This is a genomic window from Flavobacterium cutihirudinis, from assembly GCF_003385895.1.
Classification (GTDB): domain Bacteria; phylum Bacteroidota; class Bacteroidia; order Flavobacteriales; family Flavobacteriaceae; genus Flavobacterium; species Flavobacterium cutihirudinis.
On the sequence record NZ_QRDQ01000009.1, the window covers coordinates 115,344 to 346,029 of the forward strand.

Below are 230,686 nucleotides of genomic sequence, written 5' to 3' on the forward strand. Positions count from 1 at the left end.
GTGAAAAACTGGTTGTAATTACCGGTTTATCAGGGTCCGGAAAATCTTCTTTGGCGTTTGATACGATTTATGCCGAAGGACAGCGACGTTACGTTGAAACTTTTTCGGCTTATGCCAGACAGTTTCTTGGCGGTTTAGAACGTCCGGATGTTGACAAAATTGACGGACTTTCACCAGTTATCGCTATCGAGCAAAAAACCACAAGTAAAAGCCCACGCTCGACTGTTGGAACAATTACTGAAATATATGATTTCCTAAGACTTCTTTACGCTCGTGGTGCTGATGCATACAGTTACAACACAGGCGAAAAAATGGTTTCGTATTCTGATGAGCAAATCAAAGATCTGATTATTCAGGATTACAAAGGAAAACGCATCAATATACTGGCTCCGGTAATTAAAGCCAGAAAAGGACATTATGCTGAACTTTTCCAGCAAATTACAAAACAAGGATTTTTGAAAGTTCGAGTAAATGGCGATGTTCAGGATTTGGTTTCAGGAATGAAACTGGATCGTTATAAAACCCACGATATCGAAATTGTTGTCGACAGAATGGTGATTGAAGACAATCCTGATACTCAAAAAAGACTTTCTGAAAGCATTAATACTGCCATGCATCATGGCGAAAATGTATTAATGATTCTAGATCAGGATTCTAATGAAGTACGTTATTTCAGTAGAAATTTAATGTGTCCTACAACAGGAATTTCGTACCAAAATCCGGAACCGAATTTATTTTCGTTTAACTCACCAAAAGGTGCGTGCCCACATTGTAACGGATTGGGAACAGTTCACGAAATTAACGTAAAAAAGATTATTCCAAATCCGAAATTATCAATAAAAGCGGGTGGTTTTGCTCCACTTGGTGAATATAAATCGTCGTGGATTTTTAAACAATTAGAAACCATTGGAGAAAAATTCGGTTTTAAACTTACGGATCCAATTGAAAAAATTCCGGAAGAAGCTATGACAATGATTTTGCATGGCGGAAAAGATAAATTTGCTATAAATTCAAAAGATCTTGGCGTAACCAGAGAATATAAAATTGATTTTGAAGGAATTTCAAATTTCATCAAAAATCAATATGATGAAAGCTCTTCTACAACCTTAAAACGTTGGGCAAAAGATTTCATGGACGAAGTTGATTGTCCGGTTTGCGAAGGCTCACGTCTTAAAAAAGAAGCATTATTCTTTAGAGTAAATGAAAAAAATATCACCGAATTATGTGATATGGATATTTCAGATTTGACAGCCTGGTTTCTGGATTTAAACAATCACTTAACTGATAAACAGCTTTTAATCGCTTCTGAAGTAGTAAAAGAAATCAAAGACCGCTTGAACTTCCTGATGAATGTTGGTTTGAATTATTTGGCTTTAAGCCGAAGTTCAAAATCGCTTTCAGGTGGAGAGGCACAGCGTATTCGTCTGGCAACACAAATTGGTTCGCAATTGGTTGGTGTTTTATATATTTTGGATGAACCTAGTATTGGTTTGCACCAAAGAGATAATGAAAAACTGATTCATTCATTAGAGCAATTACGTGATATTGGAAATTCGGTTATTGTGGTGGAACACGATAAAGACATGATCGAAACTGCCGATTATGTAATTGATATTGGTCCAAAAGCAGGAAAATATGGTGGTGAAATCATCAGTATCGGAACTCCTGCAGAAACTCTAAAATCAGATACTATTACCGCTCAATATTTGAATGGTAAAATGAAATTAGAGATTCCGAAAGAACGTAGAAAAGGAAATGGAAAATTCCTTAAACTGACCGGAGCAACGGGGAATAACCTAAAAAATGTTTCGATAGAAATTCCTTTAGGACAATTAACTTGTGTAACCGGAGTTTCGGGAAGCGGGAAATCGACTTTAATTAACGAAACCCTCTACCCTATTCTGAATGCGTATTATTTTAATGGTGTAAAAAAACCACAACCTTACAAGAAAATTGAAGGTTTAGAACATATTGATAAGGTTATTGATATTGACCAAAGTCCGATTGGACGTACACCGCGTTCGAATCCGGCGACTTATACTGAAGTTTTTACTGAAATCAGAAATTTATTTACCATGACTTCTGAAAGTATGATTCGTGGTTACAAAGCCGGACGTTTTAGTTTTAACGTAAAAGGCGGACGCTGTGAAACCTGCGAAGGCTCGGGAGTTAGAACCATAGAAATGAACTTTTTACCAGATGTTTATGTAGAATGTGAAACATGTCAGGGAAAACGTTTCAACAGAGAAACTTTAGAGATTCGATATAAAGGAAAATCAATTTCGGATGTTTTGGATATGACGGTTGACGAAGCTGTTCCGTTCTTTGAAAATATCCCGAAAATTTACAGAAAAGTAAAAACGATTCAAGATGTTGGTTTAGGTTATATTACGCTTGGTCAGCAAAGTACAACTCTTTCTGGTGGTGAAGCGCAACGTATAAAACTGGCTGGAGAATTATCTAAAAAAGATACCGGAAATACCTTTTACATTCTGGATGAACCTACAACCGGATTGCATTTTGAAGACATTCGCGTTTTAATGGACGTCATCAATAAATTGGTTGATAAAGGAAACACAATTCTGGTTATCGAACATAATATGGATGTAATAAAACTTGCCGATTACATTATTGATATTGGTCCTGAAGGTGGAAAAGGTGGCGGGCAATTAGTTGCGAAAGGAACTCCGGAAGAAGTGGCGAAAAATAAAAAAAGCTATACGGCTAAGTTTTTGAAAAAAGAGTTAGAGTAAAATTCATATTTGCTACAGTTTAAAACCAAAGGATCAACAAACTTTAGCTTTATTTAAAGTAACCGCAACGTTTGTCATTTCGACGAAGGAGAAATCTCCACGAGAAGCTCGACAAAGATTGGGTTTACTTTGCGGAGTTGCTTGTGGAGATTTCTCCTTCGTCGAAATGACAATAATTATGACTATTTGTACAAAGCTAAAGCTCATTACCACCTTGGCTTTAAACTTTGACAAAGATTTATATGAAAAAACTTCATAACACAACATACACTATATCTCTGATAATGAATACAAAAACTAAAAACTAATCATTATCACAACATTACTTTTAGATTATAATTCTTGTTTTCTATAACAATTCTAGAAAAAAGCGTTAATTTAGTATCCGCTTTTTTTGAAAAATTCAAGTTTTTTAAAAGAAAATAATATCTCGATTAAACCTAATGCTTAATTGAAACCAACTGCCTTAGCCCTGATGGGAGCGGCATCCTTTTGTGGTGGTCCCGATAGCTATCGGGACACAAAAGATATAGCGGACAGCAGAATACGAGCAATAGCGAACTGACGAAGTAAATAGCTCCTTCTTCCAACTATAAAAATATCTGCTTAAATAAAAATATAAATAATTAAAATACCTAAAATGAGATTAGAAGATTTTGATAATGATGAAGATAAAGTAATCCAGGACAGTTTAAAACAAAAAACCTGGAATGAAATAAGAACCAATGACAGCTGGGCGATTTTTAAAATTATGTCCGAGTTTGTAAATGGTTACGAAAGTATGGGACGTATTGGTCCGTGTGTTTCTATTTTTGGATCGGCGAGAACAAAACCAGACGACAAATACTATCAATTGGCTGAAAAAATTGCTTTTAAAATTAGTAAAGCTGGTTATGGCGTAATTACGGGAGGAGGCCCGGGAATTATGGAAGCAGGAAATAAAGGTGCACATTTAGGTGGCGGAACTTCGGTTGGTTTAAACATCGAGCTTCCTTTTGAGCAGCATTTCAACCCTTATATTGATCATGATAAAAACCTAAATTTCGATTATTTCTTTGTGAGAAAAGTAATGTTCGTTAAATATTCGCAAGGTTTTGTGGTAATGCCTGGAGGTTTTGGAACTTTAGACGAAATGTTTGAAGCTATCACGCTGATTCAGACGAAGAAAATTGGAAAATTCCCAATTATACTTGTTGGAGTTGAATTCTGGGCCGGGTTAATTGAATGGGTAAAAACTGTTTTGGTTGAAAAAATGAAAACTGTGAGTCCTGAAGATTTGAACTTATTTAAAATTGTTGACACAGAAGATGAAGTTGTAGACGTTTTGGATAAATTCTACAAGAAATACGATTTGAGTCCGAATTTCTAATATTTTTTAAACCATATAAGTAATTTAAGATAATTTAAGTTTGTACTTTATAGACTTAGAATTACATGAACTTATATAACTTATATGGTTAAATTTTCTTAACTTTTATAAAAATTGAAAGCTGTTTTTTAAAACAGCTTTTTTTATGCTATTTTTACATAAATCCAAAACATCTTTATACTCGTAATTTAAGATAGATCGATAAAATTTACGCCAATCCTTGAAGTCATTCTATAAAATTATTATCCTCTTTTTTGTTTTATTGAGCTCGATAAAACAATATGCACAACATCAATCTAAGATGGAAGTGGCGGTTAATCTTGAATTGAAGACATTGAACATCAAACAGGATATTATATACAACAATACTTCCAATGATACTTTGAGTTCAATTGTTCTGAACGATTGGAATAACGCTTTTTCAAACAAAAATACGCCTTTGGCAAGACGCTTTTCAGATGAATTTTATGGAGGCTTTCATTTGGCAAAAGAATATGAAAGAGGAAATACTACCATTCTAAATCTTACAGATTCCGACTTTACGGCGCTTGAATGGGAACGAACTGCAAAAAATCCAGATTATGTTGTTGTGAAATTAAACCAAAAATTACTTCCTGGTCAACAGATTAATCTTCACCTGACTTATATTTCTAAAATTCCAAGTGATAAATTCACACGTTATGGCTACAATCAAAATGGAATGATTTTGAAAAATTGGTTTTTAAGTCCGGCACGCTTTGAAAATCATGAATTTACCAAGAATAACAATTTTAATCTGGACGATATTGCAAACGCTGTAACCGATTATGAAATTGAAATTAAAGTTCCTAGCAACTATCAGATAATAACAGATTTAAATCCTGTTTCTAAAGACATTTCAAATTCAACTTTTACTGATTATTTTTTTGCCGGTAAGAACAGATCTGATTTTAGTCTTTTCCTTCAAAAACTAAGTAATTTCAAAAGTTACAATAACGGAACGATTGAAGTTTTGACAGATTTAAGAAATAAAAAAATTACTGAAATTCAAAAAGCTATTGTCATCAATAGAGTGGCAAAATTTACTGAAGATTTCGTTGGAAAATATCCACACGAAAAAATCACTATTTCGCAGGCCGATTATGACCGAAATCCTTTTTATGGATTAAATCAGCTTCCTTCATTTATTAGTCCGTTTTCTGATGAATTTATGTTTGAGATTACTTTTTTTAAAACTTATCTTAACAATTACTTGAAAAATAGCCTGCGTCTGGATCCGAGAAAAGACAACTGGGTATATGACGGAATTCAGATTTATGCCATGATAAAATACATGGAAGAAAATCATCTGGATGAAAAAATGCTTGGCCGACTTTCTAAAATGAAATTATTTAAAAGCTACAATATTACCAATCTGACTTTTAACGAGCAGTACAGCTATTATTATATGCTGATGGCACGTAAAAATCTAGATCAGCCACTTGGTGATCCAAAAAATACTTTAATAAAATTTAACGAACAAATTGCGAGTAAATACCGTGCAGGCTTAAGTTTTAGTTATTTGGATGATTATCTAAATCATGACATTGTTCCAGAAAGCGTTCAAGAATTTTATACGCTAAACCAAACACAGCAAACCAATCGATACGATTTTGAAAAAATCCTGATTAAAAAATCACCAAAAGATATTGACTGGTTTTTTAAAACTATCATTGATTCCAGAGATATTATTGACTACAAATTTGACCTGGTTTCAAGAACTGCAGACAGCGTTCAATTTTCTCTGGAAAACAGAACAGGTATCTATGCTCCGATTCCGATTTACGGTGTCAAAAAAAATCAAGTCGTTTTTAAAGAATGGATTGAACCGTTAAAAACAGATTCTATCTATCATTTTGCCCGAAAAAATGCAGACAAATTGGTCATCAATTATGACAATGAAGTTCCCGAATACAACCAGAGAAACAATTGGAAATCTTTGAAAAGTCTTGTAATAACAAATCGTCCGATAAAATTTAATTTTTCCAAAGATTTAGAAGATCCCTATTATAATCAAATTTTATATGTCCCAACGCTTACGTATAACTATTATGATGGATTCACGCCCGGAGTTCGTTTTCATAACAAAACGATACTCGAAAAACCATTTACTTTTGATATAAATCCAGCCTATTCGATTAAAGCCGGTACATTATCTGGATCTTCAGCATTTTCATGGAGTCAATACTATAGAGACAGCAACCTTTACAATATAAGATATTCGATTAGCGAAAATTATTATCACTATGCACCAGATGCGACCTATTTACGTCTGAATCCGATGGTTCAGTTCAGAATTCGCGAAGACAATTTTAGAGATAACCGAAAGCAATATATATTGTTTCGACAAGTAATTGTAAATCGCGAAGAAAGTGCTTTTTTAGTCGATAATTCGAAGCCAAATTATTCTGTTTTTAATGCACGTTATGGTAATACCAAAACAGAATTGATTGATCATTTCAGTTTTATGACTGATTTACAATTTTCAGGAGATTTCGGGAAATTATCCGGAGAAGTAGAATACAGAAGATTGTTTGAAAACAATCGAAAATTAAATTTGAGAATGTACGCCGGAAGCTTTATTTACAACAATACGGATTCTGATTATTTCAGTTTTGCACTCGATCGCCCAACAGATTATCTTTTTGATTATAATTTTTACGGACGATCCGAAAGTACCGGTTTTTTCAGTCAGCAATATATTATGGCTGAAGGTGCTTTTAAATCAAAATTAGAGCCATCATATGCCAATCAATGGATTGCAACATTAAATGGAAGTTACGCTATTTGGAACTGGATTGAGGTATATGGAGACGTCGGATTTATAAAAAGTAAACATCAAAATGCGTTTTTTGCTTATGACAGCGGAATCCGTCTAAATTTAGTTCAGGATTACTTTGAATTTTATTTTCCGGTCTATTCAAACAATGGTTGGGAGATTACTCAAAATAAATACAATGAAAAGATACGTTTTGTTATTACTTTCTCACCAAAAACATTACTCAATCTTTTTACCCGAAAATGGCTTTAATTAAATAAATTTTAAAAAAAATCATGAATTATTATCATTAAAACAAAAAATTTAATAAAAATAATTCAAAAAAAGTACGTAGTTTTTTGAATTTAAATACATATAATTAAATTATATTTATTTTAAAGAATTATGATTATTGATTGTTTTTAAGTAATTTCGCAACCTAAACATGACCATTTAAGATTATGATAAAAGAAAAAACCAATACTACTTTGACATTTGAAGATTTCAAAACTGAGGTATTGAACGACTATAGAATTGCCGTAACTAGCCGTGAATGTAGTCTTTTAGGTCGTAAAGAAGTACTAACAGGAAAAGCCAAATTTGGAATATTTGGAGACGGAAAAGAAGTACCACAGCTTGCCATGGCAAAAGCTTTCAAAAATGGTGATTTCCGTTCTGGATACTACCGCGATCAAACTTTTATGATGGCGATTGGCGAATTGACTCCTAAACAATTCTTTGCCGGTTTATACGGTCACACCGATTTAGCTTTTGATCCGATGTCTGCAGGAAGACAAATGGGCGGACACTTTGTAACGCACAGTTTAAACGAAGACGGATCATGGAAAGATTTAACAAAACAAAAAAATTCAAGTTCAGATATATCGCCTACAGCCGGGCAAATGCCAAGATTATTGGGATTAGCACAGGCTTCTAAAATTTACAGAAATGTTGACGGAATTACCATCAAAGATAAATTTACTGTAAATGGAAACGAAGTTGCCTGGGGAACTATAGGAAACGCAAGTACTTCTGAAGGTTTATTTTTTGAAACTATAAATGCTGCCGGAGTTTTACAAGTTCCGATGGTAATGAGTGTTTGGGATGATGAATACGGAATTTCTGTTCACGCCAGACATCAAACTACAAAAGAAAACATCTCTGAAATCTTAAAAGGATATCAAAGAGATGAAGATTCTAAAGGTTACGAAATTTTCAGAGTGAAAGGCTGGGATTATGCTGAATTAGTTTCAACATATGAAAGAGCTGGTGTAATTGCCCGCGAAGAACATATTCCGGTTTTAATTCACGTAAACGAATTAACACAACCTCAGGGACATTCTACTTCAGGTTCTCACGAACGTTACAAAAATGGAGAAAGACTGGCTTGGGAAAGAGATTTTGACTGTATTCGTCAAATGCGTTTGTGGATGATTGCCATTAATATTGCATCTCCGGAAGAGCTTTCTGAAATTGATTTCCAATTGAAAAAAGAAGTTCTTGAAGCTAAAAAAGAGGCTTGGAACTCATTCATTAATCCAATTATTGAAGAACAAAATAATCTTTTGGCTTTGTTGGAACAAATTGCTGAAGCAAGTATCAACCACAAAGACAGAATTAGAAAATATATTTCAGAATTAAGCACAATTAAAGCTCCGCTTAAAAAGGAATTACTGGTTTACGCAAGAAAGATTCTTCGTTTTATTGAAGTTCCAAACAGCAAAATGCTTTTATCAAACTGGATTACCAAATTCTTAAACGAAACTCAGGTAAAATTCAGCAGCAATTTACATTCTGATTCCGATAAAAATGTTTTCTCTGTTGAGAAAGTACTTCCTGAATATGGCGATAATACAAAAGCAGATATTGACGGAAGAATGTTATTGCGTGACAACTTTGACGCTTTGTTTGCCAAATATCCGGAAACTTTAATTTTTGGTGAAGATGTTGGAAATATTGGCGACGTAAACCAAGGTTTAGAGGGCATGCAGGAAAAATACGGAGAACTTCGTGTTGCCGATGTCGGAATTCGTGAAGCTACTATCCTTGGACAAGGAATTGGTATGGCATTAAGAGGTTTACGCCCAATTGCTGAAATTCAATATTTAGATTATTTATTGTACGCCATTCAAATCATGAGTGATGATTTGGCTACATTGCAATACAGAACTGTTGGAAAACAAAAAGCACCATTAATCATTAGAACGCGCGGACACCGTTTAGAAGGTATCTGGCATTCTGGTTCTCCAATGGGAATGATTATTAATGCAATTCGCGGTATCCACGTTTTGGTTCCAAGAAATATGACACAGGCAGCTGGTTTTTACAATACACTTTTAGAGTGCGACGAACCTGCTTTAGTAATTGAATGTTTAAATGGTTACCGTTTAAAAGAAAAAGCGCCTTTAAACTTTGGTGAATTTAAAACGCCGATTGGTGTTGTTGAAACGATGAAAGAAGGTTCAGATATTACTTTAGTTTCTTACGGATCAACTTTAAGACTGGTTCAACAAGCAGCAACAGAATTGTTAGACTTAGGAATTGACTGTGAAGTTATCGATATTCAGTCTTTACTTCCTTTTGATGTGAATAAGGATATTGTAAAAAGTATTGCTAAAACAAATCGTTTGTTAGTAATCGACGAAGATGTTCCAGGCGGAGCTTCAGCTTACATTTTACAACAAATTCTGGAAGAACAAGACGCGTATAAATATCTTGACAGCAAACCACAAACGCTTGCTGCAAAAGCCCACAGACCAGCATACGGAACTGATGGCGATTATTTCTCAAAACCTTCTGCCGAAGATATTTTCGAGAAAGTGTACAGCATGATGAATGAAGTTAATCCTTCTAAATTTCCTAGTTTGTACTAAGGATTTAGAATGTTTTAGATAAAAGAAAAGCTCCAATAATTTTGGAGCTTTTTTGTTTTTATAAATGCAGTGACCATAAAGTTTGTCTTTTCGACGAAGGAGAAATCACACTAGAAACTCCGCACAGAATGTCGCCAATCTTTGTCGAATCCCGCGTGCGATTTCTCCTTCGTCGAAATGAAAAGATTGTGGATAATGCACAAATCAATTATCAATTATCAATTATCAATTATCAATTATCAATTATCAATTATCAATTAATTAAATATCCTTCAACATCATTCTCGCCTTCTCTAAATCCTCAGCTGTATCAATCCCAATTCCCACATGCGTTGTCTCCACCATTTTAATACGCTTTCCGAATTCTAGATAACGTAATTGCTCTAACTTCTCAGAGGCTTCTAAAGATTTCATTGGTAAACTGTAAAAATCTAATAAAGCCTGTTTTCTAAAAGCATATATTCCGATATGCTGAAAATAACGAACTCCGGCATTTTTCTCTCTCGGATACGGAATTACCGATCTCGAAAAATACAATGCAAAATGCGATTGATCAACCACAACTTTTACATTATTTGGATTATTTATTTCCTCTTCATCTGTGATTTCACGCATTAGTGAAGCCAAATCAACTTTTTTATCAGGATCATTTTTAAAAACTGATAAAACCTGCGCTAAAGGTCCTGCTTCTGTAAAAGGCTCGTCACCTTGCACATTTACCACAATGTCAACATCAAGATTAGCAACAGCTTCTGCAATTCGGTCACTTCCGGATTCGTGTTCTTTGATGCTCATGATTGCTTTTCCGCCATTGGAAACAATTTCATCAAAGATTAAATCAGAATCGGTTACTACAAAAACATCATCAAATAAATTTGTTGCTACCGAAGCTTCGTACGTTCTTAAAATTACTGTTTTGCCTCCCAAATCCTGCATTAATTTTGCAGGAAAACGTGTTGAAGCATATCTGGCTGGAATTACCGCTATTATTTTCATTCTTATATTTTACTGAGCTTAAAAAACTCAAAATTTAGTAATTTAATTTTCACCGGTTTTAAGTGTTTGCAAATATGCAAAAATTACTTTTAAATTTTCTGTTTTTCTATTTCTGTAAAGGATAAAATCATATTGAAGAATTTTATTTCTACTAGCCAACAATACATGATTATTCACAACAACTTTCTTATCTTATTTATTAAGCCAAAACTGTAACACGAAGATAAGTTGCGGGAATTAATGTAGAATTTTCGTCATTACTTTGGTTTTGGCTATTAACTAATCCTTCAAGTTTAGCATACAAATCCGAAGTTTTCCCATTTTGTTCTGCAGCTTCGAAAGCATTCATAGTTGGACCATAGTAATTTTTTAAACGATTTAGCCACTCCGAAGGTGGGAATGCCGCTTTAAATGTAAAGGTATCTCTCTCAAAAGAAATGTTTTCTTTAGGAATACCTGCATTTGTGAATCTTTCGATCACGTTATCCTCAATGCCCCAAAGCATTGGGCTTACAAAACCCTCAGGAGGCGGTGGTGTAAATTCAGAACTAACTTTCAAGATTTGTGCAATCAACGTTGGATCTCCCGGTATCCAATTACCCATAATAATTTTACCTCCAGGCCGTGTAACACGAACCATTTCTTTAGCAACATCAAAAGGTTTTGGGGCAAACATTGCTCCAAAAATACTCATCGTAACATCGTAAGATTGATTTTTCAATTCATTCAAATCGGTTGCGTCACCTTCTTTAAATACAATATTATCCAATCCTTCCTTTTTTGCACGAATATTACCAGCTTCAACTAAATTTCTTGCTATATCAACACCTAAAACATTGGCTCCTATTTTTGCCGAAGGTATTGCAGTAGTGCCATCGCCACAACCGAGATCTAAAACGTTAGTATTTTCTTTAATTCCAATTTTGGCTACCAATTCCGCACCACTTTCTCTCATAGATTCTGCAACGCGCGTAAAATCGCCTTTTTCCCATAATGCTTTGTTTGGATTCATCTTAATTTTATCAGTGATTATAGTGCTGATGCCGCACTTTTACTTAATTTGTAAACATCTTCTATCCTTTTTTAAATTATCACCAGTTAATCACAAAAGGCATTTAAAAAACTACTTAAAAAGAAGACACAAACCAAACAATCAACTGATAAACAATTACTTATGTAAAAATAAACATTTTTACATGAAACATTTTACTATCTCAGCAAATTTATTTTTTAAACAAATTCTACAGATTATAACTTTTAGACCATTATCACATCAATAGAAAACGATTGGAAAACTTTGACGAGTTCTTTTACTATTTCCCTATAAAAACAAAATACCATTCACAAAGAGCTTTCAAAAATATTTTTATAACATTTTCATTAAAGCATTGCTATTTAGTTTCTTAGAATATTTTTATTTTTATATAAAAAAACATGAAAAGAACCTTTACTTCTATCCTGCTCTATTTCTTTTTAATTTTTACTTCCAATGCTTTTTCTCAAAATAAAACCATCAATGCATTTACAAATCGAGTTTTTGATGGAAAAGGTTATCAACCATTGGCCGATTTAAAATGGAAATTTAAAACAGAAGGAAAAATCTTTTCCTCGCCAATTGTTAAAAACGGAGCAGTTTATATAGGAAGTGAAGACGGTTTTTTATACTGCATCAATGAAAAATCAGGAAGCATCAACTGGAAATTCAAAACCAATGGCGCAGTTCACAGTTCGGCCAGCATCGATAATAATATTGTTTATTTTGGAAGTTTCGACGGGTATTATTATGCCGTAAATGCAACAACCGGAAAAGAAATCTGGAAGTTTAAAACCAAAGGCGAACATTGGTACAGAGAAATCGGAATGTGGGGCATGAAACCAAACGACAGGCTAATGAACGATTTATGGGGTTTTTATTTATCATCGCCCGTTATTTACAAAGACAAAAATAATGCTTTAGTAATTTTTGGAAGCAGTGATGGAAATATGTACGCAGTCGACTCAAAAAATGGTGCTTTAAAATGGACTTTCAAAACCAATGAACCTATTCACAGTACTCCTGTTATTGAAAAAGAGAATTTATATTTTGGAGGTTGGGATGGAATTTTCTACGCTTTAGACTGTAAAACCGGAAAAGAGAAATGGCATTTTTCAACTGAAGTCAAAACTGGATTTAAAGGTATTCAGGCTTCTGCAGCAATTTCAGATGGATTGGTTTATTTTGGAGCCAGAGATCCTTTTTTATTTGCGCTTGATGCAGAAACCGGAAAATTAGTTTGGAAATACAATGCCGAAAATTCCTGGATTTTGAGTTCGGCTGTTGTTCAAGGTAATACACTTTATGTTGGAACTTCCGACACTTATGCTTTATTAGCACTTGATTCAAAAACCGGACAGGAAAAATACCGATTTAAAGGAAACGGCTATATTTATTCTTCGCCTGCAATATCAGGAAACACGGCTTATTTTGGCGATTTTAGCGGTAATTTTTTCGCTTTAAACTTGCTTTCAAACGGAAAAGAATCTGATTTTGTAAGTACTGAAAACAGGAAAAAATATGCTCCTGAAATTTTAAACAACAATCATCTTGATTTTACATACGCTTCCAAACAAGCCGATTTATCTGTTTATGCCGAAAACCAAAAAGTAATGGATGAGTTTTACAAATTAGGTCCAATTGTTTCATCGCCATTCATAAACAACAATACCGTTTATTTTGGAAGCGCAGATGGTTATTTATATGCCTATAATTTAAAAAGATAATAAAGCTTACATTATTTTAACCGAAGTCATACTCAAAGAACCTGCTAATAATTTGTCATTAAATAAGCTTAATTCTTCTGACTTTTCTTTTAAACCTAAAGTATATAATAATGGTAAATAATGATCTGGAGTTGGAATTGCAATTTGAACAGCTTTATTCATTTTTTCGAAATCAATTAAAGGCTGGAAATTTCCGTCTAACAAATAATTATTTACGGTTTCTCTTGCTTCAATTGCCCAATCGTAACCGTAATTGTCTTTGTCAAAATTTCTAAAATCAACCAAACGCAAATTGTGAACGATATTCCCGCTTCCCACAATTAAAACACCTTTATGACGCAATAATTGGAGTTTTTGAGCCAATTCAAAATGATATTGCCCAGATTTTGTATAATCAATACTCAACTGAATTACCGGAACATCTGCGTTTGGATATAAATGTTTGATTACACTCCACGCGCCGTGATCCAAACCCCAATGTTCGTCTAATTCGACTTGAACTGGATCTAATATTTTTTTAGTTTCCAAAGCTAATTCCGGACTTCCTTTTGCCGGATATTGCACATCAAATAGTGCTTGCGGAAAACCTCCAAAATCATGAATGGTTCTTGGCATTTCCATTGAAGTCACTTTTGTTCCTTTCGTAAACCAATGCGCCGAAACACATAAAATTGCATTTGGCTGTGGCAAAGTTTTAGCCAATTCACGAAAACCAGTAACAAACTGATTTTCTTCAATAGCGTTCATCGGGCTTCCGTGTCCTAAAAACAGAACCGGCATTTTATCTGTATTCGAAAACGTTGACGAAATCGAATGTAAGTCGTTTAGTGTTGTCATTGTTAAGTTTTTTTTTGCCACAGATTAAAAGGATTAAAAAGATTTTTTAGCGCACGTTAAAATTTTCTCGCAGATTTTGCAGATTGAGCTGATTATCAATTTAAAAAAATGCTATCAAAAAATCTGTTTAATCTGCAAAATCTGCGTGAGACAAAAAAGCGTTTATACTTCGTAATAAATCTGTGAGAATCTTTTTATCCCGATAGCTATCGGGAGTGGCTAAAATTTTTATTCCTCAAAACTTTCGTCTTTAAATCCTATCAAATATAACTTATTTTTGGCACGCGTCATAGCCGTATAAAGCCATCTGATATAATCGCGGTCGATTCCGTTTGGCAAATAGGGCTGTTCAATAAAAACCGTATTCCACTGCCCTCCTTGCGATTTGTGACACGTAATCGCATAAGAGAATTTAACCTGCAAACCGTTGAAATACTCGTTTTCTTTTACCTTTTGGAATCGCTTATATTTCGTTGGTTCATCTTCATAATCCTTCATTACTTCTTCGTACAAACGATTTGATTCTTCATACGTTAATGATGGAGATTCACTTTTTATGGTATCCAAAATCAAAACCGTTTCAAAAGGTTTTTGATTTGGATAATCGACCATTCTGATTTTCACTTTCGCAAAAGTAAACCCGTATAATTCTCTGATTCCGAACATTTCCAGAACTTCGATAATATCTCCGTTGGCAATAAAACCGGCTTCATCGGTTTCTTTGAGCCAGAAATAATTGTTTTTAACAACCATCAAAAAATCACCAACCGAAAGTTCACTTTCTTTAAATAAAATTCGGCTTCTGATTTGTTCATTATACTGATTTGCCCTTTTATTCGATCGAACAATAAAAGCCGTATCTTCAATACTATAATTACTGTAAGCTGTATTTATTGCGTCCTGAATATCGTATCCATCCGTCAAGCGAACAATATCTTTGAACTTTTTTACATTGAATTTAAACTCTGTAATAAAACTTTCTTTCAGCAATTCACGAAGTTCTGTTGCATTAAATAAAATCCCTGAACTTTCTTCCTGACGCATCACTTCATCTAATTCAATATGCTCTATTTCTTTATCATAATGAACACCTAAAGTCTGAATATCAAGTGCCGGAGAAATATCTAAATTCACTGGAGGCAGCTGTGCTGTATCTCCTAAAAGAATCATTTTGCAATTGCTTCCGGAATAAACATAGTTTATCAAATCATCCAAAAGTGATCCGCTGTCGAGTGTACTATCTGAAATCATCGAAGCTTCATCGACGATAAAAATGGTGTTTTTATGTTTATTGACTTGTTTTGTAAAAGCAACTCCGCCACCCGATGATTTCTTCGGGAAATATATTTTTTTATGAATGGTAAATGCCGCTGTATTCGAATAATTTGAAATCACTTTTGCAGCGCGCCCTGTTGGAGCAAGCAAAACAAACTTTTTATTAATGTCTCCCAGATTATTTACGATAGTCGAAATCACCGTTGTTTTTCCCGTTCCGGCATATCCTTTCAATACAAAAATGGTATCGTTTTGAGGCTCGGTTAAAAAAATCGCAATCTTCTGAAAAAAAATATCTTGTTTGTGTGTAGGTGCAAAAGGGAATCTTTTTTGTAAAACGCCGTAAAATAATGCTGAATTCATAAGGTAAAATTGTCATACAAAGTTCGTCTTTTTTAATCGCAATTTCAACTTTAAATGGTTTAAACCATATAAGTGATATAAGTTCATTTAAAAAGTTATGATATTGAAGATACTGACGCAGATGAAACGGATTCGCTATCGCGAAGACACGGATTTGCGCGAATTTTTAAATTCTTAAAACTAAATCCGTTTTTTTCAGCGTTTTCGCGATAGCGAATCCGTTTCATCCGCGTATGATTTAATCTCAAACATAATTTGAGTTATCTCTCTTTTCTATTTCAAAAAAAATAATAGTACCATAACGTCTTCCTAACTTTTCTTTAAAATTGTTTTTTGAAATTGCAATTATTATTGTTGCTTTTTAATTTGTAAGTTTGTGGTCGCCTTAATTCTTTCTTGATTCAAAAACAGGTAACGAATTGTAAATCAATATGTCTTTGCAAAATACTAACATTACTTCCAAAAACTACAAAAAACTTTCAATTCAGGTTTCCCTGACTGGATTTTCATTTTGCTGTTTCGATACTTTAAATAATATTATTACTTCTTTTAAAGAAATAAAGTTCGAAGCCACAAACAAACCTAATAGAATTGAAGAATTATTCAGCGAAGCTTTCAAAAATAATCCTGAGCTAAAAAGTACTTACGACGAAGTAATGGTGATTCACACAAACAATCTTTCGACGTTTGTGCCAGAACCTTTATTTGACGAAGATTATCTTGGAAGTTATTTGCAATACAATACAAAAGTTTTTGAAACTGACTTTTTCACTTTTGATGAGATTTCAAATTATCAGATGAATTCGGTTTATATTCCGTACGTGAATATCAATAATTTTTTGATTGACAATGTTGGCTCTTTTGACTACAAACATGCGAATAGTATTTTAGTCGAAAAGATTTTAGACAATTCAAGAAACAATGACGAAAAGAAAATGGTGGTCAATTTTAATCACGGCCATTTTGAAGTAATTGTGGTTCAAAACCAAAAATTGCTTTTGTTCAATTCGTTTGAATACCAAACCCCTGAAGATTTCATATATTACCTACTATTTACTGCCGAACAAACGAACTTAAATCCGGAAATTTTTCCACTCGAATTGTTGGGCACGATAGACAAAAACGATCCGTTTTATGCCATTGCGTATAAATACATTCGTAATATATCCTTTATGGATGTAAGCACTTTACAGCAAAAAAATAGCTTCACAACAGCAGAAAACCAAAAACATTATATTTTATTTCAATCATGAGAATCATTTCAGGAAAACACAAAGGCCGCCGAATTTTTCCACCAAAAAACCTTCCTGTACGACCAACAACTGATATGAGCAAAGAAGCATTGTTTAATGTTTTGAACAATCATTTTAGTTTTGACAGCTTAAAGGTTTTAGATTTATTTTCAGGAACCGGAAATATCAGTTATGAATTCGCTTCACGCGGAAGTGCACCAATAACCTCTGTTGACGGTGATTTTGGATGCGTGAAATTCATCAAACAAGTTTCATCTGAATATGATTTTGATATTGCCGCGACAAAAAGCGATGTTTTCAAATTTCTGGAAAACTGCAAAACTTCATATGATATTGTTTTTGCCGATCCGCCTTACGGATTGGATCAGGCTACTTTTGAAAAAATAGTTTTATTGGTTTTCGAAAGAGATTTGCTACACGAAGACGGAATGATGATTATTGAACATTCAAAATATACAAAACTGGATCATTTGAGTAATTTTTCTTTTCAGAAAAGTTATGGTGGATCTTATTTTAGTTTCTTCGAATTAAACTCAACTGATGATGACGAAGAACTTCCAGGTGATACACCAATAAAAGTAACAGAAGACGACGAAGGATAATTTTTCCTTTTTAAGTATACAAAATTCCCTTGATTTTCAAGGGAATTTCTATTTTTATCGAATTCTGTTTTGATTCTCATCAACGGTTTTTTCTTTGAATTCGGTTTCCTTAATTTTCCCAAAAGTATATTTGACCGAAATAGAAATCTCATTTGCATCAACCAAATATCTGGATTTCGAACTTATATTGTTTATCGTAAAATTTTCGGCATAAATCGTATTTCTAAAGATGTCATTATAACTTAAAATGCAACTCCAATTTTTTCCAAAGGTTTTTGCCAGCGACATATCAAATACAAAATTGGCTCGTCTTTCAAAAACGCCTTCTTTTTGCTTTGTCATTCCCCAAAATGAAAAGGCAAAAGTAAATTCTTTAGGCAGCTTAAATGTATTATTAGAGTAATAATACAAATAGGGTTTTGACGAATTAAAAAGTGCCGAATCATCTTCAATTTTGTTTTTTATAAAAATTAAAGAATTTGTTGTTGTCCAAATTTTATACGTAAACGGTAAAGTAAAATCGATATTAAAACCGCTTTCTTTTTTGAAATTGATTTCAGTAAAAGTCAAAACATTCGTTTGATCATCAAAAATAAAACTGCGATAAACCGGATTTCGATTTTGATAATAACTTAGTTTTATCGTTTTATCATGATATTGAAAAAGTGTCGAAATTTCATCATTAAATGTTGGATTCAGATTGATGTTATTTCCATAAATAAAATAAGGATTTATATAGGTCGCAATTTGGCTTAAGGAAGAATAATTAGGCCTAATAATACTTTTAGCATAATTTACATTGATGCTTTTTGTGCTGTCAATAGGAAATGTAAAAGTTGCTTTCGGAAAAACATTGGTGTAATTTTTATCAATCAATGGAGAAAGATCTCTTTTAAACTGTCCTTTTGCTTTGGTGTTTTCAACTCTTAATCCAAGAGAAAAATCTACCTTTTTTACCTTGCCCGAAAACTGCGTATAGGCAGCTAGATTTTCTTCTTTAAAACCATAATTTAGAAAGGCATTTTCATTTTTGTCAAAATCAAAAATATCAGAATCTGATGTAGAATTTGCTTTTAAATAAAGTGCGCCGTATTCCAGATTCATTTCATTTTTGAGCTTTTTTTCTAAATCAATACGTCCTGAAAAAACATCAACATTGAATTTCTGATTCCGATTTTGTGATAATTCAAGCTGGGTTTCATTATAATTGTTTTGCACCAAACTTAACAAATGCTGATTGAAGTTGGAATACTGAAAACCTGCAAAAAGCTTCGTATCGATAAATTTCACCTTTTTGGAATAATTAAGAAATGCGTTTGCAAAATTCTTTTTACTTGAATTTTCACTGAATGTAAAAACATCGTTTACGTCAGTTTGATTTTGATTAAAAGTAAAAGTGTCAATATCAAAAGTGTCATTTCTTCGATTTCCGTTTGCATTAACAGAAAAATAATCTTCTTCATTTATTTTATAAAATAAACCTCCGCCAAAAATATACTGGTGAATATGCGAATTTGCCGTAACATCATAATTGGAAACAATTGAAGCTTGCGGAATTTCATAAGCAATACTATGATTTTCCCAAGGATTTCGACAATTGTAATTGAAATTGGCTTTCCATTCTAATTTGTTTTTTTTGAAACTCGAATTGAATCCTAAGTAATTATTGTAATTCTTTTTAAACGAGGCCACTTCAGTAATTTCGGTTCTAAAACTGTCTTTTTTACTCAATTTTCTGGTAATTAAAATGACAGCGCGACCTTCTGCTTCATATTTTGAAGATGGATTTTTGATGATTTCGATTGTTTTTATATCGGCAACTGACAAAGTATTCAGATCGTTCATCGTTGCTTTTTGCCCATCAATATAAATTAAAGGATTTCCTCTGCCAACAATCGAAATACTTTCGCGATCCGAACTTATTTGCACAGAAGGCAATTTCGAAAGCAAATCAACCGGATTTGGAATTGTATTATAAACCGAATTGGCAACATCAATTTTTATGTTTCCATTCGAATTTGAAAACGCTTTTTTGTTTTGAGTAATTACAACTTCATTCAGATTGTTTGAAATAGAGTCTTTTGACGTTTCATTCTGCGCATTTGCAATAAATGAAATAAGGAAAAACAAAAGAAAGAGAAAGAGTTTTACTGGCATGGACATATTATTCATTTTAAAAATTGAGATTACAATGCTGCAAAAGTGCTCTGAAAAAGCAGTTCTGAAAGTTAATTGAAGGTTAATGCGGAGTTAATGCGTTTTTTGTTTTACAAAAGCATTATTTTTGAATCATAATAAATACTTTATGAAACAAAGAATCAATTTATTAATCGGGTTTTCGGTTGTCGCACTCATTGTCTTGTCGACAGTGCAATGCTATTTGGTGAAAACAACTTACGATTATAAAGTCGCGCAGTTTCATACCGAAATCAAAAATGAAATAGGACAGATTTCTAACAATTACAGCGATATTGATTCTGTTCTTGTAAGTAAAAAGGAGGCGCTTTATAAAGATTTAACCCAAAAATATATTCAGGGAAAAAAGACTAAAACCGACATTAAAAACGGAATTCTGGAAAATGATTTTCAAGATGCATTAACCCTGAGAATCCAAAGAAAATTTGAAAGAGAATTACCCAATTTGAAAATCGATTTTGCGATTGTCCTCAACAAATTTATTCTGTATAAAAACACTAAAAAGGGAGATACTATTTTCTCTCAAAAACCTTTTATTCGAAATAAATTATACGGAAATCTCGCTTCATTAGATCATGCTTTTTTGGTTCGGAATTATGTTGGAACTACAAACGGAACACTTGAAAATGAGAATTATCAATTGCTTACCGAAGATTCGATGTATGTCTCGGTCATCGATTGGGAAAAGATAATTTTAAGACGAATGACCGTTGTCTTAATTTTGTCATTATGTTCCATTCTGACATTAATAAGTCTTTTTGTACTTGCTATTAGAGCCTTAATCAGACTAAAAAAAGTGAACGATGTAAAAACCGATTTTATCAATAACATCACGCACGAACTTAAAACACCTTTGGCAACTTTAGGAATTTCAACAAAAATCCTGGCAGAAAAAAGTATTCGTGATAACGATGAAAACTTCAATTCTATTGTAAATACAATTTCACGTCAAAACAATCGTCTTCAAAATTTGATTGATCAGGTTATGGCGAATTCATTGGCAGAAAATGAAATCGAATTACAAAAAGAAAAAATTGAAACCGAAGATTTTTTGCTTTCCATTGTAAACGATTTTAAAATTACATTTCCGAAAATTAATCTTAAAACCGATTTTAAAACCTCGAAAACTATTTTAACGCTGGATAGATTTCATTTAACCACGGCTTTTTTGAATGTTTTAGAAAATGCCGTAAAATATGGTTCAAAAACCATAACAATCAAAACCAGCATCGTTGAAAATCAATTTTCTATCAGTTTTGAAGATGACGGAATTGGCATTGCAAAAAACAAACAATCATTGCTTTTTGATAAATTTTATCGTGTTGAACAAGGAAATCTACACAACACAAAAGGTTTAGGATTAGGATTGTATTATGTTGATCAAATCGTAAAAGCGCATCAAGGCACGGTTAGCGTGATTAGTGATTTAGGAAAAGGAACTCAGTTTATTATTTTATTAAAAGTTTAATTACCATATTTTGAAAAGACTACTTTTAGCCGAAGACGATTTTGATTTTGCTGCGATTTTAAAACAATATTTAGAACTACATCAATTTGAAGTAATCTGGGCAGAAAATGGAGAAATAGCTTTAGAGTATTTCAAAAACCAGACATTTGACATTTGCATTTTTGATGTGATGATGCCCAAAATGGACGGATTTTCTTTGGCCGAAAAAATCATAACAATCAATCCCGAAATTCCATTTATTTTTCTGACTGCTAGAAAATTGAAAGAAGACAAACTCATTGGCTTAAAACTCGGCGCAGACGACTATATCGCAAAACCTTTTGAAGTCGACGAACTCATTCTGCGTTTACAGAATATACTAAAGAGAATCGAACAAAAGAGAAGTCTGGAAGGAAATAATATAATTGAAATTGGTTCGTATATTTTTGATAACGAACGTTTAACGCTCAATAATAAAAATCATGTCCAGCAACTTACAGAGAAAGAAGCTGCTCTGATTGAGTATTTGTATCTAAATCATAACCAATTATTAAAGAGAGACGAGATTTTAATGTCGGTTTGGAAAAAAGACGATTATTTTTCAGGACGAAGCATGGATGTCTTCATCAGCAGATTGAGAAAATATTTCAATTCTGATCCAAAAATCAAAATAGAAAGTGTTCGAAATATTGGCTTAGAATTTAAAATAGAAAAACCTTGATGTATCAAGGTTTTTTTATTTTATGTTTTTGATTTATTTTCCAATAACCCAACCTAAAGTAAAATTAACGGGAAGCGCAAATTTTGTTTCAATTTCGCTAATATTCACACCCGGACCAATATTAAATTCTAAATTTAATCTTCCTTTATAAGTACGTTGCAATCCCCAAAGTACTGCAATTGTAGACGAGGGAACGTAGTTAAAATGATCTGAATTGCCTGAAATAGGTTTGAAGTAATAAGAAGCATTTAGCGCTACATAATTTCCGGAATTACGCTCTGTTCTTTTTCCTTTTGTTGCTCTTTTTTGTAAGTTATAATAATGACGAAGTTGTTCATTAATTAACGGAACAATATAAACATTTGACTCTCCATAAAAATCGCTGTAACTATAACCTAGCCCGAAAGCGGCTTCAGAATAAAGTGTGTTTTTTTCTGAAAATCCGTGTTCATAAACAAATCCGGGAAATAACATGTTTATTTTAAATTGATTTTTAACTACAGAAATCGGAGCTTCGTCTTGTGCATAAACCGAAGGGATCGTTGCAAGTAATAGTAACAGCAAAAAGTAGTTTTTTTTCATATTTTGTTTAGGTTTAGTTGCTGGCAAAAATAGCATTTAAACTACATCATGCAACCAAAAACAAAATTATTTTCTTACAAAATTCAATCTTACAAGATTGAATTTTCTTCCTTGAAATCATATAATTTTAGTAAACAATTGTATAACAACACTTAAGCTTTGTAAACCTAAATTTGTTAAGAACATTAAATCGAATCATCATGAACCTAAAAAGATTTTTCGGAGGATTACTTACCATTCTCGGAATAGCAGGACTTATTTATACAGCCGTGATTTTTTCCGGCACATCAGGACAAACCAGAGATATAAAATCGCTGATTATTTATGGCGTATTAGGAATTGTTTTCTTTATGTCGGGAATAAGTTTGGTTCGTACCACAAAAGACGAATCATAGAATTATTTAATCAAAACGGCGGCAATCTTTTCGTATAGAGGAGTTTTTACGCCGTATTTTTTTCCTTCGTTGACAACAAACTGAGTTAACGAAATGACTTCCGTATTTTTACCGGCCATAAAATCACGATGCATCGATGAAGTAGCTTCTCTTGGCGATTTTTCTAATTTGACAATCGTTTGCGCCACAATATCTTCCGGCAGTTTTAATCCTTTGGCATTGGCCACATCTTCAATTTCATGAAGCAATTCGATATAAACAACTTTAGATTCTAAATTGGTCAAAACTTCACCAATATTTTGATTTAAGTAAGAAGTTGCAGTTGCAAGAGCAGAAATAAAAATGAACTTTTCCCAAACCGTTTCGTTTACGTTTTTTGTCAAATGGCTTTCGATTTTTGCGGCAAGTAAAATAAGATGTAGTTCTTCTAATTTTGCCAACGGAGCTGTTTTAGATCCAAAAAAAAGTTTTTCGTAAAATCCTAATTTTCTGATTGTTCCTGGTGAAAATATCATCGAAATAATATATACGCAACCTTGTAAAACTTCATTCTCCGGAAACAAATTCTGAATTCTTTCTTGCGCATCGACACCATTATAAAGAGGCAAAATGATAGTGCTTTTTTTGATGCAATTTTCTAAAGAAGTCAGACTTTCTTCAATATCATATGTTTTGGTAGCACAAATCAGGTAATCCAGTTTTCCTATTTCTTCAGGAACATTTGAAACCAAAGCGGGATGAACTATTGTTTCCGATTCATCAGTTATGATTTTTAAACCATTTTCTGCAATTGCTTTTTTAGTTTCTCCACGTGCAATAAAAACAATTTCAACTGTATCAGAATTATGGTAAGCCTTTGCTAAAAGTCCACCAAAATATCCGCCTACACCACCAAGTCCCAAAATTCCGATTCTTGTTTTCATATTACATTCCTATAATGCCACAAAGGCGCTAAGTCACAAAGATACAAATCAAAAACGTAAATTTTAATAGCATCAAATCAATTAAAAACCTAAAAAATTAAATTGGTACTAGTGATAAAGAAAGAAGACTAGAAGTAATTATATCTTCAAAAATAAAAAAAGCAGACCTGTAAGCCGGATTCTGTTCTTGTTATTGCTAACAATACCTTATCATTTATCTAGATTCCGAATTACTTCGGAACTCAAGCTACCTACCCTTCAACAACGGACGAGAAGCCCTTAAATGCTGATATACTTGGTATTTCACCGCATAGAGTTTACCTGGTTTCACTACAGCATTACCTGTACATACTTTCTGTTGCACTTGTCCTTGTCCTATTTCTAAGACCGACGGGTGTTACCCGCTATGCTTCTCTATGGTGTCCGGACTTTCCTCCCCTCCGATGAATCGGAGCGACGATAAGGCGGTCTGCGGTGCAAAAATAGCGATTTATCAACTAACAATAATCACTTTAAATTTCCGATTTTATGAGTTTTATCATAACGATTTAATTTTAAATTAGTTATCTTTAAAATTCCATAATTTTTAAATTCAGTTATCATGAAAAGAATGTATCATTACGCAACTGTTTCAAAGGCTTTAGATCAATTGAATGAAAAAGGATTTACGTGCGATTTTAATCGAAATGCTGACGTGATTAAAAAGAATCCTGAGAAATTTGAAATTGTTCATGTGTATCGATACGAGGGGGAATCAGACCCGGGCGATGAGGCAGTTGTATACGGAATTAAATCAACTTCTGGAAAAAAAGGAGTTTATGTTGCTGGCTTTTCAGCCGATTCAGATCAGGAAACAGCACAATTTTTGTTTAACTTAAGTATTAGGGGAAGGTAGTCTTCTTAAATCCCAATATGAAACTTGGGAACAAAAAAATCCAAATTCCAATCTTACAAGATGTAAAATTGGAATTTGGATTTTTTTTATTGAATTTTTTTTCAATTCTATACTGTTGGTATTTTCAGTTTCCATCCCGGCTGAATCAAGTCAGGATTTGAAATAATATCTTTATTTGCTTCAAAAATATCCTGCCAGGAAACGCCATAAGCTTTTCCTATTTTCGAAAGAGAATCACCAACTTCAACAGTATATTCTCTTGAAACACTTTCTTCAACTTCAATATTCATAACCACATCGCCCGATCTGTAATCAGGATCAATTTCGCCATAAGCATTCCAAAGTTTTTCTTTCTCCGCCGCCGATTTTACTTTGCCATCAATATACAATACATTGTCCTGTTCTCTTACTTGCAAATCTGTTGTTTCCAGCTGAGAAGCAAGATCTGTTAATTCTCTATATTTATCTTGTAAACTCATAACAATTTATTTAATAGTTAATTTGTTATCCACTTTTTTGGGCTTTAATTCCTGAATGCTTTGAATTAGTGGTTGCAGCTTATCTCTTTTAATCTCTCCCGAAAGTGTAATGACACCTCCAACAACAGTAGCGCTGACACCATCGTAAGAATCTACAATTTTACTTACCGATTTATCTAAATCAGCATCTGAATTAATTACAACAGTAGCTGCAGCCGGTTCAACATTCGGCACCGGAATCTGACAGTTATTCACAACCGATTTTACTCCTTGCACTGATTTAACCGAACGCTCAATATTCTTTTTAAAAATTTCATCATCACAGGTTCCTGTAATTGTAGCAACACCTTCATGTACAGTAACGTGCACTCCGGGTGTATTTAGTTTTTCGCTAATTTCTTTTTCTAAATCAGCATCCTTTGGACTGCATGACAGCAAAGAAACAGCAAGTGCCATTCCCAATAAAATTGATTGAATTTTCATAACGCTATATTTAACAATTAACTACCTAAAATTAAATAGATTAACTATTAAAAGATTATATGATATTGGGAGGAATTTATATTTTTTCCAGTAAAAAATAGAATTCATATAATAAAATCTAACATTGACTCGAGAATCAAGAGTTATATTTATTTAAAATTCTACTTGGGGAGATTTTGACTCGGACCTAAATATATAAATCAGCTCCTTTTTGTTTAAACTGCTACATATTTCATTATACTTTCTAATTTTACTGTAAATATTATTTTCTGCCAAAGACAACTCATCCATTATAGTTATAATATTTTTATTGCTTTTCAATTTTGAATCAAGTTCGATATTAACTAATGTTCTAACCAGATATTTATTGAGATTATCGCTCTTTAATTTCAGATCTTTAACCGCTTGTCCATTCAAAACCTCTTTTCTACATTCAATTTTTAAATCTTTAGCATTAGAATTTATTTGATTTAATTCTGCATTATTTATTTTATTAGAATTCCGCAATATAGCAGTCAGTTTTAAAACAATTTCGGTTTTTACTTGAAGATTTCCCTTAACGTCTTTCCAACTTTCATCAATTTTTTCATTGACCTGAGAAAAACAATTTAAACTAAAAAAAAGAAAAATAGCAAAGATTATAAAGGTGTTCTTCATTCGAATATATTTAAAGAATTTAATTGACAAACTGTCATTTATTTTATAAGAATTCATCAAAATAGTAATAAAAAATCTAATTCGGCGAATAATCAACCTTAGTTAAAACCCGATCTTCAATATTGCCCAAAACGTCACCGTACTTCGCCGTATATTCCTTTTTAATGTCAATCCATTCCTGATCTTTTCTAAAATCTTCCCAGGCTTTTTTCATCGTGGCTTCATCCGGCCATTCTAAAAAATAAACGAACTCCGTCTTCTTATCTGATTTTGATTCATAAATAGAAGTTATCTTAAAATTATATTTCTTCATAATACGCATCGCATGGTCACGAAAACGTTCATTAAACTCTTTTTTGTTGTTTTCGAAAATTTCATAAATACGTAATTGAAAAATTGGAGTCTTTTGAGTTGCATTTTGTGCTTTTACAGCAAATCCGGTAAGCAAAACTAAAAATATCAAATATTTCTTCATGATTTATACGTTTATCAGCTTTCTGTTTTTACAATAAAACTATTACTTTTTTTTCAAACCCGACAGAAAATATTTTTTTCTTTCTACAATTCAACCACTTAAAAATCTTTCAATTTTTAAATTTTTAAATCATTAAATTATACTCTATATTTGCTATCGAATAAAATAGAATATGGAACAATTTGTAGTATCGGCACGTAAATATCGCCCGCAGACCTTTAAGGATGTTGTGGGGCAAAAAGCCATTACAAACACTTTGTTGAATGCTATTGACAGCAATCACCTTGCTTCTGCCCTTTTGTTCACCGGACCGCGTGGAGTTGGAAAAACTACTTGCGCGCGTATTCTGGCTAGAAAGATAAATCAGCCTGGATATGACGATCCAAATGAAGATTTTGCATTTAACGTTTTTGAGTTAGATGCCGCTTCAAACAACTCGGTTGATGATATTCGAAACTTGATTGATCAGGTTCGAATCCCGCCACAAACCGGACAATACAAAGTATATATTATTGACGAGGTTCATATGTTGTCTTCGGCTGCTTTTAATGCTTTTCTTAAAACGTTAGAAGAACCGCCAAAACATGCTATTTTTATTTTAGCGACGACAGAAAAACACAAAATCATTCCGACGATTTTATCTCGTTGCCAGATATTTGATTTCAAAAGAATTACGGTAAAAGATGCTAAAGAACATTTGGCTGATGTTGCTGCAAGCCAAGGAATCAATTTTGAAGATGACGCACTTCACATTATTGCTCAAAAAGCAGATGGTGCAATGCGCGACGCTTTATCTATTTTTGACCGTGTAGTTTCCTTCTGCGGAACAAACTTAACGCGTCAGGCCGTAACTGAAAACCTGAACGTTTTAGATTACGAAACTTATATTTCAATTACCGATTTGATTCTGGAAAACAAAATCCCAGAACTTCTAATCGCTTACAACGACATTCTTTCTAAAGGTTTCGACGGACATCATTTTATTGCCGGATTAGCTTCTCATTTCAGAGATTTATTAGTCAGCAAAACTCCTGCAACTATCGCTTTGCTTGAAGTTGGAGAGCAAGCGCAACAAATGTATAGCGTTCAGTCTCAAAAATGTTCACAGGAATTTTTATTAAAAGGAATTGACATTGCAAACGACTGCGATTTAAAGTATAAATTGAGTCAAAACCAGCGACTTTTAGTTGAGCTATGTTTGATGCAATTGGCCTCTATCAATTTTGATGGAGAAAAAAAAAAGCTGAGCAATTCATAATTCCCCCCGTTTATTTTAAAAACGGAGGTTATTCTATTGTTGAAGTCGAAAGTCAAAAGCCGAAAGTTGAAAGTCCATCTGTAACTACAAGTAAAACTTCTGAAGCCCAAACAGAAACTAAAACTACAATTCCTCAACCTGAACAAGTTGATGAAACTCCAGAAACACCAAGAGCCGAAATAGGCAATCCAAAAGTTTCTGCATTTTCTTTAGCAAGTATTCGCAAGAAAAAAGAACTGGAAGCGAGCACTAAATCGTATGTTAAACCTTCATCTGTGTTACCTACAGAAGAATTTAACGAAACCGATATGTTGCTGCACTGGAACAAATATGCTGAACGTCTAGGTCAGAAAGGTTTCAAGATTATGGAATCTATTTTATTGATCAACGATCCTGTTTTAGATGGAACAAAAATCATTTATGAGCTTCCAAACGAAGGTTCTAAACTAGAATTTGAAGGTCAGATAAATGGATTATTAGGCCATTTAAAAGGTCATTTGCATAACCATGATATTACTATTGAAGTGGTTGTAAACGAAAAAATAGAAATGAAAAGAAGTTACAACGACCAGGATCGCTACAATCGCTTCTTGGAAATCAACCCAAACATCGAGCTTTTAAGAAGTACATTTGGGTTGGAGTTGAATGGTTAAGTTTTCTATTTATTTCGGAAACCTAAGTTATAAACTTTTTCCAGCCATTTTTTTCTTCGGTCAGTATCAGACGTTTTTATAATTCCGATATAACTGACTTTTACCGGTTTTATTCCGCAGAATTCCAAAGTGGATTTCTTTAGCTGATTGACGCTCGGTCTTCCAAAGAACAATCGATAATACCAACCCGGTTGATCTAATGTAGTAATAATATGTGCTGTTTTCCCTTTTAATAATTTATCCCACCAAACTGAATTTTCTCTGTATTGAAATGCCATTCCAGGTAAAAACAAACGATCAATAAAACCTTTCGTAATTGCGGGAAGACCGCCCCACCAAACAGGATGAATCCAAACGAGATGATCGGCTCTTTTTATTTTCTCCCAGGAATCTAGCAAATCCGGTTCTAATTCTGTTCGTTTTTGATAACCAAATTGCAAATTTGGATTGAAGTTTAAATTGGCAATTGTTATAATTTCAACTTGCGATCCGGAAGCAATTGCTCCGTTTTTATACGATTCTGCAATTCCGAAGTTAAAACTTTCAGCATTAGGATGTCCGTTTATAATCAGTATTTTTTTCATATTGAATGTTTTCTCAAAAATACTATTAGGATAAATGATTTTACTAGACAAATGTCCCAAAATGCTTTTTTCGTCTTAATTAGATTTGAAAAAATTAAACACATAGAAACATAGAATCTATTTTAGAAAAAGAGTATGGAACAAATCTAGATTTGAACACATAGTATATGATGAAAGAAATACATCTTTTTAAAAAAAACTCTGTGACGCAAAATCTTATCTACAATGCTTTTCGAATTCGGCTTAAATGCCTTGGAGTTACACCTAAATACGAAGCTAAATATTGCAACGGAATTAACTGTAAATACTTTTGATGATTTCTATAAAGTTCTTCGTAACGCTGTGCACCCGATAATTTCTGAAAAGAAACCATTCTTTTATGAAGATTAACAAACTCTAATTCAGTTAATTTTCTTCCTGTTTCCTGCCAGTTAGAACCAGATTGATATAATTTTTCCAGAGCTTTTCGATCTAAAATCTGTAATTCTGTTTCGGCTAAAGCTTGAATATTTTCTTCGGCTTTTTCTTTGGTAATAAAACTAGCAAAAGAGGCCATAAATTCATTTTCGAATGCAAAACAGTTTGTGATTTCGTCGCCTTTATGATTGACAAAAAATGATCTTAGAATTCCTTTTTTAATAAAAACAACTTCATTGCAAACCTGATTTTCAGTCAACAAAAGTTCGCCTTTCTTTAAAGTTCGAACTGTAATTAAATCGTCTAAAAGATCTAACTCCTGAGAAGGAAACTGTTGAATGGACTGAAAAACTGATTTCATAGATTTTCTTTAGAATCAAAAACCCTCTCAATTCTTTTATCCGGAATAAGCCAAAGCATCGCTACAATAAAATAAGCTGCACCAGAAATCCATTCGTTGTAAAACGAAGAAATAATTCCGATGATATATAAAACCGCTGATACTTTTCCTTTTAAATCTTTGCCAAGTGCTTTTCGCAAAGGAGAATTTTCGCCTTCGCTACACATAATTACGTATTGCAAAATAACGTAAGCTATGGCACAAAGCAGTAAAATAATTCCGTACAAAGCCATAGATGCTTTCTCAAAATTATGCTCTCCCATCCAGCCGGTTGAAACGGGAATCAGCGAAAGCCAAAACAACAAGTGCAAATTACTCCAAAGCACTTTTCCATTGACTTTAGATAAACCATGAAGTAAATAATGATGATTGTTCCAGTAAATTCCAACATAAATAAAACTCAGAATATAGCTTAAAAATTTAGGAATAAGCGGTTTTAAATCGGCGAATTCATGTCCTTCCGGCACTTTAATTTCTAAAATCATAATGGTTATGATAATTGCCAAAACACCGTCACTAAAAGCTTCAAGTCTAGTTTTATTCATTTACAATTGCTGAGATTATTATTTTCTTTTGCCACAGATTAAATGATTTAAATGGATTTTTTTTACTCTTAATCCTTGTAAATCCATTAATCTGTGGCATTATTTTTTTTCTAAATTTTACCGTAATACATCGCTTTTACGATTCCGTCTGAAAGCCCGATTTTTGGAACATAAATCTGGCGCGCTCCACTCCATTTCATAGCGTTTAGATAAATTCGCGTTGCGTGGATAATAACGTCGGCACGGTCAGAGTTCAGTCCTAATTCGGCAATTCTTTGTTCGTATGTCAAAGAATTCAGGAATGCATATTGCGAATTCACATAAATATACGAAAGCGGTTTTTCCTGCTGTTTTCCAGACATTTTAAACAACTTATTGATGTTTCCTCCAGAACCTATCAGCGTTACCTCATCATAATCTGCAGTATTCGTTTTGATCCATTTTTCAATTTCATCCCAAACTACTTCGTGCACCATATTATTCAGTAAACGAACAGTTCCCGCTTTGAAAGATCTTGAAGTAATCATTTTTCCGTCAGAGAATAAGGTGAACTCAGTACTTCCACCTCCAACATCAACAAAAAGATAAGTTTCATCTGATTTGATTAAATGATGTAAATCTGTAGAAGCAATAATAGCTGCTTCTTTTTTACCATCGATAATCTCAATTTTTATATCGGCTTTTTTCTTAATTAAAGCCACAACTTCTTTTGCATTGTAAGCCTCGCGCATTGCAGAGGTTGCAAATGCCATATAACGTTCTACTTTATGTACTTTCATCAGAAGGTTGAATGCTTTCATAGCATCAGCCATTCGATCTATATTTTCTTGTGAAATTTCTCCAACAGTAAAGGCATCCTGACCTAAACGAATTGGCACACGAACAAGGGAACTTTTATTAAACTGTGGTTCTTTACCTTCCTGCTCTACAACATTCGATATCAGAAGCCTCATGGCATTTGAACCGATATCTATTGCTGCAAACTTCCTAATATTAATCATGCTCGCTTTATGATTTGAAATTGTTTTTTAATTAATTTATTTTTTGCGGAACCGCTTCACTTACCTCAATCTTTTTTTGGTAATATTTATAGGTTTCAAATTGCGCTCTAAATGGGGCATGATGATTTCGAGGCTTGTATTTATTATCTAATTTATATGAATGATATCTTACTTTAACATTTCCTTTCCAAGCGATATTAAAATTATCAATCAGTTCTTTTTTGATTTCTAAGTCGTAAATCGGACAAGTAACTTCAACTCTTCCGTCAAGATTTCGAGTCATAAAATCGGCTGACGAAATATATACTTCGGTTAAACCGGCATTTCCAAAAATATAAACTCTTGAATGCTCTAAATAGTTATCGACAATACTTATTGCTTCTATATTTTCGCTCATTCCCGGAATCCCTGGAATTAGAGAGCAAATCCCTCTTACTTGTAGCTGAATTTTTACTCCGGCATTACTGGCTTCGTATAGTTTATCAATCATTTTAAAATCAGATAAACTATTCATTTTTAATTTAATATGCGTTTTTCTTCCGGCCAGAGCATGCAAAATTTCGCGATCAATTAGTTTTATAAACTTAGTTCGGGTATAATGTGGAGATACAATTAAATGTTTGTATCGATGCACTCTATAATTGATATCAAAAAATTCGAATATTTTTGATGTGTCTTTTAAAATTCCCTGATGACAGGTAAACAGCGTAACATCTGTGTAGATTTTTGCTGTCGATTCATTGAAGTTTCCAGTTGAGATAAATCCGTAACGACGTGTTTTTCCTTCTTCGAGTCTTTCAATTACACATATTTTACTGTGAACTTTCAAGCCTTTAATTCCAAAAATAAGCTCGATTCCTTCCGTCTGCATTTGTTCCGCATACGAAATATTACTGGCTTCGTCAAAACGCGCCTGAAGTTCAATTTGAACTACTACTTTTTTACCATTTTTAGCAGCATTTATAAGCGAACTAATAATTTGCGAATTTTTTGCCAAACGATACAGCGTAATTTTAATACTTGTAACTTTTGGATCTAAAGCCGCTTCACGCAGGAATTTCGTTAAATACGAAAAAGACTGATAAGGCGCGTGAACCAAATAATCTTTTTTATTAATTTTCTCTAAAATACTGCCATCTAAACTTAAACCTGGAACTGGCAAAGGCTCATTTGGTTTGTACAATAAATCATATCGTCCCAAGTTTGGAAAATCCATATAATCACGACGATTATGATATCTTCCGCCTGGAATGATACTATCTGTTTCTACAATTTTCATTTTTTCCAAAAAGAATTGCAGCGTATCTTCTTCAATTAAATTGTCATAAATAAAGCGCACCGGTTCGCCTATACGACGGTCTTTTACAGAATTGGAGATTTTTTCGAGCATACTTTTACTCAAATCACTGTCAATATCCAACTGTGCATCGCGCGTAATTTTGATCATATGTGCCGAAATACTTTTAGAATCAAAAATATTGAAGATGTTTTTTAGTTTAAAACGAATTACATCATCAATAAGAATAACATATTGTTTATCATCATCCGAAGGAAGTACCACAAATCTGTTGATATTTTTCGGAATCTCAATCAAAGCATAACGAACCTCATCATTTGCAAGCTCTAAACGAACGGCCAAATAACCCAAAGTATCTTTTAAAACCGGAAAAACTGCCAAATCATTCAAAATAATAGTAACCAACTCCGGACTCAATTTTTGTGTAAAAAAGTCTTTTAAGAAACATTCCTGTTTTGGAGTAATTTGAGTTTCGTTTATAATAAAGATATTTTCAGCTTCCAGTTCGGCTTCAATATTTCCTAGAATACGTAAGCTCTCCGACTGCTGCTGAATAACTATTTCTGTAATATCCTTAATTAATTGATGGGCAGAAATACCGCCTAAATACTTTTCGCCAGAAATACCAGAAAGGCTCAATCTTCGAATTGCAGCATACCGAACTCTGAAAAACTCATCTAAATTGTTTGAAAAAATTCCAACAAAACGCAGTCTGTCTAAAAGTGGCACTGTGTTGTCTGCTGCTTCCTGAAGCACTCTTGCATTAAACGCTAACCAACTTTTTTCTCTATCGATATATTTCTGTTCGTACACTTTATTTATTTTAAATCTTTGGGGAAAATTGTTTTATGTGTCTTGCCTTTATTGAGAGCATCCCAACTCTCTGAATCAAATTGCAGGGAAACAAAACCTGAAGTCGGAACATTTTCTATAAAAACATCCCCAAATTTATTAACAAAATTTGTAATAGCCTCGTTATGTCCAAAAAGAATAACGCTATCGAAACTATTATCACACGATTTGATAACTTTTTCGAGCTGTCGTTCATCAAAAGTATAAAGTTCATCTTTGAAAATGATGCTTTCTATAGGATAAGAAATATTTTGAGCAAAAATAAGAGCCGTTTCTGAAGCGCGTGCGGCACTGCTACTCCAAATTATATAGGTTTTTGGAAGGTATTTTGAAATATTTGAAGACACATCATGCGCATCTAATATACCTCTTTTCATTAAAGGTCTGTCAAAATCTTTTAGAGGTGCTTCCCAGCTTGATTTTGCGTGTCGAATTAAGATTAAGTTTTTCATAAAAAGAGATTTTTAAAATAAATGCACTGCGTCAAACTTTTTTCTAAGTTCTAATTTACAAAAGAATTTTTAATCCTTCCCACTTTTTTATAACTGTTAACATTTAACTAAAATTTTAACAAGAATTCATAATCCTCAAAATTTTAACAATCCAGAAAAATCATGATTTGAGTTTTTACAAATTGTGTACTTCATCTATTAAAACAATCATTTCGTCGATATTTTACAAATAGATAAAATTTTAACTAAATAATTGATTATTAGTTATTTACAAAGATTCAAAAGATGCATTTTTGACGAAATAAGGAAGAAAAATGAAGAATAAAATTTGCTAAAACGGACTAAAAAAGCATTTTTTTTAGACAATATTTTGCTAAAAAAGAGTAGTTGAACGAGTTTTTAGGTTAGTTACAGACAAAAAAATTTAATTACAAAAACTCTAATATAATTTTGATTATGTTAAAATTTCATAAATACCACAAAACTAAATCTTAAAATATGAAAACTAAATCTACTCTTGAAAAAGCAGTAAAATTTGTTACCAATTGTAAGATTATTTTTTCGCAAAGAAAAAATATCTTTCAGAAGAGCTTTTTTGGTCTGCTTTGTTTTTTAATTACCTCAATTGCATATTCGCAATCTGGTTCGTGTAATTCTGAAATAACCATTGACGGAGAAAATCAACAAAAGTACAATGGTTCTGAAGTTTCGTTTTTACTACAAGTTAAAAACACTGGAACGAATACTGATACCTATCAATTGTCTGCCGAGAACTTTTCAAGTTTTGCAGAAAATCCTGACGGAAGCGCAACAACCAACAATGTTTTATTAAACAATAGACTGGAGAGCAAAAATAATGGTCCTCAGAATAAAACAATTACGCTTGCTCCAGGAGAAGTTGCGGAATTTTATGTAAAACTAAGCTTAGTCGATATTTCAAAGCTCGATCAATGGAATGGAACTTCGGTGACCGTAACTTCTACGACTTGCCCAGGAAGTAAAAGCCAAACTATTCTACATACATTCATACCTCCAAAAAAGACCAAAGGAGTTGGTTTTTATAAGCCCATATTAGATTTAAAAGATATAATAACTCCCAAAACAACAAATATTTCTTTACTACATCATGTAGCTGTATCTCGTTTTTACTGTTAGTCAAAACATTATATCAATATTAAAATTTTTAATATGAAAAACTTTACTTTCAAAAACAGAATAAAAATCCTTCTAAGTTTTATATTAAGTACTTTGTTTCTTAATGTTTATGGCGGAGAAGGTAGTAAACAAACAACTACTAGCACGAGCAATAGGGCATCACTTTGCATAAACAGTAATGAATATGGAAATTTTGCAAGATATGGTTCTACAGATGTGCAGCGATTGTATATTAGAATTCAAAATCCAAGTTCTGAAAAAGTATACTTAGGTTTTAGTAGAGCCCGAAGATCATCACCAACTGGAGATGAAATTACGTCAAGATTTAGAATCATAGATCCAAACGGAAATGTTGCATTTGCAAATTATGATTTGAATGGAACTACATCAAATATAACAGGTACCGAAGCCCAACGTCTTTCAAGAGCCCAAAGCGGCCCAGTGGGAGTTGATGGTGTTACTTCATCTACAGGTTATACTCCTATTGTTTTTACTCCAAATGCTGCAATGGGTGCCGGTGATTACTACATTGAATTCCAATCAACTAACGACACTAGTGACCAAATTTTTTATAATTACTACGACATTACTGTTGCAAATAGTTCAAACAATTCAATTCCCGGACGTATTTATTCAAAACGTTGGGCTTTTGCCATGGATAATGTTACCACCAATTTCAATGGTGCTTTCTATGTTTTTGCTCCTGACAACGGATCTACTACCGGAGCTACAACTCAAAATGGTTTTGTAAATAAAATCAATTTTAATGGTGCAGGTTTTAGACCATGGTACTTCAATGTTGCCTTTAATAATACAGGTCCTGGAACTTCAGGAAATACTGCAAACGATCAAAAAAGTGTTTACAATGCTTCTGATGCAACAAAAATGAGTCCGAAATATGAGGTTTTCTTAAACGATCCTGATATAAACATTTGGAAAAACGGAACCTATGATGGTAATATAAAAATCAATGGAATCACAAATTGCGGAATTGGCGAAAGTAATATCAACATAAGCGTTAATAAAAGCGGAACTGTTGAAATTCTCCTTGATTTTGACGGAGGTGATGGTGTTTTTACTGCAGGAACCAAAGACGTTTTGACTACACAAAGTGTTTCAGGATCGGGAGCGCCACCATATGCGGTAAGTGTTCCCTGGGATGGAAAAGATGGACTAGGAAATATAATAGCGCAAGGCACATCGATACCCATAGTTGTTTCATTCGGGCAGGCTGCTTTCCATTTTCCGATGTATGATGTAGAGGAAAATCAAAATGGTTTTTCATGTACAGTTGTACGACCAGCTGCGCCAGCCGGATATGTTTTAAAGTTTTATTGGGATGACAGATCTATTACTTACAATAGTGGTACTTTTGATGCAAAATTAAATCTTACGGGATGTACACCTAACAATACTCCTCCTGGTAATTGCCACAGATGGAGTGGTTTTGATAGCAATAACAATGATGATCCACAATATGGTAATATGAATACCATAAATACGTGGTGGTATGCTAATAGAGACTTTGTAAGAGCAAATATTGTTTTACCTCCATTTTATACAGTTGCGCTGGACACTAAAACCGACGTAAAATGTTTTGGAGGTAGTGATGGTACAATTAAAATAAAAGTCACCAACGGAACTGCTCCTTACAAATATTATATAAACGGACAAACGACTGAAAATACTTTACTGAGTTTAGCCGCCGGAACTTATAATATCAAAGTGGTGGATGCAAATGGCTGTTCTGCAAATGTAAATGGGGTAGTAATTGGTCAACCAACAGTTTTATCTCCTTCCATTACTTCTCCAACTCATGTAAATTGTTTCGGAGGTAATACCGGATCTGCGACTGTGACTGTAACTGGAGGAACTTCTCCATATACGTATTCATGGTCTCCATCTGGTGGAACTGGAGCTACCGCAAGTAATCTTACAGCTGGTACTTATACCGTAACTGTCACAGATGCTAACTCTTGTACAAAAACGGCAAGTGTCACAATAAATCAACCTACGGCAGCCTTATCTGCTTCCATTACTTCTCCAACTCATGTAAATTGTTTCGGAGGAAATACCGGATCTGCGACTGTGACTGTTAGTGGAGGAACTGCTCCATATACGTATTCATGGTCTCCATCTGGTGGAACTGGAGCTACTGCAAGCAATCTTACAGCGGGAACTTATACCGTTACCGTTAAAGATGCAAACAATTGTACTACAACTGCAACTGTTAAGATAAATCAACCGGATGCGGCCTTATCTGCTTCCATTACTTCTCCAACTCATGTAGCTTGTTTCGGAGGAAATACTGGATCTGCAACTGTGTCCGTAACTGGAGGAACTTCTCCATATACCTATTCATGGTCTCCATCTGGTGGAACTGGAGCTACTGCAAGCAATCTTTTAGCGGGAACTTATACGGTTACAGTTAAAGATGCAAACAATTGTACTACAACTGCAACTGTTAAGATAAATCAACCGGATGAAGCCTTATCAGCTTCCATTACTTCTCCAACGCATGTAGCTTGTTTCGGAGGTAATACCGGATCTGCGACTGTGACTATAACTGGAGGAACTTCTCCATATACCTATTCATGGTCTCCATCAGGAGGAACTGGAGCTACTGCAAGTAATCTTTTAGCAGGAACTTATACTGTTACCGTTAAAGATGCAAACAATTGTACTACAACTGCAACTGTTAAGATAAATCAACCGGATGCGGCCTTATCTGCTTCCATTACTTCTCCAACTCATGTAGCTTGTTTCGGAGGAAATACTGGATCTGCAACTGTGTCCGTAACTGGAGGAACTTCTCCATATACCTATTCATGGTCTCCATCTGGTGGAACTGGAGCTACTGCAAGCAATCTTTTAGCGGGAACTTATACTGTTACAGTTAAAGATGCAAACAATTGTACTACAACTGCAACTGTTAAAATAAATCAACCAGATGAAGCCTTATCAGCTTCCATTACTTCTCCAACGCATGTAGCTTGTTTCGGAGGTAATACGGGATCTGCGACTGTGACTGTAACTGGAGGAACTTCTCCATATACCTATTCATGGTCTCCATCTGGTGGAACTGGAGCTACTGCAAGCAATCTTTTAGCGGGAACTTATACAGTTACAGTTAAAGATGCAAACAATTGTACTACAACTGCAACTGTTAAAATAAATCAACCAGATGAAGCCTTATCAGCTTCCATTACTTCTCCAACGCATGTAGCTTGTTTCGGAGGCAATACCGGATCTGCGACTGTGACTGTAACTGGAGGAACTTCTCCATATACCTATTCATGGTCTCCATCTGGTGGAACTGGAGCTACTGCAAGCAATCTTACAGCGGGAACTTATACCGTTACCGTTAAAGATGCAAACAATTGTACTACAACTGCAACTGTTAAGATAAATCAACCGGATGCAGCCTTATCTGCTTCCATTACTTCTCCAACTCATGTAAATTGTTTCGGAGGAAATACCGGATCTGCGACTGTGTCCGTAACTGGAGGAACTTCTCCATATACCTATTCATGGTCTCCATCTGGTGGAACTGGAGCTACCGCAAGCAATCTTTTAGCGGGAACTTATACGGTTACAGTTAAAGATACAAACAATTGTACTACAACTGCAACTGTTAAAATAAATCAACCAGATGCAGCCTTATCAGCAACAAAATCGCAAGTTAATCCAAGTTGTGGTGGTGCTACTACTGGAACTGCAAGTGTTGAAGTTTCAGGCGGAACAAGTCCATACACTTACTTATGGAATACGGTTCCTGCACAAACTGGAGCAACAGCTACTGGTCTAAAAGCTGGAAACTATTCGGTGACAATAACTGATCATTTAGGATGTAGCATTACTGAACATTTCGAAATCATTGATGGAGATTCTATCATACCGGTTATTGATCCTCTTCCTGCAACTTCTACAATTAATTGTCCTGCAGTTCCTGTGTTCGAGCAAGCGACTGCAAGCGACCTTAACGGAACTATTTCTTCTTTAACTTATGAAGACGAAGTAATTCCTGGTCAATGCGAAGGGGCTTATACTAAAATAAGAACTTGGTACGCTAAAGATGCTTGTGGAAACGAAGCGGTTCCTGTAAGTCAAACAATTATTGTACAAGACAATACAGCTCCGACTTGGACTACAATGGAAGGTTCTTTAAATAAAACTGTAGAATGTAGTGATGAAGAGGCTTTAGCTGCTGCTCAGGCTTTATATCCAGCCGCATCTGATGCTTGTGATTCTGATGTTACTAACATTATAAAAGATAGTGGCCGATTTGTTGCTATTGAAGGTTGTGGAAATGCTGGAACTTACACCAACACTTGGACTGTAACTGATGCTTGTGGAAATATCTCTGAGACTTTCACACAGGTAATTACAATTCAAGATACTAAAGCGCCAACTTGGAAAACAGAAGATGGATCTTTAGACCAAACTGTAGAATGCAGCGATACTGAAACTTTAGATGCAGCTCAGGCATTGATCCCAACTGCTATTGATTCATGCGACACTGATGTTTCTAACATTAAAAAAGTCAGCGGAAAATTTGAAGCTTCTGAAGGTTGCACAAATGCAGGAACTTACACCAACACTTGGACTGTAACTGACGATTGTGGAAATACTTCTGGAACTTTCACTCAAATAATCACAGTTCGTGATACTAAAGCACCAACTTGGGAAACTGAAGCTGGATCTTTAGACCAAACTGTAGAATGTAGTGATGAAGAGGCTTTAGCTGCAGCTCAGACTTTATATCCAGCCGCATCTGATGCTTGTGATTCTGATGTTACTAATATTATAAAAGTCAGCGGAAAATTTGAAGCTTCTGAAGGTTGTACAAATGCAGGAACTTATACCAATACATGGACAGTAATTGATGATTGCGGAAATACTTCTGAAACTTTCACGCAAGTGATCACAATCAAAGATTCTACAGCTCCAACTTGGGATACAAAAGAAGGCGAACTTAACGTTACTTTACAATGTAGCGATACTGAAGGTCTTAATAACGCTCAGAATCTATCGCCAATTGCAAAAGACAATTGTGATTCTGATATAAAATATACGAAAACAAGCGGTGAATTACAAAGAGGCGCTTGTGGAAGTACAGGAACTTACACTAATACTTGGGTAGCAGAAGATAATTGTGGAAATACCTCAACTGTCTTTACTCAAACAATTACTATTCAAGACACTGCAGCTCCAAAATGGATAACTGTGGCCGGATCTTTAAATGAGAAATTAGAGTGTAGTGATACTGCAGGATTAGAAGCAGCGCAAAACCGTGCTCCTGAAGCAACAGCAAATTGTACAATAGTTACTTATGAAAAAATAAGCGGTCCGTTTGTTCGTTCTGAAGGTTGTGCAAATGCCGGAACTTATACAAACAGCTGGATTGCAAAAGACGATTGTGGTAATGTAACAGAAAGTTTTATTCAGGTAATTACTATTGAAGATACTACGGCTCCAACTTGGCAAACTGAAACTGCTTCTCTAAACAGAACAGTAGAATGTAGCAACACAGAAGAATTGGATTCAGCGCAAGCTTTATTCCCAACTGCTTTTGATGCTTGCGATACTGATGTAACTAACATTACTAAAACAAGCGGTGAGTTTATTCGTTCTGAAGGATGCGCAAATGCTGGAACTTACACTAACAGATGGACAGTAACTGATGATTGCGGAAATACTTCAGCAGAATTTGTTCAGGTAATTACTATTCAGGATACTACGGCTCCAACTTGGCAAACTGAAACTGCTTCTTTAGACAAAACTATAGAATGCAGCAATGCAGAAGAATTGGATTCAGCGCAAGCTTTATTCCCAACTGCTTTTGATGCTTGCGATACTGATGTAACTAACATTACGAAAGTAAGCGGCGAGTTTATGGCTACTGAAGGATGCGCAAACGCTGGAACGTATACCAATAGATGGACTGTAACTGATGATTGTGGAAATACTTCAGCAGAATTTGTTCAGGTAATCACTATTCAGGATACTACGGCTCCAATTTGGCAAACTGAAACTGCTTCTCTAAACAGAACAGTAGAATGCAGCAATGCAGAAGATTTGGCTTCAGCGCAAGCTTTATTCCCAACTGCTTTTGATTCTTGCGATACTGATGTAACAAATATTACTAAAACAAGCGGTGAGTTTATTCGTTCTGAAGGTTGTGCAAACGCTGGAACGTACACCAATAGATGGACAGTAACTGATGATTGCGGAAATACTTCAGCAGAATTTGTTCAGGTAATCACTATTCAGGATACTACGGCTCCAATTTGGCAAACTGAAACTGCTTCTTTAGACAAAACTATAGAATGCAGCAATGCAGAAGAATTGGCTTCAGCGCAAGCTTTATTCCCAACTGCTTTTGATTCTTGCGATACTGATGTAACAAATATTACAAAAGTAAGCGGTGAGTTTATGGCTACTGAAGGTTGTGCAAACGCTGGAACGTATACCAATAAATGGACTGTAACTGATGATTGTGGAAATACTTCAGCAGAATTTGTTCAGGTAATCACAATCAAAGATACTACTGCTCCAACTTGGTCAACAGAAACAGGTTCTCTAAACAGAACAGTAGAATGCAGTAACAGCGAAGATTTAGGTTCAGCTCAGGCTTTATTCCCAACTGCTTCTGACTCTTGTGATACTGATGTAACTAACATAACTAAAGTAAGCGGCGAGTTTGTTGCTTCTGAAGGTTGTGCAAACACCGGAACTTACACCAATACATGGACTGTAACTGATGATTGTGGAAATACTTCTGAAACTTTCACGCAAGTAATTACTATTCAAGACACTACGGCTCCTACATTTGCAGGAGAACTTCCTGGTGATATTACAGTTTCTTGTGATGCTGTTCCAGAAGCTGCTAATGCTCAAGTTTCTGACAATTGCAACGGGGATTTACCTGTAGTTTACACTGAAGTTAAGAGCGACATTAGAAACGAATGCGGAACTGAATATACTTTAACACGCACATGGACTACAAGTGATTGTGGTGGAAATACAGTTTCTCATACTCAAATCATTACAGTAAGAGATACTACTCCTCCAACAGGAACTGCTCCTGCAGATGTTGCTGGCTTACAAAATGCAGCAGACATTCCGGCGGCAAATCCTGCTGATGTAACAGATGCTTCTGATAATTGCGGAGGACCTGTAAACATTACTGTTAGTGACTCTAACAATGGTGGCAGTGGATGCGACGGAAATGCATACATCGTAACCAGAACCTATACTTTAACTGACTGTGCAGGTAATAAAACTGAATTAGTACAAACATTCACAGTTGAGAACAAAGTGTCTGTATCTGGAGTTGCTTCAAATGTAACTTGTCTTGATGGAACTGATGGTTCAATTACAGTAACTAGCAGCCCTGGCGCAACCGTTGTAATTACAAATGCTAATAATGAGGTTGTTGGAAATACAAATTTACCAGCAGGTACTTATACACTGACAGCTACGTCACCAGTAAATGCCGAAGGACAAACTTGTACTGCAACTGCAACTGTAACAATAACTCAGCCTAATTATAAAGTTAAAGTATCTGGACAAGTTATTAATGTAGATACTAATACTCCTATTGCAAATGTACCAGTTACCTTGATTCCACAAGGTAGTACACCTGGTCCGATCTTAATTCGTATTACGAATGCAGATGGTCAATATACCTTCTCTGGAATGGTTGCAGGAGATTATTTAGTTCAGGTTCAAGATGCTAATTTAAATAGTGCTTACCAATTATATCCTGTAGATTCAAGCTTGTTCTTTACAACACTTGAAGAATGTAAATTCCAGGTTCACGATTTCTTATACGGAAAATCAAACTTACCTGTTTTAGGAGATTATGTTTGGTATGACACTAACAATAACGGAATTCAGGATGAATGGTACGATGCAAACAATGATGGTGTTGTAACTAAAAACATTCCTGACAGCGAAGGCGCTATCGACTATAGCCTTTGGGAATGGATTGACTTTAATGGAGACGGAAGCTATACTGGTCCTATGAATGCTGGAGAATTAAATGCCGGTGGATTTGGAAATGCTTTAAGTTCTAATGTTATTGTTGATGGTCCAAATGGATACCATGATGAAGTAATTGTAGGTATTCAAGGATTCTGGAGAAACAGACCTGAAAGTGAAAATCCTTATGGCGAATACACTGTAAAACTTGTTAAAGATGCGAACTTTAATGCTGCTGCAGCTGCTTTAGGAGCAACTGGATTAGTAAAAGTTTTACCAACAACATCCGCCGATAAGAAAACTACAGCTAAAACAGCTAAAACACAAATGCATACCGTTTGTACCACTACAAGTGCGGAAGGATATGTGGTTAATGTTACACCTGAAGATTTAGTTCATTTGGATATTGACTTTGGCGTAAGCTGTAAAGAAGTACAAGATATTGTTGCGAATGATGACAACGGAGGACCTTTCCCTGGTGTAAATCATACAACTCCAAATGTATTGAATGTACTAACAAATGATACGCTTGAAGGACAACCGGTAACAGCTTCTGAGGTTATTATTACAACGGTAACACCAAATGAGTTTTTACAACTAAACCCTGATGGTTCAGTAGACATCTTACCAAATGCTCCTGCAGGAACATTAACAATGGTATACCAAATTTGTGAAGCAGATGAAACTTCAAATTGTGATACAGCAACTGTAACAATTACAATTGAAGCACCTGTAATGACAGTAACTGCAACACCAACTTGTGTTAACGATGTACCTTACCTTGATTATGCTGTAACAGATACAAACTTTACTCCAGTAGATGGCGTAACGATTACCTGGGCAGACAGCAACAACAATGTAATTACAACAATGACCGGTTTACCACTTAGCGGACGAGTATTATGGCCAGGAGCTGTAGTAGATGAGGCCGGAAATGGTATCGACTGGCCAGGGTGGGTATTCCAGGATAACAAATGGATTCAGGCTCCAGACGGATTTGAAACACTTCGCCCAACAGCGACCTTGACTATCTCCGTTAATCCAAGTCAAACGATAGTTGTAAATTATCCACCTGCTGATCCTTTCTGTATCGCAAGACCAACATTTGCCATAGTAGCTAATGATGATTCTGCCGGACCGATTCCAAGTGGCACAGGTGCAACAAATGTATTAAATGTATATCCTAATGATACATTAAACGGAGATCCGGTTAACCCAAGTGATGTCACTTTGACTACCGTAACTCCTGATCCTACGGGAGCATTAACACTAAATCCTGATGGATCTGTAGATGTGAAAGTCGGAACAGTAGGAGGTACATATACATTGACTTATCAAATTTGTGAAAATGCTGATTTTGGAAACTGTGATACTGCAATTGTAACCGTAGTTGTAGTAGATCCTGCTCCACCTACTCCAGTTGCTGCAAATGATGACCTTTACAATAACATTGGTTGCAACACATTTGGATTAGTAGGAAATGTTTTAAGCAATGATCTTAAAGGAAATGTTCCAGCTACGCTAGAATTAGTTAACTTTACCTTACTGACTGGAAATCAAAACAGTATAACAGATCCAAATATTACAGTTGATACTGCTGGAAATGTAACTGTTGCGAGTTTAACTCCAGCTGGAACTTATACTTATTCGTATCAAATTTGTGATAAGCTAAGCCCTGATAACTGCGATACTGCAACAATCACCATTGTTGTGAATCCAGTTCCTGAAACACGTGTTCTTAGTACAGCATGTACAGATGATTCAACATTAGTTGACTTACTTGCACTGCTTCCTGCTGAAACGCCTCGAACAGGAACCTGGGTTGATGTAAACAACAGTAATGCATTACAGGGTAATAATGTAAACCCACGTGGACTTGCTCTTGGCTTATACATCTTCGAATACAGAATAAGTGATGCAAATTGCCCGAGAACAGTTGCCGTACACATGACTATAAATAATGATTGTCAAGTATTGGCTTGTGAAAACATACTAGTGCATAATGCTTTCTCTCCAAATGGAGATCAATTCAACGATGTGTTTGTGATTGATGGCATTGATGATGTGACTTGTTATCCTGAAAATACTGTCGAAATCTATAACCGTTGGGGAATATTAGTATTTGAAACTACTAATTACAACAATGTGACAAATAATTTTGACGGAACTTCAAGAGGACGAACTACTGTTAAACAATCCGATGGATTACCAACAGGTACCTACTACTACATTGTTACTTACAAATCATTAGACGGAAATAATGTAATTCAAAATAACAAAAAAGACGGATACCTCTATCTTTCAAAATAACAAAAGCTGTAAATAGTTGATGTACATTTTACTGTACATCAACTTACTACAGCAAAGAGCAGAAAATCATTAATTGTAAAAAACAATACCGATTTTTTGAGAGGATTCATTAATAAAAATCAATAGTAATAATTGAAATAATAAATATCTACTATGAGAACAAAATTATTTTACTTCGTCATTCTGTTTGTCAGTATTGCAAGTCATGCGCAACAAGATGCCCAATATACGCAATATATGTACAACACAATAAACATAAATCCTGCATACGCAGGTTCTCGTGGAGTCTTGAGCATTTTTGGATTGTATCGTACGCAATGGGTAGGTCTGGATGGTGCGCCGGAAACGAGCAGTTTCTCAGTAAACACACCAATAAACAATAGCAGACTTGGTGTAGGTGCTTCACTCGTTAATGATAAAATTGGACCAACAAATGAAAATAACATATCTGTAGATCTATCGTATACTATACAAACTTCAGCAGATTTTAAACTTTCATTTGGTATTAAAGGGACAGCCAATATCTTCAATTTAGATGTAAGCAAATTAAATCCGGACGACGCTGGAGATCCTCAATTTCAGGATTTGGATAATAAATTCACTCCAAATGTTGGAGCCGGAGTTTACTGGCATTCTGATAAAGCTTATGTTGGTTTATCAGTTCCTAATTTCATCGAAACAAATCGCTACGACGATAATGACGTAGCCATTTACAAAGACAAAATAAATTATTATTTAATGGCCGGTTATGTATTTGATCTTGACAAGTATCAATATTATAAATTCAAACCCGCTATTTTGACAAAAATGGTTGAAGGAGCACCGCTTCAGGTTGATATCTCTGCCAACTTCATGTTCTACGATAAATTTATGCTTGGTGTGGCTTACAGATGGAGTGCGTCTTTAAGCGCAATGGTTGGATTTCAAATCACCGACGGACTTTATTTAGGTTACGGTTACGATCGTGAAACAACGAACTTAAATAACTATAACTCAGGATCTCATGAGATATTCCTGCGTTACGAATTCTTCAAAAACACTGGTAAAATTACTACTCCACGTTTCTTCTAAAAATGATTATTATGAAAAATTATATTTTCCTTTGCCTAACATTAGTAATTGGATTTTCATTTGACAGTTATTCGCAGCAATCAAAGATAAATAACGCGGATAAAAAATATAACAACTACGCTTATGTTGACGCAATAAAGACCTACGAAAAAGTAGCTGAAAAAGGATATAAGTCGGAAGACATGTTCAAAAAACTGGGTAATTCGTACTACTTTAATTCAGATTTTGAAGGAGCGGCCAAATGGTACGGTGAATTATTTGCAATGAACTCTGAAATTGAACCTGAGTATTATTACAGATATGCTCAGTCGCTAAAATCAATTGGAGATACTTCTAAAGCAAATAAGATTCTTGACGAATTTAATGCCAAAAATAAAAATGATAACAGAGCCAAACTTTACAAAGAAGATGTAAATTATCTTGATCAGATTAAAGCCAATTCCGGAAGATACAAAATTCAGGATGCAGGAATTAATACCAAATATTCAGATTACGGTTCATTTGTAAGCAACAATAAATTGTACTTCGCCTCTGCAAGAGATACGGGAAATTTTTCTCAGCGAAAACACAAATGGACAAACGAATATTTTACCAATCTTTATTTTGCAGATATTGATGCTGAAACCAATACAACATCAAAAGTAAGTAAAATCAAAAACGTTCTGAATACGAAGTTTCATGATGCATCGCCAGCTTTCACTAAAGATGGAAAAACGATCTACTTTACAAGAAACAATTACATTGATGGAAAAAAAGGAAAAGATGACAATAAAATTACTTTAGTAAAAATTTATAAAGCCACATTAGTAAATGATCAATGGACCAATGTAACGGCGCTTCCTTTTACAAGTGACAACTATAGTACGGCTCATCCTGCTCTAAGTCCTGATGAAAAAACTTTATATTTCGCCTCTGATATGCCGGGTACAATTGGACAATCAGACATTTACAAAGTAAGTATTAATTCTGACGGAAGCTTTGGAACACCAGAAAATTTAGGAAAAACTATAAATACTGAAGGAAAAGAGACATTTCCGTATGTGACAAGCGAAAATGAGATTTACTTTGCCTCAGACGGACATCCTGGTCTTGGCGGGTTAGATGTTTTTGTTGGTGAATTTGACCGACATGGAAAAGTCGCTAATATTCAGAATCTTGGTGCCGATATCAATTCACCAAAAGATGATTTCGCCTACATTATTGATCCAACAACCAGACAAGGGTTCTTCAGTTCAAATAAAGACGGTGGCTTAGGTTCAGATGATATTTATACATTCTTAGAAACCAGACGACTAAAATGCATCCAACAACTGTACGGAACAGTCACAGATGTCGTAACAAACGATATTTTACCTGGTACAAAAGTTACATTGTATGAAAATCAAGATATCTTAGAAACCGTTATTGCAGACGGTTCAGGAAATTATGTTCTTCCTGTAGAATGCGGAAAAACATACAATGTTAGAGCTGAAAAAGAAAATTACGAAACCAAAGAAGTAAGTGTAACAATAGACAAAACAACTGGTAAAACAGAATTGCCTATTGCCCTTACTAAAAACAAATGTCGTGTTACAGTTGGTGACGATTTAGGAAAATGCTTTGGTATAAAAATGATTTATTTCGATTTGGATAAATCAAACATCAGACCTGAAGCAGCAATTGATTTAGAAAAAATATTGGCTGTAATGAAGGATTATCCATCTATGAAAATTGATATCCGTTCTCACACAGATAGTAGAGCGACACATCAATACAATGAAGGTTTATCTGACCGAAGAGCAAAATCTACTATTAAATGGTTAATTAGCAACGGAATTGATAAAAACCGTTTAACAGGAAAAGGATATGGAGAAACACAACTTGTAAACAGATGTGCCGACGATGTACCTTGTACAGAAGAAGAACATCAAATGAACAGAAGAAGTGAATTTATAATTACTGCACTTTAGTTAATTACACAATACTAGTAAGTAAAGCTGTCTTTCGGGACAGCTTTTTTTTTTTGCAAAAAAAAATCGCTGTAACCTTACAAATTACAACGACCTAAAACCAACCAGTCTTAAATTATATTTTAAATTTTCGCAAAAATATTTGTGTAATATTTTTTACCAGTTTCAGCATCTGTTGTAACTGACAAACCAAAATGAGTATAATTCCCTTCAATATTTTCTTTATGACCAGGACTTTCTAACCATGCTTTTAAAGCTGCTTCTGGAGTTTTGTAATTGTAGGCTACATTTTCTCCCACCTTTGAAGCACCAAGTACCTCAATAATATTGTCAGAACGCATTACAAAATCATTATGATTGACAACTTTATTTGCAATCATGTATTCGTTGTGCTCTTCACATTTGGCAGAAATATGGTTGATTCGTTGTAATGTATTCAAGCCTATACTAAGGCGATAATCATTAATCAATTGCATGGTTTGCAACTCCGACTCATTGTAATTGTAGTCTACTATCAGAGTTTCTGTTGAGCCGTTATCAACAGCTCCTTCTGCGGTGTCAGCAGAACATGCGTTCATTGCAATAACCATTGCAATGAACAACATGGCGCGCATTATCTTCTTCATAATCAACAGTAGTTTAATGCTTAAAGTAAATGTTGGGGCAAATCCTTTAATATTTTTATAATCGAATAAATCGTTTCACTTTTCTTATGTCAAACGTATTCAAATTATCGTTAAACTACAAAATTAATCGATGAACTACACTTAAATTTTATTTTATAAAATAATTTTCTTACAACTATGAAGATAATCTTTCAATCTTCCAGGAGAAATCTGATTGGCTGGTGTATCGAATTCTGTCATGAAGTCGGTTTGGTCTTCCTTGCCAAAATTCTACCTGTAAAGGAGTTACCAAAAAACCTCCCCAATTTTCAGGACGCGGAATTGCTTTTCCTTCAAATTCTGTTTCGAGTTTCTTTAAGTTTTCTTCTAAAAAAGCACGAGAAGGAATCACTTCACTTTGATGCGAAACAATAGCACCAAGCTTACTTCCTTCCGGACGGGAATCAAAATAATTATCAGAAATGATTTCAGAAGTTTTCTGTGCAATACCTTTAATAATTACCTGACGTTCCATTTCCTGCCAGAAGAAAGACAAACAAACATTTGGATTGTTGGCAATCGCTTTCCCTTTTTCAGAATTGTAATTGGTATAAAATATAAAACCTTCTTCAGAGAATTTCTTCAGTAAAACGACACGCGATTTAGGGAAACCGTCTAATCCAATTGTCGAAACCGTCATCGCATTTACTTCTCCGCTTCCGCCAAAATCTTCCATCTCATGAAACCAACAGTTAAAAAGATTAATTGGATCTTCTGGAATATTGGTTTCCAATAATTCACTTTTCTCGTAAGACTTTCTATAATTACTTAAATCATTCATTTTTTTAGATTTTTAGACTTCTTAGATATTAGACTTCTTAGATTCTCATTGAAGCTCACTTTAGTACTTTCGACTTATGACTTTAAGACTTATTTAAAACTCGAAACTCAAACCGTCATCCGCTAAAAACACATTCGGAAAAACTTCTTCCGCTTCTTGTTTAAAACGCTCTAAACCATCATAACGTGTTGAGTAATGCCCTAAAACTAATTGTTTAACATTTGCTTTTAAGGCAATTCTTGCTGCTTCTTTTGCTGTTGAATGCAATGTTTTTTGTGCCAAAGCTGATTCAGATTCTAAAAAAGTAGATTCATGGTACAAAACATCCACATTTTCAATAATCGGGATTATGGCTTCGTGATAAACAGTATCTGAGCAAAAAGCATAACTTTTTGTTGGTGCAGGATCAAAAGTAAGTTTCTCGTTTTCTATAATTGTACCGTTATCCAGCTTGATATCGCCTCCATTTTTTATCTTTTGGTAATAAGCTACGTGAATATCGTATTCCTGAACAGCTTCAATATTTAGCTTTCTTTCATCCGGTTTTTCCTGAAAAAGATAACCATTAGTATAAACACGATGTTTCAGCGGAATTGTTCTTACTATAACTTTCTTATCCTCAAAAACAACTTCACTTTCTTTTGACTCCAATTCATGGAAGAATAGATTATAAGTTGTCCAGGATTCTGTCAGCTTTAATTGTAACAAGATAAGTTCTTTAATTCCCTTTGGACCATAAACATGCAAATCTGTAGTTCTTCCCAAAAGGGAAAAAGTCGAAATAGTTCCGATTAATCCATACAAATGATCACCATGAAGATGGGAAATAAAAATGTGATTAATTTTTGAGAATTTAATCTTATTCTTCCGAAGCTGTACCTGAGTTCCTTCTCCACAGTCAATCAAAAACAATCTGTTTTTAATTTCTAAAACCTGCGAAGTTGGGTTGGTAATTGTTCTGGGCGTTGCGGCATAACAGCCAAGTATCGTTAATTTCAATTTTATTGTTTATTCGTTTATTTGGTAAATCGTTTAATCGTCTAAAATTAAATCAAATCGATTAAACGGTTAAGCGAATAAACAATTAAACCAATTTTAAAACCCCAGATCTCTTTCAATTTCTTCCATCTCGATAATATCGTGTGCTTCCAAAAGAGAAGGAACTACAACTAATTTATCTGAAATAGCGTTAAAATCAAGATCAGAAGCCACAATTACAAATGATTTTTTTGCTTTTTTCTGTTGTTTTGAAAGTGCTAAAAAAAGTTTCAAATCATTCTCAGTCAAAGCAGTATCCAATGAAAGATCGATTATAATATTATGTTTTTCAAAGGTTTTAATTTGTTGCGTTACTTTGTCCAAGAACGAATTTACATCTCCTTGAGTATCCTTAATCGTAACGGTATGTCCTTTTTGATCTACTTTCATTTTATAATTTATGGGACTTATATTTTATGAAGCTAATGTACGAAGTTTTTTTGTTATTTGTTTCAAGTTTCAAGTTTGTCAGGCTGAGCGTCCCGAGAATTCAGGAGAAGCCCACGTTTGCAAAGCAAGTTCTGTTTATAAAAGCACTTCTCCCGAATTCTCGGGACGCTCAGTGCGACACTCATTTCAAAACTGAAAATTGCGACCGCGACTGAAAACTTAAAAAACTATTGCTGAATCTTAGACGCCAATAAATAAATAACGGCCATTCTAATCGCAACTCCATTCTCCACCTGATTTAAAATCACAGAATGATCAGAATCAGCCACTTCAGAAGTAATCTCTACTCCTCTATTGATTGGTCCCGGGTGCATGATTACGATTTCTTTTCCAAGAGAATCCAAAAGCGGTTTATCGACTCCGTATTGTTGTGCGTACTCGCGCGTTGACGGGAAGAAATTCACATCCATACGTTCGTTTTGTACACGAAGCATATTCGCAACGTCACACCATTCTAATGCTTTTCTTAAATTTGGTTCAACCGTAACACCAAGTGATTCAATATATCTCGGAATCAATGTTTTTGGTCCGCAAACTTTAACTTCAGCGCCTTGCATCTGCAAAGCATATATGTTGGATAAGGCAACTCTCGAATGCAGAATATCACCTACAATAACTACTTTTTTTCCGGCAACGTCTCCCAGTTTTTCTCTGATCGAATAACTATCTAATAAAGCCTGAGTTGGGTGTTCGTGTGCTCCGTCTCCAGCGTTTACGATGCTTGCTTTGACATTTTTAGATAAAAAATAAGCCGCTCCAGGATTGGAGTGGCGCATTACAACCATATCCACTTTCATCGAAAGGATATTGTTTACGGTATCAATAAGCGTCTCTCCTTTTTTAACTGATGACTGAGCTGCAGAAAAACTGATAACATCAGCAGATAAACGTTTCTGTGCTAATTCGAAAGAGAGTTTGGTTCTGGTACTGTTTTCGAAGAAAATGTTGGCAATGGTAATATCTCGTAATGAAGGAACTTTTTTAATTGGTCGGTTAATGACTTCTTTAAAATGATCTGCCGTTTCAAAAATCAGGTTGATATCATTCTCGTTGATATATTTTATTCCTAATAAATGATTTACGCTTAATTCTTTCATTTTTATTGTTTATTTGTTTATTCGTTGAATTGTTTAATCGTTTTTTTGTCAAATCGGTTAATCGGTTTTGCTACCGATTAAACAATTAACCGGTTAACCGATTAAACTAATTCGTTACTAAGTGAACAACATCTTCACCATCATTCTCTTTCCAGCTTACAATCACTTTTTCGCCATTAATAGCATCTACCTGACGGCCTCTATAGTCAGGCTGAATTGGTAAATGACGGCTAAAACGTCTGTCAATCAAGACCAATAATTCAATTTCTGAAGGTCTTCCAAAAGATTGAATAGCAGTTAGCGCAGAACGAATGCTTCTTCCGGTAAACAAAACATCATCGATAAAAATGACTTTTTTGTCTTCGACTATAAAATTGATTTGGGTTTTATTGGCTTCAAGCGGTTTTTCAGTACGACGGAAATCATCTCTAAAAAAGGTGATATCTAGATAACCTAAAGAAATTTCAGGAACCTTGTATTCGTCTTCTAATAATTGTTTTAAACGTTCCGCTAAAAAAACGCCTCTTGGCTGAATTCCAACTAAAATTGTATTAGAGAAATCAAGATGTTTTTCGATTAACTGACAAGCCAAACGATGGAGTATGATAGTAACTTCTTTAGAATTAAGTAATACTTTTTGACTCATAAGTAATTGTAATGTTTGGTTGGGCAAATATACGGAATATGAATTTATTTGTTGAGGTGTTGAGTGGGGAAATATTTTTTTTTAGTTTGGCAAAGAAATTTTGAAGTTGGGAAGTGATTTTTTTGACACCTTCTTACATTTAATATTTTAAGCCAATAAAATCATATTTTAGCAATTCCAAAAAATCAATATTTTTCAAATATGATCAATCGAAATCATTTAAAAGAATTTATAGAAACCAATAAAGAAGAAATCCTCATTGACTATAGGGATAAACTTTACAACAATTTACAAGAACTTATAAAAAAAGAAGAAAAACAAACACTGATTTTATTGATATTAGTTACTCTTTATTTCTTTGTAGATTACAAATCGTTATCCAATATTTCTCTAGGCATACTTACAATAACAAACCCAGAAAATTTAGTTATTCAACTAATACCAATACTTTTTTGTACATTATTATTCAATCTTTTTCGCATGGGAAGAGATAGACAAGATTTACATGAAAGTTTAAAACAAATTACCTCAAAATTAACAAGTAATCTAATTAATTCTGAATTAAAAGATGAACTATTAAACAACACTCTTTATAGATTATATCTTCCAAATTCAATTGGAAACTTTGCCTCTTCAATTACAGCTAGACAACCGATTATACTAACTTTTATTGGTTTTATATTATTGTTACCATTCTTCATAATAGGATTAGTCCCATTTTTCATAATTTTTTTAATGTTATCTAATTTGTGGCAAACACAAATTGAATCTACACCAGGAATAATTTCTTTTTCGATATCACTTTGGGTCTCGATTTCAATTATTTTTTTCTTTTTTATTCCTCAACAAGAAAACAATTTAAGTGTTTAAAAATAAGAAAACTATAAACTAATTTAAGAATTTAATCCGATCTAATAATATTTGATTATTCAATTAAAAATCAATGGATAAATACAAAGAAACTTTCGAAACCTGGAATAAAATCGCCAATCTCTATGAAGATAAGTTTATGAATTTAAGCTTATATAATGAGACATACGACTTCTTTTGCAACATTCTAAAACAGGAACAAATAAACATTTTTGAAATTGGCAGTGGACCAGGAAATATTACAAAATATTTACTATCCAAAAAGCCAAATCTAAAAATTACCGGCATTGACATTGCTCCAAAAATGATTGAATTGGCGAAAGCAAACAATCCTTCTGCCAACTTTGAAGTAATGGATACAAGAGAACTTAGTTCCTTAAATCAAAAATTTGATGCCATTATGTGCGGCTTTTGTTTGCCTTATTTATCCGAAGAAGATTGTTCTAAACTAATAAATGACTCTACAAAAATACTTTTAAATAACGGGATTTTATATTTAAGTTTTGTTGCCGGAAATCCTTCTCAATCTGGTTTTATTTCGGGAAGTACCGGCGATCGCACCTATTTTTATTATCATACTGAAGAAGACATACGCAATCAACTTTCTCAAAATAATTTTGACATCATTAAATTATTCGAAATAAATTATCCAAAAAGAGAAGATATAGAAATTCATAGTATAATAATTGCGAAGAAAATAGAACAATCAATTCAAAAACCGATTATATAACCCCATTCTGCAAGTTCTCTTTTTTTAATAAAAATATCTTATTCAGTACGCAAAACTACTATACCATGCTTGGGTATAGTAAAACTTACCTTCTTTCCTATCGCTCCTATTTTTTTACCTGACCATAAATCACGAATCTTCACTGATTTTTCGAGATTTACTAAATCTGATTTTAAAACAAAATTGTTTGCTTCTTCGCCGCGGTTCAAAATAGCAATTGCTTTTCCATCTTTACCTTTTTCTCCCAGCAATTTTTCCCAAACTTCAATATTTCCTTCTTTAAATATTCGTCTCGCCTGATAAAATCCTTTATCTTGGTTTAAAGCAATTACTTCTTTATTGATAAGAATACCAACAGTCTCTTTTGACATACTTCTTAAATCATTTCCTGCCAAAAGAGGAGAATTCAACATACACCACATCGAAAAATGACTTTTATCTTCTTCATAACTCATGCCTCTGCCAACCTGTAACATATCCATATCGTTGTAATGCCCAGGGGATGAATATTTATACAAATCAACATTCAAATCAATAATCTTGAGGATAGAAGAAAATTTATCATCAATGTCATACGATATTCTCCAAGAATTTGCTTTATCGATTGCCCATTGTCCCGGAAATTTCCATCGACACACATTAAAAACTATGGCTTCATTTTTTGCTTTTACTGTTTTTAAAATTTTTAGATATTCTGTTTTTTCATCCAAATTCATTTGCTCTCCGCCACACCAGTCCACTTTTAAAAAATCGCAGCCCCAGTCGTCAAAAAAAGTTTTACTATCCGCATCAAGATATCCGTACATACCAACACCAATGCCTTTTTTATCATTGTCATAAATAGATCCACAAGTATTTCTTCCTGCATCGCTGTATATTCCAGCTTTAAGTTTTTTGCTGTGAATGTAATCAACCAAAGTCTTCATTCCAGAAGGAAACTTTTGCGTATCAACAAAAAGATTACCTATTGAATCTCTTCCTCCAAAATAACCATCGTCTATATTTACATATCTATAACCGGCATCGTATAACCCAGAAGCAACCATAGCATCCGCCTGTTCCCGAATCATTTTTTCATCAATATGCACTCTAAAATTATTCCAGCTGCTCCAACCCATTATTGGCGGTTTAGCTTCCTGAGCAAAAAGAAAACCATTTATAAAAAAGACTACGATTAACGTGTTTATCGTTTTTCTTGAGATGGACATCAGCTTGTATAGTTTCATGCTTGTTGTGATATAAATAAAATTGAATAACTTTTTAAAAATAATATATTTCAATTTAATAAAATAAAAAAGGTTGGGAATAAAAATAGTATTATGAGTTTTTTGCCTTTCATTCGTGAATCAAAACATTTTATACTCTGCTAAAAATGATAAATAAATATAGTTTTGGTTTTAAAATTAAAGTGATAAATCCTAAAACATTTCCCTAAAAATTCTATAACACATTTCTCTGATTTTTAAAGTAATTTTAAATGGAATTTAAAAGCTCAAAATTATGAGAAGGATAATTGTCATAACCATGATTACCATCGATGGTGTAATGCAAGCACCTGGTGGTCCTGAAGAAGATACTTCTGGTGGTTTTGAATATGGAGGCTGGGTAGCGCCGTTTGGAGATGAAGAATATGGAAATGTTATGCAGGAACAAATGAAGCCCGCCGATATTCTTTTAGGCAGAAAAACATTTGACATTTTTGAAGACTATTGGCCCAAACATGCTGATGGCTGGCCTGGAATTAATGAAGTTACAAAATACGTCTTGTCTTCAACCAAAACAACCTCTGATTGGGAAAATTCGGAATTCCTTTCATCTGTAGACGATATTAAAAAACTTAAAAATTTAGAAGGCGGAGACATTAAAGTTTGGGGAAGCGCCACACTTGTCCAGCTTTTACTTGAGCATGATTTAGTTGATGAACTTGCCCTCTTAATTTACCCGATTATTCTTGGCAAAGGCAAAAAACTATTTAAGGATAGTGCAACTCCTACAGGATTTACATTAACAGAAAGTACAGTTACGCCAAATGGGGTAATTGCTGTAAACTATAAAAAAGCGGGGAACGTTAAAACGGGAACTGTCGGAGAATAAAAAATGATTTTTATTATAAAGCTGAACTCCAAATCCTAAAACATTTCCCAAAAATTCTATAACACATTTCGCTGATTCCTGAAGTAATTTTAATATGAATTTAAAAACTCAGAATCATGCAAAATAAAATACTAAAATTGTTAATGGTATTTGTAATACTGTTTTCATTTACAAGCTGCGAAGTTATTGGAGACATTTTTAAAGCCGGAATGGGATTCGGAATATTTATCGTAATCTTTATTATTGCGATTGTTATCTGGATTTTCGCTAAAGTTTTTGGTAGCAAATAAGACATAAAAAAATCCCCGTTATTTTCATAGCGGGGATTTTTTTTTGCCACTAACTACACAAATTAGCACAAATATAATTCGTGGAAATTGGTGCAATTCGTGGCTATTTTTTTTTAATACAAAAAAATCCCAAACTCCAATCTAATTTGGAATTTGGGATTTTTAATATTGTGGTTTTAAAGATTAAAGATTGTACATCTTTTTTCTTTGCTCCTGAATTTTTTCATCATCAAGATATTCGTCAAATGTCATGTAACGATCGATAACTCCGTTTGGCGTCAATTCTACGATTCTGTTACCTACAGTTTGTGCGAATTCGTGATCATGCGTTGTGAAAATTACAGATCCTTTAAAGTTTTTCAATGAGTTATTGAAAGCTGTAATAGATTCCAAATCCAAGTGATTTGTTGGCTCATCCAGCATCAAAACATTTGCACGTTCCATCATCATTCTAGACAACATACAACGTACTTTTTCTCCTCCAGATAAAACTCTAGATGTTTTTAAAGCTTCTTCTCCAGAGAAAATCATTTTTCCTAAGAAACCTCTAATAAATACCTCATCACGCTCTTCTTCTGTCTTAGCGTATTGACGTAACCAGTCTACTAAAGTCAAATCGTTTTCGAAATATTTATGGTTTTCAGCTGGTAAATAAGCCTGGTTAGTTGTAATTCCCCAGTCAAAACTTCCAGCATCTGCTTTTTGCTCGCCATTTAAGATTTCATAGAAAGCCGTTGTAGCACGTGAATCTTTAGAGAAAAGAACGATTTTATCGCCTTTTGCCATATTCAAATCAACATCTTTAAATAAAACTTCTCCATCTACAGATGCAGCCAAACCTTCTACATTCAAAATCTGATCTCCGGCTTCACGATCCTGATCGAAAATAATCGCTGGATAACGACGGCTAGAAGGTTTGATTTCAGAAATATTCAATTTAGAAATCATTTTTTTACGAGAAGTTGCTTGTTTAGATTTCGCAACGTTTGCACTAAAACGACGAATAAATTCTTCCAACTCTTGTTTCTTTTCTTCTGCTTTTTTGTTTTGCTGTGCACGTTGTTTTGCCGCTAATTGGCTAGACTCGTACCAGAAAGTATAGTTTCCTGAGTAATGATTGATTTTTCCGAAATCAATATCAGAAATATGTGTACAAACCGCGTCTAAAAAGTGACGGTCGTGAGATACTACAATTACAGTGTTTTCATAGTTTGCAAGGAAGTTTTCTAACCAAGCGATTGTCTCGAAATCCAAATCGTTGGTAGGCTCATCCATAATCAATACATCAGGATTCCCGAAAAGTGCCTGTGCCAAAAGCACACGTACTTTCATTTTTCCTTCCATATCTGCCATTAAAGTATAATGATCTGCTTCTGTGATTCCTAAGTTAGACAACATTGACGCAGCATCAGAATCAGCGTTCCATCCGTTCATTTCTTCGAACTGAACCTGAAGCTCTCCAATTCGGTCTGCATTAGCATCATTATAATCTAAATAAAGTTCATCCATTTCTTTTTTAACAGCGTACAAAACTTTATTTCCCATTAAAACGGTTTCCAAAACGGTATGCTCATCAAACAAGTTATGATTTTGCGTTAAAACCGACATACGTTTTCCCGGCTCTAAGTGAATGTGCCCTGAAGTTGGGTCCATATCGCCTGAAATGATTTTTAGAAATGTAGATTTTCCAGCACCATTGGCTCCAATAACGCCGTAAATATTTCCGTGAGTGAATGTGGTATTTACTTCGTCAAACAAAATTCGTTTGCCAAATTGAACTGATAAATTATTGACTGTTAACATGAATGTCTTTTTAATTAATTTGGTGCAAAAGTAGTGAAAAAGGTTCAGAGTTGCAAAGGTGCAAAGGTGCTAAGTTTTTTATATTGATAAGGAGGTTCTCGCAAAGGCGCAGAGGCGCAAAGTTTTATTTTTATATAGATGATTATACGTAATCTTGTCATTTCGACGGAGGAGAAATCTTCGCGAGTAGCTCAACAAAGCTTGCATTATTGTTACGGAGTTTCTTATGAAGATTTCTCCTCCGCCGAAATGACAAAAATGAGATTACTTTGCGAGATTAATTCAGCTAGAGTTTGCTTTCCTTCTCCAAAGCCATTTCAAGACTTTCGAAATTCGGCAAAACTTTCGCAATCATTCCTTCTTTGTTTAAAATAAAATGTGTTGGAAATGAATTCAATTGCAAAGCTTCATTCATATATTCTTTCATGTCTGGAATTACAACATAAGAAAGTGGTTTTCTTGCCAGAAATGTTTTTAGCTGCTCAGGAGAATCTTCGGCTAAACTTATAAAAAGAATATCTTTTCGATCTTTGTATTCTTCTACTAATTTATTCACTTGTGGAAATTCTCTAATACAAGGCGTGCAGTGAATGTACCAACATTTTATTACAATTATTTTCCCTTTCATGGATTCGTTGGTAACCAAATTTCCGCTTAAATCTTTAAATGAAAATTTTGGAAAAGCCGTCCCTTCCATTTTGTAGTTTTTATAAGCATCAAAACCTATTTGATTAATGGTTGCTTTGATACTTGAATCTGTTTTTGGCTGAATTGCAAATAGCTTATAAACGAAAATATTTGCTTCTGATTTTAGTTGGATTGGAATAAAACTACCATTTGCCAATTGATTCAAAAATATTTCTTTTGAGATTTCTTTTGAAGAAGCATCAAGAGCGATAAAATCTCTTGAAAGCATTATCTTTTTATTGTAAACAGACCATTGTTCGTATGTTTTTTGAATTTGAATGGGATCCACTTCAGGATTTCCGAATTTATTTTGGCTGATAGCCGAAGTAAAAATTAAAAATATAAATACGAGCGTAAATAACTTCTTCATGAAACAATGCAATAATTTAGCTTCAAAATTACTTAAAAATCCGGCAATTATATTAGTATTTTTGAATACAATATCACTAGCCCTATTTCGTTTTCATTTATAAAATCATTTTAAAATGAGAAAATTACTACTAGCAATCTTTTCGGTATCTTCTATCCTAGGATTTTCACAAACCGAAAAGCTTTATTATTATGTACAAAATGACAGTTTATTAGGAGTTAAAAATCAGAAAGGAAAGATTATTATTCCGGCGCAGTATTCAATGAATGCTGATAAATCTATTAACGGTCAGGAAATAAAAAGCATGATTTTTATGATGGATTTCTTTAAATATTATGACCGAAATGGTAATTTTTTATTTTCTCCTTACCCAACTGGTGAAGGATCTGATTATTTTCAGGAAGGTTTTATCCGCTATAGCGAAAATAAAAAAGTTGGTTTATATAATGATTTTGGCGAGAAAATCATTCCGGCAAAATACGACTGGATGTCACCGATAAACTTTGGCTTTTCTCAATTTTGTAACGGTTGTTATTTTGACAGATCTAAAGATGAAGAACATCCGCCTTTAGTTGGCGGAACTTGGGGTTTTGTTGGTAAAAGTGGAATCGAAATACAGCCAACTAACAAACGAAATCATCCTAAGGATTTTGAAACAGAAAAGCATCAATTTATTCCATATCAATTTGAATACAACGAAAAGGAAAAAGAAATTCTTGCCTTTTTCGAAAAAAGAAAAGAACAAATCAATCAGATAAATGGTTTCGAATGTACTGAGAAAACAATTTACTTTGAAATAGTAGGAAAACCAACAGCGTTTGATCCTTTTTACAAAATAAAAACATTCGAATTATGCGATTATTATATTAAAGCTTCTGATGAAAATTACGATGATTTCAAAAACTTTAAAGTCTCTGCAGACGGTAAAAATTTCTATGTCCTTTACATGGAATTAATCAATCACAAAGACTATTCTAAATATCTGGAACGTAAAATACCAGTAGATAAATGGATTAAGCAAAATTCTAAAAAACCTAAAAAATAAAAAAACCTGGTAATAGAGATTTACCAGGTTTTACAATGTCCGCATTTAAGCAAAAACCAAATAACAAATTACTTAAAATTGGTACATTCTGAAATAAAACTTAGATTAAAAAATAAATAACCAAACTCAATTTTAACCGTCCAAATATTTTATTTCTATTTTATTAAAGCTTGAATCGTGTTTTGATTTTTATAATTATCTCTTCCGAAAATCCGAAAGAGATAATTATTACTAAACAAACATTGGCAACAGCCACATACTAATTCAATAACACTTTTAAATTAATTTTTTAAGACTTGGATACACAGACAATTCAACATCTGCATGATCTTTTGTATTACATTGTTCAATCAGACTTTTTAAATCCTCCGCTTTCAAAGTTGATTTGTTATCCAAAACAAGCAATAATTCTTGTGATGCATCGCTTAATTTCTTAGCCAATGGTAAAATTGGCTGAACCAATGGTGCATTTTTACCTAACTCCACCAAACCTTTATTTAAAGCAATCCAGTTATTGAAAAATGCCGCCACTTTTGCTTTGTTTTCAGGTGTTTTGTTGGCTAAATATTGCGAAACCGCATCATTAAACGCTAAAGAATCTTTTGCGTCTGGCGTACAAGCATCCGCAAATAAGGTAAACGGAGAATACATTTGATATTCTGTTCCTCCTTTATTTCTTGTATATCCTTTTAGCGGTTCGCTAACATTTGTAAATTCTTCAAGCAATTTTATATCTTGATTATTGGCAACATTTCTTAGAATTACAGCTTTATTTCGAATGTGTGTAAGTCCCAATTCTTCCAATCTGAAAGAAACATTATCCAATCGTTTGCGCATATTTGCCACATCAACTACATCTTCAGGAGACCAAAGTCTTTCTGCAATTGCAGCTGTTCTTGGCCAAACTCTTGAATCTATTGTATTTGATGTTGTAAGCTCCGTCCACATTGTTGCTTCTCCACCTAAAATTCTTGCTTTTTCATCAGCAGTTAAATTGGCTCCTTTTGGCATTGGATCATTCAAATAGTGATCAGTAACCGAATACATCAAATCGATATAATATCCGTTTGATAAAACTGTTTTATATCCTTTTTTCACTGCATCGACCAATGATTGTCCGGCCGGCATACCTTCGTTTGGTCCTCTCCATGAATGTACTATAGCTTCTTTTGACAAATCTTTGGTTAAGATTTCTTCCCAACCCATCAACTGTTTTCCATGTTTTTTTAACATTGGAGCCAATTGCATCGTAAAATAAGTTTGTAATTCGTGATTGGTCTTTAAATTATGTTTCTTTTTGAAAGCCTGAATTTTTGGGTTTGCATCCCAGTCTTTACCTTCGTTCTCATCTCCGCCAATATGGAAATAAGCACCTGGAAATAATGGGCAAACTTCATCAAAAAGCTCACTTAAAATTTGATATGTTTTAGGATTTGAAGGATCTAATGTTGGCGAAAAAATACCTGCATTTCTTTCAATTCCATAGGTCGCAATTGCGGTTCCCTGAATATTTTTTTCTGAAGTTCCACCAGTCAGCGTGATCACTTTGCTTCCTATTTCAGGATATGCTGTAAGTATTGCTGATCCGTGACCCGGAACATCGATTTCAGGAACAATTAAAATACCGCGCTCATCAGCATATTTTACGATATTTCTAATTTCCTCTTGTGTATAATACAATCCATCCGAAGCCAGTTCTATAAGTTTTGGATGCTTTTTAGTTTCAATTCTCCAACCCTGATCATCTACTAAATGCCAATGAAAAACATTCATTTTCATAGCAGCCAAGGCATCAATATTTCTTTTTATTACATCAACTGGTTGAAAGTGTCGCGCAGCATCAATCATCAAACCTCTCCATGTAAATCTTGGAAAGTCTGAAATTTGAGAAACCGGAAAATAAAATGAATTGTTATTGTTCTGCAAAATTTGCAATAAAGTTTCCAAGCCATGCAAAGCACCTAAATCACTTGAAGCATTTATGGTAATTTTGTTTGATTTGATATCTAAATTATAACTTTCGTCTTCATACAAACCAATCTTTCCAGCTTTGTTACAATTAATTTGCAATTCGGCTGTTGGAACTTCATTCAGTTTTGTTACAAAACCTTGTTCGAAAAAAATACCTGTTCTACCATCCAGACGGCGCAAAAAACGTGTTACTCCTCCAAAAATTCTTGGATTAGGATTTCCGGAAACGTTAACTTTAAAGTTTTTAGTTAAAGTGAAATTTCCGTCGTTTATAACAACATTTTGAGGCCAGGGCATAAGATTAAGCTGCTCTTTCTTAATTTGAGCATTAGCTGTCACACCCGCTAATAGTAGTACAAATAAATATTTCATTTTTCTTTTTTTTGAAAGATGTTATCCCAAGATAACATTAATAAATAGATAAAAAACAAAACTCAGAATGATCTTTATTGAACCTCACTAATCGCTATGAAATCAATCTGAGAATTTTGCCATTTGATTCGTTTTTAACTCCGAATCTAATTTTTATTAGTAATCAAAACGTTTGAAAGCTTCGATTGCTTCATATTCAGCCAATCCTAATTCATCATAAAGAATAGCTGTATTTTTATTACGATCTTCTGCCCTAACCCAAAATTCTCTTGAGTCATTGCCCTGAAACATAACACGGTCTTTTTGAGATTGGTGATACAAAATTGCATGACGTTTTAGCAATACTTCTGATGGTGAAAGTGGCACTGCCATATCAATTTCATTAATATCCCACTCTTGCCAAGCACCTCTGTAAAGCCACAACCAACAGTCATCCATATATTTTTCTGACTTTAATTCTCCCATTGCGGCAAAAATAGCGTTCAAACATACTTCATGTGTCCCGTGCGGATCTGCCAGATCTCCTGCAGCAAATACCTGATGTGGTTTTATTCTGGCGATAATATCCTTAACAATTGCAATATCTTCAGGTCCTAACGGATTCTTTTTCACTTGTCCGGTTTCATAGAAAGGAAGATCTAAAAAGTGTGTCTTCTCATCTTTTAGACCAATATATCTGGTCGCAGCATAAGATTCCCTTCTTCTGATCAATCCTTTTAATTTGCGGACTTCCAAAGAATCAATTTGGTTCTCTGATTTATTGTTTAAAAATTTAATTACTGATTTGAAATTAATATCTGCGGCAGCTTCTCCAACAAAATCGTTAGAAACTTCAGCAAATTTTAACGCCTCATCATCTGTAACGGCAATATTTCCTGAGGTTTGATACACAACATGTACATCATGACCTTGTTTAATTAGTTTTGAAAAAGTCCCTCCCATAGAAATCACATCGTCATCTGGATGCGGACTAAAAAGAATCACTCGTTTTTTTGCCGGATTTGCTCTTTCAGGACGGTGTGAATCATCCGTATTTGGTTTTCCACCTGGCCATCCTGTAATAGTGTGCTGCAAAATATTGAACATGTTAATATTCAAATCATAAGCAGAACCTTCCTGCGCCAAAAGATCAGACATTCCATTATTATTGTAATCTCTGTCTGTTAATTTTAAGATGGATTGCTTTGTTTTTTGGCACAACCAAACAATCGCTTTACTTTTCAATTCTTGTGTCCAAATACATTCTCCAACCAACCAAGGTGTTTTAAAACGAGTCAATTCTGAAGCAGCAGACTGATCTAAAACGAAAGTTGCGTTTGGATGATTTTGTAAAAATGTAGCAGGAACTTCTGAACTGATATCACCCTGAACGGTTCTCTTGATAATATCAGCTTTATTTTGCCCCCAAGCCATCAATACAATTCGTTTTGATCGCATAATAGTTGAAACTCCCATTGTTATGGCGCGTTTCGGAACATTGTCAATACCATTAAAATCAGAAGATGCATCTACTCTGGTAATATGGTCCAAAGTAATAATTCTGGTTCCGGAGTTGATGTGCGATCCCGGCTCGTTGAAACCAACGTGACCTGTACGCCCGATTCCTAACAACTGAAAATCAAGACCTCCGGCATTTTTAATATTCATCTCGTAATCGATACAATATTGATTTAACTCATCAATTGCAACGTTACCATCAGGAATATTAACATTTTCAGGTTTAATATCGATATGATTAAAAAGATGCTGATGCATAAAATAATGATAGCTCTGATTGTTCTCCTTTGACATTGGATAATATTCATCCAAATTAAAAGTGATCACATTGCTAAAACTCAGCCCTTCTTCTTTATGCATTCTAACCAATTCTTCGTATACCTTTATTGGCGAAGAACCTGTCGCAAGACCTAAAACACAAGTTTTATTTTTCTCCTGTTTAGATCGAATAAGCTGCGCAATTTCCTGAGCAACAATCACAGAAGCATCGATAGAACTTTTGAAGATTTCGTTGTGAATTTTCTCAAACCTTGTTTCTTCAAATTTACCGGCGCTTTTGTAGCTGATATCAGGTTTTATATCTAAAGCACTTTTCATTTTTTTCTTTTTTTGGTATTTGCAGTTTAAATTTTTTAAAATGGTATAGACAATTTGCATCGTCTATACCATTTACTAACCAAACTTAAATTCTATTAATCTTATTAGAAGTTGCCTTTGTTGACATCCCACCAAAGTCTTGTTGCTCCATTGTCCGGACCATTAAGTAATGCAACTCCAGACTCATAACCAACTTTATTTCCTGCTTTTTCAGAATTGATAAAGTTAATTCTACGAACTCCTAAATCTGTTGGAATTACACCTCCACTAGTATTTTTAACAATTTTAAATAGTTTAGGATATCCTGTTCTTCTCCATTCTGTCCAAGCTTCTTGTCCTTCTGGAAAACCACAAATCCATTTTTGTGTAATAATTTGTTGTAATTGCTGCTCATTTGTACCAGCCTCATTATATTTCACAGGAACTAAATTAACTGCAACAGCATCATTAATAGTAGAAGTTGGATCGTCATAATCTTTAGCTACTGAAGTAGTTTGAGCATAAGCAGCTGCGCCAGACAAACCATACTGAGCAAAAGATGCTGCAATACCTGCTTCATATAAGTCTTTAGCAGTACCACCAACATTCCATCCTCTTAAAGCTCCTTCAGCTCTCAAAAAATAAACCTCAGCTGTAGTCATCCAAACTGTTTGTGAACTATTTACTTTAGAAAAATCTCTATAGTGAGCATCAGTAATATCAATTCCATTACGAATACCTTTGAACTGACCAGGGTAAGCTGGACCAGAAATAAAATAAGAAGCTAATCTTGGATCATTATACCCGCCCATAATAGATTCTATATCTGCAGACATATTAATATCTGTCCAAGACTGACTAATAGCAGCCACTGGGTTACTATAATTTGGTGGATTAAGAATCATAGCATCATCTGCAGTTTTCATAACTCCAATTGTACTGTTAAGCGATTTTTCAGCCTGCGTTTTAGCTAAAGCTGGATCTACTTTTACAATATGCATTGCTAATCTTAAACGCAGTGAATTTGCGTATCTTGCCCATTTTTCGTAGCTACCAGCATAAGTAGAAACATCTGTTGAAGCAAATAAAGTAGCTTCTTTTGCAGCAACTCTTTTTGTTAGATCTGTAACAGCAAAATCTAATTCTTCAAACATTTGGTTGTATACATCCTGTTGTGAATCATATGTCCATGAAGTTCCTTCAGTTCCATACTTAGAGTAAAGAATTGGCCCATAGATATCAGTAATTCTACTCATTTCAGCAACTTTAATAATTAAAGATATAGAGTAAAACTGATCATATTTTCCTTGTGCTCTCTGTTTAATTCTTAAAGCATTAGCCATAATACCTTTATACGCTTCTTCCCAAGCTAGATAATTCCAGCCATCATTAAGCGAATAAGTATGGTTATTACCCGTTGCAAATCCTGCCCCTGAAGACATGTACCCCGACCACACGTCAGCTTGTAAGTTTTGCTGATACTGATATGGCCACGCCGTAAGAATCAATACGTTTGCAAACATTGGTCCAAAAGGAGCCTTAATATTGTTATAGTCCTGCTCCAAATCTTTGTTTGAAGCTCCGGTTTCGTTTGTATTTATATTCTCAAAATCACTTGTGCAACTTACTGCTGCAAGCAGAGAAATACAAATTGCTGATGTTTTTAATTTATTTATGATCATGATTTTGTTATTAGAAAGTTACATTTAAATTTAATCCTATACTTCTTGTAGAAGGCATTCCGTAGATATCCACACCTTGCAATCCTTCTCCTGAACTTAATGAAACGTTAGGATCGAATGGTGCATCTTTGTAGAAAAAGAACAAGTTTCTAGCAATTAATGATAAACTTGCAGAATTAATAAATGAAATCTTTTTAGTATTAAAAGTATAACCAACTGACATTTCTCTCATACTTACATTTGTTGCATCATACATATACTCTCCACTTGCACCACTTCTACCACCAACTGTGTTGTAGTATTTATAAGCATCCATTGTTGTAACCGGTGTTACTCCGTCAGCTGCTACTGCATTTATTTGAACTAGTCCTCCTGCATTTCTTGCATCACCAGTAACTTTAGAAACTCCTGTCTGATCCAAAATACTTTGAGTTACACTCATAACATCACCACCAATTCTGGCATCAATAAGGAATCTGAAATTTACCGGTCCAAAATTGAATGAGTTTTCAAGTCCCATCATAAAATCTGGATTTGCACAACCAACTGCTTCAAAATCTTTAGAAACTTGTACATCTCCACTTGCATTTAACACCAATCTACCTTGAGCATCTTTTACAAGATTTTTACCCATAATCTGACCAAATGGTTTTCCTTCGATTAAAGCATACTGATAACTATTTGATCCAGAAGGAGTCAAAATTAAAACACCTCCTAAATCTGCAGGAATACCTGTTACTTTATTACGGTTTCTTGAATAGTTTAAAGTAGCATCCCAAGAGAATTTATCATTTTTGATAATTGATCCATAAACGATAGCTTCAAAACCTTTATTTTCAACACGCCCACCATTATAAGCATAATTAACATATCCATTAGGATCTGTAGACGGAGCAGGTACAGTGATTAATTGATTATCTGTTTTTGAGTTATAATAAGTTAATTCAAAACCAAGTCTGTTATTAAACATTTTCCAGTCTGTACCAAATTCTACCGAAGTTTGTTTTTCTGGCTTCAAAGAGCTTCCTGGTCTTGGTCCTACTGGAGGAGCAACAATGTTTCCACCAAGAATTGTATTTACAGGATTAGTAATATTTGGAGTAATATCGCTACCTACCTGAGCATAAGATCCACGTACTTTTCCATAGCTAATCCAATCTGGTAAAGATGTCATTTCACTAATGATCCCTGACAAACCAGCTGAAGGATAAAAATATGAATTTGTATCAGTGTTTGCTAAAGTAGATGACCAGTCATTTCTTCCTGTTAAATCTAAATATAAATAATCTTTATACCCAAAAGTCATAGAAGTAAAAACTGACTGAACTTCTCTTTTACCACCACTAACTTGTTGGTTAGCTGCGTTATTATTAAAGTTTCCTAACGTAAACCAGTTCGTGTATTTTAATCCACCTGAATCAATTCCAGAATCTAAAATTGTACCATTAGTAGATGAAGTTTTTGAAATACTAGTACCAAAAATTCCATTAAAACTAATTTCAGGAGAGAATGATGTGTTAATTTTAGCTAAGAAATCTGCATAATTAAAAGTACTTAAACTTGTAGTATAAATGTATCTACCTGTCTGATTTACTAGAGCTGAAGCTGAAGTCGCATACATTTTTTTATCAAAAGTATTACCACTAGAGTTATAGCTATATCTTGATGTAAATGTTAACCAATCGTTCGCGATATAATCAGCAGCAAGAGTTCCTTTGAAAAATGTATTTTCATTAACCGACTTGTTTCTATTTACTAACCAATATGGATTTTGTGTATACTCAGTTATACCAACCCAATTTTGCTTGTAGATATTTCTAGTATCATCAAAAAGTTCATAGTTATTTTTGTAGTAATTAAAATCATTACCTCTTGGCATAGTATATAATCCTGTTAATGGGTTAAAATAAAGTCCATTTACAGGTCTATTGTTAATTGACTGAGAAACATAATTCCCAGAAGCATTGATAATTAATTTCTTATCAAAAAATTTAACAGTCTGGTTAATTCCAAAGTTGTTTTTATTCAACTTATTTTCTGGCATAATTCCACTTGCAATTGTATTAGCATAAGTCAAATTTGTTGAAGCTACATCTGTACCAACAGAAAATCCTAAAGAAGAAATTTGTGTAACACCTGTATTAAAGAAATCCTTAACTTCGAATCCGCTATCTCCTTTTTTATAACTACCATCAGCATTTTTTCCCCAAGTTACTGGACTTCCTGCATCGGCCACATATGAATTTTGAAATTCAGGTAAGTAAGCAGCACTATCCACATTTGTAACGGAAGAAAACTTTACTCTCGCCACTCCATCTTTTGCTTTTTTTGAATTTAACATAACTACTCCCCTTGCACCTAAACTACCGTATAATGCAGCAGCAGAAGCACCTTTAAGAACAGTCATTCCATCATAATCATCAGGATTTAATAAAGAAACTACATCCCCTCCATCATTATTTCCTCCTGCCATATTTCCAAACGGATCATTTGGCTGAGCTGCTGAAATATTAATAAAAGGTACACCATCTATAACATAAAGAGGTTGATTGTTTGTAATTGATGAGTTACCACGAATAACTACTTTAGTAGATCCACCAACTCCAGAAGAACTCTTAGTTACCGCAACACCGGCAATTTTACCCGCTACAGTATTCATTAAGTTGGCATCTTTAACTCTTGTCATCTCTTCGCCTTTAAGATCCTGAGTAGCATATGTTACAGATTTTTTACTTTTCTTCAAACCCAAAGAAGTTACTACAACTTCGTTTAATGCGTTTGATGCACCTTCCTGCATTTTAACATTGATTGTAGTAGCATCTCCTACAACTATGTTTTGTGTTTCAAGACCAACATAGCTAAAAACTAATGTTTGTCCTTTTTGTACTTCAATAGAATACAATCCATCAAAATCGGTAGTTGCACCCTTTTGACCTCCTTGCACAGCTACAGACGCTCCTGGTAATGGCATACCATCAGAGCCTGTAATCACACCTTTAACATTTTTTACCTGAGCAAGCGAAACCTGCGCCGTAAAAACAATCATAAAGATTAAGAAAATTTTTTTCATGTTTATTTATTTTGTTAGTTATGAGGTAAAATTATTCTTAAGAGATTGTTAAAAAAAATAATTTATACCAACAGCTATGTTTTTTAAACCAACGACATAAAACAATCAATAATGTGTTTTTCGAAAACGTTTTCTGTTAGAATAAAATTACTTTTTTAAATATTTCACAACTTTATATTTACTAAAAGCAACATTTTGTTGTAAAATCCAAATAAACACAAGTCTTTAAGAATCTGAGAATTAACAAATAAAGATTTAATAATAAAGAAGTAGTTTTTAGAAATATTATATGATACGAAAACGTTTTTGAATAAAAATTCTTTACCAATTCATATTTATTTTATTTTTTTACTCAAAACAATTGCGTTTTACCAACTAATTGTTTAAAGTTGCACAATAATTAAATAACTGTTAAAAGTTAAAATTCCACTACGTAACTTGAACGAAATTCAAAAACTAAAATTTGACATCAAACTTCAAAATCATATTTGGTTTTGGGGTGTCTATTTTACTTTAAACTTTTTGAGATGGGGAGCTTATTTTAATGATTACCCATATGCGTTCAAATCAAACTCGATCGAATTTGCTTTGGTCATTCCGTTAGTTTATTTTAATCTCTTTGTTTTAGTGCCGCGCTTTGTACTAAAACAAAAATACATTTCATATACAATTATGTTACTGCTCAGTTTATTTGTAATGTATTTATGCAAAACAGCACTAACCTATTATATTATTTCTGAAAATATCTGGCCGGAAGCCAATCGTGAATATCACCCTTTTGAGATCAATCATATTGTTGCTGTTTGTATTGGAGAATTGTATGTTTTAGCAATGGCTTCTTCGGTTTACCTTACACTAACATGGCTGAAAGAGCGTGAAAGAAACCGTTCTCTAAGAGAAAATCAGCTTAAAATAAAACTGAAATATCTGGAAAACCAGATACAGCCACATTTCTTTTTCAACACGCTAAATAATTTATACGCTTTATCATTAGAATCTTCAGACAAAGTGCCTGACGTAATCATTAAGCTTTCAAAATTGATGGAATACGTTTTGTATGACATTAAAGGAACTAAGTTCGTACCATTAATTAAAGAAATAGACTATATTCAAAATTATGTAGAAATTGAAAAGCTGCGTTTTGAAAATGTTGAAGTCACTATAAATTTAGAATCTGAAATTGAAGACATTGTTGTTCCTCCATTAATTTTTATTTCATTAGTCGAAAATGCATTTAAACACGGTGGTGTAAACAATCCTAATTTCAAAATCAAAATAAATTGCAGATCTATTGACAATAAAATGCTGGATTTTGAAATCCTAAATAATTTTGTAATTTCACAAAATCATAATTCAAAAGGCGGAATTGGGTTAGTCAATACCAAAAAGAGATTAAAACTAATTTACAAGAACAATTTTAGCTTAAAAAGCAGTACTAAATTAAATTACTACATAATCCGTTTGCAAATACCTATTCATAATGAAGATTAAATGCGTATTGATTGATGACGAGCCTTTAGCGATTAAAGTCCTGCAAAATTACTTTGTTAATTTTCCGGATTTTGAAGTTATTGCGACTTTCAATAATTCACTGGAAGCACTTGACTTCATAAACAACACTCCCGTTGACGCTGTTTTTCTTGACATCAATATGCCAATGATGACCGGATTTGAATTGATTAGTTTAATCGAAAGCAAAACCAAGGTTATTATTACAACTGCTTTCAGGGAATTTGCAGCAGAAAGTTATGATCTCGATGTTTTAGATTATTTAGTAAAACCTATTCCTCTTCCGAGATTTATTAAATGTATTAATAAAATAACTACCGAGTACAACTTAAAAAACAACATAAAGGTAGAAACAACCAAGGGTGATTCTCATATTTTCATCAAAGTCGATAAAAAGATGATGAAAATTAATATTGAAGAAATCCTGTTTGTCGAAGGAATGAAAGAATACATAAAAGTAGTCACTCCAGACAAGACTTATATTACGCATAAATCGTTGACTTCATTGTCTGAAGAATTGCCAGCCGATCGTTTTTTGCGAATACACAAATCATACGTTATTGCCTTAAATAAGGTAAAATCTATAGAAGGAAACCGAATTCAGATACAATCCTATACCCTTCCTATTGGCCGAAATTATAGCAAAGAGGTAAAAAACAAAATTCTGGAGTAAATCCAGGCTTTTATCAGAATCTCTAACTAAGTTAAAATTAACACATTGTTGAAAAAATGATGCTGTTGGTTTAAATTTAACATTATTTGTGCCTTTTTATTTTTTTTTGATAATCTTAACAAATATATTTACGGTCTTCAAAAAACAATAAAATTAAAAATTAACCTTATCACAAATTATGAGTTCAGAAAATCTACAAACCAAGTGGGGCCAATTTATTCCCTTGGTAATCGTATTCTTCTTTTGGGGATTTGTTGCTGCAAGTAATGACATCTTAATTCCGGTTTTTAAAACTGCATTTAATCTTTCACAAGGAGAAAGCCAATTAGTATCATTAGCATTTTATATTGCTTATACAGTTGGTTCCTTAATCTACATGGGGATTTCAGTTTTAATAAAAGAAGATTTGGTAAACAAAATAGGCTACAAAAATGGTTTATCACTAGGTTTACTTATTTCTGCACTTGGAACTTTATTATTTTATCCTGCTGCAAACACAGGATCTTTTCCTTTAATGCTATCTGGATTATTCATCGTTGCTTTAGGATTTTCATTACAACAAACTGTAGCAAATCCATTGGCTATTGCTTTAGGTCCAATTTCAACAGGATCACAACGTTTGACATTGGCTGGAGGAATCAACAACTTGGGAACTACAATTGGACCGCTTATTGTTAGTTTTGCTATTTTTGGATCAAGCGCTGGAAGCTCTACTTTAAGCATTGAAAGTGTAAAAATCCCTTATTTAATTCTAGGTTTAGCATTCTTATTAGTAGCTGTTTTATTGAAATTCTCTTCGCTTCCGGACAAACCGGCTTTGATTGAAGAAGAAATTGCTGCCGAAGGATCACATGCAAAAAAATCAGCACTACAATATCCACAACTTTTAATGGGAATGATTGCTATCTTCCTATATGTTGGTGTTGAAGTTTCTACAGCGAGTAATTTACCAGCTTACATGGAAAGTAAATTAGGATTTTTAACTCATGAAGTTGCACCTTACATATCATTATATTGGGCAAGTTTAATGATTGGACGTTGGACAGGAGCTATCGAAGCTTTTACTGAAAAAGCAAGCCTACAACAGATTCTTCGTTTTGTTGCTCCTTACTTAGCTTTCGGAGTATTCCTGGCTGTAAATGCAATCGCAAAACACGATTTGACACCGTTCTATATCTACGGATTAATTATTTTAGTTCTAATTGCTGCTGATATTGCAAGTAAAGGAAACCCAGCAAGAATGTTGTTAATATTCTCTGCTTTAGGAATCGTTGCCATTGGTATTGGTATGACAACAACAGGAATGGTAAGTGTTTATGCTTTCACAAGTGTTGGATTATTCTGTAGCACACTTTGGCCATGTATCTTTACCTTAGCTGTTAGTGGTCTAGGAAAAAATACAAGCCAAGGAAGTAGCTTCCTGATCATGATGATTATGGGAGGTGGTGTAATTAGTTGGTTACAAGGTTTTGTATCGGAATTTATCGGAATTCAAGCTAGTTATATCGTTGGAGTTTTATGTTTTGCTTACTTAGCATTTTATGCATGGAGCGTAAGCTCAATCCTAAGAAAACAAGGAATTAGCTTTGACAAAAAACTTTCTGGAGGTCACTAGAAAACTCAAAATACTAAATATATAAAAGTCCCGCTTAATAAAGGCGGGACTTTTTTTATACGGAAAGATACCAATAAAACTTAGTATCTTAGAATCTTAGCAACTTAGAACTTTTTTTTATTTAGCACTAATAATATTCTCCAGATTCTTCTTAAAAACAGCTCTGCTTTGCGCTGAAATCTTATAAACCACTTCTTTATCGGCATAAACAATTACTTTGTCTATATTCGCCGATAAAAGCGCATTTGGATCTTTTATCTTAAGTGTACAGGCACCATCAAAAAAACCATCATCTTCAATAATTTTTCTTGCTTCGATCACAGTACCATCAGTTAAAACTGCCGAAATCTTCATCTCGTTATTTAATGTTTTCGAATAAAAACCATCCATAACCAACAACAAACGATAAGAATTTTTCAATTCCGGTCCCTTAAACTCGTGACGGGTAATATTGTAACGTAACCCTTTTGCCAGCGACTGGAATTTGACCGAACAATCCAATTCGTATGTAGCCACGTCCCCAGCTTCATTAACACTCGTTAGTATTTTTGCCTGAGCATTTGCTTGCAAAACAACCATAAAGAACACCAAAACTGCAAATAACTTTTTCATATATACCGATTTAGAATATATAAAAATAAAAAAAAATCGCCATCTTTCGATTGAAAGACAGCGATTTAAAATTATTATCAAGAAATCTTATTTATTACCTTTTTCAAAATCAGCTACAAACTGAGCTAATCCAATATCAGTTAAAGGGTGTTTCAACAAACCAGCAATTGCAGAAAGTGGTCCTGTCATTACATCAGCACCAATTTTAGCACAGTTTACAATATGCATTGTGTGACGAACTGAAGCTGCTAAAATTTGAGTTTCATACCCATAATTATCATAAATCTCTCTAATTTCCTGAATCAGGTTTAATCCGTCTGTAGATACATCATCCAAACGACCAATAAATGGAGAAACATATGTCGCACCAGCTTTAGCCGCTAATAATGCCTGCCCAGCAGAAAAAACAAGAGTTACGTTTGTTTTGATTCCTTTATCAGAAAAATATTTTGCAGCCATAACACCTTCCTTAGTCATTGGCAATTTAACAACGATCTGATCATGTAATTCAGCTAATTCCTCTCCTTCTTTAATCATTCCATCATAATCCAATGCATTTACTTCAGCACTTACATCACCTTCAACAAGATTACAGATATCCACATAATGCTTCAAAATGTTGTTCTTTCCAGTAATTCCTTCTTTAGCCATCAACGATGGATTTGTTGTTACACCATCCAAAACACCTAAAGCTTGTGCTTCTTTAATTTGAGCTAAATTAGCTGTATCAATAAAAAATTTCATAATCTATATATTTATAATTGTGTGTTTGAAAAAATTTGGTGCAAAATTACAAAATCAATAGCAATAACGATTTCAAAATCTTAAGCAATTTGAAAATTATGTTATTTAAATCCTGCTTTTGCTCCCAATCTTAAAGTTTATAATGATTCATTAACATTTTCTCATAAACTTTATCCGGTAAAGCGCGCTTTAATACAATTGAAAATTTCTGCATAAAAACACCAACTTTATAATGAACATTTGGCTTTTTAGCCTGCATTATTTTATAAATAGCTTCCGCCATTTCGTTAGGATTACTTCCTGCATCAACATGTTCATTCATTGTCGCAAGCGTTTCTCCGTATACTTTTTCATAAGCAGAACCACTAATAACAGGCGCATGATAACGTCCAGATGCGATATTGGTTGCAAAATCACCTGGCGCTACGTTTGTTATTTCAATTCCGAATTGCTTCACTTCCATTCTTAAAGCCTCAGTAATCAACTCCAAAGCTCCTTTTGAAGCCGAATAAACACTTCTGTAAGGCAATCCCATATAAGCCGCAATGGAAGTTATATTGATAATCAAACCTGATTTTTGCTCTCTCATTTGTGGTAAAACAGCTTTCATAACTTCAATTGGCCCAAAAAAATTGGTTTCGAAATTATTTTTTATTTCTTCCATCGGAATTTCTTCCAAAGGCCCTGTAATTCCAACTCCGGCATTATTAATCACAACATCCAAACGTCCGGAAATCTCAATAACTTTTGCTATTGCAGACTGAATTGAATCTGCATTTCTAACATCTAAAGCAATAAGCGGAAAAATCGAGTTTAGTACTTTCTCAGGATTACGACTTGTCCCGTAAACCACAAAACCTCTTTTATGCAAAAATTCACCTATTGATTTTCCAATTCCTGAAGATCCTCCTGTAATTAAAACGACTTTATTCATTTTTTTGAGTTATGGGTTATGAGTTATAATTTTTTGGAATTGGGTTTATTTTTGAACTGCGCAAAGCAATCAACATTTAACTTCTAACCAAAAACACTTAACTTCGGATGGGGTAAAAATAAAAAAATCCTCCCGAAGGAAGACTGCTTTTATATAAATTCTAAAAAATAAAAAATGGCAAGCGACCTACATCGCACCGCTCAACCACGTACCCTTGCTATGTTCCCATCCTGGGGGAGTCTGCAGGAGCTGGTCGTGTAGGACTTGCCGGTGCAAATATACAATCTTTTTATATTTTTGCAAGAGCTTTGTTGCTATAAAAATATCGTTGTATATTGGCTTATTCAAATTTTAAACTATGAAAAAATATAACTTCCTAACTGTCATTTTATTAGGAATCACATTAATTGGATGTGGAGATAAAAATAAAGGTGAAAATTCTTTATTTACTATCGATGATTCTGCATTTCCGGCTCATTTTACCCAAAAAGAACCGCTTACAATCGGAATTTTGAACCCAAATTCGAAAGAAATCGACAGCGTTGCCTACTTCATTAACGACCTAAGAGTGGGAAGCACAAAAGGTGCTACAGATTTTAGAATTGAATTACTAGATCAAAAATTAGGCTATCAATACCTAAAAGCTACTGTATATTTTGGCGGAGATTCTTCTGATGCGACTAAAAGAATCGAGTTAGTTTCAGATATCGAACCTAAATTATTGAAATATAAAATCGTAAATACTTTTGCTCATGATAAAAAAGCATTTACTGAAGGACTGGAATTTTATAATGATACTTTATACGAAAGCACTGGTCAGGAAGGAGCTTCATTTGTTAAAAAATACGATTACAAAACAGGAAAAGTTTTCAATCAAATTGATCTTGACAAACAATATTTTGGTGAAGGAATTACATTTCTAAATGGTAAATTATTCCAATTGACGTACAAAAACAAAAAAGGCTTTATTTATGATGCAAAAACATTAAAGCTTGAAAAAACTTTTGATTACGAAAAAGACATCGAAGGATGGGGAATGACAAATGATGGAAAAAACATTTATCAAACAGACGGAACAGAAAAAATTTGGAAAGTTGATCCAGCGACACAAAAAATGGTTGGCTATATTAATGTTTATTCTGGAAATTCAAAAATTAAAGCCGTTAATGAACTTGAATGGATCGACGGAAAAATTTATGCTAATGTATGGTTCAAAGATGCCATTGCAGTTGTAAATCCGAACTCCGGTGCTGTTGAACAAATTTTAGATTTATCTGCTTTAAGAAAGACAATGAATGACGTCAAGAGTGATGATGCTTTAAATGGAATTGCTTACAATCCTAAAACAAAAACTATTTTTGTTACCGGTAAAAACTGGAGCAAAATGTTCGAAATAAAAGTTTCAGAATAAATTAAATTATAATTCAAAAACACAAATTTCACAGATTTCACGGATTAATTCGTGATAATTTGTGAAATTTGTGTTTTATAACAATTTCAATAATGACAACATTAATAACAAACATACAAGAATTACTCCAAGTTCGTGAAACTTCAATTTCTAAAGTTTCAGGAACAGAAATGGCAGTGCTTCCTACAATAAAAAATGCCTTTTTAATTCTAAAAGACAATTTGATTGAAGATTTTGGTTCAATGGAAAATCTTCCGCAAATCAAAGCAGACAAAACCATTGACGCAACTGGAAAGGTAATTCTTCCAACTTGGTGCGACAGCCACACGCACATTGTTTATGCAGGAAATCGCGAGCAGGAATTTGTTGATCGCATCAATGGATTATCATATGAAGAAATAGCAAATCGTGGCGGCGGAATTCTAAATTCGGCTAAAAAGCTAAACGAAACTTCGGAAGAAGAAATTTACGAACAATCTAAAATTCGTTTAGAAGAAGTCATGCATTTAGGAACTGGGGCTGTTGAAATTAAGTCAGGTTATGGATTAACTGTTGAAGGCGAATTGAAAATGCTTCGCGTTATTAATAAATTAGCTGAAAATTATCCAATTGCAATAAAAGCCACATTTCTTGGCGCACATGCTTTTCCTACACATTATAAAGAAAACAAAACAGGTTATATTGACGAAATCATCACTAAGATGCTTCCAGAAATCGCCAAAAATAAATTAGCCGATTACGTAGATGTTTTCTGCGAAAGCGGTTATTTTTCTGTGGAAGAGACCGAAAAAATAATGGAAGCAGGCTTGGCATTCGGCTTAAAGCCAAAAATCCACGTGAATCAATTCAATTCTATTGGCGGAATTCAGGCTGGCGTTAAATTTAAGGCACTTTCTGTAGATCATTTAGAAATAATGAATCCAGATGATATTGAAGCATTAAAAGATACCGAAACAATGCCGGTAGCTTTACCTTCTTGTTCTTATTTCTTAAGCATTCCTTATACTCCGGCGCGCGAAATGATCAAAGCCGGACTTCCGTTAGCTTTAGCAACAGATTTCAATCCGGGCTCTACTCCTTCAGGAAATATGAATTTTGTGGTTGCAACGGCTTGCATTAAAATGAAAATGACTCCCGAAGAAGCCATAAATGCCGCTACCATCAATGGAGCATATGCAATGGGACTTTCAGAAACTCATGGAAGTATTACTAAAGGCAAAAAAGCAAACTTAATTTTAACAAAACCAATTTCATCTTATTACCAAATTCCATATGCTTTTGGCAGCAACTTAATCGAAAGTGTATTCTTGGAAGGAAAAATTTTAGAATAAAAATTCTACCCATAAAAAAAGGTCTGTGAAAAACTCACAGACCTTTAATATTTTAGTGGTATTATTATCCTCTTGGCACGATTATCTTAAGTTGAAACTAGTTTTAGAAACTAATTCATCATTATCAAATACATTGATAAAATACGCTCCTTTTTCAAAATCTTTACCAAGTAAATCTTCAGAAACCTGAACAGTTTTATTTTCGTATTTCACTGTAGTTTTAAAACTATAAGTTAAAGTGTTATCACCAAAACTCTCAGTTTTCTTTTCTCCTAAAACATTGTTTTTACTATCGATAACCTGTACATAATACGTTTTGTCACCAGATTTTGCGATTGAATTTTCAGCAATTGTAAAACTTACTTTCAATACATCAGCGCGACTTGCTTTATCAGTTTCAATTTGTTTACCAGAACCTTTTACTTTATAAGCAATAGTTTTAGTATTTAAAACAGATAATTTAGAACCTTTTTCTACCGTTTTAGCCAACTCTTCGTTTTGCCCAACTAATACTTCATTATATTTTTTAGATTCTCCTAATACTACAATTGTACTATCTCTTTGAGTTGTTAAAACACCGTTTTGTTTTTTCAACTCATCGTTTTCAGCAACTAAAGTTTTCATTTTGCTTTGCATTGCCAAAACCTGAGATTTGTATTTAGATACATCTCCTTTAGATTTATTCAAATCATCCATTAACGCAACTACTTTATCTCTTTCTTGAATTAATTCATCAGACATAGAAGTGTTTTCCGCAATAGCAGCATCATAAGTTGCTTTTAATTCTTGTAAATCTTTCATAACAGATTCTTTTTCTGTCATGGTTGTAGTTAGCTCCGTTTTAACTACTTCTGTATCAGAAGATAATTTAAAAATATACACTAAACTACCAATCAGTAGGACTGCTAAAACGGCAATTATCGCCTTTAGACTTGAGTTGTTGTTCTTTGGGTTTTCCATATTGAATAATTTTCTTTAATAACAAATTTAAGAATTAATATATCGTAATAACGTAAGTTAATACAATTATATTATTTTTGGACAATAATTTTTTTCTATGGATAAATTAATTCCTTTTACTGTAAATGATTTAGCAAAAATCACAAATCATAGAAGCGGCGAAATAAAGTTTGGCGAAAAAATGATTGTCATTCCTAAAGGGGCAGACAAAATCAAATTCCTAACTGAAAGCGAGGCGAAATATGTACTTTTAGGAATTCCGGAAGATATTGGTGTTCGGGCAAATTATGGAAGGCCCGGTGCTGCATCGGCATGGCAAAGTGCTATAAAAAGTATTGCTAATATTCAACACAATCGTTTTTCTAAAGGTAGCCAGATTATAGTTTTAGGACATATTAATGTTTCTGAAGAAATGCGCGATGTCGAAAATCTGGATTTCAATGATATTGACGATCGATCAAAACTAAGTCAATTAGTAGAAAAAATTGATAAAGAAGTTTCTCATATTATATTTAACATTATAAAAGCCGGAAAAACACCAATTATCATTGGCGGAGGCCATAATAATGCTTACGGAAATATCAAAGGTTCGGCTCTTGCCAAAGGAAAACCAATAAATGCTATTAATTTTGATGCCCATTCTGATTTTAGGATTTTAGAAGGCCGTCATAGCGGAAATGGTTTTTCATACGCTTATGAAGAAGGTTTTTTGAAAAAATACTTCATCTTTGGTTTGCACGAAAACTACACTTCAAAAAGCGTTTTAGATATCATCAAAAAACTAGAAGATCGTGTACGATATAACACATACGACAGTGTCAATATTCGTAAAGAAAAAGATTTTGGAAGAGAAATGGCATTGGCTCTTGAATTCATCCGAAACGATTCTTTTGGAATAGAAATCGATCTTGATGCTATCCCTAACATTGCGAGCAGCGCTATGACAATTAGCGGTTTTTCGGTAGAAGAATTACGTCAGTTTATTTCTTTTTTCGGACAGCATAAAAACGCTACTTATTTGCATATTTGCGAAGGTGCACCAGATTTATCAGATTCGCCAAACAATAATTTAATTGGAAAATTAATAGGATACCTGGTAACAGATTTTATAAAAGCAAACAACGAAAAAGTTTAGAACATTAGAAATCAAATAAACAACTGAAAATCAACTACTTTTTCAAATAAACCTAATTTCAACTTAAGGATTGACCGAATAAACCTATCTTTGCACAGAATTTTTAGTATTTAAAACTAAAATCTTAACAACCTAGATATGTTATTCGAAGATTTATCACTTTCAAAAAGTATACAAAAAGCCGTATTTGAAGAAGGCTACCTAAACCCTACTCCAATTCAGGAACAATCTATTCCGATTATTTTATCGGGACGAGATTTAATTGGCTGCGCACAGACGGGAACAGGAAAAACGGCGGCATTTGCCATTCCAATCATACATCAATTACACAGAATTGTAGGTTCATCAAAAAAAGCCAAACAAATTCGAGCTCTTATCGTTACACCAACACGTGAACTTGCGGTGCAAATTGGCGAAAGTTTTGACACTTATGGCAAATACACCAATTTAGTACAGTTAACCATTTTTGGAGGTGTTTCTCAAAATCCACAAGTTGAAGCTTTAAAAAACGGAGTAGATATTCTTGTAGCAACTCCTGGAAGATTACTGGATTTACACAAACAAGGATTTCTTGATTTTGATCATTTACACACTTTAGTTTTAGACGAAGCCGATCAAATGCTTGATATGGGCTTTATAAACGATGTAAAAAAGATTGTAAAGCTTACGCCAAAAAACCGTCAGACTTTACTGTTTTCAGCAACAATGCCAATTGCGATTCGCGAGTTAGCCGAAATGTTTCTGAAAGACCCTGAAAAAGTAGAAGTTTCACCGGTATCTTCAACAGCAGAAAATGTGGAACAACGCATTTACTTTGTTGACAAAACAGAAAAAAGAAACTTGCTTTATCATTTAATTAAAGAAGAAAATTTATCAAATGTACTGGTGTTTTCAAGAACAAAGCACGGCGCTGATAATGTTGTAAAAGCACTTCGCAAAAAAGATATTCCTGCCGAAGCTATTCACGGAGACAAATCCCAAAACGCAAGACAACGTGTTCTTGATGCTTTTAAAAATAAAGAAGTTGGCGTTCTTGTTGCGACAGATATTGCAGCAAGAGGAATTGACATTGAACAGCTTCCGTACGTAATCAATTTTGATTTGCCTAATATTCCTGAAACCTATGTACACCGTATCGGTCGTACAGGTCGTGCAGGAAATGGCGGAATTGCAATTTCATTTTGTGGAAAAGACGAAGAACCTTACTGGAAAGACATTAAAAAACTGATAAAAGTTGATGTTAAAATAATTACTGAACATCCATATCAATGGCATTCAGGAAGTCCGGAAGCCGGAGAAAAACCAAAAAATTCAAATCGAAGCGGTGGCGCACATAAATCGCGAAAATCTAATGCTTCTAAACAAAATAAAAAACGCTGGTATTAACCAGCGTTTTTTGCTTCTTCTATTAAATAGCTTATAATTTTAAACAGCTTTACAGGTTCAAAAGGTTTTACGATAATATCGTTAATTCCGGACGAAATAGCTTCGTCTGTTATTTCATCTTTATCAAAAGCGGTAAGTGCAACAATTGGTGTTTTAATGCCTTGTAAACGAATCCTTTTTGTGGTTTCAAAACCATTCATAAGCGGCATGTTGATATCCATCAGAATAAGATCGAAAGTTTCTTTTTCTAAAATTTCTAACGCACCAAAACCATCATCAACCACTTTACAGATGTAATTGTTTTTCTCAATAATTTTCTTGGTTACCAACTGATTAATCAAATTATCTTCGACAATCAGGATTTTATGCACTTCGTTTGAAGTCAGATCCACTTCAATTTCTTCAATAATTTTTTTCGTTTTTTGTGGATCATGCTCAAACGGAATAACAAAAGAAAATGAAGTTCCTTTCCCCAAATCACTTTCCAATGTAATTTTACTTCCAAAAAGACCAAGCAATCTTTTCACAATGCTTAATCCCAATCCGGTTCCCTGATAATCTTCATCTTTTCTGCCAACCTGAACAAATTTTTCGAAAATTTTACCTTGATCAACAATAGCAATTCCAACACCATTATCTTTTATCAAAAAACTCAGGAAATGGTTTTTCTCTTCGATACGACAAAGATCAACCTTAATTTCAACTTCACCATCTTTAGTGAATTTTAGCGCATTACTCACTAAATTCATTAAAATCTGAGCAAGTCTAAGTTTATCACCAATTAAATATTCCGGTATTTCCGGATCGATTTCGACATTGATTTTATTATTATTTTTTTGAGATAAAAAGGAAAGCGAATTTTTTATCATCGTAATTTCATCTGAAATATTAAATGTCAGGTTTTCTAAAACGACTTTATTCTCTTCGATTCTGTTAATCTGCAAAATATCGTTTACCAGCGAAAGCAAATATCTAGCTGAAAATTTCAACGAACTTAAATGTTGACTTCTGGATAATTCTTTGTGTTCTTCTAGCAACATATTTGTTATTCCTACAACACCATACAATGGCGTACGTAATTCATGGCTTATAGTCGAAATAAATTGTGTTTTGAGTAAAGATGCCTCTTCTGCAATTTCTTTCGCTTTAAGAAGCTCTAAATTGTGTTTCTTTTTAAATCTGATGTTTTTTATCAAGGTTATAATCAGAAATATTAAAATGAGAGAAATAAGAATAAACAGAATCACGATGATGCGGGAATTTCTCAGACTTTGATACTGTGAAATTTTCTCATTTTCAATTTTATCAATTTGCCGTTTGTATTCATCTAATTCAAGATTAAAACCGGCGATTGATGCCTTTTTAAGTTTTTCGAGATTATAGAGTTCTTCTGTAATTTGATTGTAGCGCGTTAGATTTTCATAAGCCTCTTTATATCGTTTTACTTTCTTTAAGAACTTCGAATATTCCAAATGGGCATAAGACAAATCAGACCTTTCCTCACTATTATTCCCTGCTTCTATCGCATTCAAAAAATAGGCATTAGCAGCATCATTTTCATTCTGAAAGCTTGCATACATACCATGAAGCATGTTTACAATAACAGCGGTTGATTCATCGCCATATTTTTCATTATTAGCATCGATAAATTTCAAATATGGATAACCTTCCTTAAAATTACCGATATCAAAATAAGCCCAGGCAATATTAACATTAGTAAAATATACCTGACTCAAATCATTAATTTTTAAGCCGTATGCAATGGATTTTTTATAATAACGAATTCCAATGTCAAATTGTTTTTTTTCAAAACAATACATGTTCCCTAAGTTATTATAAAGATTGTATTTTATAGAATCGTTATCCGTCCTATTGGCGTAGCTTAAACTTTTTTTATAGAAAAATATCGCTTTATCGACCTCAGACAATTCATTATAATTGGCTGCAATAATATTATAGGAACGAGAAATTAAAGTATTGTTTTTTGAGGCTGTAGCCGAATTTAAAGCTATTCGGGAAGTGATTAATGATTTTTCGAAGTTAGAGCTTCGGTACTCTTGCAAAGCCTTCTTTACGAGTTTATCGATTTTGCCGTCTGAAATCTTTTCAGATTGTGCTATTGCCGAACTGACAAAGCAATTCAGAGCAAATAAGAGAAGTAAAAAAATCCGTCTACGGGGCATAAATTGGATAATTTTCTCAAATATACACTTAAAAATAAAAAAAAGCTGTATTTCATCTAAAAATACAGCTTTCTTTAGCTTTTGTTTATCTTTTTAATCAAATAAAAATCAGATAAATGAGATATAATATTACTTATTATTCCTGCAATTCCCCTTGCATCTCTTTGTTGTTCTCCCATTGTCCAACAACAGAAGTCGCAAGAGCATTTCCTAAAACATTTGTCGCACTTCTAAACATATCACAAAAATGGTCAATTGGCAAAATCAAGGCAATACCTTCCACCGGAATATCAAACATCCCGCAAGTCGCTGCTACAACAACCAAACTTGCTCTTGGAACACCGGCAATTCCTTTACTGGTAAGCATTAAAACCAAAAGCATTACCATTTGAGTCCCTATATCCAAATGAACACCATAAAACTGTGCAATAAAAATACTGGCAAAAGTCATATACATCATACTTCCGTCAAGATTAAAAGAATAACCCAACGGCAACATAAACGAAACAATTTTATCCTTTACTCCGAAGCTTTCTAATTCTTCCGTTAATTTAGGAAACACAGCTTCACTACTTGTCGTACCAAAGGCAATCGCAAGCGGGCCAATAATACGTTTTAATAAATCGGTCATTCTTCCTTTTAGAAAAATATAACCCACTAAAATTAAAACCACCCAAAGTGTACTTATTCCAACTAAAAATGATCCGAAGAATTTAAAATACGTTATCACAAGTTCTTCAGCATCACGAACTGCAAATACTCCAGCAATGGCACCAAAAACCCCAATTGGAGCAAAGTTCATTACATAGTTTACCATTTTTAGAACGATATGCGAAGCTTTGTCTAAAGCATTAATTACAGGTTTTACAGTACTTCCTAAAGAAGCAGCTGCCAATCCAAAAAAGATAGAGAAAATTACAATCTGTAAAATTTCATTGGTTGCCATTGCCTCAAAAATACTTTTAGGAACAATATGCTCCACAAAATTCTCTACAGAAAGCGTTTTAGTTTTTGCCGTAACTTCTGAAGCTGCAGCCATATCCACGTGGTCCAATCGTAAACCAACACCCGGCTGAAGGATATTTACATAAAACAACCCAATCAATAAGGATATAAATGATGCCGTAAAAAACCATCCAAGCGCCTTTCCGCCAATTCTTCCTACCGTTTTTATATCACCAAGTTTGGCAATTCCAACAACTAATGTTGTAAATACTAAAGGCGAAATAATCATCTGAACTAATCGGATAAAAACCGTCGCCAGCATTTTAATTTTATTACTAAATGACTGCGCAGCTTCTGGTGAAATATAATTATGTAATATAATCCCCAGCGTTGCTCCCAGTACCATTGCGATAATAATCTGGCCTGTTAATCCTGAAAGAAATGATTTTTTTTTGGTTTCTGTTACTTGCATTAATTTTATATTTTAAATTAAAATATTAAGACCCTCACTGTCTTAACTTTTATTAATATGTTTTGTTGATTAAATAAAAATCAGCCAAAACAATCGCTGCCATTGCTTCAACAATTGGCACTGCGCGAGGTACAACACACGGGTCATGACGGCCTTTACCAGTCATTGGTGTAATATTTCCTTTATTATCTAATGAATCCTGAGTCTGCATAATCGTTGCTACAGGTTTGAATGCTACTCTGAAGTAAATATCCATTCCGTTACTAATTCCGCCCTGAATTCCTCCTGAAAGATTCGTTTTAGTTGTTCCGTCCGGATTGTACAAATCATTATGTTCGCTTCCTTTCATTTCAGAACCCGAAAAACCACTACCATATTCAAAACCTTTTACAGCATTGATTGAAAGCATTGCTTTTCCTAATTCTGCATGTAATTTATCAAAAACCGGCTCTCCAAGTCCAACCGGTACATTTTGAATTACACACGAAACGACACCTCCAACAGTATCACCTTGTTTACGAATGTCACGAATATATTCCTCCATAATCGCAGCCGATTTTTCATCAGGACAACGAACTGGGTTGCTTTCAATTTTTGAAAAATCTAAATCCTGATAAGGAGTATCCAAATGAATTGGGCCAACAGAAGAAACGTAAGCATTGATTTTAATTTCAGGCAACATTTGTTTTGCAATTGCACCTGCCACTACGCGGCTTGCAGTTTCACGTGCCGAACTTCTTCCGCCTCCGCGATAATCACGAAAGCCATACTTCTGATCATAAACATAATCAGCATGGCTTGGTCTGTAATTGTCTTTAATATGAGAGTAATCGTCAGATTTTTGATTGGTATTCGGGATAATAAAACCTATTGGAGTTCCGGTTGTTTTCCCTTCAAAAATTCCAGATAAAAACTGAACTGCATCTGGTTCTTTTCTTTGCGTTACAATGGCCGACTGTCCAGGCTTTCTTCTAGACATTTCTACTTCGATTGCTTCAAAATCAAGCTCAATTCCTGATGGACATCCATCAATAATACCGCCTAAAGCTTCTCCGTGCGATTCACCAAATGTTGTAACTCTATATAATGTGCCGTAGCTATTTCCTGCCATGTTATTAGTTTTAGCAAATGTAAGTTTTATGAATTAAATTAAAAAATATAAAATTGTGATTATTAACTGAAGGTTAATCCGTATAAAAATCATAATTTATTAAAATTGAAGCAGAATTGATAACCTTTTGATAAAACAGATCTTAGCAGACTTTCTTTTATTTGTTAAACTCCAAAAATTGAAAAATTGAAAAAAAGAAATGTCGAATTGGTCATTATTTCTGATGTCCATTTAGGAACTTACGGAAGCCATGCTAAAGAACTAAACAACTATCTATCAAGCATTAAACCAAAAACTTTAGTTTTGAACGGTGATATTATTGATGCCTGGCAATTTAGAAAATCTTATTTTCCGAAAGCGCATTTAAGAGTTATTCAACGCATTATCGGAATGGCTTCGAAAGGAACAAAAATCTATTATATTACCGGAAACCACGACGAAATTCTCCGAAAATTCAGCGATATGAATATGGGGAATTTTTCATTGGTAGATAAATTAGTACTGGAATTAGACGAAAAAAAAGCGTGGATTTTTCACGGAGATGTTTTTGATGCTTCAGTACAGCATTCAAAATGGATTGCGAAATTAGGTGGTTTAGGTTATGATTATTTAATTCTTACTAACCGATTTGCCAACTGGTGTCTGGCAAAATTGGGTCGTGAACCTTATTCTTTTTCTAAAAAAATAAAAGCCAGCGTAAAAAAAGCCGTAAAATTTATTTCAGATTTTGAAACTACTGCTACAGATTTGGCTATCGAAAAAAAATACGACTATGTTATTTGTGGTCATATCCATGAACCTAAAATTATCACCAAAGAAAACCGTCACGGATCTACACTCTATTTAAACTCAGGCGACTGGATAGAAAATTTAACCGCTTTAGAATATCATAAAAAACGTTGGAAACTCTATTCTTATGCTGAAAGCCAATTTACCGAAGAAGAAAATTTATTCGAAATGGAAGATAATCTAACTTCTCAACTATTAACTTCATTACTTGCAAAAGACATTCTCTAAACCTCACAAAATCAACAAATACAATACTTAAGAGCTTACTCTTTACATAATTCTTTTCAAAAAATGTGAATTATATAACAATTTTCAAAAATCTTATACGTTCTCTAGAGGACTGTAATTATACATTTGAAAAATAAATTTAACCATTTTTATGAAAAAAATCATTTTATCTGCCATCATGCTATTCGGACTAGCATTTACGGCTCAATCGCAAGACATAGCAAAAAACGCCCTAGGATTACGCTTAGGAGACAATAACGGATTTGGAGGAGAAGTATCTTACCAAAGAGGTTTAAACCAGAAAAATAGATTAGAATTTGATTTAGGCTGGAGAAACAGCAGCGATGTTGACGCAATCAAAGGTGTTGCTTTGTACCAATGGGTTTGGAACATCGATGGAGGTTTTAACTGGTACGCTGGTGTTGGTGGTGGTATTGCTGCCTGGGACCATGATTATTACAACAATAATGTAAAATATAACGACAGTGGAACATACGTTTTTGCTGCAGGAGATATCGGAATCGAATATGGCTTCAAAGAAGTGCCAATTCTTTTATCATTAGATGCAAGACCTGAAATTGGTTCTGGATACTATGACGATGACAACTTTGGATTTGATGTTGGTTTAGGAATCAAATTCAAGTTCTAAATAAATAAGAATAAAAAATAATTGTAAAAGAAAACCTGTCGTTTTAATTGCGACAGGTTTTTTTATGATTAAAATTTAGAAAAAAGAGTTCAATATGCAAAAAAATCAAACTGATATTAAACTTTTAACTTTGCACTTTGCATTTGCACTTTGCACTTTTTACTTAATAATTATCTCCTTTTTAGAATGGATTTTAACCACAGTATAAGGATATGAAATTACCTGCATGACCATCGCATCTGGAGCAGGACTATTTTCCTTAACCGTAATAATAATATTTTTATCCGTTTCTTCTACTTTCTCAACACCAATAGAATATCCACTTGTGTTTTTCTCGCCCATATTCAAAATAACATAATTCGAATTACTAATATCCGTTTGCTTCATTTTATCTGCTAAAAGTGGGTCATTCTCAAGCATTTTGATTTCGTTAGGCTCTGTCAGAATTTCAAAAAATTTGATATTTCCACCTCCATTCGACTGCTCTGTCAAAACTTCGTATAAAGCCGTTGAGCCCGAAGTCTTCTTCGCTCCACAAGAAATCAAAACAAAAACTGCTAGAACTGCAATTATCTTTTTCATGCATTAAATTTTAAATTAATGTTTTAATCTTTATAATCGTCAATAGCTTTTTGATATAAAGCTTCGTACTTCGGAAGAATATTTTTAATATCGAATTTCTTAGCCACTTCCAGCGCATTCTTTTTAAATTCACTCAAAGTTGCATCATCTTTCAAAATTTTAATCGCATTTGCAGCCATTTCATCAACATTTCCAACATTGCTCAAATAACCCGAAACTCCATCAAAATTAACCTCCGGCAAACCACCCGAATTACTAGAAATTACCGGAACCCCAAGTGCCATCGCTTCTAAAGCCGCCAAACCAAAACTTTCAGTTTCCGATGGAAGTAAAAATAAATCGGTCATGCATAAAATCTTATCAATCTCGTTGCTGTTTCCAAAGAAAATTACTTTGTCGTAAATCCCTAATTCCATACATAGAACTTCAGCTTTTTCTTTCTCAGGACCATCTCCCACCATCATTAATTTGGCAGGCATTTCTTTCTGAATATTATAGAATATCTTAATAATATCCGGAATACGTTTTACCTTTCTAAAATTACTGATATGCGTAATAATTCGCTCATTTTCCTTCGCCATTACATAACGATGACAAGGTGCATCAGGATCTTTCTTCACTTTATCCAATTCGATAAAATTCGGAATCACCTTAATTTTATTTTTAATTTTAAACAACTTCAAGGTATCGTCTTTCAAACTCTGCGAAACCGAAGTCACATAATCTGATTTATTAATGCTAAAAGTCACCGCAGGTTTATAAAAAGGATGATTTCCAACCAGCGTAATATCTGTACCGTGAAGCGTCGTAATCATTGGCAGATTAATTCCTTCGTTTTTCAGCATTTGCTTCGCCATATAACCCGCATAAGCGTGTGGAATAGCATAATGCACATGAAGCACTTCAATCTTGTACAATTTCACCATATCAACCAATTTACTTGACAAAGCCAATTCATAAGGCTGATAATGAAAAAGAGGATATTCAGGAACGTTTACTTCGTGATAATGAACATTAGGATTCAAAAGCGCCAACCTAACCGGCTGACTATAAGTTATAAAATGTATTTCGTGTCCTCGTCTGGCTAATTCAAGACCTAACTCAGTGGCTACTACCCCACTACCGCCAAACGTCGGATAACAAACTATTGCTATTTTCATGTATTAGATTTAATTCTACGAAAATACTCAAAAATAGCGTTTAATTAAGCTTTTAAATTGTTAGATTTTTGACAAAATAAGATTAATTCTAATTAATATATTAATTTCTTGAAGCAGAACATCTTCAATCAAAAGACCACCCGTCCCGCTGTCCGCTATATCTTTTATGGCGAACCCCGCCATAAAAGGATACCACTTCCATCGGGGCTAGACTAGATGTTTTTGTTTTCATAAGTCATCTGTATCAACAACTTTATCAATGTTAAATCAAATCAAAGTTTTTCATTCCGAGAAACTAGGAATGAAAAACTTTGGCGAAACTCGAAACGTTAAACCTGAAACAATAAAACAAAAAAAAGGCACAAAACTAAGTTTAATGCCTTTCAAATAATATTATAAATTCTTCTTAGAAAAATCTGCTATGCCAGCTATCGGCAGCAGGAACTTCCCAAGATTCATTAAATTCTTCGATGTTATTTACAAGATTATTAAAAACAATCGTATTCTCAGAAACCGATTTATCTTTAACCATCTTTTTAAAATCAATTAACGGTTTGTGAGCGATGTGTTCACCAAGTTTAAAAGTAACATTCATTTTATCAAGCAAATCGACATTGTACTTTTTCTCCAAACCTTGAATAAATTCCACAGAGCTATCAATAGAACAGCCTGTAGCAGCCTGAACATCCTGATTTACAGCTAGTATAATAAAACGGTTGTATTTCAGCAAAAACGAAGCCTCAAGACTTGTTCCGTGAGCCGCCCATTCTTCTACAAAAGCTTTCAAATCAGTTTCGATTTCAGAAAACTCTTCCTCAGAAAATTTTCTGTTCGATTGGTAAATCCAAACTCTAGATTCACCAGGTAAATTTTCAAAAGGTATATACATTTTTAAAATTTTGTTTATTTTGTTTGTTTTGTTTCAGGTTTCAAGTTACAGGTTAAAACCTTTGTCCCTTTGAACCTTTGTTACTTTGCCCCTTAAAAACACTAAAGATCTTGCGCATTTGCAATTAATTCAGCTATATCAAGCACTTTTACTTGTCCTTCTTTTTCCTGATGTTTAATACCATCTGTTAACATAGTATTACAGAAAGGACATCCAGCAGCAATAATATCTGGCTGTACCTCTAAAGCATCTTCAGTACGCAAAACATTCACTTCCTTATTTCCTGGTTCAGCATCTTTAAACATTTGTGCTCCACCAGCGCCACAGCACAAACCGTTTGCTTTAGAACGCTTCATTTCAACTAATTCAACATCAAGTTTCTGAATTAAATCTCTAGGCGCTTCGTAAACTTTGTTTGCTCTTCCTAAATAACAAGGATCGTGAAAAGTGATTTTCTTTCCTTTAAACTGACCACCTTCAACAGTCAATCTTCCATCATCAATTAATGACTTCAAAAACTCTGTATGGTGAATAACTTCATAGTTTCCACCTAATTCAGGATATTCATTTTTTAAAGTATTAAAACAATGCGGACAAGCCGTAACAATCTTCTTTGCTTCGTATGCATTCAAAACCTCGATATTCATCATGGCCTGCATTTGAAACAAAAATTCGTTTCCGGCACGTTTTGCAGGATCTCCAGTACAGCTCTCTTCAGTACCTAAAACCGCAAATGAAACATTCGTACGATTTAAAATACGCACAAATGCTTTTGTAATTTTTTTTGCTCTATCATCAAAACTTCCTGCGCAACCTACCCAAAATAAAACTTCTGGCTGTGTTCCTTGGGCTAGCATTTCAGCCATTGTTGGCACTACTAAACTTTCTGACATCTTCTTTTGTTGTTAAATCGGTTAATCGTTTACTTGGTTAATCGCACTCGTTGCTATTACCTACTAAAAACCTAAATATTTTTTATTCAAATCGCTTAAACGGTTAAACAAATAACCAATTAAACTATATTAATTTTCGTTTTTCCAATTCAAACGATCTTGTTGGCTATATTGCCAAGGTGCACCGTTGTTTTCAATATTAGTCATCATTGCATTCAGTGACATTGGCGCAGCACTTTGCTCCATCACTAAATAGCGACGCATATCCATGATAATAGAAAGCGGACTAATATTTACCGGACATTCTTCTACACATGCATTACATGACGTACAAGCCCATAATTCCTCAGGTGTAATATAATCGTTTAATAATGTTTTATTATCCGGAACAAAAACACCTTTGTTAGCATCAATATTTTTTCCCACTTCTGTCAAACGATCTCTCGTGTCCATCATAATTTTACGAGGAGACAATTTTTTTCCTGTTTGATTTGCCGGGCATGATGATGTACAACGTCCACATTCTGTACACGTATAAGCATTTAAAAGCTGTACCCAGTTTAAATCTTGAACATCACTTGCTCCAAATTTAGCCGGAGCTGCATTTTCATCAACAGGCGCCGCAGCAAAAGGATCGGCATTTGGATCCATCATTAATTTCACTTCTTTTGTTACTGAAGCTAAATTATCGAACTGACCTTCTGGTTTCAAGTTTGCAAAATACGTATTCGGGAAAGCCAAAAGAATATGCAAATGTTTTGAGAAGTACAAATAGTTCATAAAAACTAAAATACCTACAATATGCAACCACCAGAATACTTCGAACAAAAGCCCAACCAATTCATTTGACGTACCATTAAAAATAGGCGCAATAAACTGACTTATTGGATAACTTCCTGCTTTATGAAAATGTGAGTATCCACCTGGAACATTTTGCAAATGAAAATCAGAGGCATTCATTAATAAGAACAAGATCATCAAAACAGTTTCGAAATACAAAATGTAATTCGCATCGCTTTTTGGAAATCCTGTTAAATCAGAATGTATAAAACGTTTTAATCTGATGAAATTTCTTCTGATCCAGAAAACTGTAACTGCAAAAATCACAAGTATTGCCAGTATCTCAAAAGACGCAATCAGAACATCATAAACAACTCCTAAATAAGGAGCAAAAATTCTATGCGTTCCAAAAAGACCATCAATAATGATCTCTAGTAATTCAATATTAATAATAATAAAACCTACATATACAAAAATATGAAGGATTCCGGCAACAGGGCGTCTCACCATTTTTGATTGTCCAAGGGCAATCAATGCCATGTTTTTCCAGCGAGCTTTAGGGTTATCTTTTCGATCTACATCAACTCCTAAATTAATGTTTCGCATGATTTTTTTTACGCTCGCTGCAAAAAAACCGAAACCAACTATAAGAAGTATGGCGAATAAAATATTATCTAAATAACTCATGTATAATTATTTTTTATCTGTTGAGTTTGTTTCTTCTGTTGGTGCTACATATGGTTTGTTTTTCTTTCCAAAAAGAGAAACATTCACATAACGAGTTGGATAAAGACGTACGTCTTGAAGCAATAACTCAAGCTCTTTTGAAGTTTTTGCTAAATTATTATACAATGCATCATCATTTAATAATTTTCCAGCCGTGCCTTTTCCTGAATTTAGGTTCGCCATTAAACCATCCACTTTAGCCAAAGTTTGGTTTAAACTACGTACTGTTTTACCTAAATCAGCTTTGTTTAAAGAATCTGATATCTTATTAAAATTACCAGACATCTTGTTCAAATTCGATACAGCACTGTTTATTTGACCTTTATTCGTATCTAAAATTGAATTCAAACTTCCTGAAGCTCTATGAAATTGCTCCATTGTCTGACTTAATTCGGCAATAGTTTTCTTTAAATTTTCTTGCGTATTTTTATCTAAAGTATTGTTTAATCCCGTAACAAGATTATCAATATTGACAAGCATTTTATCAAGTTTCTGCTGAATCGGTTCGATTTTCCCTCCTAAAGATTCCGTTAACCCCAACTCCACTGTTCCTGTCAACGTTTGTCCGTCTACGACCGGATCTTTATCAATAAGATTAGGTATGATCTTGATTTGTTTTCCGCCAATTAAACTTGGAGAATACAAAGCTGCCGTACTGGTTTTAGAGATTGGAAAATCTGTTTTCAACTGAAGTTCTACCAATAATTTACCGGTTGTTTCATTAATAGTGATCTTATTTACTTTACCAACTGCAAGTCCGTTTATGGTAACAGGCGCTGAAGATGCCAAATCTTCAACATTATCGTATTCTACAAATAATGTCTTATAATTTGTAAAAAGGTCTCTGCCTTTTAAAAAACTGTAGCCCCAAATAAATAATAAAATTGACGCGATGACTAAAATAGCCGTTTTAATTTCTCTTGTTAGTTTCAAAATTCTTAGTGTTTGTACAAAATTAATATAAATATTCGAACTTGTAGCTATTATTTGGTAGCGTCTTGAATACTGATTTTCTCGCCATCTTTTGTAGCAGTCAAAAATGCAGCTCCATACCCTTTACTCTTAGCTTCTTGCAAATATTTTTTTGCAGCTTCGTAATCGGATGTTTCCTCATAGAAATATTTATAGATATTATTTTCGTAAAGCATGGTAACATTTTTAAGTCCTTTGAAGTTTTTAGGCTCTAATGGTGTTTTTTTGATACTTGCAATAAGCTGAACTTTATAAAAAGTACCTTTCACTGCATTTTTTGCTGCTGGTGTCGGCTCAGTTACTTTTGCTTTTTTAGGCGTTGAAGTATCTTTTACCGGTCTAACATCTGCCATTTCAGGAATACCTGAACCAAAATATTCGCTTTTATAACTTAAAATAGCCTCTGCGATAGCTTTTGCAATATCATTTTGTCCTTCTTCCGAATTCAAAATATTTCCTTCAGTAGGATTCGATACAAAACCAGTTTCTACCAAAACTCTTGGCATATAAGCTTTATGAAGTACCATAAACGGCGCCTGTTTCACACCGCCATGTCTCAGTTTTTTTCCTAGTCTATCAAAATTATCTTCAATTTTAGTTGCCAACGAAATACTGTTATCCAAATATTCTTCCTGCATTAATGTCATTCCAATCATAGATTCAGGAGAATTTGGATCATAACCTTCATATTTACGTTTATAATCTTTTTCTAATGTAATAACCGAGTTCTCTTTTTTCGCCGCCTCAAGATTCGATGCAACTTTACTCAAACCCATTACATAGGTTTCTGTACCGTCGGCCGCTGTATTTTTGTTTGCATTACAGTGAATCGAAACAAAAATATTAGAATTTGCTCTGTTTGCTATGTTCGCTCTCTCGACCAAATCAATAAAAACATCTGTTTTACGAGTATAAATCACATCAACATTTGGCGCTGCTTCCAATATTTTTCCAACTTTAAGCACAATTGCTAAGGCAATATTTTTTTCAATTCGGCCACTATAAACGGCACCAAAGTCATGATCACCATGTCCCGCATCGAGTGTTACCTTAAAAACATTTGCCTGACTGTAAGCACAAAACGAAATTATAGTTAGAAAAAAACTAAATAATAGCCTAGTTTTGTTAAATATATTCATAAATCTAAAAGTTAATTTTAATAATATGCAAGTGTTATAATTTTTGCAATTGATTATTTTTGCCAAAAAATTATATGTAAGTTTGACATGTCAAAAAACAAGCCATACTTTTACAAAAATAGCATTTAAACCTTTGCACACAAACTTATTTAATATCGTTTTAGTATCATTTTTCCTAACACTAGGATGTGGTAAAGTATATTCGCAGGAGATAAAAACCCCAAAAAAGCCGTTACCCGCTGTAAAACAAACAGATAAACCTTCTGCTCCTAAAATTGATACCGTAAAACAAAAAGACAATACTACAGCCGTAAAAGTTGATACGGTAAAAATTGACAGCATAAAACCAAAAAAAGCTTTTCTTGACGGAAAAGTAAAATACAAAGCAAAAGATTACGCAAAAATTGATCAGAAGAGAAAACTGATTACCTTATATAATGAAGCGGAACTATATTATAAAGATGTAGAATTAAAATCCGGTATCATTGTTTTAGATTATGCCAAAGACGAAGTTTATGCAGGAAGAATAAAAGATTCGACTGGTACTTTAATTCAATACCCAAATTTTAAGCAAGGAGCAAGCGAGGTACAACCAGACTCTATCCGCTTTAATTTTAAAACAAAAAAAGCTTTAATTTTTAATTCCAGAACCGAACAAGGAGAATTCAAAATAAAAGCTGCAGTTACTAAAAAAGAAAACGATTCAGTTTACTTTTTGAGAGGCGCCCGCTTTACAACTTCTACAGATGTCGACAATCCTGAATATTATTTCCAAACCAACAAAGTAAAATTTGTTCCCGGAAAAAAAGTAGTAACAGGTCTTACTAATATGGTTATTGCCGACGTTCCAACTCCTCTAGCTTTACCATTTGCTTATTTTCCTATGAGTGAAGAAAAAAGTGTTTCAGGTATCATTATACCTAGTTATAACGATTCAAATACCAGAGGATTCTCTTTGCAGAACGGAGGATACTATTTTGCGTTAAGCGACAATTACGACTTAACCGTATTGGCAGATTATTACACAAACGGAAGTTATGCCATGCGCTTTGAATCGGCGTACGCTCAAAGATATAAGTATCGGGGAAATATCAATATTCGTTTCGAGAACTTAATCAGCAGCGAAAGAGGATATCCTGATTATTCGAAACAAAAAATTTACAACATTCAGTGGTCACACTCAAAAGACACTAAATCAAATCCAAACTCTACCTTTTCTGCTTCGGTCAACATGGGTAGTAGTAAATACTTCAAACAGTCTATTAATCAGGCCAACGTTGGTTCTAACCTGAATAATACTTTAAGTTCATCTATCTCATATAATAAGACTTTCAATACGGTTCCTCAGGCGAGAATCTCGTTAACCGCGACACATTCTCAAAATACACAAACTGAAGTAATTAATATGACACTACCATCGCTTCAAGCGAGTATTGACCGTGTTTACCCTTTTGTTGGAAAAGACGGAATCAAAAAAGGTTTTATCAAAAACATCAACCTTCAATACAATCTAAGCGGTAAAAATAGTTTTGTAACAACTGATTCCTTGTTCTTTAAACCTCAAATGTTTAAAGATGCACAAATTGGTATGCAACACAGTATTCCGTTGAGTACCAACTTTAAATTATTCAAATATTTTAGTGCGGGAGCCTCTACAAATTATCAGGAAACCTGGGTTACTAAAACTATTAACAAAAGCTACGACGAAAACACAAATAAGGTACAAACAACTACGGTTAATGGTTTTGACGCTTTTAGAACCTATAATTTCAGCACCAATTTAGGAACGACGATTTATGGTACTTTTAATTTTGGTGAGGATAAAAAAATTCAGTCAATCCGTCACGTCATGCGTCCTTCTGTAACGTATGCTTATACCCCAAGTTTTGAAAAATACTATAATACTTATGCAGTTGACGCTTCAGGGCGTATAACAACAGAATACACACGTTTTGAAGGTGGAATTTACGGTGCGCCAGGAAAAGAAAACTCTAACATAGTTGGATTTTCATTAAGCAATACTTTCGAAGCCAAAGTAAGAGACAGCGACAGTACAAAAACAGAACCTAAAAAAATAATGCTGTTAAATAACCTGAATTTTAGCACCAGTTATAATTTCAATGCTGATGGAAAACAAATTCAGGCATGGCAACCATTACTTGTAAGTGGTGGAACACAGTTTTTTGATAATAAAATGAATGTGAATTTTGGTGCCGTTTTGGATCCCTATGCGATTGATAATTCAGGTGCAAAAATGGACAAATTTAATATTGATAATGGCGGAAGTTTATTTAGAATGACCAGTGCCAACGTTACTTTAAATTACTCTTTCAGCAACAAAGGAACCAAAGAACAGAAAAACACCCAAAGTCAGCGAAACGGAGGACGAAGTGATGACTTATTTGGTACCAATACTGACTTGACAGACAGTCGAAATAGTCAGTTTGCTAATGAAAAAGAAGACGACAAAGATGTTATAACAGAATTCTTCAACTCTAAACTACCATGGGATATGACAATGGCATACTCCCTAACCTACTCTAACGTTAATAGAGAAAACAAAATTACCGGAAACTCCATTATGATATCCGCAAATATGGACATTACTCCAAAATGGAAAGGCGGGGTTTCTACAGGATATGATTTTGTACAAAAAGGAGTTACCTTTACTCAATTCCGTTTTGAAAGAGATTTATTAAGCTGGAGAATGGCTTTTAACTGGCAGCCAATGGGAACCAATTCTAACTGGAATTTCTTCATTGGAATTAAATCTGGTGTCTTAAGTGATATCAAATGGAACAAACGAAGCGTTTCAAACCGATAAACTATTTTTGAATCAAAATACTTTCATTATGAAAAAAATCATCTTTACCGAAAAAGCTCCGGCTCCTATCGGTCCATACAATCAGGCTGTTTTATCAGGAAATACACTTTATGCTTCAGGGCAAATTGCTATAAATCCAGCATCAGGCGAACTTGTTACTGACAATATCAACGACGAAACAAAACAAGTAATGGAAAATATTGCTGCTATTCTGGAAGCTGCGAATATGACATTTGAGAACGTTGTAAAAGCTACGATTTTCATTATGGACATGAACAACTTTGGCGCTATAAATACGATTTACGGATCTTATTTTAACGAAAAAACCGCTCCAGCACGTGAAACGGTTCAGGTGGCATGTTTGCCAAAAAATGTAAATGTTGAAATCTCTATAATTGCAGTGCAATAGCATCTAATAATAATTGTGCCGTTGCTTCATTCGTGGCCAGCGGCACATTATGTACATCGCAAACACGAATCAACATATTAATATCAGCTTCATGAGGATGGCTTGATAAAGGATCCTTAAAAAAGAAAACCATTTTAGTTATTCCCTCAGCAACTCTACCTGCAATTTGAGCATCACCTCCCAAAGGTCCAGAAAGCATTCTTTGCGTCTTAAATCCCGCCGCTTCAGCTTTTCCACCCGTTGTTCCGGTACCAATTAATTTGATTTTTTCATTATGAAGAACATCAGCATTTTTAATTAAAAAATCAATTAAATCTGCTTTTTTACCATCATGTGCAATAATTGCAATTTCCATAAAACCAGAACTATTGATTAGCAACATGGTAAGCAATTAATCCGTCAATTGGTCTTCTTAAAACATTCCCTAACTTAAGTTCATATTTATCGAAAGTCTCTTGTAATTCATCTTTTAAATAAAATGCAATAGATCCAACGAAATGAACCGGTACTTCTTTGCAGTTATCAAACTGTTTGATGTAGTTTTTAACGAAAGACTTCATTCCTTTGAAAATAATTTTTCTGCAGAATTCAGTATCTTTATGTTTAATTAAAAACTTTGCAAAAGTTGCCAAATAAGCATTTGGGTTTGCTTCTTTGTATAATTTGTTTTTAATAAAATCAGGATCTACGTCGTATTCTTTTTCAAATTCAACCGCCAATTCCTTAGGCATTTTATTAAAATAGTATTTTCTGATTAATTCTTTTCCAAAAACATTTCCGCTACAATCATCCATAAGAATATACCCTAATGATTGTACTTTTTGATGCAATACTTTTCCATCAAAATAACTGCAGTTAGATCCTGTTCCTAAAATAGAAACAATTGCTTCTTCTCCTTTTGGAGTTGTTGCATAAACAGCCGCATAAGTATCTTCCTGAACATCAATAATAGCATTTGTAAAATAATCCTGAAAGATCAATTTTAACGCCTTTTTCATTCTGTCAGTTCCACAACCAGCTCCGTAAAAGAACAAATGTGTTGCTTCTTTTTTATTTTGTAAAATATCAAAACGGTCATTTAATCTTTCGATAATTTCAGGGCCATCAAGAATTTCAGGGTTTAGCCCTAAAGTTTGTGTGGTAAACAATACTTTTCCATTATCATCAATTGCAATCCAATCGGCTTTAGTAGATCCACTGTCAACTATTAATTTCATTTTTTTTTATTTTAGTTTTTGGATGAGTTTTTCTTCATTTAAAATAAAAAGTGTGTTTTTTACATTAATTAAAGACGAAACAAAATAAGAAAATCCCGTTACTCTGAAATAACGGGATTTTGCAAAAATATATAATATTATTTTAAACCTGCAATATGTACAGACAAATCAATTAATTTACTTGAGTATCCGTACTCATTATCATACCAAGATACTAATTTAAAGAAAGTTGAATTTAAACCGATACCTGCACCAGCATCAACGATAGAAGTTCTTTTATCAGAGATAAAATCCTGAGAAACAACTGCATCTTCAGTATATCCTAAAATACCTTTCATTTCGTTTTCAGAAGCTTTTTTCAATACAGCTAAGATTTCTTCGTAAGTAGTTTCTTTAGCAACTTTAACAGTTAAATCTACAACAGAAACGTCAGCAGTAGGTACACGGAAAGACATTCCAGTTAATTTTCCATTCAAAGAAGGAATAACTTTTCCAACCGCTTTTGCAGCACCTGTTGAAGAAGGAATGATATTGATAGCAGCAGCACGTCCACCTCTCCAGTCTTTTCTAGAAGGTCCGTCAGCTGTCATTTGAGTTGAAGTAGTTGCGTGAACTGTAGTCATTAAACCTTCAACGATTTCGAAATTATCGTGAATAACTTTAGCCAATGGAGCTAAACAGTTTGTAGTACAAGAAGCGTTAGAAACTACTAAATCAGAAGCTTTTGCAGTTTCGTGGTTAACACCCATTACAAACATTGGAGCATCAGCAGATGGAGCAGAAATAATTACTTTTTTAGCTCCTCCTTTTAAGTGCTCACTTGCAGTTTCGATAGTTGTGAAGATACCTGTACATTCAGCAACAACATCAACATCTACTTCGTTCCATTTTAAGTCAGCTGGATTTCTTTCAGCTGTGATACGGATATTTCTTCCGTTTACATATAATTTTCCTTCTTTAACTTCAACAGTTCCGTTAAAACGACCGTGAACTGAATCATATTTTAATAAGTAAGCTAAGTGATCTACGTCTAATAAATCATTGATTGCTACAACCTCTACATTATCTCTATTGAAAGACTCTCTAAAAACGATTCTTCCGATACGTCCAAATCCGTTTATTCCTAATTTTACTTTTGACATTTTACTAAATTTTTGCTTTTGTTTTTATTACACTAATTCAAAGTCTAATTTCCTCACAATAAACTTCTTTTCTTTTTAAACTTTTATTTATAATGTTATGTCGACATAATGTCAGACACTCTTAATAATTCTCTATCAATTTCAGATTTACCTTTAATTGCTTGCTCTAATGGAGTAAGAGAAACTTTATCTTCACGCAAACCAACCATATAATTTGATTTACCTTCAATTAAAGATTCGACAGCTTTAACTCCTAAACGGCTTGCTAAAACACGGTCAAAACAAGATGGAGAACCACCACGTTGCATGTGTCCCAAAACTGAAACCCTAACGTCGTACTCAGGCAAATTAGCTTCAACATAATCTTTTAATTCGAATACGTTTTTACCAATTTTATCTCCTTCAGCAATTACTACTATACTTGATGATTTTCCTGATGCTTTACTTTTTTGAAGTGAGTCTAACAATCTGTCTAACCCTAAATCTTCTTCAGGAATAAGAATTTCCTCAGCTCCTGCACCAATACCGGCATTAAGAGCAATATGTCCGGCATCTCTTCCCATAACCTCTACGAAGAATAAACGGTTATGCGAACTTGCTGTATCTCTAATTTTATCGATACAATCTACAACAGTATTTAATGCTGTATCATACCCTAAAGTATGTGTTGTTCCATAAATATCATTATCGATAGTTCCTGGAATTCCCATTACCGGAAAGTCATATTCTGAATTGAATATTAATCCTCCTGTAAAACTTCCGTCACCACCAATAACAACCAGAGCATCAACTCCAGCTTTTACAAGATTTTCGTGGGCTTTTTTTCTGCCTTCCGGGGTTCTGAACTCAACTGAACGAGCCGATTTTAAAATCGTTCCTCCCTTGTTTACAATATTATTTACACTTCGAGGGCCCATTTCTTTAAAATCACCTTCGATCATTCCTTGATACCCTCTATAAATTCCTATGCATTCTATATTATGAAAAGCACATGTTCGAACAACTGATCGTATTGCAGCATTCATTCCTGGCGAATCTCCTCCTGAGGTAAGAACACCAACTTTTTTTATTGTTTTTGGCATTATTTAAGTATTAAAGTGTAAAATTAGCAAACATTCACCACTTTTCGGGTTATGATTGTAATAAATTAATAAAATCTGTTAAATTCAAACGTTTTCGTTAATAAGTTTTTCTATTGCAAAAAATTCATTTAAAATAATAAAAGCTACTTATTTTAATTAAATCTTTAAAATTAACAATACATTAATGAAGTGTTACAAAACTGATACGTTTTTTATATGGCGGAAAAAAAATTGGGATTTTAAAAGTAGGCATAAAAAAACCATTATGCGAATAATGGTTTTATAATTTAGTATTTTTTAACACAGCTTAAAAATCTTCATTGTCAGGAATTAATCCCTGATTGTTATTTTGAGGCTGAGGCTTTTTCTCTTCTTCTTTTTTCTCAGATTTCTTTTTATCCTTCTCTGCCTTCTTATTGCTATTGAAGTTAATATAGTCCGGATTCAAATTTGAGTCTTGCAAATCATCAGAAGTTTTCTTTATCGTGCGTTCCAATTTATGATCCTTAAAAAGCTTATTCACCAATTCGCTGAAAGTATCAAAATCGACTTCATAAGAAATACCGACTCCTTGTGTATATCCGATACCCTGACCTACATAATTAATATCATTTTCTTTATTGAACAAACGTAGATTCATAGATCCATCTTCATTTACTCTGTAAAGGATTTCAATATCACCAACAATCGCTGACTCATTTACACCTCCAACCGGTACTCCAACTTTTCCGTTTATGGTAATTTTTTCATTAATCTGCGATGAAATATTAGCAACAAACTGACCATCGGCTTCCTGCCCCAACCTTTTATCTGCAGAAATATAATTTAAATCAATATTTACTTTATCGCTGTCGGATTTTATAATTCCTCCCAACAAACTTGAAGCCGTCTCTGTAAGTGTTCCTGATAAGTCACCCTGACTAAAACCATCCGTACTCATAAATGAACCTGTAGACAACAAATACAAAGCCTGAGTCTGGCGTATATCTTTATCATCCAGTTTATATTGTATCTCCGATTTCAAGACATTACTTACCGATGGAAACTGAATATCAAAGTTAGGATCAGGACTAGTTAAATCTCCTCTTAAACCAATAACAACTTCTACTGGAACTTTTTTGTTAAATGACGAAGTATTATCCAAAAGTACAGCAGGATTTGCCGATGTTTTGTAAACGGCTTCCAGATTAAGCTGCGCTTTCATCGGGTTCCCTTCCCAAATAATCGATCCGCCTTTCTTAACAGAGAATTTTTTATCGATTAAACCTCCGTATTTAAAATTATAAGTTCCTTCGTATGCCTGGAAATCTCCCCACATATTAAATTTACCAAGCGTATTGATTTTAAACAATAACGATCCGTAACCTTTTCCTTTCATACCATGACCTGAATTTCGATCTAGTATAACTTCAACTTCTGCATCTGGAGTAATGTCAAAATCAAATTCCAGTTCTAATCCGTTATAGTTTCTTGTTTTTTCTATAATACCATTTGCAAGATTGTATTTTTCTTTTGGAGTAACAAAATGAATCCAGCTGCTTTCTCCAACACTTTGCGCATTATTAATCGGAATCTTTACTTCCGTACCTTTCTCCGATTTTGCATCTACTTTTATAAATAAACCTTCAGTAGGTCCTTTAATACTTGCTGTTCCGTTAATAAAGGCGGTACCAAAATAAGCTGCATCTTCACTGTCTTTTGTGTCAAGTGCCAATAATCGTTTTGAAGTAATCGTCAAATCCAGTTTCCAGTCGGCAAAATTATTATGCTCGATTGTTCCATTCAAAAGTCCTTTGGTTTTGTATTTTGTATCTGTTAACTGATTGTTTCTGAACAAAAACTTTTCATTGGTCAAATCAATTACAGTTCGATCACTGAGTTCGTAGTCTGTATTTAGATACGGAATTGTCATTCCGGCTTTTTCAACGTACAATCGCCCGTTAATTTCAGGCTTTTTAGCATTTCCAACCACAGCGGCATTTCCGGAAACGGTACCTCTCACATTTGATAATACCTCACCTCCCACTGGTCCTAAAGTAGCTAAATTAAACCCTTCAAGTTTTAAATTAAGATCTAAGACGGTTTCTTTATTTTCTATAGCAAAAGTTCCCCAAGCTTTAAATGATTCAGTAAAATCATTTTGTATCGACGAATTGACCACAAACTTTCTCAGGTTTTGATCTCCGGATATATCAAATTTCAAAGTTCCTAATTCGGTTTTATTCAAATTAAGATGATCAATAACAATTGCTGCAGTTGGCTGATAAACATCTTTATTTTGCTTGAAATTAACATTTCCATTCAGGTTACCATTAAAGACAAACTTAGACGTTAAAGGTGTAATTTTATTAATATCAACATCTTCAAAATTCAGGACGAGATCTTTATAATCGTTTCCTTTAATAACACCATTTAGGTCGATTTTCTGATTTTCATGTGATAAAACAATATTATCAATGGTAAAGTTTTTAAAGAATTGGTCGAAAACAATCTGATTATCTTTTTCTGCATCTTCATTCAAATACCATATATAGTCTTTAAACTTCATTTCGGACTTTTTAATTCCGACTATATTATTTTTGTTTTTATCAATGGTATGAAACAAATCCAGATTAAAATAATCTTCGCCTTTTTCTCCTCCTTTAAATTCTGAACGAACATATAAGGTATCTTTTGCCGTAACATTAATTAAATTAAAATCGCGTATTTTATAATAAGGCGTTTTAATACTATCTAATTCAACGTAGGCATTATAAAGTGTGTTTTTATTATCAACGTTGATTCTGATATTATCAAAAGTATTTTTTGCCAAGGTTATTTTCTGTGATTTAAATCGGAATTTAAACTCCTGCAAATCGGAGTCGATTTTACCACGAACAACCGTCGAAGAATCAATATTGATTTCAGGATACAACATTTCGACCACTTTATTGTATACATGAAAATTAAAGCGAAGAAATTGTCCTTTTCGCAGTGGATAAGGCTTATAGTTGGTATATAAACTTCCTACCGAATTCATCACCAATTTTCCCAATTGATCAAATCGGAACTTACCCACAATTTTTCCATTTACGACATCGGTTGAATTAATGGTAATTGTTCGCAACCTGTCATCATCAAAACTAGAATTTACAGTAAGTTCATCAAATGCATAAGTCGATTTAGGGTTTTGGTAAACAGCATCTTTTATATAAATATTTCCATGAAGCGTTTCCAACGAATTACCAGACATTTCAACAACAGCATCTCCGGTAAAATTAGAAATAGAATCCTTAACGAATTTAAGCTTTCGCAAATTAGCATTCTCCACATTAATATGGAAATCATATTTGTTTTCACGCGTGCTTAAATCGACCAAACCATCAAAGGTCATATTTAAATTTGGGTCATTTACAGAAAGTTGGCCTTTATAATAAGGAAGTTTAAAATTTCCGTTTACTACAATATTATTATAGGTGTAGTTATTATAATCAAGCTTTGCAATATCACCTTTTATAATTGTATTTAGATATTTCGAAGTAAACCCTTTTCCGTCGACATCTAAATTAAGAGTAGTTCTTTTAATATCTTTTCTGCTTAACAACGCACCAACATCAAAATTATCCAATATAATATTTCCCGAATAAGAGGCTTTATCAATAAAGTCCATATTATTCATGTGCAAATCAACCTCTCCGTTTCCTAAATCAGTAACCATTTTAAACTTGGCTTCAAGATCTGTTGTCGAAACTTTTGCTTTCCCGACAATATGAAACTTTCCAATTTTCTGAAGCTCTTTTGGCAATTTTTTCCCAAGAACATTTGGCAACAGCACTACAAGATTATCGTAGCTGGAAATAAGTCTGTCAAACTTGCCATCCATTGAAAACTTCTGTGTTTTATCGCCTAAAAGATTTTTAAAATTGATGTTTCCGACAATTCTCGAACCATTGGTATCGCTTAACCGAAGTCCTTTTAGATTTAAATTATTAAGCGTTCCTCTAAGTTTCGTTTTTATTTTAAAATGTTGATTTTTTCCTAAACCATCATAGAAATAACGAATATCATTTGACGCAATCGAAGCCGAATCAAGTGCAACATTAAACTGAACTTTATCTGTAAAATGAAGAAAATCTTCCACTTTATAATTCAAAATAGCCAAACCATATATGCTTGATCTTTTTGTTTTAATAGCAAGATTCTCAACCTTAATCTGTTTTTTAGTATAACTAAATTTTCCAGCAAAATTAGAAACATATAATCCTCTGTGATCTAAAAATGAAAATCGATGTATGGTAGTATTTACATCCGGCCCATATAATTTAAAATCACTTATATAAGCATTCAATTTAGTGAAAGCAAGAAACTTAGGCGTGTTTTTATTTTCATCTGTAACAGAAAATGCTCCTTTAGAAATATAAGCATTTCGGGCTGTTAGAAGGAAATGTTTTTTTGATTTGGATGGTTTTCCGGTTTCAAAAAGTTTTATAAACTTGTTGATATTATTTTCATCCTCGTTTTTATAGGTCTTCAGATTAAAAATTAAGCCTGTCAAACGCAGGTCTCCAAAAATCAAATCACCATCCATTAATCTTTTCAGACTTAAAATATCGGTTGCAATAATATCAGAATAAATCAAAGTCTTTTTATGATGATCATAAATCATGACTTTTTTAAGTTTTACTCCACCAAAAATATTAACTGCAACTTTATCAACATGAATATCTGTTTTAAAATCGCTGTTTAAAGATTCAGTAACATAATGTGCAATCTTTGTCTGTACGGCAGGCAAAGACAGTATGATAGCAAGTGCTAACAAAAGTAAGATTAACCCAATTAGGGTTCTGGATACTATTTTCTTAACTTTTTTGATAGCTGCTTTAATTTTAGTTTTCTTTTAAATTCATTTTGAACAGCCAAAGAACGACTGTTTTGATAAAAATTCTTTAATTTTGGCTTCTCCTTACAATCAAAGAAAATTTAAAATTTGATTTGTCAAATATAATTCAAAATTTGTGCCTTTATATGCAAAATTCAGAGGTTTTTATTCTTGCCATCGAAAGTTCCTGCGACGATACTGCCGCCGCAGTTTTACATAACGACAAAGTTCTCTCAAATGTTGTAGCCAATCAATTAATTCACAACCAATATGGCGGTGTTGTTCCAGAGTTGGCTTCCAGAGCGCATCAACAGAATATTGTACCGGTTATAGACGCTGCACTTCGCAAAGCAAATATACAAAAAGAACAGCTAACCGCGATTGCTTTTACGCAAGGACCCGGCTTAATGGGTTCATTATTGGTAGGAAGTTCTTTCAGTAAATCATTATCGTTAGCCTTAAACATTCCGTTAATTGCTGTCAATCATATGCATGCTCATATTTTAGCGCATTTTATAGATGAAGAAGGTTTTGATAAACCTGAATTTCCTTTTTTAGCGTTGACTATTAGTGGCGGACATACCCAAATTGTAAAAGTAAAAGGTTTTTTTGATCTTGAAATTATCGGCGAAACAACCGATGATGCTGTTGGTGAAGCTTTTGATAAAAGTGCAAAGATTCTTGGACTTCCTTATCCAGGCGGACCTTTGATTGATAAATATGCAAAAGAAGGAAATCCGAAGGCATTTACATTTACAAAACCAAAAGTTCCGGGATTAGACTTTAGTTTCTCCGGATTAAAAACGGCGATTTTATATTTTATTCAAAAAAACAAACAGGAAAACCCAAATTTCATCGAAGAAAACTTAAATGATATTTGCGCTTCCATTCAACATACGATTATCGAAATTTTGATGGACAAATTGAAATTGGCTGTCAAAGAAACCGGAATTACACAAATTGCAATTGGCGGAGGTGTTTCTGCAAATTCAGGAATTAGAACAACTTTGAAAGAAAGCGAAAGCAAATACGGCTGGAAAACTTTTATACCAAAATTCGAATACACTACAGATAACGCCGCAATGATAGGAATTGTAGGCTACCAAAAATATTTATCAAGCCGTTTTGAAGATGCGTCGGTAGTATCAAAAGCGCGAATTCAATTTTAAATTATGCAATTATTTTACAATCCGAATATCGACGAAACGACTGAAACTTTTTCTTTTGATAAAGAAGAAAGCCGTCATATCATAAAGGTACTGCGCAAAAAAGACGCCGACATTTTGCATGTTACAAATGGCTTAGGTTTATTGTTTGAGACAGAAATCACGCTGGCATCTGATAATAAATGTATTGTAGAAGTACTTTCTATACAAAAATCTCCTGAACCAAAATTCAGCTTGCATTTGGCTGTTGCTCCAACTAAAATGAATGATCGTTTCGAATGGTTCTTAGAAAAAGCAACCGAAATAGGAATTCAGGAAATTACGCCTATTTTTTGTGATCGTTCTGAACGAAAAGTAATCAATGCCGAACGATTTGAAAAAATTATTTTATCAGCAATGAAACAGTCCAATGAAACTTTTTTTCCAAAATTAAACCCTGCGATTTCATTTAAGGAATTCATCAAACAAAAAAATAAGGGACTGCAATTTATTGCGCATTGCGAGGAAACAGACAAAAAATCGCTAAAAGAAGCCCTGAAGCCAAATGAAAATGTAACTTTATTAATAGGTCCCGAAGGTGATTTTTCTGAAAAAGAAATTGCGTTGGCAATCGAAAATAATTTTCAGCCTGTAACTTTAGGAAATACGCGTTTACGTACTGAAACTGCTGCTGTTGTGGCTTGCCATAGTGTTGTGTTTTTTAATGAGGTTTCGAATTAAAACCACAATTATACAATAGCGTTAAGTTTGTCATCTCGAGGAACGAGAGATCACACTAGCAGCTCCACAAAGATTGGCGATATAGCATGAGGAATTTCTAGTGCGATTTTTCCTTCGTCGAAATGACAAAAACATATAAAATTGTATGAAAAAAATATTCTTGTTGTTTTTATTGATTTCTATTTCTTCCTTTTCACAGGAAATTGCTTTACTGAAATACAGCGGTGGCGGCGATTGGTATGCAAATCCGACATCATTACCCAATTTGATTCGTTTTTGCAATTCAAATATCAATACCCGGATTAAAGCAAAACCTTCAACGGTCGAACCAAGTAATCCTGATTTATTATCGTATCCTTTTGTGCATATGACAGGACACGGAAATGTTGTTTTTAGTGATGCCGATGTCACGAATCTTCGAAATTATTTAAATGCAGGAGGCTTTCTTCATATTGATGATAACTACGGAATGGATCAGTATATTCGAAAAGAAATCAAAAAAATATTCCCAAATAATAATTTAATTGAAATTCCTGCCAATCATCCGATATTTCAAAAACCATTTTCTTTCCCAAACGGATTACCAAAAATTCATGAACACGATGGTACGCGAGCTCAGGCATTTGGTATTTTCATAGAAAACAAATTGGTTTTGTTATATACTTATGAATGTGATTTAGGTGATGGTTGGGAAGACCCGGAAGTTCATAACGATACTTCAGAGGCAAGAGATAAAGCTTTAAAAATGGGCGCAAACATTATCAATTACATTTTTACAAACTAATTTTTTTTAAAGTGCAACTTACTCATAACGAAAATCAATTTGAAAGAAAAACTTTTCCGATAACTTTGGTTTGTGATCATATTTATTTTCAACAAAATATTGGTTCGCTTTTTAGAATTAGTGAAGCTTTTGGTGTTGAAAATATTATTTTTTTAGGAAAAGATATTCCGCTTACGCCGAGAAAAATCAACAAAACTTCTCGTAGTACACATCTTCATGTACCGCACAGAATTATTGAAGAAACTCCAGATTTGATTTCTTATCTGCAAGAAAACAATTTCGAAATTATCGCGCTCGAAATCACGAGCAATAGCAAAGCTTTAAAAGAAGTACACCTTCCCGAAAATCAAAAAATCGCACTTTTAATTGGAAGTGAAATCAATGGAATTTCAGAAGAACTTCTAAAAATTGCACATCAAATTGTACACATAAACATGTTTGGAAAAAACAGTAGCATGAATGTTGTACAAGCTGCAAGTATAGCGTTGTATGAACTTACTTCGTAAGCAACTATTTTAGAATCTAAAAGCCAAAAATAATACTATTGAAAGCGAGATCTTTGTATCTCGCTTTTTTTGCACTAAAAAATTTAAAAGCTTTTTCCTATATTTATAATCTAAAATACACCTATGATAACATCAAAAATTATTTCAAACGGAATTTTAAGAGCGCTAACAACTGTGCTGGCTGTAGGAGCTGTTTTATATTTTTTATACGAAATACAAACTGTAATAGTCTACCTCTGCATTTCATTAATTTTATGCCTGATTGCAAATCCGTTGGTTATGTTTTTAAAAAACAAATTAAAGTTTAGCAATTCACTTGCCGCAACAACGGCAATTGTACTTTTTATAGGTTTGATGATTGGTTTTATTCTTTTGTTTGTGCCTTTGATTATTTCGCAAGCCAATAATTTATCACTTTTAGACACTAATCATCTTCAGAAACAATTTATAGAAACAGAAGAAAGTTTAGAGGCCTATTTCAACATAAAACATGTTGATTTGAATAAAATGCTTAACGCCTCAAAGGTAACTTCGATGCTTGACTTTAACTATTTCACCAGTTTCATCAACTCGATCATGAATTTTATGGCAGATATGGGAATGGGATTGGTTTCAGTATTTTTTATAACTTTTTTCTTTATCAAAGATCAGGAAGCTTTTAAAACAAGTGCAAGAAGAATACTTCCGGATACAAATGAAGATAAGATTCTAAATTCGATTGCAAAAATCAACCATTTACTGACACGTTATTTTATTGGGTTACTTTTACAACTAACGGTTGTCTTTATTTTATACCTCATAGTTTTGATCATTTTTGGAAATCAAAATGCGTTTGTCATTGCATTTTTATGTGCCATTCTAAATATCATACCTTATATCGGTCCAATTATTGGGACAATTTTGGCCGCTCTTTTAACGATGATTAGTCTAATTGGAAAAGATTTTCAGTCGGAGATTTTACCTACGACCATTTACGTTGTTATAGGCTTTTTGTTGGTTCAGGCCATAGATAATAACATTAGCCAGCCTATAATTTCATCAAAAAGTGTAAATTCGCACCCACTGGAAATATTCCTGATTACTTTAATAAGCGGTATTACTTTTGGAATTGTGGGAATGATTATCGCAATTCCGGTTTACACGATGTTGAAAGTAATTTTAAAAGAATTTTTTCCGGACAATAAAATCGTATCCGTATTAACCGAAAGAATATAGCATTGAATACTACTATTTTGCATCCAGACATTCAGGATTTTATATCCCAAAATAGTAGTGTTTCAATTACAAAATTAGCCCTTCAGAAAAATCCTTTTCCTGAAGTAGATTGGATTTTAATTTTAAATCAGATTGAGGCAAAAACGAAAGCCAAAGATAAACTTCCAACTTGGTTTAAAACCCAAAATATTATTTATCCAAGCAAAGTTTCAGTCGAACAAACTTCTTCTGAAAAAACAGCCGATTATAAATCTTCTTTAATCTCAGGAAAAACCTTAATTGATCTTACAGGAGGTTTTGGAGTTGACGATTATTATTTTTCTAAAAAATTCGATATTGTAGACCATTGCGAAATCAACGAAGAATTGTCTGCAATTGTAAAACATAACTTTCAACAACTGGAAGTTGAAAATTGTTTTTGTCATGCAGATGATTCAGAAAATGTTTTAAAAAATTCAGAACAAAAATGGGATTGGATTTACATTGATCCTTCTAGAAGAAATGATGCGAAAGGCAAAGTTTTTATGTTAAAAGATTGTCTGCCAAATGTACCAGAATCTTTAGATTTTTATTTTGAAAAAACCGATTCTATTTTAATTAAAACCTCACCTTTACTGGACATATCAGCTGGTTTATCAGAATTAAAGTTCGTCAAAAACATTCATATTATTGCGCTAGAAAATGAGGTAAAAGAACTTCTTTTTGAAATTCATAAAAATTATACTGGCGATATAACCTTGAAAACTGCCAATATTCTAAAAGAAAAAATCGAAACTTTTGAATTTATTTTAGATAACAAATCTGAATTCCCTTCGTATGAGTTGCCTCAAAAATACCTGTACGAACCCAATTCTGCTATCATGAAATCTGGCGGTTTTGATGAAGTAAGTACAGCTTTCAAAATCGGTAAACTTCATAAACATTCTCATTTATATACTTCAGAAGAATTAATTACTTTTCCGGGACGCGTTTTTGAGATAGAAAAGATGATTCCGTACAGTAAAAACGAAATGAAAAATGAGCTTTTAAATCAGCAAGCCAATATTACTACCAGAAATTTTCCGGAAACGGTCGAAAACATTCGAAAAAAGTGGAAAATAAAAAATGGAGGAAATAAATATTGTTTTTTTACAACTGATAAAAATGAAAGCAAAATAGTTTTAATTTGCAGAAAAATAACTTAAAAATGAAACAACTAATTACACTAACTTTTTTTCTATTAACCTTTACCGCTTTTGCTCAGAAACCATGCGAATACAGTGTAAATGTAACTGACTCAATTGGAACTTACAAAGTGACTCAAGAATATCTTATAAGTGAGAAAAACTTTGGCGGAAGCTCTAATTATGTTTTCTTTTCTCTGGCACAAACCGATGGATTGCCAACACTTAATCTTCAGCTTATTCAAAAAAGCAAGGATTTTATTAAAGCAAACTGTTTTGATAAAAACTCAAGAGTATTTTTGCAATTGCTTAATGGAAAAGTCGTAACATTACTGCATATTGATCAGGAAAACTGCGGTACTTTGATTCATAATAACGGATTCGACAATCGTGTTACTACAGGAATTTTTATGTTCATGAAGGAGAATTACGAGGAACTTAAAAAGTCTCCGGTAACAATGATGCGAATTAAATACCTGACAGATGTCGAAGATTATATTGTAAAAAGCGAACTGACTTCTGAAATGAATGGAAAAATCTATAATCCTGATACTTACTTCATAAAAAACATCAGTTGCGTCGATTAATTACAATCCCATTTTTGATTGGCAACTTTATCTTTTAAACCCGTTTTTAAATTATAATGCCACCATTCCGAATCAAATGAATTGAAACCGTTTTTGATCATTATTTTCTTCAGAAACTTTCGATTTGCCTTTACTTCTTTTGGAAGTTCTGTATAATTATGGCTCGCTTCGATTCCAAAAAAATCAAAAGTAGTTCCCATTTCAACTTCTTTTCCGGCGGCATCGACCAACGAAATATCTACGGCTCCTCCTCTATTGTGGATGGAGCCTTTTTTTGGATCTGCCACATACTTCGGATTTGATACGATTTCCCACATTTTCTTCTGAATCGATAAGGGTCTGTAGCAATCGTAAAGCTTAATTTTAAATCCTTTTTTCTTAAAATCATTATTCGCTGCGATCAATGCCTGAACTGTTTTTAAACGCAGAAAACACTCAGCGCAATCATAAACTTTGGCTTTCAAAAAATTATCTTCTGTCGCATATTTCATATCATAAACAAAATCAGAACTAAAATCTTTAAGATTGACAAAAGTGGTATCTGCAATTTCTTGTTTTATCGGACTTGCATAAGCTTCATTTTGAGCATTTGAAGAAATATTCCAAAAAAGAAAGCCGGCAACAAAGAAGAATTTAAAAAATTGTGACATGAGGTTTATGATTTAAAAATTGAAATTAAACAAAAAAACGGAATCTAAGGTTTAATATTTTACATTTTGTAAGCTGTTTCTCTTCTTCTTTTAAATAATTATTTGATGTTTTTTCATTAAATTAGCTAAACAAGACTTTATCAATCAATTAGTTAATTCAAAAACAAATATGATATGAACAAAAGAACGAAACATTTATTTATCATCGCATTGAGTTGTTTTACAATACTATCATGTAAAAAAGAAACCATTAAAAGTATTCCAACAACCGACTCCACTTCAATACGAACCGAAGCTTTAAAAACAGATAGTACCGTTTTAAATCCTGTAGACTCTTTGTATACTTTAGTAAATAAAAGCGTAATTGGAACCCAATTTCTAACTAAAAGCAGTCTCGCTCCAAGAATAAAAACACTCCTTGGAACTAATTATGATGAAATGGTAAAAAACTGGAATACAGAAACCCCCTTTGAAAAACAAGAAAACATATTACATGCATGGGGTTGCAAACAACACGATTGCAGTACATATTCTTACGATCTTTTTATTGATGTAAAGAACAACAAAATCAATGTTTACAAATTCAGCGAGTCCAAACTCACTGAGTTTAAAGAAGATAATTTCGATATTGTACTTAAAGATGCATTTTTGAAAGATTTTGAAACTAAAAAAGGTAATGCTGAAGTTAAGTAATCAGTTTTCAGTTTTTAGTGTTCAGTCACAGTTTAATCAGAGACTGAACACTAAAAACTGAAAACTGAGCACTTATATCTAAATCTCTCCCATCATCATGATATTTTCCTGAACACCTTTGTCTTTCAACATTCTAAAATGTGAACGAACGGCGTGATAAAAAGGATATGAAGTATATGGAAGATCATACTCTTCTGCATAACGCATTATAATTGGCGTAATATGTGGATAATAAGTATGCGCTACTCCCGGGAAAAGATGGTGCGCCACATGATGCGTAAAACCTCCATATAAAAAATTTGCCAGCTTGCTGTTTGTACTAAAGTCCTTGGTCACAATCATTTGATGCATTGCCCAGGTAGCGGAAAGATTTCCGTTTTCGTCTGTTCCTGGAAAATGGGCATCTTCGTCAACATGTGTAGAAACAAGTGCAACAACACCAAGAGCGCTTCCGCATAAATGCATTGCAAACCAACCACCTAAGACTATATACCAAGGCTGATTCAATACCAACATTGGAAGAAAAAGCATATAAAACATATTTACAATTTTTGCTGCAAACAATTTATATACTTCTATAGTTGGAATTTTCTCCACCACTTTTTTGACATAATTATTTTTGGTTCCGAAAAAGTCTTTAAAATCACGAATATAAATCCAATTTAGACTATATAATGGATAAATCATCCACATATAGATATGTTGATATTTATGATAATTAAATAACGGGCTATTAGGAAAAATTCTAATAATATCGCTTTGCTTAATATCAACATCCCAATCCGGCACATTTGGATAGGCATGATGAAGATTAATGTGACGACGCGTCCAGAGCCAGTGATTTCCACCAAAGAGTTCCAAAATATACATGAAACGCTCATTATAAATAGACTTTTTAAAAAGTGCTCCATGAGCTGCATCGTGAAAGGCATTTATAAAAAGCATAATCATCGTAACACCACACAAAATATAAAACAGGAATAATAATGGAGTACTGTTTCCGAACAGTAAAATACAGGAATAAAATAAAAAATAGAGAACAACTAGTCCAACAGACTTAATAATGTTGAGACGGTACAAAGATGAATTTTGTAAAACAGTTTCGTTTACTTCCGCACGCAGTTTTTTAAAAAAATCATCAGTACCAGCTTTGACATAAACTGGGCGTTTTAATTTTTCCATACTATTTGTTTTTGCTGAAATTGTCATATCAAATTTAATAAAAAAAAGTTAAAACTCACCACTTCAGAACATTACAAATAAAAAAAATATAATAAAAACTTTACATAAAAAAACGATAATCAATATTGAATGTAAAATCTAATTATCGTCTGATTATCGAAAAAACTGCAGATGAAATTTGCTTTAAGAATGTCTTTTTTTTGGAAAATTTTAAGAATCGTTACTTTTCAAATTACTATATTTGGCACCGCCCATAAGGCGTTCCAAAAATTTTCAGCCAAAAATTACTGTTGTATTTTAAATGAAACATTATTATAAGTTTATATATGTCGTTTTAGTTTTACTGCTTTCTTTTTTTAGAAGCGCAGAAACTTTTACGCAACCTATAAAACTTAGCCATTGTATTGTTCATGACAGTGTCGCGGCAGATGACACACTGCTTTCAACTTCAGGAGTATCTTCAGACAGAAGTCTGGAAATGCATTACACAGTTAAAAAGAAAATAAAATCGAGAGCAACTACTTTAGAACAAAGTACAATCAAAGCTCCGTATTTTAGCAATCTGATAAACTTCAAGCTTTACAAAAGAAGCTTAATTTATGGTATAGCTTCAATATACCAGATTCAAAGGCACAGTCACCTTCACTTGTACCAACTTTTCTAGGCTTATTTTTTTAGCGTTTTTATATTTTCAGTTCTTTTTCGGAACAATGACTCTTTGTATCTGTTATCGAATTTATTTTACTATAAAAACATTCCTTAAAACCAATACTTCCCGTTAGTCAGGAAGCATTTGGACGTGTTCCTTTTTATCAAATTTCAACATTTTCACTCCTTATATTGAGCATAAGGAGGGCACCATATTTATATAATTTTTTAAAACCTAATCATGAATATTTATAAAAATCACTTTCTATTATTTACATTGGCTTTATTTGTTTTAGTCTCGTGTGGAGACAAATCCAAAAAAAACGCCAAAAACATAAAAACACTTCCTGTATATAAAGTTACCCTAAGAGACACCATCGTTTCTAACAAATTTGTAGCCGATGTACATGCTAAAAATAATGTCGAAATTCACGTTCGTATTCCAGGTTTACTAGACAAAGTATACGTAAGCGAAGGACAAAAAGTAAAAAAAGGACAAATCCTTTTCAAAATAAGCGATGTCGAACTCCAAATACAGCTTTTAAAAGCCGAAGCCATTTATAAAAGCGCTAAAGCAGATTTAAGAATCGCAACCGTAGAATTAGAGCAAGCACAAACTCTTTTTAATAAAAAAGTAATTGCAGATAAAGAATTAGAATTATCTAAAGCAAAACATGAAGCCGCTTCCGCGAAAGTAGCACATGCTGTCGCAGAACGAAAAGCGATCAACCAGCAAATTAGTTTTACCACAATCCGCGCGCCGTTTGACGGAACTGTTGACCGAATTCCGTTTAAAGAAGGAAGTCTTATTGAAAATGGTTCATTGCTAACGACCGTTTCTCAGTTAGATGACGTTTACGCTTATTTCTCAATTCCTGAAAACACCTATTTCCAGATGATGGAAGACAAAACCTTAAACACACAAGGCGATATCAAGTTAGTATTGCCAAACGGAATGGTTTACGGACAAAAAGGAGAACTGAGAACTGCCGACGGAGAAATCGACAGACAAACAGGTTCGATTCAATACAAAGCAAAATTTCATAATCCACAAGGATTTATCAAGCATGGAACTTCAGGCAAACTGATTATTTCAGAGCCTAAAACCAATGCAATTTTAATTCCGCAGAAAGCTGTTTTTTCCATTCAGGACAAACAATATGTATTCCGCGTGAACAAAGATGGAGTAGTTAAAATGACCAATGTTACAATTGAAACTACTCTTGATGATGTATACATTCTAAATGACGGTCTAAAAAGCGACGACCTGATTGTACAAGAAGGTACACAATCATTAAGAGACGGTGACAAAATCAACATGAAACAAATGTAGGTTATCGACTTGTAAAACAGTTATTTAATTATTTATCTAAAAAATTTAAAATGATAGAGTTATTTATCAGAAGGAAAATATTGTCATTAATCATCTCGGTTATGATAGTCCTTTTGGGATTACTGGCGTTGTTTCAGCTTCCCATTACCCAATTCCCGGATATTGTTCCACCGTCTGTAACCGTTACAGCAAAATATACAGGAGCAAACGCAGAGGTTTCGGCCAATGCCGTCGCCCTTCCGTTAGAAAGAGCCATCAATGGTGTACCTGGAATGACGTACATGTCGACCGTAACTTCAAATGATGGTTTAACCTTAATTCAGGTTTTCTTTGAAGTAGGAACCGATCCCGATCTTGCTGCCGTAAACGTACAGAATCGTGTAACTACAATACTTGACGAACTTCCGGAAGAAGTAATTCGCGCCGGAGTTACAACCGAAAAAGAGGTAAACAGTATGCTGATGTACCTCAACATTACAAGTACGGACAAAACGCAGGACGAGCAGTTTATCTTCAACTTTACTGATATTAATATCCTTCAGGAATTAAAACGTATTGACGGTGTTGGACGCGCGGAAATTATGGGTCAGAAAGAATATTCGATGCGTGTCTGGCTGGATCCCCAAAAGATGCTTTCATATAATATTTCGGCAAATGAAGTGATTAGTTCACTTCAGAAACAAAACATTTCTGCTGCGCCGGGTAAAGTTGGTGAAGGTTCTGGACAGTTGGACAATCAATTGCAATATGTAATAAAATATGGTGGAAAATTCTTCGAACCAAAACAATATGAAGATGTCGCTTTAAGAGCCAATTCAGACGGAACAATCTTAAGATTGAAAGATATTTCGAAAATTGAATTTGGTGCCATGAGTTACGGAATGGTTTCTAAAACCGATGGAAAACCTTCGGCATCAATTATGCTAAAACAACGTCCGGGTTCGAATGCTTCGGAAGTTATTGCGAGCGTAAAAGAAAAAATGGCCGAATTGAAAATTTCATCTTTTCCTCCGGGAATGGAATTTAATATTGCTTATGACGTTTCGCGTTTCCTTGATGCTTCAATTGATGAAGTTTTAAAAACTTTGGTTGAGGCTTTTATCTTGGTAGCTTTTGTGGTTTTCCTTTTCCTTCAGGATTGGAGATCGACTTTAATTCCGGTTCTTGCTGTTCCGGTTGCACTTATTGGTTCGTTTACTTTTATGTCGATGATGGGATTCTCGATTAACTTATTGACACTTTTCGCTTTAGTACTTTCTATCGGAATTGTCGTCGATAATGCAATTGTCGTCGTCGAAGCCGTTCACGTAAAAATCTCCGAAGAACACATGGAACCGTTACCAGCAACAATTAGCGCCATGAAAGAAATTACCGGAGCCGTTATTGCAATTACGATTGTAATGGCCGCTGTATTTATTCCGGTTGCATTTTTGAGTGGTCCGGTTGGTGTTTTCTACAGGCAGTTCTCGCTGACTATGGCAATTAGTATTGTTATTTCCGGAATCAATGCACTTACACTTACTCCTGCCCTTTGTGCTATTATGTTGAAAGCACATGATCCAAATAAGGAGAAAAAATCGCTATTAGACCGATTCTTCTATAAATTCAACAATTGGTTTGATAACATCACATCAAAATATATTAAAGTATTAGTAAAATTCGCTGATCGCAGCACCGTTACAATTGGTTTATTAGTATTGTTTTGTTTATTAACTTGGGGTACAACAAAATTTTTAGCATCAGGATTTATTCCGACTGAAGATCAGGGAATGGTTTATGTGAGCGTTACGACTCCGCAGGGAGCTACTGTAGAACGTACTGAAAAAGCATTAGACGAAGTCACAAAAATTGCAAAAGGAATTAAAGGTGTTGACAACGTAACGACGCTTGCTGGATACAGTATTGTTACTGAAATCGCCGGAGCTTCTTACGGGATGGGAATGATCAACTTAAAAGACTGGAACGACCGTGATATTTCGGTAACCGAATTTATGGCGGAACTTACAGAAAAAACAAAAAACATTGCCGACGCACAAATCGAGATTTTTGCTCCACCAACGGTTCCCGGTTTTGGAAACACCAGCGGTTTCGAACTTCGTCTATTGGATAAATCCGGAGGAAGTATTACTAATACAGATAAAGTAACCAAAGAATTCATTAAAGAACTAAATGCTTCACCGGAAATTCAGAATTCATTTTCGAGTTTTGACGCCACTTTCCCGCAGTATTTAATTCATATTGATTATGATCTTGCGGCTAAAAAAGGAGTTTCAGTAGATAACGCTATGAGTACTTTACAAACCATGTTAGGTTCTTTTTATGCGACCAATTTTATTCGTTTTTCTCAAATGTATAAAGTAATGGTTCAGGCAAGTCCGCAGTTTCGTCAAAATCCGGAAAGTATTCTGGATATGTATCTGAAAAATGATGCTGGCGAAATGGTTCCGTTTTCCACTTTCATCAAATTAGAAAGAGTTTACGGTCCTGAAGTTTTAACGCGTTATAACATGTATATGTCGGCAATGATTAACGGTGAACCGGCTGAAAGTTACAGTTCCGGAGATGCCATTGCTGCGGTTGAAAAAATTGCAGCCGAAAAACTCCCGAGTCGTTTTGAACTCGAATGGTCAGGTATGACACGTGAAGAAATCCTTTCAGGTAACCAAACCATTTACATTTTTGCTTTGTGTATTTTATTCGTCTACTTATTACTGGCGGCACAGTACGAAAGTTTACTACTTCCGTTCCCTGTACTCTTAAGTCTTCCTGTGGGAGTTTTTGGTTCTTACATTGCGCTTGTAATAGTTGGATTGGATAATAATATTTATGCTCAAGTAGCACTCGTCATGTTGATTGGTCTGCTCGCCAAAAATGCCATTCTGATTGTTGAATTCGCAATGGCACAGAATAAATTAGGCCAAGATATTACCGAAGCAGCAATTGAAGGCGCGAGACTTCGTTTCAGACCTATTTTAATGACTTCTTTTGCTTTTATTTCCGGATTGATTCCGTTATGTATCGCTTCTGGAGCGGGTGCTATTGGTAACCGTTCAATTGGAACCGCTGCTGCGGGAGGAATGCTGATTGGAACTGTGTTTGGTCTTGTGATTATTCCGGGACTTTACATCTTGTTTGCCAAACTTGAAAAACGAATGAATAAATCTTAATGTGTCATTTTTTAAACACATAGAATCATAGGATTTAGAGAATCTAAAAAAGGCGTTTCACTAGCATAAATACACATAGCTATGTGTTAGAAACTAGTTTCTTTCAATTCCCTTTTCGACAAAAGAAAAATCTATGTTTCTATGTGTTAAATAAAAATCACAACACAGATTGAACAAATAAATTAAAACAATGAAAGAGATATTAAATCAATATAAAAATGCTGATATGCATTTTCTAAGGACAACCAAAAGTGCCGTCATAATAACCGGAATTTTACTTTTGACAGCTTGTTCTGCACCAAAAGTCAGTGATAAATTAAGCGCAGCAAAGCTTCCTGAAAATTTTGATGCCGAAAGAAAAGCAACTGCAAATGAAGCAAAACCTTTTATTCCATTAAAAACAGAAACCTTTTTTAAAGATCCGAAGTTAGATCAATTGCTAAAAAAAGCGGTGAGTCAAAATCCGGATTATTTAATTATGCAGGAAAGAATTTTAATTGCCAATTCGCATTTAAAAGTAGCTAAACTGGCACTTCTTCCCTCTTTAGATTTGGTTGCTGATGCTTCGGGAACGCATTACGGAAAATATACAATGGACGGAGTTGGTAACTTTGATACTAACTTTTCTCAGAATATTTCCGAAAAACAAAGAATTAATGAAGATGTTACGCCTAACCTATTTTTAGGTGCAAAAGTTTCCTGGGAAGCTGATATTTGGGGCAAACTAAGCAATCGCAAAAAAGCGGCACAGCAACGTTATTTTGCTTCGGAGCAAGGAATGCGTCTTCTGCAAACACGTCTTTTAAGCGATGTTGCCGATTTGTATTTCAAACTCATCGCCTTAGACAAACAAGCTGCGATTTATGATAAAAACTTAAAAACGCAGGAAAAAGCGCTTGATATTGTTTCTGCACAAAGATCGGTTGGAAAAGCAACAGAATTGGCTGTACAACAGTTTAATGCGCAAAACAATAACATTCATGCCGAAGCTGCAGAATTAAAACTGAATATAGATCAAACCGAAAAAGCTTTATTAACGCTTCTTGGACAATACGGCGGTAAAATCGAAAGAAGCGCGGACTTTTTATCCGGACATCTTGAAGTCTTAAATCAAAAAGTAAGTGTAGATTCTATTATTCACAAAAGACCGGATGTATCCGAAGCTTATTTTGAATTGCTAGCCAGCAACGCCGATGCAAAAGCGGCGCGCGCTGCCTTTTTTCCAACATTAAATCTGGGAGGATATGCCGGTTTCAATTCGTTTTCGTTCAGCACATTTTTTGATGCGGGATCTTTCGCGTGGCAATTATTGGGCGGAATAACAGCTCCTGTTTTTAACAAAGGACAAATCAAACAGGAATTTTATGTTTCTAACAGAAGACAGGAAATCTCATTTCTTCAGTATCAAAATACGATCACAACGGCTTTCAACGAATTAAGTGCTTTACTGCATCGAAATGAAGCTTTTGAAGATGTTTTGAAATATAAAACGAATGAAATCGATCATCTGGAAATTGCCGTAAACGTTTCGAATGATTTGTACTTAAGCGGTTATGCCAATTACTTGGAAATCATTAATGCACAAAAAAATAAACTGGACGCCGAACTCGATTTTGTTGACATCCAGTTAAGAAACGCAAACTCTCAAATTCTGCTTTATAAAGCTTTAGGCGGAGGAATAAATTAGTTTAATTTTTGGTCAAAAATTGCCGTTGTTTATAATAGCTCATCGCAACGGTGATTTTATGTCCCATTTCTTTTTGAAATGGGATTTTTTTTTTGACCAAAACCAATTTACTTCCAAATCGGTATTTTTACAAAACTGTCATTGTACCATTTTATTTTCAACGGTTCTTTTGCATCTTTAATGGTTTCTTCGCTTACCTCTTTTCCAGTTCCATAATTCAGTTCTGAAAATGCATTTTTATTCACATTTAAAGTAATCAACAACCGACTTCCTTTTCTCAATTGTTTACTAACTAAATGTGTATTAGAAAAAGTAAACGATTCAATTTCATTCGGTTTCAGTAAATTTCGCTTTGTAATATCTTTAGCATAACTGGCGCGGCCAATAAAATAAGCCAAATGAAAATAAGAACCGTCCGGCATTACTTCATATAAAGTCACTCCTACATCCAAATCTTTTTTATTGCTGCTCAGTTTTATTTCACCGAGAAAGGAACCATTAACCAACAAAGGTTCTTTCAGAGGATCACTGATAAAAACAAATCCGTTAGTGGTATCAAGTTCTTTTCTAATAATGGGATCCGGATAATAATCATTATTACTAATTTCCCGATTCGCAAAATCGACTTCCTGATATAAATAATTCTTTTTTAGCGGTTTATTCGAACTCAAAGAATAAAATTTCCCCGCTTTTGCATCCGACAAGTAAAACTTTAAAAAACCATTACTCATTTTTTCAATAGAAGGCGCACTTCTCCATTCATTCGCGCCCATCACCTGATAATTAATTTTATCTTTTAAAATTGCTGGTTTTGGTCCATTTTTCAGAATATAATCAAACCACTGATACGTTATTTCCGGCGTATTAATGAGCGCATTTGCATCTACTTTATAGTCATTCAGTATTGGATTTCCTTCTCTTTGTGCACCGAAATGACTGTACGGACCAATAATTACATACGGCCTATTTTTCGGATTATATTTTTGAAGTTCCTTCAAATAATATAAACTCGAATTTTGCGAATCATTATAATAACCGTCAATAATTAAAATCGGAATATTTATCTGAGCAAAATCTTTTTTATAAGGTGTCATTTTCTGCCAATATTTATCAAAAGAAGGATGCTTTAACCATTTCTGAAAAAACCTATTAGGACTTTTATCAATACTATCCATTTTATTATAAGCAACTCCGGTTTCCCACCATTTAAACTGCATTTTTCTGAAACGCTGTCTGTCATTTCCAACTATTGTGTCCAAATATCTGTTATTCCCAACATAAAAAGACCATTCGTAATTCGGATTTATAAACACATTATTTTCCATTGGCCATCCCAATCCAGGTCTGTTTGCCACATACGGAACTATTGTTTTCAGCGCCGGATGCATCTTTTTACAAGCGGCCCATTGCGTAAAACCATTGTAACTTCCGCCATACATTCCTATACTTCCGTTGCACCAACTTTGCTTGCTAATCCAGTCGATCACATCATACGCATCATCACCATCATTTTCATATGGAAAAATTTCATTTGGACTAAATCGCTTTCCTCTGGAATAGGCAATTACGCCAACATAATCATTATCGACGGCTTTTTTTAAGGATTTAAGATCTCTTCCGTTATCCGAAACATAAATCGTGAATTGAAATATCACAGGTTTTGGTCCAGAAACTCCTTTTTTTCGGACTACAATTGCCGATATCAAAGCGCCGTCACGTGTTTTAATCATCACGCTGTCCTGAATATCATAAGCGCTTTTGAGCTGCTCGAATGAAGTTAATTTTCTTTGTTGAGAAAATAGATTCGATACAATTAAAATAAAAATTATAAAACTAAAAACTGATTTCATGGAATAGATTAGTTTGGTTATTTATAAAAAATAGAATTCCTGAAACAATATGAAAACCAACAATTACACTTGCAATTGATTGTATTTTCACTTGTCTTAAAAAAAAATTACGCTAAAAAAGAGTATTTTAAATTCCGTTACTGTTTTTAAATTTAACGGATTGACGTTTCGAAACCTTCAGCAAATGACCAGTTTTAAGTTTTATTTCCAGTCCGCCTTCGGTAGTTGTATTGACTTCTTCAATGAATTTAATATTTACAATTTCGGTTCTGTTTATTCTGAAAAAAACAGTCGGATCAAGAAATTCCTCCCAATGACGGAGCGAACGTCTCTGCAAAGCTTTTTTATCCTGAAAAAAAAGCCGCGTGTAATTTTCAAGAGATTCTATTAAATAAATTTCATCCGTTTGTATAAAGAATCGTTTTTCACCATCTTTAATAAAGATTTTTCGATCTTCAGCTACAGCACTATTTGAAGCTTTTACTTTTTCAGCATTCCTTATTTTTTCAATTGCTTTTGAAAATCGCTCTTCGCGAATTGGTTTCATCAAATAATCCAAAGCATTGACCTCAAACGCCTGAACCGCATATTGATTGTACGCTGTAACAAAAAGTACTTCAGGAACATAATTCAAGCTTTCCAACAAATCAAAACCGGATTTTTCAGGCATTTCAATATCTACGAAAATTAAATCCGGTAATTTTGCTTCAATCAGATCTTTTGCATCATCCGCATTTTCTGCCTCGCCAATGACAATAAAGTCTTCATATTCCTGCAATGCCTGTTTAATTTCTTCCCTTGACAAACGCTCGTCATCTACGATAATAACTTTTATTTTTTTCATTTTGATGGCAGTAAAATCGTTGCTAAAACCGTTTCGTTTTCTAATTGTTTAATTTCAAAAAAAGCGGCCGAATTGTATTGCAACGCCAAACGCTCTTTTAGATTCGTCAGTCCAATTCCGGAATTTTTATTTTCCGAATTTAATTTTCCTGAATTCTGAACTATAATTTTTAAGAAATCCTGCTCTTTTCTGACATTCACGAATATAAATCCTCCATTTTTTCTTTTTTCAATTCCGTGTTTTATAGCATTTTCAACGAGTAACTGAATACTAAAAGGCAGAATTAACTGATGGGATAAATTTACTTCAGTTTCAATTTGCACATCCAGACGCTCTTCAAACCTTATTTTTTCTAACTCGAGATAATCCCGAACCAGATTAATTTCTTCTTCTAAAGTTATAAGTTGCCCTTTTGTATTATCTAAAGAATTTCTCAACAGTTCAGACAAAAGATCAATGGCGCGTCTGGCCGATTGCGGATTTTCTAAAACCAGATATTTAATATTATTTAAAGAATTAAAAAAGAAATGCGGATTAAGTTGTGCGCTTAAATTACGCAACTGCGCTTCTTTTATTGTAATCGATAATTGGGCATTTTCTTTTACGGTTTGTAATTCCTGTCTGGAATAATGATAGAGATGATACGCCAAAATCCAAATCGACATAAGTCGGGTTCCGGTGATAAAAAGCTGTAATTGAACCGATTTTAAAAACTCCAAAAAAGGAATCGCAGTTTCTCCAAAAACAAACAAACGAATCAGATGAAGTTTCGCAGCTATCAAAAACATATACAAAAACGAAAGCAGCAAAACGCTTAAAATCATTCTCCCTATCAGTTTTTTCAAATTCAGTTTATTCCATCCGTTTCTTAAAGCAAAATTTCTGTAAAGATGAGTTAATCCGATTCCGATAGAAACATCCAAAATTAAATCGGCAATACCAATTTTCCAGATAAAATGACCACTCATGAAAGCTGTAAATCCCCAATATAGAGAAGCTGTAATCCATCCGATTAGCTGAATTTCCCAATAGGTCGATAGTGTTCTTTTACTCATTTTCGAAATAAAATTTACTGATACTTTAGTAAAGATATTTCTCTAATAATGAATGGACAAATAAAAGTACATGAAAGAAAAATTTTAGGTGACGAATGAAAAATACCGACTCTATTTCCTATTTCCGTACAATATTTTTTTGAATGAAATTTTCTGCGCATTGCTACAACTAGTATCTTTATTCAAAATTTGAAACGAACAGCAAATGGATATTTCCAATATTCTCGACCATATCTACAAACTTCCTGAGTCATCATTGGTCGAATTGCAAAACAATGTCAGCGAAATAACTTTCCCAAAAGGGCATATTTTATTAAAAGCCAATAAAGTAGAAACTAATATTTACTTTATAAAAAAAGGATTAGTGAGAGCTTACATAGAACGTGATAATGAGGTTACTTTCTGGTTTGGAAAAGAAGGTGAAACCATTATTTCTATGAAAAGTTATGTTGAAGATCAGCCTGGATATGAGGCAATAGAACTTTTGGAGGACTGTGAATTGTACGAACTCAAAACCGAAAATCTGAGAAAACTCTTTAATGAAGATGTTCATATTGCCAATTGGGGACGAAAATTTGCAGAAAAAGAATTGATTAAGACAGAAGAACGCCTGATTTCTAAACAATTCAAAAATGCATCTGAACGTTATCTGGAATTAATGAAAGATCATCCGGAATTAATTAAAAGAGTTCAATTAGGACATATCGCTTCTTATTTAGGAATTACACAAGTAAGTTTAAGCCGAATTCGGGCCGAATTAAAATAATTTCATTTTTTATCATTTGTTAAATTATTTCTGATTTCGATAAAAGAACTTTGCAGCATAAAATTTTAACTATATGAACTGGATTATTTTAATCATCGCGGGTCTATTTGAAGTAGCCTTCGCATCATGTCTTGGAAAAGCAAAAGCAACAACTGGTACTGAAATGTACTATTGGTATATTGGTTTCTTCATTTCCTTAACTGTAAGTATGCTTTTATTAATGAAAGCAACAGAAACACTTCCGTTAGGAACTGCTTATGCCGTTTGGACAGGAATTGGTGCAGTAGGAACTGTGCTTGTTGGAATTTTCGTTTTTAAAGAACCTGCAGCTTTCTGGAGATTGTTTTTCTTAGCAACTTTGGTAGGTTCTATTGTTGGTTTAAAGGCAGTTTCGCATTAAAAAAGTAGTTTTCAAATAATGCAAAGAAAATGTCTCAAATGACAGCTTCTTTGCATCATAAAATATTTATAAAATTTATTTTATCTGTAAAAACCCCATTGGGGTGAGATATTTATAGAATTACAACAAGACAAATAAAAAAAGCTCCGGAGGAGCGACATATCAAGCTGTAGAGAAAATATGTCGCTCCTCCGGAGCTTTATGTTGTAAACCTTTATAATTTGCTATAAATATTTCGCTTCTCCGAAGCTTGCAAAAAAGGAGTTATTCTTTTAAGACAATCTCTTTTTTATTTTAAAAAGCTGTAAAAGTCTTCCCATCATAACGATACACACCATTCAGAGATCCAACCCAAATACTTCCATCTTTCGCTTCCAGAATTCCACAAAGCATTCCCATTCTTTTTAGTGATAATATTTCTGTAACCTTTGGATTTTTATCGTATAAAGATTCCTGATCATAACGGGAAAGCGCCCAATAGCCATTCGGTTTTACAGAACCCGTTGTCCAAATATTTCCTTTTTTATCTTGTAGCAAAATCGAAGTCCCTTTCTCTGATACTTTTGTATAGGTATTGCCATCATAACGCCAAAGACCAAATTCAAGAACCAAAGTATCACCCTTCACGCCTCTTCTGTCTTTGAGTATGGAACCACCAAACCAAATATTGCCTTTTCTATCTTCGATTATACTCCAAACATTGTGAAAAGGTTTACCGCCTTTTTTTGGGAAAACGGTAAAAGTTTTTCCGTCATAGAAACAAGGTTCTTCTCTGGTGCCAAACCATACTTTTCCTGTGCTGTCTTCCATAATAGAAGTAACATCATTATTGGAAAGTCCGTCTTTAGTTGTAAAATTCCGAAAAGATTTTCCATCATAACGGCTTGCTCCACCGCCAGTAGCAAACCAAATATTACCCGCCCTATCTTCATAAATAGATGCAACCCTATTACTCGCAAGTCCTTCGCGAGTTGTAAAATGCTGAAAAGTTTTTTTATTGTAATAATAAACTCCCGAATCTTTAGAAGCGAACCAAAGATTTCCTTTTCGATCTTCCAGCACCTCCCAAAAGCTTGGTGATTTTATCTTACTTGTTAGATTGGTGAACGATTTTCCATCGTATCGAAAAACGCCTTTGAAAGACGCAATCAGAATATTTCCTTTGCTATCTTGCTTTATATTTCTCACCATACCCATAGGTCCATAAGGTGAAACCGTGTCTTTGATTTTCGCGTTGCTAATTTCTATTTGTTGGTTTGTCTGATTCGAATCTTTACAAGAAATAAAAAAAACAAACATCAGAAACAAGGTGTAAAGTGGTGCGTATCGCTTCATATTTTATTAATTTTCAAAGTTGTTTCAGCAAAATTACTTTGATCTTTTTCGATTGAAAGGATTTGAATTGTAAATAAAATTGTAAACTTTGTAAATAAACTATTGACACTATGCTTTCTAGCCAAAATATTCTGCCAAAGAAATACAAATACCTGTTTGGATTGATAACACTCGTGTTTATCGCTTTAATCTGCGTAGCTTTCAATGGAAATGACAATGAAGATTTTGATAGTGCCAAAAGGGAAGTTTTGCTCCGAAGCATCGGACATGAATTACTTTTACATTCTGGTGACAGTATATCAAGAGTTCTTCCTGTAAAAAAGATTGCTGAAAATGAATACGAAATCCAGTTTGAAAAGAATTTCTCTTTTCAACCGGAAGTTTTGGTTAAAACTGTCGGGAATTATTTGGCTAAAGACCCGCTCACAACAGATTATGTTGTTCGTGTTCTTAATTCAGGCAACGCCAAAGTAGTTTATGGATTCACCATATCCAAAAGTAAAAAAGATAACAATGTTCCTTGCGTAAGACGAATACAACCTAAAGCTAATTATAGCATCAACATTAAATTCAAACCATCAAATATAAGTGTTGCCCAAAACAAATATATTCTAGGAGGATTGCCGCTTTTAGTAGTTGTAGGTTTTGTTTTTTTTAAATCGGTTAAGTCACGAAAACCGCTATCTGACGAGGAAAGTGATTTAATAGCATTAGGAAAAATACTGTTCGATGTAAAAAATCGAAAACTGATGATAGACGATAAAATAATAGAACTAACAGGAACCGAATTGCGTCTACTGCATATTTTTTCCCTTTCTCCTAATAAAAATATAGAACGAAGCCGGCTTCAAAAAGAGATTTGGGAAGATGAAGGCATCATTGTCGGACGTAGTCTGGATATGTTTATCTCAAAACTTAGAAAAAAATTGGAAGTTGATCCTAACGTTAATATTGTTGTAGTGCGTAGTAAAGGATATAAACTTGAAATTAGCGCTTAGACATTTTTCTTCTTCTTTTACAAAGTTACATCACAAAACCATTAATGCGTTTTTAGCATCACATGATAAAAAAACAGCATTTTATATCATTATTCAGGCTTTTATCTTTGTTAAAAATTAAAGCAGAAATTTAAAAATGATATTTAGCCATTCCATTAAATCTTTTGATGAATTAACCAATCACGAAATGTATAATATGCTTCGTTTAAGAAGCGATGTTTTTGTGGTCGAACAAAATTGTCCTTATCTTGATTTGGATAATAAAGATCAAAAAAGTTTTCATCTTTTATATTATGTAGATAATGAGTTGGCAGGTGTAACACGTTTACTTCCTGGCGGTTTATCCTATAATGAAATTTCAATTGGAAGAGTTGTAATCGCAAGATCGCATCGCGGATTAGGTTTAGGAGTAAAACTAATGGAAGCGTCAATTGCGGGCTGCGAAGAAAAGTTTGGAAAAGCGCCAATACGGATTAGTGCGCAATATCATTTATCCAAATTCTATCAATCCTTGGGATTTGTAGAACACGGCGAAGTTTATGATGAAGATGGAATTCCGCATATCGAAATGTTGCGAGCTTAAATTTTACGGAATAATCAATTTCAAAACATTAGCCAAAACTGGGTTATGATCTTCGGTTCTCCAATTGATGTACAAATCGGTTTCCATTGGCAGTTTGATAAAACGAATTCCTGAAATTTCATGAAAAAGATACGAATCGGGCAAAATTGCGATTCCGAGTCCTTTTCGGACTAAAGCTATAATGGCTGAACCAAATTCGGAATGAAGATAAACTTCCGGAGCATTCTCAAATGAATTGAACAATCGCTGAATCAAATCACTGTAACTACTGCCTTCGTCATTGGTTGGCAATATGAACTTTTGAGTAGCAAGGGTTTCTTTGGTAAGATCTTCGGGTGTTTGATACGGATGATCCGCCGGAACAACAAGCGCCAAGTGATCGGAATGTATTTTTTGAGACTGAATGTCTTTGGCATTATTGATATCTCTGGTAATGGCCAGATCGATTTTATAATTTCTCAGAAAATCTTGCTGATTCTCGTAAAGAACCTGAACCAGTTTGATTTTAAGTTTTGGAAAAGCATCAGAAATACGGGACAAAATCTCAGGCATAAGAGAAGCCGAAATAGAATCAGGATGAGAAATGGTAATCGTACCACTTTCTCCCAACTGAATCTGACGGGCAGATTGGTGAATAAATTCGAGTTTACTCATTTCAACTTCCCATTTTTCTTTTAAGAATTGGCCGGCAGCTGTGAGTTTGACATTACGCTTATTACGTTCAAACAATTGAACGCCAAGCTGATTTTCGAGCGACTGAATCTGGCGGCTCAATGCAGACTGTGTGATATTCATTTTTCCGGCTGTATTCCAGAAATGAAGTTCACGCGATAGTGCCAAAAAATATTTAATTTGCTGTAAATCCATTGATGCAATTTACGCATTTATCAAGAATAAAAAACAGGTTTTAATGCATTAAAAAAGACAATCATGAATTCTTTAAAAATAATAAAAGCAACTTTTACAGATGTCGAAAAACTTCAAAAAATTGGAAGACAAACTTTTTCGGAAACATTTGCTGACGTAAACAGCGAAGAAAATATGAAGAAATATCTGGACGAAAGTTTTGCTTTAGAAAAACTGACATCGGAATTAAAAAACGTTTCATCGCACTTTTATCTGGCAGAACTTAATGACCAAATTATTGGTTATCTAAAATTAAACACAGGAGACGCTCAAACTGAAAATCAAGACCAAAATGCTTTGGAAATCGAACGAATTTATGTCGTAAAAGATTTTCATGGTAAAAAAGTCGCACAGGCATTATACGCTCAGGCAGAACAAACTGCAGAAGAATTAAAAGCAACTTACATGTGGCTTGGTGTATGGGAAAAGAATTTGCGAGCTGTAAGCTTTTATACTAAAAATGGTTTTGTACAATTTGACACTCATATTTTTAGATTAGGAGATGACGAACAAACCGATTTAATGATGAAAAAAATCTTGATTTAAAACACGATTTCAAAATGGAAAGAAGACAGCTTTTATTGTTTTTATTAATTCTTGGTACGGCATTTTGGGGAGTTTCTTACTCGATTACCAAAATGGCAATTGGCGATTATTCACTAAACATTTTTTTATTTTATCGCTTCTTGCTAGCAGTATTGGTATTGAGTATTATATTTTGGAAATATGTAAAAAACATCAATCGGGAAGCTATTAAGACAGGTTTTATTCTAGCTGTTCCAATGTTTTTAGGCATTCAATTACAAACTGTTGGACTTAAATATACAGATGCTTCTCAATGCTCATTTATTGCTGGATTAACCGTTATTATAATTCCATTATTAAAACTGGCACTTTACAAAACCAATGCTTCGCTAAAAATCTGGATTGCCGCTTTGACGGCTTTAACTGGCTTATTTATTATTGCAATTCAAGATAAATTTACCATAAACTTTGGCGATTTATTTACAATTGCAGGAGCCTTTGCCTTTGCAGTTTATTTAATTACTGTTGAAAAACATTCGGCTGCGAAAAACTTATTGTATTCCATTGTTCCAATGTTTGCATTTTGTGCACTTTTTACTTTTTTAATTGCGTTAACAGACCGTTCATCAGAATGGTTTCCTCAAAATAATACGTTTTGGATGGGCGTAATTTATTGTGCTTTGTTTTCTACAGCTTTTATGTACACTGTTTCAAATATTTCGCAGCGTTATTTATCGGCAGAACGTGTTGCGGTTATTTATTTGTTTGAGCCTGTTTTTGGAGCTATCGGAGCGTTTTTTATTTTAGGAGAAAACCTTTCCTGGCGATTGCTTTTGGGTGGAACTCTGATTTTCTCGGCAACTATTATTTCCGAAGTTAATTTTAAAAGTGAAAAAATCAAGCTTTTTCGACGAAATGTCTAAAGCTAAAAATACAAAAGCCACTCAGATTGAGTGGCTTTTTGATATCATTTCAAATCACTGATTTTATAGTGCCGTAATTTCGAGAACAACGCTAGATTCTACGCTAGAAGAAGAAACTCCAAGCCCAACATTCATTAAAAAATCGCCTGTATAAGATTCACCTGATCCTTCGACCGATTTCTTTGCTTCCGGCATTAAGTTTATTTCTTCAACTTTATACTTTTTGTTTGGATCTAAGCCCTGAAAACGCACTGCATTGTATTGCGGGTCATACAACGGATGAAGTGTATAAGAGAATAAAACAGCTTTACTTTTTGTTTCATCAACATACATCAAAACGGCTCTGCTATCTTCATATGGAGAAATCAGTCGATACATATCGCCATGCCAGATTACATTGCTTAATCGTTTATAATTGGCAACTGCCTCCTGACAATATTTCAATTCTTTTTCTTTTAGCTCTTTTACATTAATATCAAAACCAAGCTTTCCCATCATGGCAACATCTGTTTTAAACTTGATAGATTGATTGCCCCATGATGTTACGTGATTGCAAATCGCCAAAGCTGGAAAAAACTGCGAATATCCCCATTGAATAAAAACTCTGTTGTAAGGATCTGTATTGTCGCTTGCCCAAAACTCCGTAAAATATTTCAGCAAACCATAATCTGTTCTTCCTCCACCTCCGGCGCAAAGCATCATTGGTAAATTTGGATATTTGGCTTTTATACGATCTAAAACTTTATACAAACCGTTTGTATATTCAATAAACAAATGCGATTGCTGATTTTTTAAATAAGTCGAATACGCATTTGTCATCATTCGGTTACAATCCCATTTAAAAAAGGCTACACCAGAATTGGTCTGCATAATATCATCTACAACTTTAAAAACAAAATCCTGCACTTGCGGATTGCTTAAATCCAAAACCAATTGCGAACGATAATAACTTTCAGGTCGGTTAGGAAGTTTTAAAACCCAGTCCGGATGTTTCTCGTACAATTCACTTTTCGGATTTACCATTTCCGGTTCAATCCAGATTCCAAATTTTACACCGGTTTTATCTGCTTCCTGCATTAAAAAACCTAAACCATTAGGCAATTTCGTTTTTGTGGTTTGCCAGTCACCCAAACCAGATTTGTCTCCGCTTCTTGGGTATTTATTTCCAAACCAGCCATCATCCAATAAAAACATATCGACACCTAATGTTTTTGAATCGGCGAACATTTCTGTCAATTTCTTTTCATCAAAATTAAAGTATGTTGTTTCCCAATTGTTTAATAAAGTCAAACGTGATTTTTCGCCATCTTTAACTCCGTACTTTCTCGCCCAAGCATGCAGGTTTCTACTTGCCTGACCTTTTCCTTTATTGGTAAAAGTGTAAATAAACGATGGTGTTGTAAATGTTTTTCCTGACGGAAGACTGTATTCAGATGCAAAAGGATTTATTCCTGAACTAATTCGGAGTGAATTTTTATTATCCAATTCAAAAGCGAACTTAAAATTCCCTGACCATGCCATTGTTCCGGCAACAAGTTCACCTGTATTTTCATCGGCTTTATTGTTTAAAGAAAGGAAGAAAACTGGCGTTTGATACATATTGGTACGAACTCCTAATTTTGAATCAATCACTTTTGTTCCGCTGGTTAATTCACTTTCCTGCATGCGAACTTCCTTCGCCCAATCGCCATGAAATTGTGTCAACCAATAATGATCGGCATCAAAATGCAACATTGATGATGCATAATTATACAACATAACCGGTTTCTTTTCCTGATGCTGAATTTCGGTCCACTGCTCAATTACATTTTCATTAAAGAACGCTTTAAAATGCAGCGTTACTTCCACAGGATAAACTGCATCTTTTAGTTTTACAATAGTTTCGGTCGTATTAGCATCTTTTTTTTCTGTACGATGGCTTACATAAACCAGTTCCAAAGACGGATTTCCATCTGTATGCGTCATTCGAATTGCAGGTTCAAATAAGTTTTCGGTTCCGTATGTCGGATAAGCCAGATGTCTCAAATTCACTAACGGATTCCCATCATTAATCACAAATGATTTCGAACTTTCTTTAGACAATGCATTATAACCCGACGCATCCAGTTTTGCACCAAAATAGGACTGGTAAAGCAAACCGTTTTTTCCTGCTTTCAGTATTAATGCAGAATTCTGGGTTTCAATTTTAATAGGCTCTTCCTGCGCACTAGCTTTCCAACTGAGCGTTGTCAGGAATACTATAAATAGCAACTTTTTCATAAAAATTTATTTAGTAACAATAAGTGGTTTCATTTTACAACTCTAAAATATTTCCATTTTGGACGCTTTTTTTCAGTAGAAAATTAAATTGTTTTTCTACCCAAATTTGATATCGGAAAATTATAACGTCTTGCAGACGCCATACAATCAAACCACAAGAATGAAATTCATTTTATAATACAATAAAAACAAGTACCTATATATAATTGTATCCTTCATAGTAAAAGTGGTATGTAAGCTCAATTCAAACCATTGCCATGAAAAAATGAAATTCAAAAATAAAACAATCCCAATCTACAATACTACTTGTACCTACCGGTTTTTTTCCGAATACTGCAAAAAGGAACTTAATATGATGAAAATAATTCAAACTCAAAATCTTTTATCAGTACTTAAAATCCCTCTTCATTTTATTAAAATCTAAATGAAATATCTATTAAAATTCCTCAACGCTTATTTTTTCTCATAAAACGAGTGCGCTATAATTTTAAAATTTTAATCTGAAATGCTTCATGAGCAAAATTCCCATTTCAGTTAAAACTTTTTTGCAAAAACCTACCAGTAGTATAAATCGATTGAGAACGCTTTGAAGTACTTTGTATAGCGCTTTTCAAATTTTGAAAAAACACTTCTTAAAGTTTTCTTTTATAAAAATTCTCTCTGTTTTTTCAATTCTGATATTTTATTAACTGAAAATCCACTTTAAGCTTAAAAAAAGCGAAAATATAAGACAGTTTAGTCTTACATATCTATAAAAAATGCAGACTGGTATGGTCGAAAAAGGAATATGTGGACAAAAACAAGCAAAAAATGCAAAAATCCAATTCTGATACTATATTACCCACTTTCAAAAACGAGTCATTCTTTCTTAAAAAAAAATGAAATAGATTCTACATTTTAAAACGTTGCATTTTTACTTGGGATGGCGAGAAATGTATTTTTTACACATCGTCAGAAAATACATCTACTTAACAAAATAGTAGCAAAATTCTTTTTTATGCATATATTATCCACTTAAATTTTCATATTATTTAAAAATCAATTAAAATTTTACACATATCGCAAAAAACTGGTAGGGACTGGTATGGGGTGATTTAGAAACATTTATACTTTTGGATTTCACATTTATCTCTTTTTTCATAACAATCTGCAGAGGCTCAAATGCAAATTGTTCTTTCAAAATAGAAACAAGGAATAAAATCAAAACCACAAAAAACTAATTGATTACTAACAAAAACCACTTTTCAAAAATCATGAAACCATTAACCAAAAACAAACCAACAAATGATTGGCTTAGTTTAGAAATCTGGAAAGTTACCAAACTAACTTCCGGGTTTCTAATTGCTATGTCCTTACAAGTTTCTGTCGCAGCAGAAATGAAAGACACAAAATTTTCTTTGAAATTAAACCACAACACCGTTTCTGAAAATGCATTGTACACGGTACAAAAAACGATCAAAGGAAGAGTTACAGGCACAAAAGGAGAACCGCTTCCGGGTGTAAACATTCAGGTAAAAGGAACCAAAATAGCCGTAACAACAGACTTTGACGGAAATTTTACTATTGACGCTCCCGACTCCAATAGTATTTTGATTGTTTCGTATACCGGATTTGTTACTAAAGAAATCCCGGCTTCAGAAGCAATGAATATTCAGCTTGAAGAACAAAATCAGACATTGAGCGAAGTAGTTGTCGTTGGTTATGGAACTCAGAAAAAAGGTTCTACAACAGGTGCAATTGCTTCGATTAAAGGTGGCGTTTTAACGCAAAATGCATCGGCAAACGTATCAAACGGAATTGCCGGACGTATGTCTGGAGTTATTGCCAACAACCGTTCAGGAAGACCGGGAGATGACAGTTCAAGTCTTTTAATCCGCGGTTTCAATTCATTTGGAGGAGGAACCAGCCCACTTGTAGTTGTAGACGGAATTCCGGATCGTGACCTAAACCGAATAAATCCGGATGATATCGAATCGGTTACTGTTTTGAAAGATGCATCGGCTGCAATTTATGGGGTTCGATCTGCAAATGGAGTAATTTTGGTTACAACCAAAAGAGGAAAAGTTGGAAAACCAACCATCAAAATCGATGGTTCATATGGTATTCAGCAATTAACCCGAATGGATCAAAGAGTTAATTCATGGGAATACATGACGTATTACAATGAATTAAATGCCCACAAAGGAACAACACTTCCTTACACTCAGGAAGAAATAGACAAATACAAAGCCGGAAACGATCCTAACTATACCAGTACGAACTGGCTCAAACAAGTTTATAGAAAAGACGCGCCACAAGCAAATGTCTCGCTTTCTGTAAATGGAGGAAATGATCAGGTTAAATATTTCTTTTCAGGCCAGTATTTAAATCAGGAAAGTAATCTTAGAACGAGCGACGAGCGATACAGACAGTTCAATTTAAGATCGAATATTGATGTTAATATTTCGTCTAACTTGAAAGTCAATCTTGACATTGCAACACGAAAAGAAGACAGAAACTATCCGGCCGTAAGCATTGGAAGCATTATGCACGAAACGGTGAGTATGTATCCTTTTATCCCGGCGTATTGGAAAAATGGTTATCCTTCGTCTGGTATTTCAAACGGAAGAAACCCAATTTTAATGTCATCTTCTGCCGCTGGTTATGATAAAGTGATCAACTTAATTGTGAATCCAAAAATAGGATTTGACCTGAAATTACCAAAAATTACGGAAGGATTATCTCTTAACGGATATGCCGCTTTTGATTACAATGTACGTAGTGAGAAAAAATTCACTAAACCTTGGGATGCCTATTCTTACGACAAAACAAACGATAGTTACAACAACGTAAAAAATAGTACAAGCATCACGAGCGTTATGCAGGATGAACAAATTACGAATCAAAATACTTATTTCATAAAATTAGCCTACGATCGTAAATTCAATAAACATGGGTTTAATGCCTTTGTAGGATATGAGCAAACTACAACTGATAAAACTGAAACTTATGCTTATAGAAGAGATTTGTTAAGCGATCAATTGGATCAGATTTTTACGGGAAGTACAAAAGGACAAAACGCAACCGGAAGTGCTTATCAGGACGGAAGGGAAAGTTATTTGGGAAGATTGGCTTATAACTTTGACAATAAATATTTTGCAGAAGTTTCTGCCCGTTATAACGGATCTTTCAACTTTCCTTCTTCAACACGTTGGGGAATGTTCCCTGCGGTTTCTGCAGGCTGGAAAATATCTGAAGAAGACTTTTTCAAAAACAACATCAAAGCAATTGATCAACTAAAAATTAGAGCTTCCTGGGGGAAAATGGGTAATGATGATATGAGAAGCGACGGTCAGTTGAACCAATATCTTTTCTTAACCAGATATCAGTTAATTACGAATCAACAGCTTTATAGTTATTTTGGATCAGATTATACGTTGAACAACAGTATTTATCTTTCGTCTACTCCTAACCCAAATATTACGTGGGAAGTACAAGATTCAAAAAACATCGGTTTTGACTTTGCCTTCTTAAACAATAAACTAACAGCAACTTTTGATTATTTCAGCAATAAAAGATCTGATATTTTAACGGCTAGAAATGCGTCGGTGCCATTGTACACAGGATTAGCACTTCCAAAAGAAAACATTGGTGAAACGGTAAACAGAGGTACGGACTGGTCTGTAAATTATGCAGATAACGGTCACGCTGTTAAATACAGCGTCGGACTTAATTTTACTTATGCACAAAGTGAAGTTCTTTTCCGTGATGAAGCTTCTAATATTCCGGCGTGGCAAAAATCTACAGGAAGAGCAATTGATTCCTGGCTGGTTTATCAAACAAACGGTATTTACCGCACACAAGCCGAAGTGGACAGTTCTCCTCATTTTGAAGGAGCAAAACCTGGTGATCTTTGGGTAAAAGATGTCGATGATGATGGCAGTATTACTTCTAATGATAAAGTGAGAATTCCGCAATCGGCTACGCCAAAAATTGCTTACGGAATCCCAATGCGAGCGGAATACAAAGGTTTCTCAATTGATATGTTATGGACAGGTCAGGGAAAAGCAAAACAAATGATTCTTCCGCAAGCGCAAGGAGCAATTGTAGCGCCACCAACATGGTTGTATAACGATCGATTTACAGCAGACAATCCAGATTCGAAATATCCGGTTGCTTTCAATGATTCTGATCCTAGAAATAATATTCCGGCCGATTTCTGGCTAAGAGATGCTTCTTTCTTCCGATTAAAATCTTTAGAAGTATCTTATATTTTACCGGAAAATGTACTTGCCAAATATGGTGTTTCAAATGTTAGATTTTATGCCGGAGGAACGAATTTGTTCTCTATTGATCACATGAAACAGTACAATCTGGATCCTGAGACCAACAATACTACCGGAGTAAATTATCCGCAAACGCGTATCTATAGAATTGGTGTAAGTATTGAATTATAATAATGCCACAAAAAACAAGTAAACATGAAAAATTATAAAACCAATAAACTAAAAAATATAAAAAAGAAGGCGTTTATTGTTGCCGCTCTTTTTATAGCCATTACCTCTTTTATATCCTGTAGTGAAGATCCATTAGATAAAGTTCCATTGGATTCTTATACGGATGAAAATGTGTGGAATGATTTGAAACTTACAGAAGCTTTCGCTAATAATCTGTACACTGTATTGCCGAGTACGCAACACAACTGGAACGACAAAACAAACCGAAGCTGGATCTTATCAACTGCCTGTGACGAAGCGTTTAACAATTTTAATGATTATGATGTTTGGAATCTTAATTCCGGAGCAATTACTCCGGATAATGCGGGAGATTTCAATACATGGAAACCTACTTATGCCATAATCCAAAATTGTAATATATTTTTGTCCCGAATTGATGATGTTCCCGGCGACGAAGCGTGGCGCAACAGATTAAAAGGCGAAGTATTATTTTTAAGAGCCTATGCGTATTTCAAATTGATCAGTGATTATGGCGGAGTTCCTTTGGTTACAGTTCCGTTTGACTTAAACAGTAATTACAAAGTAGACCGCAGCACTTATGACCAGTGTTCTGATTTTGTTGTAACTGAGCTAGATAAAGCAGCCGAATTATTGCCTTTAACAACTTCAAGTCTTGGAAGAATCACGAAAGGTGCCGCTCTTGCTATAAAATCCAGAGCTTTGCTTTATGCAGCAAGTCCGCAATGGAATCCATCTAATGATGTTGCAAAATGGAAAAAAGCTTCTGATGCTGCAAAAGCCGTTATGGATTTGAACATGTATCAGCTCTATGACAAAAAGTACGAAGATCTTTTTACAACCAATAACTCAGAAATTATTTGCTCTCGTTTATCCAGTAAAGATCCGCAATGGAGTGCTTTTAACGGTGTAGAAATGTTTAACTCGCCAAGTGGTTTTCACGGATGGGCAAATTTTGCTCCAAGTCAAAGTCATATTGATGCTTACGGAACAGCTGACGGAAAAGACATTACTGATCCAACATCTGGATATGATCCTCAAAAACCATACGTAAACAGAGATCCGCGTTTTTACAAAAACATCGTTTATGACAGACGTGCTTATGGAAAACCTGAATTTTGCCAGGATCGTTATGATGCAGGAAGTTCTAATAAAGCCGAATTTTACGAAGGTGGTTTAGATTCACCTCAGGGTTGGGATACCTGGAATGCAAGTAAAACACGTTATACATTCCGTAAATATTGCGATACAACGTACAATTACAATAATGAAACGCAAACCAACAAAGCCTGGATTATTTCACGCTTAGGCGAAATTTACCTAAATTATGCTGAAGCGCAATTTAAAATGGGTAACGAAGGAACTGCTATTCAATATCTTAATTTAATAAGACAACGCGCCGGAATTACAGCTCCCTTGACAGGTTTAACCGGAACAGCTTTAGAAAACAAAATCCGTAACGAAAGACAAGTTGAATTATGTCTGGAAGGTTTCCGTTATTATGATGTACGTCGTTGGAAAATTGCCGAAGTAACTGAAAACAAACCGTTAATGGGTGTAATTATTACTAAAAATAGTGACGGATCAAAAACATACACCTATTCAAAAGTTCAGGAAAGAATTTTCAAACCTCAGCATTATCTGTTGCCAATTCCTAGAGATGAAATGAATAGAACAAGCCTGGTTCAAAATCCGGGTTATAATTAATGAACAGAATCAATTTATAAGTTAGCAAACCCACCTTTCTTATGTGGGTTTGCTTATAAAATTTTAGAAAATAGCTGTATGAAAAATGTTTTTATAATTTTAATTGCCTGCTGTTTCTTTTTAAATGGATTTGGTCAGGATAATGTCATTTTCAAATCTTCAGATGCTGCATTGCAACTGGCTTTTGAACGTGCAAAAAATATGGCTTTAAGTTATAAAGGAAATTCAAATGATCCGGTTGGACCTTGGTACGAAGCAGCACTTCCATCCCGATCTGCATTTTGTATGAGGGATGTTTCGCACCAAAGTATCGGAGCTGAAATACTTGGATTACATCAGGAAAATAAAAATATGCTTTCGTTATTTGCTAAAAATATTTCAGAAAACAAAGACTGGTCTTCCTATTGGGAAATCAATAAATACGGAAAACCAGCTCCAGAAGATTACAGAAATGATAAAGAATTTTGGTACAATCTCAACAGCAATTTTGATGTAATGTTTGCCTGCTGGCGATTGTATTTATGGACAGGAAATGAGGAATATATTAAAAATCCTGAGTTTGAAAACTTTTTCGAAAAGTCAGCAAACCAATACATTGAGCGCTGGATTCTCGAAACAGATTCTTTATTGACCAGACCAGAATTCCCTAATGCTCCAACTCCATTTAACATAAAAGATGATTTTCATAAATGTCGTGGACTTGCTTCTTATTCTGAAGGAATTCCTGGCTTGAAAATGAGCGCCGATCTGATAGCCGCTATTTATCGTGGACTACTAACTTATTCTTCTGTTTTGAAAATAAAAGGTGAATTTGAAAAAGCCGATTTTTATGCAAAAAAGGCAAAAAAATATCAAGAGCAAATTGAAACTATTTGGTGGGATGAAAATGCATCAGCTTACAATAACATTTATACTGCCGATGGAAAATTCAGCAAAGATCCAGGCGTACTTTTTCTTTTATGGTTTGATGCTTTAACAGATGAAAACCGAATCAAAAAAACTATTGATCATATTATTTCAGAAAAAAGTAATGTAGAAAATACTTCTTATTTGCCTTTCTTACTTTATAAATATGGCTACAAAGACAAAGCTTATGAATATATGTTACATCTCACAGATCCGGAAACCAAAAGAAGAGAATATCCTGAAGTTTCATACGCCGTAATTGAAGGAATTATTCATGGCTGCATGGGAATAGAGCCTGATGCTACAACAAAAACAATAACAACATTATATCGCGAAAAAAAGAGCATTTCTGAAGTCGACAATTTGCCTGTTTTAAACACAGTGCTTTTTGTACAACACAAAAACCAAACAACAACACTACTACACAACAAAGGCAAAAATGCCATACAATGGACTGCTAAGTTTTCCGGAAATTACAAATCCGTCTTTATAAACAATAAAAAAATGAATGCTTTAAATAAAAAGGAAGAGAACGGAAATTTCTATACATTTATAGATGTTCCAGTAAACTCAGGACAAAAAATAACGATTAGTTGCCAATAAAAAATAATTTAAAAAAAGTTTAATGAAGAGATCTTTTAGAAAAAATCAGCAACACTTTCTATTTGCCATTGCTGCAATTTGCTTCAGTGTAACAACTCTGTTTTCGCAAGACGACCGACGCTGGCAAATCGATCAGGATGGCGCTATTTCATGGCAAATAAACAATAACATTCCGCATGATGATCATATCGAAATGAGTGGTAAAAAAATCTCGTGCGTACTGCGATACGGAGTTGCAACAGACGGTTCTTTTCATGCAACACGCAGTTTGGTTTGGCCAATGCTCAGAACCATTCCCAACAATACTCATGCAAGTTTAACGCGTCAGTTTGCACAAGACGGTTTTGATTTGGTTACCGTAAATTACAAACCAATTGCTGCCGAAAAAACCGTTTCACTAACACTTAACGGAACATTATTCGTCAAAAGTAAAGTAGGTACTGCACTGGAATTAACAAGAACCTTTTTTTCTTCTACAACTTTGTCCGGCTATTGCGAAATTTATTCGGTTAAAAATACTTCAGATAAAAACTGTAGTGTAGAAATTCCAAAATCAAACACAGTTTATACCACAGATTCATCAAAAGGAATAGAAGGCAGTTACACCATTCATGTCGATCTTTCTAATGATGGAAGTTTTACGCTTAAGCCAAATGAAACGGTTCGCTTTTCTATTTTCTATTCCGGCGTGAAAGCCAACGAATCGGTTCCAGTTGTAAATGCCGAAGAGGAAAAAAACAAACGACTAGAACTAATACGTGACTTGTGGAGCAAACTTGTATTAGAAACCCCAGATCCGGTTTTGAATACCGAATTTGCTTTCGCCAAAATCAGAGCTTCCGAAAGTATTTTTGAAACCAAAGGCGGGCCGATGCATGGTCCTGGCGGAGAATCCTATTACGCGGCAATTTGGGCAAACGATCAGGCGGAATATATTGGGCCGTTCTTTCCGTTTTTAGGTTACGATTACGGAAATCAGGCTTCATTAAATGCTTATCTCCAATTTGCAAAATTCATGAACAAGGACTACAAACCTATTCCGAGTTCTATAATTGCTGAAGGAACTGATATTTGGGCCGGAGCCGGCGACCGTGGCGATGGCGCAATGATTGCTTACGGAGCAGCCCGTTATGCACTTTCAAGAGGTAATACAAATGAAGCAAATCAATTGTGGCCGCTGATTGAATGGTGTCTTGAATATTGTCATAGAAAAATAAATAGCGACGGTATTGTAACTTCTGATTCTGATGAACTTGAAGGGCGTCTTCCGGCAGGAAAAGCAAATCTCAACACTTCATCATTATATTATGATGCGCTAAACTCGGCGGTTTATTTAGGAAAAGCTTTAGGCAAAAATGAAAGTCAGTTGAAAACATATAAAGCGGAAGCTGAAAAATTAAAGATTGCCATCGAAAAATATTTTGGTGCTAAAGTCGAAGGATTTGAGACTTATAAATATTATAAAGAGAATGATGTTTTGAGAGCATGGATTTGTACGCCACTAACAATGGGTATTTACGACCGAAAAGATGGAACAATTGATGCCTTATTTTCACCAAGATTATGGACAAAAGATGGTCTTGCAAGCGTTGCGGGAGATAAAATTTTCTGGGATCGCTCTACTTTATATGCTTTAAGAGGCGTATTAGCAGCAGGAGAAACAGACAAAGCGCTGGATTTTCTTCATTATTATTCCAATCGTCGTTTGTTAGGAGATCACGTTCCTTATCCTGTAGAAGCTTATCCGGAAGGCGATCAGCGCCATTTATCTGCTGAAAGCGGTTTGTATTGCCGAATTTTCACAGAAGGATTATTTGGAATACGCCCTACGGGATTACACAGTTTCGATTTTACACCGCGACTTCCTAAATCCTGGCCTGTTATGAAACTCAAACGTATTCATGCCTTCGAACAAGATTTTGACATTACAGTTGAAAGAGTCGGCAAGAATCTAAAAATAAAAATAACTGACGGAAAAAAAATAATGATCAATAAGGTCATTTCTGATGGTGAGACAATCAACATCAAGCTTCACTAGTTATTTTGAATTAGTGTATTTTTAACGGGCAAACCTCCGCAATTGCGGAGGTTTGTTTTTTTTATTAGAATATTTAATTTTTTTCACGCAGATTTAAAAATGATTTTAGCAGATACACGCAGATTAAATTTATCGTTTTGAAATAAACATACAAGATGTATTTTACACAAAGCATATCTGTAGAGGCGCACGGCAGTGCGTCTACGCAATGAATATCCACAATACGTTAGACGCACTGCAGTGCGCCTCTACGGAATATTGGAACGAAAATAAAATCAATTTTAATCTGCTTAAATAAACACACAATGTATATTTTAACACAAAGCATATCTGTAGAGACGCACGGCAGTGCGTCTACGCAACGAATATCCACAATACGTTAGACGCACTTCCGTGCGCCTCTACGGAATATTGGAACGATAATAAATCAATAATCTATTGGTAATGGATAAAATTTATTTTAACGCTTCATACAATATCTCGACCGGATGCTGCGCTTTTCTTCCCGTTCCATCCGCAATCTGATGTCGGCAGCTTGTTCCCGAAGCAGAAATTAAAGTAGCTGTTTCTTCCTCTCTGATAGCAGGAAACAAAACCAATTCTCCAATTTTCATAGAAATATCATAATGTTCTTTCTCGTATCCAAAAGACCCTGCCATACCACAACAACCACTTGGAATATTAAGAACGCTGTAATTCTTTGGCAATAAAAGTATTTTCTTAAGCGGAACCAACGACGATAAAGTTTTTTGAAAACAATGTCCATGCATTCTCACGCGCTCAGTCTTGTCTGTAAAACTAGAAGATGAAATTCTTCCTTCATCAAGTTCTTTTGCTAAAAACTCTTCTATCAAAAAAGTTCTGGACGCCATTTTTTTTGCCTTTTCTTTTAAATCTCCACGGCACAAATCAGGATATTCATCACGAAAACTCAATATTGCAGAAGGTTCTATACCAATAAGGACACTACTTTCCGGAATTGTCTTTTCAAAATCTATAATATTCTTTTCTGCAATTTCACGCGCTTCTTTCAGCATTCCTTTAGAAAGATACGTTCTGCCGCTCATTCCTATCTTTGGAATTTCAACCGCATATCCCAAACGATTCAGAAGTTTAACTGCTGTTTGGCCAATTTCCACATCATAATAATTCAGAAATTCATCATTATATAAAAACACGCTGCCATTTACAAAATCACCTTTCTGGTTGTACGCTTTCATCCATTTGGCGAAAGTCATTTTATACATCAAAGGCAATTGTCTTTCTACGGCAAAACCTGTTGCTTTTTTAATCCAATTTCCTAAAGTCCCTTTTGTTGATATATTATATGCCCAAGGAATTGTGGCAAACAACTGATTTATTTTTGGTGTATTTCCAATCAATTTCGATCTGAATTTGACACCATTTTTATCATGATATTGTTGTAAAGTTTCGGCTTTCAATTTTGCCATATCAACATTCGAAGGACATTCCGATTTGCATCCTTTACAACTCAGACATAAATCGAGCACATCAAGCAAATTTTCATCATCAAATCGATTTGCTTTTGTGGAGTTTGTTATGGTTTCCCTCAACATATTGGCGCGCGCACGAGTTGTATGTTTTTCGTCTCGGGTTGCCATATAACTTGGGCACATCGTACCGCCGCTTTTTTCTGTTTTACGACAATCTCCTGAACCGTTGCACATTTCGGCCGCACGAAGAATTCCGTTATGTTCCGAGAAATCGAAATACGTTTCCGGCATTGGCGTTTCCTGCCCTGCCGTATAACGCAAACTCGTGTCCATAGGAGGCGTATTTACAATTTTCCCCGGATTAAAAATTCCCCAAGGATCCCAGGTATTTTTTACCTCAAGAAACAATTGATAAATTTCATCTCCCAACATCAAGGGAATAAATTCTCCGCGAAGTCGTCCATCACCATGTTCACCACTCAAAGAGCCTTTATACTTTTTTACTAAATGTGCAATATCAGTCGCTATTGTTCTAAAAAGTTCCGTTCCTTCTTTGGTTTTTAAATCAATAATAGGGCGCAAATGCAATTCGCCTGTAGCGGCATGCGCATAATGCACACAGTTTAAATTTCTTTCTTTTAAGACTGCATTAAAATCTTCTATAAAATCAGGCAAATCATTTACGTCGACTGCAGTATCTTCAATTACAGCAACCGCTTTGGCATCTCCAGGAATATTCGACAACAAACCCAAACCTGCTTTTCGTAAAGCCCAGACTTTGTTTGTATCATCTCCATAAACAATTGGAAAATGATAGCCGAGATTTTGAGAACGCATCAAAGCTTCCATTTCCTTTGCTAAAACCTCAATTTCCTCTTTAGAATCTCTTAAAAATTCAACAGCCAAAATAGCCTTTGGATCGCCTTTTACAAAAAACCGATTCTTGCTTTGCTCAATATTTTCTTTGGTACATTCCAAAATATAATGATCAATTAGCTCAACGCTGTCCGGATTAAATTTTAAAGCTTCGATATTTGCTTTTAAAGATTCGTGAATACTTTCAAAATGCACACAAACCAAAGCCGCGAAAGGTTTTAAAGCATCTACTAAATTTAGCTTAATAGCTGTAGAAAAAAATAAAGTCCCTTCAGATCCTGCAATTAGTTTGCAAAAATTGAATTTTTCATCTGAGTTCCCAAACGGTTTGCTGTCAGCTAATAAATCTAAAGCATAACCTGTATTTCTCCTCGGAATCGTTTTCTTGGGAAAATTTTCATCAAATAAACTTCTGTTATTTTCAGAAGACAAAATTGCTTTGGCTTGAACATAAACAGCCTGTTCTAACGGACTTACAACGTTAATTCCGTTGCATTTATCTTCAAATTCGGCGTTGGTCAAGGCGCCAAAAACGACCTCATTTCCATCGGCCAAAAAGCCTTTTATTTCCAATACATGCTCACGCGTTGAACCGTAAATAACTGATCTTGCTCCACAGGCATTATTACCAACCATTCCGCCGATCATACAGCGATTACTAGTCGAAGTTTCTGGCCCGAAAAAAAGTTTATACGGTTTTAAATGAAGATTCAGCTCGTCCCGAATTACACCAGGTTCTACCCAAGCCGATTTTTCTTCCTGATTTACCGAAATGATTTTAGTAAATTCCTGTGAAATATCAACTACGATACCATTTCCAACAACTTGTCCCGCAAGTGAAGTTCCGGCTGCACGAGGAATAACGCTGCTTTTATTTTCTTTTGCAAAAGCAATAATTTTTCGAATATCTTCCTTTGTTTTCGGAATTGCTACTGCCAAAGGCATTTCTTTGTAAGCGCTCGCATCAGTTGCATAAAGCAAGCGCATCGTATGATCGTAAAATAATTTGCCCTCTAATTCCTTTTCTAAACTTGAAAGTTTAGCAGAAATCTTTGGAAGGATATTATTATTCATTTTTATATTTTGTTAACTAATATTCTAACACATAGAAACATATATTTTTATTGTGTGTGAAAGGCGTTTCACTTAACATGAATACATCCGATAGCTATCGGGACTATGTGTTAAGAAACGGGTTTCTTTTTTCTCGCCTTTTTTTAAGATAAAAATCTATGTTTCAATGTGTTAAAAAAAAAAAAAAAAAAAAAAACTATAATTCGCTCAATGCGATGTCAAGCAATTGTACCATTTCATCTGCATTTTGCTTGTTGAATGGCATTGGTGGTTTTATTTTTAAAACGTTGTGTAATGGCCCGTCTGTACTTAATAAATATCCTTTTTCTTTTAGTTTCTCGACTACAATATCTATTTCTGGAATAGCGGGTTCCATCGTAATCCTGTCTTTTACCATTTCTGCTCCAATGAACAAACCATGTCCGCGAACATCACTAATAATAGGATATTTAGCCATTAAACCTTTCAGTCCATTCATCAAATGATTTCCGGTTTCTAAAGCGTGTTGCTGCATTTCTTCTTCCTGAATCACATCTAAAACTGCCAAACCTGTAGTCATAGAAACAGGATTTCCTCCGAAAGTATTGAAATATTCCAGTCCGTTATTGAACGCTTCTGCAATTTCCTCCGTAACGATAACCGCCGCAAGCGGATGTCCGTTACCAATTGGTTTTCCTAAAACAACAATATCCGGAACTACATTTTGCAATTCAAAACCCCAAAAATGATCACCAATTCTTCCAAATCCAACCTGAACTTCATCTGCAATACAAACGCCACCGGCTGCTCTTACATAATCGTAAACCGTTTTCAGGTAATTTTCCGGTAACGGAATCTGCCCTCCAACACCCAACAAAGTTTCGCAAATAAATACGGCCGGAGCTTTGTCTTCAGTTTTTAGATTTTCGATAATTCGTTGTACATCGGCAGCATATTTTTCTCCTGCTTCAGCGTCTCCATATTTATGAGGTCCGCGATACAAATCAGGATTGATTGCTTTATGAATCCATGGCATTTGGCCAGAACCGCCTTTACTGTCAAATTTATACGGACTCATTTCCATTGCCACCGTCGAAGTTCCATGATACGCATGATCCAGAACAATAATATCTTTTTGTTTGGTAAAATGACGACTCATTCTAATCGCTAAATCATTGGCTTCACTACCTGAATTGACGAAGTAACAAACACTTAATTTTTTCGGTAAAGTCGCAGTAAGTTTTTCTGCGTATTCTGTAATTGCATCATTTAAATATCTCGTATTGGTATTTAATGTTGCAATTTGCTTCTGCATTTTTCTCACCACAACCGGATGGCAATGTCCTACGTGCGAAGGATTATTTACGCAGTCAACAAAAGTTCTTCCTTTGTCATCATACAAATATTGCAAAGCTCCTTTTACAATTTTCAATTTGTCTTTGTAGCCAATACTCAAGTTTCTGCCAATTTTCTTTTTTCTGATTTCAAGCAATTCCGAGTAATCATCATTGGTAATTAATCCTTCAAAACCGCATGCTTTTCTAAAGGCATCCTGCGCTTTGATTGGGTTAATTTTAATTAATTTATATAATAAATCCCAAGCTGGTTTTTCGGTAATAAAATGATGCTCGTTGTCGCTGTCTAATGATGCATTGTAAGCCGATTGTGTAACACTAATGCAAAGTCTGCCGGCAATTAAATAATACAATACATCTAATTCCTGCTCCGTAAGTGCATATGCTTTGTGATAGCCTTCGACAATTGATGTTGCGACAGTCAATGGATCTTCTTCATCGAGCATTGCGTATGTACAGGCGATTGCCAGATTATTGATTAGAGCGGTATACACCATATCGCCAAAATCAATTAAACCACTAATGCGATTTTCTTGTACCAACACATTATAATCGTTGGCATCATTATGTATATACGCGTGCCTCAAACGGTGAATCTGGGGTACTACTTCTGTATCAAACTGCACTAAAAAATAACCTGCAATACGTCTTCTTTCATGATTCCGAATGAATTTCAAATTATCATTTGCTTCGCTTGCTCGGCTAATATCCCAAGTGTAATTGCGATGCATTGCAGGATGAGAAAAATTTGCCAGTGCAGCATCCATCTGACCCAAAAAGGAACCCAAATTATGATGCAATTCTGTTGTTTTATTTTTTTCATCTACCCAGAAAATCCCTTCTAAAAAGTTTAGAATTCGGATATAATAGGTTTGAAAATCTCCCACTATTTTAGTAAGTGCTTCTCCATCTTTATTAACACTGAAATGCTGAAAAAAATCTGAAATATTGCTTTTAGTAAGATGACTTATAATGGCCACCTGCGCTTCTAAAAAAGGAAACGGATGACTTTCATTGGATACTTTTAGAATGTATTTTTTATTTTTTTCATCTGATAAAAGGAAATTCAACTCATCATATCCGTTTAATGCTTTTACGGTCACATTTAATCCGTAATGTTCTTTTACTAAATCCTGAATAATTGCTTCTGAAAAATTCATTGCTATTCTATTAAATTGTTTATTCTTTTTTTCGCCACAAATTACACGAATTTGCACTAATTTTTCTCTGTTTGCGTTCTCCTGCAAGGTCTTTTTCTGACCTTGAAGGTATTTAAATACATTCCGTAAAATCTACAATATTTTCTTTATTATAAATACATACCTGCAAGGTTTTGAAAACCTTGCAGGAATACGGCGTGATTACTTCCAAATCACTGACTGCGCCGGCTCTAACGGATTTTGTCCAACCAATATTTTACTTCCTGCAGGAATAGGTAAATTAACTGTTTCGTTGGTATAATTTACGCCTACAAAAAAGCCATCTCTCCATTCTACATAAACTCCTTTTGGGAAATTTTCGATTGCTACTTTGGCATTCTCATATACCTTTCTGACAACTTCTCTTTCTAAGTTACCGTCTTTGCTTTCAGCTCCAATATAAGTAACTGTTCCTTTTCCTAATTTTCTGGTAATTGCTGCTGCTTTTCCTTTATAAAACTGATCTGCATAAGAGGCTAAAACTTCTGTACCTTGTTTCGGATTTAAAACATCTGCCCAAGCATTCCATTTGTAAGTATTTTGTGCAGTAGTTACTGTTCCGTTTACATCTTCAACCAACATATCAAAAAATTCAACATCAGCTCCAATTAACGGAACAATTGGCGCATTCCATTTGGCTTCAAAAAAATGTCCGTTTTTATCTTTTTGTCCTGTTCGGCAAGAAAGAATAAGGTTACCTCCATTTTCTACATATTTCGTCCATTTGTCAACCAACTTCTGATCGATAAGCTGATAAGCAGGTGCTACAATAAACGGATACGCTGAAAAATCACTTTCTTCTGTAATAAAATCCATTGGCGCACCCGTCGATTTTACAGCCGAAGTATAGGTATTTCTATGTCTCCAGGTATTCCAGAATTCGGTTTGCTTTTGATTTTCTAAATCCCACAGGTTTTCATGACTCCATAAAAATCCGGTTTTTCTTTTTGCAATATTGTCCGGTAATACTGCTTTCGGATTGTATTCTTTTCGAAGTAATTTCATGTCTTCGATTGATTGTACAAACTCTTTTCCTCCCTGACTTAACGTTACGCCATCAGTACCTACAATTCCGTCGTGGTACATTTCACTACTTCCAAGAGGATGTCTGTATCTATAAGTACACGTAAACGAGCAACCTCCGCCGAAAGCCTGAGAAATCCACATATGAACCGTTCCCGGAAGCAATTGCGGATTAATACTAGCCCAGTTTACTTGTCCCGGTTGCATTTCCATAACTCCGGTAACACCATTTATTGATCTGTAATAATCATTGGCTTCTGAAATTTTATTAGGATGCCCCATTCTGAAATTTTGTCCACCCAACTGATTTCTTCCGCTTACGGGATACATCGTATAAGTCGCAAAATCCATTTTGTCTGTTCTTCTCGGATCTGCTCCATACACTACATTGGTATAATTTGTCGTAATCCATTGTTTTGGATCAACATATTTACGAAGCGTTTCGGCTTGCAAATTCAGATATTCTGCCTGAGAATCGGCTGTATATCTTTTGAAATCCAAAATAGCATGCGGACTTAGTTTGTCTTCGAAATAAATCTCAGCATTTGGAATCGCAATCTGCTCAAAATTATTGTAGCGTATACTCCAGAAAGAACCCAGCCATTCCGCATTCAGTTTTTCAATTGTTCCGTATTTTGCTTTAAGCCATTTCTGAAATCCTTTTTGTGCCGATGGACTAAAATCATCTGGTGCGCCCGGCTCATTATCTACTTGCCAGCCCATGATGTTTTTATTTTTTCCGTATCTTTTTCCTAGTTCTGTAACGATCTTTTCTACAAACTCTCTGTATTTTTCGTTAGAAACAGATTGATTGGCTCTATTACCATGCTCTCTGCGACGACCGCTTGCATCAACTAGATAGATTTCAGGATATTTTTCTCCCATCCAGGCCGGGGGTGTTGGTGTTGGTGTACACATAATGACTTTAAGACCTTCTTTTTCGGCTATAGCCAAAGCATCATCCAGCCATTTAAAATCATATTTTCCTTCTTCAGGTTCCATAAAAGTCCACGCAAATTCGGCAAAATGCGTAAACTCAAATCCAAGTTTTTTTATGTTTTTTAAATCACGTTCCCATTGCTCTCTTGGCCATTGTTCCGGATAATAATAAACACCAATTTGCATTAAATCCGATTTTGAAAAAAAACGTTTTGGATCTTTATTTTCTGAAACAGTAGTTTTTTTATTTTGGGCAAAAAAGGGTGTTGAATGGCAGCCTGCAATAAGCAATCCTGCCAGTATTAATTTTGTGAAAGATATATTTTGGTTGAACATATTAAGTCGTTTGTTATTTATTAAGTTAAATTAAACACATAGAGACATAGTTTTTATTTCTAAAAAAGATAGATGAAAGAAACTAGTTTCTAACACATAGCTATGTTTACTTTAGAAAAGTGAAACTTCTTTTAACGTTCCTATTACAAATCTAATGATCTCTGTTTTTATGTGTTTAAATCTAAGCTTTTATTATTTATCCTCTAAAAGCAACATTAAATAATGAGATGCAGACCAGCTAAAATTAAAAGCTTCTAAACCTTTTCCGGTAACAGGCTGATAATTTTCTCTAATTGAAGTGCCTTTGTCGAGAACTCCTTCTGCATTATAAATCAGTTTATGTGCCAGTTCATTTGCTTCTGTTGTGTAGCCATATTTTTCCAATCCGTTGATACCGAAATAACTTTGATCTACCCAAACCGGTCCTCTCCAGTAACCATTATCAGGCTTAAATCTAGGATGATTTGCAGCTAATGTTGGTAGAGGTACAAAAGTGTTTAAACTTGTTGTATTCATCATATTTGCTTTTGCAGCTTTAGCTTGCTCAGCAGTCGCAACTTCTGACCAAATTGGCAAATATCCTTCGCATCCCATTCCTTTAATCAAAGTTTTTCCGTCTATTGTGGTGTCGTAAAACCAACCTGTTTCAGAATCCCAAAACTGGTTTTGGATTTTGATTTTTAAGGCCGCACTTTCTTCTTTCCATTTTATAGCTTCATCAGTCAGTTTTAAAACCTCAGCCATTTTATTGAGATAGTTTTTCTCAGCAAATAAAAATGAATTTAAATCGACACTTTCCTGATCTAGCGAAAATGCTTTTTCTCCGTTTTTCAGAATTTTACTGTCATCAAAACGAACTGCATTATCCATTCCGCTTTCCCATTTTGCTGCGATTACGGTTCCGTCTGTAGAACCAAATTCACATATTCCGTCCTGATCGTGGTCACGTTCTTTGTACCACCAATTGTGATATGATTTCAGCTTCGGATAAAACTCTTTTAGAAAATCAACGTCTTTCGATTTTTCATAAATTTTCCAGATTGCCCAGGCAGCAAGCGGCGCTTTTGTGTTTCGGTAATTGTTTTCTTCCAGAAGATTGTTTCTGTAAATACAATCCGGAATGAACCCATTCGGTTCCTGATAATCAAATAGAGCACGCATTTGGTTTTTCGCCAATTCCGAATCATAATTTGCCACAGCTACAGCATGTTTCCAGCTATCCCAAGCCCAGAAACCATGAAACCATTCGTAATTGTAACTCGGAAAAAGACCGGCGTGTTTTAATCCTTCAGCTGCAATTCGGGTATTGTTTTGTAAAGTCAAAGCCAGTTTTGCTACTAAATCAGAATACACCTGATCTTTGTAAATACTTTTCTTTTTGACAATCAACTGCGTCAATAGTTTTTCTTTTTCTTTTTGCGTGTTGTTCAGCAGTGTATTAAAAACTGTTTTTTGTATAACCTGATTTTCCTTTTCCCAAGAATACTGCGAAAAGATAAACGTTTGAGATACCACAATTTCTTTAGTTTCATTTGGTTTTAAAACCAGTTTCTCCGTTTGCGCTTTGTATCCTTCTTTTGAGATTTCGATTTTAGCATTCGATTTTAAAAACTGAATGTAACCTACAGCAGTACTTTTTGCAGAAACAATTTTTAGGATATTATTTTCATCTGACAACTTCAAATCATCTAGAAAAAGTGTCGCATTATAAGACGGAAAAAGTGTTATCGTTTTTCCGGTTTTATTTGTAATGCTGGTTTTCTGCAATGCTGAATGACCTGATAAAAAAACTAGTTGTTGCTTAACATCTAATTTTTCATTTGCAAAATGTTGTTCTAAATGGCTGTTGTAGCTATTTTGATCAATCAATGCACTTTTCCAGTTCATGATTTCCTGACTGTTTTGATCCTTTAGCTCCAGCGAAACGAAAGACGGACTTAACCAAACACCATTTTGTTCTGTCATTAAAAAAGGACCTGAAAATCCGGCTTGTGTTTCAGAAGAATCTAAAAATCCGAAACCAAACCATGCACCTTTATCTGAGAATGCCAATGATTTTCTGTCTGTGGCATTTGTTGGGTTTCCTCTAAAATTTATACTGTTTTTACCTGATTCTAAATTTGGAAAGTTCTTTTGAGACCAACCTGATTGTATTATAAAAAAGGAAGCAAGAATAAAAAGTATTTTCTTTTTCTCCATGTTTTTATGTTTTTGTTTTATGTTGTTATATAGCTAAAGACCTTCCCGTTTTACTGAGAAGATCTATATCTTTAGACAAAAAGAATAGCCCAAGAAATATAGGCTATTCTTTTTTTAAATTAAAATCATTTAGAGAATTAATTCGTTTGTAATTCTGTCAATGGAATTGGGTAAAAATTGTTCTTAGCCGCGTCAAAACCTGTACGTCCAACGGCATCAAGTGCTTCTTTTGTTTTTCCCCAACGACGCAAATCATAAAAACGATAATTTTCAAGTGGAAACTCTAAAATTCTTTCGTGTTCAATTTGTGCTTTTACCTGAGCTACAGTAGTTCCTGTCATTCCTGGCATGTCAGCTCTTTCACGAACTTTGTTGATATACGGAATAGCTTCTGCCGGACGTCCTAATTCGTTCAAAACTTCGGCCTGCATCAACAATACGTTTGAATATCTCATCAAAGGAACGTTGATTGCCGTAAATTCCTGATCCATTTTTTCCTGTGTGCTTGGAATAAATTTACGATATACCGGTTTGTCTGTATCCCCGAATTTATCGTCATAAGTTGTTCCTAAAACCATTGGGTTATTAGCATCATTAAAATAAGGATCTTTGAAGAAAATTGTACTGTAAATACGTGAATCGTAATTTCCTGTAGTCGCAATTTTTCCTTCTTTTTTGAATTCATTTACCAACATTGGACTCGGAAGAATTTCATCCCATCCGCCAAGTTCTGCAGCTGCCATCCAGTAATGAAGCGCATTACGGTAGAAAGCACCGTTTGCTGTAGTTTCTGAAAACTGAAGTTCGAAGATCGATTCTTTGGTATTTTTTGTTGTTCCGTCAAACATTGAAACGTAGTCTTTAACCAACTCATATCCTTGCACTTTGTTGAATGCTGTAAGCGCTTCGTTCAGGAAAGTTTGTTTTTGAGCCGTTTCTTCATACGCTCTCGTCAAATAAGCAAAACCTAAATAACTGTTTGCCGCGCCGCTTGTTGCACGTCCTGTTTTGTCTGAAGATTGTTTTGCAGGCAAAATCGCTGCTACAGCTTTAAATTCGCTTGTAATAAAATCCCAAGCTTCTGCGCGTGTTGATAATGGAATATTTAAATCGCTTTCTTTTGTAATATATTTATTTCTGATATAAATCTGATCCCAGTTCAGAATCAGTTTCATATGATAGTAAGCACGTAAAAAACGAGCTTCCGCTTCAATTTGCTTGCGTTCATCATCAGTTATTTTTGCTGAAGGAACTTGTGGCAATTTATCAATAACCTGATTGGCATTACTGATTCCTCTGTAATTAATTTTCCAATAACTGGTAAACTGACTGTTTCCGTTTGTGTACGTAAAAGTCGAAAGTTCGACCCAGTTTTGGTAGTTCAGCGCGTCGCTTCCTAATTCATTTATGTCTTCGCGATACGCCTCAACAGGCCATTTTACTTCGGCGAAAGCCCATTCATCTACAGCGCATTCTAATTGCGAATAAGTTGAAGCCAAAGCAGATTCAGCGTCAGCTTTACTTCTCCAGAAATTATCTGAAGTAAGCTGATCCGGAGATTGTTGATCCAGATAGTCATCACAACTTGCAAAAGTGAATAAACCTATAGTGGATAATATTAAAAATATCTTTTTCATGATAGTGTCTTATTAATAGAATTAAAATATATACTGAACTCCAGAAACAAATGATCTTGTAAATGGATAAACAAAACGGTCTACACCTGTGTCAATTACTCTCTCACGTGAGAATTCCGGATCGATACCTGAATAATTCGTGATTGTAAACAAGTTTTCAGCGCTTATATAAAATCTAAGTTTGTCGATTTTTGCTTTACCTAACATTTTGCTTGGTACAGTATACCCGAATTGCAATTGGCGCATTCTGATAAAATCGCCACTTTCAAGAAAACGATCTGATTCACGACTGTTTCCGTTAGGATCCTGCAATACCGCACGTGGAATATTACTGTGATTGTCCGGTGTCCAAGAGTTTAATGTAGAAGCCAACATATTAGTTCCTGCATTCATAGACTCATAGAAATATCTGTTTCCGTTGTATAATTTATTACCCCATCCACTTCCTATCAAAGCAGAAAAATCAAATCCTTTATAACTTGCACCCAAACTAAGATTCACTTCCAGTTTTGGTAATCCAGTTCCTGCATAAGCTTTATCATTTTCATCAATAACACCGTCACCGTTCAAATCTTTAAAACGAATATCTCCCGGTTGTGCATTTGGTTGTAATAAAACACCATTTTTACTGTGAGCAGCAACTTCTTCTGCCGATTGGAAAATACCATCGGTTTTGTATAAATAGAATCCACTAATTGGACTTCCTACACGAGCCTGAGTCGGAAAGTGCTCGTCTCCGTATTTTAATCCTTCTCCGTAAATAGTCTGACCGTCATTTGCCAGTTGTTCTACTTTGTTTTTAAGTGTCGTAAAGTTTAATCCTGCGTTGTATTTAAACTCATTAACCTGATCACGGTAATTTACTTCAAATTCGAATCCGCTGTTGCTAATTTTACCTACGTTAAGAACTGGATCGTCGATTCCTGCAGATGGAGCCAATTTTTTTGTAATTAACAAATTGTCTGTTACGTTACGATAGTAGTTCATCGAACCGCTGATTTTACCTTTTAAAAGCGTATAATCGATACCAATATTTTTAGAATCTGTAGTTTCCCATTGTAGGTTTCTATTTTCTAATGCTGTTGCAATACTTCCCGGCCATGGATTGCTTCCCACTCCCTGAACATAACCATTACCCAAAGAATTTCCGGTTTTGATTAATGTATTTGCAGAGTAATATCCTAAAGCAGCTTCATTACCCAATTGTCCCCAGCTCGCACGCAATTTCAACGTAGAAAGGATCATATCTTTTGGAAAGAAATCTTCCTGTTCGATTTTCCATCCTAAAGCAACAGAAGGGAATGTTCCCCAACGGCTGTCTTCACCAAACTTAGAAGAACCATCTTTTCTAACGGTTACCTGAAGTAAGTAACGATCATTATATGAATAATTTAACCTGCTAAAGAAAGAAACTCTGTTGTATTGAAATTTTGAACCATCAGCAGAATATGTACCTCCTCTTCCGGCACCAATTGTTTCAAAACCTGGATCAAGAAATCCGGATGGGCGATCGATAGAAACCAGTTGTCCGTTTTCTACAGTATAATCTGTTGTTTTACCTTCAACAGTAACATCATTCCAGTTTGATGCCTGACTATTAAAAGTATTACCAAGCATTAAACCAAAAACATGTTTCCCGAAGGTTTTATCAATCGTGATAATATTGTCTAATATTTGCTCATTCCAAGTCGTTCTTAATTCCCTATGCTCTGGATAAAGATGCGGTTCTTTTGGATTTGCAATGTATGGAGGAAAATGAAACGTTTGCTGATTATTCTTTACACGATAAGAATAAGCCAATTTGTATTTTAACCAAGGTGCAATGTTTGCTGTTGCAGCAATATTTGCTGTAATATCCTGTCCGATATCGTTGCTTTTTTTGAAATGTTCTTCGGCAACCGGATTTGTTCCTGCCGGTAAACCATTTTTATTTGCCAATCCGTAACCGTATTCTTCTGTTTCGTCGTAAACCGGAACCAAAGGCGCCATGGTATAAACTTCTTTTAACTGAAAATTAGGCAATGCGTTTTGCGTTCCCATGTAAGCCATTTTTCCATCAATATCAAAAATTGATTTTTTGAAACTCACTCTCGCGCTACCCGTTTGCTGTCCAAATTCGTTATCAATTACGATACCTTTTTGCTTTACGTAATTACCATAAAGTGCAAATTTAAAATCACCTTGTCTTCCCTGAATTCCTAAACCGTAGTTTTGTGTAAATCCAGAACGGAAAACCTCGTCCTGCCAATCTGTGTTCACGTCAGATGGTGCAGTTATATAAGCCGGAAGTGGTTTTGGCGAAGTTGCATATTTGTTGTATTCATCATACATTCTTTTATTAACGGTACGATAACCATCAGCATCCAACATGTCTAATGTTTTTGATGGATTTGTAATACTCAAAAAAGAACTAAAATCTACTTTTACGCCTTCTTTCTGTCCGTTTTTAGTTGTAACGATAATTACACCATTTGCAGCGACAGATCCGTAAATTGCAGCCGCAGCACCATCTTTAAGAACCTCCATAGATTCTATATTCGTTGGGTTTATAGTGTTAATAGATCCTTGAAATCCGTCAATGATATAAAGTGGTTCTGTTGCTCCAAAAGTATTTACTCCACGAATTTTTACACTCACTGCAGCACCGGCAACACCACCGCTTTTTTGCACATTAACCCCTGCAACTAATCCTTGAAGTGCTTCTGACGGACTTGTTGTCGCGCGGGTTTCCAAACTTTCTTTTTTAACAGTAGAAATCGCTCCGGTAACGTTGCTTTTCTTTTGAGATCCATAACCAATAATGACAACTTCATTCAGTTTATTGGTTTCTTCCTGCATCACCACATTAAGTTCTGTGCGGTTATTTACTTCTTCGCTTTTTCCAATAAATCCCATATAAGAAAAAACGATAACCGGATTTACTAAAGTAGATGAGTATACTAAAGTATAATTTCCGTCAATATCCGTCGCTGCATTGTACTTAGAATCTTTGATAGAAATACTTACGCCTGGTAACGTATTATTTTTATCATCTGTAATTTTTCCGGAAATCGTTTTTTGAGCTTGCGCAAAGTTGATGTTTGGCAACCACAAACATAACAGCAAAGGAATAAAATAGAGCCTCCTAATTAGTTTTTTGTTCATTTTGGTAATGGTTTTCGTTAATAAAATTTTTAGTTTTTTAGTTTTTTTTGCATGCGTTTGCACCTTGTTTGGTGCTATTTTTTAAAATAGTACCAAACAAAATGCGGTATTAAAAGTGGGTGACTTGTATTAAGCTTTAGTTCTATTCGGCTTATAAGTCAAATTTTATTCCTTGTGCTAATGGCAAACTAGTAGTATAGTTGATTGTATTTGTTTGCCTTCTCATGTAAACTTTCCAGGCATCAGATCCTGATTCTCTTCCGCCTCCGGTTTCTTTTTCACCTCCAAAAGCGCCACCAATTTCAGCTCCGGATGTACCAATATTTACAGTTGCAATTCCGCAATCTGATCCGGAAACCGATAAAAATAATTCGGCTTCACGCAAATTGTTGGTCATAATTGCAGATGATAATCCTTGTGCAACACCATTTTGGATTTCAATAGCATCGGTAACAGTTCCTGAATATTTTAGTAGGTACAAGACTGGGGCAAAAGTTTCGTGTTGTACAATTTCAAATTTGTTATCCGCTTCAGCGATTGCAGGTTTTACATAACAGCCGCTTTCGTATCCTTCTCCCGAAAGTACGCCACCTTCAACAAGAAGTTTTCCGCCTTCAGCCACTACTTTTTCTAAAGCCAGTTTATACATTTCAACGGCATGTGTGTCAATTAACGGACCAACATGGTTCTTCTCGTCTAATGGATTACCGATACGCAACTGTTTGTAAGCCGAAACAATTGCATCTTTTACTTTATCATAAATACTTTCGTGAATAATTAAACGACGTGTCGATGTACATCTTTGACCAGCTGTTCCCACTGCACCAAATACGGCACCAATAACCGTCATTTTAATATCTGCATCCGGCGTAACAATGATCGCATTGTTTCCTCCTAATTCTAATAATGATTTACCTAAACGTCCCGCAACTACCTGTGCTACAATTTTACCCATACGAGTAGATCCTGTTGCTGAAATTAAAGGCACGCGAGTATCTTTTGTCAACAACTCACCAATTTTGTAATCGCCATTAATCAGGCATGAAATACCTTCCGGAAGATTGTTTTCTTTGATAACCTCAGCAATAATATTTTGACAGGCCACCGCGCACAATGGTGTTTTTTCAGATGGTTTCCAAACACAAACATCTCCGCAAATCCAAGCCAAAGCAGTATTCCAGGCCCAAACTGCAACCGGAAAATTAAATGCCGAAATAATTCCGACAATTCCTAAAGAATGATATTGCTCATACATGCGATGTCCAGGACGCTCAGAATGCATCGTTAATCCGTGCAATTGACGTGAAAGTCCAACTGCAAAATCACAGATGTCAATCATTTCCTGTACTTCACCATAACCTTCCTGCAATGATTTCCCCATTTCGTAAGAAACCAATTTTCCTAAGGCTTCTTTATTTTTTCGCAGTTTCTCTCCAAACTGACGCACGATTTCTCCACGTTGCGGCGCTGGCATCAATCTAAATTGTTGGAAAGCAGCTTTCGCCGAAACCATAACTTTTTCGTAATCTTCTTCAGTCGAAGTTTTAATCTTTCCTATTAACTGTCCGTCAACCGGAGAATAACTTTCCAGAATCGTTCCGTTCGAAAAATTATTTTGTCCTGTTGAAGTTCCGTCGTTAATTTCCTTTATGCCTAATTGGTTTAAAACTTCTTTTATTCCAAATTGTGATTCTATTCCTGTCATTTTGACTTTTTTGAAAATTTGTTATTTAGCTTCCTGCAACTTTACGTCTGTACTTTCAAAAATTTTATCAGCAGATGATGCAACAAATCCCTGATACAATTCTCCATTTGCCATTGGGTAACGAAGTGCAAATTCATAATAACAAGACGGAATTTCTACAGCTCCTTCTTCAAAATTCACCAAATACAAATCGGCCAATGTGCTTGATTGTTCTAATAATTGTTCTGGAGTTCCTTTGATTTTTCCGCCGGATGCATTCAGTTTCCATCCGCTTTCTTCTAAGAAATTGTTTAATTCTTCTAAAGTTTTAAACTCTTTCAAAGCATTCGTATTAATTGTAAAGTGGTTTGCTCTAAAACCATATACATACATCCATGCTGCATATTCAGATTCCTCTAATAATGATTTGTAAATGGCTTGCGAATTTCCATTCCATACAGAACCGCTTAAAACTAATTCCGGATCATTAAATACATTCTGATCACAATTGTCTAATACATTTTGAACTGTAGCCTGCAATTCAGCAGAACATTTTTCTAATTCTAATTCAGATATAAAAATTCTCGGAGCATCCTTATCTGTAGCATGCTCATAATGTTTTGCATATAGTTTTTTCGACTCAAAATTATATTCTCCTTTTGCTTCGTAACCAACATTTAAAAAAGGTTTTTCTAAAACGTCAATAGCAACACGTTTATCATTGAAAGTACGAATGGCAATATGGTCATTGAAAATTTGCTCGCCTCTATTTTCTAACAATTCATGAATTTTTTTTGCTGATGGGGTTATGTCGGCATACTGCTCCCATAATTTATTAAGTAATTGATCTTTGTCCATTTTCATTTTGTTAAAATTGTGTGATTATGACACAAAACTATAGATAAAAGTGCTATTATAACAGTATATAAATACGATTATTTACAATTCGACATATCTAAGCTTATTTTTTGTAATTTTGACACTTTGAAAAGATTTTTTAACGAAAGAATTGTCAAAATAATAGAATCAATTAACCAACTACAACGATGGCGTACAATAAGAAGAATGAAAATACTGACTTTTTAGATCGAGAGATTATACAAAAATTGAGTGCAAATGGCAGAATCCCATTTTCTGATTTGGCCAAAGAATTAAATATATCCAATTCATTGGTACACTTGCGAGTAAAAAAATTACAAGAAGCGGGAGTAATTACCGGCTTCTCTGTAAAACTCAATCCCAAAGAAATTGGTTTTGAGACAACAACCTATACCGGAATTGTAACTAAAGAAGCCCGTTTTTCGTATTCTATTGCCGAAAAACTAAAAGACATTCCAGAAGTTGTAGAATGTCATTGGGTTTCCGGAAAATATGCTTTATTTATTAAAATTGTTGCTCAAAATAACGAGGAACTCCGTAAAATCCTGTACGAACAAATTCACCAAATTGAAGGAGTTGGAAGTACGGATTCTTTCTTTTCTTTTGGATCTGCATTCGAAAAGAATTTTCCAGTTTACTAATAGTAACTACTTTCAGCCAAAATCTAGAAATAATAGATTTTAAAATTCAGATCATCTTCTAATTTTAAATAAAAAGTTTACATCTAAAATCTGATAATTTCCTAAGATCAAAAGTAAGTAAGCCACTCGATTTGAGTGGCTTTTTTAATGCAAATAGAGTAACATTTTTATAGAATCAACTTCAGTTTTCAACTTTTCCACAATAAAACTATCTACTTAAAAATCAAATGATTATAAATTTTTAACAAAAATTTTAACAGCTATTGTAGAATTAATTAACTTTACTGTTATTTCCTCTTTATCAAGCTTTTAAATATTTGTTCTTTTTTTTAATGATTAACAAACATCATATTATGAAAAGTAAAGTTTTACTCTTTGCAGCAGTAGTATTGCTTCCATTAAGTTTAATGCAGGCACAAGAAAAATCTTCAGAACAAAACTGGCCCGACAGAACAGTTTTACCCATTGAAGCTTATCAAAAAGTAGGTAAAATAGAGCCAAATATAAAGGATTCCGATCCTATTGAATGGCCTAAAGAAATTAGTGCTCCAGAGGGAGCTCCCAACGTTCTTCTGATTCTTATTGATGATGTAGGTTTTGGAGCAACTTCAACATTTGGAGGCCCCGTTCCTACACCAAATTTTGATGCATTGGCAAAAAACGGACTGCAATACAATCGTTTTCATACCACTGCTGTTTGTTCACCTTCGAGAGCAGCACTTATTACCGGAAGAAATCACCATACTGCCGCCACTGGAATTATTATGGAGTTCTCGACACCATATCCAGGTTATAACAGTTTAGTTCCGAAAAGCGTTGCCACTATTGGAAAAATATTAACTGATAACGGTTATGGTACTTCATGGTTTGGAAAAAATCATAATGTACCAGATTGGCAATCTACGCCCGCGGGACCATTTTATTTATGGCCTACTGGTTTAGGTTTTGAATATTTTTACGGTTTTCTTGGCGCCGATGCGCATCAGTTCAGACCATCGTTAATTGAAGGCACTAAACCAATTGACCCTTATTTAGTTGATGGAAAAGTTGACCCAGATTATGTATTAGACAAAGACTTGGCAAATCACGCTATTAAATGGATCCAGACACAAAAAGCAGTTTCACCTAAAAAACCATTTTTTGCTTATTATACTCCGGGAACGGCGCACGCACCTCATCAGGCTCCTAAAGAATGGATTGCAAAATTCAAAGGCAAATTCGATTATGGTTTTGATAAACAACGTGAGATGACTTTTGAAAAACAGAAAGCAATGGGTGTTATTCCAAAAGATGCAAAGCTGGCTCCTACTCCAAAAGATTACCAGAAATGGGATGCTTTGAGTCCAAATATGAAAAAAGTTGTAGCAAGAGAAATGGAAGTGTATGCCGCCCAGCTTGCTTACTGCGATGACCAAATAGGACGAATTATTGCATCAATTAAAGATTTAGGCGAACTAGACAATACACTTATTATTTATATAATGGGAGATAATGGCGCCAGTGCGGAAGATCCAACCGGACAAGGACTTACAAGTGAGATTGGTATAATGGTAAATGGAGAGAAAGACACTGAAGAATTTATGCTGAAAAATCTCGATGAATTTGGTGGTCCCTGGATGCAGGAACATTATTCGCAAAGTTGGGCGCATGCGATGAATACACCTTATCAATGGGATAAAAAAATAGCATCACATTTAGGAGGTACTAGAACAGGAATGATTATTTCCTGGCCAAAAAGAATCAAACAAACTGGTCAGATTCGTAGCCAATATGCTCACATTACAGATATTGTTCCTACGATCCTTGAGGCAGCAAATATTCCTGCTCCTAATTCAGTAGATGGTTTCAAACAAACTCCTATGGCTGGTAAAAGTCTTGTTTACAGCTTTGATAATGCCACAGCACCTGAAACACATAATACGCAATATTATGAAATTATTGCAAACAGAGGTATCTATAAAGACGGATGGTTAGCCAATACTACTCCGCGCAATTTACCTTGGCAGGGACATCCAATTCCGTCAGAAGACCCAATGAAAGATTACAAATGGGAATTATATGATCTTAAAAATGATTTCAGCCAGGTAGATGATGTTGCTGCAAAAAATCCGGAAAAACTAAAAGAACTTCAAAAGGCCTTTTTAGAAGAAGGAAGAAAATATAATGTTTTCCCGCTGGATGATCGTTATATTGACAGGGTAAATCCTGAAAATCGTCCGAACTTAAATAAAGGCAGAACCAGTTATGTTTACCATGAAGGAAATTCCCGTATCACAGAAGGAATGGCACCAAATATGAAAAACACATCCTTTAATATAACAGCCGATATAGAAGTAAAAGCCGGCGATGAAGGAATGATTATTACGCAAGGAGGTTACTTTGCCGGTCTGGCTTTAATGCTTCAAAAAGGGAAACCTACTTTTGCTTACGCTTTTTCACACTATCCACAATCTAAATGGTCGATTCAGTCGCCAACGGCATTAACAGCCGGAAAACACAACATTACTGTGAATTTTGATTATGCGGGCGGAGGAGCTGGTAAGGCTGCAAAAGTAAGCTTACTAGTAGATGGAAAAACAGTAGCAACCGGTGATATTCCTAAAACTGTTCCGAGTAGATTCTCTGCTGATGAAACATTAGATGTTGGAGAAGATTTCGGTACACCAGTCAATAGAACGTATGATGTTCCTTTCACTTTTCAGGGTGAAATTGAAAAAGTTACTGTTAATTTAAAGTAATTTAGAGTAAGTACATTTGTATTTAATTCCTATCGAAAACAAGATCCGATTTAGATATTCAAATACAATAAAATAAAATAAGGCGTTAATTTCTAATGAAACTAACGCCTTATTTTTGTTTTATGATTAACTTAAAAATCTTTTATTTTACATCTCCTTTTTCAGGTTGTAAGTCTTCTAAAATTGGAGTTTCAGTGGATTTTATACTCGTTTGAATCTTATCATTTTTCTGTTCGAAAATAACAATTTCATTTGTTCCTTCATTTAACCAACAACCTGGTAAATACAAAGTTTGTTGTGGTCCAACGCTCCAATAACGTCCAATATTTATTCCGTTAACAAACACAATTCCTTTACCCCAGTCGCGCATATCAAGGAAAGTGTCTCCTTTTTTAGATAAAGTAAAAGTACCTTGGTAAAGCGCAGGCTGACCTGCTTTTGCATTGCTTTTTGCATCAGCTAATTTTGGCATTTTATCCATTGGTAATGGATACATATTCCAATCGTCTGTTATCGTTTCACCGTTAATAATAACCGGAGAAATAATTCCTTTAGTACTGTTGACAATTTTTGCTCCGTAATTAATACGTCCCATATTTTCAACAATAATATCCAAAGTAGCATTAAAAGGAACATCAATAGTACACTCATAATTTTTGTAGTAACTATTCAATTCGGCAACCTTTTGTCCGTTAACATAAACAATTGCGTAATCGCGAAGTCCGTTTAATTCTAGTTTTCCACTAATAGGTTGTTTGAATTTCTTACTGTACCAAACATATCCATGCCCTTGATTTAATTCTTCAAAAGTTAATGGTTTCTCATTGTTTACCGGTTTGATCTTATTTTTAACAGACTCTAAACTCACTGCCTTAGTCAATTTGATTTCAGGAATTGCTATTACATTTATTTTTGCCGGAACTTCAGGAGTTTTTGACGTTTTTAATAAATCACGAATAGCATTGTATTTTTCAGTTGCCCAACCCGCTTCACTAATTGGAGCATCATAATCATAAGACGTTAAATCTGGCTGAATATCATGGTTTCCATCATAATTAGCTCCAGATGTAAATCCAAAATTCGTTCCTCCGTGAACCATATAATAGTTGAAAGAAACGCCAGCGTCAAGATATTTCTTAGTTTGTTTGGCTACTACTTCAGCACTTACTTTTGGGAAAGGTTCCGCCCAATGATCCAACCAACCAGGGTAGAATTCTGCTACCATGTAAGGACCTTTTCCACCGTTGAATTTATTAACGATTTCTTTTAATTTATCTACATTATCTTCTCCATTGGCAGTAGGCAAAGCTCCCGGAAGTGCTCCTTCAGCAAAAAGCCAACTTCCATCTGAAGTAAAAAATGGTACATTAAAACCAACATCTTTTAACTGTTGGAAAACCGCTGCACTATATTTTTTGTGTTCTTCTAACGGAATATCTTTACGTTGAGCAACATAAGACCCAAATTCGTTTTCTCCCTGAACCATAATAATAGGTCCGCCGTTAGTTACCAATAAATTTTTCACCTGACCGTAAAGCGCTGTAAAATACGATTTGGTCGCAGCCAAATATTGTTTGTTATTTCCGCGAATTACCATGTCCGGCACTTTTTGCAAAAACCATGGATATCCACCAAATTCCCATTCTGCACAAACATATGGTCCCGGACGTAAGATTACGTAAAGTCCTTCTTCCTGAGCAATTTTAATGTATTCCGCAATGTTTCTATTATCCGATTTAAAATCCCAAACTCCCGGAGCAGTTTCATGATAATTCCAGAAAACATAAGTTGCAACAGCATTTAATCCCATTGCTTTCATCATTTGTAAACGATGACGCCAATATTCTTTTGGAATTCGGGCATAGTGCATCTCACCGCTATGAATTTGGATGGGTTTGCCATCTAATAAAAAATTGCCATTTGCAATCGCAAAGGAATGTTTGGTTTGTCCGTTTGCTTTTCCGACCAGCAAAAGGAAAATTGATAAAATAATAAGACTTCTTTTCATTTAATGGTATTTTAAATTAAATTCTTAAACAACTTATTTCTAAGTTTCACTTTGTTTTTTAGTTCTAATAGGTTTTTTATTTGTATTCTAATTTGATTCTTTTCTTTCGGAATTCCGTTTAATTGGACGTTCCGTATAATTCAATATCCTTGATGGCAATTACACTGTTTTTGGGTTGTACCTCTGAAAAAAGAAATTTGACAAATCTCACGTTTTTATTTTCATAAAGCAACATTTTATAGTCCTGACCTGATACTTTTTTATCTTTAAAAACAGTAATCCATTCCGTACCATTTTCTGAGACTTCTAGAGAATAAGTATACCAGTCACTATCTTTTCCCCACACAATTTTACTGCCTTGCAAGATCACTTTTTTTCCAAGATCAATACGCAATTCAATTGGCAAATCATTTTTTGATGCAGACCAACGTGTGGAAGAGTTTCCATCTAAAATATTTTCTATTCCTTTTCTATCGATACCATTTGGCAAAGTCATTTTTTCGGAAGAAATTTTTATAGCCGGCGGCACTTCCGATTTTACATTTGTGGAAACAGCTTGTTCCTCACTAATCTCTTTTTCATCTTCCCACTTTGCATGATCACCATCTAAAACATATTCTCCATTAAATGGAACTGTTTTAACAATAGAAGTAGCTGATTTAAGTCCAGGACTAGAAACTGATATAGTAACATCGCCAGCCTGAGTTGTGGTTCGAATAATGCCATAACCAATTCCTCCCTCTGATTCTTGCGAAGAAATATTGATTCGAGGAATATTAGCTCCAATCAACGTTCCGTTTCCTAAAACGTCCAAATTAATTTTATACGTTTCCAAAGGATCTTTATTACTTAGTACTGTTCCGTCTTTGTCACACACTTTTACATAAAAAGAAACCATATCAGATCCATCTGCAACAGGCTTGATTCCGCGGTCAGCGATTTCTATTTCAAGATGATCAGCAGCGCCCGGCGTTTTAACAACATGAGTAGAAACAACTTTTCCGTCGATTATTCCTTCCGCTTTTAATTCTCCAGCTTCGTATTTAGCTGTCTTGAAATAATAATAAGGACTTCCTCCTTTGGCTGCTACAAAAGGCGCTGTTTTAGCGTTCTCAGCCCTTGTCATTTTGCCAACAAATATATTATTACGGTATAATTTCACCTCATCACAATTAGAAAAAACAGTAATATTTGCATCCAAATCCGGACGGTTATTATAACTGGCAACATAAACCATTGGTCCGTAAACAGGATTTCGTGCCTCTTGCATCGCTTTCAGATAATAATAGCCGAATTTCTCATAACGATCAATATCAACTACCCCGCTAAAAGCAGTTATAGGATCAGATCCTCTGGTGTAATCGTTATAACTCCACAAGAAATAACCTCCAATTCTTTTGTTTGCATCTAATCTGGCGTGATCCCAATACGCGCCTTCTTCTTCCAGCATACTTCCGTTAAGTGCATTTTGTCTCAAAAAACATTGCGCCAAAAGCCCTTTTTCAGTGTAGATTCTGGAGGCACGAAGCCCGTTTTCTTTTACAGGATCGGCCATCCATGTATCGCCCCATTCCCTTGTTAATGACGGCATCGAAGGCATTGGATCTGTACCATCTTCATTAATTACCTTGTAGCTAACATCATAAAATTTTTCTCCTTTTGCGAAGAAATCATCAGCGGTAAACATTTGATCGTTTGGCATTTCCTGATGCGCAATCTTTACAATCTCTTTGGCCCAATAATCAGGCGTAGGAGATTCATTTAGTGACGTTTCCCATAAAAAAACAGAAGGGCGATTACGGTCTCTTCGAATCATTTCACGAACATTTTGATGTGTGCGCGCTATAAAAACCGAATCTTTATTGAAAAACTGCCAGCTAGGTTCACATTCAATAACCAACAAACCAATCTTATCACAAGCATCCAAAAAAGCCGGAGACTGCGGATAATGAGACGCTCTAACGGAATTAAATCCGCCTTTCTTTATTTGCATGGCATCACGAAATTGCATTGAATTCGCTGCTGCATCGCCTATATTTTGATAGCTTTGATGACGATTTGCACCTCGCAAATACAACTTTTTTCCATTGATATAAAAACCATCTACTTCTCCGGTTGGCGATTTAAAAGAAATCGTACGAATACCAATATTTGAGATTTTTTCATCTGAAAGTTTTTCTCCATCATAGATTTGCGAAACTACCTGATAAAGATACGGATGATCCGGATGCCACAATTTTGGCTTTAGAACCACGAGACTTTGTAAAAATTCTTTGTCACCGGAAATAGATACTTTACTGCTTGCTTTGGCAACTTCAATTCCGTTTTTATCTCTAATACTTGTTTTTAAAACAATTGTTTTATTCGTTTTAGCACGATTAACAACGTGCGTTTTTATACTCACTTCGGCTTTTTCATTACTTACTTTTCGATACGTAATAAAAAGTCCGCCTCCCGCTATTTTATCCGCTTCAAGCGCATCAGAAATAAACAGTTTATTTGTTATAGTCAGGGATACATTACGGTAAATTCCGCCATAATAATAAAAATCCAAACCAGATTGTGGTTTACCAGGCGGTGTTTTTGGATCATTATCACTAGACACACGAACAGCCAAAACATTATTGGCATCAAACTTTACTTTGTCTGTAATATCGACTACAAAACCTATGTAACCACCGTAGTGAGTTGTGAGTTTTTCTCCATTTAAGAACACATCACAATTCATTTGGACACCTTCAAAATTTAGGGTAATTCTTTTTCCTTGATTCGATTTATCCACTTTAAAATAGCGACGATACCAGCCAATACCCTGATAAATTGTATTGCCTCCATTGTGCTTTTTTTCAAGACGCATCGTATGCGGAATACTAATCGAATTCCAGTTTTTATCCTGAAAATTTACTGTTTCTGCTCCTTTCAAATCTCCTCTAAAAAATGCCCAATTGGTATTAAGATTTAAAGTATTTCTTGGATTCTTAGCAGCTACTGATATTTTACTTGAAGTTGTTTTTTGAGAATATCCTGCCAAAATACTCATCCAAAAAAAGATGCTGCAAACAAATAAATATCGGTTGATTTTGAACATGATAATTTTACTTTTTTAATTAAACTCTCAATCTATAAACCAGGAAATAATTCTTTACTGATATAAATATTATAATCTTTTATTTGTCCATTGGAAGAGTCCTGACGAGGAAGAAATTTCATTCCGCTTACATTTTTAATACTTCCCAAATCAATTACGATCTGATGCGGAAAACCATCACTAGTTCCGGAATATTGTGTATGCCAATACGTAGTACTTTGCAAATCGAATACATTATCTGATCTTCCGTCTTCACTTTCTACTTCCTCACTATCAGCATAAACCACTTTCCATTTGTTACGCGGAATTTCTTTTCCGTTTTCATCAAAAAGATACAATTCTGATAAACATGCATAAGGGCTATTTTCCTTATATCCGTTTAAGGCTTCAAAGCAAAAATAACGTCCCTTTACAGTTTTGAATTTTACTTCTTGCCATTCAATAGAAGGTTTTGCCTTTCCTGTATATTGTGGAATCAAACCATCTCGCTGTAACTTTTGATTTTCTTTTTTATGCTTTGATACTACCAAAGAAGGCGCCAATGCATCTAGAATAGGAAGTTCCATTCCTGATAAAATATTCTTTTCAGGCCCCATATAATCTAAAACAACCACTTCATTATTTCCTTTTTTAAGCCAAGGCCCCGGAACATACATAGATTGTGTTGGACCAATATTCCAAAATCTGCCCAAACAATGTCCGTTTATCCAAACCAAACCTTTGCCCCAAGTGCTAACATTAAGAAAGGTATCTCCCGTTTCATCTAAAACAAAATTTCCTTTATGAAAAGCTGGCATTGTTGTATTCCCTTTTTCGAACTTTAAATACGGTGGAGTTTCGTTATTTTTCAATCCAATTGGATAAACCTTCCAGTTATACAAATCGGTGATTTTTGCATCTTCATCTTTCAAAAATACTTTCTCCGTGATTCCTTTTCGATCATGCAAAGATTCGCCATAATTTACGCGACCCGTTGCTTCAACCAAAATGTCCAAAACAGCTCCTTTTCTAACGGCCGGTATCTTACAAGTGTATTCTTCTTTTCTTCTATCAAGACTTGCTATTTTTTTACCATCAATAAAAATCCATGCAAAATCATGTATTTCTTTGATGTTTAAAGTGGTTTCTTTTCCACCTTGCAAAACCGTACGATATAAAATACTTCCATACCCTTGATTATATTCTTCCATATTCTGCGGAAGTTTGTCTTCGATAAAATCAGGAAGATTAGAAAACAAAGGAGCAATTTGTGTGGTTGCAAATTCTGGTATTTTTATTACTTTATTTCGAGTAGGAACTTCCGGTAAAGTTTCTCCTTCCTGCAAGTAATTCGAAAATAATTTACGCAGCGTATAAAATTTTTCAGTATCCCAACCCGCTTCACTTATAGGAGCGTCATAATCATAACTAGAAGTTTGTGGCAAATAAGGAGGATTATTAGCTCCTGTCCACATTCCGAAAGTAGTACCTCCATGTGCCATATAAATACTGAAAGACGCTTTGTTGTCCATCATATATTTTATTTCCTTAGCAACGTTGTCTACAGAACCAGTGTGGTGTTTTGTTCCCCAAGAATCAAACCAACCTGGGTAATATTCTCCACACATTAAAGGCCCTTTTGGACGAACTTCTCTTAAAGATTTAAAAGCCGATTCTGGATTTCTTCCAAAGTTTACTACACTAAAAATATCATCTCTAACATCATTCTTCAATTGAGAAGGACCATCACACGTAAAAAGAGGCACTGTAAAACCAGCTTCTACTAAATAATCTCTTATTTTACCCAAATATTCTTTGTCATCACCATAAGATCCATATTCATTTTCGACCTGAGTCATGATGATATTTCCTCCATTATTAATTTGTTGTGAAGCCAAAACGCGACCTACTTCTTTTAAGTAAATACGGCAACGCGCTAAATAATAAGGATCTTGTGTACGAAGCTTTATATCTTTCTTTTTAAGCAACCACCAAGGAAAACCGCCAAAATCCCATTCGGCGCAAGCGTAAGGTCCCGGACGTAAAATAACGTACAAACCTTCTTTTTGTGCCATTTTGCAAAACTCGGCCGCATCGGCCATTCCTGTCCAATTAAATTTTCCTGGTTCTGGTTCATGCAAATTCCAAAACAAATAGGCACAAACGGTATTCAGTCCCATTGCTTTTGCCATTTTAAGACGATGTGCCCAATATTCTTTTGGGATTCTTGCAAAATGCATTTCACCACATCGTACCACGTATGGTTTTCCATTCAGCAAAAAATCATTCTCACCAATTTTAAAATTAGAGGTCTGATTACCTGATAATGGATTGACATTGCTGTTTTGTGATGAAGCAGTTCCTACTATAAATAATAAGGCTAAAAGCGTAATTGTTTTTTTCATTAATTTATTTTTATGCAGGTTAAAATTCTGATCTTAAAAATTAAATACTAATCAATACTCCGTTATTTCCATTCCTTTTATAGCCGCTCCATTTTCCGTTTGGCGAAGCTGAATACTAATCACGTTCTTTTCATTTTTTCCAAAACGAAGCCAACATTCCGGCAAATAAAACTCACGCTGCGGACCGGCTTCCCAATGTCTGCCGATGTTATGTCCATTCAGATACATATAACCATTTCCTGAAGCGTTAATCAAAAGTTTCCAGGTAGTTGCAGCATCTGTATTTTCAGGAAGTTCAAATTCTGCACGATACCAAGTCACTAAATTAGTTGGACTTGTTTTGATCTGAGCTCCATTTCCTTTCTTCAAAAGTTCGGTTTTGGTATCAAGATTGATTTTTTTCCAGCCCGAAGTCTTTAGTTCCGGTTGAGTAAAACCTTCTGTAATACCTGCTAAATCCTTAGCAATTTCCCACTTCAATTCGTGGTTTATTTTAGTTGTAACATCAGACAAACCAGCACGCTTAACACCTGCTAATTCTTCCATAGGCATATAGCCGTGAGCGTGTCCTAAATTTTCATACACGACTACAATTTCATTATTTCCTTCCTTCAGTAATCCTGAAACATCAAACTGATTGTCGAAAACATCAGATCCGATACGTATAAAACAATCGCGAGTAGGCCAAGATTGCGCATCAGCTTTTTCTGGAGCTATTCTTTTAGCGATATGTCCGTTTATTTGAGCATTGACAATATCACGGGTAAACATGTTAAACAACAGTTTGTTTTGACTTGCAGCTTCAGCGGCTGTAAGTTTTATGTTTGATCTATAATAACTGTATCTAAAATCAGTTACCCCATTTTCAGATAATGAAGTTTCTGTTTTTAAAGGTATCCATTTCGCTTTTTCTTCTGGATCATCTTTCTTCAGTACTTTTGAAATACGAACGCTTTTATCAACTGAAGCTTTTTTTACAGATTCAACATTCATTGGCCACCATTTTCCTTCAGAAGCATTCTTGCCTGGCGCAATCACTAAAACTTTAGCATCCAAATCGGCCAATTCGAAATCTACATCAAAAGAAGGAATATTTATTACTTCCTTTTTTACTTCATTGGTTTCAATTAAAACTTTCTCCCCATTTTGGTTGATGTTATAAATAGGCTCGCTTCCTTTATTAATTTTCCCCGGAGTCAATGTAACTTTTCCTGAAAAAGGTTTTTTATCATCTGTATTATGCAGAAAAACGAATTTTGTTCCATCTGGGGCCATTCTTACTCCTCCGAAAAGATTTTTTGGAGCTGGTTTTCCGTCGATCATCAAATCGCAAGGTCCACCTTCAGACTGCATTAATTTGGTTCCATATACTTTTAGGAAATCTCCAATTTTCTGTGCTACATAATACTTCGGACTAAGAGCACCATTTTCTTTTATTGGCGCATTATAATCGTAAGAAGTTGTCATTCCGCGGGCTCCCCAGCCCGCAAAATGAGTTCCTCCAAAAAACATGTAAGCATTCAATCCTGATGCGCCTCCTAATAAGCTCATTAAATTAATGGCTTTATAATGTCTTGCATCTGAATAATTATCCTCACTTAATCTTCCAGTAACCAAAGAAAACCATCCGCCCTGAAGTTCGGTTACAAAACCTGGCGAATCGGGTTGTTTATTTCTAAGATCGGTCATTCTGATTGCACAACTTGGTGCGTCATTAAGACCTACATAATAATTATCACTATCAAATACCTGAGATAATTCGGCATCATTACTACGGCGACATTCCTCCGTAAGACAAGTAAACATTGGAATATCGATACCATTATCTTTTACCGATTTGTACAATCCTTTAAGTAAAACTTCTTTGTTTGTAGAATCGTCGTGATTGTATTCGTTCTCAATTTGGAACAAAATAATACCTTTTTCTCCTTTCGCTTTATGCGAAATTTGCTCTTTTTCTACAGCTTTACATACGGCTTTATACCAATGTTGCGACCATTTTATGTGTTCCGGATCGGCACTTCTAAGCCAAAATGTATCATTACCCGGAGTGTATTTTGCCAGCCATTGCGGGTAACCTCCACCTGACCATTCTGCACAAATAAATGGACCGGGACGAACAATGGTGTAGAAACCAAATTCTTCGTGTGCCATTTTTAGCCAAGCCAGTAAATCTGTAAAATCAAATTTAGAATAGTCATCGATGCTTGCAGGCATTTCGCGCTCATGCCAATTCCAAGGCACGTAGGTTTCTACGGTATTAAATCCTGCTTCTTTTATTTTTTTGAAACGATCTCTCCAAAGTTCCTGTGGACAACGGAAATAATGGAAAGCCGCACTGTACGTAAAGAATTCCTTCCCTTCAATAATCATCCCTTTTCCATCATAACGAACGCGATCCGGATTAGTAAATTTCTTCGGAATTAATAACGCTTCTTCTTTTTTAAATGCATTATCGTTATTAAAATGAAACCAATTAAAATCGGCAAAACCATCAATTCCGGCAGCAGTAGTACTAAAATTGAACAAAGCAAAACGATTCGCCGTCCAATCTAATCCAAGTCCCATTTTTAAAGTATTTCCGATAGACTGAAATTTTTGACCGTCTGTACTGTATTCAAAAGTTGCGAGATAGTTTTCGTGCGTTACATTGGCTTTAAACCAAACTTTGCTTCCGGTAAATTTTACAGAAGCTATGATGGTATCATTATTTACCATCACAATATTTTTCTCTTTTCCTTTTTGTTGTATGGCAACATAAGCGTATGGCATCTGAAAAATTCCAAAGCCAGCAGTATTTCCATCTTTCAAACCTTTTGTTTCCATTTCTACAGTTCCTGTAGAATACGGACCTTGCACTCTTTGTGTCAACGTATTTTGGGCTTCATAAAGTCGGTTCGCTTTCAAAGCTTTTAGACGCATATAACCTTTTCGTTCTTTAAGTGACCATTTTTTATCATTCGGATTATGGTTCCATTGCCATTGCAATCCAAGATTTGGAGAATTAAATTCATCAGAAGTTGCCGGAACTTTAATTGGATAGGTTTTTCCAACATTAGGCTTTTTAAAGTTATCAACGCCTTTGCCATCAACACCTAACATTGGCCAACCGTCAACCCAAGTTACTGGTTCTAAATTTGGAGTACGACCAATTGGTCCGCGATCCTGCATGATGATGAACCACCAAGAGCCATCTTTTAGCTGAACCATACCTCCTTGGTGTAAACCATTTCCCGGATAAGTATGATCGTCGTTTATGATTACTTTAGATTCGTAAGGACCGTAAATGTTGTCAGATCGCAAACATACTTGTCTTCCTGCTGTACCTCCGGTAGAACCTAAAAGATAATATTTCCCTTTGATTTTATATAAGTGTGAGCCTTCCAAATAAGGATACTCACGATTGTCATAAATTTCTTTTTGAGGTGTTTTAACAGATAAAGCATCTGCATTTAATTCTGTTATATACAGTTTTTGTTGACCATGCGCCACATAGACTTTTCCGTCATCATCAAAGAATAATCCCGGATCATATAAATATTCCGGAAAAATCGTTCTGGTCCATGGACCATTTATATCTTTTGCCGTACAAATAGAGAAATTTCCCTTTTCCTTATCCCATTTTGGCGTACAAAACCCAACATAGAACAATCCGTTGTGGTGACGAATTGTCGAAGCCCAGGAACCACGAAGATATCTATCGCCGCCTTGCAAATTATAGCGAGAATCTTCGGTATATTTCTCTAATGCGTAACTCGCCATTTCCCAATTGACCAAATCTTTCGACTTTAAAATTGGACATCCCGGCACATAATGCATGCTTGTAGAAACAAAATAAAATTCATCATCCACACGAATTAAATCCGGGTCTGGCCAATCTCCCCACAACAATGGATTTTTAAAAGTCCCATCGCCATTATCAGGTGTCCATATTGGAGCTGTTGTTTTTATTTGTGCAGTAAGTATTGTGCCCTTTACTAAAAAAATGAAAAGGAATAACCAAAATACTTTTTTCATAATTAGATCTTATTAAAATTGTTTTCAAAAAATCGTTACCTGATTTTTACTTTTTGAAAACCAACTGACACGATAAAATCTAATGCAAATTTGAGTTCAAAAAGTATAAACGGGCAAGCGATAAAATTGAAAAGAGGAGCACGGGCTCCTCTTTCACCTCACTCAAAATTAAAAACTACATTAACCAATTATATAGTATTTAGTAACCTGGGTTTTGTTTTAAGTTCTTGTTAATATCAAGTTCCTTTTGTTTAATAGGCAATAAATAATGCTTAGGATTGGTAAAAACACGTGTAGTAACTTCTTTAGCTGTATTTGGTTGTAAAGTCAGATTACCATTTGTAGGGTCAACTGATCCTTCTAAAATTCCTTTTACAGTTCCAGGCATTACTTGCTCTGCAATTTTCCAACGTCTTGTATCAACAAATCTTAATCCTTCAAAAGCTAGTTCTACTCTACGCTCTCTGCGGATTAACTCACGCATTTTAGTTTGATTATTGTAGATCGTTTTGTCTACATTTGGCATTCCTGCTCTTTTTCTAACTTTATTGATCGCTTCGTATACCGATTCGTCAATTTGGTTCAACTCAATTTTTGCTTCAGCATAAGTCAATAAAACCTCAGCATATCGAATTACCATTACAGCTCCACCAACGTTGTCGATATCTGTTCCGTAATCTGTACCTCTGTAATCATCAAGATTTGAGATGTATTTTTTAAGATTATATCCTGTTTGTGAAGTGTTGTCCATTACTAAATTGTAATCGTCATCTCCCTGATAAGGATCAAAATAAGATCCCATGTAGAAAGAACCCGGTCTAATGATACTCATATCTAAACGTGGATCTCTTTTTTGGTAAGGTTGCAACGGATTATAAGTTGCATCTTCTTCAATTGTTTTTCCATTAATCGTTTCATAAGTATCAACCAACGCTTGTGTTGGTGCATAAGAACTCCATCCTCCTTTTGATTTTGGTGCATATGCAATTGGGTACCAATCCGCATTAAGATCTTTTAAAGATTGACAATTCAATAATGTTTCCTGATTGTCATGATTCATTGGTCTGAAAAGCTCTTCAAAATTTGGAAATAAAGAGTACGTAAACGGTGCACTCATTAATGTTGCAGAAGTTGCTGCCGCTCCCGCATAATCTCCCTGAATAAGCTGAATTCTGGCTTTTAATCCAAGAGAAGCTCCTCTTGTAATACGCCCAATATCAGAACCTGTATAACTCACAGGCAATAAAGGAGCAATTTCATTCAACTCCGAAAGAACAAAAGCAATAACTTCTTCTTTAGGCGTACGCGTAACCGTATTTGCCTCAGCTGGAGTTAATGAAGTTTTAACCAAAGGAACATCTCCATAATAGTTCGTCATTTTATAATATTGATAAGCTCTCAAAAAACGGACCTCAGATTTCATTCTGTTTTTTAGATCTTCATCCAAAGAAGTTACCGGAGTTTTATCAACGTTGCTAAGAAACCAATTGCATCTTTGTACGGTTTTATAACTCCATAAATTCGGAAACCACTCATCACCCGGATTAATTAATCCGGAAGCCATTGGCTCATATCCGTCCCAACCAAATTGGTCAAAACCATTATCAGTAAAACAATCATCACCAATAATACTGGCACCAGCTTCCCATCCTGCATAACATCCATTCAAAGCCGCCAAAGCATCTGCTTTTGAAGACCATAATGAAGCGTCACTATAAGCATCTTTTGGAGCACGATCCAAAAAATCATCCTGACAGCTACCTAAACTTAGGATTGCTGCACAACATATAAAAAGAAGTATTTTCTTCATAACGTATTTTTTAAAAAAATCTTTAATTAAAAATTGACACTAAGTCCAATTGAGTTTGTAATCACCTGTGGATAGCTGTAAATACTAGCGTTAGAACCTACTTCCGGATCAATCCAGGAATAGAAATTGGTAAACGTTAGGATATTCTGTCCGCTGTAATAAATTTTGGCATTCACAACACCAATCTTTTTATTCACACTTTCAGGAAGATTAAAAGCAACCATTAATGATTTCAAACGCAAGTAAGAAGCATCTTTTACCCAAAATGAAGAAGGTGTACTTTCCGGATCATTTTGCTTATAAGAAGTCCATAATCTTGGGAAAGAAGCATCAGGATTATCCACTGTCCAACTGTCTAAAAATGCTGAAGTTGGCTTAGAACTTGATCCTCCAATTTGTCCAATCATAGTCGATACGTTTGCTTTTACACCAGCTGCTCCTTGAAAAAATGCAGAAATTTCAAATGCTTTATAAGTTGCACCAATATTGAAACCGTAAGTTGTTTTAGGGAAATAAGTACCTAAAAATGTTCTGTCATTAGCATCAATCTTACCGTCATTATTAATGTCTTTATATTTCAAATCTCCAGGACCTGTTGTAGAACCTTGAGTAGCATGATCATTTACTTCTTGCTGTGTTCTAAAAATACCCTCAGCTTTATAACCGTAAAGTGAATTAATTGGATATCCAACTTGTTGGAATGTTATACTTCCAGCTCCAACTATTGGTCCTACCCCTTTTAAATCGGTAATTTCATTATTGATATATGTTAAGTTAGCACCTAAGTCTAATTTAACTTCATTGATATTTGTACTGTATTTTCCTGAAAATTCCCATCCTTTATTAGATACAGAACCCGCATTTACTACTGGAGCATCTAGTCCGTAAACATCTCCAACTGGTAAACTCATCAAAATATCATCTGTTTTTTTAGTAAAATAATCAACTGTAAAAGACAAACTATTGTTTAAAAGCGATACATCTAATCCGAAATCTGTAGCCGTTGTAGTTTCCCATTTTGCATTTGCATTAGCACCTTTATTAGGAGCAATACCTGGAGCCAGAGACTGATTGAAAGAATAGTTTTGACCAGATTCAACCGTTGCGTATGTTGGGTAATTTGAAGATGCTTGCTGATTTCCTAATTGTCCCCAAGATGCTCTAAACTTCAATGAGTTAACAACTTCTTTGATTGGTTCAAAAAATTGCTCATTCGAAATGTTCCAACCTGCTGAAAATGAAGGGAACGCTGCCCATCTGTTATCTCCAACAAAACGAGATGAACCATCATATCTATAATTAGCTTCAAATAAATAACGATCATCATAGTTATAATTGAATCTTCCAAAATAACCTTGTAAAGCCCAATCATTAGAATATCCTTCTGTTTTTTGTCCCGCAGAAGGCCCTGCATTTATTTCTGTCAACTCATTGTTCAAGAAATCCTGACGATAGGCAGACATGAATTGATAAAGATTGTATTCTTTAGTAGCACCTCCTAAAAAGTTAAAATGATGTTTTTCACCAAGATCTAACTTATATTCCAGTAATGCTTGTAAGTTGTAATATGTATTTTTATCTGCTGATTGCAACAATTGGTTAGGTCCTTGTGTTTTAGTTGGAGCTCCAGTTGTCTGACTAAAATACTCGATTTTTTCCATAAATTGTTTTCTATCTCCAGTTGTACCACGATATTGCACTGCTGGCTTGAAATGTAAGTTTTTCAAAACTTCCCAATCAGCACCAAAACTAGCAGTAAGTGTAGTTGCAATAGTTTTATTTTCAGAACCTGAATTCAACCATGCCATTGGATTTCCGTCTCCAACATAACCATATTGGCCATTTGGATACTGATTTACTACTGTATTCGAAATACGATTAAGTAATTTTAGCATAGACCCAAAGCTTGGTGCATATGAACTTATTGGTTCAACAGTCGGTGTATATTGGTACGCTATGTTTCCGTTAATACTGAATTTATCACTAACTTTTGTATTGATATTAAATCTTGTGGAGTATTTTTCATTTCTCAATCCATCTACGTTACCGTATTGATCAAAATATCCCAAAGAGAAAGAGTACTGTGTATTTCCGTCTCCACCACCAATTCTAAGATAATGATTAGTTTGTAGCGCTGCACGGTTGTAGAACAACTTTAACCAGTCTGTATCCGGATAATTATACGGATCACTTCCGTCTTTTAATTTTTGAATTTTATCAGCACTCCATGGCAAATTGTCTGGAGATGTTCCTTCATTCAACTTCGCTTGGTTAAACATTTCTGCCTGTTGCCAAGCTGGTAAATAATCCGGTAAAGGTCCTAAATTCTGGATTCCGGTATTTGATTCGAAATGTACCTGAACTCCACCTTTTTTTCCTTTTTTGGTTGTAATCAAAATTACACCGTTTGCTGCTCTCGAACCATATATAGCTGATGAAGCTGCATCCTTTAAAACAGTAACATTGTCAACATCAGAAGGGTTTACCTCACTCATTGATGCAATAATTCCGTCAACAACTACTAATGGATTACTGTTGTTTAAAGTTCCGATACCACGAATTTTAATCGAAGCGCCATCTTTACCAGGCTGACCATTTGTAGTTGTAACCGTTACTCCCGACATCGTTCCCTGAAGTCCAGTTGTTACACTAGTAATTGGACGATTCTCAAGTGCTTTCTGACTAACAGATGCTTGTGCTCCTGTAAGTGTTTTCTTTTTTTGAGTTCCGTAAGCAACCTGCACTAATACCTCTTCTAACTTTTCTTTTTGTGGCTGTAAAGCAATAGATAAAAAATCATTAGCAGCTTTTACCTCTTGTGTTTCCATACCCATATATGAAACAACTAAGATGCTACTTGATGATGCAACTGTAATAGAAAAGTTACCATCCATATCTGTTTGTACAGAAGCCGTTCCGCCTTTTTCGATAATATTAGCTCCGGGAATTGGAAAACCAGCTTCATCAACTACTTTTCCTTTTACTTGCTTTTGTATTACTACAGGTTTAATGCTAACTTTTGGTTTTTCAGCATTTAACGCAAACGATATAGTTTTACCCTCAATAATCCAGGTAATAGGTTGGTTTGCAAAAGTCTGTTCTAATACTTTCTCAATTGGAGCATTAACAACATTTAGCGAAATAGGTTTTGCATTTTTTAAAATTTCTACATCGTAGAAAAAAACATAATTGGTTTGATTTTTTATAACCGATAACACTTTCTTAATAGCGACATTCTTTCCTGAGAAAGTAACGGTCTGCGAAGATACTGATGCCGAAACTTGTAGCGTAAGGGCAATAACCAGTATGGAGGCTAATTTCATAACTGTCCGCGTTTTTGATGACAGCCAATAATTCTTTGGCTTTGGTTTTGGTAATAATTTCATACTTTCGTAATGGTTTTGGTTAATACTAAATTCTCCTTGCTAGGTTTGTTTATTTATTTCTCCATAACTGTTCCTTAATTTTTACGGAACAAGCCAGCGGATGCTACCAACATTTGCTGGCTTTTTTTATGGATAATAAATATTATTTTAAAAGGATTTCTCCTTTATATTTTATTCCTATATTTTATTCCTATATTTTATTCGGGCATTACCCTTAAAATCTTTCCTTCAATTTTAAAATGAACTTTGTTCTTTTCTAAAATTCTTAATACTTGAGATAATTTCAAATCTCTTTGAATTTCTCCTTCAAAAGCTCTCGATGGCACTCCCTTTTCATAGACAACATCTACATCATACCAACGGCTCAATTGACGCAAAACCATTTGAAGATTTGCATTTTCAAAATAAAACAGACCGTTTTTCCAGCCCATTACTTCATCTAAGTTTACGTCATCATTAACAGCAATAGCTCCAGACTTTTGCTTTTCAGCCTGTTGCCCGGGTTTTAAAAGTATTTTTTTACTTTTCTCCGTAATCATAACACTTCCTTCTAAAAGTGTTGTGTTTACAGTCGCTTCATCTTCGTATGCGTTTATATTAAAATGAGTTCCCAATACATTTACCGTCATATCGTTTACCATAACCTTAAAAGGTTTGGTTTTATCCTTCGCAACTTCAAAATAAACTTCTCCTGTTATCGCAACTTTTCTTTCGTTCGCAGCAAAAGAAGTTGGAAAAGTAATAGAAGAAGAAGCATTCAGCCACACTTTGGTTCCGTCTGACAATTCCAGATGATACTGGCGCGCTCTTGGAGTAGTCATTGTATTATAAACCACTTCCGCACCGTTATTTGCATCATAAACCAAACCTCCGTTCTTTTTAGAAACTGTGGTATTGCTTTGATTGGCCAACAATCCGTTTCCAACACTGTCTAAAACTATTTTAGAACCATTAGAAAGCGTAAGTATCGCTCCCGTTTTACCGGCATCTTTATCATCTGTTTTTTTTGCTGCCAATACCTTTGGAGCTTTATTCTCTTCTTGAGAAAGAAAATAAGTTCCAAATCCTACAACAAATACAACACTGGCTGCAACCATCAATTTTCTCCAATTAAAAAAGTTTATAACGGGAGATTCTGAATCTTCAGACTCAGAAGGAAAATCCATTCTTTTCTTCAGGTTTGTTATAAAATTCTTAGTCGCTTCCGGACTCGAGGCGTGAACTTCAACTGAATCGTAATTTTCTCGTAGAATAGCGTCGAACGTTCCGGAATATTCCGGATCATCCAGCATTGCAAGTAATTTTGCTTTGCCTTCGGGCGAAATCTCTCCCGAAACATACTGTTCCATAAGTAATTTAAATTCTTCTTTTTGATACATAAGCACAAGGGGTTTTTGTACGACCTAATCAAGCCTTCAAATATAAAGACGCGAATAGGTTGCTAAAGTGGCAATGAAAAAATGATTTTTTTTTAAAAAAATAGTAAACAACTCAAAATCAACAGTAATAAATCGACATTATACTGTTGGTGTAAGTGATTTCTAAGAAAGTTTAGTGATTGTAACAAATGCCAGCGCACTGTTCTGGATGCTATGCCCAATTCATTACTGATGTAGTCGGTATCGCGGCCTTCCATTCTGCTTAATAAAAAAACAGAACGTCTTGGTTCCTGCAAAAGTGCAGCACCTTCGTTTATTATTTCGACCAATTCTTTGAATTCATATTGGTCGTCTGGTTTAAAGAACAATTCTTGTAATTTTTCTCCTTTTAACGAATCTGTTTCGATTAGTTTTTTTCGAATATGACTAATGATCAAATTTCGGCTCACGATGAAAAGGTAATTGTCAAAACTATTTACGTCTGCCAATTTTTCGCGTTTATCCCAAATCTGAATAAAAACATCTTGCGTTAATTCTTCGGCAATTGGATACGATTTTACATAACTAAGGGCATGCTGTAATACTTTCTGCCAATGTTTTTCTACAAGTTGAGTATATAGGAATTCATTTCCCTCTGCAATTTTTGATAAAATAACAGGTTCATCTAATGAAATCAATTTTGAGGACATTCTACTCACTGAGTAACTACTTTTAGAAAAATAAATAAAACGTAATTAAAAACAGAATTTTTAGATTGAAATTAAGGGGGAAAGACAATCATTTTAAACTTCTAAATCTTACATGATGATTGTGCTATTTTTAGCTTAAAAAGCGACAATTCTACAATCTATTAAATTTAAATTTTCAGCAATCAAAACCTATAACGCCGATTATTATTCAACAATAGTAGCTAAAAATTTAAAATTCAATAAAAATTACCATCATGTACCGCCAAAAGTATATATTAAGTTTTAATTAAAAAAGAAATATCACGAAAAAATGTGCTCGAACACATAAAATGTAATTTATCACTTACTAATTAAATGGATTAGGGAAATAACTATTAAGCTTAAATATCTAAATGACAATAAATTAACCTAAATTCTCCTTAATTTCTTTTTACGAAGTAAAATATCAGAAAAAACAAACAAAAAATTTTGAAATTCTTAGCTCATTTAAAATTAAAACAGAATAAAAAATAAAACGCTTATAAAACTCTGATTTTTAGCACCTATACCTCTTAAAAAACAAATTCAAAATTGACTAAAGTTTTCTTATGAAAATATTCTTAAATTAATAAAATGCAGTTGGCTTGAAAAGTGTGCTCGAACACATTTTTATTCAATTTGCTTGTTTTATTAAAAGGAATACCCTAGTTTCGTAATTCCAAAGCTAGAAAAAAGACGTTTTTTCAATCAAAGAATAAACGTAACACACATTATCACAACACATTAAACTACCAACATAATCGAGAAAAATTAATTCACCAAAAAAATGAAATCATTACGCATTAGTGCTCTTTTCTTACTTCTTTTGCAAATACTTCCGATACAATCTTGTATTGCAAAAAGCAACCACCTTTTTATCGATAAAGACGGCATTCAGACCATAAAATCAAAAACACTTAGCATCTCTGTAGATTCTTCTTTTCCGAGGATAATCCAATACAATTGGACTGCAAACGAAAGTGTTTTTTACGGTCAGGAAGATAAAATATCACAAGTAAAAATTAATGGGAAGCTTTATACTCCTGAAACTACGTTTTCGTTGATAAAAAATGAGGCTCATTACACATTAGACATTCCGGAAATCAAAGTCACGGTAAAAATTCAGATCAAAGTTGTTGACAATATTGTTGAATTTAATGTGACCCAAATTGCAGAAAAAGGAGATTTTAAGGTAAGCACTTTCGAAATACCTAACCACAACTTGCTTTCGGTAAGAAGTACTCAAAAAGGAGCATCTTTCGCTGGGGCAAAAATGTTTACAAACGTTAAAGGCAGCGGCGATGTATTTGAACCGCTTACAGCAACAGTAAAAAAAGACAGTATTGCAAAAGGCTATCTTTATGGGATCTTAAACAATGACCAACTTGCGGCAAGCATCTGGAGCAATTCGACTGGGGAAAAAAATGACGATGACAGGGTTTTAAAGCAAACTACTAAAAAAGAGGATTATAGCAGAATTGCAATTTGGAATGGCTCTTGGATTTATCGTGCAAAGGGCATGAAAACTCCTGATCCGCTTCCGGTTGTTAAAGTTGTCATTACCAATGATATAAACAATGACAAAAAAGTAGACTGGCAAGATGGCGCTATTGCTTTTAGAAGCATCATGAACAATCCTTTAGGCAGCGAAAAAATCCCTAATTTGGTCGTACAGCGTATTCCAATGAACTTTGCGAGTCAGGCAACCAATCCGTTTACAAAGACTTTAGACGAAACCAAAAGAATTTTCCTAAACACAGATGGTTTGGGCCAATATGTTATTCTAAAAGGATACGGATCTGAAGGACATGATTCTAAACATCCCGATTATGGTGATATTGGAAAAAGACAAGGTGGCGCCAAAGACATGGAAATGCTTTGCAAACAAGCGATTAAATATAATGCTTTGATGGGCGTACACATTAATGGTACCGAATCTTATCCTGAAGCTACGGCCTTTGATGACTCTTTGGTTAACAAAACAAAAAAAGGATGGGATTGGCTAGATCCTTCCTATTATATCAACAAACGTTATGATGGTACTTCGAACAACAGAATGCTAAGACTTAAATCGCTAAAGGATCAAGTCCCTTCTCTTGGATTCATTTATTGTGATGTTTGGTATGACAAAGGTAGTTGGGATAGTAAAAAACTGGGACGTGAAATTCATTCATTGGGCTTAATGCTAACTACTGAATTTCCTAATGATCACGAATATGACGCTGTTTGGAACCACTGGGCAGTTGATTACGATTATGGCGGAAAAGATATTAAAGGATTTAATAGTCAAATTGTTCGATTTATTCGCAATCATCAAAAAGATACCTGGATTGGAAGACACCCATTACTTGGCGGAGCAGAAATGAAAGATTTTGAAGGATGGCAAGGTAGAAATAATTTCGACGATTGTATTAAAATGACCTTCGCTACAGATCTTCCAACAAAATACCTACAACATTTCCCTATTCTAAACTGGGAAGAAAGCGGTATTACTTTGGACAAAAATGTAACCGTAAAAATGGTTTCGGATAAAAGAATTATTACTAAAGATGGTAGAACAGTTTTAAATGGTGACACTTATCTTTTGCCATGGAATCCGTTGACGGAAGAAAAACTGTATCATTGGAATGCATCAGGCGGAACAACAACTTGGGAATTGCCTGAAAGCTGGAAAAAATTAAAAACGATTGTACTATATAAACTTTCTGATCAAGGAAGAGAATTTGTACAAGAATTGGAAGTAAAAAATGGTCAAATTGAACTTAATGCAGAACCAAATATTCCCTACGTTTTGTACAAAACCAAAACTGCATCTCAACCAGCAATGGTTTGGGGAGAAGGAACTTTTATAAAAGATCCTGGTTTCAATAGCGGTAATTTGAAAAACTGGACTGTTGAAGGTTCTGGATTTTCTGTAGTTCGAAATAAAATTGGTCAATATGAACTTGAAATGAACGGAACAGGAGCAGCAACAGTAAGTCAAACACTTTCTGGATTATCGGCTGGAACTTATTATGCTTCTGTATATGTTGCTACTTCTGGTAACAGAAGAGCTTATTTGGGAATAAAAGACTTTGGTGGACAAGAAGTTAGTACTTACGCGACTAATTCTTTATGGAAAAATTACATTGCTGCCGATTCGAAACACGATACGAACTTACAACGTATGTATGTTTATTTTAAAGTACCACAAGGTCAGACTACTGCAAAACTATTTTTACATGCCGATGCAGGTACTGAAACAGTTGTATTTGACGATATTCGTGTAGTGCCAATTAAACAGGAATCAAAACCATTGGATATCTTTTTTACTGAAAATTTCGAAAATATTCCAGATGGTATATATCCATTTATTAAAGGGCCTGCGGGAGGTGTAAACGATCCAAGAATCCATTTATCAGAAATACATGCACCTTATACTCAAAAAGGCTGGAATGGTAAATTAATTGATGATGTACTAAATGGAAATTGGTCTGTAAAAGCGCACAGCGAGGAAGTTGGTTTATTGTTTCAAACAATTCCGCAAACTGTTCGTTTCAAACCGGGTAAAACGTATACAGTGACTTTTAAATATCAATCATCTGGTGCTGATTATGCTTTGGTTAACGGAGACGGAATAAAAAACAATCTGTCAATTGTTATAGATGAAGCAACAACGACAAAAACGCTTTCTTTCAGTTTCATTGCTTCCGAAAATGGAAATTCATGGTTTGGAATTGAGAAAATTAATGATAAAGAATCCGATTTCGTTTTAGACGATTTGGTGATTATTGAGAAGTAATAAAAAAACAAAAAAGAGACGATCTGCAGATCGTCTCTTTTGTTTTTACTTCATTAGTTATATTCTATTTTGAAATTACTTTTTCATCCAATGTCATGTTCCACAAAAAGTTATTAGTAATCCTTCTCCAATTGAATCGGGGTTTACATAGTCCATTTCTACAAGAAGTTCATTTTGACTAAAACTTTCCAGGACTTTTCCATCCTTATTGTAAGTTGTCGATTTAATTATTCCCATTTTTTTTGACCTGCAATCAAATTTCCATAGAGAAACACTATAACCATCTACGCTTTTCTGTTCTCTTGATGTTTTGCTTGAGTAGTATTTGATTTTATCAGAAACTACTTTTATCCAAGCAGTTTCATTTGTATTCGATTTATAGTAATAACTACCAGCATCTGGTAATTCAAATAATAATTTCCAATCTTGTGAATATGCAAAAGAAAAGGCAAAAAATGTAATTAAGAGAAATAGTTTTTTCATAATCCTATAATTTAAGTTGATGAATATTCCTGCTAACATTCTGTGGCAGTATACATAGTTGAAACTAGCGCACAGATTAATTTTCTGTTAAAGATAATTTATTCTGTGAAGAAAAACGACAATGTGAATTAACAAAGAACCGTTTCACAAAACCAGAAACTAGGCCTAAAAGAATTTATGAAACATCAATCCGCACCGCCATCAACACTATCAAAGGTTTCCCTTTCCTTAGGTCGGATACTGTATTTGACCGAAACCATTGGTCCATAGTAAACATCAAATTGAGTTCCGTTTGTACGCAGTTGCATCTGACCAATTACACCGGCTAAGAAATGAATATTGGGAGTAATCCCAGCCGTATAATAAACTGATAATCTGAAAATATCAAAACGTTCTTCGGCATAATCTTTATTGGCAAACTTGAGCATCAATTCTGTATAATAACCAATATTTGGCGCCAGAAATATTGGTTTTTCTTTCGTTTGACGTAGATAATGGTTCACTCCAAATCTTGCTCTTATTCGGGGAATTACCTGTTGCTGCCCCGTTCTGTCGTCAAAAAATTTGGTTTCAAAACGAACCTGTTCAAAAAGTGAGCCTTTAGGCATTTCCTGCGTATAAGTTCCCATAACAATTAGTCTGTTTTCGAGTGTTTCATAATTGCCCATTTCTTCTACAGCATATTTCTGATTGTGTGCATATCCAAGCCACAATTTCATATTCTTTAAACCTGAATACACAATCCAGGGACGTACCACAACACGCTGCGTATATTCAAACGGATTGACAGTATTGTAAGCTCCTTGGGTAACCAATTGAAAATCGACCTGACCGCTTAAATGCCATTTATCATAAATTGGAAAAGCGATATCACCTTCTGTAATAGATGCAGGAATGAAACCCATAGTATAAGGTGCATCAAGTTGCCCATAAACTACTGATTTGCAAACAATAAAAAGCAATATCGTAATCGCCATCTTAAATTTTCTCATCACTTTTCCTAATTAAAGTCGAGTATGTAATTTCACTTCATTGTCAAGAGAATATAATCTTTATTAAGGATTCAGTAGGGCCGATTATCATCTTTCTTTGACACAGCAAATTACAATTTATAGAAAAACCATTTTTTTAAAACAGGTTGCAAATTCTAATTTGCAACATCTTAATTAGGTTTTCTATAACTTGCTTTCTGTAATTTGAGAACAGTTTTTCAAATAGTTATAGTCATACAAAAATCAAAATAAAAAAGGCAATTATGGTAAACTAATTAATCTTCTTTATAATCACTAATAGCTGATTATACAAAATCCGAAATATATTATGTAACAAGGCGAGCTCAAAAAAAACTAAATTTGAAATGTTTAACTAAAACATACAATCATGAAATATTTTATACTATCCTTCTTATCGATTTTCATTTTTTCCTGTCAGCAAAAAGAAAATAAGAATGTTATTGTTGAGTCTTCGGATACTATTCAAAAAGAGAAATTTAAAGACGAAAACAAGCAAATATCTGAAACTCCTGAAGAAGAGAACAAACAAATTGGAGACACTATTTTCATGAATTCTAAGAATAAAAAAGACCTTTTCATCGCTGAAGGTTCTTTAGATTCTTTACATCCAAGAATATATGTGAAATTTAAAATCGAAGATTTAGGCAAATTAAAAGGGAATATTGTTCCAACTACAGGAAAAGGAAACATCCGTTTTAACCAAATTATATTTCCCGATAAATCCTCAGATGGTCCGTTTGGAATGGATTTAACTATTCCACTCAAACAAAAAGGAAATTATGTTCTCGTAATTGGACATTCGCAAATGGCAGACAATCCCTATTATGGTAAATTTAAAGTTGAGCTTGAAAATAAAGGAAACTAAAAAAAAACCGAAATAAACGTTTTTTACAATCAAAAAATAAGAACAAAAAAACCGCACCTTTATAAAGTGCGGTTTACGGTACTCCTACCGATTTGTAATCAAAAACTAACTTAAATAATCTGTAATAAATCTTTAAAGTTCTGACTTCAGATTTATTTTACCTTTCTGAAGTCCTTTTCCAGTTACTTCCAATTGAATTGCTCCCGGAGTTTTGATTGCTTTAACCAAAACCACAAGCTTACCACTGAAAAGCTTCATTTTATTGTCGTGAAATATCTCCAATGACGTAGCATCTCCGTTACATGCAGCTCTGTAAGTTGCAGCACCGGTTACTTTAAATTGTAATTCATTTACTGCTGTAGGACATGGAATTCCGTTTTTATCTACTACCGAAACCGTTACAAAAGAAATATCCTCTCCATCTGCTTTGATCGTTTCGCGATCTGCTTCCAGAACGATTTTATAAGCTTCTCCGGCAGTTTTAATCTCGCTTTCAGCCGCTATTTTTCCATCAGAATCAAATGCAACTACTTTTACAGTTCCTGGTTCGTATTTCACATCATTCCACATTAAACGGTAACGATTTTGCGGACTTGAATTATTCTTTTTCTGAACGCCCATGCTTTTTCCATTTACAAAAAGTTCGGCGCTATCGTAATTCGTGTAAACGAAAACAGGAGTAATTTCGCCTTCTCTTCCTTTCCAGTTCCAATGTGGGAGAATATGAAGTGTTTTATCCTTCGTATTCCATCTGCTTCTGTAAAGATAAAAGCGATCTTTAGGAAGTCCAGCTAAATCGGAAATTCCGAAATAAGAACTTCTTGATGGCCATTTTTCATCATAAGGTGTTGGTTCTCCTAAATAGTCAAAACCTGTCCAGACAAATTCGCCAATAACCCAAGGTTTGTCATCCTGAAGCACAAAATCTTCATCCGGAACATTTGACCAACTACAAGCTTCAAGATCATAAGAAGAACTTTGAAAATCATTGTATTCTTTATTCTTTGCCTGTACAACAGGAAACTTATAAATTCCTCTTGAACTCACTGTTGAAGCCGTTTCTGAACCTAATATAAATCCTTGTGGAAATGTTTTATACGCTTCTTCGTAAAGGTGAACTCTATAATTTAATCCCGGAATATCGAGCAAAGCTCCAAAGCCAGATTCCATAGTTGCTTTTACCTGATCCATACCAACAGTCACGGGTCTTGTAGGATCTTCACGGTGAAAAATATCCTGCAGCCATCTGGCACGTTTTACCCCTTCAGCTCCCCATTGATCCGGAACCTCATTACCTGAACTCCACATTACAATACAAGGGTGATTTCTTGTGGCTCTTACTAAATTTACAATATCTTTTTCTGCATATTGTTCAAAAAAGCGATGATATCCGTTTTCTACTTTTGGCTTTGCCCATTCGTCAAAACTTTCAGCCAAAAACATAAATCCCATTTCGTCAGCCAGTTCAAGTTGTTCAAAAGAAGGCATATTATGAGAACTTCTAATCGCGTTACATCCCAAATCTTTTAGAATTGTCAACTGTCTGCGAAGTGCCGCTTTGTTGATCGCCGCACCAAGAGGCCCTAAATCATGATGAAGACAAACGCCTTTAAATTTCGTTATTTTACCATTAAGGCTAAATCCTTTATTAGGCTCGTATTTAATAAATCGGATACCAAATTTTATGTTTTGTTCGTCTTTTAAAGTTCCGTCAACGGAATACAATTTGGTTACAGCCGTATATAAATAAGGGGTTTCAGGGCTCCATAAATTAGGTTTGGCGACTTCAATTGTCTGATGGAATTTTCCATCTTTCATATCTGTAGCCTTTTGCGTTGCCACAACTTTATTATTAGCATCTTTTATCTCCGTTACCATTGATAAATTACTGCCAAGAACCTCAGCTTTAATGTCTACAACAGCATTGTCTGCTTTCATTTCCGGAGTTGTAATAAAAGTGCCCCATTGTGCAAAACTTTCGTCTTCTTTAATAACAATACTCACTTTTCTATAAAGACCTGCTCCGGGATACCATCTTGAAGAAAATGGCAAATTAGTCAGTTTTACTGCCAATAGATTTTCTGAACCCGCTTTAAGCTCATTGGTAATATCGATAGAAAAATAACTATATCCGTAACCCCATTCCCCTATCTTTTTTCCATTCAAATAAACTTGAGGTTCGCTCATTGCACCCTCACAAATAAGAAGTGCTTTTTTTCCTTTTTTGAATCCCGGAATAGAAAATGTATTACGATACCAGCCTGTTCCAATATGCGGAAGTGATCCCGTACGACCCGTTTTTTCAGTAGCAACTTTTTCTCCGTTTTGTTCAATTGCCGAAACCTGTTTGTCCCATTCTTTATCAAAAGGTCCATAAATCGCCCAATCGTGTGGCACACTAACTTTTTCCCATTTTGAAGTATTATAATCCACAGAAAAAGCATCTCCTTTTACTTCTTTAGAAAAACGCCAGTTCTCTTTTAAAACAACAGTATTCGATTGTGCCATCATTTTTCCAGACGAAAAAAAGAATAGGAATAAGAATAATACGGACTTAAAAATTAATTTCATTTTCGTTTTATTTTTTCACCATTAAGGCATTAAGTTAATTAAGCTTGGTGTTTGTTTTTGGCATTAAAAATCAAGTTAATTAAGCTTGACTTAATTAACTTAATGGCTTAATGGTAAAATTTAGTATTTAATTTTTGAAGGCATCCAATGCCGGTGATGGTTTTCCGTCAGAAAGCCAAGCATTTAGCTGATAACCGCTCCAGCTTTTTTCGCCTTGTGGTTCCCAATAAATAACGCCTAAACCTTTATTATTAGGCACGCTTTGTACCGCTTTTATAGTGGCTTCAAGCATTTCTTTGGTGTTTTGTACTTGTTCGAAATCTCCTCCAACTTCAACAACCATAACTTCTTTATTGTAGCGCGAAGCCATATCTTTTAGATTATTTTCTAAATCTAAAATGGTGCTTTGATAATCGGTTTTAATCCAATACGGATAATAGGACAATCCAATTACGTCATATTTTACCTTGTTCTCAGTTGCTTTATCAAAAAACCATCTGAATTTTTCACTTTTATTTCCTTCATCCAAATGAACAATTACTTTCATTTTTGGATCGACAGCTTTTGTAGCTTCATAGCCTTTATTAAGCAATCGTGCCAACTGACTGAAATTGTCTGTGCTGCCTTCCGGCCAAAGCATACCACCTGGAATTTCATTTCCAACCTGAACCCATTCCGGAGTTACTCCTGCTTTTTTCAGCATTTTCAAAACATCATATGTATGCTGATACACATCGGTCAACAATTCAGGGAAAGAATGTTTTGCCCATGCAGCAGGCTTATTTTGTTTGCCGGGATCTGCCCACGAATCGCTGTAATGAAAATCGATCATAATACGCATTCCCATTTTTTGTGCGCGAACCGCCATCACAACCGTTTCTTCCGGGCTGCAGTGCCCGCTGGCTTTATCATCATTTGGATTTACCCAAACACGTAATCTGATTGTATTAATTCCGCGGTCTTTTAATAATTGCAGACAGTCTTTTTGAGAACCGTCTGCATCATAAAATTTATAGCCAGTTGCTTCCATTTGAGGCAACCAACCTATATCTGCTCCTTTTGAAAATGAGTTTTTTTCACTGATCATTTTTGATTTACATGAAGTAAAAAAAACGGCAGTTAGCATCAAAATGGAAGCAATTTTAAGAGATTTTTTCATGTTTTAGTCTTTACTGAAAGCTTGCATTACTGATAAAGCATTGTTATCAAAACTATACAAAGCCTGATTTTCGAATGTAGAACCGGTTGTCGATTGTGTTCCTTTGAAAGCAACCCATTCACCACCCCAATACGCAAATCCTTGCCCAAATTCTGAGGTTTTTACTATGTTTTTAATATCTGTTACAAAAGTTCTTTGTCCTGTTGGAGTTGCAGGATAACCCGGAACCAACTGATCACTTGTTCCTACGATATTATTTGTTTGATCGTTATGTAATAAAGTAAAAGGATAAGCTGTTTCTGCAATCAAAACTTTTTTACTGAATTTCTTTCCTAAAGCGTCAATAGTATTTTTTACTTCCGTTAAATCTTTTCCATGCCAAACAGGATAATAAGACAATCCGATATAATCGTAATCAATACTTTTCATTTTATTGAAAAACCAATCTGTGCCGCCGCCATTAACACCTGCATAATGAATCATTATTTTTGTGTTTGGCGCTTTACTACGAATCGCAGTACTTGCAGCAGATAGCAAAGCGATACATTGTTGTTCGTTGCTAATTAGATTTCCTTGTGGCCATAATAAACCGCTATTGATTTCATTTCCAATTTGAATAATATCCGGATTAATTTCTGTAATTATCGAAGTGGTATAATTAGTAACTTCCGTTTTTAAATCGGCAAAAGACAATTTTTCCCATTCTTTAGGAGTTGTTTGCATTCCCGGATCGGCCCAATCATCAGAATAATGAACAGTAAGCCAAACTCTTAAACCTGCTTGTCTAGCTTTTTGCGCTAATTGTTTTACTTCACTAAAACCGGAACGACCGTTTACAGGATCTTTCCATAAACGAATTCGGACTGTATTAACACCCGCATTTCTTAAGGTTGTAAGCATTCCTTCGGCTTTGCCATTGCTATAAAATTTAGTTCCCAAAGCTTCCATTTGAGGAAGAAAAGAAACATCTGATGCTCTGATAAAAGTATCGCTTGCATCTGGCGGATTAACAACTTCTGTGTCTGCATTATCATTACTTGAGCACGAAAACTGAATTGCCGTTATAGCAAGTAACCCAAGAATTTTTATATATTTTTTCATGAGATGAATTATAAGAATTGAAATTTTGAACTAAAAAACAAGTTCTTGTTATGTAAAGAAGAAGCCTCAAATTAGAACCATCGAGGCTTCTATCTTTTTAAATTCAGTTTATGGAGTTGGAATAAACATATAACGTCCATCTAAATCATTGAACCAGATTTCATATTTTCCAGCTTCAACAAGAATATCTCCGCCATTATCACCCCAGCTTACATCCCAGCTATTGTTTGCTCTGAATTTCATTTTTCCGGCTTTAAGAGTTTGGGTAACTTTCCAAATATGAGCATCAAATGTTGATTGAACCAACGGAACATCTGTACTCCATCCCGTGTCATCGCCCGTTAATACAGATCCAGTCATCGTAATTGTAGCATACGTTGTCATTGGTCCTGTGTAAGGCGTGATTTTGTATGTCAATTCTTCAAGATTAATTTCAAAACTATAGTAACCAGCAGTTGGCGTTGGGAAAACACCCGGATCTGCATCACCTTCTGTTGCTCTGTATTGTACACTAGCTCCATTTGCTCCGTACATTGGAGCCCAGAAACCAAGTTGCTCAATTAATTTAAAACCATCTGCTTTGAAATATCCTGTATAATATTGTTTTGCATTTTCTTTCGGATCTCTGTAAATTGGCATGTTGTTGTTATTTACGTCCCAACCTGCAGCAGTTCCAGGACCTACTAAATACAAATCAACTTTAGGGAATACACCTCTGTAAGGAGTCAATGCAATTGTAATTGGTGTAGAAAGTTTTGGTTCTGAAAGTGTTGTTCCAACCGTAGATTTAATTCTAACATCAATTGTACCTTCTTCACCCGGAATAAGTCCAAGTGCGAGTGCTCTTGTATTAAGTTCGGCTACTGTAATAGAAGCGTGTGTAGAAGTTGAAGTTGTAATGTCTACCGGTGCAGCAAATTCTGTGTTACTTGCTGCAAACTGCACAGTATAAGTAACAATTGTTGGAGCGCCATAACTTACTTTTTCCCAAGTAAAAGTTAGGGCAGTATTGTTTGGTGTTTCTTTATTAAGAATAGTAGAAGAACCATTATCAGGCGTAATGATTGCAAAAGCAGCTTCTTGCGGTTCTAAAATCATTAAATTCTCTTCGTTTTCACAAGACCAAAGCCCTGTAAGTACAACCACTGCTATAAATAATTTATATATAAGTTTCATTTTGTATATCGTTTAAGTTTAAAAAAAGTTTTAGTAACCCGTGTTTTGAGTTAGATTTCTATTTGCTCCCAATGATCCTTCCGGAATAGGGAAAACGCTCATATAAGCAGGAATAGAAATTCCTTTTGATGAATTACCTTTCCAAGCCCAGTTGTAAGATCCTCCCGTATATTTTCCAAAACGGATTAAATCTTGTCTTCTGTGTGCTTCCCAGTGTAATTCACGTGCTCTTTCATCAATTAAGAAATCAAGCGTTAATTCACTTAAAGTAATATTTCCGACAGTCGAATTAGAATTAGCTCTTTGTCTTAAAGCATTTACATAATTTAATGCCTGAGTAGTTGTTCCGTTTCCGCCTCTTAAAGTGGCTTCGGCATACATTAAATACACATCGGCTAACCTGAATAATGGAAAATCAGTATCAGCAAAAGTTGAACTAATTCCGTTTACGCCAGCAGACGTTTTATTAGAAAATTTAGACAAAATATAACCTTGTGTTTTTACACCGATGTCTGCAATATCAATAGTTCTTTGTTTTGACGGATCACCCTGAACACCTTTTCCAATTGTATTTCTAGTATCCTGGCTGAATTTTGTACCATCAAATTTCTGAGCAAATTCTTTTCTAATTCTAAGTGCTCCAGTCCAACCGCCAATTCCAAAATCGGCACCATTGTTTTCCCACGCTCCGATTTGTCCGTTTGTTAAAACCGTTGTTGCTCCCCAGTTTTGAGAAACCGCACCGTCAGATTGGATTCCGAAAATGATTTCTTCAGAAGTATTGTTATCTGCTTTAAAATTGTCCAGATATTTTGGTTTTAAAGTATAACCGCCGGCAATAATTTCATTACACATTGTAATACAATCATTATAACGATCTGCTTGAATATATACCTGAGCATTCAAATACATTTTAGCCAAAATCATACGTGCCATAGATTGATCCAGTCTTCCGTATTCATTTGTTCTGGCTGCTTTTAAATCTGGTAAAACGGCTTTTAGTTCACTTTCGATAAATTCGAATAATTGCTTTCTGTCAACTTCAGGTCCTGTAAAATTTATTGGGTCATTCTCCGTATACATTGGCGCTTTTCCAAACAAATCCATCATGTTATAATAAGCATACGCTCTTAAAACACGAACTTCTTTTCGATCCAATTCAATTTCAGTTAAAAAAGCAGGATCGTTAAGACCTCTTGAACTTAACATTTCAGGTGTACTTTGGCGCAAGAACTCATTGGCGTAAGCCACAGAAACCATTGTTCTACTGAACATTCCTAAAATAACAGGATTTGCTGGTGTCCATATATTACGCTGTAATTCTGCAGTTCCTCCGTCATTTTCATAACTCCAAACCAATTCGTCTGTAGTTAACTCCTGTAAATACAATAAACATCTTGTAAACTGACTTGTTCCGGCATCCACACCTTCGAGCGAAGAGTTATCTGGACCAAGAACTCCTGTCAACGTTAGATTTCCGTAAACTCCTGCAAACGCATTTTTGTATCCTTCCTTTGTAGAAAATAATACATCAGACGAAAGAACATCGTCATCTTTAGAGACTACATTTAAATCATCAGTACAAGACTGAAAAGTGGCAGTCAAGGCTACTATTGCTATTAAAATATATTTTTTCATGGTGATTAAAATTTAAGATTAAGACCAAACAAGATAGATCGCTGTCTCGGATAAATGGTTTTATCCACACCGTTATTTGTTATTTCCGGGTCTAAACCAGTGTATTTTGTAAGTACAAAAACGTTTTGCATTCCAGTTGATATTCTTAATGAAGCTTTACTGTTTACCCAGTTGTTCAAAGTATATCCTAATGTAATATTGTCTAATTTTAAGAAAGAAGCATTCTCAATATAAAGATCTGATAATACAACATTTGACGTGGTTTGAAAATTAGTTTCTAGTACCTGAGAAGGAATATTACTTAAAACTCCTCCGTTTTCCATTGCATCGTATTGTGCTCTTGAAGCATCTACGGCATTAAAAATTCGATTCCCGATACTTGCTCTTAAATTGAATGAAAAGTCGAACTTTTTGTAATTCATATTAGAGGCAAATCCTAAAGTAAAATCCGGATCCGGGTTATTGTAAATGTATTTATCCGAATCGTTTTTGATATTATCACCATTTAAATCTGCAAAAGCACCTTCAATTGGTTTTCCTTCGTTGTTGTATAATTGCTTGTAAACATAGAAAGAATATGGTGTGAATCCTTCTCTGAAAATTTGTCCCGGAGTTCCTGTTCCTGCAATATTATCACCTAAAAAGATATCCGTTCCGTTTACCAGATTTTTGATTCTTCTTTCAAATTTTGACATATTAAAGTTCATGTTCCAGTTAAAGTTTTCTGTTTTAATGGCATTTGCATTAACAGTAAACTCAACACCTTTTGTGGTAAAACTTCCAACGTTTTGATACACGCGGTTGGAGAAATTACTACCGTCAGAAATCGCAGCATTTACCAATAAATCTTTCGATTCTTTGTAGTAAACATCAAGTCCTGCAGTTAAGCGATTCTCAAAAAATCCGAAATCAAGACCTGCGTTGTATGAAGTAGTTTCTTCCCATTTCAAATCGTTTGTTCTTTTTGAAGGAAGTGCAACCGGAACCGGGCTTGCGCCAAAATAATACTCCGAATTTCCACCACCAACTTGGTATTTTTGCAAGTATCCGTTTGGTTCAGGAATATCTTGTTGTCCTGTAATACCATAACTTAATCTTAATTTTAAGTCAGAGAATGTTGTACTTTCTTTAAAGAAATCTTCTTTAATTTTCCAGGCGAAAGCTGCTGAAGGGAAATTACCCCAACGATTAGCTTCTTCAAATCTCGAAGATCCATCTCTTCTGTAAGATAGCGTCAATAAGTATTTATCTCTGAAATTTAAATTTGTTCTGGCAAAAAATCCGATTAAAACAACATCTGTATCTAAAGTAGTTTCAGGAAATGTTGATGGCAAATCAGGATTTAGAATATTACCCGTTTCAAATCTTGAACTTTGAAATTTTTGATATGAATAACCACCAGTTGCTTCAAAATTCAATGAATTGAAAGTTTTGTTATACACCAAATAAGTGTCTAATAATTTATTCTTTCTGGTCGCTTCTGTATATTCATTTGTACCATACGGAATGTTATTGTTTGATGGAGCAGAACCTGCATCTGCACCAACCAATCTTCTTCTGTCTCCGTTCGATTCATCGTAACCAACATTAATAACGGCTCTTAAAGCAGGAAGAAAATGGAATTTATAATCGATTTCGAAATTTCCAAAAATTCTATCATTCGTTCCTCTATCATTTGTATTCAATAACTGCGAAACAGGATTTCTGGCAGCCGTCGAAACTAATGGATAATTTCCATTTGCATCGATACCGGTAGTATATTCAAAATATCCTCCGTAAGGCGCGCCTTCTACTTTTATAGGTTGAGTTGGGTCAAAACCAATAGCAGCTCCTTCAACAGCATCAGTAAATCTGTTTTTTTCGTCTGTATAATTGGCAGAAAGTCTTAATTTTAAATGATTATCAAGAAAGGCAGGATTCATTACCAAACCAACTGTATTTCTTTTGAATTCATTTGTTAATCGCAAACCTTGCTGATCCGTATTTCCTAAAGTTAAACTTGTTGGAATTACATTGAATAAATTTCCTCTAACAGCCAAACTTTGATCAACTGTTCCTGTATTTCTGTAAATTGCTCTTTGCCAATCTGTATTTGCAGTTCCAAGTTTACTTAAATCATCGCTTCTTCTATCTGCAATAACACTTCTAAATTCATCTGCACTAAAAACATCAACTGTTTTAGTCAAAGTTCCCGCAGCGTATTGTACATTATAATCTACAGATAATGTTTTGCTTCCTTTTTTAGTCGTAATAATAATTACACCATTTGAAGCACGAGAACCGTAAATTGCAGAAGCTGATGCATCTTTTAAAACCGTAATCGATTCTACAGTTGCCGGATTCAGTGATGCTAAAAAGGAAGAAGATCCTGTATTTGTAGCATTATCAAGAGGCAATCCGTCAATAACAATAAGTGGATCATTACTTGCAAAAAGCGAACTTCCCCCACGAATTCTAATTTGTGAACTAGAACCCGGAGCTCCGGTTGAATTTACTGTTAAACCTGCAACTCTACCGTTTAAAAGGTTTTCTGTTGTAATATTATTTCCTTTATTAAAGTCTTTTGTAGTAAGAGCGGTAACAGATCCTGTAGCGTCTTTCTTTTTAACGCTTCCGTAACCTACCTGAACGACAACTTCTTTTAACTGATTTGTATCTTCTTCAAGAGATACACTTATGTTTTTTTGTCCGCCAACTGTAATAGTTTGATTGACATAACCAGTAAAAGAAAACGTGATTTTACTATCTGCCTTTACACCGGATAATTGAAATTTCCCGTCAAAGTCAGTCGAAGTACTGATGTTTGCCCCAGCTACTTTTATGTTTACTCCCGGTATGGGCTGCTTAGTAGACTTTTCTAAGACTACACCGCTAATTGTGTTCTGAGCGAAAACACAAAAAGGAAGCAAGAGTAATAAAAGTAAAAATTTGGTTTTAATTCTTTTCATACTTTTTTTAATTGGTTTTGTTTAAGTTAGTTTTGATAATTAGTGTTGATTATAAAATGAAGGGAAATAATTTTAAAAGAAACAAAGCCTGTATTTTTTAAATGGTTTCTTATAGAAATCATTTCTTCAAATTATAATCTGCTTCTTAAATGACCTTACTCAATTTCTTTTAGAATTAAGAAAGGTTTTCCTCTGGTAAATTGTAATTGGAATTTTGGTCATGTTTAAATTGGTTTTTGGTTACGATAATTAGTTAGTTTGTTTTCATTGACTTCGTTTTTGAACAAAAAACAAAATATTATTTTTCAAACGTTATAGCTCATCAACTCACATTGCAAATTAAGGGTACAACACGATTTTAAGACAGGGAAAAATTCATTTATAAAAGGGGACAATTTCGTAAAATCGCCCGTACAGCACTTAATAAAAACATATTCTTCATTTTTTTAGCATAAAAAAAATGACAAAACAAATTATAACCCATTATAAAAATATATTTAACAATCAGTCAAGTAGCAATTTTTAATCGCCATATTTTCAAAATATCTAATTGAAACAATCCAAAAACCTCATTCTTTAACAAGAAAAAACACAAAACACACGACAAGCTAATTAGTCTAAAAAACAAATGTTATTTTCACACATTATATAATAAATAAATTAATTTCGCAAAGTATGCAGATTTCAATTATATTCATATAAAAAAATGATCCGGCTTTCAGATCACATTCCTTGTATTTTTCGTATATCAAAGAGTAGCACGCTTTTTAAAAAAAAATCTATGAATAAGCTAAAGACCTTTCTTGTTATTAGTCTTCTTTCTATAAATATATTTGGACAGAATTACCCAATTAGACATCTTGATATTGCATCAGGGCTTTCTAATAATTCGGTTGCATCAATATATCAGGATCAAAATGGCTATATGTGGTTTGGAACTTTTGACGGACTCAACAGATATGACGGAAATGATTTTAAAATCTACCGCAATATTCATACTGATCCTAATTCTATTCAGGGAAACGCCATAAGCTGCATTGAAGGCGATTATAAAAATAATTTGTGGATAGGAACAACTGCAGGTCCTGTTGTTTTTAATGCCGAACGATCTGCTTTTAGTCCACTAAAATATTATGATACGAAGAAAAACATCAAACCTTTAAAAGTTACCGCTTACGAAATAATTGCTGTTCATTCTCAAAATATCATTCTTGTTGCTACCAAAGAGGCGATCGTACTTTACAAGGAAGGCGAGAAAATTGGAACCGCAATACCTTTTAATGGAAAATTAAATTATATCGCTCGATCGATAGCGTATCATGCAAAGAAAAAAATATTTTATGTCTTTGTAACGGGCTCCGGTCTTTGTCAATTCGACATTAAATCCAAAAAACTCACACTTCTCAACAATACTATTACAGGCGCGAATTGCATAAAACTAACAAATGAAGGACTTTGGATTGGTTCAGATGAAGGAGCTTATTTGTATAACGAAAACCAAAATACCTATTCTAAAAATTACTTTCAGGAAAAAACGGTAGTTCGTGATTTTTTTCAGCAAGAAAACAGACTGTGGATTGCTACTGATGGCGCTGGACTTTACACTATTTCAAAAGGTCAGTCTGCTCCTGTCGCCTATCGCGCAAGCGGCCCTTTTCCGTTGCTTAACAGTAAATCGCTGTACGATATTTTCGAAAGTAAAAACGGAGAAATGTGGTTCGGAACTTTGCGTGGCGGTGTTAGTATGATGGGTAAAAAACCGCTTTATTTTAATCATTTTAAAAGCAAAGATCCTCAGACGAATAAAGAAGATGAAGATCCTGCCGCAAACTTCATGCTTTCTTTTTGTGAAGATGAAAAGAAAAATATCTGGATAGGTACAGATGGCGCGGGAATGCGATATTGGAACAGGAAACAAAACACCTACGATGTTTATTCTACGACATCTGGTTTTGGTCGAAAACTTCAAAGCAATTTTGTTACCAGTATCGTCAGAGATTCTGACAATTCTATCTGGGTGGCGATGTGGAAAGGTGGCGTTTGCCGAATTGATCCAAAATCAAAAGCAATTCAAAATTTTTCGATTTATAATCAATTCACAAAAAAAGCAGAACAGGAATCGTGGTTGCTCTTTTTAGATTCAAGAAATACGTTGTGGCTTGCTATAACAAATGCAGGTGCATTATATCAATTTGATAGAAAACAAAATAAATTTATCTGCTATAGCAACACTTTGCGCGACGTAACTTGTCTTTACGAAACCAAAGATGGTAATATCTGGGGCGGGACTTTCAATTCTTTTTTTGAAATAGATTCTAAAACAAAAAAAGTGAAAAACTATCATTCTGATTATACTATAAGATGCATAACCGAAGATCAAAATAAAAATCTTTGGATTGGCACTGTTGAAGGCGGATTACTTTTATTTAATAGAAAAACAGGAACTGATAAAAAATATACCACCCAAAATGGCCTTTCCAGCAATACAGTACTTCGTCTTTTGGAAGACAAAAATGGCAATTTATGGATGAGTACGTATCACGGAATCTCCAGATTTAATCCTAAGAATAATACTTTTAGAAATTTTGGAGTTGCAGATGGACTACAAGGCAATCAATTTAGTTGGAATGCGGGAACAAAACTTTCTACAGGTGAATTTATTTTTGGAGGTATAAACGGCTTCAATGTTTTTCATCCTGACAATATAAAAGACAAAGAAAATACCGGTAAATTTTTATTAAATGATTTACTGGTAAACAATCAATCTCTACCGTTAGACAGCCCATATGTTACAGAAAAGAAACTCGAAATGATAAGTGCTGCTGAACTTCCTTATGATAAGTCGGCCTTAAGTTTTGATTTTGTGTATCTGGATTATGTCAATTCTGAAAAAATCAATACCGCATATTTTCTTGAAGGTTGGGATAAAAACTGGAATTACACTTCAAAAAACAACAGAGCAAATTATTCGAGACTAACCGAAGGAACGTATGTCTTTAAAGTAAAAACTACCGACGTTTTTGGAAATTGGACCAATGAAGTAACGCTGGCAACAGTGAAAATTCTTCCGCCCTGGTATAGAACATGGTGGGCTTACACCATTTATCTAATCGGTTTAATTGGTGCGATTTACGCCTATGTAGATTATCATAAAAATAAGGAAAGACTTCGTTATGAAATAAAACTTGCCCGAATGGAGCATAAAAAAGACAAGGAACACGCCGAAAAACAGTTTTCGATGTTTACTTATATGGCGCATGAATTACGTACTCCTTTGTCATTAATTATAAATCCGCTAAAGAGTGCCATTGAAAGAAAAAACCGCCCCGAAGATGATCTTGATCTAAATCTCGCTTATAAAAATGCCAAACGATTATTGAGCCTTACTGATCAATTATTACTTTTTAGAAAAGCAGAAACGGATCTCGATGAACTCAAAATTTCGAAGATAAATCTAAACCAACTTTGTCGTGAAATCTATGAAAGCTTTACGCAAATGGCAGCCGTTAAAAGCTTAAATTATCAATTTATTGAAGAAAACACACCAACCGAAATTTATGGAGATTATGAAAAAATTGAAATTACGCTATTCAATTTAATCTCAAATGCTTTCAAATTCACCCCTAATAAAGGATCGATAACTATTGAAATAGTGGAGAATATTGGTGATGTTTCGATAATTATATCAGATACCGGAAGCGGAATTCATGAAGATGACATCGATACTATTTTCGAAAAGTTCAAGCAAATTCAGTCTAAAAGCAGCAATGGTTTTGGAATAGGACTTTATATTGCCAAATATTTTGTAAATAAACATCATGGCGAAATAAAATGCAAAAGCAAAGTTGGAGAAGGTACTTCGTTTATTATCACACTTCCAAAAGGAAATAGCCATTTTGCGGAAATGAATATAAACGAAAATCATCCGCATATGTCTCCAATCGTAGGGGAACTTCTTGAAGGAATGCCTGCTGCTTCTCAAAATATATACGAAAAAAGTATCGAGCCATCACAACCGGAAAATCTTCAGGAGGAAATAATCAGTACTAAAAAAGTATTGTTGGTTGTTGAAGATAATCCTGAAATGAATCATTATCTCGTGCAGCTTTTTTCTAAAAACTACATTGTTTATTCTGCAGCCAATGGCCTTGAAGGATTAAAATTGGTAGAAAAACACATGCCTGATATTGTTCTGAGTGATATTTCTATGGAAGGCATGAACGGTTTGGATTTATGCAAAAAAATAAAACAAAACGATGATTTAAGCCATGTTCCGGTAATACTTCTTACCGCTACAACCAGCAACGATATTCACTTGCAAAGTATTACAGAAGGCGCCGATGATTATGTTACCAAACCTTTTGACAGTGAAATACTTCTTGCACGAGTAGATTCGGTTCTTCGAAACAGAGGGCAATTACGCAAGTATTTCTTAGACAGCATTACACTTCGTGAAAATGTAAATAAAGTTCCCGCTGAATACAAAGAGTTTCTTGATAAATGTATTGAAATCGTTGAAGCCAATCTCGAAAATAGCGAATTTAACCTAAAGAGTTTCTCAGCAGAAATGGGTATGAGCCATTCAAGTCTGTATAAAAAGATTAAAGCAATTTCGGGGCAAACCGTAAATGTTTTCATCAGATCCATCAGAATCCGAAGAGCCGCAGTAATTATGCTTACGGAGAACATTAATATCGCGCAGGTTGGACCGCAGGTTGGTATTGAAGATCAACGTTATTTCCGTCAACAATTCATAAAATTGTTTGGAATGAAACCTTCTGAATATATCAAAAAATATAGAAATTCATTTAATAAGGAATTGAATGTCATTCAGAAAAAGGATGTTACGTAATATTAAATTTATACTACTTGAAAAGTAAAGAAAGCCTAGATATGCAAATAAAAAAAACTTATTATTGACTTATGTAACGTTAGCTAAAAAAATCAATAACTAATGAATTTGAAATCAGTACACTATTTCTTCATTAACACAACTCCTTCTCTGGTTTCAGAAATCTAAAGTCTTTAATTACATTTGATGAAGTATATATTCCTTTTATAAAATGAAGACTTCAGTTCGATTAAAATTTTATTTAAAAATATTCCTAATTGATTTTCCTATTTCAGCAAAATCATCATGACTGCTGACAGATCTTTTTTCAGTATTATTTGCAGGCGTTTTAGAAAATGGATAAATAAGCATGTAATTACTAGTATTGAATTTATGGTTCAAAAGATCCGGAATATCTCTCATTCGGGAAAAATACGAATGCATGCCTCTATCGCCCATCATAATGATCAGCCCTTCATTTTCTTCGATAGCTAATGCGGTTTTTTCAGCATCTTCCCAATTTAAAAAAACATCAAATGTAGCTTCGATTGAAGCTTTCTTAGCGATTCTTTTTAAAATATTCAAGGTTTTCTCTTTTCCATAAAAACTCATTTTGGCACCCGAATTGCGGCCAATGTTCCAGATTCTTAACATAGAATGAAAAAAACCTGCATCCATTTCGGCATCGGCTGGTATAAAAACCAAATATCGTTTAACAGTAGCTGCTGGTTGTACCGCATGATAAACCATTAAATTTATACTTTTATTTCGGAGATAGCCATTGTATAAATTATAAACAAAAGAAGCCGAAAATCCCTTTCCTCCTTCAAGTCCCACAATAAGATCGGTGATTTCTTTTTCCTTTATTACGTTACTGATTCCGCCTGCTGTATCATTATCATGACGCGTTATAGGATTCAATACCACATCAGCTGCAGCTGCCGCTTTGACAGCAGTATCTAATATTTTTTCCGCATTTTTCACAGAAGATTCATTAGCATCCTCATTAATTACATTTACCGCATAAAGCTCTTTATTAGAGGCTGTTTTTACCATTAATCCGAGGTTTACCATTTTTTCTACGGTTGCCTCATGGTTCACTGCCAAAAGTATATTTTCTTTCTCTTCGCTATTTCCTGAAACAGTATTATCTCTATCTGCCTGCGCAATACGCTGTGCACTTGCCATTGAGACAAACGAAGATATTGTACAAGAAACAAGAATAAGAAGAATACTGCCGTTAAGCACGTGTTCATTTAAAAGCCTAATAGGTTCTCCCGCATCATTTTCCCCAATAATAATGTTATACCCTACCATTACTGATGCCAGCGTAGCAGCTGCCGATGCCGAACTCATTCCAAAAATCAGCTTTCCTTCATCATTAGTGAATTTAAATGTTTTTTGGGTCATAATGGCCGCTACATATTTTCCGCCAATAGAAGCAATAAGCATAATAGCTGCTACGCCCAAAGTTTCCCAGCTTTGTATAAACGCATTAAAATCGATCAACATTCCGACACTTATCAAAAAGAAAGGGATAAAAATGGCATTTCCCACAAACTCTACCCTGTTCATTAATGATGATGTATGCGGAATTAACTTATTTAAAGCCAATCCAGCAAAAAAAGCACCAATAATAGATTCAATTCCTGCAAGCTCAGCTAGAAGCGCCGCCAGATAAATCATTACAATAACAAAAAGATATTGAGAAATTTTGTCCTCTACATTTTTAAAAAACCATCTGGCAATTATGGGAAAAATCAATAATACGATTAAAGTAAAAACAACCATTGAAACGGACAATTTGATCCAAAAAGCAGTTCCCGCTTCTCCTTGTGACATCCCGACAATAGCCGCCAAAACTAAAAGCGAAAGAACATCTGTAATCATTGTACCTCCTACAGTTATGTTTACGGCAAGATTTTTAGCAATACCCATACCGCTTACCATTGGATAGACAATTAAAGTATGTGACGAAAAAAGACTAGCAAAAAGAATTGAAGTCAACAACGAAAAACCAAGAATATAATAACCTCCAAAAAGTCCGAGCGTAAATGGAACAGCGAAAGTAAATATCGAAAAAATAATACTCTTCCATTTGTTCTTTTTAAAATCGGCCATATCGATTTCAAGACCTGCTAAGAACATGATATACAAAAGACCCGTTGTTCCTGTAACCACAACGCTGCTGTCTCTTGAAAGCACCCCAAAACCATTAGGACCAATAAGTGCCCCGGCAATAATAAGACCGAGCAAATGCGGCACTTTAATTTTATTAAGCAAAAGTGGTATGCATAGAATGATGATAATTTCTATAAGATACTTTAAAAGCGGATCTTCAATAGGAAGTGTTAGATGTTGTATACTCAGCAGCATAAATTACTTTTTAGTGGATGGAGTAAGTTCGACTGAGAATTTTGCGATACAATTATCCTCACCAATAATAGTTTGTGTGCCCTTGATAATATTCTTTTTAATATCATCCAATTCCACACTAACCTTAATTTTGTTTTTAACAGAAGTTTCTTTTACAGAATCAAGAACAATTTTACTGTCTAAATAGTGTCCGTTAAAAACACGCTTGATTTGATTATTGCTAATAACATTGGTATACATTCCGATAGAGTCAGATATAAATTCCCAAATCTCACTGCGCTGATCGCCAATAACATAATTACTGCAGTTAGATTCCCTGCAGATCATTTTACTGTTCCATTTAATTTTAAGACTTTCCGGCCATTCCTTAACTTTAGGAAGAGTGTCAATTACTTTTGAAACAGACATCAAACTGTCTCTCATTTTTAACAGTTTATCATATTCTGCTTCCTTATTTTCAAATTGTTTTTCACGTTCCAAAAGTGCGTTTTCACGAAGCGTGAGTTCTTGCTCTTTTTTATTGCTACAAGAACACAAAATGAATAGGAAAGTCAGAAATAAAAGCCCTTTAATAGTCATAAGAATTGATTTTGGATTCTACAAGTTAAGCAGAAAAATCCTTTTAATCATTCAAAAACCAATAAAATAGAAATTTTGCTTCTTATTTTGAGCCTAATATTGTAGATTTCAAACCCACATTTCTTTGCAATATATTACTTCAAAAAGCTTTCACCGTTTTATAAAAATATTTGAAATCATTCTATATTTCCCCTCAATTCTTTCTTTAGGCTGAGTAAAAATTTATATTTAAATTTTGCTATCTCACAGGTTTTGAGATTACTTGCAACTTTTGAAATTCATTTTGCTTTTTAGGAAAGCGTTAAAACAAAAAAAGCCACTCAAATTGAGTGGCTTTTCGTGATTCCAGAAGGATTCGAACCTTCGACCTACGCATTAGAAGTGCGTTGCTCTATCCAGCTGAGCTATGGAACCATTTCTTTTCAAACTTATGGTAAAGTTTAGTCGGGGTGGCAGGATTCGAACCTGCGGCCTCCTGCTCCCAAAGCAGGCGCGATAACCGGGCTACGCTACACCCCGAGGCAAAATTTAAGCGGAGAGACAGGGACTCGAACCCTGGCGACGGTTACCCGTCGACAGATTAGCAATCTGCTCCATTACCGCTCTGGCACCTCTCCAAGCTCAAGAAACGTGTTCTGTTTTGCGGTTGCAAATGTAAGACAACATTCCATATCTCACAACTATTTTTGCGCTTTTTTTAAAGTTTTTTTAATCTTTTTTTTAAAACACTTCACAATCAAACAAATAGAATTAACAAAAATTTCATCTCGAATTTAAAATCGTGCTATTTGATACAAAATTTGAATTTATTCAAATAAACAGTAAATTTGCTAGATAACTAATATTAACAGAAAATGAACAAAAGAGTTGTGATTGTTTCTGCCGTTAGAACACCTATCGGAAGTTTCATGGGAGGGTTATCTACTGTAACCGCACCAAAATTAGGCGCTGCCGCTATTAAAGGAGCCCTTCAAAAAATTAACCTAGACCCAAAATTAGTTGATGAAGTTTTTATGGGGAATGTAATTCAGGCAGGCGTTGGACAAGCTCCGGCGCGTCAGGCGGCACTTTTTGCCGGTTTGTCTGAAGAAGTTGCTGCAACAACAGTTAACAAAGTTTGTGCTTCCGGAATGAAAGCGGTTATGTTTGCTGCTCAGGCAATCGCCTGCGGAGATGCTGAAGTTGTAGTGGCTGGCGGAATGGAAAGCATGAGCTTAATTCCACACTACGTACAAATGCGTGCCGGAAACAAATTTGGCCCGGCAACAATGCTTGACGGAATGCAGAAAGATGGTTTGACAGATGCTTACGATAACAACGCAATGGGAGTTTGCGCTGATTTATGTGCAACTGAATACAACATCAGCCGTGAAGAACAGGATAATTTCGCTATTCAATCGTACGAAAGAAGTGCAAAAGCCTGGGATGCCGGAAAGTTCGATAATGAAGTTGTTCCTGTAGAAGTTCCGCAAAGACGTGGCGAACCAATTATATTTTCAAAAGACGAAGAATATACCAACGTTAAATTAGATAAAATCCCATCTTTAAGTCCAGTTTTCACAAAAGACGGAACTGTAACTGCTGCAAATGCTTCAACAATCAACGATGGAGCTGCTGCATTAATTTTAATGTCGGAAGAAAAAGCAAATGCATTAGGTTTAAAGCCTCTTGCATACATAAAAGGATATGCAGATGCTGCTCAAGAACCAAAATGGTTTACGACAAGTCCTGCAAAAGCACTTCCAAAAGCTTTAGACAAAGCAGGAATTGCGATCTCTGATGTTGATTATTTCGAATTCAATGAAGCGTTTTCTGTAGTTGGTTTAGCCAATTCAAAAATTTTAAATCTTGATAACAATAAAGTAAACGTAAACGGAGGCGCAGTTTCATTAGGACATCCGCTAGGTTGTTCAGGTGCCAGAATTATTGTAACTTTAATAAATGTCTTAGAACAAAACAATGCTAAAACCGGAGCAGCTGCAATTTGCAACGGCGGCGGTGGCGCATCTGCAATTGTTATTGAAAGAGCTTAAATAACATTATACGAAATTAGGAGTTATAGCAATTATAACTCCTAATTTTAAACTTATAAATTACCCTAAATGTTCGGAATTTGCAATTTAGCTATAGTACCCGTTCGATCTGAACCAAGCGATAGAAGTGAAATCGTTACGCAACTTTTGTTTGGTGAACATATCGAAATCTTAGAACGCCAAAATCAATGGGCTAAAATAAGAATTCAATATGATGATTATGTAGGTTGGGTGGATTCTAAACAATATCAGATCATTTCTGAAGAACAATTTAATCAATTAAGCAAAGAAGCCATTATTTTAAATGCTGATTTAATTGATTATATCACTGCCCCAAACAACTTGTTACTTCCAATTCCGTTAGGAGCTTCTTTATCTTTTTTAAACAACGGCGAAATCAATACTTCAAATTTTGATTTTGAAGGAACAAAAACCAGCGGAATAAAACCAAAAAATGCCATCATTAACACCGCATTTATGTATTTAAATGCACCTTATTTATGGGGAGGAAAAACACCTTTCGGTATCGATTGCTCTGGTTTCACGCAAATGGTTTATAAATTAAACGGATATAAAATTCACCGCGATGCATCTCAACAGGCGCTCGAAGGCGAACCTTTAAGTTTTATCGAAGAAAGTGAACCGGGAGATTTAGCCTTTTTTGATAATGACGAAGGAAACATCATTCATGTCGGAATCATTATGGAGAATAACTATATCATTCACGCAAGTGGAAAAGTACGTATCGACCGTTTAGATCACACAGGAATTTATAATCCAGAAATAAACAAACACACGCATAAATTAAGAGTGATTAAGAAGATTATCTAAACACGAATTGCACTAATTATCACAAATTAAAATCCCTTTAATCTGTGTATCCCGATAGCTATCGGGAGTGGCTAAAAAAATTCGTGCAAATTCGTGCAATCCGTGTTTATGCACTAATACGAATCGTCTTTCTAAACTCAGAAGGACTATTCCCTTTCTGCTTTTTAAAGAATTTATTAAAGTGACTTTCATCGGTAAAGCCAAATTCATATGCAATTTCGTTAATGCGTTTATCACTGAATTGCAAACGATGTTCAATCAGTTTCGTTTTATAATTGCTTATATATTGTTGCATCGTTTCATCGGCATGTTTCTTAAAATAACGTCCTAAATACGTATTCGAAATTCCGAAATAATCACTTATCGATTCTGCTTTTATCTTTTCCGGATAATAAATATTCGTCTGAATATATTGTAGAATATCCATTGCTTTCGCTTCCGTCCCCACATTTACTTGCTCCGGTAAATATTTCGCAATATTTCTAGCAACAATAATAATCAAAGTATTCACCAATTGCTGAATCAATTCCTGATTATAAACATCTTTATCTTGATGTTCTCTACAAATTGCTTCAATCATTACCTTCACCAAACATTTATCAGCATCATTTTTTAAAATACAACCTGGTTGGTGATTCGCATTTTGCAGAATATATTCTAAACGCTGAACATTCTCGTTTTGTAAACTCGAATTCTTCAAATAAATATCATTGAATCTCAAAAAGAAAAACTTCGTTTTGGTCTCAATCGTAAAATTATGACAATCCTCAGGCGTCAATAAAAACATATGTCCGGCATCATATTCAAAAATATTTTTGTTGATACACTGCCTTCCGGTTCCATTTAAAATATAAACCAATTCAAAGAAATTATGGCGATCGCCAACATCCGGATATTCGTCCAAAGTCTCAAAGGAAACCGTAAACGGCTCGTATAAATTTTCTTTTTTCATGAGTTCTAAATGATTTGAAGTTGCAAATTTACATAAAAAAGACAAATATATACAAGTTAACACTCTTAAAAATGGTATAATTTTGCCAAGTGAAATTTAAGAATTAAAATACAACATTATGGAATATAGAAAATTAGGCAACTCAGAACTTGAATTATCAACTATTACATACGGTGCATTTGCCATTGGCGGAAACATGTGGGGCGGAAACGAAAAGAAAGATTCAATAGAATCTGTTCGCGCATCTATCGACCACGGCGTAACCACAATTGACACCGCTCCTTTTTACGGATTTGGCTTAAGCGAAGAAATGATTGGCGAAGCAATAAAATCGTACGATCGTTCAAAAGTGCAATTGTTAACCAAATTCGGTTTAGTTTGGGACGGAAGCAACAACGGAAAAGGCGATTTCTTTTTCGATGCCGATGATAACGGTAAAAAAGTTCCTATCTACAAATATTCATCAAAAGGAAACGTAATTAAAGAAGTTGAAGAAAGCCTAAAACGCCTTCAAACTGATTATATTGATTTATTGCAAATTCACTGGCCAGACTCCACTACTCCAATTTCTGAAACCATGGAAGCGGTTGAAACATTAATCCAACAAGGAAAAATCAGAGCTTTTGGTGTAAGTAATTATAGTATTCCACAAATTCAGGAAGCACAAAAAACAGTTCAAATTGCATCAAATCAGGTTGCTTACAGCATGTTAAACCGCAAAATTGAAACCGATTTAATTCCGTTTACCGTTTCAGAAAACATCGGAATTATTGCTTACAGTCCGATGGAAAGAGGTTTACTAACCGGAAAATATTTCACAGACAGCAAACTAAAAGAAAACGATCATAGAAATGGTTATTTCGGACAATTCGATCTTCAAAAAGTAAAAACTTTAGTAGAAGAATTAAGTTCATTGGCAAACGCAAAACACATTTCAATTTCGCAATTAGTATTACGCTGGACAAGTTTACAAAAAGGAATTGCAGTGGTTTTAGCCGGAGCAAGAAATGCAGAACAAGCCATTTCAAACGCAAAAGCAATGGATTTCGATTTATCAGCTTCAGAATTGGAGTTTATTAATCAGGCAATTTCCAAGCTTAAATAATATTTTAAACACATAGAAACATAGTTTTTGAATGTCGTTAAAGGCGTTTCATTTGCATCAATAAACATAGTCAACGTAGCTTGTCATTTCGAGGAACGAGAAATCGCACTAGAAACTCCGCAAACTAAGTCGCCAATCTTTGACGAGCAACGAGTGTGATTTCTCGTTCCTCGAAATGACAAACTTTGAGAACTATGTGTTAGAAACTAGTTTCTTTCAATTAACTTTTAGAAAAGAAAAAGCTATGTCTCTATGTGTTTAAAAAACAATCTCAAAATTTAAATAATTAGAATTTGGGCGTGCCCCTCCGGGTCGGGCTTTCGGCTATATCTTTTGTTCCGTTTCACTTCACAAAAGGATACCGCCTCAATCCCTCACGCATCCATTTTCAAAAGAAACAATCCTATAAAAATGAAAAAAATATTTATCATCAACGGAAGTCAAAATTTCGCACATTCAGGCGGAAAATTCAATGAAACGGTAACCGATTGGACAATCGAATACCTAAAAAGCAAAAACTACGAAATAAAAACAACCGATATCAAACAAGACTTTGACTTAGACGAAGAAGTAGAAAAATTCGTTTGGGCAGATGTTGTAGTATATCACACGCCTGTTTGGTGGTTTCAATTACCAAATCTTTTCAAAAAATACATCGACGACGTTTTCACGGCCGGACACAACAAAGGAATTTACAAAAGCGACGGAAGAAGCCGAGTAAATCCCGACATCAATTACGGAACCGGCGGGCAACTACACGGACGCAAATACATGCTAACCACAAGTTGGAATGCACCTGCAACGGCTTTCACACTTCCGGGAGAATTCTTCGAAGAAACATCTGTCGATGATGGCGCTATGTTTGGTTTCCATAAAATGAATAAATTTGTAGGTATGGAAAAACTAAACGGTTTCCATTTTCACGATGTTGAAAAAGGTGCAACTGCCGAAAACATTGTCATCTTTGAGAAAAACTACAAAGATCATTTAGAAGAAACTTTTAAAAACTTATAATTATGATATCCATTACCGCGATTATTAAAAGTAAAAAAGAAAATACTGAAGACGTTAAAAACATGATTCAAAATCTGGTTACACAAACCAGAAAAGAAGCAGCCTGTATTCGTTATGATCTTCATAATACTGAAAATGTTTTCATCATTTGGGAAGAATGGAAAGATCAGCCCGGACTTGACATACATAACAACCAACCTTATTTAGTCGATTTTATCTCCAAAAGCGAAACGTTTTTATCTGCTCCCGTTCAGGTTTACAAAACGATTCAAATTTTATAAAAAGTTATTTGCCACGAATTACACGAATTTGCACTAATTTTTATTCGCTAAGAAAAATTAATTCGTGAAAATTCGTGAAATTCGTGGCGAAAAAACAATTATTTAATTCCACCAAAAGCCCCGAAACACATGTTTTTATGCAAAATTTCGACGCTCTTAAAACCTACTTTTTTCATCAAATCCAATTGATAATTCATTGATCTCGGTGAATCTTCTTTTTCTATATAATCCAAAACCTTTTGGCGATATTCTGTCCCTCCTATTCCTTCTAAATATTCGCCGTAACGTTGCCAGGTATATTCGTTTAATAATTCCGTGTCTTGTGTAATCAAATCCGAAATCATCAAACATCCGCCAGGTTTTAACAATTTAAACAATTTGGCAAAAGTTGTTTCCCAATCCTGATCGTCACGCAAATGGTGTAAAACTGCACCAGCCAAAATAATATCAAAGCTATTTTCTTCTAAATCCACTTCGCGGATATCGCCTTGTTTTACTTCAACTTTTCCATTTGTTTCTGCTGAAACTCTTTCAAAAGCCCGATCTAACATTGGCAAACTCAAATCGACCAAAGTGCAGTTCAAATTTGGCAATTTAGACAACATCATTAAAGTATAATTTCCCGCACCACAACCTACATCCAAAACGTTTTGCGCATTCGGAACAATGCGTTTTGAAGCTTCTGTAATTAATTCTAAAGAAATCGTTGCATCAATAGTTGCGACTTGTCCGGTTTCCAAATTCGAAAATCGTTCGACATCATTGTCAAATCGCTCTTTGATTTCTGTAATAGTTGATTTTTTCATGGTCTTTGTTTTTTTATCTCTCACAGATCTAGCACATTGCACGAATCTTTTTGCTATTATATGATCGGGATATTATTATGATTAAGATGATTTATCTAAAATTAATAATCTGCTGTATCTGCTCAATCTGCGAGAGGTTTATTTTTTCTTTTTCAAAACTATTCTTTTCATAAATACTTTAAAAATACTATTTTTATCAATTAATAATACCTTAAAAGTATCATGGAATTACGTCATCTAAAATATTTTTTGGCTGTAGCCGAAGAACTGAACTTCACTAAAGCTTCAGAAAAATTGTTTATTTCTCAACCTCCTTTGAGCCGTCAAATTGCAGAATTAGAAGAAGAACTTCAGGCAAAACTTTTTATCAGAAACAACAAAAAAGTAGAATTAACCGAAGCCGGAAAATATTTCGAAAAAGAAGTCAAATCAATTTTTCAAGATCTCGAACGCATTTCTGTGAAAACAAAAAAGATCGGCGAGAATGTTTCGGGCGAATTCAGAATTGCTTATATAAGTTCAATTTATTCTTCTACCATTTCCGAATTAATCAAACATCTAAAATTACAATTTCCTTACGTAAGTTTCAAACTATTTGAAGTTTCAACGACCAAACAAATCGATGCTTTAGAACAAAGTAAAATTGAATTGGGAATTATTCGTTCGCCAATACAATCTCCAAAAATAAAAGCACAATTATGGTTTAAGGATGGCTTTTCTGTAGTTTATAATAAGCGATTAATTCGAATTGATTCGGAAAAAGAGATTCCTAATCTAAAAGAAGAAACTTTCGTGTTTTTTAATAAAGATTATGCACCACATTATCACGAAGTTTTACTCGAACTTTGTGCCTTTTATGGCTTTACGCCGAAGATTATTCATGAAGCCAATAATATAAATTCAATAGTTCAATTAGTCAAAAACGGACTAGGAATTTCGATTGTTCCTTCTAATATTGCTAAAAACAATCAGGATACTGAACTTGCTTTTATTGAACTGAAAAAAGTCAATTTAAAAACAGATGTTTCGATTATAACTTTAAAAGAAGATGATTCTGAAATTACGAAAACTGCTGTTGATTTTTTATTGAATAAAAGTGGTTCACACTAAGTTTTGTGGTGAAATTAATCTCGCAAAGACGCAGAGACGCAAAGTTTATTCTCATTTTTGTCATTTCGACGAAGGAGAAATCTGCGCAAGTAACTCCGCAACAAAAGTCCAATCTTTGTAGAGCTTCTCGTGGAGATTTCTCCTTCGTCGAAATGACAAAAATGAGAGGAAATCCTTTTAATCTTTTAATCTGTGGCTAAAAAAAAATTTTCCGCCTTAGCGCCTTCGTGACCATAACAAAAATTCGTTACAATTTAGTACAGAAATCCACATTATAAAAAGAGAACTTTTAAATACCTTAGCAAATTCAAATTCTACAATAAAAATTCAATAAAAAATGGCTGAGCAATCTTCAATTCAATGTCCAAACTGTGGAGAAAATATCGATGTAAATGACATCTTAAAACATCAGTTAGAAGACAGCATTCGTAAAGAATTTCAACAAAAAGCTACCATTCAAAATAAAGAATTAGAGCTTAAAAACGAGCAATTAGAAAAAGCCAAAGCCGACTTTGAAGCGAAGAAAAAACAGGAAAACGAGCTTTTCGCTGAACGTTTGGAACGTGAGAAAAAAACAGCCGAAAAAGAAATTTCTGAAAAGCTAAAAGCCAAACTCGAAGAAGAAAACAAAGACCGTTTGATGTTGATGGAAAAAGAACTCTCTGAAAAATCAGAAAAAATCAGGGAATTAAATAAAATGGAAGGTGAAATCGCCAAATTACAGCGCGAAAAACTGGAAATGAAAGATGCCATTCAGGCCGAAGCCGAAAAACAATTGAATGTTCAATTGACTTTGGAACGTGAAAAAATCCGTAAACAGGAAGACGATAAAAACGAATTGAAATTCAAAGAACTTCAGAAACAGCTTGAAGAACAAAAAAAGCTGACCGAAGAAATGAAACGCAAGCAGGAACAAGGTTCTATGCAATTGCAAGGCGAAGTTATGGAACTGGCAATTGAAGAATGGCTGGCAAATAATTTCCCTTTAGACACGATTGACGAAATCAAAAAAGGTGCAAACGGCGCCGATTGTCTTCAGATTGTAAATACAAGAGAATTACAAAACTGTGGTTCTATTTATTACGAAAGCAAAAGAACTAAAGCATTCCAGCCTTCCTGGATAGAAAAATTCAAAAACGATATTAGAATTAAAAGAGCCAATATTGGCGTTTTGGTTACCGAAGTAATGCCAAACGGAATGGAACGAATGGGCATGCGCGACGGAATCTGGATTTGTACTTATGAGGAATTTAAAGGTTTGAGTGCTGTTTTACGCCAATCTTTGATTCAGGTAAGTCAGGCGGTTCAGGCGCAAGAAAACAAAGGCGATAAAATGTCGATGCTGTATGATTTCTTAACGAGTAACGAATTCCGTTTGCAAGTAGAAGGCATTGTGGAAGGTTTTACGCAAATGCAAAGTGATTTGGATTCTGAAAAAAGAGCGATGCAGAGAATCTGGAAACAACGTGAAAAACAAATCGAAAAAGTAGTTCACAATACTTTAGGGATGTATGGTTCGATTCGCGGAATTGCCGGAAATGCAGTTCAGACTGTACGAGCATTAGAGTTGGATTTTATTGAAGGTAATGACGAAGAGGAAGAAACTAAGGAATTGCCTGAGTGATTAAGCGTAGTATTGTCATTTCACCGAAGGGAGAAATCATACAAGAAACTCCACAAAGAATATCTACAATCTTTGTCGATTAGCGTGTGTGATTTCTCCCTTCGGTCGAAATGACAAAATCAATCCACCTTCTTAAAAACAGCCAATTTCCCAGAAGGATTGGACAAAATCAACTGATTATTACCTATAGAATAAGTTGTCGTACTTTGCAAAGCTTTCAAAAACTCACCTTCTTTATTTCCCGGCGCACAGGCCATCAAAGTCGAAACAACTTTTGTAAATCGCAGAACATCCTTTTCATAAAAAATCTGCCCAGTTATTGAATTACAGCCACCGTAACCCATAAATCTATTTTCTGCTGAATTAATTTCAAGTCTCGGTAATTCCTTTTGATAATCCGTTGGAAAAACTTTATATCCGTTCAATTCTTCCAAAACCCAAATATCATGAAGGCGATAATCTGTATTGTATTTTCCGCATCCGCTAAGTTTTTTCGTCTCCAACTCCGAATTATTTTTAATTTCAACAGAAACTTTATAAGGAGAAATAACCCCAGACATCGAATCCTGGCAATCCAATTGCTGAATAGTAATTGTCGCTGAAGCCGATTCGGTATTAACTTTATACATCTTTACATTAGCATCCATTGCTTTTATCGCTTCAACAGCAGGAAAAACAATCTTTTCTTTTCCAGGAATTAATGATGTAAAAACAATTTCTTCATTCCCCATTTTTATTCCCCAAAACGGTTCATTTCCTGTTCCTTTGAAATAATATCTCATTTCATCTTCCTGATTTCCATATTCTGAAGTTGTACTTTTTGTATCTGAATTTTTGCCCACTGTAGATTTACAGCTTACTATTAAAGAAAGTAATAGTATTAGCGAAACTATTTTTTTCATAGAACCTATAATTTTAAAAAATATCCTTTTAACTAAAACACATGTAAAATTCTTATGAATTTACGATTTTTTTTTCAAAACCTTATTTAGAATCTTTTCAAATTTAAAAAATAAAGAATTACAAAACGCTTCCAAAGCCCTTACTACGTAAAAGATTAATACTAAATACGTAGTTATTCAGATCAAAAAATCAAATAAAATTAATATTTATACGTATTAAAATAAGTATAAATACTTATATTTGCGTAGTAATACTTAATTAAAGAAATCATGATTAGAGTAATAGTAGTTGGAAACGGCATGGTTGGTTATAAATTTTGCGAAAAGTTTGTTGCAAAATCAGGACAGGAAAAGTATCAGATTACAGTATTTGGTGAAGAACCAAGGCGCGCTTACGATCGTGTTCACTTAAGTGAATACTTTGGAGGAAAAACGGCAGATGATTTATCGTTATCAACTACGGAATGGTACTTAGAAAACAATATTATTCTCAACACATCAGAATTAATTACAGATATTAATCGTGATGTAAAAACGATTCACACACATTTAGGGAAAACACATACGTACGACTACTTAGTTTTAGCAACAGGTTCCTCAGCATTTGTACCACCAATTGAAGGTGTAGAAAAAGAAGGTGTTTTTGTATACAGAACCATCGAAGATCTCGATGCCATTATGGCTTACGCCAGAAAAATAAAAATAAAAGGTGCTACAGAAGCAGCAGTTTTAGGTGGAGGATTGTTAGGCCTTGAAGCGGCAAAAGCGGTTAGAGATTTAGGATTGAATCCGCATGTAGTGGAATTTGCGCCACGTTTGATGCCGAGACAACTAGATCAAGGTGCAAGCGATATGCTGCAGGCTAAAATTGAAGAATTAAATATCGGAATTCATCTTAACAAAGCAACGCAATATATTGACGGAAAGGAAAATATAACAGGAATGATGTTTGCGAATGAAGAATTGTTAAAAGTAGACATGTTGGTTATATCTGCCGGAATCAAACCTCGTGACGAACTGGCTAGAGTTTCAGGACTTGAAGTTGGCGTGAGAGGCGGAATTGTGGTAAACAATCAAATGCAAACATCAGATCCTTCTATATATGCCATTGGCGAAGCCGCACTTTACAATCAGAACATTTACGGACTTGTTGCTCCAGGTTACGAAATGGCCGATGTTGCCGCTGAACAAATCTTAAATGGTGATAAAACCATGAGAGAAACCATCGATATGTCGACGCAATTGAAATTAATTGGTGTTGAAGTGGCGAGTTTTGGTGATCCTTTTATTGAAAATGAAAACGTAACTGCCATTATTTATGAAAATAAATTAAGCGGAATCTACAAAAGAATCAATGTAACTAAAGATTCTAAAACGCTCTTAGGCGGAATTTTAGTCGGCGATTCAAGCGATTACAATTCGCTTTTCCAAATTTACAGCAATGCAATGGCTTTGCCTAAAAATCCGGAAGATCTGATTTTAGGTTCTCGCGATGGTTCTGAAGGTTCTTCTATGGGAAGCGTTATGGATTTGCCAGATACAGCCGTAATTTGTTCTTGCGAAAATGTTACGAAAGGCGCTATCTGTTGTAAAATTTTAGACGAAAGCTGTTCTTCATTATCAGATGTTGTAAAAGCAACTAAAGCAACGTCGGGTTGTGGAGGTTGCAAACCAATGGTTTCTGATTTGGTAAAAGCCACTCAAAAATCTTTAGGAAAAGAAGTAAAAGAAGTAATCTGCGAGCATTTCAATTATAACCGTCAGGAATTATTCGATTTGGTAAAAATCAATAAATACGAGAATTTCTATGATGTTTTGGATCATCACGGAAAAGGCGATGGATGTGAAATCTGTAAACCAGTTGTTGCTTCAATTTTCTCTAGTATTTATAATGATACCGCAAACAAACACGTTACCACGCAAGATACAAACGACAGATTTTTAGCGAATATTCAACGAAACGGAACGTATTCTGTAGTTCCAAGAGTTGCCGGAGGAGAAATTACTGCCGAAAAATTAATCGTAATTGGCGAAGTAGCCAAACAATTCGACTTATACACTAAAATCACTGGAGCTCAAAGAGTTGATTTATTTGGAGCACATTTGAGTGATTTACCGAAAATCTGGAAAATCTTAATTGACAATGGTTTTGAAAGTGGTCATGCCTACGGAAAATCACTTCGCGCCGTAAAAAGTTGTGTAGGAAATGCGTGGTGCCGTTATGGAATGGACGACAGCGCTGGATTTGCCATCGAATTGGAAAACAGATATAAAGGAATCCGTTCTCCTCATAAATTAAAAGGTGGTGTCTCGGCCTGCATTCGCGAATGCGCCGAAGCCCGCGGAAAAGATTTCGGATTAATTGCCGTAGAAGGCGGATGGAATTTATACATTGCCGGAAATGGCGGTGCCAACCCAAAACACGCTGTTTTATTAGCTGAAAAAATCGACAAAGAAACGGTTATCAAATACATGGACAGATTTTTAATGTATTACATCCGCACCGCTGGTCCACTAATACGAACTTCAACTTGGTTAGAAAAACTAGACGGCGGTTTAGACTATTTAAAAGAAGTAATTATCGAAGACAGCCTAGGAATCTGCGAAACACTAGAAGCAGAAATGCAGACTTTAGTAAATACTTTCGAATGTGAATGGAAACAAGTGCTGGAAAAACCAAGATTATTAAAACGTTTCAATCACTTTGTAAACTCAGATGAAAAAGACGATAACGCAGTTTTTGTTCCACTTAGAGATCAAAAAATGCCAAAAGCTTGGTCTTAAAAAAAATTGCCACAAAGACGCAAGGTCGCAAAGTCAAAATAAAAAAACATAAGAAAAAAAACTTAGCGCCTTTGCGCCTTTGTGGCAAAACAACATAAAGCTCCAAAAAAAAAAAAGAAAATCATTAAACGTTTGCTGTCCTTCTTACCCTTTTTTTTACTGCGCCATCATAACTCTCATGATTGTAAAAAGAGGGCTAAGAAACAGGAAATCAAAACTCAATCAAAATGGAAGAAATCTTAAATCAATACGAAACAGTTCATGCGAGCGATGCGACAATTTGGTTCAAAGCGGGCAAAGTAGAAGATTTCCCGACAAACCGTGGCGGATGCATCAAATACAAAAACAAACAAATCGCCATTTTCAATTTCACCCGTCGCAACGAATGGTACGCTTGCCAAAATGCCTGCCCACACAAAATGGAAATGGTGCTTTCAAGAGGAATGACAGGATCCGCAGATGACATCCCAAAAATCGCCTGCCCAATGCATAAAAAGACTTTTTCTTTAGTTGACGGTTCAAATCTAAATGGTGACGATTTTAAGATTGCAACGTATCCCATTAAAGTAGTTGAAAACGAAGTTTTTGTTGGATTTGCAGACTAATTTATAGGCCACAGATTACACAGATTGAAAGGATTAAAATTGTTCGTCACGAATTTCACGAATTAGCACGAATTACGTTAGTGGATATTCGTGAAATTCGTGGCGAAAAAAAATTCACATAAGATTAAATCCAAAAAATCCTTTAATCTGTGGCAAAAAAACAAAACAATAATTCGTGCTAATTCGTGAATTCGTGGCGGAAAAAAAACTTAATTCCGTATCTTTGAAATTCTATTATCAAACCAAAAAATGACTACACCTTTTCAAAAAGCAAGCGAATGGATTGATGCCGAAAACGCACAAGACCCAAACATTGAAACCGACCAAAACAAAGAATATCCAAAAGAATTATTGTATTCCAACAGGATGTACGAAAGACTGATGCAGTTTGAACCGAATGCATCTGAAGAAATCCAAATCGCGTCAAAAGCACAACACATCTGCCGATGGAAAGTTGCCCGCGAATCATACCCAATGGATCGCGTTGGTTATTTGAAATGGAGAGAAGAACTGAAAAAATTCCACGCTAAAACTACGGCCGAAATTCTTGAAAAAGCTGGCTATAACCAAACTTTTATTAATCGCGTTTCTTTTTTAATAGAGAAAAAATTACTTAAAAAAGATCACGAAACACAATTATTGGAAGACGTAATTTGTCTCGTATTTTTAGAATATTACTTAGAACCTTTCGTTCACAAACACGACGAAGAAAAGCTAAAAAACATCATCAAAAAAACCTGGGATAAAATGTCAGAAAAAGGACATCAGGAAGCCTTAAAAATTAACTATTCTGAAGAAAATCTGAATCTTATAAAAGCTTCTTTAGGACTATAATTCATATGAAGAAAAGCAATCAGGAAGAAGACAAAATCACGTTCAAAAATTTACGCCGTCTGTATTTTTTTGCGCTTCTTACTATTGCCTTAACTATAATTATCAGTCAATTTCTCGTTCAATACAATCTGAATCAGCAGTTAAGCGATTCTAAAATCATTAATTTTTCGGGAAAACAACGAATGCTGAGCCAGAAAATTGTCAAAGAAGTTCTGATCCTGCATTACGTTTCTGATACCGCTTCAGACAAACAAATTTCACATTTAAATGAAGTTTTGGCGCTTTGGAAGAAAAACCAAAACGCACTCGAAAATGGCAATGACAGCTTAGCTTTTCCAAAAGAAAAATCAGAAACGCTTTCTAAATTATATCTCGAAATCAATCCGATTTTCAATAAAATTGCACAAACAACCGATTCCTTTTTATTGAATGTAAAGCAGAAAAAAACAACTGCCGAAAATCAAAAATTCGTAAACATTATTTTAGAAAACGAAGACATTTTCCTTTCTAAAATGAATCAAATCGTAACACAATACGACCTCGAAGCGCACGAAAAAGTAACCGAACAACGCCGAATAGAATACTGGATTTTCGGGTTCACACTTTTGGTTCTTCTTTTAGAATTCTTCTTCATTTTCAAACCTACAAATAAGAAAATCGAGCGATTAATTACAAGACTTTTATCTTCAGAAAAGAAAGCTTTAAAGCTTGCATACGACACTGAAATTCTAAGCGAGATCAAGGAAAATTCGGTTAAAGAATTAAAATCGCTCAATTACGCAATGGAAAATACTTTACTCTATTGCCGAATTGCGCCTGACGGTTCCATTATTCATATTGGCGAAAAATTTGCCAAACTACTCAATTATACCAAGTTTTCATCCAACAAAAAATTCTCAGAAGTTTTAACAGTCGACGAAAAAGAACAAACCAACTTCGACCGCCTAATTTTCGAAAAACAAAGAAGTGGCTGGCAAGGCGAAATCAGTATTTTAAACAAAGAAAACGAAACCATTTGGCTCGATTTGTCAATGGTTCCTGTGATGATCAAAAAAGACGAATTGGAACTTTTAATTGTCTGCTTCAACATCACCGAACGTAAAAAAGCGCAACGCGAAGTCGAACGTTTAAACCTTGAAAATACAACCGAAAAAATAAATCAGCAGAAGATTATTTCGAGCAAAATTGTCGAAAATCAGGAAAACGAACAAAACCGAATCGCCAAAGAAATTCACGACGGAATTGGGCAAATGCTTACGGGGTTAAAGTTCAGTTTAGAAAGCATCAATCTCGATGACAGAGAAAAATCAGAACAAAAAATCGAGTATTTAAAGAAACTTTCGCTAGACATTATAAAAGGTGTCCGCACGGCAACTTTCAACCTAATGCCACCGGAATTAAGCGATCACGGAATCGTTTCTTCGCTGGCAAAACTCACGCAAGAACTCTCAAAACTAACCGGAAAAGAAATCCTTTTCTACAACAAAACCGATTTTGACCAGCGTTTAGATTCCCTAATCGAAATCAACATCTATCGTCTCACGCAAGAAGCCATCAACAACGCCATAAAATACGCCGAATCGTCGCATATTATTGTGCAACTTTCTCACAGTGAAACACTTTTAAGCATTATAATCGACGACAACGGAAAAGGTTTCGACATCCATTCCGTCGACAAAAAACGCAACAGCGAATCCGGAATGGGACTTTTATTCATGAAAGAAAGAATCCAATACATCAACGGACGCGTTTTCATCAACTCCATTCCCGGCGAAGGAACGAGAATTACGTTCAACATTCCTATTCTTAAATAGGAATTCCAATTTTTTAAATTCCAAATTCCAAACTCTTTGCGCTTAATCAACTTTGTCAAAGTTTAAAACTTTGACAAAGTTTGTGAGATGCAACGTTGTCAGGCTGAGCGAAGTCGAAGCCCCGCAAAGTAAAGCGACAAGATTACTATCTAATTATTTAATTAATCAGGGCGAGACAGGATTAGAAAAAGTGGGCAAACAAACTTTGTCTATATTCGCCCACTTTCCCTAATGCTGTCGGGCTATCCGCGCTACTTCGGTAGCTTGCTCCTATTCCTCTCGCGGGCAATAGTTTTCAAAAGATCTTTTCAGCATTTTTGTCATTCTGAGGAACGAAGGATCACACAAGAAACTCCGCAATCTAAATCGCCAATCTTTGTCAAATCCCGCGTGTGATCTCTCCTCCGTCGAGATGACAAACTATAAGCTTAAAAACTTTGTCAAAGTTCAAAAGCTTTGACAAAGTTACCGCCAAAACTAGCCACAATCTTGTCATTTCGAGGTACGAGAAATCTTCGCAAGAAACTCCACAATCTAAATCGCCAATCTTTGTCGAATCCCGCGTGTGATCTCTCCTCCGTCGAGATGACATACTTTACGCTTAAAAACTTTGACAAAGTTTACATCCAAGACTTTGGAATTTGGAATTTACAACATTAGAATTTTTAATGTTGGAATTTAAAATCTAAAAAATTACGTATATTAGCGTCTTCATTATAGATGAATATACGTAAAAATCGAGAATCAAAATTAAGTAAATTATGAGTAATATCATTCGTGTAGTGCTGGCAGATGACCACGTTTTTGTTAGAGACGGAATCAAATCTTTATTGGAAAACGAAGCAAACATCGAAGTTGTAGGCGAAGCAATAGACGGAGCAGATGCGCTTGAAGTTGTTACTGCGACTAAACCAGACTTACTTATAGTAGATATTCGCATGCCAAACTTAACTGGTATTGAGGTAGTAGAAAAACTTAGAAGCGAGAATAATAACGTAAAAATCATTATGCTTTCGATGCACGAATCGGAAGAATATGTGTTGAAATCTATAAAAGCTGGTGCCGATGGATACTTATTAAAAGGATCTTCAAAAGAAGAATTCCTAAAGGCTCTTCACACAGTTTCTGCTGGCGGAAAGTACTTCAGTGGAGATATTTCTTCAATTTTAATTGGCCAATTGACAAATCCTTCAAACTCATTAGAACCAAAGCAAAATTTAAGTGAAGAAATGATGATTACCAAAAGAGAAAAAGAAATTCTGACACTTCTCTTATCCGGAAAAGGAAACAAAGAAATCGCCGAAGCACTTGATATCAGTAAAAGAACTGCTGAAGTTCATCGATTTAACTTAATGAAAAAACTGAAAGTAAAAAACTTAATGGAACTTTCGAACAAAGCTGCTGAATATTCTTTAATTTAAAAAATACGTATAAATACGTAATTATTTTTCAAAAACTGCGTTTTAGCAGGTTTTAACTAAGTTATAGTACTTATTTTTACATAAAAATATAAGTACTATGAAAACTACAAACTCACTATCGCAATCACACAAAATTTTATTTTTGAACACATTGGCTTTTACAGTGTGTTTTGCCTGCTGGACATTAAACGGTGTTTTAGTCACCTTTTTAGTAGATAACGGAATTTTCAACTGGAGCGTTGTTCAGGTTGGATGGCTTCTGGGAATTCCAATCTTAACAGGGTCTATAATGCGTTTGCCAATTGGAATCTTAACCGATAAATTTGGAGGAAAATATGTTTTTTCACTTTTATTATTACTAAGCTCAATTCCATTATTTCTCCTTCCCTACGCTGACAGTTTTTTAATGTTTGCCGTACTTAGTTTCTTCTTCGGAATGGTCGGAACCAGTTTTGCAGTCGGAATTGGATACACATCAATTTGGTATCCAAAAGAATGGCAAGGACGCGCTTTGGGAATTTTCGGAATGGGAAATGCCGGGGCAGCCATTACAACCTTTTTGGCTCCTTCTTTACTAAATCATTTTTCTGTTGACGATCCGCAAAATGGATGGAAAATACTTCCTGTGATTTACGCTGTTTCTTTAGTTGTAATTGGCGTTGCCTTTTTAATTTTCGCTCAAAACAAAAAATTAGAAAACAATGGTAAAACTATTTCACAAATGCTTACCCCTTTAAAATCAGAAAGAGTATGGCGTTTTGGAGCGTATTATTTCTTAGTTTTCGGATGTTTTGTAGCGTATTCACAATGGCTTTTGCCAAACTTTATGAACGTTTACCAAACCAGTTTGGTTATGGGAGGTTTGTTTGCTACAATGTTTAGTTTGCCTTCTGGTGTAATTAGAGCTTTTGGAGGTTATTTGTCAGACAAATTCGGAGCCCGAAAAGTAATGTATTGGGTGTTAAGCTCTTCAGTAATTTTAAGTGCTTTGTTGGCTATTCCAAAAATGGAAATTATTACTTCTGGACCAGGAATATTAGCAGCAAAAAAAGGAGTTGTAAACCAAATCAATGATAAAACTGTAAAAGTTGGAGATAAAGAATATTCAATCGCACAAAAAAGCGAAAATGAAAATGAAAATGCCATTTTCCCAACTACTACAAGCTGGCAAAATGTTGTGGTCTCACACAATCAAAGTGTAGCAAAAAAGGAATTAATTGCAAAAGGTGTCACCGTTATTAAATTTGACGCTAATATGTGGGTGTTCTTAATTTTAGTCATTTTAATTGGAATTTCCTGGGGAATTGGAAAAGCCGCAGTGTATAAACATATTCCGGAATATTTCCCAACAGAAGTTGGCGTAGTTGGCGGAATGGTGGGCATGATTGGCGGTTTGGGCGGTTTCTTTGGACCTATAATTTTTGGATATTTGTTAACAGCAACCGGAATCTGGTCAAGTTCATGGATTTTTATTTTAATCTTTTCAATTACATGTCTCGTTTGGATGCATTACACTATAACACAACTATCTAAGCAAAAACAGCTTAAAACAAAAAAGGTAAAATTAGAGCCAGCTTATTAAATTTAGATTAAAAAAAAATTAGAAATATGACTGTAATCATAGTTAACTACGGCTTTTTCTTATAAATTTACCTTCTTTAACAACATACCAATTTTATGAAAAAACTTAAACTAATTTTAATACTTATCGTAGGATTAAGCTTTGAAATTCAGGCACAGGAATTAGATGTGAATCTGCAAATCAGACCACGTTTTGAATACAGAAACGGTTATAAACAACTTTTACAGGAAGGTCAGGAAGGTACATCACAAATTTCACAACGTTCTCGTTTAAACTTCAATTATAAACAAGAAGATTTAATTGTAAAATTAACGCTTCAAAACACTAGAACTTGGGGTGATGTGGCTCCTACAGCTCCAGCTGACAAAAATGGCGTTGCTGTTTTTGAAGCCTGGGCACAATACAATTTCACTGAAAAGTGGAGTGCCAGAATGGGACGTCAGGTACTTTCATACGACAATCAGCGTATTTTAGGAGAACAAGATTGGGGACAACAGGCACAAAGCCACGATGCGTTGACGGTTTCTTATCATACCGAAAAACAAAAATTAGATTTTGGAGGCGCTTATAATTCAACTGCTGAGAATGTTGTTCAGACTCCTTATACTGTGGCAAGTTATAAAACGTTGCAATATGCGTGGTATCACAATCAATTCAACAGTGAATTAGGTTTGAGTTTCTTAGTATTAAATACAGGTTATGAATATGCTCCTCTTCCTGCTCCTGCTACCAAACTTTTAGTAG

General features: G+C 34.5%; 160 protein-coding genes, 3 tRNA genes and 2 other RNA genes (2 of these 165 only partly in view). 74 read left to right on the forward strand and 91 right to left on the reverse strand.

Annotation, left to right across the window (positions count from 1 at the left end; genetic code table 11):
• The 4 genes from uvrA to BD847_RS11555 all read left to right on the forward strand — a co-directional run.
• On the forward strand, positions 1-2,753 hold the 3' portion of the coding sequence (uvrA, locus tag BD847_RS11535; protein WP_115888436.1) for an excinuclease ABC subunit UvrA. It extends 79 nt beyond the left edge of the window; 2,753 of the gene's 2,832 nt are visible here — the last part of the coding sequence; its start codon lies beyond the left edge, outside the window; the stop codon is at positions 2,751-2,753.
• A 640-nt stretch (positions 2,754-3,393) separates the two neighbouring features.
• Positions 3,394-4,122, forward strand: coding sequence for an LOG family protein (locus tag BD847_RS11545; RefSeq protein ID WP_115888438.1), 729 nt, complete (start codon positions 3,394-3,396; stop codon positions 4,120-4,122).
• 301 nt (positions 4,123-4,423) lie between these two features.
• The gene (locus tag BD847_RS11550; protein ID WP_115888439.1) at positions 4,424-7,171 is read left to right on the forward strand and encodes a gluzincin family metallopeptidase; all 2,748 of its coding nucleotides are present in this window, start codon (positions 4,424-4,426) and stop codon (positions 7,169-7,171) included.
• Positions 7,172-7,359: 188 nt separating this feature from the next.
• Positions 7,360-9,771: an alpha-ketoacid dehydrogenase subunit alpha/beta gene (locus tag BD847_RS11555; RefSeq protein WP_115888440.1), complete on the forward strand. Its 2,412-nt coding sequence runs from the start codon at positions 7,360-7,362 to the stop codon at positions 9,769-9,771.
• A 261-nt stretch (positions 9,772-10,032) separates the two neighbouring features.
• Here the strand turns inward: BD847_RS11555 and kdsB are convergent, their stop codons facing one another.
• Together kdsB and BD847_RS11565 are read right to left on the reverse strand one after the other, a co-directional pair.
• Positions 10,033-10,767 carry a 3-deoxy-manno-octulosonate cytidylyltransferase gene (kdsB, locus tag BD847_RS11560; RefSeq protein ID WP_115888441.1) on the reverse strand — a complete coding sequence of 245 codons (735 nt, stop codon included), beginning with the start codon at positions 10,765-10,767 and terminating at the stop codon, positions 10,033-10,035.
• A gap of 199 nt (positions 10,768-10,966) precedes the next feature.
• Entirely contained in the window at positions 10,967-11,779 is an 813-nt protein-coding gene (locus tag BD847_RS11565; RefSeq protein ID WP_115888442.1) for a class I SAM-dependent methyltransferase, read from the reverse strand.
• A gap of 422 nt (positions 11,780-12,201) precedes the next feature.
• On the opposite strand from BD847_RS11565, the gene BD847_RS11570 reads away from it, so the two are divergent.
• Positions 12,202-13,527: an outer membrane protein assembly factor BamB family protein gene (locus BD847_RS11570; RefSeq protein WP_115888443.1), complete on the forward strand. Its 1,326-nt coding sequence runs from the start codon at positions 12,202-12,204 to the stop codon at positions 13,525-13,527.
• Between the two features lie 6 nt (positions 13,528-13,533).
• On the opposite strand, the gene ygiD is transcribed toward BD847_RS11570, so the two are convergent.
• Together ygiD and BD847_RS11580 are read right to left on the reverse strand one after the other, a co-directional pair.
• The gene (ygiD, locus tag BD847_RS11575; RefSeq protein WP_115888444.1) at positions 13,534-14,364 is read right to left on the reverse strand and encodes a 4,5-DOPA-extradiol-dioxygenase; all 831 of its coding nucleotides are present in this window, start codon (positions 14,362-14,364) and stop codon (positions 13,534-13,536) included.
• Positions 14,365-14,592: 228 nt separating this feature from the next.
• On the reverse strand, positions 14,593-16,002 hold the full coding sequence (locus BD847_RS11580; protein ID WP_115888445.1) for an ATP-dependent DNA helicase: 1,410 nt from the start codon (positions 16,000-16,002) through the stop codon (positions 14,593-14,595).
• A 431-nt stretch (positions 16,003-16,433) separates the two neighbouring features.
• Here BD847_RS11580 and BD847_RS11585 point away from each other — a divergent pair, with 431 nt between their 5' ends.
• Positions 16,434-17,255, forward strand: coding sequence for a DUF3822 family protein (locus BD847_RS11585; protein WP_115888446.1), 822 nt, complete (start codon positions 16,434-16,436; stop codon positions 17,253-17,255).
• A complete protein-coding gene (locus BD847_RS11590; RefSeq protein ID WP_115888447.1) occupies positions 17,252-17,857 on the forward strand; it encodes an RsmD family RNA methyltransferase in 606 nt (201 codons plus the stop codon). The genes BD847_RS11585 and BD847_RS11590 overlap by 4 nt, the downstream gene beginning before the upstream one ends.
• Positions 17,858-17,911: 54 nt before the next feature.
• Here BD847_RS11590 and BD847_RS11595 read toward each other — a convergent pair whose 3' ends face one another.
• On the reverse strand, positions 17,912-20,014 hold the full coding sequence (locus BD847_RS11595; protein WP_244201591.1) for a TonB-dependent receptor domain-containing protein: 2,103 nt from the start codon (positions 20,012-20,014) through the stop codon (positions 17,912-17,914).
• Between the two features lie 148 nt (positions 20,015-20,162).
• Between BD847_RS11595 and BD847_RS11600 the strand changes: the two genes are divergently transcribed.
• Complete coding sequence (locus BD847_RS11600) at positions 20,163-21,521, forward strand: sensor histidine kinase (RefSeq protein WP_115888449.1); 1,359 nt, start codon at positions 20,163-20,165, stop codon at positions 21,519-21,521.
• Between the two features lie 10 nt (positions 21,522-21,531).
• Positions 21,532-22,221, forward strand: coding sequence for a response regulator transcription factor (locus BD847_RS11605; RefSeq protein WP_115888450.1), 690 nt, complete (start codon positions 21,532-21,534; stop codon positions 22,219-22,221).
• A gap of 33 nt (positions 22,222-22,254) precedes the next feature.
• On the opposite strand, the gene BD847_RS11610 is transcribed toward BD847_RS11605, so the two are convergent.
• Positions 22,255-22,803 carry a hypothetical protein gene (locus tag BD847_RS11610; RefSeq protein WP_115889004.1) on the reverse strand — a complete coding sequence of 183 codons (549 nt, stop codon included), beginning with the start codon at positions 22,801-22,803 and terminating at the stop codon, positions 22,255-22,257.
• A gap of 200 nt (positions 22,804-23,003) precedes the next feature.
• Between BD847_RS11610 and BD847_RS11615 the strand changes: the two genes are divergently transcribed.
• Positions 23,004-23,198, forward strand: a complete 195-nt coding sequence (locus tag BD847_RS11615) for a hypothetical protein (RefSeq protein WP_115888451.1) — start codon at positions 23,004-23,006, stop codon at positions 23,196-23,198.
• 2 nt (positions 23,199-23,200) lie between these two features.
• On the opposite strand, the gene BD847_RS11620 is transcribed toward BD847_RS11615, so the two are convergent.
• Both BD847_RS11620 and rnpB read right to left on the reverse strand, forming a co-directional pair.
• Positions 23,201-24,121: a ketopantoate reductase family protein gene (locus tag BD847_RS11620; RefSeq protein ID WP_115888452.1), complete on the reverse strand. Its 921-nt coding sequence runs from the start codon at positions 24,119-24,121 to the stop codon at positions 23,201-23,203.
• A 154-nt stretch (positions 24,122-24,275) separates the two neighbouring features.
• Positions 24,276-24,597: RNase P RNA component class A (gene rnpB / locus BD847_RS11625), an RNA gene on the reverse strand.
• Between the two features lie 125 nt (positions 24,598-24,722).
• Between rnpB and BD847_RS11630 the strand changes: the two genes are divergently transcribed.
• Complete coding sequence (locus BD847_RS11630) at positions 24,723-25,016, forward strand: SH3 domain-containing protein (protein WP_115888453.1); 294 nt, start codon at positions 24,723-24,725, stop codon at positions 25,014-25,016.
• Positions 25,017-25,123: 107 nt separating this feature from the next.
• On the opposite strand, the gene BD847_RS11635 is transcribed toward BD847_RS11630, so the two are convergent.
• The 4 genes from BD847_RS11635 to BD847_RS11650 all read right to left on the reverse strand — a co-directional run bounded on the left by BD847_RS11635 (position 25,124) and on the right by BD847_RS11650 (position 27,110).
• Positions 25,124-25,495 carry a LysM peptidoglycan-binding domain-containing protein gene (locus BD847_RS11635; protein WP_115888454.1) on the reverse strand — a complete coding sequence of 124 codons (372 nt, stop codon included), beginning with the start codon at positions 25,493-25,495 and terminating at the stop codon, positions 25,124-25,126.
• A gap of 6 nt (positions 25,496-25,501) precedes the next feature.
• Positions 25,502-25,978 carry a BON domain-containing protein gene (locus tag BD847_RS11640; RefSeq protein ID WP_115888455.1) on the reverse strand — a complete coding sequence of 159 codons (477 nt, stop codon included), beginning with the start codon at positions 25,976-25,978 and terminating at the stop codon, positions 25,502-25,504.
• Positions 25,979-26,131: 153 nt separating this feature from the next.
• The gene (locus BD847_RS11645) at positions 26,132-26,635 is read right to left on the reverse strand and encodes a LemA family protein (RefSeq protein ID WP_167443854.1); all 504 of its coding nucleotides are present in this window, start codon (positions 26,633-26,635) and stop codon (positions 26,132-26,134) included.
• A gap of 76 nt (positions 26,636-26,711) precedes the next feature.
• Positions 26,712-27,110: an NIPSNAP family protein gene (locus BD847_RS11650; RefSeq protein WP_115888457.1), complete on the reverse strand. Its 399-nt coding sequence runs from the start codon at positions 27,108-27,110 to the stop codon at positions 26,712-26,714.
• A gap of 172 nt (positions 27,111-27,282) precedes the next feature.
• Here BD847_RS11650 and dnaX point away from each other — a divergent pair, with 172 nt between their 5' ends.
• The gene (gene dnaX, locus BD847_RS11655) at positions 27,283-28,368 is read left to right on the forward strand and encodes a DNA polymerase III subunit gamma/tau (RefSeq protein ID WP_115888458.1); all 1,086 of its coding nucleotides are present in this window, start codon (positions 27,283-27,285) and stop codon (positions 28,366-28,368) included.
• 275 nt (positions 28,369-28,643) lie between these two features.
• The gene (locus BD847_RS11660; RefSeq protein ID WP_244201592.1) at positions 28,644-29,021 is read left to right on the forward strand and encodes a DNA polymerase III subunit gamma/tau; all 378 of its coding nucleotides are present in this window, start codon (positions 28,644-28,646) and stop codon (positions 29,019-29,021) included.
• A 5-nt stretch (positions 29,022-29,026) separates the two neighbouring features.
• On the opposite strand, the gene BD847_RS11665 is transcribed toward BD847_RS11660, so the two are convergent.
• From BD847_RS11665 to BD847_RS11690, 6 genes are all read right to left on the reverse strand, one after another.
• Complete coding sequence (locus tag BD847_RS11665) at positions 29,027-29,605, reverse strand: NAD(P)H-dependent oxidoreductase (protein ID WP_115888460.1); 579 nt, start codon at positions 29,603-29,605, stop codon at positions 29,027-29,029.
• A gap of 220 nt (positions 29,606-29,825) precedes the next feature.
• Complete coding sequence (locus tag BD847_RS11670) at positions 29,826-30,383, reverse strand: Crp/Fnr family transcriptional regulator (RefSeq protein WP_115888461.1); 558 nt, start codon at positions 30,381-30,383, stop codon at positions 29,826-29,828.
• Positions 30,380-30,967, reverse strand: a complete 588-nt coding sequence (locus tag BD847_RS11675) for a TMEM175 family protein (RefSeq protein WP_115888462.1) — start codon at positions 30,965-30,967, stop codon at positions 30,380-30,382. Before BD847_RS11675 ends, BD847_RS11670 begins: the two co-directional genes overlap by 4 nt.
• A gap of 110 nt (positions 30,968-31,077) precedes the next feature.
• The gene (locus tag BD847_RS11680; protein WP_115888463.1) at positions 31,078-31,968 is read right to left on the reverse strand and encodes a Ppx/GppA phosphatase family protein; all 891 of its coding nucleotides are present in this window, start codon (positions 31,966-31,968) and stop codon (positions 31,078-31,080) included.
• A gap of 31 nt (positions 31,969-31,999) precedes the next feature.
• Positions 32,000-34,078, reverse strand: coding sequence for a polyphosphate kinase 1 (gene ppk1, locus BD847_RS11685; protein ID WP_115888464.1), 2,079 nt, complete (start codon positions 34,076-34,078; stop codon positions 32,000-32,002).
• A 5-nt stretch (positions 34,079-34,083) separates the two neighbouring features.
• On the reverse strand, positions 34,084-34,569 hold the full coding sequence (locus tag BD847_RS11690) for a SixA phosphatase family protein (protein ID WP_115888465.1): 486 nt from the start codon (positions 34,567-34,569) through the stop codon (positions 34,084-34,086).
• Between the two features lie 498 nt (positions 34,570-35,067).
• Between BD847_RS11690 and BD847_RS11695 the strand changes: the two genes are divergently transcribed.
• The 4 genes from BD847_RS11695 to BD847_RS11710 all read left to right on the forward strand — a co-directional run bounded on the left by BD847_RS11695 (position 35,068) and on the right by BD847_RS11710 (position 49,040).
• On the forward strand, positions 35,068-35,724 hold the full coding sequence (locus tag BD847_RS11695; protein WP_115888466.1) for a COG1470 family protein: 657 nt from the start codon (positions 35,068-35,070) through the stop codon (positions 35,722-35,724).
• Between the two features lie 33 nt (positions 35,725-35,757).
• The gene (locus BD847_RS11700) at positions 35,758-46,020 is read left to right on the forward strand and encodes an HYR-like domain-containing protein (protein WP_115888467.1); all 10,263 of its coding nucleotides are present in this window, start codon (positions 35,758-35,760) and stop codon (positions 46,018-46,020) included.
• Positions 46,021-46,173: 153 nt separating this feature from the next.
• A complete protein-coding gene (locus tag BD847_RS11705) occupies positions 46,174-47,091 on the forward strand; it encodes a PorP/SprF family type IX secretion system membrane protein (RefSeq protein WP_115888468.1) in 918 nt (305 codons plus the stop codon).
• A gap of 11 nt (positions 47,092-47,102) precedes the next feature.
• On the forward strand, positions 47,103-49,040 hold the full coding sequence (locus BD847_RS11710) for an OmpA family protein (RefSeq protein WP_115889005.1): 1,938 nt from the start codon (positions 47,103-47,105) through the stop codon (positions 49,038-49,040).
• 122 nt (positions 49,041-49,162) lie between these two features.
• Here BD847_RS11710 and BD847_RS11715 read toward each other — a convergent pair whose 3' ends face one another.
• From BD847_RS11715 to pyrR, 6 genes are all read right to left on the reverse strand, one after another.
• Positions 49,163-49,666 carry a CAP domain-containing protein gene (locus tag BD847_RS11715; protein ID WP_167443855.1) on the reverse strand — a complete coding sequence of 168 codons (504 nt, stop codon included), beginning with the start codon at positions 49,664-49,666 and terminating at the stop codon, positions 49,163-49,165.
• A 175-nt stretch (positions 49,667-49,841) separates the two neighbouring features.
• Positions 49,842-50,486: a pyridoxamine 5'-phosphate oxidase gene (gene pdxH, locus BD847_RS11720; protein WP_115888469.1), complete on the reverse strand. Its 645-nt coding sequence runs from the start codon at positions 50,484-50,486 to the stop codon at positions 49,842-49,844.
• Positions 50,487-50,579: 93 nt separating this feature from the next.
• On the reverse strand, positions 50,580-51,485 hold the full coding sequence (locus BD847_RS11725) for a ribonuclease Z (RefSeq protein WP_115888470.1): 906 nt from the start codon (positions 51,483-51,485) through the stop codon (positions 50,580-50,582).
• A 96-nt stretch (positions 51,486-51,581) separates the two neighbouring features.
• Complete coding sequence (locus tag BD847_RS11730) at positions 51,582-51,914, reverse strand: ribonuclease Z (protein WP_115888471.1); 333 nt, start codon at positions 51,912-51,914, stop codon at positions 51,582-51,584.
• A 227-nt stretch (positions 51,915-52,141) separates the two neighbouring features.
• The gene (locus BD847_RS11735) at positions 52,142-53,071 is read right to left on the reverse strand and encodes an aspartate carbamoyltransferase catalytic subunit (RefSeq protein WP_109194141.1); all 930 of its coding nucleotides are present in this window, start codon (positions 53,069-53,071) and stop codon (positions 52,142-52,144) included.
• A 106-nt stretch (positions 53,072-53,177) separates the two neighbouring features.
• On the reverse strand, positions 53,178-53,717 hold the full coding sequence (gene pyrR, locus BD847_RS11740) for a bifunctional pyr operon transcriptional regulator/uracil phosphoribosyltransferase PyrR (RefSeq protein ID WP_115888472.1): 540 nt from the start codon (positions 53,715-53,717) through the stop codon (positions 53,178-53,180).
• 201 nt (positions 53,718-53,918) lie between these two features.
• Between pyrR and BD847_RS11745 the strand changes: the two genes are divergently transcribed.
• Together BD847_RS11745 and BD847_RS11750 are read left to right on the forward strand one after the other, a co-directional pair.
• Entirely contained in the window at positions 53,919-54,587 is a 669-nt protein-coding gene (locus BD847_RS11745) for a hypothetical protein (protein WP_115888473.1), read from the forward strand.
• Between the two features lie 73 nt (positions 54,588-54,660).
• Positions 54,661-55,317: a class I SAM-dependent DNA methyltransferase gene (locus tag BD847_RS11750; protein ID WP_115888474.1), complete on the forward strand. Its 657-nt coding sequence runs from the start codon at positions 54,661-54,663 to the stop codon at positions 55,315-55,317.
• A gap of 38 nt (positions 55,318-55,355) precedes the next feature.
• On the opposite strand, the gene BD847_RS11755 is transcribed toward BD847_RS11750, so the two are convergent.
• The gene (locus tag BD847_RS11755) at positions 55,356-56,543 is read right to left on the reverse strand and encodes a glycoside hydrolase family 27 protein (protein ID WP_244201593.1); all 1,188 of its coding nucleotides are present in this window, start codon (positions 56,541-56,543) and stop codon (positions 55,356-55,358) included.
• A 274-nt stretch (positions 56,544-56,817) separates the two neighbouring features.
• Here BD847_RS11755 and BD847_RS11760 point away from each other — a divergent pair, with 274 nt between their 5' ends.
• Together BD847_RS11760 and BD847_RS20845 are read left to right on the forward strand one after the other, a co-directional pair.
• Positions 56,818-57,411, forward strand: a complete 594-nt coding sequence (locus BD847_RS11760; protein WP_115888476.1) for a dihydrofolate reductase family protein — start codon at positions 56,818-56,820, stop codon at positions 57,409-57,411.
• A gap of 116 nt (positions 57,412-57,527) precedes the next feature.
• The gene (locus BD847_RS20845; protein ID WP_167443856.1) at positions 57,528-57,701 is read left to right on the forward strand and encodes a hypothetical protein; all 174 of its coding nucleotides are present in this window, start codon (positions 57,528-57,530) and stop codon (positions 57,699-57,701) included.
• Positions 57,702-57,884: 183 nt separating this feature from the next.
• Here BD847_RS20845 and BD847_RS11765 read toward each other — a convergent pair whose 3' ends face one another.
• Entirely contained in the window at positions 57,885-59,504 is a 1,620-nt protein-coding gene (locus tag BD847_RS11765; RefSeq protein WP_115888477.1) for an ABC-F family ATP-binding cassette domain-containing protein, read from the reverse strand.
• A 286-nt stretch (positions 59,505-59,790) separates the two neighbouring features.
• Positions 59,791-60,561, reverse strand: a complete 771-nt coding sequence (locus tag BD847_RS11770; protein ID WP_115888478.1) for a TlpA family protein disulfide reductase — start codon at positions 60,559-60,561, stop codon at positions 59,791-59,793.
• Positions 60,562-60,676: 115 nt separating this feature from the next.
• Between BD847_RS11770 and BD847_RS11775 the strand changes: the two genes are divergently transcribed.
• Entirely contained in the window at positions 60,677-61,606 is a 930-nt protein-coding gene (locus BD847_RS11775) for a WG repeat-containing protein (protein ID WP_115888479.1), read from the forward strand.
• Between the two features lie 276 nt (positions 61,607-61,882).
• Here BD847_RS11775 and BD847_RS11780 read toward each other — a convergent pair whose 3' ends face one another.
• The 4 genes from BD847_RS11780 to BD847_RS11795 all read right to left on the reverse strand — a co-directional run bounded on the left by BD847_RS11780 (position 61,883) and on the right by BD847_RS11795 (position 70,774).
• A complete protein-coding gene (locus BD847_RS11780) occupies positions 61,883-63,949 on the reverse strand; it encodes a beta-N-acetylhexosaminidase (RefSeq protein WP_115888480.1) in 2,067 nt (688 codons plus the stop codon).
• A gap of 156 nt (positions 63,950-64,105) precedes the next feature.
• A complete protein-coding gene (gene nagB, locus BD847_RS11785) occupies positions 64,106-66,043 on the reverse strand; it encodes a glucosamine-6-phosphate deaminase (protein WP_115889007.1) in 1,938 nt (645 codons plus the stop codon).
• 104 nt (positions 66,044-66,147) lie between these two features.
• Positions 66,148-67,704 (reverse strand): RagB/SusD family nutrient uptake outer membrane protein, encoded by a 1,557-nt coding sequence (locus BD847_RS11790; RefSeq protein ID WP_115888481.1) that lies wholly within the window; start codon positions 67,702-67,704, stop codon positions 66,148-66,150.
• Between the two features lie 10 nt (positions 67,705-67,714).
• A complete protein-coding gene (locus tag BD847_RS11795) occupies positions 67,715-70,774 on the reverse strand; it encodes a SusC/RagA family TonB-linked outer membrane protein (RefSeq protein ID WP_115888482.1) in 3,060 nt (1,019 codons plus the stop codon).
• Between the two features lie 438 nt (positions 70,775-71,212).
• On the opposite strand from BD847_RS11795, the gene BD847_RS11800 reads away from it, so the two are divergent.
• The 3 genes from BD847_RS11800 to BD847_RS11810 all read left to right on the forward strand — a co-directional run bounded on the left by BD847_RS11800 (position 71,213) and on the right by BD847_RS11810 (position 74,571).
• Positions 71,213-72,265, forward strand: a complete 1,053-nt coding sequence (locus tag BD847_RS11800; protein ID WP_115888483.1) for a sensor histidine kinase — start codon at positions 71,213-71,215, stop codon at positions 72,263-72,265.
• The gene (locus tag BD847_RS11805; protein WP_115888484.1) at positions 72,255-72,956 is read left to right on the forward strand and encodes a LytR/AlgR family response regulator transcription factor; all 702 of its coding nucleotides are present in this window, start codon (positions 72,255-72,257) and stop codon (positions 72,954-72,956) included. The genes BD847_RS11800 and BD847_RS11805 overlap by 11 nt, the downstream gene beginning before the upstream one ends.
• Positions 72,957-73,134: 178 nt before the next feature.
• Positions 73,135-74,571 (forward strand): MFS transporter, encoded by a 1,437-nt coding sequence (locus tag BD847_RS11810; protein ID WP_115888485.1) that lies wholly within the window; start codon positions 73,135-73,137, stop codon positions 74,569-74,571.
• Positions 74,572-74,688: 117 nt separating this feature from the next.
• On the opposite strand, the gene BD847_RS11815 is transcribed toward BD847_RS11810, so the two are convergent.
• The 4 genes from BD847_RS11815 to ffs form a co-directional block, all read right to left on the reverse strand.
• A complete protein-coding gene (locus BD847_RS11815; RefSeq protein WP_115888486.1) occupies positions 74,689-75,183 on the reverse strand; it encodes a hypothetical protein in 495 nt (164 codons plus the stop codon).
• A gap of 87 nt (positions 75,184-75,270) precedes the next feature.
• Positions 75,271-75,927 (reverse strand): fructose-6-phosphate aldolase, encoded by a 657-nt coding sequence (gene fsa / locus BD847_RS11820; protein WP_115888487.1) that lies wholly within the window; start codon positions 75,925-75,927, stop codon positions 75,271-75,273.
• A gap of 130 nt (positions 75,928-76,057) precedes the next feature.
• On the reverse strand, positions 76,058-76,861 hold the full coding sequence (locus BD847_RS11825) for an SDR family oxidoreductase (RefSeq protein WP_115888488.1): 804 nt from the start codon (positions 76,859-76,861) through the stop codon (positions 76,058-76,060).
• 172 nt (positions 76,862-77,033) lie between these two features.
• Positions 77,034-77,131: signal recognition particle sRNA small type (ffs, locus tag BD847_RS11830), an RNA gene on the reverse strand.
• A gap of 88 nt (positions 77,132-77,219) precedes the next feature.
• Between ffs and BD847_RS11835 the strand changes: the two genes are divergently transcribed.
• Together BD847_RS11835 and hutI are read left to right on the forward strand one after the other, a co-directional pair.
• On the forward strand, positions 77,220-78,272 hold the full coding sequence (locus BD847_RS11835) for a glutaminyl-peptide cyclotransferase (RefSeq protein WP_115888489.1): 1,053 nt from the start codon (positions 77,220-77,222) through the stop codon (positions 78,270-78,272).
• A gap of 92 nt (positions 78,273-78,364) precedes the next feature.
• Positions 78,365-79,603, forward strand: a complete 1,239-nt coding sequence (gene hutI, locus BD847_RS11840) for an imidazolonepropionase (RefSeq protein WP_115888490.1) — start codon at positions 78,365-78,367, stop codon at positions 79,601-79,603.
• An 81-nt stretch (positions 79,604-79,684) separates the two neighbouring features.
• Here the strand turns inward: hutI and BD847_RS11845 are convergent, their stop codons facing one another.
• Entirely contained in the window at positions 79,685-80,563 is an 879-nt protein-coding gene (locus tag BD847_RS11845; protein ID WP_115888491.1) for a hypothetical protein, read from the reverse strand.
• Positions 80,564-80,660: 97 nt separating this feature from the next.
• On the opposite strand from BD847_RS11845, the gene BD847_RS11850 reads away from it, so the two are divergent.
• A complete protein-coding gene (locus BD847_RS11850) occupies positions 80,661-81,698 on the forward strand; it encodes a formimidoylglutamase (protein ID WP_115888492.1) in 1,038 nt (345 codons plus the stop codon).
• 138 nt (positions 81,699-81,836) lie between these two features.
• Complete coding sequence (locus BD847_RS11855; RefSeq protein ID WP_115888493.1) at positions 81,837-83,084, forward strand: DEAD/DEAH box helicase; 1,248 nt, start codon at positions 81,837-81,839, stop codon at positions 83,082-83,084.
• Here BD847_RS11855 and BD847_RS11860 read toward each other — a convergent pair.
• The 3 genes from BD847_RS11860 to aroC form a co-directional block, all read right to left on the reverse strand.
• Positions 83,081-85,267: a response regulator gene (locus BD847_RS11860; protein WP_115888494.1), complete on the reverse strand. Its 2,187-nt coding sequence runs from the start codon at positions 85,265-85,267 to the stop codon at positions 83,081-83,083. The two genes, BD847_RS11855 and BD847_RS11860, sit on opposite strands and share 4 nt — an antisense overlap.
• A gap of 136 nt (positions 85,268-85,403) precedes the next feature.
• Complete coding sequence (locus BD847_RS11865) at positions 85,404-86,684, reverse strand: dicarboxylate/amino acid:cation symporter (RefSeq protein ID WP_115888495.1); 1,281 nt, start codon at positions 86,682-86,684, stop codon at positions 85,404-85,406.
• A gap of 52 nt (positions 86,685-86,736) precedes the next feature.
• Positions 86,737-87,795, reverse strand: coding sequence for a chorismate synthase (gene aroC / locus BD847_RS11870; protein WP_035646957.1), 1,059 nt, complete (start codon positions 87,793-87,795; stop codon positions 86,737-86,739).
• Between the two features lie 186 nt (positions 87,796-87,981).
• Between aroC and BD847_RS11875 the strand changes: the two genes are divergently transcribed.
• Positions 87,982-88,812 carry a UDP-2,3-diacylglucosamine diphosphatase gene (locus tag BD847_RS11875; RefSeq protein ID WP_115888496.1) on the forward strand — a complete coding sequence of 277 codons (831 nt, stop codon included), beginning with the start codon at positions 87,982-87,984 and terminating at the stop codon, positions 88,810-88,812.
• A gap of 151 nt (positions 88,813-88,963) precedes the next feature.
• Positions 88,964-89,461: a hypothetical protein gene (locus BD847_RS11880; RefSeq protein WP_115888497.1), complete on the forward strand. Its 498-nt coding sequence runs from the start codon at positions 88,964-88,966 to the stop codon at positions 89,459-89,461.
• Between the two features lie 159 nt (positions 89,462-89,620).
• On the opposite strand, the gene BD847_RS11885 is transcribed toward BD847_RS11880, so the two are convergent.
• The 7 genes from BD847_RS11885 to BD847_RS11915 all read right to left on the reverse strand — a co-directional run bounded on the left by BD847_RS11885 (position 89,621) and on the right by BD847_RS11915 (position 96,602).
• A complete protein-coding gene (locus BD847_RS11885; protein WP_115888498.1) occupies positions 89,621-90,043 on the reverse strand; it encodes a protease complex subunit PrcB family protein in 423 nt (140 codons plus the stop codon).
• 23 nt (positions 90,044-90,066) lie between these two features.
• On the reverse strand, positions 90,067-91,203 hold the full coding sequence (gene bshA / locus BD847_RS11890) for an N-acetyl-alpha-D-glucosaminyl L-malate synthase BshA (RefSeq protein ID WP_115888499.1): 1,137 nt from the start codon (positions 91,201-91,203) through the stop codon (positions 90,067-90,069).
• Positions 91,204-91,609: 406 nt separating this feature from the next.
• On the reverse strand, positions 91,610-92,092 hold the full coding sequence (locus tag BD847_RS11895) for a hypothetical protein (protein ID WP_031455874.1): 483 nt from the start codon (positions 92,090-92,092) through the stop codon (positions 91,610-91,612).
• 101 nt (positions 92,093-92,193) lie between these two features.
• Positions 92,194-92,985, reverse strand: coding sequence for a (Fe-S)-binding protein (locus tag BD847_RS11900; RefSeq protein ID WP_056203005.1), 792 nt, complete (start codon positions 92,983-92,985; stop codon positions 92,194-92,196).
• 129 nt (positions 92,986-93,114) lie between these two features.
• On the reverse strand, positions 93,115-94,452 hold the full coding sequence (locus tag BD847_RS11905; RefSeq protein ID WP_115888500.1) for a (Fe-S)-binding protein: 1,338 nt from the start codon (positions 94,450-94,452) through the stop codon (positions 93,115-93,117).
• Positions 94,453-94,458: 6 nt separating this feature from the next.
• Positions 94,459-95,424, reverse strand: coding sequence for an MlaD family protein (locus BD847_RS11910; RefSeq protein WP_115888501.1), 966 nt, complete (start codon positions 95,422-95,424; stop codon positions 94,459-94,461).
• Positions 95,425-95,474: 50 nt separating this feature from the next.
• On the reverse strand, positions 95,475-96,602 hold the full coding sequence (locus BD847_RS11915; RefSeq protein ID WP_115888502.1) for an N-acetylmuramoyl-L-alanine amidase family protein: 1,128 nt from the start codon (positions 96,600-96,602) through the stop codon (positions 95,475-95,477).
• Positions 96,603-96,684: 82 nt separating this feature from the next.
• Here BD847_RS11915 and BD847_RS11920 point away from each other — a divergent pair, with 82 nt between their 5' ends.
• Positions 96,685-99,426, forward strand: a complete 2,742-nt coding sequence (locus tag BD847_RS11920) for a putative LPS assembly protein LptD (RefSeq protein ID WP_167443857.1) — start codon at positions 96,685-96,687, stop codon at positions 99,424-99,426.
• A 28-nt stretch (positions 99,427-99,454) separates the two neighbouring features.
• On the forward strand, positions 99,455-99,835 hold the full coding sequence (locus BD847_RS11925) for a RidA family protein (protein WP_073485158.1): 381 nt from the start codon (positions 99,455-99,457) through the stop codon (positions 99,833-99,835).
• Here BD847_RS11925 and BD847_RS11930 read toward each other — a convergent pair.
• The 5 genes from BD847_RS11930 to BD847_RS11950 form a co-directional block, all read right to left on the reverse strand.
• Positions 99,816-100,190, reverse strand: coding sequence for a methylglyoxal synthase (locus BD847_RS11930; RefSeq protein WP_115889008.1), 375 nt, complete (start codon positions 100,188-100,190; stop codon positions 99,816-99,818). The genes BD847_RS11925 and BD847_RS11930 overlap by 20 nt on opposite strands.
• Positions 100,191-100,200: 10 nt before the next feature.
• Positions 100,201-101,052, reverse strand: a complete 852-nt coding sequence (locus BD847_RS11935; RefSeq protein WP_115888504.1) for an N-acetylglucosamine kinase — start codon at positions 101,050-101,052, stop codon at positions 100,201-100,203.
• 137 nt (positions 101,053-101,189) lie between these two features.
• Positions 101,190-102,194, reverse strand: coding sequence for a type I glyceraldehyde-3-phosphate dehydrogenase (gene gap, locus BD847_RS11940; protein ID WP_012026555.1), 1,005 nt, complete (start codon positions 102,192-102,194; stop codon positions 101,190-101,192).
• Positions 102,195-102,289: 95 nt separating this feature from the next.
• Positions 102,290-103,276 (reverse strand): 6-phosphofructokinase, encoded by a 987-nt coding sequence (gene pfkA, locus BD847_RS11945; protein ID WP_115888505.1) that lies wholly within the window; start codon positions 103,274-103,276, stop codon positions 102,290-102,292.
• A 307-nt stretch (positions 103,277-103,583) separates the two neighbouring features.
• Entirely contained in the window at positions 103,584-108,074 is a 4,491-nt protein-coding gene (locus BD847_RS11950) for a translocation/assembly module TamB domain-containing protein (protein ID WP_244201594.1), read from the reverse strand.
• A 206-nt stretch (positions 108,075-108,280) separates the two neighbouring features.
• Between BD847_RS11950 and tsaD the strand changes: the two genes are divergently transcribed.
• The 7 genes from tsaD to BD847_RS11985 all read left to right on the forward strand — a co-directional run bounded on the left by tsaD (position 108,281) and on the right by BD847_RS11985 (position 114,275).
• On the forward strand, positions 108,281-109,303 hold the full coding sequence (gene tsaD, locus BD847_RS11955) for a tRNA (adenosine(37)-N6)-threonylcarbamoyltransferase complex transferase subunit TsaD (RefSeq protein ID WP_115888506.1): 1,023 nt from the start codon (positions 108,281-108,283) through the stop codon (positions 109,301-109,303).
• A 3-nt stretch (positions 109,304-109,306) separates the two neighbouring features.
• A complete protein-coding gene (locus tag BD847_RS11960; RefSeq protein WP_115888507.1) occupies positions 109,307-110,020 on the forward strand; it encodes a 16S rRNA (uracil(1498)-N(3))-methyltransferase in 714 nt (237 codons plus the stop codon).
• 145 nt (positions 110,021-110,165) lie between these two features.
• On the forward strand, positions 110,166-110,804 hold the full coding sequence (locus tag BD847_RS11965) for a DUF4159 domain-containing protein (RefSeq protein ID WP_115888508.1): 639 nt from the start codon (positions 110,166-110,168) through the stop codon (positions 110,802-110,804).
• A gap of 11 nt (positions 110,805-110,815) precedes the next feature.
• Positions 110,816-111,310, forward strand: a complete 495-nt coding sequence (locus tag BD847_RS11970) for a TrmH family RNA methyltransferase (protein ID WP_115888509.1) — start codon at positions 110,816-110,818, stop codon at positions 111,308-111,310.
• A 123-nt stretch (positions 111,311-111,433) separates the two neighbouring features.
• Positions 111,434-112,525 (forward strand): AI-2E family transporter, encoded by a 1,092-nt coding sequence (locus BD847_RS11975; protein WP_115888510.1) that lies wholly within the window; start codon positions 111,434-111,436, stop codon positions 112,523-112,525.
• Between the two features lie 2 nt (positions 112,526-112,527).
• The gene (locus BD847_RS11980) at positions 112,528-113,709 is read left to right on the forward strand and encodes a THUMP-like domain-containing protein (protein WP_115888511.1); all 1,182 of its coding nucleotides are present in this window, start codon (positions 112,528-112,530) and stop codon (positions 113,707-113,709) included.
• 2 nt (positions 113,710-113,711) lie between these two features.
• Complete coding sequence (locus BD847_RS11985; RefSeq protein ID WP_115888512.1) at positions 113,712-114,275, forward strand: hypothetical protein; 564 nt, start codon at positions 113,712-113,714, stop codon at positions 114,273-114,275.
• Here BD847_RS11985 and BD847_RS11990 read toward each other — a convergent pair.
• Positions 114,272-114,925 carry a M15 family metallopeptidase gene (locus tag BD847_RS11990; protein WP_115888513.1) on the reverse strand — a complete coding sequence of 218 codons (654 nt, stop codon included), beginning with the start codon at positions 114,923-114,925 and terminating at the stop codon, positions 114,272-114,274. The two genes, BD847_RS11985 and BD847_RS11990, sit on opposite strands and share 4 nt — an antisense overlap.
• Positions 114,926-115,099: 174 nt before the next feature.
• On the opposite strand from BD847_RS11990, the gene BD847_RS11995 reads away from it, so the two are divergent.
• The gene (locus BD847_RS11995) at positions 115,100-115,618 is read left to right on the forward strand and encodes a hypothetical protein (RefSeq protein WP_115888514.1); all 519 of its coding nucleotides are present in this window, start codon (positions 115,100-115,102) and stop codon (positions 115,616-115,618) included.
• Between the two features lie 78 nt (positions 115,619-115,696).
• Here the strand turns inward: BD847_RS11995 and BD847_RS12000 are convergent, their stop codons facing one another.
• Positions 115,697-116,800, reverse strand: a complete 1,104-nt coding sequence (locus tag BD847_RS12000; protein ID WP_115889010.1) for a fatty acid desaturase family protein — start codon at positions 116,798-116,800, stop codon at positions 115,697-115,699.
• Positions 116,801-117,101: 301 nt separating this feature from the next.
• Between BD847_RS12000 and BD847_RS12005 the strand changes: the two genes are divergently transcribed.
• The 4 genes from BD847_RS12005 (at position 117,102) to BD847_RS12020 (ending at position 123,635) form a co-directional block, all read left to right on the forward strand.
• Positions 117,102-117,464 (forward strand): hypothetical protein, encoded by a 363-nt coding sequence (locus tag BD847_RS12005; RefSeq protein WP_115888515.1) that lies wholly within the window; start codon positions 117,102-117,104, stop codon positions 117,462-117,464.
• Positions 117,465-117,689: 225 nt separating this feature from the next.
• Complete coding sequence (locus BD847_RS12010; RefSeq protein WP_115888516.1) at positions 117,690-118,781, forward strand: efflux RND transporter periplasmic adaptor subunit; 1,092 nt, start codon at positions 117,690-117,692, stop codon at positions 118,779-118,781.
• Between the two features lie 50 nt (positions 118,782-118,831).
• Complete coding sequence (locus tag BD847_RS12015; protein WP_115888517.1) at positions 118,832-121,948, forward strand: efflux RND transporter permease subunit; 3,117 nt, start codon at positions 118,832-118,834, stop codon at positions 121,946-121,948.
• 190 nt (positions 121,949-122,138) lie between these two features.
• Positions 122,139-123,635 (forward strand): TolC family protein, encoded by a 1,497-nt coding sequence (locus tag BD847_RS12020; protein ID WP_115888518.1) that lies wholly within the window; start codon positions 122,139-122,141, stop codon positions 123,633-123,635.
• 107 nt (positions 123,636-123,742) lie between these two features.
• On the opposite strand, the gene BD847_RS12025 is transcribed toward BD847_RS12020, so the two are convergent.
• From BD847_RS12025 to BD847_RS12035, 3 genes are all read right to left on the reverse strand, one after another.
• Complete coding sequence (locus tag BD847_RS12025) at positions 123,743-125,485, reverse strand: CocE/NonD family hydrolase (RefSeq protein WP_115888519.1); 1,743 nt, start codon at positions 125,483-125,485, stop codon at positions 123,743-123,745.
• A 127-nt stretch (positions 125,486-125,612) separates the two neighbouring features.
• On the reverse strand, positions 125,613-126,329 hold the full coding sequence (locus BD847_RS12030) for a LytR/AlgR family response regulator transcription factor (protein ID WP_115888520.1): 717 nt from the start codon (positions 126,327-126,329) through the stop codon (positions 125,613-125,615).
• The gene (locus BD847_RS12035; RefSeq protein WP_115888521.1) at positions 126,326-127,384 is read right to left on the reverse strand and encodes a sensor histidine kinase; all 1,059 of its coding nucleotides are present in this window, start codon (positions 127,382-127,384) and stop codon (positions 126,326-126,328) included. The genes BD847_RS12030 and BD847_RS12035 overlap by 4 nt, the downstream gene beginning before the upstream one ends.
• A gap of 205 nt (positions 127,385-127,589) precedes the next feature.
• Between BD847_RS12035 and BD847_RS12040 the strand changes: the two genes are divergently transcribed.
• Both BD847_RS12040 and BD847_RS12045 read left to right on the forward strand, forming a co-directional pair.
• Positions 127,590-128,150: a Crp/Fnr family transcriptional regulator gene (locus tag BD847_RS12040; RefSeq protein WP_115888522.1), complete on the forward strand. Its 561-nt coding sequence runs from the start codon at positions 127,590-127,592 to the stop codon at positions 128,148-128,150.
• Between the two features lie 73 nt (positions 128,151-128,223).
• Entirely contained in the window at positions 128,224-128,550 is a 327-nt protein-coding gene (locus BD847_RS12045) for a DMT family transporter (RefSeq protein WP_026728926.1), read from the forward strand.
• 294 nt (positions 128,551-128,844) lie between these two features.
• Here BD847_RS12045 and BD847_RS12050 read toward each other — a convergent pair whose 3' ends face one another.
• Positions 128,845-129,885 carry a ligand-binding sensor domain-containing protein gene (locus tag BD847_RS12050; protein WP_115888523.1) on the reverse strand — a complete coding sequence of 347 codons (1,041 nt, stop codon included), beginning with the start codon at positions 129,883-129,885 and terminating at the stop codon, positions 128,845-128,847.
• Positions 129,886-129,995: 110 nt separating this feature from the next.
• Between BD847_RS12050 and BD847_RS12055 the strand changes: the two genes are divergently transcribed.
• Both BD847_RS12055 and BD847_RS12060 read left to right on the forward strand, forming a co-directional pair.
• Positions 129,996-130,883 (forward strand): winged helix-turn-helix domain-containing protein, encoded by an 888-nt coding sequence (locus BD847_RS12055; RefSeq protein WP_115888524.1) that lies wholly within the window; start codon positions 129,996-129,998, stop codon positions 130,881-130,883.
• Between the two features lie 136 nt (positions 130,884-131,019).
• Positions 131,020-131,466: a GNAT family N-acetyltransferase gene (locus BD847_RS12060; protein ID WP_115888525.1), complete on the forward strand. Its 447-nt coding sequence runs from the start codon at positions 131,020-131,022 to the stop codon at positions 131,464-131,466.
• A 3-nt stretch (positions 131,467-131,469) separates the two neighbouring features.
• On the opposite strand, the gene BD847_RS12065 is transcribed toward BD847_RS12060, so the two are convergent.
• The gene (locus tag BD847_RS12065; RefSeq protein WP_115888526.1) at positions 131,470-132,333 is read right to left on the reverse strand and encodes a LysR family transcriptional regulator; all 864 of its coding nucleotides are present in this window, start codon (positions 132,331-132,333) and stop codon (positions 131,470-131,472) included.
• A 63-nt stretch (positions 132,334-132,396) separates the two neighbouring features.
• Between BD847_RS12065 and BD847_RS12070 the strand changes: the two genes are divergently transcribed.
• Together BD847_RS12070 and BD847_RS12075 are read left to right on the forward strand one after the other, a co-directional pair.
• Positions 132,397-132,918, forward strand: a complete 522-nt coding sequence (locus BD847_RS12070; protein WP_115888527.1) for a GNAT family N-acetyltransferase — start codon at positions 132,397-132,399, stop codon at positions 132,916-132,918.
• 14 nt (positions 132,919-132,932) lie between these two features.
• Positions 132,933-133,820: a DMT family transporter gene (locus BD847_RS12075; protein WP_115888528.1), complete on the forward strand. Its 888-nt coding sequence runs from the start codon at positions 132,933-132,935 to the stop codon at positions 133,818-133,820.
• A gap of 63 nt (positions 133,821-133,883) precedes the next feature.
• On the opposite strand, the gene BD847_RS12080 is transcribed toward BD847_RS12075, so the two are convergent.
• Positions 133,884-136,079 (reverse strand): alpha-galactosidase, encoded by a 2,196-nt coding sequence (locus BD847_RS12080; RefSeq protein ID WP_115888529.1) that lies wholly within the window; start codon positions 136,077-136,079, stop codon positions 133,884-133,886.
• 1,253 nt (positions 136,080-137,332) lie between these two features.
• Here BD847_RS12080 and BD847_RS12085 point away from each other — a divergent pair.
• The 4 genes from BD847_RS12085 to BD847_RS12100 all read left to right on the forward strand — a co-directional run bounded on the left by BD847_RS12085 (position 137,333) and on the right by BD847_RS12100 (position 145,787).
• Positions 137,333-140,515: a SusC/RagA family TonB-linked outer membrane protein gene (locus BD847_RS12085; RefSeq protein ID WP_115888530.1), complete on the forward strand. Its 3,183-nt coding sequence runs from the start codon at positions 137,333-137,335 to the stop codon at positions 140,513-140,515.
• 24 nt (positions 140,516-140,539) lie between these two features.
• Positions 140,540-142,240, forward strand: a complete 1,701-nt coding sequence (locus BD847_RS12090; protein WP_115888531.1) for a RagB/SusD family nutrient uptake outer membrane protein — start codon at positions 140,540-140,542, stop codon at positions 142,238-142,240.
• A gap of 78 nt (positions 142,241-142,318) precedes the next feature.
• Positions 142,319-143,749, forward strand: coding sequence for a hypothetical protein (locus BD847_RS12095; protein WP_115888532.1), 1,431 nt, complete (start codon positions 142,319-142,321; stop codon positions 143,747-143,749).
• A 22-nt stretch (positions 143,750-143,771) separates the two neighbouring features.
• Positions 143,772-145,787, forward strand: coding sequence for a hypothetical protein (locus BD847_RS12100; protein ID WP_208641799.1), 2,016 nt, complete (start codon positions 143,772-143,774; stop codon positions 145,785-145,787).
• Positions 145,788-146,242: 455 nt separating this feature from the next.
• Here BD847_RS12100 and BD847_RS12105 read toward each other — a convergent pair whose 3' ends face one another.
• From BD847_RS12105 to BD847_RS12140, 8 genes are all read right to left on the reverse strand, one after another.
• Positions 146,243-149,191 carry an FAD-binding and (Fe-S)-binding domain-containing protein gene (locus tag BD847_RS12105; protein WP_115888533.1) on the reverse strand — a complete coding sequence of 983 codons (2,949 nt, stop codon included), beginning with the start codon at positions 149,189-149,191 and terminating at the stop codon, positions 146,243-146,245.
• A gap of 196 nt (positions 149,192-149,387) precedes the next feature.
• The gene (locus tag BD847_RS12110) at positions 149,388-151,685 is read right to left on the reverse strand and encodes an aminotransferase class III-fold pyridoxal phosphate-dependent enzyme (RefSeq protein WP_115889012.1); all 2,298 of its coding nucleotides are present in this window, start codon (positions 151,683-151,685) and stop codon (positions 149,388-149,390) included.
• 201 nt (positions 151,686-151,886) lie between these two features.
• The gene (locus BD847_RS12115) at positions 151,887-154,022 is read right to left on the reverse strand and encodes a beta-galactosidase (RefSeq protein ID WP_115888534.1); all 2,136 of its coding nucleotides are present in this window, start codon (positions 154,020-154,022) and stop codon (positions 151,887-151,889) included.
• 192 nt (positions 154,023-154,214) lie between these two features.
• Positions 154,215-156,221 (reverse strand): MGH1-like glycoside hydrolase domain-containing protein, encoded by a 2,007-nt coding sequence (locus BD847_RS12120; protein WP_115888535.1) that lies wholly within the window; start codon positions 156,219-156,221, stop codon positions 154,215-154,217.
• Positions 156,222-156,358: 137 nt separating this feature from the next.
• Positions 156,359-157,858, reverse strand: coding sequence for a RagB/SusD family nutrient uptake outer membrane protein (locus tag BD847_RS12125; RefSeq protein ID WP_115888536.1), 1,500 nt, complete (start codon positions 157,856-157,858; stop codon positions 156,359-156,361).
• Positions 157,859-157,879: 21 nt separating this feature from the next.
• Entirely contained in the window at positions 157,880-161,002 is a 3,123-nt protein-coding gene (locus BD847_RS12130) for a SusC/RagA family TonB-linked outer membrane protein (RefSeq protein WP_244201595.1), read from the reverse strand.
• A 151-nt stretch (positions 161,003-161,153) separates the two neighbouring features.
• Complete coding sequence (gene amaB / locus BD847_RS12135; protein WP_115888537.1) at positions 161,154-162,707, reverse strand: L-piperidine-6-carboxylate dehydrogenase; 1,554 nt, start codon at positions 162,705-162,707, stop codon at positions 161,154-161,156.
• Between the two features lie 21 nt (positions 162,708-162,728).
• Positions 162,729-163,544 carry a DUF1338 domain-containing protein gene (locus BD847_RS12140; RefSeq protein ID WP_115889014.1) on the reverse strand — a complete coding sequence of 272 codons (816 nt, stop codon included), beginning with the start codon at positions 163,542-163,544 and terminating at the stop codon, positions 162,729-162,731.
• A 188-nt stretch (positions 163,545-163,732) separates the two neighbouring features.
• On the opposite strand from BD847_RS12140, the gene BD847_RS12145 reads away from it, so the two are divergent.
• Together BD847_RS12145 and BD847_RS12150 are read left to right on the forward strand one after the other, a co-directional pair.
• Positions 163,733-164,206, forward strand: coding sequence for an Lrp/AsnC family transcriptional regulator (locus BD847_RS12145; RefSeq protein ID WP_115888538.1), 474 nt, complete (start codon positions 163,733-163,735; stop codon positions 164,204-164,206).
• Positions 164,207-164,559: 353 nt separating this feature from the next.
• Positions 164,560-166,944 (forward strand): arylsulfatase, encoded by a 2,385-nt coding sequence (locus BD847_RS12150; protein WP_115888539.1) that lies wholly within the window; start codon positions 164,560-164,562, stop codon positions 166,942-166,944.
• 142 nt (positions 166,945-167,086) lie between these two features.
• Here the strand turns inward: BD847_RS12150 and BD847_RS12155 are convergent, their stop codons facing one another.
• From BD847_RS12155 to BD847_RS12190, 8 genes are all read right to left on the reverse strand, one after another.
• Positions 167,087-168,952, reverse strand: coding sequence for a glycoside hydrolase family 35 protein (locus tag BD847_RS12155; RefSeq protein ID WP_115888540.1), 1,866 nt, complete (start codon positions 168,950-168,952; stop codon positions 167,087-167,089).
• A gap of 118 nt (positions 168,953-169,070) precedes the next feature.
• The gene (locus BD847_RS12160) at positions 169,071-172,040 is read right to left on the reverse strand and encodes a glycoside hydrolase family 2 protein (protein WP_115888541.1); all 2,970 of its coding nucleotides are present in this window, start codon (positions 172,038-172,040) and stop codon (positions 169,071-169,073) included.
• A gap of 32 nt (positions 172,041-172,072) precedes the next feature.
• Positions 172,073-174,424: a beta-galactosidase gene (locus BD847_RS12165; protein ID WP_115888542.1), complete on the reverse strand. Its 2,352-nt coding sequence runs from the start codon at positions 174,422-174,424 to the stop codon at positions 172,073-172,075.
• 51 nt (positions 174,425-174,475) lie between these two features.
• Positions 174,476-178,441 carry a beta-galactosidase gene (locus BD847_RS20895; protein WP_208641800.1) on the reverse strand — a complete coding sequence of 1,322 codons (3,966 nt, stop codon included), beginning with the start codon at positions 178,439-178,441 and terminating at the stop codon, positions 174,476-174,478.
• Positions 178,442-178,640: 199 nt separating this feature from the next.
• Positions 178,641-180,251 (reverse strand): RagB/SusD family nutrient uptake outer membrane protein, encoded by a 1,611-nt coding sequence (locus tag BD847_RS12175; protein ID WP_115888543.1) that lies wholly within the window; start codon positions 180,249-180,251, stop codon positions 178,641-178,643.
• A gap of 26 nt (positions 180,252-180,277) precedes the next feature.
• Entirely contained in the window at positions 180,278-183,574 is a 3,297-nt protein-coding gene (locus BD847_RS12180) for a TonB-dependent receptor (protein ID WP_167443859.1), read from the reverse strand.
• Between the two features lie 260 nt (positions 183,575-183,834).
• Positions 183,835-185,016 carry a FecR family protein gene (locus BD847_RS12185; RefSeq protein WP_115888545.1) on the reverse strand — a complete coding sequence of 394 codons (1,182 nt, stop codon included), beginning with the start codon at positions 185,014-185,016 and terminating at the stop codon, positions 183,835-183,837.
• Positions 185,017-185,108: 92 nt separating this feature from the next.
• A complete protein-coding gene (locus BD847_RS12190) occupies positions 185,109-185,705 on the reverse strand; it encodes an RNA polymerase sigma factor (protein ID WP_115888546.1) in 597 nt (198 codons plus the stop codon).
• An 805-nt stretch (positions 185,706-186,510) separates the two neighbouring features.
• Here BD847_RS12190 and BD847_RS12195 point away from each other — a divergent pair.
• Positions 186,511-189,504 carry an endo-alpha-N-acetylgalactosaminidase family protein gene (locus tag BD847_RS12195; protein WP_115888547.1) on the forward strand — a complete coding sequence of 998 codons (2,994 nt, stop codon included), beginning with the start codon at positions 186,511-186,513 and terminating at the stop codon, positions 189,502-189,504.
• A gap of 93 nt (positions 189,505-189,597) precedes the next feature.
• Here the strand turns inward: BD847_RS12195 and BD847_RS12200 are convergent, their stop codons facing one another.
• Both BD847_RS12200 and BD847_RS12205 read right to left on the reverse strand, forming a co-directional pair.
• Positions 189,598-189,987: a surface-adhesin E family protein gene (locus tag BD847_RS12200; RefSeq protein WP_115888548.1), complete on the reverse strand. Its 390-nt coding sequence runs from the start codon at positions 189,985-189,987 to the stop codon at positions 189,598-189,600.
• A gap of 185 nt (positions 189,988-190,172) precedes the next feature.
• Positions 190,173-190,979 carry a DUF2490 domain-containing protein gene (locus tag BD847_RS12205; protein WP_115888549.1) on the reverse strand — a complete coding sequence of 269 codons (807 nt, stop codon included), beginning with the start codon at positions 190,977-190,979 and terminating at the stop codon, positions 190,173-190,175.
• 388 nt (positions 190,980-191,367) lie between these two features.
• Here BD847_RS12205 and BD847_RS12210 point away from each other — a divergent pair, with 388 nt between their 5' ends.
• Complete coding sequence (locus BD847_RS12210; protein ID WP_115888550.1) at positions 191,368-191,865, forward strand: hypothetical protein; 498 nt, start codon at positions 191,368-191,370, stop codon at positions 191,863-191,865.
• Positions 191,866-191,997: 132 nt separating this feature from the next.
• On the opposite strand, the gene BD847_RS12215 is transcribed toward BD847_RS12210, so the two are convergent.
• The 6 genes from BD847_RS12215 to BD847_RS12240 form a co-directional block, all read right to left on the reverse strand.
• Positions 191,998-194,436 (reverse strand): DUF4982 domain-containing protein, encoded by a 2,439-nt coding sequence (locus BD847_RS12215; RefSeq protein WP_115888551.1) that lies wholly within the window; start codon positions 194,434-194,436, stop codon positions 191,998-192,000.
• Between the two features lie 127 nt (positions 194,437-194,563).
• Complete coding sequence (locus BD847_RS12220; RefSeq protein WP_244201596.1) at positions 194,564-195,595, reverse strand: glycoside hydrolase family 53 protein; 1,032 nt, start codon at positions 195,593-195,595, stop codon at positions 194,564-194,566.
• A gap of 3 nt (positions 195,596-195,598) precedes the next feature.
• Complete coding sequence (locus BD847_RS12225; protein WP_244201597.1) at positions 195,599-196,696, reverse strand: glycoside hydrolase family 53 protein; 1,098 nt, start codon at positions 196,694-196,696, stop codon at positions 195,599-195,601.
• A gap of 108 nt (positions 196,697-196,804) precedes the next feature.
• On the reverse strand, positions 196,805-197,872 hold the full coding sequence (locus BD847_RS12230) for a SusE domain-containing protein (RefSeq protein WP_115888553.1): 1,068 nt from the start codon (positions 197,870-197,872) through the stop codon (positions 196,805-196,807).
• Positions 197,873-197,902: 30 nt separating this feature from the next.
• Positions 197,903-199,510 (reverse strand): RagB/SusD family nutrient uptake outer membrane protein, encoded by a 1,608-nt coding sequence (locus BD847_RS12235; RefSeq protein WP_115888554.1) that lies wholly within the window; start codon positions 199,508-199,510, stop codon positions 197,903-197,905.
• Positions 199,511-199,515: 5 nt separating this feature from the next.
• Positions 199,516-202,458 (reverse strand): SusC/RagA family TonB-linked outer membrane protein, encoded by a 2,943-nt coding sequence (locus BD847_RS12240; protein ID WP_115888555.1) that lies wholly within the window; start codon positions 202,456-202,458, stop codon positions 199,516-199,518.
• A gap of 781 nt (positions 202,459-203,239) precedes the next feature.
• Between BD847_RS12240 and BD847_RS12245 the strand changes: the two genes are divergently transcribed.
• Positions 203,240-207,310: a hybrid sensor histidine kinase/response regulator transcription factor gene (locus BD847_RS12245; protein WP_115888556.1), complete on the forward strand. Its 4,071-nt coding sequence runs from the start codon at positions 203,240-203,242 to the stop codon at positions 207,308-207,310.
• A 237-nt stretch (positions 207,311-207,547) separates the two neighbouring features.
• Here the strand turns inward: BD847_RS12245 and BD847_RS12250 are convergent, their stop codons facing one another.
• The 5 genes from BD847_RS12250 to BD847_RS12270 form a co-directional block, all read right to left on the reverse strand.
• Positions 207,548-209,665 (reverse strand): cation:proton antiporter, encoded by a 2,118-nt coding sequence (locus tag BD847_RS12250; protein ID WP_115888557.1) that lies wholly within the window; start codon positions 209,663-209,665, stop codon positions 207,548-207,550.
• A gap of 3 nt (positions 209,666-209,668) precedes the next feature.
• Complete coding sequence (locus tag BD847_RS12255; protein WP_115888558.1) at positions 209,669-210,244, reverse strand: hypothetical protein; 576 nt, start codon at positions 210,242-210,244, stop codon at positions 209,669-209,671.
• Positions 210,245-210,584: 340 nt separating this feature from the next.
• Positions 210,585-210,658, reverse strand: a tRNA-Arg gene (locus BD847_RS12260).
• A 30-nt stretch (positions 210,659-210,688) separates the two neighbouring features.
• Positions 210,689-210,763 (reverse strand) — tRNA-Pro (locus tag BD847_RS12265).
• Positions 210,764-210,777: 14 nt separating this feature from the next.
• Positions 210,778-210,861, reverse strand: a tRNA-Ser gene (locus BD847_RS12270).
• A gap of 237 nt (positions 210,862-211,098) precedes the next feature.
• Here BD847_RS12270 and BD847_RS12275 point away from each other — a divergent pair.
• Positions 211,099-212,277: an acetyl-CoA C-acyltransferase gene (locus tag BD847_RS12275; protein WP_115888559.1), complete on the forward strand. Its 1,179-nt coding sequence runs from the start codon at positions 211,099-211,101 to the stop codon at positions 212,275-212,277.
• A gap of 69 nt (positions 212,278-212,346) precedes the next feature.
• A complete protein-coding gene (locus BD847_RS12280; RefSeq protein WP_115888560.1) occupies positions 212,347-213,108 on the forward strand; it encodes a C40 family peptidase in 762 nt (253 codons plus the stop codon).
• 106 nt (positions 213,109-213,214) lie between these two features.
• On the opposite strand, the gene BD847_RS12285 is transcribed toward BD847_RS12280, so the two are convergent.
• Positions 213,215-214,060, reverse strand: a complete 846-nt coding sequence (locus tag BD847_RS12285; RefSeq protein ID WP_115888561.1) for an AraC family transcriptional regulator — start codon at positions 214,058-214,060, stop codon at positions 213,215-213,217.
• A gap of 118 nt (positions 214,061-214,178) precedes the next feature.
• Here BD847_RS12285 and BD847_RS12290 point away from each other — a divergent pair, with 118 nt between their 5' ends.
• The 3 genes from BD847_RS12290 to BD847_RS12300 all read left to right on the forward strand — a co-directional run bounded on the left by BD847_RS12290 (position 214,179) and on the right by BD847_RS12300 (position 216,460).
• On the forward strand, positions 214,179-215,165 hold the full coding sequence (locus tag BD847_RS12290; RefSeq protein WP_115888562.1) for an aldo/keto reductase: 987 nt from the start codon (positions 214,179-214,181) through the stop codon (positions 215,163-215,165).
• Positions 215,166-215,576: 411 nt separating this feature from the next.
• Positions 215,577-216,179: an NAD(P)H-dependent oxidoreductase gene (locus BD847_RS12295; RefSeq protein ID WP_115888563.1), complete on the forward strand. Its 603-nt coding sequence runs from the start codon at positions 215,577-215,579 to the stop codon at positions 216,177-216,179.
• Between the two features lie 2 nt (positions 216,180-216,181).
• On the forward strand, positions 216,182-216,460 hold the full coding sequence (locus BD847_RS12300) for a putative quinol monooxygenase (RefSeq protein WP_115888564.1): 279 nt from the start codon (positions 216,182-216,184) through the stop codon (positions 216,458-216,460).
• Positions 216,461-216,558: 98 nt separating this feature from the next.
• On the opposite strand, the gene BD847_RS12305 is transcribed toward BD847_RS12300, so the two are convergent.
• Positions 216,559-217,266 (reverse strand): class I SAM-dependent methyltransferase, encoded by a 708-nt coding sequence (locus tag BD847_RS12305; RefSeq protein WP_115888565.1) that lies wholly within the window; start codon positions 217,264-217,266, stop codon positions 216,559-216,561.
• A gap of 222 nt (positions 217,267-217,488) precedes the next feature.
• Here BD847_RS12305 and BD847_RS12310 point away from each other — a divergent pair, with 222 nt between their 5' ends.
• Entirely contained in the window at positions 217,489-218,376 is an 888-nt protein-coding gene (locus BD847_RS12310; protein WP_115888566.1) for a LysR family transcriptional regulator, read from the forward strand.
• A gap of 337 nt (positions 218,377-218,713) precedes the next feature.
• Entirely contained in the window at positions 218,714-220,000 is a 1,287-nt protein-coding gene (locus BD847_RS12315) for a DUF2130 domain-containing protein (RefSeq protein WP_115888567.1), read from the forward strand.
• Between the two features lie 119 nt (positions 220,001-220,119).
• Here BD847_RS12315 and BD847_RS12320 read toward each other — a convergent pair whose 3' ends face one another.
• Positions 220,120-220,902, reverse strand: coding sequence for an META domain-containing protein (locus BD847_RS12320; RefSeq protein ID WP_115888568.1), 783 nt, complete (start codon positions 220,900-220,902; stop codon positions 220,120-220,122).
• Positions 220,903-221,172: 270 nt separating this feature from the next.
• Here BD847_RS12320 and nirB point away from each other — a divergent pair, with 270 nt between their 5' ends.
• From nirB to BD847_RS12355, 7 genes are all read left to right on the forward strand, one after another.
• The gene (gene nirB, locus BD847_RS12325; protein WP_115888569.1) at positions 221,173-223,686 is read left to right on the forward strand and encodes a nitrite reductase large subunit NirB; all 2,514 of its coding nucleotides are present in this window, start codon (positions 221,173-221,175) and stop codon (positions 223,684-223,686) included.
• Positions 223,687-223,913: 227 nt separating this feature from the next.
• Positions 223,914-224,291 (forward strand): nitrite reductase small subunit NirD, encoded by a 378-nt coding sequence (gene nirD / locus BD847_RS12330; protein ID WP_012026590.1) that lies wholly within the window; start codon positions 223,914-223,916, stop codon positions 224,289-224,291.
• A gap of 249 nt (positions 224,292-224,540) precedes the next feature.
• Positions 224,541-225,125: a DUF4202 domain-containing protein gene (locus BD847_RS12335; RefSeq protein ID WP_115888570.1), complete on the forward strand. Its 585-nt coding sequence runs from the start codon at positions 224,541-224,543 to the stop codon at positions 225,123-225,125.
• A 5-nt stretch (positions 225,126-225,130) separates the two neighbouring features.
• The gene (locus BD847_RS12340) at positions 225,131-226,939 is read left to right on the forward strand and encodes a PAS domain-containing sensor histidine kinase (protein WP_115888571.1); all 1,809 of its coding nucleotides are present in this window, start codon (positions 225,131-225,133) and stop codon (positions 226,937-226,939) included.
• Between the two features lie 761 nt (positions 226,940-227,700).
• Positions 227,701-228,360, forward strand: a complete 660-nt coding sequence (locus BD847_RS12345) for a response regulator transcription factor (protein ID WP_115888572.1) — start codon at positions 227,701-227,703, stop codon at positions 228,358-228,360.
• A gap of 97 nt (positions 228,361-228,457) precedes the next feature.
• Positions 228,458-229,942, forward strand: coding sequence for an MFS transporter (locus BD847_RS12350; protein ID WP_115888573.1), 1,485 nt, complete (start codon positions 228,458-228,460; stop codon positions 229,940-229,942).
• A gap of 95 nt (positions 229,943-230,037) precedes the next feature.
• Positions 230,038-230,686, forward strand: the 5' portion of a protein-coding gene (locus tag BD847_RS12355; RefSeq protein WP_115888574.1) for an alginate export family protein. It continues 626 nt past the right edge of the window; 649 of the gene's 1,275 nt are visible here — the first part of the coding sequence; it begins with the start codon at positions 230,038-230,040; the stop codon falls past the right edge of the window.

Coding starts and splice junctions, on each gene's coding strand:
- BD847_RS11570 (WP_115888443.1), top strand. CDS start 12,202: ATGAAAAGAACCTTTACTTCTATCCTGCTCTATTTCTTTTTAATTTTT.
- BD847_RS12150 (WP_115888539.1), top strand. CDS start 164,560: ATGAAAAGTAAAGTTTTACTCTTTGCAGCAGTAGTATTGCTTCCATTA.
- BD847_RS11915 (WP_115888502.1), bottom strand. CDS start 96,602: ATGAATATATTTAACAAAACTAGGCTATTATTTAGTTTTTTTCTAACT.
- BD847_RS12215 (WP_115888551.1), bottom strand. CDS start 194,436: ATGAAATTAATTTTTAAGTCCGTATTATTCTTATTCCTATTCTTTTTT.
- BD847_RS12085 (WP_115888530.1), top strand. CDS start 137,333: ATGAAACCATTAACCAAAAACAAACCAACAAATGATTGGCTTAGTTTA.
- BD847_RS11565 (WP_115888442.1), bottom strand. CDS start 11,779: ATGAATCCAAACAAAGCATTATGGGAAAAAGGCGATTTTACGCGCGTT.
- BD847_RS12100 (WP_208641799.1), top strand. CDS start 143,772: ATGAAGAGATCTTTTAGAAAAAATCAGCAACACTTTCTATTTGCCATT.
- BD847_RS12310 (WP_115888566.1), top strand. CDS start 217,489: ATGGAATTACGTCATCTAAAATATTTTTTGGCTGTAGCCGAAGAACTG.
- BD847_RS11750 (WP_115888474.1), top strand. CDS start 54,661: ATGGATAAATACAAAGAAACTTTCGAAACCTGGAATAAAATCGCCAAT.
- hutI (WP_115888490.1), top strand. CDS start 78,365: ATGACAACATTAATAACAAACATACAAGAATTACTCCAAGTTCGTGAA.
- BD847_RS12055 (WP_115888524.1), top strand. CDS start 129,996: ATGCTTTCTAGCCAAAATATTCTGCCAAAGAAATACAAATACCTGTTT.
- ygiD (WP_115888444.1), bottom strand. CDS start 14,364: ATGACAACACTAAACGACTTACATTCGATTTCGTCAACGTTTTCGAAT.
- BD847_RS11930 (WP_115889008.1), bottom strand. CDS start 100,190: ATGGAAATTGCAATTATTGCACATGATGGTAAAAAAGCAGATTTAATT.
- BD847_RS11645 (WP_167443854.1), bottom strand. CDS start 26,635: ATGAAGAACACCTTTATAATCTTTGCTATTTTTCTTTTTTTTAGTTTA.
- fsa (WP_115888487.1), bottom strand. CDS start 75,927: ATGAAATTTTTTATTGATACAGCTAATTTAGCTCAAATTAAAGAAGCA.
- BD847_RS11885 (WP_115888498.1), bottom strand. CDS start 90,043: ATGAAAAAGATAATTGCAGTTCTAGCAGTTTTTGTTTTGATTTCTTGT.
- BD847_RS12175 (WP_115888543.1), bottom strand. CDS start 180,251: ATGAAGAAAATACTTCTTTTTATATGTTGTGCAGCAATCCTAAGTTTA.
- BD847_RS12220 (WP_244201596.1), bottom strand. CDS start 195,595: ATGAAAAAATCTCTTAAAATTGCTTCCATTTTGATGCTAACTGCCGTT.
- BD847_RS12110 (WP_115889012.1), bottom strand. CDS start 151,685: ATGAATTTTTCAGAAGCAATTATTCAGGATTTAGTAAAAGAACATTAC.
- BD847_RS11855 (WP_115888493.1), top strand. CDS start 81,837: ATGTTATTCGAAGATTTATCACTTTCAAAAAGTATACAAAAAGCCGTA.
- BD847_RS12190 (WP_115888546.1), bottom strand. CDS start 185,705: ATGTCCTCAAAATTGATTTCATTAGATGAACCTGTTATTTTATCAAAA.
- BD847_RS12225 (WP_244201597.1), bottom strand. CDS start 196,696: ATGAAAAAATATATAAAAATTCTTGGGTTACTTGCTATAACGGCAATT.
- BD847_RS11985 (WP_115888512.1), top strand. CDS start 113,712: ATGAAACAACTAATTACACTAACTTTTTTTCTATTAACCTTTACCGCT.
- BD847_RS11675 (WP_115888462.1), bottom strand. CDS start 30,967: ATGAATAAAACTAGACTTGAAGCTTTTAGTGACGGTGTTTTGGCAATT.
- BD847_RS11590 (WP_115888447.1), top strand. CDS start 17,252: ATGAGAATCATTTCAGGAAAACACAAAGGCCGCCGAATTTTTCCACCA.
- BD847_RS11810 (WP_115888485.1), top strand. CDS start 73,135: ATGAGTTCAGAAAATCTACAAACCAAGTGGGGCCAATTTATTCCCTTG.
- BD847_RS11850 (WP_115888492.1), top strand. CDS start 80,661: ATGGATAAATTAATTCCTTTTACTGTAAATGATTTAGCAAAAATCACA.
- BD847_RS11835 (WP_115888489.1), top strand. CDS start 77,220: ATGAAAAAATATAACTTCCTAACTGTCATTTTATTAGGAATCACATTA.
- BD847_RS12315 (WP_115888567.1), top strand. CDS start 218,714: ATGGCTGAGCAATCTTCAATTCAATGTCCAAACTGTGGAGAAAATATC.
- BD847_RS11860 (WP_115888494.1), bottom strand. CDS start 85,267: ATGCCCCGTAGACGGATTTTTTTACTTCTCTTATTTGCTCTGAATTGC.
- BD847_RS12350 (WP_115888573.1), top strand. CDS start 228,458: ATGAAAACTACAAACTCACTATCGCAATCACACAAAATTTTATTTTTG.
- BD847_RS11815 (WP_115888486.1), bottom strand. CDS start 75,183: ATGAAAAAGTTATTTGCAGTTTTGGTGTTCTTTATGGTTGTTTTGCAA.
- BD847_RS11690 (WP_115888465.1), bottom strand. CDS start 34,569: ATGAAAAACTTAATCTTAATTCGACACGCAAAATCAAGCTGGGAAGCA.
- BD847_RS11990 (WP_115888513.1), bottom strand. CDS start 114,925: ATGTCACAATTTTTTAAATTCTTCTTTGTTGCCGGCTTTCTTTTTTGG.
- BD847_RS12165 (WP_115888542.1), bottom strand. CDS start 174,424: ATGAAAAAAACAATTACGCTTTTAGCCTTATTATTTATAGTAGGAACT.
- BD847_RS12335 (WP_115888570.1), top strand. CDS start 224,541: ATGACTACACCTTTTCAAAAAGCAAGCGAATGGATTGATGCCGAAAAC.
- BD847_RS11780 (WP_115888480.1), bottom strand. CDS start 63,949: ATGAAATATTTATTTGTACTACTATTAGCGGGTGTGACAGCTAATGCT.
- BD847_RS12115 (WP_115888534.1), bottom strand. CDS start 154,022: ATGTTCAACCAAAATATATCTTTCACAAAATTAATACTGGCAGGATTG.
- BD847_RS12340 (WP_115888571.1), top strand. CDS start 225,131: ATGAAGAAAAGCAATCAGGAAGAAGACAAAATCACGTTCAAAAATTTA.
- BD847_RS11825 (WP_115888488.1), bottom strand. CDS start 76,861: ATGAATAAAGTCGTTTTAATTACAGGAGGATCTTCAGGAATTGGAAAA.
- BD847_RS12015 (WP_115888517.1), top strand. CDS start 118,832: ATGATAGAGTTATTTATCAGAAGGAAAATATTGTCATTAATCATCTCG.
- BD847_RS12275 (WP_115888559.1), top strand. CDS start 211,099: ATGAACAAAAGAGTTGTGATTGTTTCTGCCGTTAGAACACCTATCGGA.
- BD847_RS12160 (WP_115888541.1), bottom strand. CDS start 172,040: ATGTTCAAAATCAACCGATATTTATTTGTTTGCAGCATCTTTTTTTGG.
- BD847_RS12025 (WP_115888519.1), bottom strand. CDS start 125,485: ATGAAATCAGTTTTTAGTTTTATAATTTTTATTTTAATTGTATCGAAT.
- BD847_RS11665 (WP_115888460.1), bottom strand. CDS start 29,605: ATGAAAAAAATACTGATTATAAACGGACATCCTAATGCTGAAAGTTTT.
- BD847_RS12290 (WP_115888562.1), top strand. CDS start 214,179: ATGGAATATAGAAAATTAGGCAACTCAGAACTTGAATTATCAACTATT.
- BD847_RS11995 (WP_115888514.1), top strand. CDS start 115,100: ATGAACAAAAGAACGAAACATTTATTTATCATCGCATTGAGTTGTTTT.
- nirB (WP_115888569.1), top strand. CDS start 221,173: ATGATTAGAGTAATAGTAGTTGGAAACGGCATGGTTGGTTATAAATTT.
- BD847_RS11620 (WP_115888452.1), bottom strand. CDS start 24,121: ATGAAAACAAGAATCGGAATTTTGGGACTTGGTGGTGTAGGCGGATAT.
- BD847_RS12075 (WP_115888528.1), top strand. CDS start 132,933: ATGGAAAGAAGACAGCTTTTATTGTTTTTATTAATTCTTGGTACGGCA.
- BD847_RS11615 (WP_115888451.1), top strand. CDS start 23,004: ATGAACCTAAAAAGATTTTTCGGAGGATTACTTACCATTCTCGGAATA.
- BD847_RS12005 (WP_115888515.1), top strand. CDS start 117,102: ATGAAACATTATTATAAGTTTATATATGTCGTTTTAGTTTTACTGCTT.
- BD847_RS11695 (WP_115888466.1), top strand. CDS start 35,068: ATGAAAACTAAATCTACTCTTGAAAAAGCAGTAAAATTTGTTACCAAT.
- BD847_RS11600 (WP_115888449.1), top strand. CDS start 20,163: ATGAAACAAAGAATCAATTTATTAATCGGGTTTTCGGTTGTCGCACTC.
- amaB (WP_115888537.1), bottom strand. CDS start 162,707: ATGACAGGAATAGAATCACAATTTGGAATAAAAGAAGTTTTAAACCAA.
- BD847_RS12090 (WP_115888531.1), top strand. CDS start 140,540: ATGAAAAATTATAAAACCAATAAACTAAAAAATATAAAAAAGAAGGCG.
- BD847_RS12185 (WP_115888545.1), bottom strand. CDS start 185,016: ATGTATCAAAAAGAAGAATTTAAATTACTTATGGAACAGTATGTTTCG.
- BD847_RS11555 (WP_115888440.1), top strand. CDS start 7,360: ATGATAAAAGAAAAAACCAATACTACTTTGACATTTGAAGATTTCAAA.
- BD847_RS11845 (WP_115888491.1), bottom strand. CDS start 80,563: ATGGAAAACCCAAAGAACAACAACTCAAGTCTAAAGGCGATAATTGCC.
- BD847_RS11975 (WP_115888510.1), top strand. CDS start 111,434: ATGATAACATCAAAAATTATTTCAAACGGAATTTTAAGAGCGCTAACA.
- nagB (WP_115889007.1), bottom strand. CDS start 66,043: ATGAAAAGTGCTTTAGATATAAAACCTGATATCAGCTACAAAAGCGCC.
- BD847_RS12285 (WP_115888561.1), bottom strand. CDS start 214,060: ATGAAAAAAGAAAATTTATACGAGCCGTTTACGGTTTCCTTTGAGACT.
- kdsB (WP_115888441.1), bottom strand. CDS start 10,767: ATGAAAATAATAGCGGTAATTCCAGCCAGATATGCTTCAACACGTTTT.
- BD847_RS12195 (WP_115888547.1), top strand. CDS start 186,511: ATGAAATCATTACGCATTAGTGCTCTTTTCTTACTTCTTTTGCAAATA.
- BD847_RS12040 (WP_115888522.1), top strand. CDS start 127,590: ATGGATATTTCCAATATTCTCGACCATATCTACAAACTTCCTGAGTCA.
- BD847_RS12045 (WP_026728926.1), top strand. CDS start 128,224: ATGAACTGGATTATTTTAATCATCGCGGGTCTATTTGAAGTAGCCTTC.
- BD847_RS11865 (WP_115888495.1), bottom strand. CDS start 86,684: ATGCAAGTAACAGAAACCAAAAAAAAATCATTTCTTTCAGGATTAACA.
- pfkA (WP_115888505.1), bottom strand. CDS start 103,276: ATGCCAAAAACAATAAAAAAAGTTGGTGTTCTTACCTCAGGAGGAGAT.
- gap (WP_012026555.1), bottom strand. CDS start 102,194: ATGTCAAAAGTAAAATTAGGAATAAACGGATTTGGACGTATCGGAAGA.
- BD847_RS12320 (WP_115888568.1), bottom strand. CDS start 220,902: ATGAAAAAAATAGTTTCGCTAATACTATTACTTTCTTTAATAGTAAGC.
- BD847_RS11545 (WP_115888438.1), top strand. CDS start 3,394: ATGAGATTAGAAGATTTTGATAATGATGAAGATAAAGTAATCCAGGAC.
- BD847_RS12050 (WP_115888523.1), bottom strand. CDS start 129,885: ATGAAGCGATACGCACCACTTTACACCTTGTTTCTGATGTTTGTTTTT.
- BD847_RS11550 (WP_115888439.1), top strand. CDS start 4,424: ATGGAAGTGGCGGTTAATCTTGAATTGAAGACATTGAACATCAAACAG.
- BD847_RS12245 (WP_115888556.1), top strand. CDS start 203,240: ATGAATAAGCTAAAGACCTTTCTTGTTATTAGTCTTCTTTCTATAAAT.
- BD847_RS12255 (WP_115888558.1), bottom strand. CDS start 210,244: ATGACTATTAAAGGGCTTTTATTTCTGACTTTCCTATTCATTTTGTGT.
- BD847_RS11895 (WP_031455874.1), bottom strand. CDS start 92,092: ATGTATATACCTTTTGAAAATTTACCTGGTGAATCTAGAGTTTGGATT.
- dnaX (WP_115888458.1), top strand. CDS start 27,283: ATGGAACAATTTGTAGTATCGGCACGTAAATATCGCCCGCAGACCTTT.
- BD847_RS12130 (WP_244201595.1), bottom strand. CDS start 161,002: ATGAACAAAAAACTAATTAGGAGGCTCTATTTTATTCCTTTGCTGTTA.
- BD847_RS11580 (WP_115888445.1), bottom strand. CDS start 16,002: ATGAATTCAGCATTATTTTACGGCGTTTTACAAAAAAGATTCCCTTTT.
- BD847_RS12010 (WP_115888516.1), top strand. CDS start 117,690: ATGAATATTTATAAAAATCACTTTCTATTATTTACATTGGCTTTATTT.
- BD847_RS12035 (WP_115888521.1), bottom strand. CDS start 127,384: ATGAGTAAAAGAACACTATCGACCTATTGGGAAATTCAGCTAATCGGA.
- BD847_RS11735 (WP_109194141.1), bottom strand. CDS start 53,071: ATGAAAGAATTAAGCGTAAATCATTTATTAGGAATAAAATATATCAAC.
- BD847_RS12180 (WP_167443859.1), bottom strand. CDS start 183,574: ATGAAATTAGCCTCCATACTGGTTATTGCCCTTACGCTACAAGTTTCG.
- BD847_RS11730 (WP_115888471.1), bottom strand. CDS start 51,914: ATGAAAGTAGATCAAAAAGGACATACCGTTACGATTAAGGATACTCAA.
- BD847_RS11770 (WP_115888478.1), bottom strand. CDS start 60,561: ATGAAGAAGTTATTTACGCTCGTATTTATATTTTTAATTTTTACTTCG.
- BD847_RS11935 (WP_115888504.1), bottom strand. CDS start 101,052: ATGAAATTAATAGTTGACAGTGGATCTACTAAAGCCGATTGGATTGCA.
- BD847_RS11705 (WP_115888468.1), top strand. CDS start 46,174: ATGAGAACAAAATTATTTTACTTCGTCATTCTGTTTGTCAGTATTGCA.
- BD847_RS12065 (WP_115888526.1), bottom strand. CDS start 132,333: ATGGATTTACAGCAAATTAAATATTTTTTGGCACTATCGCGTGAACTT.
- BD847_RS11795 (WP_115888482.1), bottom strand. CDS start 70,774: ATGAAAAAAATTTTCTTAATCTTTATGATTGTTTTTACGGCGCAGGTT.
- BD847_RS12155 (WP_115888540.1), bottom strand. CDS start 168,952: ATGAAAAGAAGTCTTATTATTTTATCAATTTTCCTTTTGCTGGTCGGA.
- BD847_RS11595 (WP_244201591.1), bottom strand. CDS start 20,014: ATGCCAGTAAAACTCTTTCTCTTTCTTTTGTTTTTCCTTATTTCATTT.
- BD847_RS11760 (WP_115888476.1), top strand. CDS start 56,818: ATGAGAAGGATAATTGTCATAACCATGATTACCATCGATGGTGTAATG.
- bshA (WP_115888499.1), bottom strand. CDS start 91,203: ATGAAAATAGCAATAGTTTGTTATCCGACGTTTGGCGGTAGTGGGGTA.
- BD847_RS12030 (WP_115888520.1), bottom strand. CDS start 126,329: ATGAAAAAAATAAAAGTTATTATCGTAGATGACGAGCGTTTGTCAAGG.
- BD847_RS11670 (WP_115888461.1), bottom strand. CDS start 30,383: ATGAAATCAGTTTTTCAGTCCATTCAACAGTTTCCTTCTCAGGAGTTA.
- BD847_RS12140 (WP_115889014.1), bottom strand. CDS start 163,544: ATGGACAAAGATCAATTACTTAATAAATTATGGGAGCAGTATGCCGAC.
- BD847_RS12070 (WP_115888527.1), top strand. CDS start 132,397: ATGAATTCTTTAAAAATAATAAAAGCAACTTTTACAGATGTCGAAAAA.
- BD847_RS11960 (WP_115888507.1), top strand. CDS start 109,307: ATGCAATTATTTTACAATCCGAATATCGACGAAACGACTGAAACTTTT.
- BD847_RS11715 (WP_167443855.1), bottom strand. CDS start 49,666: ATGAAGAAGATAATGCGCGCCATGTTGTTCATTGCAATGGTTATTGCA.
- BD847_RS12000 (WP_115889010.1), bottom strand. CDS start 116,800: ATGGAAAAATTAAAACGCCCAGTTTATGTCAAAGCTGGTACTGATGAT.
- BD847_RS11650 (WP_115888457.1), bottom strand. CDS start 27,110: ATGAAGAAATATTTGATATTTTTAGTTTTGCTTACCGGATTTGCTGTA.
- BD847_RS12230 (WP_115888553.1), bottom strand. CDS start 197,872: ATGAAACTTATATATAAATTATTTATAGCAGTGGTTGTACTTACAGGG.
- BD847_RS11880 (WP_115888497.1), top strand. CDS start 88,964: ATGAAAAAAATCATTTTATCTGCCATCATGCTATTCGGACTAGCATTT.
- BD847_RS12200 (WP_115888548.1), bottom strand. CDS start 189,987: ATGAAAAAACTATTTCTCTTAATTACATTTTTTGCCTTTTCTTTTGCA.
- BD847_RS11640 (WP_115888455.1), bottom strand. CDS start 25,978: ATGAAAATTCAATCAATTTTATTGGGAATGGCACTTGCTGTTTCTTTG.
- BD847_RS11755 (WP_244201593.1), bottom strand. CDS start 56,543: ATGAAACTATACAAGCTGATGTCCATCTCAAGAAAAACGATAAACACG.
- BD847_RS11630 (WP_115888453.1), top strand. CDS start 24,723: ATGAAAAGAATGTATCATTACGCAACTGTTTCAAAGGCTTTAGATCAA.
- BD847_RS11765 (WP_115888477.1), bottom strand. CDS start 59,504: ATGTTAACAGTCAATAATTTATCAGTTCAATTTGGCAAACGAATTTTG.
- BD847_RS12145 (WP_115888538.1), top strand. CDS start 163,733: ATGGCGTACAATAAGAAGAATGAAAATACTGACTTTTTAGATCGAGAG.
- BD847_RS11610 (WP_115889004.1), bottom strand. CDS start 22,803: ATGAAAAAAAACTACTTTTTGCTGTTACTATTACTTGCAACGATCCCT.
- nirD (WP_012026590.1), top strand. CDS start 223,914: ATGGAAGAAATCTTAAATCAATACGAAACAGTTCATGCGAGCGATGCG.
- BD847_RS20895 (WP_208641800.1), bottom strand. CDS start 178,441: ATGAAAAAAGTATTTTGGTTATTCCTTTTCATTTTTTTAGTAAAGGGC.
- BD847_RS12345 (WP_115888572.1), top strand. CDS start 227,701: ATGAGTAATATCATTCGTGTAGTGCTGGCAGATGACCACGTTTTTGTT.
- BD847_RS11805 (WP_115888484.1), top strand. CDS start 72,255: ATGAAGATTAAATGCGTATTGATTGATGACGAGCCTTTAGCGATTAAA.
- aroC (WP_035646957.1), bottom strand. CDS start 87,795: ATGGCAGGAAATAGCTACGGCACATTATATAGAGTTACAACATTTGGT.
- BD847_RS11790 (WP_115888481.1), bottom strand. CDS start 67,704: ATGATCATAAATAAATTAAAAACATCAGCAATTTGTATTTCTCTGCTT.
- BD847_RS12120 (WP_115888535.1), bottom strand. CDS start 156,221: ATGGAGAAAAAGAAAATACTTTTTATTCTTGCTTCCTTTTTTATAATA.
- BD847_RS12295 (WP_115888563.1), top strand. CDS start 215,577: ATGAAAAAAATATTTATCATCAACGGAAGTCAAAATTTCGCACATTCA.
- BD847_RS12240 (WP_115888555.1), bottom strand. CDS start 202,458: ATGAAAAGAATTAAAACCAAATTTTTACTTTTATTACTCTTGCTTCCT.
- BD847_RS11925 (WP_073485158.1), top strand. CDS start 99,455: ATGAAAAAAATCATCTTTACCGAAAAAGCTCCGGCTCCTATCGGTCCA.
- BD847_RS12080 (WP_115888529.1), bottom strand. CDS start 136,079: ATGAAAAAGTTGCTATTTATAGTATTCCTGACAACGCTCAGTTGGAAA.
- BD847_RS11745 (WP_115888473.1), top strand. CDS start 53,919: ATGATCAATCGAAATCATTTAAAAGAATTTATAGAAACCAATAAAGAA.
- BD847_RS11635 (WP_115888454.1), bottom strand. CDS start 25,495: ATGAGTTTACAAGATAAATATAGAGAATTAACAGATCTTGCTTCTCAG.
- BD847_RS12105 (WP_115888533.1), bottom strand. CDS start 149,191: ATGAATAATAATATCCTTCCAAAGATTTCTGCTAAACTTTCAAGTTTA.
- BD847_RS12250 (WP_115888557.1), bottom strand. CDS start 209,665: ATGCTGCTGAGTATACAACATCTAACACTTCCTATTGAAGATCCGCTT.
- BD847_RS11585 (WP_115888446.1), top strand. CDS start 16,434: ATGTCTTTGCAAAATACTAACATTACTTCCAAAAACTACAAAAAACTT.
- BD847_RS11900 (WP_056203005.1), bottom strand. CDS start 92,985: ATGTCAGAAAGTTTAGTAGTGCCAACAATGGCTGAAATGCTAGCCCAA.
- BD847_RS11680 (WP_115888463.1), bottom strand. CDS start 31,968: ATGATTAATATTAGGAAGTTTGCAGCAATAGATATCGGTTCAAATGCC.
- BD847_RS12125 (WP_115888536.1), bottom strand. CDS start 157,858: ATGAAAAAGATATTTTTAATATTATCCACTATAGGTTTATTCACTTTT.
- BD847_RS11775 (WP_115888479.1), top strand. CDS start 60,677: ATGAGAAAATTACTACTAGCAATCTTTTCGGTATCTTCTATCCTAGGA.
- BD847_RS12205 (WP_115888549.1), bottom strand. CDS start 190,979: ATGAGAAAATTTAAGATGGCGATTACGATATTGCTTTTTATTGTTTGC.
- BD847_RS12210 (WP_115888550.1), top strand. CDS start 191,368: ATGAAATATTTTATACTATCCTTCTTATCGATTTTCATTTTTTCCTGT.
- BD847_RS11710 (WP_115889005.1), top strand. CDS start 47,103: ATGAAAAATTATATTTTCCTTTGCCTAACATTAGTAATTGGATTTTCA.
- pyrR (WP_115888472.1), bottom strand. CDS start 53,717: ATGAGTCAAAAAGTATTACTTAATTCTAAAGAAGTTACTATCATACTC.
- pdxH (WP_115888469.1), bottom strand. CDS start 50,486: ATGAATGATTTAAGTAATTATAGAAAGTCTTACGAGAAAAGTGAATTA.
- BD847_RS12305 (WP_115888565.1), bottom strand. CDS start 217,266: ATGAAAAAATCAACTATTACAGAAATCAAAGAGCGATTTGACAATGAT.
- tsaD (WP_115888506.1), top strand. CDS start 108,281: ATGCAAAATTCAGAGGTTTTTATTCTTGCCATCGAAAGTTCCTGCGAC.
- BD847_RS12020 (WP_115888518.1), top strand. CDS start 122,139: ATGAAAGAGATATTAAATCAATATAAAAATGCTGATATGCATTTTCTA.
- BD847_RS12235 (WP_115888554.1), bottom strand. CDS start 199,510: ATGAAAAAATATATTTTAATAGCAATAGTAGCCTTGACTGCCACTTTT.
- BD847_RS20845 (WP_167443856.1), top strand. CDS start 57,528: ATGCAAAATAAAATACTAAAATTGTTAATGGTATTTGTAATACTGTTT.
- BD847_RS12095 (WP_115888532.1), top strand. CDS start 142,319: ATGAAAAATGTTTTTATAATTTTAATTGCCTGCTGTTTCTTTTTAAAT.
- BD847_RS11905 (WP_115888500.1), bottom strand. CDS start 94,452: ATGAGTTATTTAGATAATATTTTATTCGCCATACTTCTTATAGTTGGT.
- BD847_RS11700 (WP_115888467.1), top strand. CDS start 35,758: ATGAAAAACTTTACTTTCAAAAACAGAATAAAAATCCTTCTAAGTTTT.
- BD847_RS12300 (WP_115888564.1), top strand. CDS start 216,182: ATGATATCCATTACCGCGATTATTAAAAGTAAAAAAGAAAATACTGAA.
- BD847_RS12060 (WP_115888525.1), top strand. CDS start 131,020: ATGATATTTAGCCATTCCATTAAATCTTTTGATGAATTAACCAATCAC.
- BD847_RS12280 (WP_115888560.1), top strand. CDS start 212,347: ATGTTCGGAATTTGCAATTTAGCTATAGTACCCGTTCGATCTGAACCA.
- BD847_RS11965 (WP_115888508.1), top strand. CDS start 110,166: ATGAAAAAAATATTCTTGTTGTTTTTATTGATTTCTATTTCTTCCTTT.